This is a genomic window from Hamadaea sp. NPDC050747 (assembly GCF_040654195.1).
Lineage (GTDB): Bacteria > Actinomycetota > Actinomycetes > Mycobacteriales > Micromonosporaceae > Hamadaea.
In genome coordinates this window covers 171,470-397,669 of sequence record NZ_JBFAHM010000007.1, presented here as the reverse complement: position 1 = coordinate 397,669, position 226,200 = coordinate 171,470, and the positions used below count along the sequence as shown (strand labels likewise).

The 226,200-nt window shown below is 70.0% G+C and carries 223 protein-coding genes and 2 pseudogenes (2 of these 225 only partly in view); 158 read left to right on the top strand and 67 right to left on the bottom strand.

The window, feature by feature from the left end:
• Together AB0H43_RS19265 and cofC are read right to left on the bottom strand one after the other, a co-directional pair.
• Positions 1-97, bottom strand: the 5' end (the start) of a protein-coding gene (locus AB0H43_RS19265; protein WP_360000723.1) for a CHAD domain-containing protein. Its footprint begins 698 nt before the window's first position; 97 of the gene's 795 nt are visible here — the first part of the coding sequence; it begins with the start codon at positions 95-97; its stop codon lies off the left edge, out of view.
• Between the two features lie 9 nt (positions 98-106).
• Entirely contained in the window at positions 107-694 is a 588-nt protein-coding gene (cofC, locus tag AB0H43_RS19260) for a 2-phospho-L-lactate guanylyltransferase (RefSeq protein WP_360000721.1), read from the bottom strand.
• Between the two features lie 130 nt (positions 695-824).
• Here cofC and AB0H43_RS19255 point away from each other — a divergent pair, with 130 nt between their 5' ends.
• From AB0H43_RS19255 to AB0H43_RS19245, 3 genes are all read left to right on the top strand, one after another.
• Complete coding sequence (locus AB0H43_RS19255) at positions 825-1,478, top strand: lysophospholipid acyltransferase family protein (protein WP_360000906.1); 654 nt, start codon at positions 825-827, stop codon at positions 1,476-1,478.
• Entirely contained in the window at positions 1,475-2,464 is a 990-nt protein-coding gene (locus tag AB0H43_RS19250) for an NAD(P)H-dependent glycerol-3-phosphate dehydrogenase (RefSeq protein ID WP_360000719.1), read from the top strand. Before AB0H43_RS19255 ends, AB0H43_RS19250 begins: the two co-directional genes overlap by 4 nt.
• Before the next feature lie 110 nt (positions 2,465-2,574).
• The gene (locus AB0H43_RS19245) at positions 2,575-3,684 is read left to right on the top strand and encodes a cystathionine gamma-lyase (protein ID WP_360000717.1); all 1,110 of its coding nucleotides are present in this window, start codon (positions 2,575-2,577) and stop codon (positions 3,682-3,684) included.
• 122 nt (positions 3,685-3,806) lie between these two features.
• Here AB0H43_RS19245 and AB0H43_RS19240 read toward each other — a convergent pair whose 3' ends face one another.
• From AB0H43_RS19240 to AB0H43_RS19230, 3 genes are all read right to left on the bottom strand, one after another.
• A complete protein-coding gene (locus tag AB0H43_RS19240; protein ID WP_360000715.1) occupies positions 3,807-4,946 on the bottom strand; it encodes a D-alanine--D-alanine ligase family protein in 1,140 nt (379 codons plus the stop codon).
• Positions 4,947-5,286: 340 nt separating this feature from the next.
• On the bottom strand, positions 5,287-5,853 hold the full coding sequence (locus AB0H43_RS19235; protein WP_360000713.1) for a DUF3515 family protein: 567 nt from the start codon (positions 5,851-5,853) through the stop codon (positions 5,287-5,289).
• Positions 5,850-6,083 (bottom strand): Lrp/AsnC ligand binding domain-containing protein, encoded by a 234-nt coding sequence (locus AB0H43_RS19230; RefSeq protein ID WP_360000711.1) that lies wholly within the window; start codon positions 6,081-6,083, stop codon positions 5,850-5,852. The genes AB0H43_RS19235 and AB0H43_RS19230 overlap by 4 nt, the downstream gene beginning before the upstream one ends.
• A gap of 48 nt (positions 6,084-6,131) precedes the next feature.
• On the opposite strand from AB0H43_RS19230, the gene AB0H43_RS19225 reads away from it, so the two are divergent.
• Together AB0H43_RS19225 and AB0H43_RS19220 are read left to right on the top strand one after the other, a co-directional pair.
• Positions 6,132-7,076: a thiamine-phosphate kinase gene (locus AB0H43_RS19225; protein WP_360000709.1), complete on the top strand. Its 945-nt coding sequence runs from the start codon at positions 6,132-6,134 to the stop codon at positions 7,074-7,076.
• A 15-nt stretch (positions 7,077-7,091) separates the two neighbouring features.
• Positions 7,092-7,556, top strand: coding sequence for a GNAT family N-acetyltransferase (locus AB0H43_RS19220; RefSeq protein WP_360000707.1), 465 nt, complete (start codon positions 7,092-7,094; stop codon positions 7,554-7,556).
• A gap of 128 nt (positions 7,557-7,684) precedes the next feature.
• Here the strand turns inward: AB0H43_RS19220 and rpmB are convergent, their stop codons facing one another.
• Positions 7,685-7,876, bottom strand: coding sequence for a 50S ribosomal protein L28 (rpmB, locus tag AB0H43_RS19215; protein ID WP_360000705.1), 192 nt, complete (start codon positions 7,874-7,876; stop codon positions 7,685-7,687).
• Positions 7,877-8,071: 195 nt separating this feature from the next.
• Here rpmB and AB0H43_RS19210 point away from each other — a divergent pair, with 195 nt between their 5' ends.
• Positions 8,072-9,661: a DAK2 domain-containing protein gene (locus tag AB0H43_RS19210; protein ID WP_360000703.1), complete on the top strand. Its 1,590-nt coding sequence runs from the start codon at positions 8,072-8,074 to the stop codon at positions 9,659-9,661.
• Complete coding sequence (recG, locus tag AB0H43_RS19205) at positions 9,658-11,874, top strand: ATP-dependent DNA helicase RecG (protein ID WP_360000702.1); 2,217 nt, start codon at positions 9,658-9,660, stop codon at positions 11,872-11,874. Before AB0H43_RS19210 ends, recG begins: the two co-directional genes overlap by 4 nt.
• 100 nt (positions 11,875-11,974) lie before the next feature.
• On the opposite strand, the gene AB0H43_RS19200 is transcribed toward recG, so the two are convergent.
• Complete coding sequence (locus AB0H43_RS19200) at positions 11,975-13,576, bottom strand: cell wall anchor protein (protein WP_360000701.1); 1,602 nt, start codon at positions 13,574-13,576, stop codon at positions 11,975-11,977.
• Positions 13,577-13,712: 136 nt separating this feature from the next.
• Between AB0H43_RS19200 and rsmD the strand changes: the two genes are divergently transcribed.
• The 8 genes from rsmD (at position 13,713) to mutM (ending at position 18,994) form a co-directional block, all read left to right on the top strand.
• A complete protein-coding gene (gene rsmD, locus AB0H43_RS19195; protein ID WP_360000700.1) occupies positions 13,713-14,318 on the top strand; it encodes a 16S rRNA (guanine(966)-N(2))-methyltransferase RsmD in 606 nt (201 codons plus the stop codon).
• A complete protein-coding gene (gene coaD / locus AB0H43_RS19190; RefSeq protein WP_360000699.1) occupies positions 14,315-14,800 on the top strand; it encodes a pantetheine-phosphate adenylyltransferase in 486 nt (161 codons plus the stop codon). Before rsmD ends, coaD begins: the two co-directional genes overlap by 4 nt.
• 234 nt (positions 14,801-15,034) lie before the next feature.
• Positions 15,035-15,532, top strand: a complete 498-nt coding sequence (locus tag AB0H43_RS19185; RefSeq protein ID WP_360000698.1) for a hypothetical protein — start codon at positions 15,035-15,037, stop codon at positions 15,530-15,532.
• Positions 15,533-15,619: 87 nt separating this feature from the next.
• On the top strand, positions 15,620-16,186 hold the full coding sequence (locus AB0H43_RS19180; RefSeq protein WP_360000697.1) for a DUF177 domain-containing protein: 567 nt from the start codon (positions 15,620-15,622) through the stop codon (positions 16,184-16,186).
• Between the two features lie 5 nt (positions 16,187-16,191).
• Entirely contained in the window at positions 16,192-16,365 is a 174-nt protein-coding gene (gene rpmF, locus AB0H43_RS19175) for a 50S ribosomal protein L32 (protein ID WP_253757082.1), read from the top strand.
• A gap of 10 nt (positions 16,366-16,375) precedes the next feature.
• Complete coding sequence (locus tag AB0H43_RS19170) at positions 16,376-17,410, top strand: phosphate acyltransferase PlsX (RefSeq protein ID WP_360000696.1); 1,035 nt, start codon at positions 16,376-16,378, stop codon at positions 17,408-17,410.
• Positions 17,407-18,156, top strand: coding sequence for a ribonuclease III (gene rnc, locus AB0H43_RS19165; protein ID WP_360000695.1), 750 nt, complete (start codon positions 17,407-17,409; stop codon positions 18,154-18,156). Before AB0H43_RS19170 ends, rnc begins: the two co-directional genes overlap by 4 nt.
• Complete coding sequence (gene mutM / locus AB0H43_RS19160) at positions 18,140-18,994, top strand: bifunctional DNA-formamidopyrimidine glycosylase/DNA-(apurinic or apyrimidinic site) lyase (protein WP_360000694.1); 855 nt, start codon at positions 18,140-18,142, stop codon at positions 18,992-18,994. Before rnc ends, mutM begins: the two co-directional genes overlap by 17 nt.
• Here the strand turns inward: mutM and AB0H43_RS19155 are convergent.
• The 3 genes from AB0H43_RS19155 to AB0H43_RS19145 all read right to left on the bottom strand — a co-directional run bounded on the left by AB0H43_RS19155 (position 18,981) and on the right by AB0H43_RS19145 (position 20,471).
• Entirely contained in the window at positions 18,981-19,259 is a 279-nt protein-coding gene (locus AB0H43_RS19155) for a hypothetical protein (protein ID WP_360000693.1), read from the bottom strand. The two genes, mutM and AB0H43_RS19155, sit on opposite strands and share 14 nt — an antisense overlap.
• Positions 19,260-19,271: 12 nt before the next feature.
• A complete protein-coding gene (locus AB0H43_RS19150) occupies positions 19,272-19,769 on the bottom strand; it encodes a spherulation-specific family 4 protein (RefSeq protein WP_360000692.1) in 498 nt (165 codons plus the stop codon).
• Between the two features lie 78 nt (positions 19,770-19,847).
• Positions 19,848-20,471, bottom strand: a complete 624-nt coding sequence (locus AB0H43_RS19145; protein ID WP_360000691.1) for a CAP domain-containing protein — start codon at positions 20,469-20,471, stop codon at positions 19,848-19,850.
• Between the two features lie 333 nt (positions 20,472-20,804).
• On the opposite strand from AB0H43_RS19145, the gene AB0H43_RS19140 reads away from it, so the two are divergent.
• From AB0H43_RS19140 to AB0H43_RS19130, 3 genes are all read left to right on the top strand, one after another.
• Positions 20,805-21,005 (top strand): hypothetical protein, encoded by a 201-nt coding sequence (locus tag AB0H43_RS19140; RefSeq protein ID WP_290861878.1) that lies wholly within the window; start codon positions 20,805-20,807, stop codon positions 21,003-21,005.
• Positions 21,006-21,325: 320 nt separating this feature from the next.
• Positions 21,326-24,856 carry a chromosome segregation protein SMC gene (gene smc, locus AB0H43_RS19135; RefSeq protein WP_360000690.1) on the top strand — a complete coding sequence of 1,177 codons (3,531 nt, stop codon included), beginning with the start codon at positions 21,326-21,328 and terminating at the stop codon, positions 24,854-24,856.
• Complete coding sequence (locus AB0H43_RS19130; protein WP_360000689.1) at positions 24,856-25,461, top strand: HAD-IA family hydrolase; 606 nt, start codon at positions 24,856-24,858, stop codon at positions 25,459-25,461. The genes smc and AB0H43_RS19130 overlap by 1 nt, the downstream gene beginning before the upstream one ends.
• A gap of 166 nt (positions 25,462-25,627) precedes the next feature.
• On the opposite strand, the gene AB0H43_RS19125 is transcribed toward AB0H43_RS19130, so the two are convergent.
• The gene (locus tag AB0H43_RS19125) at positions 25,628-26,692 is read right to left on the bottom strand and encodes a DUF5925 domain-containing protein (RefSeq protein ID WP_360000688.1); all 1,065 of its coding nucleotides are present in this window, start codon (positions 26,690-26,692) and stop codon (positions 25,628-25,630) included.
• A gap of 104 nt (positions 26,693-26,796) precedes the next feature.
• Between AB0H43_RS19125 and ftsY the strand changes: the two genes are divergently transcribed.
• The 19 genes from ftsY (at position 26,797) to AB0H43_RS19030 (ending at position 45,968) form a co-directional block, all read left to right on the top strand.
• Positions 26,797-27,981: a signal recognition particle-docking protein FtsY gene (gene ftsY, locus AB0H43_RS19120; protein WP_360000687.1), complete on the top strand. Its 1,185-nt coding sequence runs from the start codon at positions 26,797-26,799 to the stop codon at positions 27,979-27,981.
• The gene (locus AB0H43_RS19115) at positions 27,978-28,769 is read left to right on the top strand and encodes an aminoglycoside phosphotransferase family protein (protein ID WP_253757053.1); all 792 of its coding nucleotides are present in this window, start codon (positions 27,978-27,980) and stop codon (positions 28,767-28,769) included. The genes ftsY and AB0H43_RS19115 overlap by 4 nt, the downstream gene beginning before the upstream one ends.
• A 332-nt stretch (positions 28,770-29,101) precedes the next feature.
• Positions 29,102-30,508 (top strand): ammonium transporter, encoded by a 1,407-nt coding sequence (locus tag AB0H43_RS19110; RefSeq protein ID WP_360000904.1) that lies wholly within the window; start codon positions 29,102-29,104, stop codon positions 30,506-30,508.
• 24 nt (positions 30,509-30,532) lie between these two features.
• Positions 30,533-30,871 (top strand): P-II family nitrogen regulator, encoded by a 339-nt coding sequence (locus AB0H43_RS19105; RefSeq protein WP_253757051.1) that lies wholly within the window; start codon positions 30,533-30,535, stop codon positions 30,869-30,871.
• Positions 30,868-33,057, top strand: a complete 2,190-nt coding sequence (locus AB0H43_RS19100) for a [protein-PII] uridylyltransferase (protein WP_360000686.1) — start codon at positions 30,868-30,870, stop codon at positions 33,055-33,057. Before AB0H43_RS19105 ends, AB0H43_RS19100 begins: the two co-directional genes overlap by 4 nt.
• A 196-nt stretch (positions 33,058-33,253) precedes the next feature.
• Entirely contained in the window at positions 33,254-34,786 is a 1,533-nt protein-coding gene (gene ffh, locus AB0H43_RS19095) for a signal recognition particle protein (RefSeq protein WP_360000685.1), read from the top strand.
• 65 nt (positions 34,787-34,851) lie between these two features.
• The gene (locus AB0H43_RS19090) at positions 34,852-35,688 is read left to right on the top strand and encodes an SGNH/GDSL hydrolase family protein (RefSeq protein WP_360000684.1); all 837 of its coding nucleotides are present in this window, start codon (positions 34,852-34,854) and stop codon (positions 35,686-35,688) included.
• Between the two features lie 92 nt (positions 35,689-35,780).
• Positions 35,781-36,872, top strand: a complete 1,092-nt coding sequence (locus AB0H43_RS19085) for an amidohydrolase family protein (protein ID WP_360000683.1) — start codon at positions 35,781-35,783, stop codon at positions 36,870-36,872.
• A gap of 184 nt (positions 36,873-37,056) precedes the next feature.
• The gene (gene proS / locus AB0H43_RS19080; protein WP_360000682.1) at positions 37,057-38,466 is read left to right on the top strand and encodes a proline--tRNA ligase; all 1,410 of its coding nucleotides are present in this window, start codon (positions 37,057-37,059) and stop codon (positions 38,464-38,466) included.
• Positions 38,467-38,510: 44 nt separating this feature from the next.
• Positions 38,511-39,197 (top strand): DUF402 domain-containing protein, encoded by a 687-nt coding sequence (locus AB0H43_RS19075; RefSeq protein WP_360000681.1) that lies wholly within the window; start codon positions 38,511-38,513, stop codon positions 39,195-39,197.
• Positions 39,198-39,241: 44 nt separating this feature from the next.
• Complete coding sequence (locus tag AB0H43_RS19070) at positions 39,242-39,889, top strand: DUF402 domain-containing protein (protein ID WP_360000680.1); 648 nt, start codon at positions 39,242-39,244, stop codon at positions 39,887-39,889.
• 235 nt (positions 39,890-40,124) lie between these two features.
• A complete protein-coding gene (rpsP, locus tag AB0H43_RS19065; protein ID WP_360000679.1) occupies positions 40,125-40,574 on the top strand; it encodes a 30S ribosomal protein S16 in 450 nt (149 codons plus the stop codon).
• A 2-nt stretch (positions 40,575-40,576) separates the two neighbouring features.
• A complete protein-coding gene (locus AB0H43_RS19060; protein ID WP_253757023.1) occupies positions 40,577-40,843 on the top strand; it encodes an RNA-binding protein in 267 nt (88 codons plus the stop codon).
• A gap of 9 nt (positions 40,844-40,852) precedes the next feature.
• Entirely contained in the window at positions 40,853-41,368 is a 516-nt protein-coding gene (gene rimM / locus AB0H43_RS19055) for a ribosome maturation factor RimM (protein WP_360000902.1), read from the top strand.
• An 11-nt stretch (positions 41,369-41,379) separates the two neighbouring features.
• On the top strand, positions 41,380-42,117 hold the full coding sequence (gene trmD, locus AB0H43_RS19050; RefSeq protein ID WP_360000678.1) for a tRNA (guanosine(37)-N1)-methyltransferase TrmD: 738 nt from the start codon (positions 41,380-41,382) through the stop codon (positions 42,115-42,117).
• Positions 42,118-42,445: 328 nt separating this feature from the next.
• Entirely contained in the window at positions 42,446-42,802 is a 357-nt protein-coding gene (rplS, locus tag AB0H43_RS19045) for a 50S ribosomal protein L19 (protein ID WP_360000677.1), read from the top strand.
• Between the two features lie 167 nt (positions 42,803-42,969).
• Positions 42,970-44,145, top strand: coding sequence for a signal peptidase I (gene lepB, locus AB0H43_RS19040; protein ID WP_360000676.1), 1,176 nt, complete (start codon positions 42,970-42,972; stop codon positions 44,143-44,145).
• Positions 44,142-44,801 (top strand): signal peptidase I, encoded by a 660-nt coding sequence (lepB, locus tag AB0H43_RS19035; protein ID WP_360000675.1) that lies wholly within the window; start codon positions 44,142-44,144, stop codon positions 44,799-44,801. Before lepB (AB0H43_RS19040) ends, lepB (AB0H43_RS19035) begins: the two co-directional genes overlap by 4 nt.
• 9 nt (positions 44,802-44,810) lie before the next feature.
• Positions 44,811-45,968 carry an aminotransferase class V-fold PLP-dependent enzyme gene (locus tag AB0H43_RS19030; protein WP_360000674.1) on the top strand — a complete coding sequence of 386 codons (1,158 nt, stop codon included), beginning with the start codon at positions 44,811-44,813 and terminating at the stop codon, positions 45,966-45,968.
• On the opposite strand, the gene AB0H43_RS19025 is transcribed toward AB0H43_RS19030, so the two are convergent.
• The gene (locus AB0H43_RS19025) at positions 45,850-46,422 is read right to left on the bottom strand and encodes a M23 family metallopeptidase (RefSeq protein WP_360000673.1); all 573 of its coding nucleotides are present in this window, start codon (positions 46,420-46,422) and stop codon (positions 45,850-45,852) included. The genes AB0H43_RS19030 and AB0H43_RS19025 overlap by 119 nt on opposite strands.
• A gap of 175 nt (positions 46,423-46,597) precedes the next feature.
• Between AB0H43_RS19025 and AB0H43_RS19020 the strand changes: the two genes are divergently transcribed.
• Together AB0H43_RS19020 and AB0H43_RS19015 are read left to right on the top strand one after the other, a co-directional pair.
• Positions 46,598-47,356, top strand: coding sequence for a ribonuclease HII (locus tag AB0H43_RS19020; protein WP_360000672.1), 759 nt, complete (start codon positions 46,598-46,600; stop codon positions 47,354-47,356).
• Complete coding sequence (locus AB0H43_RS19015; RefSeq protein ID WP_253757005.1) at positions 47,353-47,664, top strand: DUF2469 domain-containing protein; 312 nt, start codon at positions 47,353-47,355, stop codon at positions 47,662-47,664. Before AB0H43_RS19020 ends, AB0H43_RS19015 begins: the two co-directional genes overlap by 4 nt.
• A 6-nt stretch (positions 47,665-47,670) precedes the next feature.
• On the opposite strand, the gene AB0H43_RS19010 is transcribed toward AB0H43_RS19015, so the two are convergent.
• Genes AB0H43_RS19010 through AB0H43_RS19000 form a run of 3 tightly spaced genes read right to left on the bottom strand, consistent with a single transcriptional unit; the run spans position 47,671 to position 50,710 of the window.
• Positions 47,671-48,849 carry a DNA-processing protein DprA gene (locus AB0H43_RS19010; RefSeq protein ID WP_360000671.1) on the bottom strand — a complete coding sequence of 393 codons (1,179 nt, stop codon included), beginning with the start codon at positions 48,847-48,849 and terminating at the stop codon, positions 47,671-47,673.
• Positions 48,846-50,351, bottom strand: a complete 1,506-nt coding sequence (locus AB0H43_RS19005; RefSeq protein WP_360000670.1) for a YifB family Mg chelatase-like AAA ATPase — start codon at positions 50,349-50,351, stop codon at positions 48,846-48,848. The genes AB0H43_RS19010 and AB0H43_RS19005 overlap by 4 nt, the downstream gene beginning before the upstream one ends.
• Positions 50,351-50,710, bottom strand: coding sequence for a YraN family protein (locus tag AB0H43_RS19000; protein WP_360000669.1), 360 nt, complete (start codon positions 50,708-50,710; stop codon positions 50,351-50,353). Before AB0H43_RS19000 ends, AB0H43_RS19005 begins: the two co-directional genes overlap by 1 nt.
• Positions 50,711-50,886: 176 nt before the next feature.
• Here AB0H43_RS19000 and AB0H43_RS18995 point away from each other — a divergent pair, with 176 nt between their 5' ends.
• The 8 genes from AB0H43_RS18995 (at position 50,887) to AB0H43_RS18960 (ending at position 58,427) form a co-directional block, all read left to right on the top strand.
• On the top strand, positions 50,887-51,567 hold the full coding sequence (locus tag AB0H43_RS18995; protein WP_360000668.1) for a hypothetical protein: 681 nt from the start codon (positions 50,887-50,889) through the stop codon (positions 51,565-51,567).
• A gap of 269 nt (positions 51,568-51,836) precedes the next feature.
• Entirely contained in the window at positions 51,837-52,679 is an 843-nt protein-coding gene (rpsB, locus tag AB0H43_RS18990) for a 30S ribosomal protein S2 (RefSeq protein WP_360000667.1), read from the top strand.
• 37 nt (positions 52,680-52,716) lie between these two features.
• Positions 52,717-53,541, top strand: coding sequence for a translation elongation factor Ts (tsf, locus tag AB0H43_RS18985; RefSeq protein WP_360000666.1), 825 nt, complete (start codon positions 52,717-52,719; stop codon positions 53,539-53,541).
• Between the two features lie 133 nt (positions 53,542-53,674).
• Entirely contained in the window at positions 53,675-54,388 is a 714-nt protein-coding gene (gene pyrH / locus AB0H43_RS18980) for a UMP kinase (RefSeq protein WP_253763662.1), read from the top strand.
• 85 nt (positions 54,389-54,473) lie between these two features.
• Complete coding sequence (frr, locus tag AB0H43_RS18975) at positions 54,474-55,031, top strand: ribosome recycling factor (protein ID WP_290861941.1); 558 nt, start codon at positions 54,474-54,476, stop codon at positions 55,029-55,031.
• Positions 55,028-56,203 (top strand): phosphatidate cytidylyltransferase, encoded by a 1,176-nt coding sequence (locus AB0H43_RS18970; RefSeq protein ID WP_360000665.1) that lies wholly within the window; start codon positions 55,028-55,030, stop codon positions 56,201-56,203. The genes frr and AB0H43_RS18970 overlap by 4 nt, the downstream gene beginning before the upstream one ends.
• 164 nt (positions 56,204-56,367) lie before the next feature.
• A complete protein-coding gene (gene rlmN, locus AB0H43_RS18965; protein WP_360000900.1) occupies positions 56,368-57,432 on the top strand; it encodes a 23S rRNA (adenine(2503)-C(2))-methyltransferase RlmN in 1,065 nt (354 codons plus the stop codon).
• Positions 57,429-58,427 (top strand): DivIVA domain-containing protein, encoded by a 999-nt coding sequence (locus tag AB0H43_RS18960; RefSeq protein WP_360000664.1) that lies wholly within the window; start codon positions 57,429-57,431, stop codon positions 58,425-58,427. The genes rlmN and AB0H43_RS18960 overlap by 4 nt, the downstream gene beginning before the upstream one ends.
• Positions 58,428-58,581: 154 nt before the next feature.
• On the opposite strand, the gene AB0H43_RS18955 is transcribed toward AB0H43_RS18960, so the two are convergent.
• Positions 58,582-58,800, bottom strand: a complete 219-nt coding sequence (locus AB0H43_RS18955; RefSeq protein WP_360000663.1) for a DUF2631 domain-containing protein — start codon at positions 58,798-58,800, stop codon at positions 58,582-58,584.
• A gap of 137 nt (positions 58,801-58,937) precedes the next feature.
• Between AB0H43_RS18955 and AB0H43_RS18950 the strand changes: the two genes are divergently transcribed.
• The gene (locus AB0H43_RS18950; RefSeq protein WP_360000898.1) at positions 58,938-60,500 is read left to right on the top strand and encodes a Rieske 2Fe-2S domain-containing protein; all 1,563 of its coding nucleotides are present in this window, start codon (positions 58,938-58,940) and stop codon (positions 60,498-60,500) included.
• A 203-nt stretch (positions 60,501-60,703) separates the two neighbouring features.
• Here the strand turns inward: AB0H43_RS18950 and AB0H43_RS18945 are convergent, their stop codons facing one another.
• The gene (locus tag AB0H43_RS18945) at positions 60,704-61,390 is read right to left on the bottom strand and encodes a TetR/AcrR family transcriptional regulator (RefSeq protein WP_360000662.1); all 687 of its coding nucleotides are present in this window, start codon (positions 61,388-61,390) and stop codon (positions 60,704-60,706) included.
• A gap of 114 nt (positions 61,391-61,504) precedes the next feature.
• Here AB0H43_RS18945 and AB0H43_RS18940 point away from each other — a divergent pair, with 114 nt between their 5' ends.
• The 5 genes from AB0H43_RS18940 to ispG all read left to right on the top strand — a co-directional run bounded on the left by AB0H43_RS18940 (position 61,505) and on the right by ispG (position 67,990).
• The gene (locus AB0H43_RS18940; protein WP_360000661.1) at positions 61,505-63,661 is read left to right on the top strand and encodes an MMPL family transporter; all 2,157 of its coding nucleotides are present in this window, start codon (positions 61,505-61,507) and stop codon (positions 63,659-63,661) included.
• A 129-nt stretch (positions 63,662-63,790) separates the two neighbouring features.
• The gene (locus tag AB0H43_RS18935) at positions 63,791-64,348 is read left to right on the top strand and encodes a GNAT family N-acetyltransferase (RefSeq protein ID WP_360000660.1); all 558 of its coding nucleotides are present in this window, start codon (positions 63,791-63,793) and stop codon (positions 64,346-64,348) included.
• Positions 64,349-64,393: 45 nt separating this feature from the next.
• On the top strand, positions 64,394-65,575 hold the full coding sequence (gene dxr, locus AB0H43_RS18930) for a 1-deoxy-D-xylulose-5-phosphate reductoisomerase (protein WP_360000897.1): 1,182 nt from the start codon (positions 64,394-64,396) through the stop codon (positions 65,573-65,575).
• Entirely contained in the window at positions 65,572-66,813 is a 1,242-nt protein-coding gene (locus AB0H43_RS18925; protein ID WP_360000659.1) for a site-2 protease family protein, read from the top strand. Before dxr ends, AB0H43_RS18925 begins: the two co-directional genes overlap by 4 nt.
• Positions 66,814-66,820: 7 nt before the next feature.
• Positions 66,821-67,990 carry a flavodoxin-dependent (E)-4-hydroxy-3-methylbut-2-enyl-diphosphate synthase gene (gene ispG, locus AB0H43_RS18920; protein WP_360000658.1) on the top strand — a complete coding sequence of 390 codons (1,170 nt, stop codon included), beginning with the start codon at positions 66,821-66,823 and terminating at the stop codon, positions 67,988-67,990.
• Positions 67,991-68,073: 83 nt separating this feature from the next.
• On the opposite strand, the gene AB0H43_RS18915 is transcribed toward ispG, so the two are convergent.
• Positions 68,074-68,619, bottom strand: coding sequence for a PadR family transcriptional regulator (locus AB0H43_RS18915; RefSeq protein ID WP_360000895.1), 546 nt, complete (start codon positions 68,617-68,619; stop codon positions 68,074-68,076).
• 220 nt (positions 68,620-68,839) lie between these two features.
• Between AB0H43_RS18915 and AB0H43_RS18910 the strand changes: the two genes are divergently transcribed.
• The 5 genes from AB0H43_RS18910 to AB0H43_RS18890 all read left to right on the top strand — a co-directional run bounded on the left by AB0H43_RS18910 (position 68,840) and on the right by AB0H43_RS18890 (position 73,036).
• On the top strand, positions 68,840-69,676 hold the full coding sequence (locus tag AB0H43_RS18910) for a GNAT family N-acetyltransferase (RefSeq protein ID WP_360000657.1): 837 nt from the start codon (positions 68,840-68,842) through the stop codon (positions 69,674-69,676).
• Between the two features lie 126 nt (positions 69,677-69,802).
• Positions 69,803-70,336, top strand: coding sequence for a hypothetical protein (locus AB0H43_RS18905; protein ID WP_360000656.1), 534 nt, complete (start codon positions 69,803-69,805; stop codon positions 70,334-70,336).
• 63 nt (positions 70,337-70,399) lie between these two features.
• The gene (locus AB0H43_RS18900) at positions 70,400-71,419 is read left to right on the top strand and encodes an ATP-binding cassette domain-containing protein (protein WP_360000655.1); all 1,020 of its coding nucleotides are present in this window, start codon (positions 70,400-70,402) and stop codon (positions 71,417-71,419) included.
• Positions 71,416-72,198 (top strand): ABC-2 family transporter protein, encoded by a 783-nt coding sequence (locus AB0H43_RS18895; RefSeq protein WP_360000654.1) that lies wholly within the window; start codon positions 71,416-71,418, stop codon positions 72,196-72,198. Before AB0H43_RS18900 ends, AB0H43_RS18895 begins: the two co-directional genes overlap by 4 nt.
• A complete protein-coding gene (locus AB0H43_RS18890; RefSeq protein WP_360000653.1) occupies positions 72,188-73,036 on the top strand; it encodes an ABC-2 family transporter protein in 849 nt (282 codons plus the stop codon). Before AB0H43_RS18895 ends, AB0H43_RS18890 begins: the two co-directional genes overlap by 11 nt.
• Positions 73,037-73,119: 83 nt before the next feature.
• Here AB0H43_RS18890 and AB0H43_RS18885 read toward each other — a convergent pair whose 3' ends face one another.
• Positions 73,120-74,292 carry an FAD-binding oxidoreductase gene (locus AB0H43_RS18885; RefSeq protein ID WP_360000652.1) on the bottom strand — a complete coding sequence of 391 codons (1,173 nt, stop codon included), beginning with the start codon at positions 74,290-74,292 and terminating at the stop codon, positions 73,120-73,122.
• A gap of 106 nt (positions 74,293-74,398) precedes the next feature.
• Between AB0H43_RS18885 and AB0H43_RS18880 the strand changes: the two genes are divergently transcribed.
• From AB0H43_RS18880 to AB0H43_RS18850, 7 genes are all read left to right on the top strand, one after another.
• Positions 74,399-75,745: a glutamine synthetase family protein gene (locus tag AB0H43_RS18880; protein ID WP_360000651.1), complete on the top strand. Its 1,347-nt coding sequence runs from the start codon at positions 74,399-74,401 to the stop codon at positions 75,743-75,745.
• Positions 75,746-75,750: 5 nt separating this feature from the next.
• On the top strand, positions 75,751-77,091 hold the full coding sequence (locus AB0H43_RS18875; RefSeq protein WP_360000893.1) for an aldehyde dehydrogenase family protein: 1,341 nt from the start codon (positions 75,751-75,753) through the stop codon (positions 77,089-77,091).
• A gap of 125 nt (positions 77,092-77,216) precedes the next feature.
• Positions 77,217-77,975 (top strand): 3-oxoacyl-ACP reductase, encoded by a 759-nt coding sequence (locus AB0H43_RS18870; RefSeq protein WP_360000650.1) that lies wholly within the window; start codon positions 77,217-77,219, stop codon positions 77,973-77,975.
• Between the two features lie 31 nt (positions 77,976-78,006).
• Complete coding sequence (locus AB0H43_RS18865) at positions 78,007-78,711, top strand: gamma-glutamyl-gamma-aminobutyrate hydrolase family protein (RefSeq protein ID WP_360000649.1); 705 nt, start codon at positions 78,007-78,009, stop codon at positions 78,709-78,711.
• Between the two features lie 20 nt (positions 78,712-78,731).
• Positions 78,732-79,289, top strand: coding sequence for a pyridoxamine 5'-phosphate oxidase family protein (locus AB0H43_RS18860; RefSeq protein WP_360000648.1), 558 nt, complete (start codon positions 78,732-78,734; stop codon positions 79,287-79,289).
• A gap of 10 nt (positions 79,290-79,299) precedes the next feature.
• The gene (gene map, locus AB0H43_RS18855; protein WP_360000647.1) at positions 79,300-80,154 is read left to right on the top strand and encodes a type I methionyl aminopeptidase; all 855 of its coding nucleotides are present in this window, start codon (positions 79,300-79,302) and stop codon (positions 80,152-80,154) included.
• Positions 80,151-80,891 (top strand): VIT1/CCC1 transporter family protein, encoded by a 741-nt coding sequence (locus AB0H43_RS18850; RefSeq protein ID WP_360000646.1) that lies wholly within the window; start codon positions 80,151-80,153, stop codon positions 80,889-80,891. Before map ends, AB0H43_RS18850 begins: the two co-directional genes overlap by 4 nt.
• 154 nt (positions 80,892-81,045) lie before the next feature.
• Here AB0H43_RS18850 and AB0H43_RS18845 read toward each other — a convergent pair whose 3' ends face one another.
• From AB0H43_RS18845 to AB0H43_RS18835, 3 genes are read right to left on the bottom strand one after another with little or no spacing between them, the layout of a single operon-like run.
• Complete coding sequence (locus tag AB0H43_RS18845; RefSeq protein ID WP_360000645.1) at positions 81,046-81,507, bottom strand: nitroreductase/quinone reductase family protein; 462 nt, start codon at positions 81,505-81,507, stop codon at positions 81,046-81,048.
• A gap of 19 nt (positions 81,508-81,526) precedes the next feature.
• Positions 81,527-81,847, bottom strand: coding sequence for a cupin domain-containing protein (locus tag AB0H43_RS18840; RefSeq protein WP_360000644.1), 321 nt, complete (start codon positions 81,845-81,847; stop codon positions 81,527-81,529).
• Positions 81,844-82,617: an ABC transporter ATP-binding protein gene (locus AB0H43_RS18835; protein WP_360000643.1), complete on the bottom strand. Its 774-nt coding sequence runs from the start codon at positions 82,615-82,617 to the stop codon at positions 81,844-81,846. Before AB0H43_RS18835 ends, AB0H43_RS18840 begins: the two co-directional genes overlap by 4 nt.
• Positions 82,618-82,797: 180 nt before the next feature.
• Between AB0H43_RS18835 and AB0H43_RS18830 the strand changes: the two genes are divergently transcribed.
• Both AB0H43_RS18830 and AB0H43_RS18825 read left to right on the top strand, forming a co-directional pair.
• The gene (locus AB0H43_RS18830) at positions 82,798-83,832 is read left to right on the top strand and encodes an ABC transporter substrate-binding protein (protein WP_360000642.1); all 1,035 of its coding nucleotides are present in this window, start codon (positions 82,798-82,800) and stop codon (positions 83,830-83,832) included.
• Between the two features lie 106 nt (positions 83,833-83,938).
• Positions 83,939-84,706 carry an ABC transporter permease gene (locus tag AB0H43_RS18825; protein ID WP_360000641.1) on the top strand — a complete coding sequence of 256 codons (768 nt, stop codon included), beginning with the start codon at positions 83,939-83,941 and terminating at the stop codon, positions 84,704-84,706.
• 116 nt (positions 84,707-84,822) lie between these two features.
• Here the strand turns inward: AB0H43_RS18825 and AB0H43_RS18820 are convergent, their stop codons facing one another.
• Positions 84,823-85,983, bottom strand: a complete 1,161-nt coding sequence (locus AB0H43_RS18820; protein WP_360000640.1) for an ABC transporter substrate-binding protein — start codon at positions 85,981-85,983, stop codon at positions 84,823-84,825.
• Positions 85,984-86,179: 196 nt separating this feature from the next.
• On the opposite strand from AB0H43_RS18820, the gene AB0H43_RS18815 reads away from it, so the two are divergent.
• The 11 genes and pseudogenes from AB0H43_RS18815 to AB0H43_RS18765 all read left to right on the top strand — a co-directional run bounded on the left by AB0H43_RS18815 (position 86,180) and on the right by AB0H43_RS18765 (position 96,998).
• Positions 86,180-88,993 carry a nitrate- and nitrite sensing domain-containing protein gene (locus AB0H43_RS18815; protein WP_360000639.1) on the top strand — a complete coding sequence of 938 codons (2,814 nt, stop codon included), beginning with the start codon at positions 86,180-86,182 and terminating at the stop codon, positions 88,991-88,993.
• An 11-nt stretch (positions 88,994-89,004) separates the two neighbouring features.
• Positions 89,005-89,397 (top strand): roadblock/LC7 domain-containing protein, encoded by a 393-nt coding sequence (locus AB0H43_RS18810; protein ID WP_360000891.1) that lies wholly within the window; start codon positions 89,005-89,007, stop codon positions 89,395-89,397.
• A 37-nt stretch (positions 89,398-89,434) separates the two neighbouring features.
• The gene (locus tag AB0H43_RS18805; protein WP_360000638.1) at positions 89,435-89,815 is read left to right on the top strand and encodes a DUF742 domain-containing protein; all 381 of its coding nucleotides are present in this window, start codon (positions 89,435-89,437) and stop codon (positions 89,813-89,815) included.
• Positions 89,796-90,410, top strand: coding sequence for an ATP/GTP-binding protein (locus AB0H43_RS18800; RefSeq protein WP_360000637.1), 615 nt, complete (start codon positions 89,796-89,798; stop codon positions 90,408-90,410). The genes AB0H43_RS18805 and AB0H43_RS18800 overlap by 20 nt, the downstream gene beginning before the upstream one ends.
• A 7-nt stretch (positions 90,411-90,417) precedes the next feature.
• Positions 90,418-91,164 (top strand): SDR family NAD(P)-dependent oxidoreductase, encoded by a 747-nt coding sequence (locus AB0H43_RS18795; protein ID WP_360000636.1) that lies wholly within the window; start codon positions 90,418-90,420, stop codon positions 91,162-91,164.
• A gap of 258 nt (positions 91,165-91,422) precedes the next feature.
• Positions 91,423-91,692, top strand: a complete 270-nt coding sequence (locus tag AB0H43_RS18790; RefSeq protein ID WP_360000635.1) for a helix-turn-helix transcriptional regulator — start codon at positions 91,423-91,425, stop codon at positions 91,690-91,692.
• 79 nt (positions 91,693-91,771) lie between these two features.
• Positions 91,772-91,984: pseudogene (locus AB0H43_RS18785) on the top strand (HipA N-terminal domain-containing protein); the annotation flags it as partial.
• A gap of 129 nt (positions 91,985-92,113) precedes the next feature.
• Complete coding sequence (locus AB0H43_RS18780) at positions 92,114-92,974, top strand: HipA domain-containing protein (protein WP_360000889.1); 861 nt, start codon at positions 92,114-92,116, stop codon at positions 92,972-92,974.
• A 67-nt stretch (positions 92,975-93,041) separates the two neighbouring features.
• Positions 93,042-93,611: a PadR family transcriptional regulator gene (locus tag AB0H43_RS18775; protein ID WP_360000634.1), complete on the top strand. Its 570-nt coding sequence runs from the start codon at positions 93,042-93,044 to the stop codon at positions 93,609-93,611.
• On the top strand, positions 93,598-94,314 hold the full coding sequence (locus tag AB0H43_RS18770; RefSeq protein ID WP_360000633.1) for an ABC transporter ATP-binding protein: 717 nt from the start codon (positions 93,598-93,600) through the stop codon (positions 94,312-94,314). Before AB0H43_RS18775 ends, AB0H43_RS18770 begins: the two co-directional genes overlap by 14 nt.
• Positions 94,311-96,998 (top strand): FtsX-like permease family protein, encoded by a 2,688-nt coding sequence (locus AB0H43_RS18765; RefSeq protein WP_360000632.1) that lies wholly within the window; start codon positions 94,311-94,313, stop codon positions 96,996-96,998. The genes AB0H43_RS18770 and AB0H43_RS18765 overlap by 4 nt, the downstream gene beginning before the upstream one ends.
• Positions 96,999-97,091: 93 nt before the next feature.
• Here AB0H43_RS18765 and AB0H43_RS18760 read toward each other — a convergent pair whose 3' ends face one another.
• Both AB0H43_RS18760 and AB0H43_RS18755 read right to left on the bottom strand, forming a co-directional pair.
• The gene (locus AB0H43_RS18760; protein WP_360000631.1) at positions 97,092-97,556 is read right to left on the bottom strand and encodes a ferritin-like domain-containing protein; all 465 of its coding nucleotides are present in this window, start codon (positions 97,554-97,556) and stop codon (positions 97,092-97,094) included.
• On the bottom strand, positions 97,553-98,008 hold the full coding sequence (locus AB0H43_RS18755) for a twin-arginine translocation signal domain-containing protein (RefSeq protein ID WP_360000630.1): 456 nt from the start codon (positions 98,006-98,008) through the stop codon (positions 97,553-97,555). Before AB0H43_RS18755 ends, AB0H43_RS18760 begins: the two co-directional genes overlap by 4 nt.
• 261 nt (positions 98,009-98,269) lie before the next feature.
• On the opposite strand from AB0H43_RS18755, the gene rimP reads away from it, so the two are divergent.
• The 14 genes from rimP to truB all read left to right on the top strand — a co-directional run bounded on the left by rimP (position 98,270) and on the right by truB (position 112,082).
• Positions 98,270-98,941 (top strand): ribosome maturation factor RimP, encoded by a 672-nt coding sequence (rimP, locus tag AB0H43_RS18750; protein ID WP_360000629.1) that lies wholly within the window; start codon positions 98,270-98,272, stop codon positions 98,939-98,941.
• Positions 98,938-99,966 carry a transcription termination factor NusA gene (nusA, locus tag AB0H43_RS18745; protein ID WP_360000628.1) on the top strand — a complete coding sequence of 343 codons (1,029 nt, stop codon included), beginning with the start codon at positions 98,938-98,940 and terminating at the stop codon, positions 99,964-99,966. The genes rimP and nusA overlap by 4 nt, the downstream gene beginning before the upstream one ends.
• Before the next feature lie 114 nt (positions 99,967-100,080).
• A complete protein-coding gene (locus AB0H43_RS18740) occupies positions 100,081-100,389 on the top strand; it encodes a YlxR family protein (protein WP_360000627.1) in 309 nt (102 codons plus the stop codon).
• A 156-nt stretch (positions 100,390-100,545) separates the two neighbouring features.
• Positions 100,546-103,581, top strand: a complete 3,036-nt coding sequence (gene infB / locus AB0H43_RS18735; protein ID WP_360000626.1) for a translation initiation factor IF-2 — start codon at positions 100,546-100,548, stop codon at positions 103,579-103,581.
• Between the two features lie 133 nt (positions 103,582-103,714).
• Entirely contained in the window at positions 103,715-105,019 is a 1,305-nt protein-coding gene (locus tag AB0H43_RS18730; protein WP_360000625.1) for a DUF2510 domain-containing protein, read from the top strand.
• An 18-nt stretch (positions 105,020-105,037) separates the two neighbouring features.
• Positions 105,038-106,045, top strand: a complete 1,008-nt coding sequence (locus tag AB0H43_RS18725; RefSeq protein WP_360000624.1) for an SAM-dependent methyltransferase — start codon at positions 105,038-105,040, stop codon at positions 106,043-106,045.
• Positions 106,046-106,056: 11 nt separating this feature from the next.
• Positions 106,057-106,353: a DUF503 domain-containing protein gene (locus AB0H43_RS18720; RefSeq protein WP_253756839.1), complete on the top strand. Its 297-nt coding sequence runs from the start codon at positions 106,057-106,059 to the stop codon at positions 106,351-106,353.
• A 134-nt stretch (positions 106,354-106,487) separates the two neighbouring features.
• Positions 106,488-106,970: a 30S ribosome-binding factor RbfA gene (gene rbfA / locus AB0H43_RS18715; RefSeq protein ID WP_360000623.1), complete on the top strand. Its 483-nt coding sequence runs from the start codon at positions 106,488-106,490 to the stop codon at positions 106,968-106,970.
• Entirely contained in the window at positions 106,970-107,947 is a 978-nt protein-coding gene (locus AB0H43_RS18710) for a DHH family phosphoesterase (RefSeq protein ID WP_360000622.1), read from the top strand. Before rbfA ends, AB0H43_RS18710 begins: the two co-directional genes overlap by 1 nt.
• 40 nt (positions 107,948-107,987) lie before the next feature.
• The gene (locus tag AB0H43_RS18705) at positions 107,988-108,392 is read left to right on the top strand and encodes a hypothetical protein (protein ID WP_360000621.1); all 405 of its coding nucleotides are present in this window, start codon (positions 107,988-107,990) and stop codon (positions 108,390-108,392) included.
• Complete coding sequence (locus AB0H43_RS18700) at positions 108,389-108,595, top strand: DUF6186 family protein (RefSeq protein WP_360000620.1); 207 nt, start codon at positions 108,389-108,391, stop codon at positions 108,593-108,595. Before AB0H43_RS18705 ends, AB0H43_RS18700 begins: the two co-directional genes overlap by 4 nt.
• Before the next feature lie 349 nt (positions 108,596-108,944).
• Entirely contained in the window at positions 108,945-110,243 is a 1,299-nt protein-coding gene (locus tag AB0H43_RS18695) for an MATE family efflux transporter (protein WP_360000619.1), read from the top strand.
• A gap of 207 nt (positions 110,244-110,450) precedes the next feature.
• Positions 110,451-111,164 carry a M23 family metallopeptidase gene (locus AB0H43_RS18690; RefSeq protein WP_360000618.1) on the top strand — a complete coding sequence of 238 codons (714 nt, stop codon included), beginning with the start codon at positions 110,451-110,453 and terminating at the stop codon, positions 111,162-111,164.
• A gap of 15 nt (positions 111,165-111,179) precedes the next feature.
• The gene (gene truB, locus AB0H43_RS18685; RefSeq protein ID WP_360000617.1) at positions 111,180-112,082 is read left to right on the top strand and encodes a tRNA pseudouridine(55) synthase TruB; all 903 of its coding nucleotides are present in this window, start codon (positions 111,180-111,182) and stop codon (positions 112,080-112,082) included.
• Here the strand turns inward: truB and AB0H43_RS18680 are convergent.
• A complete protein-coding gene (locus tag AB0H43_RS18680) occupies positions 111,989-112,816 on the bottom strand; it encodes a DUF4184 family protein (protein WP_360000616.1) in 828 nt (275 codons plus the stop codon). The genes truB and AB0H43_RS18680 overlap by 94 nt on opposite strands.
• Before the next feature lie 75 nt (positions 112,817-112,891).
• On the opposite strand from AB0H43_RS18680, the gene AB0H43_RS18675 reads away from it, so the two are divergent.
• The 6 genes from AB0H43_RS18675 to dapB all read left to right on the top strand — a co-directional run bounded on the left by AB0H43_RS18675 (position 112,892) and on the right by dapB (position 120,925).
• Positions 112,892-114,661 (top strand): hypothetical protein, encoded by a 1,770-nt coding sequence (locus tag AB0H43_RS18675; RefSeq protein ID WP_360000615.1) that lies wholly within the window; start codon positions 112,892-112,894, stop codon positions 114,659-114,661.
• A gap of 13 nt (positions 114,662-114,674) precedes the next feature.
• Positions 114,675-115,604 (top strand): bifunctional riboflavin kinase/FAD synthetase, encoded by a 930-nt coding sequence (locus AB0H43_RS18670; protein WP_360000614.1) that lies wholly within the window; start codon positions 114,675-114,677, stop codon positions 115,602-115,604.
• 294 nt (positions 115,605-115,898) lie between these two features.
• Complete coding sequence (gene rpsO / locus AB0H43_RS18665) at positions 115,899-116,168, top strand: 30S ribosomal protein S15 (RefSeq protein ID WP_253756812.1); 270 nt, start codon at positions 115,899-115,901, stop codon at positions 116,166-116,168.
• A gap of 244 nt (positions 116,169-116,412) precedes the next feature.
• Positions 116,413-118,734, top strand: coding sequence for a polyribonucleotide nucleotidyltransferase (locus tag AB0H43_RS18660; protein ID WP_360000613.1), 2,322 nt, complete (start codon positions 116,413-116,415; stop codon positions 118,732-118,734).
• 93 nt (positions 118,735-118,827) lie between these two features.
• Entirely contained in the window at positions 118,828-120,096 is a 1,269-nt protein-coding gene (locus tag AB0H43_RS18655) for a pitrilysin family protein (RefSeq protein WP_360000887.1), read from the top strand.
• A gap of 88 nt (positions 120,097-120,184) precedes the next feature.
• The gene (gene dapB, locus AB0H43_RS18650; RefSeq protein ID WP_360000612.1) at positions 120,185-120,925 is read left to right on the top strand and encodes a 4-hydroxy-tetrahydrodipicolinate reductase; all 741 of its coding nucleotides are present in this window, start codon (positions 120,185-120,187) and stop codon (positions 120,923-120,925) included.
• Between the two features lie 119 nt (positions 120,926-121,044).
• Here dapB and AB0H43_RS18645 read toward each other — a convergent pair whose 3' ends face one another.
• The gene (locus AB0H43_RS18645; protein WP_360000611.1) at positions 121,045-121,578 is read right to left on the bottom strand and encodes a GNAT family N-acetyltransferase; all 534 of its coding nucleotides are present in this window, start codon (positions 121,576-121,578) and stop codon (positions 121,045-121,047) included.
• 44 nt (positions 121,579-121,622) lie between these two features.
• Here AB0H43_RS18645 and AB0H43_RS18640 point away from each other — a divergent pair, with 44 nt between their 5' ends.
• On the top strand, positions 121,623-122,816 hold the full coding sequence (locus AB0H43_RS18640; RefSeq protein ID WP_360000610.1) for a glycosyltransferase 87 family protein: 1,194 nt from the start codon (positions 121,623-121,625) through the stop codon (positions 122,814-122,816).
• On the opposite strand, the gene AB0H43_RS18635 is transcribed toward AB0H43_RS18640, so the two are convergent.
• On the bottom strand, positions 122,730-123,251 hold the full coding sequence (locus tag AB0H43_RS18635; protein ID WP_360000609.1) for a GNAT family N-acetyltransferase: 522 nt from the start codon (positions 123,249-123,251) through the stop codon (positions 122,730-122,732). The genes AB0H43_RS18640 and AB0H43_RS18635 overlap by 87 nt on opposite strands.
• Positions 123,252-123,297: 46 nt before the next feature.
• On the opposite strand from AB0H43_RS18635, the gene AB0H43_RS18630 reads away from it, so the two are divergent.
• Both AB0H43_RS18630 and AB0H43_RS18625 read left to right on the top strand, forming a co-directional pair.
• Positions 123,298-124,518 carry a crosslink repair DNA glycosylase YcaQ family protein gene (locus AB0H43_RS18630; RefSeq protein ID WP_360000608.1) on the top strand — a complete coding sequence of 407 codons (1,221 nt, stop codon included), beginning with the start codon at positions 123,298-123,300 and terminating at the stop codon, positions 124,516-124,518.
• Positions 124,515-125,009 carry a DUF2752 domain-containing protein gene (locus AB0H43_RS18625; RefSeq protein WP_360000607.1) on the top strand — a complete coding sequence of 165 codons (495 nt, stop codon included), beginning with the start codon at positions 124,515-124,517 and terminating at the stop codon, positions 125,007-125,009. The genes AB0H43_RS18630 and AB0H43_RS18625 overlap by 4 nt, the downstream gene beginning before the upstream one ends.
• A 38-nt stretch (positions 125,010-125,047) precedes the next feature.
• On the opposite strand, the gene AB0H43_RS18620 is transcribed toward AB0H43_RS18625, so the two are convergent.
• Positions 125,048-125,842 carry a DUF4097 family beta strand repeat-containing protein gene (locus AB0H43_RS18620; RefSeq protein ID WP_360000606.1) on the bottom strand — a complete coding sequence of 265 codons (795 nt, stop codon included), beginning with the start codon at positions 125,840-125,842 and terminating at the stop codon, positions 125,048-125,050.
• A 72-nt stretch (positions 125,843-125,914) separates the two neighbouring features.
• Entirely contained in the window at positions 125,915-126,439 is a 525-nt protein-coding gene (locus AB0H43_RS18615; protein ID WP_360000605.1) for a toxin-antitoxin system HicB family antitoxin, read from the bottom strand.
• Positions 126,440-126,527: 88 nt separating this feature from the next.
• Here AB0H43_RS18615 and thyX point away from each other — a divergent pair, with 88 nt between their 5' ends.
• The 11 genes from thyX (at position 126,528) to AB0H43_RS18560 (ending at position 138,649) form a co-directional block, all read left to right on the top strand.
• Positions 126,528-127,271, top strand: coding sequence for an FAD-dependent thymidylate synthase (gene thyX / locus AB0H43_RS18610; protein ID WP_360000885.1), 744 nt, complete (start codon positions 126,528-126,530; stop codon positions 127,269-127,271).
• A 54-nt stretch (positions 127,272-127,325) separates the two neighbouring features.
• Entirely contained in the window at positions 127,326-128,222 is an 897-nt protein-coding gene (gene dapA / locus AB0H43_RS18605) for a 4-hydroxy-tetrahydrodipicolinate synthase (RefSeq protein ID WP_360000604.1), read from the top strand.
• 55 nt (positions 128,223-128,277) lie between these two features.
• Complete coding sequence (locus tag AB0H43_RS18600) at positions 128,278-129,966, top strand: ribonuclease J (RefSeq protein WP_360000603.1); 1,689 nt, start codon at positions 128,278-128,280, stop codon at positions 129,964-129,966.
• Between the two features lie 71 nt (positions 129,967-130,037).
• The gene (locus AB0H43_RS18595; protein WP_360000602.1) at positions 130,038-132,512 is read left to right on the top strand and encodes a DNA translocase FtsK 4TM domain-containing protein; all 2,475 of its coding nucleotides are present in this window, start codon (positions 130,038-130,040) and stop codon (positions 132,510-132,512) included.
• Between the two features lie 163 nt (positions 132,513-132,675).
• Positions 132,676-133,371, top strand: a complete 696-nt coding sequence (locus AB0H43_RS18590; RefSeq protein ID WP_360000600.1) for a hypothetical protein — start codon at positions 132,676-132,678, stop codon at positions 133,369-133,371.
• Between the two features lie 36 nt (positions 133,372-133,407).
• On the top strand, positions 133,408-134,514 hold the full coding sequence (locus AB0H43_RS18585) for a low temperature requirement protein A (RefSeq protein WP_360000599.1): 1,107 nt from the start codon (positions 133,408-133,410) through the stop codon (positions 134,512-134,514).
• Between the two features lie 189 nt (positions 134,515-134,703).
• A complete protein-coding gene (rimO, locus tag AB0H43_RS18580; protein WP_360000598.1) occupies positions 134,704-136,182 on the top strand; it encodes a 30S ribosomal protein S12 methylthiotransferase RimO in 1,479 nt (492 codons plus the stop codon).
• A 10-nt stretch (positions 136,183-136,192) separates the two neighbouring features.
• Positions 136,193-136,765, top strand: coding sequence for a CDP-diacylglycerol--glycerol-3-phosphate 3-phosphatidyltransferase (pgsA, locus tag AB0H43_RS18575; RefSeq protein ID WP_360000597.1), 573 nt, complete (start codon positions 136,193-136,195; stop codon positions 136,763-136,765).
• Between the two features lie 20 nt (positions 136,766-136,785).
• The gene (locus AB0H43_RS18570) at positions 136,786-137,628 is read left to right on the top strand and encodes an arylamine N-acetyltransferase (RefSeq protein WP_360000596.1); all 843 of its coding nucleotides are present in this window, start codon (positions 136,786-136,788) and stop codon (positions 137,626-137,628) included.
• Complete coding sequence (locus AB0H43_RS18565) at positions 137,625-138,110, top strand: CinA family protein (protein ID WP_360000595.1); 486 nt, start codon at positions 137,625-137,627, stop codon at positions 138,108-138,110. The genes AB0H43_RS18570 and AB0H43_RS18565 overlap by 4 nt, the downstream gene beginning before the upstream one ends.
• Before the next feature lie 71 nt (positions 138,111-138,181).
• On the top strand, positions 138,182-138,649 hold the full coding sequence (locus AB0H43_RS18560; RefSeq protein WP_360000594.1) for a helix-turn-helix transcriptional regulator: 468 nt from the start codon (positions 138,182-138,184) through the stop codon (positions 138,647-138,649).
• Between the two features lie 206 nt (positions 138,650-138,855).
• On the opposite strand, the gene AB0H43_RS18555 is transcribed toward AB0H43_RS18560, so the two are convergent.
• The 3 genes from AB0H43_RS18555 to AB0H43_RS18545 all read right to left on the bottom strand — a co-directional run bounded on the left by AB0H43_RS18555 (position 138,856) and on the right by AB0H43_RS18545 (position 145,536).
• Complete coding sequence (locus AB0H43_RS18555; RefSeq protein WP_360000593.1) at positions 138,856-139,641, bottom strand: SAM-dependent chlorinase/fluorinase; 786 nt, start codon at positions 139,639-139,641, stop codon at positions 138,856-138,858.
• Between the two features lie 92 nt (positions 139,642-139,733).
• On the bottom strand, positions 139,734-140,879 hold the full coding sequence (locus AB0H43_RS18550) for an acyltransferase (protein ID WP_360000592.1): 1,146 nt from the start codon (positions 140,877-140,879) through the stop codon (positions 139,734-139,736).
• A gap of 238 nt (positions 140,880-141,117) precedes the next feature.
• Positions 141,118-145,536 carry an ATP-dependent helicase gene (locus AB0H43_RS18545; RefSeq protein ID WP_360000591.1) on the bottom strand — a complete coding sequence of 1,473 codons (4,419 nt, stop codon included), beginning with the start codon at positions 145,534-145,536 and terminating at the stop codon, positions 141,118-141,120.
• A 140-nt stretch (positions 145,537-145,676) separates the two neighbouring features.
• Here AB0H43_RS18545 and AB0H43_RS18540 point away from each other — a divergent pair, with 140 nt between their 5' ends.
• Positions 145,677-146,018: a hypothetical protein gene (locus tag AB0H43_RS18540; RefSeq protein WP_360000590.1), complete on the top strand. Its 342-nt coding sequence runs from the start codon at positions 145,677-145,679 to the stop codon at positions 146,016-146,018.
• A 168-nt stretch (positions 146,019-146,186) separates the two neighbouring features.
• Here AB0H43_RS18540 and leuE read toward each other — a convergent pair whose 3' ends face one another.
• Both leuE and AB0H43_RS18530 read right to left on the bottom strand, forming a co-directional pair.
• Complete coding sequence (leuE, locus tag AB0H43_RS18535) at positions 146,187-146,804, bottom strand: leucine efflux protein LeuE (RefSeq protein WP_360000589.1); 618 nt, start codon at positions 146,802-146,804, stop codon at positions 146,187-146,189.
• Positions 146,804-147,994, bottom strand: coding sequence for a bifunctional pyridoxamine 5'-phosphate oxidase family protein/GNAT family N-acetyltransferase (locus AB0H43_RS18530; RefSeq protein WP_360000588.1), 1,191 nt, complete (start codon positions 147,992-147,994; stop codon positions 146,804-146,806). Before AB0H43_RS18530 ends, leuE begins: the two co-directional genes overlap by 1 nt.
• Positions 147,995-148,087: 93 nt before the next feature.
• Here AB0H43_RS18530 and AB0H43_RS18525 point away from each other — a divergent pair, with 93 nt between their 5' ends.
• From AB0H43_RS18525 to rny, 6 genes are all read left to right on the top strand, one after another.
• Positions 148,088-149,392: an aminotransferase class I/II-fold pyridoxal phosphate-dependent enzyme gene (locus AB0H43_RS18525; protein WP_360000587.1), complete on the top strand. Its 1,305-nt coding sequence runs from the start codon at positions 148,088-148,090 to the stop codon at positions 149,390-149,392.
• A gap of 93 nt (positions 149,393-149,485) precedes the next feature.
• Complete coding sequence (locus tag AB0H43_RS18520) at positions 149,486-150,802, top strand: MFS transporter (protein ID WP_360000586.1); 1,317 nt, start codon at positions 149,486-149,488, stop codon at positions 150,800-150,802.
• Positions 150,803-150,804: 2 nt separating this feature from the next.
• Entirely contained in the window at positions 150,805-151,002 is a 198-nt protein-coding gene (locus tag AB0H43_RS18515; protein ID WP_360000883.1) for a DUF3046 domain-containing protein, read from the top strand.
• A 163-nt stretch (positions 151,003-151,165) separates the two neighbouring features.
• Entirely contained in the window at positions 151,166-152,218 is a 1,053-nt protein-coding gene (gene recA, locus AB0H43_RS18510) for a recombinase RecA (RefSeq protein ID WP_360000585.1), read from the top strand.
• Positions 152,219-152,446: 228 nt separating this feature from the next.
• On the top strand, positions 152,447-153,220 hold the full coding sequence (locus AB0H43_RS18505; protein WP_360000584.1) for a regulatory protein RecX: 774 nt from the start codon (positions 152,447-152,449) through the stop codon (positions 153,218-153,220).
• Positions 153,221-153,476: 256 nt separating this feature from the next.
• Complete coding sequence (rny, locus tag AB0H43_RS18500) at positions 153,477-155,345, top strand: ribonuclease Y (protein ID WP_360000583.1); 1,869 nt, start codon at positions 153,477-153,479, stop codon at positions 155,343-155,345.
• 52 nt (positions 155,346-155,397) lie between these two features.
• Here rny and AB0H43_RS18495 read toward each other — a convergent pair whose 3' ends face one another.
• The 4 genes from AB0H43_RS18495 to AB0H43_RS18480 all read right to left on the bottom strand — a co-directional run bounded on the left by AB0H43_RS18495 (position 155,398) and on the right by AB0H43_RS18480 (position 158,842).
• Positions 155,398-156,366 carry an amino acid ABC transporter permease gene (locus AB0H43_RS18495; RefSeq protein ID WP_360000581.1) on the bottom strand — a complete coding sequence of 323 codons (969 nt, stop codon included), beginning with the start codon at positions 156,364-156,366 and terminating at the stop codon, positions 155,398-155,400.
• Positions 156,363-157,076 carry an amino acid ABC transporter permease gene (locus AB0H43_RS18490; RefSeq protein ID WP_360000579.1) on the bottom strand — a complete coding sequence of 238 codons (714 nt, stop codon included), beginning with the start codon at positions 157,074-157,076 and terminating at the stop codon, positions 156,363-156,365. The genes AB0H43_RS18495 and AB0H43_RS18490 overlap by 4 nt, the downstream gene beginning before the upstream one ends.
• A gap of 61 nt (positions 157,077-157,137) precedes the next feature.
• Positions 157,138-158,001, bottom strand: a complete 864-nt coding sequence (locus tag AB0H43_RS18485; protein ID WP_360000578.1) for a glutamate ABC transporter substrate-binding protein — start codon at positions 157,999-158,001, stop codon at positions 157,138-157,140.
• A 79-nt stretch (positions 158,002-158,080) separates the two neighbouring features.
• On the bottom strand, positions 158,081-158,842 hold the full coding sequence (locus AB0H43_RS18480) for an amino acid ABC transporter ATP-binding protein (protein ID WP_360000577.1): 762 nt from the start codon (positions 158,840-158,842) through the stop codon (positions 158,081-158,083).
• Between the two features lie 298 nt (positions 158,843-159,140).
• Between AB0H43_RS18480 and AB0H43_RS18475 the strand changes: the two genes are divergently transcribed.
• Both AB0H43_RS18475 and miaB read left to right on the top strand, forming a co-directional pair.
• Positions 159,141-160,424: a citrate synthase gene (locus AB0H43_RS18475; RefSeq protein ID WP_360000576.1), complete on the top strand. Its 1,284-nt coding sequence runs from the start codon at positions 159,141-159,143 to the stop codon at positions 160,422-160,424.
• A 151-nt stretch (positions 160,425-160,575) separates the two neighbouring features.
• Positions 160,576-162,048, top strand: a complete 1,473-nt coding sequence (miaB, locus tag AB0H43_RS18470) for a tRNA (N6-isopentenyl adenosine(37)-C2)-methylthiotransferase MiaB (protein WP_360000575.1) — start codon at positions 160,576-160,578, stop codon at positions 162,046-162,048.
• A 174-nt stretch (positions 162,049-162,222) separates the two neighbouring features.
• Here miaB and AB0H43_RS18465 read toward each other — a convergent pair whose 3' ends face one another.
• Positions 162,223-163,428, bottom strand: a complete 1,206-nt coding sequence (locus AB0H43_RS18465; RefSeq protein WP_360000574.1) for a DUF349 domain-containing protein — start codon at positions 163,426-163,428, stop codon at positions 162,223-162,225.
• Positions 163,429-163,631: 203 nt separating this feature from the next.
• Here AB0H43_RS18465 and miaA point away from each other — a divergent pair, with 203 nt between their 5' ends.
• Complete coding sequence (miaA, locus tag AB0H43_RS18460) at positions 163,632-164,534, top strand: tRNA (adenosine(37)-N6)-dimethylallyltransferase MiaA (RefSeq protein ID WP_360000573.1); 903 nt, start codon at positions 163,632-163,634, stop codon at positions 164,532-164,534.
• Positions 164,535-164,536: 2 nt separating this feature from the next.
• A complete protein-coding gene (gene dapF / locus AB0H43_RS18455) occupies positions 164,537-165,340 on the top strand; it encodes a diaminopimelate epimerase (protein WP_360000881.1) in 804 nt (267 codons plus the stop codon).
• 82 nt (positions 165,341-165,422) lie between these two features.
• Here the strand turns inward: dapF and AB0H43_RS18450 are convergent, their stop codons facing one another.
• Positions 165,423-166,880 (bottom strand): NAD-dependent malic enzyme, encoded by a 1,458-nt coding sequence (locus AB0H43_RS18450; RefSeq protein ID WP_360000572.1) that lies wholly within the window; start codon positions 166,878-166,880, stop codon positions 165,423-165,425.
• Between the two features lie 123 nt (positions 166,881-167,003).
• Between AB0H43_RS18450 and hflX the strand changes: the two genes are divergently transcribed.
• Both hflX and AB0H43_RS18440 read left to right on the top strand, forming a co-directional pair.
• Positions 167,004-168,452, top strand: coding sequence for a GTPase HflX (gene hflX / locus AB0H43_RS18445; protein ID WP_360000571.1), 1,449 nt, complete (start codon positions 167,004-167,006; stop codon positions 168,450-168,452).
• A 51-nt stretch (positions 168,453-168,503) separates the two neighbouring features.
• The gene (locus AB0H43_RS18440) at positions 168,504-169,895 is read left to right on the top strand and encodes a hypothetical protein (RefSeq protein ID WP_360000570.1); all 1,392 of its coding nucleotides are present in this window, start codon (positions 168,504-168,506) and stop codon (positions 169,893-169,895) included.
• A gap of 369 nt (positions 169,896-170,264) precedes the next feature.
• Here the strand turns inward: AB0H43_RS18440 and lexA are convergent, their stop codons facing one another.
• Positions 170,265-170,939 carry a transcriptional repressor LexA gene (gene lexA, locus AB0H43_RS18435; protein ID WP_360000879.1) on the bottom strand — a complete coding sequence of 225 codons (675 nt, stop codon included), beginning with the start codon at positions 170,937-170,939 and terminating at the stop codon, positions 170,265-170,267.
• A 504-nt stretch (positions 170,940-171,443) separates the two neighbouring features.
• Here lexA and nrdR point away from each other — a divergent pair.
• Both nrdR and AB0H43_RS18425 read left to right on the top strand, forming a co-directional pair.
• Positions 171,444-171,908, top strand: a complete 465-nt coding sequence (nrdR, locus tag AB0H43_RS18430; protein ID WP_360000569.1) for a transcriptional regulator NrdR — start codon at positions 171,444-171,446, stop codon at positions 171,906-171,908.
• Positions 171,909-171,992: 84 nt separating this feature from the next.
• Positions 171,993-174,785 carry a vitamin B12-dependent ribonucleotide reductase gene (locus AB0H43_RS18425; RefSeq protein ID WP_360000568.1) on the top strand — a complete coding sequence of 931 codons (2,793 nt, stop codon included), beginning with the start codon at positions 171,993-171,995 and terminating at the stop codon, positions 174,783-174,785.
• An 81-nt stretch (positions 174,786-174,866) separates the two neighbouring features.
• Here the strand turns inward: AB0H43_RS18425 and AB0H43_RS18420 are convergent, their stop codons facing one another.
• Both AB0H43_RS18420 and AB0H43_RS18415 read right to left on the bottom strand, forming a co-directional pair.
• Positions 174,867-175,865, bottom strand: coding sequence for a CU044_5270 family protein (locus tag AB0H43_RS18420; protein WP_360000567.1), 999 nt, complete (start codon positions 175,863-175,865; stop codon positions 174,867-174,869).
• Positions 175,862-176,479, bottom strand: a complete 618-nt coding sequence (locus tag AB0H43_RS18415; protein WP_360000566.1) for an RNA polymerase sigma factor — start codon at positions 176,477-176,479, stop codon at positions 175,862-175,864. The genes AB0H43_RS18420 and AB0H43_RS18415 overlap by 4 nt, the downstream gene beginning before the upstream one ends.
• A 205-nt stretch (positions 176,480-176,684) precedes the next feature.
• On the opposite strand from AB0H43_RS18415, the gene AB0H43_RS18410 reads away from it, so the two are divergent.
• On the top strand, positions 176,685-177,674 hold the full coding sequence (locus AB0H43_RS18410) for a DMT family transporter (protein WP_360000565.1): 990 nt from the start codon (positions 176,685-176,687) through the stop codon (positions 177,672-177,674).
• Entirely contained in the window at positions 177,571-177,804 is a 234-nt protein-coding gene (locus AB0H43_RS18405; protein ID WP_360000564.1) for a DUF5522 domain-containing protein, read from the top strand. Before AB0H43_RS18410 ends, AB0H43_RS18405 begins: the two co-directional genes overlap by 104 nt.
• Positions 177,805-177,912: 108 nt before the next feature.
• Here the strand turns inward: AB0H43_RS18405 and AB0H43_RS18400 are convergent, their stop codons facing one another.
• Entirely contained in the window at positions 177,913-178,287 is a 375-nt protein-coding gene (locus tag AB0H43_RS18400; RefSeq protein ID WP_360000563.1) for a VOC family protein, read from the bottom strand.
• Between the two features lie 83 nt (positions 178,288-178,370).
• Here AB0H43_RS18400 and lhgO point away from each other — a divergent pair, with 83 nt between their 5' ends.
• The 3 genes from lhgO to AB0H43_RS18385 are packed head-to-tail and all read left to right on the top strand — an operon-like array spanning position 178,371 to position 181,010.
• Positions 178,371-179,552 (top strand): L-2-hydroxyglutarate oxidase, encoded by a 1,182-nt coding sequence (lhgO, locus tag AB0H43_RS18395; protein ID WP_360000562.1) that lies wholly within the window; start codon positions 178,371-178,373, stop codon positions 179,550-179,552.
• 17 nt (positions 179,553-179,569) lie between these two features.
• Positions 179,570-180,463, top strand: coding sequence for a TIGR03619 family F420-dependent LLM class oxidoreductase (locus AB0H43_RS18390; protein ID WP_360000561.1), 894 nt, complete (start codon positions 179,570-179,572; stop codon positions 180,461-180,463).
• A 16-nt stretch (positions 180,464-180,479) separates the two neighbouring features.
• Positions 180,480-181,010: a hypothetical protein gene (locus AB0H43_RS18385; protein WP_360000560.1), complete on the top strand. Its 531-nt coding sequence runs from the start codon at positions 180,480-180,482 to the stop codon at positions 181,008-181,010.
• Here AB0H43_RS18385 and AB0H43_RS18380 read toward each other — a convergent pair.
• Entirely contained in the window at positions 181,007-181,810 is an 804-nt protein-coding gene (locus tag AB0H43_RS18380; RefSeq protein ID WP_360000559.1) for a Uma2 family endonuclease, read from the bottom strand. The genes AB0H43_RS18385 and AB0H43_RS18380 overlap by 4 nt on opposite strands.
• On the opposite strand from AB0H43_RS18380, the gene AB0H43_RS18375 reads away from it, so the two are divergent.
• The 7 genes from AB0H43_RS18375 to AB0H43_RS18345 all read left to right on the top strand — a co-directional run bounded on the left by AB0H43_RS18375 (position 181,809) and on the right by AB0H43_RS18345 (position 189,586).
• Positions 181,809-182,267, top strand: coding sequence for a DUF3592 domain-containing protein (locus tag AB0H43_RS18375; RefSeq protein ID WP_360000558.1), 459 nt, complete (start codon positions 181,809-181,811; stop codon positions 182,265-182,267). The two genes, AB0H43_RS18380 and AB0H43_RS18375, sit on opposite strands and share 2 nt — an antisense overlap.
• Position 182,268: 1 nt before the next feature.
• Positions 182,269-182,682, top strand: a complete 414-nt coding sequence (locus AB0H43_RS18370) for a DUF3592 domain-containing protein (protein WP_360000557.1) — start codon at positions 182,269-182,271, stop codon at positions 182,680-182,682.
• A gap of 147 nt (positions 182,683-182,829) precedes the next feature.
• Entirely contained in the window at positions 182,830-183,510 is a 681-nt protein-coding gene (locus AB0H43_RS18365) for a metal-dependent transcriptional regulator (protein ID WP_360000556.1), read from the top strand.
• 133 nt (positions 183,511-183,643) lie between these two features.
• Positions 183,644-184,423 (top strand): sulfurtransferase, encoded by a 780-nt coding sequence (locus AB0H43_RS18360; RefSeq protein WP_360000555.1) that lies wholly within the window; start codon positions 183,644-183,646, stop codon positions 184,421-184,423.
• The gene (locus AB0H43_RS18355) at positions 184,420-185,595 is read left to right on the top strand and encodes an acetoin utilization protein AcuC (protein WP_360000554.1); all 1,176 of its coding nucleotides are present in this window, start codon (positions 184,420-184,422) and stop codon (positions 185,593-185,595) included. The genes AB0H43_RS18360 and AB0H43_RS18355 overlap by 4 nt, the downstream gene beginning before the upstream one ends.
• Before the next feature lie 4 nt (positions 185,596-185,599).
• A complete protein-coding gene (locus AB0H43_RS18350) occupies positions 185,600-188,080 on the top strand; it encodes a GNAT family N-acetyltransferase (protein WP_360000553.1) in 2,481 nt (826 codons plus the stop codon).
• Positions 188,081-188,164: 84 nt separating this feature from the next.
• Positions 188,165-189,586 (top strand): AAA family ATPase, encoded by a 1,422-nt coding sequence (locus tag AB0H43_RS18345; protein ID WP_360000552.1) that lies wholly within the window; start codon positions 188,165-188,167, stop codon positions 189,584-189,586.
• Here AB0H43_RS18345 and AB0H43_RS18340 read toward each other — a convergent pair.
• Positions 189,583-190,143, bottom strand: coding sequence for a winged helix-turn-helix domain-containing protein (locus AB0H43_RS18340; RefSeq protein ID WP_360000551.1), 561 nt, complete (start codon positions 190,141-190,143; stop codon positions 189,583-189,585). The two genes, AB0H43_RS18345 and AB0H43_RS18340, sit on opposite strands and share 4 nt — an antisense overlap.
• Before the next feature lie 56 nt (positions 190,144-190,199).
• Between AB0H43_RS18340 and AB0H43_RS18335 the strand changes: the two genes are divergently transcribed.
• A complete protein-coding gene (locus AB0H43_RS18335; RefSeq protein WP_360000550.1) occupies positions 190,200-191,096 on the top strand; it encodes a S41 family peptidase in 897 nt (298 codons plus the stop codon).
• Here the strand turns inward: AB0H43_RS18335 and AB0H43_RS18330 are convergent.
• Positions 191,071-193,248: a germacradienol/geosmin synthase gene (locus AB0H43_RS18330; RefSeq protein WP_360000549.1), complete on the bottom strand. Its 2,178-nt coding sequence runs from the start codon at positions 193,246-193,248 to the stop codon at positions 191,071-191,073. The genes AB0H43_RS18335 and AB0H43_RS18330 overlap by 26 nt on opposite strands.
• A gap of 265 nt (positions 193,249-193,513) precedes the next feature.
• Between AB0H43_RS18330 and AB0H43_RS18325 the strand changes: the two genes are divergently transcribed.
• Genes AB0H43_RS18325 through AB0H43_RS18310 form a run of 4 tightly spaced genes read left to right on the top strand, consistent with a single transcriptional unit; the run spans position 193,514 to position 198,212 of the window.
• The gene (locus tag AB0H43_RS18325) at positions 193,514-194,941 is read left to right on the top strand and encodes a family 2B encapsulin nanocompartment shell protein (protein WP_360000548.1); all 1,428 of its coding nucleotides are present in this window, start codon (positions 193,514-193,516) and stop codon (positions 194,939-194,941) included.
• Positions 194,934-196,076, top strand: a complete 1,143-nt coding sequence (locus AB0H43_RS18320) for a polyprenyl synthetase family protein (protein ID WP_360000547.1) — start codon at positions 194,934-194,936, stop codon at positions 196,074-196,076. The genes AB0H43_RS18325 and AB0H43_RS18320 overlap by 8 nt, the downstream gene beginning before the upstream one ends.
• Before the next feature lie 6 nt (positions 196,077-196,082).
• Entirely contained in the window at positions 196,083-197,417 is a 1,335-nt protein-coding gene (locus AB0H43_RS18315) for a hypothetical protein (RefSeq protein ID WP_360000546.1), read from the top strand.
• A gap of 27 nt (positions 197,418-197,444) precedes the next feature.
• Positions 197,445-198,212 carry a hypothetical protein gene (locus AB0H43_RS18310; RefSeq protein ID WP_360000545.1) on the top strand — a complete coding sequence of 256 codons (768 nt, stop codon included), beginning with the start codon at positions 197,445-197,447 and terminating at the stop codon, positions 198,210-198,212.
• Here AB0H43_RS18310 and AB0H43_RS18305 read toward each other — a convergent pair.
• From AB0H43_RS18305 to AB0H43_RS18290, 4 genes are all read right to left on the bottom strand, one after another.
• Positions 198,209-198,781, bottom strand: a complete 573-nt coding sequence (locus AB0H43_RS18305) for an HhH-GPD-type base excision DNA repair protein (protein WP_360000544.1) — start codon at positions 198,779-198,781, stop codon at positions 198,209-198,211. The two genes, AB0H43_RS18310 and AB0H43_RS18305, sit on opposite strands and share 4 nt — an antisense overlap.
• Before the next feature lie 122 nt (positions 198,782-198,903).
• Entirely contained in the window at positions 198,904-199,710 is an 807-nt protein-coding gene (locus AB0H43_RS18300; protein ID WP_360000543.1) for an SAM-dependent methyltransferase, read from the bottom strand.
• Between the two features lie 43 nt (positions 199,711-199,753).
• A complete protein-coding gene (locus AB0H43_RS18295) occupies positions 199,754-200,635 on the bottom strand; it encodes a helix-turn-helix transcriptional regulator (protein ID WP_360000542.1) in 882 nt (293 codons plus the stop codon).
• A 103-nt stretch (positions 200,636-200,738) separates the two neighbouring features.
• Positions 200,739-200,981, bottom strand: a complete 243-nt coding sequence (locus AB0H43_RS18290) for a DUF397 domain-containing protein (RefSeq protein ID WP_360000541.1) — start codon at positions 200,979-200,981, stop codon at positions 200,739-200,741.
• Between the two features lie 238 nt (positions 200,982-201,219).
• On the opposite strand from AB0H43_RS18290, the gene AB0H43_RS18285 reads away from it, so the two are divergent.
• A complete protein-coding gene (locus AB0H43_RS18285) occupies positions 201,220-201,966 on the top strand; it encodes a GGDEF domain-containing protein (RefSeq protein WP_360000540.1) in 747 nt (248 codons plus the stop codon).
• Between the two features lie 27 nt (positions 201,967-201,993).
• Here the strand turns inward: AB0H43_RS18285 and AB0H43_RS18280 are convergent.
• Positions 201,994-202,299: pseudogene (locus AB0H43_RS18280) on the bottom strand (VanZ family protein); the annotation flags it as partial.
• Between the two features lie 197 nt (positions 202,300-202,496).
• Between AB0H43_RS18280 and AB0H43_RS18275 the strand changes: the two are divergent.
• Positions 202,497-203,972 (top strand): methyltransferase, encoded by a 1,476-nt coding sequence (locus AB0H43_RS18275; protein ID WP_360000539.1) that lies wholly within the window; start codon positions 202,497-202,499, stop codon positions 203,970-203,972.
• A 145-nt stretch (positions 203,973-204,117) separates the two neighbouring features.
• Here AB0H43_RS18275 and AB0H43_RS18270 read toward each other — a convergent pair whose 3' ends face one another.
• Positions 204,118-204,894, bottom strand: coding sequence for a sporulation protein (locus tag AB0H43_RS18270; RefSeq protein ID WP_360000538.1), 777 nt, complete (start codon positions 204,892-204,894; stop codon positions 204,118-204,120).
• A 134-nt stretch (positions 204,895-205,028) separates the two neighbouring features.
• Here AB0H43_RS18270 and sigB point away from each other — a divergent pair, with 134 nt between their 5' ends.
• Complete coding sequence (gene sigB / locus AB0H43_RS18265; protein WP_360000537.1) at positions 205,029-206,000, top strand: RNA polymerase sigma factor SigB; 972 nt, start codon at positions 205,029-205,031, stop codon at positions 205,998-206,000.
• 168 nt (positions 206,001-206,168) lie between these two features.
• Here the strand turns inward: sigB and AB0H43_RS18260 are convergent, their stop codons facing one another.
• From AB0H43_RS18260 to AB0H43_RS18245, 4 genes are read right to left on the bottom strand one after another with little or no spacing between them, the layout of a single operon-like run.
• The gene (locus AB0H43_RS18260; protein WP_360000536.1) at positions 206,169-206,744 is read right to left on the bottom strand and encodes a DNA-3-methyladenine glycosylase I; all 576 of its coding nucleotides are present in this window, start codon (positions 206,742-206,744) and stop codon (positions 206,169-206,171) included.
• A complete protein-coding gene (locus AB0H43_RS18255) occupies positions 206,737-207,081 on the bottom strand; it encodes a DUF3099 domain-containing protein (RefSeq protein WP_360000535.1) in 345 nt (114 codons plus the stop codon). The genes AB0H43_RS18260 and AB0H43_RS18255 overlap by 8 nt, the downstream gene beginning before the upstream one ends.
• Positions 207,082-207,085: 4 nt before the next feature.
• A complete protein-coding gene (locus AB0H43_RS18250) occupies positions 207,086-208,000 on the bottom strand; it encodes a PfkB family carbohydrate kinase (protein ID WP_360000534.1) in 915 nt (304 codons plus the stop codon).
• A complete protein-coding gene (locus AB0H43_RS18245; protein WP_360000533.1) occupies positions 208,000-208,908 on the bottom strand; it encodes a pseudouridine-5'-phosphate glycosidase in 909 nt (302 codons plus the stop codon). The genes AB0H43_RS18250 and AB0H43_RS18245 overlap by 1 nt, the downstream gene beginning before the upstream one ends.
• Before the next feature lie 90 nt (positions 208,909-208,998).
• Between AB0H43_RS18245 and AB0H43_RS18240 the strand changes: the two genes are divergently transcribed.
• Positions 208,999-209,244, top strand: a complete 246-nt coding sequence (locus tag AB0H43_RS18240) for a DUF3039 domain-containing protein (protein ID WP_360000532.1) — start codon at positions 208,999-209,001, stop codon at positions 209,242-209,244.
• A gap of 55 nt (positions 209,245-209,299) precedes the next feature.
• Here AB0H43_RS18240 and AB0H43_RS18235 read toward each other — a convergent pair whose 3' ends face one another.
• The 4 genes from AB0H43_RS18235 to AB0H43_RS18220 form a co-directional block, all read right to left on the bottom strand.
• On the bottom strand, positions 209,300-211,039 hold the full coding sequence (locus AB0H43_RS18235; RefSeq protein ID WP_360000877.1) for a DEAD/DEAH box helicase: 1,740 nt from the start codon (positions 211,037-211,039) through the stop codon (positions 209,300-209,302).
• A 21-nt stretch (positions 211,040-211,060) separates the two neighbouring features.
• On the bottom strand, positions 211,061-211,789 hold the full coding sequence (locus AB0H43_RS18230) for a trimeric intracellular cation channel family protein (RefSeq protein ID WP_360000531.1): 729 nt from the start codon (positions 211,787-211,789) through the stop codon (positions 211,061-211,063).
• A 101-nt stretch (positions 211,790-211,890) separates the two neighbouring features.
• Entirely contained in the window at positions 211,891-212,127 is a 237-nt protein-coding gene (locus AB0H43_RS18225) for a hypothetical protein (RefSeq protein ID WP_253756636.1), read from the bottom strand.
• A gap of 482 nt (positions 212,128-212,609) precedes the next feature.
• Positions 212,610-214,307 (bottom strand): RNA polymerase sigma factor, encoded by a 1,698-nt coding sequence (locus AB0H43_RS18220; RefSeq protein WP_360000530.1) that lies wholly within the window; start codon positions 214,305-214,307, stop codon positions 212,610-212,612.
• Between the two features lie 225 nt (positions 214,308-214,532).
• Between AB0H43_RS18220 and AB0H43_RS18215 the strand changes: the two genes are divergently transcribed.
• Positions 214,533-215,339, top strand: coding sequence for an inositol monophosphatase family protein (locus AB0H43_RS18215; RefSeq protein WP_360000875.1), 807 nt, complete (start codon positions 214,533-214,535; stop codon positions 215,337-215,339).
• A gap of 4 nt (positions 215,340-215,343) precedes the next feature.
• On the opposite strand, the gene AB0H43_RS18210 is transcribed toward AB0H43_RS18215, so the two are convergent.
• The gene (locus AB0H43_RS18210) at positions 215,344-215,889 is read right to left on the bottom strand and encodes a LytR C-terminal domain-containing protein (protein ID WP_253756629.1); all 546 of its coding nucleotides are present in this window, start codon (positions 215,887-215,889) and stop codon (positions 215,344-215,346) included.
• A 395-nt stretch (positions 215,890-216,284) separates the two neighbouring features.
• Here AB0H43_RS18210 and AB0H43_RS18205 point away from each other — a divergent pair, with 395 nt between their 5' ends.
• On the top strand, positions 216,285-216,581 hold the full coding sequence (locus tag AB0H43_RS18205; RefSeq protein ID WP_290860976.1) for a DUF4193 domain-containing protein: 297 nt from the start codon (positions 216,285-216,287) through the stop codon (positions 216,579-216,581).
• 78 nt (positions 216,582-216,659) lie between these two features.
• Positions 216,660-217,523 (top strand): hypothetical protein, encoded by an 864-nt coding sequence (locus AB0H43_RS18200; RefSeq protein ID WP_360000529.1) that lies wholly within the window; start codon positions 216,660-216,662, stop codon positions 217,521-217,523.
• 2 nt (positions 217,524-217,525) lie between these two features.
• Here AB0H43_RS18200 and AB0H43_RS18195 read toward each other — a convergent pair whose 3' ends face one another.
• Positions 217,526-218,032 (bottom strand): DUF3093 domain-containing protein, encoded by a 507-nt coding sequence (locus tag AB0H43_RS18195; protein WP_360000528.1) that lies wholly within the window; start codon positions 218,030-218,032, stop codon positions 217,526-217,528.
• 124 nt (positions 218,033-218,156) lie between these two features.
• On the opposite strand from AB0H43_RS18195, the gene dut reads away from it, so the two are divergent.
• Genes dut through AB0H43_RS18175 form a run of 4 tightly spaced genes read left to right on the top strand, consistent with a single transcriptional unit; the run spans position 218,157 to position 220,576 of the window.
• Entirely contained in the window at positions 218,157-218,657 is a 501-nt protein-coding gene (gene dut, locus AB0H43_RS18190; RefSeq protein WP_360000527.1) for a dUTP diphosphatase, read from the top strand.
• Positions 218,657-219,400: a DUF3710 domain-containing protein gene (locus AB0H43_RS18185; RefSeq protein WP_360000526.1), complete on the top strand. Its 744-nt coding sequence runs from the start codon at positions 218,657-218,659 to the stop codon at positions 219,398-219,400. Before dut ends, AB0H43_RS18185 begins: the two co-directional genes overlap by 1 nt.
• 56 nt (positions 219,401-219,456) lie before the next feature.
• On the top strand, positions 219,457-219,855 hold the full coding sequence (locus AB0H43_RS18180) for an OB-fold nucleic acid binding domain-containing protein (protein WP_360000525.1): 399 nt from the start codon (positions 219,457-219,459) through the stop codon (positions 219,853-219,855).
• A gap of 7 nt (positions 219,856-219,862) precedes the next feature.
• Positions 219,863-220,576 (top strand): DUF3159 domain-containing protein, encoded by a 714-nt coding sequence (locus AB0H43_RS18175; RefSeq protein WP_360000524.1) that lies wholly within the window; start codon positions 219,863-219,865, stop codon positions 220,574-220,576.
• A gap of 80 nt (positions 220,577-220,656) precedes the next feature.
• On the opposite strand, the gene AB0H43_RS18170 is transcribed toward AB0H43_RS18175, so the two are convergent.
• Both AB0H43_RS18170 and AB0H43_RS18165 read right to left on the bottom strand, forming a co-directional pair.
• Positions 220,657-221,316 (bottom strand): TrkA family potassium uptake protein, encoded by a 660-nt coding sequence (locus tag AB0H43_RS18170; RefSeq protein WP_360000523.1) that lies wholly within the window; start codon positions 221,314-221,316, stop codon positions 220,657-220,659.
• A gap of 9 nt (positions 221,317-221,325) precedes the next feature.
• Complete coding sequence (locus AB0H43_RS18165; protein ID WP_360000522.1) at positions 221,326-221,988, bottom strand: TrkA family potassium uptake protein; 663 nt, start codon at positions 221,986-221,988, stop codon at positions 221,326-221,328.
• A gap of 128 nt (positions 221,989-222,116) precedes the next feature.
• Between AB0H43_RS18165 and AB0H43_RS18160 the strand changes: the two genes are divergently transcribed.
• From AB0H43_RS18160 to AB0H43_RS18150, 3 genes are all read left to right on the top strand, one after another.
• On the top strand, positions 222,117-224,159 hold the full coding sequence (locus AB0H43_RS18160) for an APC family permease (RefSeq protein WP_360000520.1): 2,043 nt from the start codon (positions 222,117-222,119) through the stop codon (positions 224,157-224,159).
• Positions 224,156-225,367 (top strand): TRAM domain-containing protein, encoded by a 1,212-nt coding sequence (locus tag AB0H43_RS18155; protein WP_360000519.1) that lies wholly within the window; start codon positions 224,156-224,158, stop codon positions 225,365-225,367. Before AB0H43_RS18160 ends, AB0H43_RS18155 begins: the two co-directional genes overlap by 4 nt.
• Positions 225,368-225,531: 164 nt before the next feature.
• The gene (locus AB0H43_RS18150) at positions 225,532-226,098 is read left to right on the top strand and encodes a septal ring lytic transglycosylase RlpA family protein (protein WP_360000518.1); all 567 of its coding nucleotides are present in this window, start codon (positions 225,532-225,534) and stop codon (positions 226,096-226,098) included.
• Positions 226,099-226,176: 78 nt separating this feature from the next.
• On the opposite strand, the gene AB0H43_RS18145 is transcribed toward AB0H43_RS18150, so the two are convergent.
• Positions 226,177-226,200, bottom strand: the 3' end of a protein-coding gene (locus AB0H43_RS18145) for an ROK family protein (protein WP_360000517.1). The gene runs 1,137 nt beyond the window's last position; the window shows 24 of its 1,161 coding nt (coding positions 1,138-1,161); the start codon falls outside the window, past its right edge; it ends in the stop codon at positions 226,177-226,179.

Here is a 226,200-nt window from a genome sequence, read left to right as displayed (position 1 = left end):
TCCGGCCTTCCGCGCGAATCAGTGGTCTCGCGGCGAGCAGACGGTCGGCGCAGCCTTCGGCGGCCCGCCCCAGGACCGCAGCGGCCGAGCGTGGCATGACCTCAGCCTAGGAGAAACCGGGGACCCAGCCCAGGCGTACGGCCTCAGCCAGGTCGGCCGCGGTGTCCACGTCGCGGCGCAGCGTCGGCCAGGCCCCGTCCAGCCGCTTCGCCCCGGAACGGGCGTGCGCGGCCGCCGAGTCGGGGCCGAACTCCGGGCGTAGGCGCTCACCGGCCGGCGCGGCCAGCAGGACCGTGCCGTCGCCGGGCAGATCGGGGACGAAGGATCGGACCGTCGCCAGCGCCAAGGCCTCGGCCAGCTCGACTGGACGCAGCGCTGGGACGTCACCGGTGAGGGCGGCTACGGATCGACCGGTCAGGGCGTCGGCGGCGGCGGCGAGGGAGCCGTTGAGCGAGCCGGCGTCGTCGGCGAACCGTACGCCGAACGGCGTCAGCTCGCGGCGCAGCCGCTCGTCCCCGGTCACCACGACGACCTCGTCGACCCCGTCGGCGCGCTGCGCTGCGCGTACCGTCGAAAGAGCCAGAGCCACCACGAGCCGGTCGTGACCCACCTCGGCCGGCGCACCGCGCAGCCTGCTCTTCGCCCGCGGCAGTGCCTTGAGCGGCACGAGCAGCGACCATCCCACCGGCAGCATCTTGCCAGTCTGACTGGCCGACGCCCCGGTCGGGCAGGCATGATGACTCCTCGACGGGTGCGGGAAAGGCGGAGGCGTGCGCAAGCTGGGATTCTGGCCGCGGTTCGCGGTGATCTTGGTGAAGCCCCTGATGAAGGCGTTGACGCGGCGCGACTGGCGCGGTTTCGAGCACATCCCCGCGACCGGCGGAGTGATCCTGGCCTTCAACCACGTCTCGCACGCCGACCCGTTCACCGCCGCGCACTACGTCTACGACAGCGGCCGCTGGCCGGAGTTCCTCGCCAAGGAAAGCGTGTTCCGCATCCCGGTAGCCGGCAAGATCCTCCACTGGTGCCGCCAGATCCCGGTGTTCCGCGGCACGGTCGACGCGGCCAAGGCGCTCGACGCGGCGATCTCGGCGGTGGAGGCGGGCGACTGCGTGGTCATCTACCCGGAGGGCACGACCACCCGTGAGCCGGACCTCTGGCCGATGAAGGGCAAGACCGGGGTGGCGCGGCTGGCGCTGGCCACCGGCGCGCCGGTGATTCCGGTGGCGCAGGACGGCGCACAGCAGATCTTCGACCCCCGGACCAAGAAGTTCCGCTTGCGCCGGGTGCCGGTCTCGGTCTGGGCCGGTCCACCGGTCGATCTCGGCAAATGGGCCAATGCGGAACCTACCCGGGTGGTGCTCGACGAGATGACCGACGAGATCATGCGCCGCATCGGAGAGTTGGTCGGCGAGATGCGGGGCGAGACGCCCCCGCCCATCTTCGTGCCGGTTCGCGCGGGAAAGGGGCAGGCGTGAGAGCCGCCGTCCTCGGTGCCGGTTCCTGGGGCACCACGTTCGCCAAGGTCCTGAACGACGCCGGCAACGACGTGGTCCTGTGGGCCCGCCGGGAGTCCGTCGTCTCGGCGATCTCGTCCACCGGCACGAATCCGGGCTACATGACGGGTCCGATCGGCGCACGGGTCACGGCCACCACCGACGTCTTCGAGGCGTTGCGGGACGCCGAACTCGTGGTGCTCTCGGTGCCGTCCCAGACGTTGCGCTCGGTGCTGGGATCGGTCGGCCCGCACCTGGACACCGACTCCACCGTCGTCTCCCTGATGAAGGGCGTCGAACTGGGCACCACCCTGCGGATGAGCCAGGTCATCGTGGAGGTCACCGGGGTCAAGCCGGACCGGGTCGCCGTCGTCACCGGGCCGAACCTCGCCCCGGAGATCGCCGCCGAACAGCCGACCGCCACCGTCGTGGCCTGCGAGGACATCGATCGCGCGAACCGCGTGCAGAAGGCCGTCTTCACACCGTACTTCCGGCCCTACACCAACGACGACGTGGTCGGCTGCGAACTCGGCGGGGCGGTCAAGAACGTCATCGCGCTGGCGTACGGGATGGCGCAGGCGATGGGCATGGGCGACAACACCCGCGCCTCCCTCATCACCCGGGGGCTGGCCGAGACCGCCCGGCTCGGCGTCGCGCTCGGCGCCGACCCGCTGACCTTCTCCGGCCTGGCCGGGCTCGGCGACCTCGTCGCGACCTGCTCGTCCCCGTTGTCGCGCAACCACACCTTCGGCGAGTACCTCGGCCGGGGCATGACCCTGGAACAGGCCCAGGAGGCCGCCAAGTACACGGTCGAAGGCGTCAAGAGCTGCCTGTCCATCCGGGACCTGGCTCGCGCGCACGGGGTCGAGATGCCGATCACCGAACAGGTCGAGCGGGTCTGCCACGAGGGCCTCGACCCGCGGGTGGCGGTCCGGTCGCTGATGACTCGGGAAGTCAAGGCGGAGTAGGCGTCTCCGGTTAGATCTTGGATGGCCTCCGTCGGCGGGGCGACGTCTTCTGTTCAAGATCACCCTTCGCGCCGGTCCGGGCCGGGCTCGCCGAGCGCTAGTCTCGCGCCATGAGCACACTCGGCGACTCCACCCGTTGCGTCCACGCCGGCGTACCGCCGTTGTCGCCCGGCGACCCGTTGCAGCCAGGACCGGTCTTCGCCGCGCCGTACGCGCTGCCCCCGGACGGCTACCAGCCCGGCCTCGACGGATACGGGCGGGGCGACAACCCGACCAGGCGCGTACTGGAGGCCGCGATCGCCGATCTGGAGGGTGGGGACACCCTCGCCTTCGCCAGTGGCCAGGCCGCCGTCTCAGCCGTGCTCATGACGGTCCTGCGGCCGGGCGACACCGTGATGCTGCCCAGCGACGGGTACTACAACGTGCGTACCTTCGCGTCGTCGTTCCTCGCCGGGCTGGACGTCCGGGTAGTCGAGGCGCCGACCGCCGGGCCCTATCCGTCCTTCGACGGCGTACGCCTCGTGCTGCTGGAATCGCCGGCGAACCCGTCCCTGGACGTCGTCGACATCGCTGCTGTCTCCTCGGCGGCGCGCGCGGCGGGCGCTTTGGTCGCGGTGGACAACACCGCCGCCACGCCGTTGGGGCAGCGCCCGCTGGACCTCGGCGCGGACATCTCGGTGGCCTCCGGGACCAAAGCCCTCAGCGGGCACTCGGACCTGCTCCTCGGCTACGTCTCGACGCGCTCCGAATCGCTGCACGCCGCCATGGCCTCCTGGCGTACGCTCGCCGGCGCGATCCCGAGCCCGTTCGACGCCTGGCTGGCCCGCCGTTCGATGTCCACACTCGACCTCCGGTTGCGGCAGCAGACGCGCAACGCCGCCGCGCTGGCCACGTTCCTGGGCTCACATCCTTCCGTGTCGAACGTCCGCTGGCCCGGACTGCCCACCGACCCTTCCTTCGAGGTGGCGTCGCGGCAGATGCGGCGGATTCCCGGCATCATCGGCTTCACGCTGCCCTCAGCGGCCGCCGTCGCGGACTTCCTCCGGGCCTCTCAGCTCGTAGTGGCCGCGACGAGCTTCGGCGGACTGCACACGACAGCCGACCGGCGCGAACAATGGGGCGACCGGACAGCGCCGGGCTTCGTCCGCCTGTCCTGCGGCATCGAAGACACCGACGACCTGCTGGCGGACTTCACCGCGGCCCTGCCTCCTCTTGGGTGATCATTGCGCTCTTGGCTGATCATTGCGCCAGCCATGCTGCTTCGCGCGGCGAAATGTCCGCTTAAACAGCATGGCTGACGCAATGATCATGCGCGTCTGGTGGGGGGCGGTGCCTTGCTCGGCTAGTGCAGGCCGGTGCCCCGGCGCAGGGCGGTACGCACCAGCCGGGTGACCAGCTTCGGGTAGTCGACCCCGCTGGCCGCCCACATCCGGGGGAACATGCTGGTCGGCGTGAACCCGGGCATGGTGTTGATCTCGTTGAGGTAGACCTCGCCGTCGGTGGCGACGAAAAAGTCGACCCGGGCGAGCCCGGCGCAGTCGAGCGCGGTGAACGTCCGCTTCGCCAGCTCCTGGATCCGCGCCGTCACGTGCGGCGGCAGGTCGGCGGGGATGTCGAAGGTCGTCGCGTCCTCGAGGTACTTCGCCTCGAAGTCGTAGAAGACGTGATCCTGGCTGACGTGGACCTCGGCCAGCGCCGACGCCTCCGGCGCCCCGTCGAACTCGCCCTCCAGTACGCCGCACTCGACCTCGCGGCCGAAGATGGCGGCCTCGACGAGCACCTTGGGGTCGATGGCGCGTGCGGTGGCGATCGCGGCGTCCAGGTCGGCCCAGTCGTTGACCCGGGTGATGCCGAAGCTGGATCCGGCCCGGGACGGCTTGACGAAGACGGGCAGCCCCAGCCGCTCCTTGTCCTCCTCGGCCAGCGACTGACCGGCGCGGAGGACGGCGTACGGGCCGACCGGGATGCCCTCGACCGTGGCGAGCTTCTTCGTGAACTCCTTGTCCATGGCGGCCGCCGACGCGAAGACGTTCGCGCCCACATATGGGATCCCGGCCATCTCCAGCAGGCCCTGGATCGTGCCGTCCTCCCCGTACGCCCCGTGCAGCGCCGGGAAAACCACGTCGATGTCGGCCAGCGCGGTCGAGCCGTGACTGGGCTCCAGAGTGGTCAGTCCGGCCGGGGCGGCAAGGACCAGGTCGGAGCCGGTCGGGTCGCCGGGCAGGATGATCTGCTCGCCGGACTCGGCGGTGATCTCCGGCAGCCGGGCGCGGCCGTCGCCGGCACCGATGGACAGCTGCGACGGGTCGCCCGAGGTGAGGACCCAGCGCCCTTCGCGAGTGATGCCGATCGGCACCAGCTCGTACTCCGCCGGATCCAAGGCGGCGAGGATGCTGCCCGCGCTGACAGCGGAGATCGCGTGCTCGGTGCTGCGGCCGCCGAAGATCACGGCGACCCGGGTCTTCCGGGGCGTCTCACTCACGCCGCTGACCCTACCCGCTGCTCACGGCGTGATCATCCCCGCAGCGCGGTTTCGCGCGCCGGACCCTGGCGCCCGACCGCCCGGTGCCTGGCCGCCGCTGACGTCCAAGCCGGCGCCCGGCGGTCGGCCGGCATCCGGCGGCGGGCACCCGGCGGTTGGGCTGGCGGCTGCCGTCCGAGGCTGACGGCCGGATCAGGGATCCAGGTCGAATCTTGGTGCATGATTCGACCGAGATCCCTGATCCGGCGCGAAAACGAGACGGCGCGAAAACGAGCCGGCGAGAAACCAGCGAGCGCCGACAGGCCGGCCGGAAAGGGCGAGGGCCGGCCGCGGAGGAGCGTCAGCGGGCGGCGGCCGAGATGGACGCGGTGGGCACGGCCGCGGTGGTGCACCCGCTCGGTGCGGTCTTCGCACTCGGTACGGTGGAACCGATGGCCGAGGTCAACCCGATCACCCACTGCGACGAGCCGTCCTTGGCTCCGGGGACACTGACCTGCACCGGGATCTCCCGATCCACCGTCTGCCAGACGGTCGAGCCGGCGGCCTCGGTGGCGTGCCAGCAGACGCCGTTGAGCAGCCAGACGTCGTCGGTGCTCGGGAAGGTCGGGGCCGGGACGCCGCAGGACACCACCAGCGCGGGTTCGCCGTACGCAGCGTTCTGCTCCGGTCCGGCGGTGACCGCGCGGCGGGCGGAATCGCGTACGCGATCGGGCAGCTTGGCGACGAGCGCGCGGCAGACGACCGTGGCTCGTTCGTCCAGCGGGCGGGCTTCGACGGTCACCGGACCGGTCGCCGTCGCGTTGGGCTGTTCGGAAGTGTCGCCGGGCATGCCCATGGCGAAGACCAGGACACCGGTCAGCACGGCGACCGGCACGGCGACGAGAGCCGCGAGGAGGCGTGGGCTCAAAGCTTGACCACCGAGCAGGTCAGGGTACGGGTGATGCCGGGCACGGCCTGCACTTTACTGATAATCAACCGGCCGAGTTCGTCGACGTTGGGGCTTTCGGTGAGCACGACGACGTCGTACGGACCGGTGACCGCGTCGACGCGGACCACACCCGGGATCTCCTCGATCTCGGCGGCCACGTCGCGAGCCCGACCGACCTCGGTCTGAATCAGGATGTAGGCGTGGACCACGACGTTGAAGCTACCGCACGTGACAGGCGTGTTTCTTCGGGTGTCCGGTTGAGTGGCACAGGAGAGTTCGGTCTCATCGATCGAATGACGGCTCGCCTGCCGCAAGGCGAGGTCAGTCTGCTCGGGCCGGGTGACGACGCCGCGATCGTCGCCGCCCCCGACGGCCGCGTCGTGGCCTGCACGGACGCGCTCGTCGAAGGCCGGCATTTCCGCCGTGACTGGTGTGAGGCCGCCGATGTCGGGCACCGGGCGGCCGCCGCTAATCTCGCCGACGTCGCGGCGATGGGCGCGGTGCCGACCGCGTTGCTCGTCGCCCTCTGCGCGCCGGGGGACCTACCGGTCCAGTGGGCGGAGGAGTTCGCGGAGGGGGTCGCCGACGAGGCCGGGCTCGTGGGCGCCAGCGTGGTGGGTGGGGACACCACCTCGTCCGCGCTGCTCACGGTCGTGGTGACGGCACTCGGCGACCTCCAAGGGCGTGATCCGGTCGTACGCGCGGGGGCGCGACCCGGTGACGTCGTGGCCTTGGCGGGGCGGGTCGGCTGCGCCGCTGCCGGGTACACGGTCCTGTCGCGGGGTTTCCGGACGCCGAAGGTGCTCGTCGACGCGTACCGGCGGCCTGAGGTCGACTATCGGGCCGGGCCGGCTGCCGCGATCGCGGGGGCGACCAGCATGATCGACGTCTCCGACGGGCTGCTGGCCGATCTGGGGCACATCGCCGAGGCGAGCGAGGTGCACATCGACGTGACGAAGGACGCGTTCGGCCTGCCGCAGCAGTTGCGGGACGCCGCCCGGGCGTTGGGCGTCGACCCGTACCAGTGGATCCTGGCCGGTGGCGAGGACCACGCGCTGGCCGCGACCTTCCCGGCACACGCGTCGCTGCCTCCCGGCTGGAAGGTCGTCGGGAAGGTCGGCCGGGGCGAGGGAGTCACCGTCGACGGGCGCGATTGGGTCGGACCCCGAGGCTGGGACCACTTCACCCGCAGCGGCTCTTGATCTACTCTCACGCTCGTGAGTGATCTCCAGATCCGCCCCGTACGCTACGGCTCGCCCGTCGCCCAGCGCCTCGTCCAGGCGATCTACGCCGACCAGGAGGAACGCTACGGCTCCGGCGACGCCGCCCCGGTCGAGGCGATGGAGTTCGATCCGCCCGACGGCGGTTTCCTGGTCGCGTACCTGGCGGGGGAGCCGGTGGGGTGCGCGGGCTGGCGCAGTCACGGCGAGAGCGAGGAGATCGCCGAGCTGAAGAGGGTCTATTGCGTGCCCTCGGCCCGGAACCGCGGGGTGGCGAGCGCCCTGGTGGCGGCGGTCGAGGAGAACGCGCGTGAGCACGGCCGCAAGCGGATGATCCTGGAGACCGGGGATCGGCAGCCTGAAGCCGTCGCGCTGTACGCCAAGCTCGGGTACGCCGACATCGAGCACTTCGGCTTCTACAAGGACGAGGCCGGCGTCGTCAGCATGGCCCGCGACCTTTGACCCCGCCGGCTCGCGTTGATCATGGCGTTCAAATCCATGATCAGCGCCGTGCCGCCCGACCGGATCCCGGGTACGCGGAAAGGCCGCCCGTCGACGACGAGCGGCCTTAGCCGAAGCTCAGGCTGGGGTCAGCCCCGGACGACCTTGCCGGCCTTGATGCACGAGGTGCACACGTTGACCTTGCGGGTCGTGCCGCCACCGGCCGGGGTGCGAACCGTCTGGATGTTGGGGTTCCAACGACGGTTGGTCCGCCGGTGCGAGTGGGACACGTTGTGGCCGAAGCCCGGCCCCTTGCCACAGACGTCGCACACGCTTGCCACGGGATACTCCTGAGGTGGATGAACCCCGCGGTGAGCGGGGACGGATCTGGACCCGCGTCGGCGGGCAACCTGGCCAGGATACCTGACCGGACCCGGACACACCCAATCGGGCCGTCCGGCAACCTCGACAGCTTAGCGCGGTACGCCGGGCGCGCAGCCGGGTGGGTGTCGGGAGTCACGACTAGGCTGGGCGGCGTGCTGGAGGTTTTGGACGCGGCGGCGGTGCGGCGCTTCGCCGAGCGGGCGGTGACCGCGCTCGGCCGGCATCGGGCGGAGATCGACCAGCTCAACGTCTATCCGGTGCCCGACGGCGACACCGGGACGAACATGCACCTGACGATGGTCGCCGCCCGGGACGAGTTGGCGGTGCACTCCGACGAGACGTCGGCGGCGCCCCCGTCGGAGGCCGCCGGGTTGCTGGCGCGGGGCGCGCTGATGGGTGCGCGGGGCAATTCGGGGGTCATCCTGGCGCAGTTGTTGCGTGGGGTCGCCGACCTGATCGCGGACGGCTCGCCGAGCGCGGTCGCGGCCGGGCTCGGCGAGGGCGCGAAGGCGGCGCGGGCCGCGGTCGCCCGTCCGGTGGAGGGCACGATCCTCAGCGTCGCCGACGCGGCGGCTCAGGCGGCGCGCGACGTCGCGCTGCGGGCCGGGTCGCTCGCCGATGTCGTCGGGGCGGCCCTGGGCAAGGCGGTCAAGGCGTTGGCGCTGACGACCGAGCAGCTGCCGGCGCTGGCCGCGGCGGGCGTCGTCGACGCGGGCGGTCGCGGGCTGGTGGTGATCCTCGACGCCCTGCGCGGCGAGGTCACCGGCGAGGAGAGCGACCTGCCCGAGGTGACCGGCGCGGCGCTGATCAGCACCGACACGGCGGCCACCGAGGAAGCGGCCGGCCAGTTCGGCTATGAAGTCCAATACCTGCTCGACGCGCCGGAGTCCGCGGTCGAGCGGCTGCGCGGCACGCTCGACCGGCTCGGCGACTCTCTCGTGGTCGTCGGCGGCCCGGACACCTGGCGGGTCCACGTCCACGTCGCCGACGTCGGCGCCGCCATCGAGGCGGGCGTCCGAGCCGGGCGGCCCTATCAGATCGGCGTGACCGACCTCACCAAGCAGGTCGCCGGTCGGCAGTGCCTGGATCCGGAGGCGCGCGGAGTCGTCGTGGTCTCGGCCGGCGACGGGCTCGACGATCTCTTCCAAGCCGAGCAGACCGTGACGGTGGGAGCCAACCCGTCGCCGGCCGAGCTGCTCGCGGCGATCCGGCGGGCGGCCGCCGGACGAGTGGTGGTGCTGCCCAACGACCCCGATACGCAGGCGGTCGCGACCGTGGCCGCAGGGGAGGCGTACCACGAGGGCATCAAGGTGCGGGTCGTGCCGACGAAGTCGCCGGTGCAGGCGATCGCGGCGCTGGCCGTGCGCGATCCCGGCCGCCGGTTCGAGGACGACGTCATCGCCATGGCGGAGGCCGCCGGAAAGTGCCGATACGCCGAAGTGACCCTGGCCGCCCGGGAGGCGTTGACGGTCGCCGGGCCGTGCCGGCCGGGTGACGTGATCGCGCTCGTCGAGGGCGAGGTGCACCTGATCGGCTCCGACCTGGGGCAGGTCGGCAAGGATCTGCTCGATCGGTTGCTGGGCGGCGGCGGTGAGCTTGTCACGCTGCTGCTAGGGGCTGACGCCTCACCAGAGCTGGAGGCGACGCTCGTCGAGCATCTGGCGGCGGCCTGGCCGTTCGCCGAGGTCCAGTGCCTGTCCGGCGGCCAGCCGCACTACCCGCTGATCGTGGGCGTTGAATGACCACGGTTGCCGCGCCCGAGCTGTCGACGCCGCTGAAGAAGCTGGTGGGGGAGAAGACGGCCAAGGCGCTGTCCAGCCACCTCGGTCTGGAGACCGCGGGCGACCTGCTCTACCACCTCCCGCGCCGATACGACCAACGTGGTGAGCACACGGCGATCCGGTCGCTCGAGGTCGGCGAGGAGGTGACCATCCTCGGCCAGGTGCTGACGACCAACCAGCGCCGGATGCGCGACCGCCGGGGCAATGTCCTCGACGTGGTGGTCGGCGACGACGCGGGCGGCCGCATCAAGCTGACCTTCTTCAACCAGGCCTGGCGGGAGAAGGATCTGCGTCCCGGCCGGTGGGGTCTGTTCGCGGGGAAGGTCAGCGAGTTCCGCGGCGAGCGTCAACTGGCCCATCCCGAATACGTGCTGCTCGGCGACGACGGCGCCGATCCCGGCGAGGTCGCGCTGGCGGCCGAGGCCGAGGTGGAGGAGTTCGCCGGGGCGTTCATCCCGATCTATCCGGCCGCGAAGGCCTTACCGACCTGGGTCATCGCCAAGTGCGTACGCGTCGTGCTGGACACGGTGCGGCTGACCGAGGATCCGCTGCCGAGCGAGATCCGGGCCGAGCGCAGGCTCGTGGATCTGCCGACGGCGCTGCGTCAGATCCACCGCCCGGAGTCGCAGGGTTCGCTGGCGGCGGCGAAGAAGCGCCTCGCCTGGGATGAGGCGTTCGCGGTTCAGCTGACGCTGGTGCAGCGTCGCGTACGCGCGGAGCAGTCGCCCGCGGTGCCTCGTCCGCCCCGGCCGGGTGGCCTGCTGGAGCGGTTCGACGCGCAGTTGCCGTTCACGTTGACGGAGGGGCAGCAGGCGGTCGGCGAGGAGTTGTCGGCCGGGCTGTCGGGGGCGCATCCGATGCATCGGCTGTTGCAGGGTGAGGTCGGCGCGGGCAAGACGATGGTCGCGTTGCGGGCCATGTTGCAGGTCGTCGACGCCGGTGGCCAGGCCGTCCTGCTGGCCCCGACCGAGGTCTTGGCGGCGCAGCACCATCGGTCGATGCATAAGTTGCTCGGTCCGCTGGGCCGGGCCGGTGAGCTGGACGGCGACTCCGACGGGACCCGGATCGTGCTGGTGACCGGCTCGCTGCCGGCTGCCGCCCGGCGGCAGGCGCTCGCTGAGATCGCCGACGGGCGGGCCGGCCTCGTGGTCGGGACGCACGCGTTGCTCTACGACGGCATCGATTTCGCCGATCTCGGCCTGGTCGTGGTGGACGAGCAGCACCGGTTCGGCGTCGAGCAGCGGGACGCGTTGCGCGCCAAGGCAGGGCAGCCTCCGCATGTGCTCGTTATGACGGCTACGCCGATTCCGCGGACGGTCGCGATGACGGTCTTCGGCGATTTGGAGGTCTCGACTCTGGCCCAGTTGCCGGGCGGGCGTTCGCCGATCGCGTCGCATGTCGTTCCCGCGGCGGAGAAGCCCGCGTACCTCGATCGCGCCTGGCGGCGAATGGTCGAGGAGGTCGGCAAGGGGCATCAGGCCTATGTGGTGTGCCCGCGTATCGGGGAGTCCGCCGCCGAGGAGGACACTGAGCCGACGGGGGCCGAGGACGACGGCCGCCGCCCGCCGATCGCCGTCACCGAGGTGGCTCCGCTGCTGGCCGAGGGGCCGCTGAAGGGGCTGCGGATCGGCATTCTCCACGGGCGGCTGGCGCCGGACGAGAAGGACGCCGTGATGCGCGCGTTTTCCGCCGGCGAGCTCGACGTGCTGATCGCGACGACCGTCATCGAGGTCGGGGTGGACGTGCCCAACGCGACCATGATGGTGATTCTGGACGCCGACCGGTTCGGCGTCTCCCAGCTGCACCAGCTTCGCGGCCGGGTCGGCCGGGGTTCGGCGCCGGGTCTCTGCCTGCTCGTGACGGAGGCGATCGAGGGCAGCCCGGCGCGGGAGCGGCTCGACGCCGTGGCGTCCACCACCGACGGTTTCCGGCTGGCCGAGATCGACCTGGAGCAGCGCCGGGAAGGCGATGTGCTCGGCGCGGCCCAGTCTGGGCGCCGCTCGCATCTGAAGGTCTTGTCGCTCCTGCGGGACGCCGACATGATCGGCGACGCGCGGGCGACCGCCGAGCGGCTGCTGGCCGACGATCCGGAGTTGGCGAAGCAGCCCCGGCTCGCCGCCTCGATCGCCGCCCTCGTCTCCGACGACCGCGCGGAGTACCTCGAAAAGGGCTGATGAGCTGATACGCCGAAGGCGCCGCGTCCCGGTGGGGTCGCGGCGCCTTCCAAATGCGTTCCTGGCTGGACGCTCATGGAGTGCCCAGCCGGTGACCGGCTTATTCGATCTCGGTCAGCTTCCGCCGCCGCGCCATCACCAGGAGCACCGCGCCGCCGCCCAGCAGCAGCGCTGCGACGCCCGCGATCAGGCCGACCTGGACACCGGTGACCGGCAGGCCCGGGGTGGAGGTGCTCGGCGACGGGCTCGGCGACTCCGACCCCGGTACGCCGGGCGAGCTGGCCGAAGGGCTCGGCGACGGGGAGCCGCTGGCGCACTCGGTCGGCTTGACGTAGCTGACGGTGACTTCCTTGTCGAAGTCGGGGAAGCTCACCGTGGCCTCGGTCGCGTCACCCGGGGTGAACGTGACCGTCTCCGTCTTGCCGGGCTGGACCGTGAGGTTCTTGGTCTCCGAGCCGTAGGTGACGACGGCCTCGGCTGGCAAATCGCCCTCCGGGTTGCTCACCGACACGGTGAACTTGTCGCAGGTGGACTCGCTGGACACGGTCGGCGGGGTGCAGTGGCCCGGCTGCCACATGCCCTCGGCGATGAAGTCCTTGCCGGAGCTGACGGTGATCTTCCCGGACTTGTCGGCGGGGACCACGACGTCGACGGACTTGCCCGGAGCGACGGTGACCTCCTTGACGAAGGAGCCGTCGAGGCCGGCCACCACCTTGAACGGAGCGTCGTACTTGGCGTCCGTCCCGGAGTTGGTGAGGTGGACCGTCACGGTGCCGTCACAGGCGGAGACCATGGTGGCCTCGGGCGTGACACAGGCCTTCGAACCGCCGTTGTACCAGGCCTGCGGACCCTTCGAGCGGTTGCCCGGGGCGCCGGACGAGCCCAGCTTGCGGTCGTTGTACCGCTCGCCGTTGGCGACCATCGGGTTGATCAGCTTGTCGCCCCAGACCAGGTCGACCTGGGTGTAGCAGGCGGGCACGTTGACCTTCAGGTCCACGGTCGGGTGTTCGGCGTCGACGACGCCCACCACGGAGTCGTACTTGTACTGCGGCCACGTTGCCGAGGCGGACGGGGCGTAGTAGGAGACCAGCAGGAAGGACTGCGACTCGCCGGAGCACAGCGGCAGCTCGCCCGCGAGCTTGATGGTCGAGGTGGCGGTCGAGCCGGTGATCTCGAAGGTGTGCGTGTACTTGGCGGAGTCCGCCTTCACGCACTGCTCGCTCGGCTGGCACGTGCCCTTGAACCGGACGGTCTCGCTGACCTTCTTGGTCACGCCGTCGTTCGGCTTGCCGTGCTCCTTGGACCAGACCACGGTGAAGGAGAGCTTCGCCGAGGTGGCGTCGCCGGGCACGAGCTGGGTCGCGGTCAGCTGACCGTCGATGTTGCGGTCCTTCTGCGGAACGACGGCGCCGTCGAGCGGCACCGCGGGGTCGCCGACCGTCACGTCGCCGGACGGCTGCGACTGCACCTCGGTGATGGTGGCGTCGCGGTTCCACTTGTTCGTGAGGGTCCAGGTGACCCGCCATTTGCCGGTGCCGGTGTCGCACTGCGCGGCGGATCCTTCGAGGACGAACTGGTTCTTGTGGTGATCGTCGCCGGTCTGCACCGGGCCCGAGGCGACGGCCTGGCCTGCGCTGAGCAGCGCGAAAGCCACGCCCGCCACGGCCACGAGGGCACGCCGGACGGAGGTGTGGGGGGTCATCCGTTCTCCAGGGGTAGGGCACGGCCTCCCCGATTCGGGTGCCTGCGCCGGAGATCCACGACAAAAGTCGGCCTACGATATCGACATCACGCCGTCACGTCACCTCCTACTTTCGGCCATCGCGTAGCGTCAGAGGGTGACCAGAATCGTGGCGGGGGTCTACGGCGGACGGCGGCTGACGACCTTGTCCGGACCGCAGACCCGGCCCACCGCCGACCGCGTACGCGAGGCGCTGTTCTCCTCACTGTCCAGTGAGCACGGCGGTGACCTCGATGGACTCCGCTTCGCCGACCTGTACGCCGGATCCGGCGCGATCGGTCTGGAGGCGGTGTCCCGTGGCGCGGCGTACGCGTTGCTGGTCGAGTCGGATCCGAAGGCCGCCCGGGTCATCCGGGCGAACATCGCCGCCTTGGGCGCCGGGGCGAGTGCCGAGTTGCTGACGGTGAAGGTGAGCGCGGCCGTCGCGGGGCCGCCGCCGGGCGGTCCGTTCGACGTCGTCTTCGCCGATCCTCCGTACGCTGTCGGCGAGGACGACCTGAAGACGGTGCTGGACGGCCTGGCCGGGCACGGTTGGCTCGCCGAGGACGCCCTGGTCGTCATCGAGCGGGCCCGGCGGTCGCCTGAGCCCCCGTGGGTGCATCACATCACCGGAGAGCGGTCGCGCCGTTACGGTGAGACGACCCTTTGGTACGGTCGCGCCGACCCAGGGGTAAACCCGGCAGCAGAAGGAATGGCGCAATGAGGCGTGCAGTCTGTCCCGGCTCGTTCGACCCGGTGACGAACGGGCATCTGGACATCATCGTCCGGTCGGCTCGGCTCTTCGACGAGGTCATCGTCGGAGTGCTGATCAACCCGTCGAAGTCGGCGGTGTTCACCGTCGACGAGCGGATCGCGATGCTGCGGGAGGCGACCGCGAGTACGCCGAACCTGCGGATCGTGGGGTTCCACGGTCTGCTGGTGGACTTCTGCCGGGAGCAGGGCGCCCAGGTGGTGGTCAAGGGCCTGCGCGCGGTCAGCGACTTCGACTACGAGTTGCAGATGGCGCAGATGAACGTCGGGCTGTCCGGCGTCGAGACCCTGTTCATGCCGACCAACCCGCTGTACTCGTTCATCGCGTCGAGCCTCGTGAAGCAGGTCGGCAAGCTCGGTGGCGACGTCTCCCAGTACGTTCCGAAGGCGGTCGAGGAGCGTCTCGTCGCCAAACTGCGGCCCGCCCAGCAGTAGCCGGCCGAACTTACCCGGCCGAACTTACCCGGCCGGCTCAACACCGGCGCAGGATGAGCCGACTCAGCACCGGCGCCGGACGAACGGTCAGCGGAACCGTGCATTAAGGATGAAACGGGACGTGACACGTCCCGGCCGTTCGTGCGACACGCGGCCGGACGTCCGGTCGGCCCATCCTTGGCGGAGACGACGCATGATGGATCAGCTACGACTGCAACTAGCGAGGAGTGTTCGGTGGACCCGCTCGACCGCATCGATGAGATCATCGCCATGGTGGAGAGCGCTCGGTCGGTGCCCATGTCGCGCAACTGCATGGTCGACCGCGGCGAGATGATCGGCGCTCTCGACGAGTTGCGCGCGGATCTCCCTGCCGAGCTGCGTAAGGCAGCCGCGCTCCTCGAAGAACGCGACAACATCCTGGACGCCGGACAGCGCGAAGCGGACCGGATCATCAACGAGGGTGAGCGAGAGCACTCCCGGCTCGTCTCCATGCATGAGATCACCGTCTCGGCCGAGCACGAGGGCAATCGCATCATCTCCGAGGCGCGGGCCGAGGCCCAGCGGCTGCGGGAAGAGGTCGACGACTACGTCGACACCGCGCTGGCCAACTTCGAGCAGTTCCTGACCCGGGCACTCGCCTCGATCGAGCGCGGCCGGGACAAGATGCACGCCCTGCGGGAGATCGGGCAGTTCGTCCCCGGTGAGGACGAACGTCCCCTGCCGTCCCTCTGACGCCTGTGAGGCCCAACCCCCGGTTGGACGTGCGCCCGCGCTTCCAGGTAATCTTCTACGTCGGCCCTCACTGGCCGGAGTCTTACTATGCGTGATCATCAGCCGAAGCACCTCGATGCCCGGGCGCCGCTTGTCCTCGACACGAGGGAACTGCCGCGCCGCCCGGGGGCGATGCGTGCCCTGAAACTGGTTGTTCCCGCACCGGCGGACCTCGGCTTGGAGCTGATCGGCGTGCCGGAAGGCGGCGACCTCACCCTCGATCTGAGGATGGAGTCCGTCTCCGAGGGCGTGCTCGTCTCCGGCACCGTTCACGGTGCACTGGAGGGCGAGTGCGGCCGGTGCCTGCGCCCGATCACCGACGAGATCACCGTGCGGATCCAGGAGCTTTACGCATACCCGGACTCCGCGACGGACGAGACGACGGACGAGGACGAAATCGGCCGGCTTCAGGACGACCTGTTCGACCTGGAACCGGCGCTGCGGGATGCGGTGGTGCTCGCACTGCCGGTCAACCCGCTCTGCGAGCAAGACTGCCCGGGACTGTGCCCCGACTGCGGGGTGCACTGGGACGAGCTGCCGGAGGGGCATACCCACGAGCAGGTCGACCCGCGCTGGGCGGCCCTGAGCAACCTGACCGTGAGCACTGAGGAGTAACTACCGTGGCTGTCCCGAAGCGGAAGATGTCGCGCAGCAACACCCGTCACCGCCGGGCGCAGTGGAAGGTCTCCGCTGTCGCGACCGTCGCCTGCCCCCAGTGCAAGTCGCCGAAGCTCCCGCACGGCGCCTGCACCGTCTGCGGCACCTACAACGGCCGTCAGGTCCTCTCGGTCTGACCGCACGCCGGTGACTCTCGACGTCACCCGGAAAGACGATCTTCGCGCCGGTCGGTCCGTGCACAACGGGCCGGCCGGTGACGTGTCGACAGGACCCGTCAAGATCGCCGTCGACCTCCTCGGCGGGGACGATGCTCCCGCCGTCGTGGTGGGCGGCGCTCTGCGGGCTCTGGCCGTCGATCCGGGGCTGCGCCTGATCCTGGTCGGCCCGTCCGACGTGGCCGACGCGGTGATCCGCGCCCTGTCTCCCGCCGATCGTGAGCGGGTCGAAGTCCACGCCGTCTCCGGCGTCGTCGCCATGGCCGATCCGCCGGCCCGCGCCGCGTCCGGCGAGACAAGCATCCGCGCCGCCGCGCACGCCGTCGCCACGGGCGCCGCCGACGCCATGGTCTCCGCCGGTTCCTCCGGCGCGACGGTTACCGCCGCCGTGCTGGCCCTCGGCCGGTCGCCGGGCGTACGCAAACCGCCGCTGGCGGCCTGGCTGCCGACGCTGCGATCCGGTCAGGACACGCTGCTCCTCGACGTCGGCGGCTCGATGGACTGCACCGTCGCCGTGCTGGCCGCCCACGCGGGGCTCGGCACGGCGTACTGGTCTCAGCACACTGGACACGATCGCCCGCGCGTCGGGCTGCTTTCGGTCGGCCGGGAGCCGGGCAAGGGTGATCGCGTACGCCGCGCGGCCGAGCAGGCGTTCGCGGCGACAGACGGCTTCGTCGGCCTGGTCGAAGGCGACGACGTCCTGACCGGTGACCGTGCCGATGTGGTGGTCACCGATGGCTTCACCGGTAATGTGCTGCTCAAAGGGATCGAAGGGGCGTACCGTCTGGCGACAGCGGGAGTCCGCGGCGCGTCGCATGGGATGGTCCGCGCAGCCGTCTTACTCGGAGTGCCCGGCGTGGTCGTGGTCTGCCACGGCGCGGCCGACGACGGCGACCTGGCCTCGGGGCTCGCGGAGGCGGCCCGCCTGGTGCGAGCCGAGCAGGAAGTCGGGGCCCAGCGGGAGGTCCGGGCCGGGCAAGACGGAGAGCGGGAGGGTCACCGGTGAAGAAGCGTCCAGCACTGTCGCATCTGGAGGAAGCCCTCGGCGTCACGATCGAGGAGCCGCTCCTGGAGCTAGCGCTCACCCACCGGTCGTACGCCTACGAGAACGGCGGCATCCCCACCAACGAGCGGCTGGAGTTCCTCGGCGACGCGGTGCTGGGCGTGGTCGTCACCGACGCGTTGTTCCGCGACCATCCGGAGCTGGCCGAAGGGCGGCTGGCCAAGCTGCGGGCCAGCGTCGTGAACTCGCGGGCGCTGGCCAGCGTCTCCCGGACGCTCAGCCCGCACGGCCTGGGCGCGTACTTGTTGCTGGGCAAGGGCGAGGAGGGCACCGGCGGCCGGGACAAGGACTCGATCCTGGCCGACGCCCTGGAGGCGGTGCTGGGCGCGATCTACATCGAGCACGGCATCGAGACCGCCACCTCGGTCATCCTCAAGCTCTTCGACCCGCTGATGAGCGAGTCCGCCCGCAAGGGCGTCGGCCTGGACTGGAAGACCAGCCTCCAGGAGCTGACCGCGATGCACGGCTGGGGCGTCCCGGAGTACGAGGTCACCGAGGAGGGACCGGACCACGCCAAGGCGTTCACCGCGTGGGCCGTCGTCGGCGGCGAGCGGTTCGGCGGCTCGCGGGGCCGGACGAAGAAGGAGGCCGAGCAGCGTTCGGCCGAGGAGGCGTTCCTCGTGCTGAGCAATCGCGCGGTGGACGAGAACCATCCCGAGGCGGAGGGGTCCGATGCCGGAGCTGCCTGAGGTCGAGACGGTCCGCCAGGGCGTCGAGCGCTGGGTGACCGGCCGGACCGTCGCGGCGGCCGAGGTGCTGCATCCGCGCGCGGTTCGGCGGCACGTCGCGGGCGCGGAGGATTTCGTCGCGGCGCTGCGCGGCGTCAAGGTGCTCGGCGCGCGGCGGCGCGGCAAGTACCTGTGGCTGCCGCTCGACAGCGGTGACGCCGTCGTGGGCCACCTCGGCATGTCCGGCCAGCTGCTCGTGCAGCCGCCGGACGCCGAGGACGAGAAGCACCTGCGGATCCGGTTCCGGTTCGAGGACGGCGAGTCCGAGCTGCGCTTCGTCGACCAGCGGACGTTCGGCGGGCTCGCGCTGTCCCGCGGCGGGGCCGAACTGCCGGCCGAGATCGCGCACATCGCCCTCGACCCGTTCGACGCCGGCTATCGCGAGGCCGCGGTCGCCGCGGCGCTACGGGCCCGCAAGACCGAGGTCAAGCGCGCGCTGCTCGACCAGACGCTGATCTCGGGCGTCGGCAACATCTACGCGGACGAGGCGCTGTGGCGGGCCAAGCTCCACGGCGGGCGGCCCACCGACCGGCTCAGCCAGGCCGTCGCGCTCACCCTGCTCGGCCACTGCCGCGACGTCATGGCCGAGGCGATGGTCGCCGGCGGCACGAGCTTCGACGCGCTCTATGTCAACGTCAACGGTGAGAGCGGCTACTTCGACCGGTCGCTCAACGCGTACGGCCGCGAGGGAGAGCCCTGCTCGCGCTGCGGGTCCGCGATCCGGCGCGAGTCCTTCATGAACCGCAGCTCGTTCAGCTGCCCCCGCTGCCAGCCGAAACCCAGGCTCAGCGCGCGTTGACGTACAGCTCGAAACCCTTGTCCCGGCACGCTTTCATCGCGCGGTCCACGTCCGGTCCCTGCACGTAACAGACGGGGATACGCCCAGCGGCGCGGACGTCTTTCACCACTTGGGGACTGGCCCCGAACGCGTCGAAGACGGCGACCTCGGCCGGTTCGTAGTCGTCGGGGTCGAACTCGCGCAGATCAGGCTGGGCTCGACCGATCACCATCAACACGATGGTGAGGGCCGAGCCGAGCAGGAGGATCAGGAGGAACTTCTTCACTGCCGGGCGGCTTCACGCGGTGGCCAGCGCCGGAGCGAGACAGCCCGCCGAGGTCGCGACGCCCCAGGCGGCGCCCCGCCCGCGCATCAGCTCCAGGCATTGCTCCATGCGTTCGCCCGGCACCCCGTGCACGACGTGCCCGTCACCGGGGCGTACGCCGTCCTCGGTGCCGGCCTGGTAGTCGATCCAGTCGCCTTCGAAGGTGCAGATGATGGCGCCCAGGCCCCGATAGAGGCTGTCGGTCGGACGGCCCGGGTTCAGCAGGATCGTGTCGAAGCCCAGCCGGCGCGCCGCGCGTACCGCCATCGCGACCGGGCCGATGGAGAACGGGCTGGTCGGGACCTGGTCGAAGAAGAGGCCGCCGACCGCCTGGGCGCCCCACTCGTCGAGTTCGGCCTTGACCGACTCCACCGGCCGCGAGCCGAAGGCGAGATCGAGGTACCCCAGCGGGACGCCGGCGTTGACGGGTCCGGCGACCGGATGCGCGTAGATCGTCAGGTGTCTGCCCACACCGACGTCAACGATTTGCCCGAATGACGCGCGACTGTCACTGAATTGACAGTGCCGTCGACGCCGGCTCCGGCGGTGTCACTGCCGCCCGAAGTCCTGCGTCCAGTACGGTGTCGACTTCCGGTACGCCAGCCCCACGCCGATCGCCTTCAGATCGCAGTTGAGGATGTTGGCCCGGTGCCCGGAGCTGTCCATCCACCCCTTCATGACCGCCGCCGCGTCGGCATACCCGTACGCGATGTTCTCGGCGCCCGCGGCGCTGCGCGGATAGCCGGTCGCCGCGATCCGGTCGACGAAGGACGATCCGTCCGGTCCGGTGTGGCTGAAGAAGTTCTTCTCGGCCATCAACGCGCTGTACGCCCGAGCCGCCTTGTGCAGCCGGGCGTCGTTGCGCAGCTTGCCGCAGCCGGCCTTCACCCGTTCGGCGTTCACGAGGTCGAAGACCTTGTTCTCGATCGAGGTGATCCGGTCCAGCGGGCTCGGCGAGGCTTTGGTGGGCGACGGCTTCGCGGAGGCGGAGGCGGACGGCGTACTTCCCGAGGGCGTCGCCGTGAGGGGTGAACCGGAGGGAGTCGCGCCCGGCGCGGTCGCGGTGGAAGCCCCGGACGACACGCCCGACCCCGGGTCGCCCGACGCCGATGAGGCGGAGAGGTTCGGGGCGAACAGGGCGACGGTGACGAAAAGTCCGACGATCACGGTCACGGCGAGCAGGAGAGCGAGCGCCAAAGGCAGCGGTGACCTGCTCGGAGCCCGGTGCAGCGGCCTGTTGGGGGAGGGGTGCACCCGCCGAAGCTATCCGGACGGCCGGACACCGGCAACCCAGGGGACGTGTCAGATCACGACAGATCGGGAACGGGACGTTATGGGCGTCACCGGGTGGCGCGGCTTGACTCCGACTCCCGATCGGCGGAGTATGGAATCCGACGCCGTATCGCGCCCTAACCGTGTCCACCCACATGCGCCGTGGGCCGGCTGCCGCGAGACAAATGGGCGCGTGTCAACCGGCATACCGGTGGCGCAGAACAAGGAGATGAAATGGCGAAGGCCCTCTTTGGCCACGTCACGATGGCACCAGACCGGCGCCTTCTGGACGAGGTCACCAAGTTGCGTGCCCGGGTGAACTCGCTGGAGTTCGAGAACACCCGCCTGCGGGCGGAAAACGACCGGCTGGCCGCTGCGGTCGCTGGGAGCGAGAACGACGAGTTCCTCCGTCTCGCCGAGACGGCCATGGCCTGATTGGTCCGGCCGGAAGAACCTGATGGCGCGCCTGCCACGATCGGTGGCGGCGCGCTGTTGTCTGTCCACCCCCTGCTCGCCCCCACTGCCCTTTCCGCGCGATCATGAACTAACGGTCGTGATCCACCGGTGTGTCCTGTCCGCCGGATCATGATCGATTCCTCTAGTTTCATGATCCATTTAGCCGTGACCTGCGCTTGTGTAGCGCTGTCGGATAGTGGGTAGGTGGCCCCGGCACCTCGTCCCGCCGCGCCGCCGCCGACGCCGGACCCCGAGCGGGTAGGCTCCACCTCTGCACCTTCACGAGACAGCGGAGACCCGTGCACCTCAAGACCCTGACGGCGAAGGGGTTCAAGTCCTTCGCCTCCACGACCAAGTTGCAGCTGGAGCCGGGAATCACCTGCGTGGTGGGGCCCAACGGCTCTGGCAAGTCGAACGTGGTCGACGCCATCTCCTGGGTCCTCGGCGAGCAGGGCGCCAAGGCGCTGCGCGGCGGCAAGATGGAAGACGTCATCTTCGCCGGGACCGCCGGTCGCCCGCCCCTGGGTCGCGCCGAGGTCACCCTGACGATCGACAACGGTGACGGCGCGCTGCCGATCGACTACTCCGAGGTGTCGATCACGCGGCGGATGTTCCGCTCCGGCGAAAGCGAGTACGAGATCAACGGCGATCGTTGCCGGTTGATCGACATCCAGGAGCTGCTCTCCGACTCCGGCATCGGCCGGGAGATGCACGTCATCGTGGGCCAGGGCCAGCTCGACGCCGTGCTGCACGCCAAGCCGGAAGACCGCCGCGCGTTCATCGAAGAGGCCGCAGGCGTCCTGAAGCACCGCAAGCGCAAGGAGAAGGCGCTGCGGAAGCTGGACGCGATGCAGGCCAACCTCAACCGGCTCAACGACCTGACCACCGAGCTGCGGCGGCAGCTCAAGCCGCTCGGCCGGCAGGCCGAGATCGCCCGGCGGGCCGCCGGCATCCAGGCCGATCTGCGCGACGCCCGGCTCCGGTTGCTCGCCGACGACCTGCATACGCTGCGCAGCACCCTCGATCGGGAAATCGCCGACGAGGCCGCGCTACGCGACCGTCGGCGCACCGTCGAAGCCGAGTACGCCCAGGCGCAGCGCCTGCTGCACGAGCTGGAGACCGCGCACGCCGCCGACGCTCCGGCCCTGCAAGCCGCGCAGGACACCTGGTACCAGCTGTCCACTCTCCAGGAACGCTTCCGGTCTACCGCCCAGCTCGCGGCGGAGCGTCTCCGGCACCTGTCGGCCCCGGCCGAGGACGAGCAGCGTGGGCGTGACCCCGACCAGCTCGTCGAGGAGGCCGAGGCGGTCCGCGACGAGGAGATCGCACTCCGCGAGGCGCTGGAGATCGACAAGGACCGGCTCAACGAGGCGATCGCCGCCCGGCAGCGGCTGGAGCACGAGCTGGCCGCGGCCGAGAAGGCGCTCGTCGCCGCGGTCAAGGCCATCGCCGACCGGCGGGAAGGGCTGGCCAAGCTCGCCGGCCAGGTCGCCAGCGCGCGTACGCGGACGACGACGGCCGCCGAGGAGATCTCCCGGCTCAGCGCCGCGTACGCCGACGCCGCCGCGCGGGCCGGTCAGGCGCAGGAGGAGGTGGACGTCGCCAACGCCGAGTCCACCGAGGCCGACCGCGACAACGTGGCCCTCGACGAGGCGCTCGCGGTGGCGACCGCCGCCCTCGCCGAGGCCAACGAACAGCTGAAACTGCTCTCCGACGCGGAACGGACGACGGAGAAGGACGCGGCGAGCTGGCGGGCGCGGGCCGAGGCCCTGTCGCTCGGACTGCGCCGCAAGGACGGCGCGGGCGCGCTGCTCGGCCGGCCGGACGACGTGCCGGGGTTGCTGGGCAGCGTCGCTTCGCTGCTCACCGTCGAGGCGGGCTACCAGGGCGCGATCGCCGCCGCCCTCGGTGGGCTGGCCGACGCCGTCGTCGTCGCCGGAGTCGACGAGGCCGCCGAGGCGATGCGCCTGCTCAAGATCTCCGACGCCGGCCGGGCTTCGATGCTCGTCGGCGGGCGCGGCGTGACCCGGCCGCCCGCGGTCGCTCTGCCAGGCGGCGCCCGGTGGGCGAGTGACCTGGTGCGGTGCTCCGAGGAGCTGCGCCCGGCCGTCGACAAGGCGCTCGCCGAGGTCGCCGTCGTCGCCGATCTGCGGCAGGCGACCGAGCTGGTGTCGGCGTACCCGCAGCTCCGGGCGGTCACGCCGGAGGGCGACGTCATCGGGGCGTACGCCGCCGCCGGTGGGTCGGCCAAGGAGCCCAGCCACATCGAGACCCAGGCCGCCGTCGACGAGGCCGACCAGAAGCGCGCCGCCGCCGAGGCTGAGTTGTCGCGGCTGCGCCACCAGATCACCGCGTCCCGCGAAGTCATCGCCGAACGCAAGAAGACGGCCGACGACGCCGCGGCGGCCAAGCGCGCGGCCGAAGGCGAGCGCAACGCCGTCGCCCGGCACCTCGCCGAACTCGGTGCGGCCGCCCGGTCGGCCCGAGCCGAGGCGGATCGGCTCGCCCTGGCCCGGGACAAGGCGGTGGCCAGCCGCGCGGAGGACCTCGAACGCCTCGCCGAGCTGGAGGAGCGCCTCGAACTCGCCCAGGACACCCCGATCGAGGAGGATCCCTCGTCGGCGGAACGGGACCGGCTCGCCGCGCTGGTGCCCCAGGCCCGGCAGAACGAGATGGAAGTCCGCCTCGCTGTGCGTACAAGTGAGGAACGGGTCTCGAGCATCGCGGGCCGGGCGGATTCCCTGTTGCGCCAGGCGCAGGCCGAACGAGCCGCGAGAGAACGGGCGGCCGCTCGGCGCGCGGCCCGGGAACGCGGCGCCGGCATCGCGCGAGCCGTGGAGAGCGGCGCGCGCCTGGCCCTGCAGCAGTTGTCCGGTGCTCTGACGATGGCCGCGAGCCGCCGCGACGAGCTCGCGGAGGCGCGGACCGCGCGGGAGGCTGAGCTGGCCGAGGTACGCGCGGACGCCAAGCGGCTCGGCGGCGACCTGGACCGGCTGACGAGCGAGGTGCACCGGGACGAGGTCGCCCGGGCCGAGCAGCGGCTGCGCATCGAGCAGCTGGAGGCCAAGGCGGCCGAGGAATACTCGATCGACGTCGACACCCTGCTCGGCGAGTACGGCCCGCACGTTCCCGTGCCCGTCCTGGGGGACGAGGAGACCGACCCCATTCCCTACGACCGGGCGATCCAGGAGAAGCGCGCCGCCAAGGCGGAACGCGAGCTGGCGCTGCTCGGCAAGGTCAACCCGCTGGCCCTGGAGGAGTTCGCAGCGCTGGAGGAACGCTACAAGTTCCTGTCCGACCAGCTCGAAGACCTCAAGGCCACGCGGAAGGACCTGCTGACCGTCGTCAAGGACGTCGACGACCGCATCCTGCAGGTCTTCGCCGACGCGTTCCACGACACCGCGCGGGAGTTCGAGCAGGTCTTCAAGGTGCTGTTCCCGGGCGGCGAGGGCCGGCTGATCCTCACCGACCCCGAGGACATGCTCACCACCGGCGTCGAGGTGGAGGCGCGCCCGCCGGGCAAGAAGATCAAGCGGCTGTCGCTGCTGTCCGGTGGCGAGCGGTCGCTGACCGCGGTCGCGCTGCTCTGCGCGATCTTCCGCGCCCGCCCCAGCCCGTTCTACATCATGGACGAGGTGGAGGCGGCGCTCGACGACGTCAACCTCGGCCGCCTGATCACCCTCTTCGAGCAGCTCCGCGAGAAGAGCCAGCTGATCATCATCACCCACCAGAAGCGCACCATGGAGGTCGCCGACGCGTTGTACGGCGTCACCATGCGCGCCGGGGTGACCGAGGTGATCAGCCAGCGACTGTCTCGTGAGGACGATTGATGACCGGCGTACGCGAACCCGCGAAGGCCTTGCTGCTCGACCTGGACGGAGTGCTGCGCCACTACGACGGCGCGATCGACGCGGCGATCGAGGACCGGCACTTCCTCGAACCCGGGGCGATCTTCCAGGCGGCGATGGAGCCCGATCGGTACCGGACACTGGTCACCGGCGGGTGGACCCGGGCCGAATGGCTCGCCGACGTCGGCTCGGCCCTCGGCCTGACCGACGCTGACGTGGACGAGCTGGCCCGGTACCGGGGGTACATCGACCGCGAGGTGCTGGAGTTCATCCGGGAGGTACGCGCGGCCGGCGTCCCCGTCGCGCTGTGCTCGAACGCCCCCCGCGACCTGGGCGACGACCTCGTCCAGCTGGGCATCGCCGAGGACTTCGACGCCGTCGTCAACTCCTCCGACCTCGGGTACGCCAAACCGCAGCCCGAATACTTCCAGGCCGCCTGCGTCGCCGTACGCACAGTGCAGCGCTACTGCCTGTTCGTGGACGACTCACAACGCAACGTCGAAGGCGCGCGGCGGGTCGGGATCGCCGCCTTCCGGTGGAGCGGACACGCCGACCTTCCCTACCTGAAGGCCGCGCTCGGCCTCTGACTCGCTGTCGACCCCGTGCGCTCGCTGTCGGCCCCGTGCGCTCGCTGTCGACCCCGGGCGCTTCCGCGCTGGATCAGGGTTCCAGGTCGAATCTTGCGCCATGATTCGACCGAGAACCCTGATCCAGCGATAAGCGTCGTCGGCGGCGCGGGGACGACCGCGGGCGTCAGAGGTACTGACCGACGCGCTCGTCCTCGACCGGGGCGGTCAGTGTGCCGGAGCGGAGGGCGTACAGCTCGGCGAGGGTCGCGCCGCGGGACGGGATGCCGGTCGGCGTACCGAGCCAGCTCGCGGCCTCGGTGTGGGGCAGCGCGGTGACCTCGATCCGGGCGAGGCACCGGCCGGGGCGCAGAACCGCCGGGTGCAGCCGCGCGAGATCTTCGTTCGTGGTGATCGCGACCAGCACGTTGCGCCCCTGCCCGAGCAGCCCGTCGGTGAGGTTGAGCAGCCGGGACAGCGCCTGCCCGGTCGACTGCTTCGCCTCGCCCCGGATGAGTTCGTCGCAGTCTTCCAGGAGCAGCATCCGCCAGCGGGGGCCTTCTTCGTCGTCGTCCGGGCCGACCGCCATGCTCATCAGGTACGACGGCGTACCGAAGAGCACTTCCGGGTCGATGACGGCGTCGATCCGGCACCACGAACGCCATTCGCGCGCGAGGCTCCGCAACACCGTCGTCTTGCCGGTGCCGGGCGGGCCGTGCAGGAGCAGCAGGCGCCCGTCGATCGTGTCCGGCGTGAGCGCCATCAACCGGTCGAACTGCTCGGCGACCGCGTTCGCGTAGTTCCGCCGCAGCTCGGGCCACGGCGTGGTGGCGATCTTGCGTACCGCGCGACGGGGTCCGTTGCCCGTGAAGTGGGCGAAGCCGACCTCGACGGTCTCGGTGTCGGTGGGCTCCGGCTCCTGAACGTCCTTGACGCTCTCCTCGAGCACCGTCCGGGCCAGGTCGGCGGAGGCCGCCGTGACGGTCACCACGGCGGAACCGCCGCGCCAGCGTACGGCGCGCAGCGTCCAGCCTTCGCCGGTGGCCAGGTGCGAGCTGGTGCCGTCGTCCCGGGCGGCGCGCCGGATCTCGGCTCCGGCCGGCAGGAGCAACGCGTCCGCCCGCACCCGTTCCAGGCGATGCGTACGCGCGAAGGGCTGAGCGCCCGTCGCGAACTCGGCGAGCGCCATGGCGTCGATCACGTCGACCGGAGAGTCGGCGTCATCCAGGTAAAAGGTGTGCGGGAAAGACACTCGACCATGATCGGGGCAACGCCCCCGGTCGATCAACGGATTTCGGGTGACGGCGAGCGCCGCCGTGCCGACGCCGGACGGCGGGAGTCTGAGAGGATGACTGGATGGAAAACCTCGTCATCCCTCTGGTGGTGCTGATCGTTCTGATCGGCGCCGCGCTCGTCGTCTTCGCAGTTCGTCGCTCTCGCCGCAGCGTTCCGCCGCAGCCGTCCGCGCCGAGTGCCGAGGTCACGACTCCCGACGAGGTCGCACCACCGGTCGAGCCGCCCGCCGTCGTCGTGGTCGAGCCGAAACCGGAGGTTCACCTAGAGCCGAAACTGGAGGTCAAACCCCAGGTCGAGGTTCCTGAGCCCACCGCCGGCCGACTCGTACGCCTGCGCAGCCGCCTGTCCCGCAGTCAGAACGCCCTCGGCCGAGGCCTGCTTGCCGTCCTGTCCCGGGATCGCCTGGACGAGGACGGCTGGGAGGAGATCGAGGAGAGCCTGATCACGGCGGACGTCGGCGTCGAGGCGACCGGTCAGATCGTCGCCAAGCTGCGCGAGCGTACCCGCGTCCTCGGTACGCGTACCGTCGCCGACGTCAAGACGCTGCTCGCCGAGGAACTGACCGAGGCGCTCGACCCGAAGCTCGACCGATCGCTGAAGGCGACGCCGCAGGACGGCCGTCCGGCGGTGATCCTGGTCGTCGGGGTGAACGGCGCCGGCAAGACCACGACCTGCGGCAAGGTCGCCCGGGTGCTGGTCGCCGACGGCCACAGCGTCGTCCTCGGCGCGGCCGACACCTTCCGGGCTGCCGCCGCCGACCAGCTCGCCACCTGGGGCAGCCGGGTCGGCGCGACCGTCGTCCGGGGGCCGGAGGGCGGTGACCCGGCCGCCGTGGCGTACGACGCGGTCAAGCAGGGAATCGACACCGGCGTGGACACGGTGCTGATCGACACCGCGGGCCGACTGCAGAACAAGATCGGCCTGATGGACGAGCTGGGCAAGGTCAAGCGGGTAGTGGAAAAGCACGGTCCGGTCGACGAGACCCTGCTCATCCTGGACGCCACGACCGGGCAGAACGGCCTGGAGCAGGCCCGCGTCTTCATGGAGGTCTGCGACGTCACGGGTGTCGTGCTCACGAAGCTGGACGGAACCGCCAAGGGCGGTATCGTCATCGCTGTGCAGCGCAAGCTCGGGATCCCGGTCAAACTGGTCGGACTCGGCGAGGGCCCGGACGATCTGGCCCCGTTCGAGCCCGCCGCCTTCGTCAGCGCTCTGCTGGGCACCGAGCACCCGGACGCCGTGTGACTGTGGACTATGAGATCCCGCTGCGCGGAGGCAACGTCTCGACCGTAGTGCGGGTGGGAGACACCGTACGCCGGAACGCCGGGCCCTGGACTCCGTCGGTCCACGCTCTGCTGCGCCATCTGGAGCACGCCGGGTTCACCGGCTCGCCCCGGGCGCTCGGCATGGACACGCAGGGCCGCGAGGTCCTCTCCTACCTGACCGGCGAGTGCGGCGAATATCCGCTCAAGCCTTACTGGGTGACCGACGAGGCGCTCGTCACCGTCGCCACCATGCTGCGCATGTTCCACGACGCACAGGCCGGTTTCCGGCCGCCGCCTGGGGCGGTGTGGCGGTCGTTCGGCCCGCCTCCGCCGGACGCCGAGGTCATCTGCCACCACGACGCCGCGCCGCACAACGTCATCTGGCGACCGGACGGCACCCTGGCGATGATCGACTTCGACCTGGCCTCGCCGGGCGCCCGGATCTACGACGTCGCGTACGCCGCCTGGACCTGGGTGCCGCTGTTCAGCGACCGGGATTCGGTGACCCTCGGGTGGCACCGGCCCGACCGGCCCCGCCGGCTGCGGCTGTTCGCCGACGCGTACGGGTTGATCCCGCGGGACCGCCATCGCCTCGTCCGCACGATCCGCAAACGCATCGTCGACCACGTCGAGGGGATCCGCCGGATGGCGGCCGCGGGCGATCCCGCGTTCGTCCGGATCGTCAACAAGGGCCACCTTCGTCGCCCGATGCGTGACCTGCGCCTGCTCGACTACGAGCGCTACACGCTGGAGCACGCCCTCCGCTGAGCTCCGCCCTCCTGGTGCCACGCTCCTGAGCGCCGCCGGCCGCGTGGCGGTCCGTCTGCGACGCCGGCGGCCACGTAGCTGGATCAGGGTTCCGGGTCGAATCATGAACCAAGATTCGACCGAGAACCCTGATCCAGTGCAAAACGCCCGGGCCGCGACGGCCCGTGAGGATTTCTTCACACGCCGGAAACACTTCGTGACACACACGAAACCGCGCAACGTGAATGCGTGAAACACGCGCCCGGAAAGCTCCCCCAACAACCGGCGCAGCGGCGATGCGGCCCCAAGCCGGGAGGGAGAATTCCACTCACTGAGGAGGGCACGTGCTGCTCCTGGAGGACGCGCCGACGATCGACACCGGGAACACGACCTGGTTGCTCGTCTCCAGCGCACTTGTGTTGCTCATGACGCCAGGTCTCGCCTTCTTCTACGGCGGTCTCAACCGGGCCAAGAGCGTACTGAACATGATGATGATGAGCTTCGTGACGATCGGGCTCATCTCGGTGCTGTGGCTCGTCTACGGCTTCTCGCTGGCCTTCGGCACGAACGACAACGCCTCGGCGAACAACCTGATCGGCAGCTTCACCGCCTACCTGGGCGGAAACACCAAGGACACGTTCGCGGCGTTCTGGGTCGCCGGTGGTGCCTCAACGGGGATCCCGGTCTTCGTCTTCATGGCGTTCCAGATGATGTTCGCGATCATCACCGTGGCCCTGATCAGCGGTGCGCTCTCCGACCGGACCAAGTTCGCCGGGTGGCTGGTCTTCGCCTTCGGCTGGTTCACCTTGGTCTACGTGCCGGTCGCGCACTGGATCTGGGGCGGCGGCTTCATCGGCATGAAGATCAAGGCTCTCGACTTCGCCGGTGGAACCGCGGTGCACATCAACGCCGGTGCGGCGGCGCTCGCGGTGGCACTCGTGCTGGGCAAGCGGATCGGCTGGCCGAAGGAGGCCTTCAAGCCGCACAACGTGCCGTTCGTCGCGCTGGGCGCCGGCCTGCTGTGGTTCGGCTGGTTCGGCTTCAACGCCGGCTCCGAGCTGACCGCTGACGGCACCGCCGCGGTCGCGTTCATCAACACGCAGGTCGCGACGGCCGCCGCCGTGCTGGGCTGGATCGCGGTCGAGTGGTTGAAGTCGGGCGGCAAGCCCACCCTGGTCGGCGCCTCCTCCGGCGCGGTGGCCGGTCTGGTCGCCATCACCCCGGCGTGTGGCTTCATCTCGCCGTGGGCGGCGATCGTCCTCGGCATCGTCGCCGGCGCGGTCTGCGCGCTCGCGGTGAGCCTGAAGTACAAGCTCGGCTTCGACGACTCGCTCGACGTGGTCGGCGTCCACTTCGTCGGAGGCTGGATCGGCTCGCTGTCGCTGGGCCTGTTCGCCAACGACTACGTGAACTCCTGGATCACCGACGACAAGATCCTCGGCGCCGACAACGGCCTGTTCTACGGCGGTGGCCTGACCCAGCTCGGCCGGCAGGCCCTGGGCAGCGGCATCGTCACGGTGTACTCGTTCGGCGTGGCGGCTTTGATCGCCCTCGCGATCAAGTTCACGATCGGCCTGCGTACCTCGGCGGAGACCGAGGTCGAGGGCATCGACGTCGCCGAGCACGCCGAGAGCGCGTACGACTACGCGTCCACGACGGGCAGCTCGGCAGGTGCGTTCGCGCTGGCCGGGATCGCCCCGGCGAGCAAGGCCGCGGAGGCCGAAGAGTCGGCCCCGTCCACCGAGAAGGTGGCCGGTTAAGGTCCAACGATGGAGGGATTGAGCATGAAGCTGGTCACCGCGGTCATCAAGCCATACCAGCTGGACGCCGTGAAGGCGGCGTTGCAGACGCTGGGTGTGGCGGGCATGACGGTCAGCGAGGTCCAGGGATACGGCCGGCAGAAGGGACACACCGAGGTGTACCGGGGAGCCGAGTACACGGTGGAGTTCCTGCCGAAGATCCGTATCGAGGTGCTCACCGACGAACTGGACGTGGACAAGGTGGTCGACAACATCGTCACCGCCGCACGGACCGGGAAGATCGGCGACGGGAAGGTCTGGGTCACGGAGGTCTCCGAGGTGATCCGGGTGCGTACCGGCGAACGCGGCCTCGACGCACTGTGATCGTGAGGACGAACATCGGCGCCGCCGCACGCCTCGAGCGTGCGGCGGCGTTCGACGTCTGGCTGGCGAAACTCGCCGCCGACTCGGGGATGCCGGCCGGTGTCAGCCTGGTCGCGGTCGGCGGACTCGGCCGCCGCGAATGCGCCCCGCGTGGGGACCTCGACCTGGTCCTGCTGCACACCGGGGTCAGCGGCATCGAGGAACTCGCGGCGCGCATCTGGTACCCCGTCTGGGACAGCCGGGTGGGGCTCGACCACTCGGTCCGGACCGTGGCGGAGTCGCTCGCAGCGGCCGAGGAGGACGCCAAGGTCGCCCTCGGTCTGCTCGACGCCCGCCACGTCACGGGGGACCCCGCGCTGTCCGCGCGGCTCGCGCGGAGCGCGGCCGAGCTGTGGCGGCGTACCGCGGCGGGTCAGCTCAGCCGCCTCCGCGAACTCACCGACGCTCGCCACGCGACCCACGGCACGCTCACCCAACTCCTGGAGGGCGACCTCAAGGAGTCCGCGGGCGGCCTGCGCGACGTGGGCATTCTCCGGGGGATCGGTCGCGCCGGCCTCGCCGACGCCTTTCCCCCAGCGGTACGCGCAGCGCAGATCCGCCTCCTGGACGTCCGGGACGCCCTGCACCTGTCGGCCGGTCGCAACCTGGATCGCCTCGTGGCGCACGAGCGGGCCGCCGTCGCGGAGGCGCTCGACCTCCCCGACGGGGACGCGTTGCTGCGGCGGGTCGCCAACGACGCGGCCACCGTCGAATGGGCGCTGGACGACGCCTGGCGGTCCGTCCACCGATGGCGTGCCTCGTTGCGGCGGGGCGGCGTACCGCATCGGGCTCGGCGTCTGCCGTTGGCGACCGACGTCGTCGAGAGCGACGGCGAGGTGGTGCTCGCCCGGTCGGCGGTCACCCCGCATCCGGACCCGAGTCTGTCGCTCCGCGTCGCCGCGGCGGCCGCCACCGCGAAGCTCCCCATCGCCCGGTCGACGCTGGAGTGGTTGAGTCGCTACGTTCCCCCGTTGCCCCATCCGTGGCCCGCCGCTGCGCGTACCGCCTTGATGAGCTTGCTGGGCTCGGGCCCGGCGCTGATCCCGACCTGGACCGCGTGCGACCGGTTCGGGTTGATCACGGCCTGGCTGCCGGAGTGGGCGCGGCTGCGCGGCGCGCCGCAGCACAACCCGGTGCATCGGTTTACTTTGGACCGCCACCTGGTCTCCGCCGCCGCCGAGGCGGCCGGGTACGCCCGCGAGGTGGCCCGCCCGGACCTGTTGCTGCTCGGGGCCCTCGTGCACGACGTGGGCAAAGGACTGCCGGGTGACCACAGCGTGGTCGGCGCGCCGATCGCGGCCGACATCGCGCGGCGGATCGGGTTGCCGGACGCGGACGTCGCGATGATCGAGCGGCTGGTGCGGCACCACTTGGTGTTGCCGGAGATCGCGACCCGGCGAGACATCGGCGACCCGGCGACGGTGACGGCCGTGGCCGAGGTCGTGGGCGACGCCGAGACGCTGGAGCTGCTCCACATGCTGGCGCGGTCGGACGCGGTCGCGACCGGACCCGCGGCCTGGACCACCTGGAAGTCGCGGCTGATCGACCAGCTCGCGGCGGCCGTCCGAGCGAGCCTGGCCGGAGCGCCGCTGCCGACGCCGATGGCGCCCGACCCGACGCTGCTCGGGGCGGATCTTCCGGTCGTGCAGGTGGCGCCGGACTGGGTCGCGATCGCCGCGAAAGATCGGCGGGGCCTGCTCGCGACGGTCGCCGGGTGCCTCGCCCAGCACCAGCTCGAAGTCGTCGCGGTCAACTCGATCACGGTGGCGGAGCGGGCCGTTCTGCAATGCGCCGTGCAACCCCGGTACGGCGCCGCACCGGATCGGGACCTGCTCGCCGCGGATCTCCGGCGAGCGGCGCTCGACCAGCTCACCCTGCCCGCCCGGCTGGCCCTGCGCTCGCGTACGCCCAACGGCGCCCGCCCGCGCCCGCGCGTGCTCTGGCCCGGCGACGACCTCCTCGAAGTACGCGCGACCGACGAGCCCGGCCTGCTGTACCGGATCACCTCGACGCTGGCCGACCTCGGGGTGAACCTCCGGGCGGCCCGGGTCTCGACGCTGGGCGCCGACGTGGTGGACACGTTCTACCTGATCGGCCCGGTCGACCAGCCGGCGATCGAAACCGCCCTCCTCACCCTCCTGCACTGACCAGGACTGTTCTTGGGCGCTGGATCAGGGTTCTCGGTCGAATCTTGGCCCAAGATTCGACCCGGAACCCTGATCCAGCGCTCGCGGCGGCCCGGGAAGCTCGGCGCGCCGAGCGCCCTGGGCGGCGGGTAGTCTTTCGGGGGCGGCGACGAGCCGCCCTTGATCGGATAAACCTCACCAACAGGATGATTGCGCTGTGTTTGACACACTGAGCGACCGGCTTTCCGGGATCTTCACGAAGCTGCGCGGCAAGGGCCGGCTCACCGACGCCGACATCGACGCCACCGCGCGCGAGATCCGGCTCGCCCTGCTCGAGGCGGATGTCGCCCTGCCCGTCGTGCGGACGTTCATCGCGGCGCTGAAGGAGCGGGCGCGCGGCGCCGAGGTGTCTCAGGCGCTCAATCCCGCCCAGCAGATCATCAAGATCGTTCACGAGGAGCTGATCAACGTCCTCGGTGGCGAGGCGCGGCGGCTCCAGTTCGCCAAGCAGCCGCCGACCGTGATCATGCTGGCCGGTCTGCAGGGTTCCGGTAAGACCACGCTGGCCGGGAAGCTGGCCAAGTGGCTGAAGGGCCAGGGCCACCAGCCGATGCTGGTCGCCGCCGACCTTCAGCGGCCGAACGCGGTCAACCAGCTGCAGGTGCTGGGCGAGCGGGCCGGCGTCGAGGTCTTCGCGCCCGAGCCGGGCAACGGCGTCGGCGACCCGGTCGCGGTGGCCAAGGAGTCGATCGAGTACGCCCGCCGCCACATGCGCGACATCGTCATCGTCGACACCGCCGGCCGGCTGGGCATCGACCAGGAGATGATGGCGCAGGCGGCGTCCATCCGCGACGCGGTCAGCCCGGACGAGGTCATCTTCGTCATCGACGCGATGGTCGGTCAGGACGCGGTCGCCACGGCGGAGGCGTTCCGCGACGGGGTCGGCATCACCGGCGTCGTGCTGTCCAAGCTGGACGGTGACGCCCGTGGCGGTGCGGCGCTGAGCGTACGCCACGTCACCGGGCAGCCCATCCTCTTCGCGTCCACCGGTGAGAAGCTGGAGGACTTCGACGTCTTCCATCCCGACCGGATGGCCAGCCGCATCCTGGGCATGGGCGACGTCCTCACTCTGATCGAGCAGGCCGAGGCGGCCTTCGACGCCGATCAGAAGGAGAAGATGACCGCCAAGCTCATGGGCGGCGAGCAGTTCACCCTCGAGGACTTCCTCGACCAGCTGATCGCGATCCGCCGGATGGGCCCGATCGCCAACATGCTCAAGATGATGCCGGGCATGAACCAGATGAAGGGTCAGCTCGACGAGCTGGACGACAAGCACTTCGACCGGGTGACGGCGATCATCCGGTCGATGACCCCGGCCGAACGGGCGAACCCGAAGATCATCAACGGTTCGCGCCGCGCCCGCATCGCCACCGGTTCCGGCGTCACCGTCATGGACGTGAACCAGCTGCTCAACCGCTTCACCGACGCGCAGAAGATGATGAAGCAGATGGGCGGCATGATGGGCCTGCCCGGCGGCGGCCGGCGTAAGGCGACCAAGAGCCCGAAGAACAAGCGCAAGGGCACCAAGGGCGGCGGCCGGTCCGGCGGCGGCTTCCCGGCCGGTCTGCCCGGTGGGATGCCCGGCGGCATGCCGCAGCTTCCGCCGGGACTGGACCCGTCGCAGCTCGGCGGCGACGACTTCAAGGCGCCCAAGCTGGACTTCAACAAGCTCTTCAAGCGCGACAAGTAGCGGGCTGTTCAACCGCTGCCGGCGGCGGGGCTGCGCGCGAGGCTACTCGCGAGTACGTTGCGGGGATGTTGCGACGCATCACCTCCGTCGCCGCCGTTGCCGCGCTCACCCTCGGACTCGTGGGCGCCCCCGCGTCGGCCTCGCCGGACACCTCCACCACGTACTATCTGGCGCTCGGCGATTCGCTGGCGGCCGGCTACCAGCCGGTGACGCCGCTGGACCGCACCGAGGGCTACGTCGGGCAGCTGCACAGCAGGCTGCTGGCCACCCAGCCGAAGCTCCGCCTGGAGAACCTGGGTTGCGACGGCGAGACCACCGGTTCCCTCCTGACCGGCGGGATCTGCGACTACCCCGGTCGTGATTCCCAGCTCGAAGCGGCCGAACGCTTCCTGCACGCGCACAAGGACAAGGTCTCGCTCGTCACGATCGACATCGGCGGCAACGACCTCAACCGGTGCGCGCGGGGCGGCACGATCGACCCGGCGTGCGTACAGAGCGCGTTGGCCGCGTTGGCGGTCAACCTCGGGCAGATTCTGGCGCGGCTGCGTGCGGTCGCTCCGCGTACGCCGATCGTCGGGATGACGTACTACAACCCGTACCTGGCGGCCTGGCTGACCGGCCCGGCCGGGCGAGCGCTGGCGCAGCAGTCCATTCAGGTCAGTGCCGTCCTCAACAACATCCTGACCGCGCTCTACCGCGCCGCGGACGCTCGAGTCGCCGACGTTGCGGGCGCGTTCGCCTCGACGGATCTCACGACTCAGGTTCCGTTGCCCGGCGTCGGCTCGGTGCCGCTCGCCGTCGCCCGGATCTGCGCGTGGACGTGGATGTGCGCCAAGTCCGACATCCACGCGAACACCATCGGGTACGCCGTCCTCGCGGAGGCGTACCTGGCCGAGGTCTGATCGGGCAGTCTTCCGGGGCAAGGACGAGACCGTATTCGTCCTTGCCCCGCCGTATTACGTCCTAACAAAGTTCTTGTGGTCTAGTGGAGCGCATGGCGTTGCACGTACGCGGAGTGCTCCTTCCCGACGACGAGACCGGCGATCTGTGGCTGGACGGCGACCGGGTGTCGCGAGAGCCGATACCCGGCGCCACCACGATCAGCGACGGCGGATTCATCCTGCCGGGCCTGGTCGACGCCCACTGCCATCTCGGAATCGCCCCTGGTGGCCGCCCGATCGAAAGCCTCGATCAGGCCAAGCAGCTCGCCCTCATCGATCGGGGTGCCGGCGTACTGGCCATCCGCGACGCGGGTTCGCCTTACCCGTATCCCGAGTTGGACGAGGACCCGGACATCCCTCGGCTGGCCCGCGCGGGGCGGCATGTCGCGCCGCCTCGCCGGTATCTGCCGGAGATCGGGGTCGAGGTTCCGGCCGAGCTGGTGGCTCAGGAGGTCACCCGCCAGGCGGCCGCTGGGACGGGCTGGGTGAAGCTCGTCGGTGACTGGATCGATCGCGATCGTGGTGACCTGGCTCCCGCCTGGGACGATGCGACGTTGGTCGCCGCAGTCGAGGCGGCGCACGCGGCCGGGGCGCGGATCACGGCGCACTGCTTCGAGGAGCAGAGCGTCGCCACCCTGGTACGCGCCGGGATCGACTGCGTCGAGCATGGCACCGGCCTGTCGCCGGAGATCGTCGCCGAGATGGGGCGACGAGGGACGGCCCTGGTCCCGACGATGATCAACATTGAGACGTTCGGAACGATCGCCCAGCGGGCCGAGGCGAAGTTCCCGCGGTACGCCAAGCACATGCTCGCGCTCCGGGACGGGTTCCCCGCCGTCGTCGCGGCCGCGCACGAGGCGGGCGTACCGATCTATGTCGGCTCGGACGCCGGTGGTGGCATCGCGCACGGGCTGGCCGCGGAGGAGATGTTGCTCCTGCACGCCGCCGGGTTGTCCGCCGACGAGGTGCTGGCGGCCGGATCGTGGCGCGCCCGCGCATGGTTGGGCTTCCCGGGGTTGACCGAAGGCGGCTGGGCCGACCTCGTGGTCTATCCGCGGGATCCGCGGCAGGATCTCACCGTGCTGCGCGAGCCGAGCCTGATCGTGCTGCGCGGGCGGATCGTGTCACCTCGACCTCAGCAGTGACACGCGGGCATTAGGCGACCGGATCACGGATGCGCAGGCTTCCCGCCGCCGGGGATCCATGCGTAACCGTGATCTGATCCCAATCACCGCGGACCGGCGGCGACACCCGACCGGCGGCGAAGCTCGACGAGCGGCCTAGGAGCCAGCGGAGGACGGGCGAGGGCGGCCAGTAGGATGAGTGCCCATGGCGCGTGTGCTGACTCCCCGGGCGGAAGACTTCCCCCGCTGGTACCAAGACGTGATCGCGAAGGCCGAGCTGGCGGACAACGGCCCGGTCCGGGGCACCATGGTGATCCGGCCGACGGCATACGCGATCTGGGAGCGCATGCAGGCCGACATGGACGCCCGGATCAAGGCGACCGGGGCGGAGAACGCGTACTTCCCGCTGTTCATCCCGGAGAGCTACCTGCACCGTGAGGCGCAGCACGTCGAGGGCTTCTCGCCGGAGCTGGCCGTCGTCACCCACGGCGGCGGCAAGCAGCTGGCCGAGCCGGTCGTCGTCCGGCCGACCAGTGAGACGGTCATCGGCGAGTTCATGGCCAAGTGGGTGGACTCCTACCGGGATCTGCCGCTGCTGCTCAACCAGTGGGCCAACGTCGTCCGGTGGGAGATGCGCCCGCGGATCTTCCTGCGTACCAGTGAGTTCCTGTGGCAGGAGGGGCACACCGCGCACACCACCGAGCAGGACGCGAAGGAATACACCCTGCGCATCCACCACGAGGTCTACGAGAAGCACATGCGGGAACTCCTGGCCATCCCGGTGATCCCCGGCCGTAAGACCGACCGGGAGCGGTTCGCCGGCGCCACCAGCACTTACACGCTGGAGGGCATGATGGGCGACGGCAAGGCGCTGCAGATGGGCACCTCGCACGAGCTGGGCCAGAACTTCGCCCGCGCCTTCGACATCCAGTACTCCAGCGCCGCCGGCGGCCGTGAGTACGCCTGGACGACCTCGTGGGGTTCGTCGACCCGGATGCTCGGCGGTCTGATCATGTGCCACGGCGACGACAACGGTCTGCGCCTGCCGCCGCTGGTGGCTCCGACGCAGGCGCTGGTCATGGTGGTCAAGGAGAGCGACGGTTCGGTGTCGGCGGCCGCGAAGGGGCTGGTCGACGAGCTCGCCGCCGCCGGCGTACGCGTCAAGCTCGACGATCGGGTGGACACGCCGTTCGGCCGCCGGGCGGTCGACGCCGAGCTGAAGGGCGTACCGCTGCGGATCGAGGTCGGCCCGCGCGATCTGGCGGCCGGCAACGTGACCTTGGCCCGCCGTATCGACGGTTCGAAGACGCCGCTGCCGCTCGGCGGGGTCGTGGCCGAGGTGACCGCGGCCCTGACCGCGGATCAGCAGGGCCTCTACGACGAGGCCCTGGCCCGGCGTGAGGCGAACACCGTCGAGGTGAAGACGCTGGACGAGGCGATCGAGGCGTCGCAGACCGGCTGGGCGAAGGTGCCGTGGTCGGCGGTCGGCGTCGACGGCGAGGCCAAGGCGAACGAGAGCGCGATCACCGTACGTTGCCTGTTCCGCGAGGACGGGTCGGCCCCGGCCGCGCAGGACGAGCCGAACCTGACCGCGATCCTCGGCCGCTCCTACTGAGCTACGACTCGACGCGACGACTTGAGGGACGGTCCGAGGACACGATGCGGTTCGAACCCGGCCGGGTGGTCCTGCACCGCCATTTTCAGGGTCCCCGGCTGGGTCTGCTGAAGACCTCCGTCGTCCTGGCCGATGACGAGCGCGGCTTGCTGCTCTGGGTGCCCCGGGGCGCGCCGATGCTCGACCGGAAGGCGGTCGACGGGCGTGGCCTGCGGGCGATGCCTTTCTCCGAGTGGCTCGTCACGGAGACCAAGCTCTGGGAGACGACCTGGCGTGGCCCGGCCATCCTCAAGGTGTTGCCGCCCGGCGAGGACTATTCCGTCTGGCTGTTCCGGTCGGACGAGGGCCGGTTCCGCGGTTGGTACGTCAATCTCGAAGAGGCGGGCGTCCGCTGGGACGACGGTTCGGTGGCCGGGGTCGACATCGTCGACCAGGACCTCGACATCTGGGTGGAGCCCGATCTTTCCTGGTCGTGGAAGGACGAAGAGGAGTTCGCCGAGCGGCTGGCCTACACGGTGCCGGGGAGTCTGGTGGGCGAGCCGCCAGAAGCGCCGCCAGGGTATTGGGTCGCCGACGGCGAGGCGGTCCGCCAAGTGGGCGAACGCGTCGTGAAGCGTATCGAGGCGGGGGAGTTCCCCTTCGACACCTCGTTGCTGGGACTCACCGGCGATCCGATGTGGACGGGATCACCGCGGGTGCCGGCCGGCTGGGACCGTCCGCGAGCCCGCTGACTTCGGATCACCCTCGATGACGCGTTCTGGACTACTTTGAGGTCATGGTCTTCGAGCGGGGCGAGATCGTCTACTTGCGACACTTCCAGCACGACGCGGTCTCCGGCTTGTTTCCCCTGCGCGCGGTTCAGCACGACGACCAGGGCATGCTGCTGTGGGGCCAGGCGGGCGGCAATCAGTTCTACACCGTCATGACGGACGGCCGGATGCTGCGCCAGACACCTCTGCCGGAGTGGGTCGCCGGTCCGAAGCGTCTGGTCGCGGCGGAAGTCGGCCACTCGGTCCTGTCCTGGCATCCGGCCGGCGCCGACTACTCCGTCCGGTTCTTCTTCAGCCCGGCCGGCGAGTTCCTCAGCTGGTATGCCAATCTGGAGGTGCCGGCCGTCCCCTGGCGTTCGGAGGTGCTCGCCGGGCTGGACACCGTCGACTGGGATCTCGACGTCTGGATCGAGCCGGACCGGAACTGGCGGTGGAAGGACGAGGAGGAGTTCGCCGAGCGTCTGGGGTTCCCCGGCTCCTACTGGGTCGACGACGAGCAGCGCGTACGCCAGGCCGGGCTGGAGGTGATCAAGCTCGTCGAGGCGGGGAGCTTTCCCTTCGACGGGACCTGGACCTCGTTTCGGCCTGATCCGGACTGGGGTCCGATCATCGGGACGGTGCCCCTACCGGGCTGGGACGCCCCTCGTCACTGAGCGAGGGCCCGCGCAGCCGTGAGAAACGGGCGTCCGTGTGATCTGCGTCCCGTACGCCCGGCGGGGTGGGTCGGCGCGCCGAGAGGCGTCTGGCACAATTGACGACTGGTATTCGACTAGCGCACGGCAGCCCTCTAACTTCCGACGCCCGTCGTGTCCATGACCGCTCGCACCGCTCACAACCCCACGTGGGATGGCGAGCGTTCGAAACCTATCGCAACAGGAGCGAACACACGTGGCCGTCAAGATCCGGCTTCTGCGGATGGGCAAGATCCGCAACCCGCAGTACCGCATCGTCGTCGCCGACTCGCGTACCAAGCGCGACGGCAAGGCGATCGAGTTCATCGGCGTTTACCACCCGAAGGAGGAGCCCTCGCTGATCGAGGTCAAGTCCGACCGGGTGCAGTACTGGCTGTCGGTCGGCGCGCAGCCGAGCGAGCCGGTCATCGCCATCCTGAGCAAGACCGGCGACTGGCAGAAGTTCAAGGGCCTCCCGGCCCCGGCCGAGCCGCTGAAGGTCGCCGCCGCCAAGGTCGACCGCACGGCGATCTACGAGGCCGAGGCGCAGGCCGCCGCCGGCGTCGCGGAGACCAAGAAGGCGGAGCCGAAGAAGGCCGAGAAGAAGGCCGAAGCCAAGGCCGAGACGCCGGCTGAGCCGGCTGAGGCTCCGGCCGAGGGGGCCTGACCTTGCGCGGCAGCAGCTCGTCGGGCCGGACCGACAGCACCCTGCGTCCGGCACTCGAACACCTGGTCAAGGGCATCGTGGAGCACCCGGACGAGGTCCGGGTGCGGTTCGTCGACGCGCGCCGCGGTGCGCGGCTCGAAGTGCGCGTGCACCCCGACGACCTGGGTACGGTGATCGGTCGCGGCGGGCGTACCGCCCGGGCGCTGCGCCAGGTGATCGGCTCGGTGGGCGGCAAGGGGATGCGCGTCGACATCGTCGACGCCTACTAGGCCGTCATGCTGCTGGTCGTCGGCAAGATCCTCCGTCCGCACGGGATCCGCGGCGAACTCGTCGTGGAGGTCCACACGGACGAGCCTGAGGACCGCTTCACCGTGGGGTCGGTGTTCGACACCGGCCCCACGGAGGACACCTTGGGCGGCAGGCTCACCATCGAGTCGGTGCGCTGGCACCAGGGCCGTCCGCTGATCTTCTTCGCGGAGGTCCCGGACCGCAACGCCGCCGAGGAGCTGCGCGGCCTGCTGCTCTGGGTCGACTCCGCCGGCATCGCCGCCCCCGAGGACCCGGACGAGTTCCACGACCACCAGCTGGTCGGGCTCGACGTGGTCACGGTCGGGGGCGACAAGGTCGGGGTGGTCGCGCGCATCGATCACGCGCCGGCCTCCGACATGCTGGTCGTACGCCGAGAGGACCGCACGACGTCGCTGGTCCCGTTCGTGCGGGCCATCGTCCCGACGGTCGACGTCGCCGGGGGCCGAGTCGTGATCGACCCGCCCGACGGGCTGCTGGACCTGTAGGGCCGCCCGGCATGCGTGTCGACGTCGTCTCGATCTTCCCCGAGTACTTCGCCCCGCTCGACCTCTCCCTGCTCGGCAAGGCCCGCGCGGAGGGGCGGCTGGAGCTGGCGGTGCACGATCTGCGGACGTGGACGCACGACGTGCACCGTACGGTCGACGACAGTCCCTATGGCGGTGGCGCCGGCATGGTCATGCGCCCCGAACCGTGGGGCGAGGCGCTGGACGCGCTGGCCGACGGGCGTACGCGACTGGTCGTCCCGGCCCCGACCGGGCGGCTGTTCACCCAGGAGCTGGCGCACGAACTGGCCGCCGAGGAGCACCTGCTGTTCGCGTGCGGTCGGTATGAAGGCATCGATCAACGCGTACTCGATCACGCGGCCGGGCGGATGCCCGTGACCGAGGTGTCGCTGGGCGACTATGTGCTCTTCGGCGGGGAGGTGGCCGTCCTGGTGATGCTGGAGGCGATCACCCGATTGCTGCCCGGCGTCCTCGGCAACGCCGCTTCGCTGGACGAGGAGTCCCACGCGAACGGGCTGCTCGAAGCGCCGATGTACACCAAACCTGCGGTCTGGCGAGGGCTGGAGGTGCCGGAGATCCTGCGTTCCGGTGATCACGGCAAGATCGCTCGCTGGCGTCGGGATCAGGCGCTCCTGCGTACGGCCGACCGTCGCCCGGACCTCATCGCGGCGCTCGATCCCGAGTCGCTCGACAAGAAGGACCGCGCCACCCTCGCCGCTCGCGAGGCGTGACCGCCCCTCCGAGGCATGATCATTGCGTCACCCATGTCGTTTAAACCGGCATTTTGCCGTCTGAAGCAGCATGGCTGGCGCAATGATCACGCGAGAGCGGCAGCGGTGTGAGTCGGTCGGTGTGATCTGCCGGGGGCGGTTTCCGTCCGGCGGGCCGACTGTGGCAGAGTAGAGAGGTTGCCGTTCTCGCGGGGAGCTGAAGCACGCCCGCGGAGCGAGGACCGCGCACCCGCGCGAGCGGGTCGGAGGAGCTGGTGACAGCTGCGAGCGGGGTCAGTAATGTCCGCACGCGCGCCGGGAGCGGCGCGCGCGACACTGAGGAACAGCGATGAACACGCTGGACATGCTGGACGAAGCGTCCGTCCGTACCGACACCCCGGCCTTCCGCGCCGGTGACACCGTCAAGGTCTACGCCCGAGTCGTCGAGGGCAACCGGTCCCGGGTCCAGATCTTCCAGGGCGTCGTCATCCGCCGCCAGGGCTCGGGCCTGCGCGAGACCTTCACGGTCCGCAAGGAGAGCTACGGCGTCGGTGTCGAGCGCACCTACCCGATCAACAGCCCGGCCGTCGACCGGCTCGAGGTCGTGACCCGCGGTGACGTCCGCCGGGCCAAGCTGTACTACCTCCGGGATCTGCGCGGCAAGAAGGCCAAGATCAAGGAGCTCCGGGAGACCAAGGCGGCCTGAGCGCCGTTCTATCGGTCGAACGTATGACAAGGCCTCGTCCGGAAGGACGGGGTCTTGTCGCGTTATCCGGCAGACAAGGCTCCGGACAGCACTGATGTCCCGGAACTTAACCCTTCGGGCATAATCGGCCCTCCCCAAACGCTGCGGCAGCATCTAGAGTGCCTCCGGTGACCGACCGCACATACGACCGATGGCCCGAGCAGCCTCGGTGGGAGGATCCTCGCGAGCCCGACCGGGACGCCTCGCGTGATCGCTGGCCGGCCGAGGAGCCCGCCGAGCCTTACCCTCCGCAACGGTCGTGGGCGGATCCGCAGGACCCTCGCTGGGAAGCCGACTCCCGGTACGCCGACCCGCGTTACAGCGAGCCGCGCTATGAGGAGCCCCGTTACGAAGAGCCGCGGTATGAGGAGCCTCGGCGGGACGAGCCCCGCTACGAGGATCGTTCGGGCTACGACCAGCGATGGGGGACGGGCGTGCCGGCGGTGCCGGCGTCCCGGTCCTTGGAGCCGGTCAACCGGCCGGCGCCGGCCGGGCCGCAGCGTCGCCAGCGGCGCCGATTGAAGCTGTGGCAGGAGATTCCGCTCCTGCTGGTGATCGCGCTCGGCGTCGCCTTCCTGGTTCAGACCTTCCTCTTCCGGGCGTACTACATCCCCTCCAGCTCGATGGAGGACACCCTGATCCGCGGCGACCGCGTACTGGTGAACAAGGTCGTCTATCACTTCGGTGATCCGGAGCGCGGCGACGTCGTGGTCTTCAAGGGTCCGCCGAACTGGACCCCGGAGTTCTCCGCGGACCCCAACGCGAGCTTCTTCTCCAAGGTCGGCAGCGGCCTCAGCGACCTCGTCGGCCTCGGCACGCCGGGGGAGAAGGACTTCATCAAGCGGGTGATCGGCGTACCGGGGGACCGGGTCTCCTGCTGTGACGTGAAGGGCCGGATCTTCGTCAACGGCACGCCGATCGACGAGCCCTACGTCACGAAGAACGCCAACAAGGACAGCCCCAAGACACCGGGCCAGTGCGGCCCCCGACAGTTCGACGAGGTGGTCGTCGAGCCGGGGATGCTGTTCGTCATGGGCGACAACCGATTCGTCTCCCAGGACTCGCGCTGCCGTGGTCTCGTCCCGATCGAGAACGTGATCGGGCGGGCGGGCACGGTCGTGTGGCCCGTCAGCCGCTGGGATTCGATCTCCTCGTCGGACCCGTTCAAGGACGTTCCCGCTGGTCAAACCCAAGCTCTCGGGGGCGATCCCGTGCTGCCGGTCGATCCCGCCGGGCTCGCGATGCTCGCGCCGGTGTGGCTCGCCCGCAGGAACACAGCGCGGTCGCGTAGGCTCCGTGCGTGATTGACGAGCAGACCAAGAGTAAGAGCAGCGGCAGCAGCGGCTCGTTCTGGCGTGAACTGCCCATTCTTCTCGTCGTGGCCCTCGTGGTCGCGTTCCTGGTGCGGGCGTTCGTGGTCCAGACGTTCTTCATCCCGTCGCAGTCGATGGAGCACACGCTCAACATCGACGACCGGGTGCTCGTCAACAAGCTGGTCTACGACTTCCGGGATCCGCACCGGGGCGAGGTGATCGTCTTCGTGTCGCCGGAGTCCTGGCGGTCGGACCCGACCGAGAAGGACTTCATCAAGCGGGTGATCGGCGTACCGGGCGATCACATCACGTGCTGTGATCCGCAGGGCCGGATCCAGATCAACGGGCATCCGCTCGACGAGCCCTACATCCTGCCCAACACCGATCACACCGGGCAGAACGCGGCGCCGCAGGACTTCGACATCGTCGTGCCCGCCGGCCGGCTCTGGGTGATGGGCGACAACCGGTACTCCTCCGGCGACTCGCTCCAGAACTGGCGGGCGCACAACAACAGCGACATCAACCAGGCGACCATCCCGATCGACTCGGTCGTCGGCCGGGCCTTCGTGCTCTTCTGGCCGTTCGACCGGATGCGCTGGCTGAGCGTGCCCGACAGTTACGAGAGCGTGCCCGCGCCCACTGGCTAAGGTTGCCCCATGATCTTCGAGGGTGGCCGCGAACTCTTCTCCTTCGACCCGTCGGTGAGTTATCTCAACCACGGTTCGTTCGGCGCGGTGGCAGTCCCGGTGCGCGAAGCGCACCGGGACTTTCTTGACGAGGCCGACCGCAACCCCATGCGGTTCGCGCGGCGGCTGCCCGGTCGGCTGGACGAGGTCCGCGCCCGGCTGGCCGGCTACGTCGGGGCAGACCCCGCGCGGTCCGCGCTGGTCGTCAACGCGACCGCGGCGACGGCGACCGTGCTCCACACGCTTTTCCCAGTGGTACGCCCAGAGCAGGAGATTCTCACCACCGATCACGCGTACGACGCCGTGATCACGGCGCTGGACCGGTTCGCCGCGCGCACCGGGGTGCGGGTGCGAGTCGTGCACATTCCGCTGGAGGCCGGGGACGACGAGGTTCTGGAGCGGATTACGGCCGGGGTCCGGCCCGGGGTGACTCGGCTGGCCATTGTGGACCACATTGCCGCCGCCACCACGAAGCTCTTCCCGATCGCCCGCATCGCCGCGAGGCTGCGAGCGGAGGACGTCCCGCTGCTGGTCGACGCCGCGCACGTCCCCGGGATGCTGGACACGGACGTCGAGGGCATCGGGGCCGATTTCTGGACAGGCAACTTCCACAAGTGGGCGTTCGCGCCCCGGGGCACGGCGTTGCTGACCGTCGCGCCACAGTGGGTGGACCGTATCGAACCGCTCGTCGTCTCGCACGCTGATCCGGACGGCTTCCCCCGGTCGATCGAGCATCAGGGCACGCGGGACGTGACCGCTTGGCTGGCCGCCCCGGCCGGGCTGGACCTGCTCGAATCGCTCGGCCCGGACCGCGTCCGGGCGTACGCCGTCGACGTGGCCGAGTACGCGCAGCGCCTCCTCGCCGAGAAGATCGGGGCCGACCGGCCGTTTCCCGGCGACGGCGTGAGCATGCGGGTCGTGCGGCTGCCCGCGCCGCCCGGGGCGGGCACGAATTTCTGGGCGGCGTTGCGCGCGAGGATCGGCGAAGAGCTGGGCGTCGAGGTCAACGTCAATCCGTGGGAGGACGGCGGGCTGCTGCGCGTCTCCGGTCACATCTACGTGTCCAGCGCGGATGCGCAACGGCTGGCGGACGGACTGCCCGGCCTGCTGCGGAGCGCAGGGGCTTGAGCCGGACGCGGCCGAGCCCGAGCAGCGACAGCGGATCGAGATAGGTCTCGCCCCGGCGGGCGCCCCAATGCAGGCACGCCGGGCGGGGACAGCCGGGATGTCCCGGGTCGAGCCGCCCGAGCGGGTCGCCTCGGCGTACTGCCAGGCCGGCCGTCGTCGTTGGGATCACCGGTTCGTAGGTCGTGCGTACGCCGTCCGCGTGGGCCACGCTGACCACGCCACGCCCGGCGATCATCCCGGCGAAGATCACTCGCCCGTCCCCGGCCGCGCGGACGACCGCCCCCGGCGAGCCGGCCAGGTCGACTCCGCGATGCCCGGGCAGCCACGGTTCCGGCGGCGGCTCGAACCGGCGGGTGACGGCCGGCGTACCGGTCAGGGGCCAGCCGTACTGCGCTGGTGGGGCGGCCGGAACCGCACTGGACAAGATCAGCAAACCGGTGAGGAACAGTCGCATCCCCGGATCGTCGGCCGACCGCCCCGCGTACGCCGAAGTGGCGCTCGTCGATCCTGTGGACGACGGGCGGATGTGGACGACCGGGCGGGTCCCGCGTCCCGGGTGTCACCCGGGTGACGTAACGTCGGAGACTGGAGAACGGTGAAGATCCGGATCAGGGGAGGGCGCTGGCCGCATGCTGTTGCCGCCGAAGACGGTCACCCGCCGGGAAGGCGGGATCTACGCGCTGGAGCGTTCGCTGCGCCGGCGCGGTTTCCTGCATGTCGCCGGGGCGGACGAGGCGGGCCGAGGGGCCTGCGCCGGCCCGCTGGTCGCGGCGGCCGCGGTGCTGCCCGACGGCAAGGCGGGCGAGATTCCGGGGCTGACCGATTCGAAGCTGCTCACGCCGCTGGCCCGCGACCGCATCTACGACGAGGTCGTCAAGCGCGCGCTGGCCTACCACGTGGTCGTGATCGAGGCGGCCGAGGTGGACCGGCTGGGGCTGCAGTTCTGCAACTTGTCGGCGCTCCGGCGGTCGCTGGCCGCGCTAGCCGTCCGCCCGGAGTATGTGCTGACCGACGGGTTCCCCGTGGACGGCGCGGGCGTGCCGGGGCTGGCGGTCTGGAAGGGCGACCAGGTGGCGGCGTGCGTCGCGGCGGCGAGCGTCCTGGCCAAGGTCACCCGGGACCGGATCATGGTGCAACTGGCGGAAAAGTATCCTGAATACGGCTTCGAGCTGCATAAGGGATATACGACCCCAGAGCACTCGGCCGCGCTGCGTGAGCACGGGCCGTGCGCGGAGCACCGGTTCTCCTATCAGAACGTGGCCGAGTCGGAACGAGCGCTCGATGGGCGCGAGGAGCACGGTCGGGGTACGGTCGGCGTGGCGTCCGGTGACCCGGCTCGCCGCCGGCGCCGGGTGGGGGAAGATGTCAGCATGGAGGGCGTGCGATGAGCGCTGAGGATCTCGAGAAGTACGAGACCGAGATGGAGCTTCAGCTCTACAAGGAGTACCGCGACATCGTCCGCCAGTTCTCGTACGTCGTGGAGACGGAGCGGCGGTTCTACCTCGCCAATCAGGTCGACCTGCACGTGCGCAACTCCGACGGCGAGGTCTTCTTCGAGGTCGAGATGCACGACGCCTGGGTCTGGGACATGTACCGCCCGGCCCGGTTCGTGAAGAACGTCCGGGTCATGACGTTCAAGGACGTCAACGTCGAGGAGCTGGAGAAGCCGGATCTGTCGCTGCCCAGCGACATCTGATCCCGCTCATCGCCGGTCCGCTCGCTGGGCGGGCAGCCGATACGCGCCTCCGCGCTCTTCCAGGAGACCCTTCGTGACCAGCGCGGGCAGCTTCGCCAGCGCCACGCGTACGGGGATGCCCGCGATGCGCGCGATGTCGCCGCACAACATCGGCCGGTGGGCCGGCACGGCGTCCATCAGGCGGTGTTCGACCTCGTCGAGCTGGTCCTCCGGCCGTTCCGGGCCGAGCACCGGCGGGGCGAGGTCGGCGCCGATCCGGCCGACCTCCTCCAGCACGTGGGCGACGTTCGCCACCGGCAGCACCTCGGGTTTGCGCAGCTCCTCGTGGCAGCCGACGGAGGCGGCCGAGGTCACCTGACCGGGTACCGCCATCGCGGCCCGCCCGAGCTGCAACGCCCGGTGCAGGGTCTGACGGCTCCCGCTGCGGGCCGCGGCCTCGACCATCACCGTCCCCTGGGTCAGCGCGGCGATCACGCGATTGCGGATGAGGAAGCGGAAGCGCAACGGCTCGCTCCCGGGCGGCCACTCGCTGAGGACCAGTCCGGCCTCCGAGATCTGCTCCAACAGACCGGCGTGCCCCATCGGGTACGCCCGATCGACGCCGCAGGCGAGGACGGCGATCGTCGGGCCACCGGCGGCCAGGGCGCCCCGATGCGCGGCGGCGTCGATGCCGAACGCGCCTCCGGACACCACGGCGTACCCCTTGCGGGCCAGGCCGTAGCTCAGCTCGGCGGCCACGTGATCGCCGTAGGGCGTACTCGCGCGGGCGCCGACGATCGCCACCGACCGCGCCACCGTCGCGGCCAGCGGCAGCGCTCCGCGTACCCAGAGGCACTGGGGTGGGAAGGTATCGCGGTCGACCGCCGTTCCCCCGGACACCGTCGGGCGGGAGATCCGGGCCAGGTCGGCCAGCCGGGCGCCCGGCCATTCGTCGTCCTCCGGCGTCAGCAGCCGCGCGCCGACACGCTCGGTGGTGGCGAGATGCCGCCGGGCGAGTTCCCAGGGGTCGGCCCCGGCCAGGCGGCTGCGGACCGCTTCGGACGCCGCCGCGTCACCGGCGCAGAGGCGGTCCAGCGCCGCCTCCGGCCCGTCCACTGTGACCAGTTCGAAGACGTCCTTCCGGCCGGGCTCGACCAGACAGCCGAGGGCGATGCGGGCCAGGCGTACGCGGTCGTCGGTGCTCATCTCAGATCTCCCAATCGCAGAGCCAAAGCGGTCGCCACGTCTTCGCGCGTCGGCCGGTCGGCGCCGGCCAGATCGCACAGAGTCCAGGCGACCCGCAGAACACGGAGGTAGCCCCGGGCCGACAGCAGCCCGGTGTCGATGCGGTGACGGAGGTCGGCGGTGGCGCTCGGCGGCAGCCGAAGGGCCGACCGGGCCGCCTCCGCGTTGACCTGCCACCCGTACGCTCGCCAGCGCTCGGCGGCGGCGGATCGGGCGGCGGAGACGCGTCGGGCGACGGTCTCGGTGGTCTCGACCAGATCGTCCACGGCGAACAGTCGGGCCGAGGTCACCGGGAACAGCTCGACGTGGAGATCGATCCGGTCCATCAACGGCCCGGACAACCGGCCCAGATAACGGCGGCGGACCGTCGGCGAGCATTCGCAGAAGGCGTCGCCACCAGGCCGGGCGCAGGGACAGGGGTTCGCCGCGGTGACGAGTTGCACCCGTGCCGGGTAGCTGACGAAGTCCTTGGACCGTCCGATCCGGACCGAGCCCTCCTCCAGCGGCTGGCGAAGCGCCTCCAAGGCCGTCCGGCTGAACTCGGGCAGTTCGTCGAGGAAGAGCACGCCGCGATGGGCCAGCGAGATCGCGCCCGGTCGAGCCAGCCCGGTCCCGCCGCCGAGCAGCGCCGCCGTGCTCGTCGTGTGGTGCGGGGCCTGAAACGGCGGGTGCCGCACGAGACCGGCTCCGGGAGCGAGCCGTCCGGCGATCGAATAGAGCGAGGTCACCTCCAGCGCCGCCCGATCGTCCAGCGGCGGCAGGAGTCCGGGCAGCCGGGCGGCGAGCATCGTCTTGCCCGCTCCGGGCGGTCCGAGAAGGCTCAGATGGTGCCCGCCCGCGGCGGCGACCTCCAACGCGACCTTGGCGTGCTCCTGGCCGACGACCTCGGCCAGGTCCAGCTGCGGTCGAGAGTCGGGGGTCAGGGCCGGTAGGGCGGCGGGCAGCTCCACGCCGTCCCGGACGTAGCTCATGACGGCGTTCAGCGAGGAGGCCGCCTTGACGCGTACGCCGGGCACCAGAGCGGCCTCGGCGGCGTTGGCCTGCGGAACGATCGCTTGAGTCAGTCCGGCCCGGGCGGCGGCCATCACCATCGGCAGCACCCCGCGGACGGGCCGGATCATGCCGTCCAGGCCCAGCTCCCCGATCAGCGCCACGCCGTCCAGCGCGGCCAGCGGCAGCCGCCCGGCCCCGCCGAGAATCGCCACGGCGATCCCGAGATCGAAGCTCGACCCCTGCTTGCGTACGGTGGCCGGGCGGAGGTTGACCGTCATCCGGCGCTGTGGCCACTCCTCGCCCGCGTTGACCAGCGCCGCGCGTACGCGGTCGCGGGCCTCGTGCAGAGCGGCGTCCGGCAGCCCTGATACGACCAGCTGCGGCATCCCCAGCGCGACGTCGGCTTCGACGTCGACGAGGACCCCGGTGACTCCACTGACGCCGGCCGCGTGCACCTTGGCGTAGCTCACTAGAACGCACCCGTCACGTGGTCGATCCGGGGCGTACGCCCTTCCCCCGGGCGGACCCCGATGACGTCGAACCGCAGCTCCCGGCCGTCCGCGTCGTGCTCGGCGAGCCAGATGGCGGCCAATCGGCGTACGCGGCTTGCCTTGCGGCCCAGCACCGCCTCGACGCCGGAGCCGAACAGCAGACTTCGCCGGGTCTTCACCTCGCAGAAGACGATCACGTCGCCGTCCAGCGCGATCAGGTCCAGTTCGCCGTCGGGGCAGCGCCAGTTCCGGTCGACCACCACCAGCCCCAGCTGCCGCAGGTACGCCTCGGCGACCTGCTCGCCCCACGCCCCGAAGGCGCGCCGCGTTCTTGTCATGAGCCGGGAGCCTCCCGACTCCGGCCGGGTCGGCGCCACCGCGGCGTACGCGAGACTGTGGATTGCGACACCGTGGGGAAAAGTGCCCCAGACATCCTCCGTACGGCCGAGGTGATGTCACCGGCCGGGCAGCGCGGATTGGCATTCCGGCGGGAAAGCGCCTACGGTCTACCGCCGTGGGCGGATACGACGGTGACCGCGGATACGCGGACGAGCGGTGGCCCGGCGAGGACCGCGGGTACGAAGGTGACTGGCGCGACCGGCGCGGTGGCGGTGGCTACCGCGACGAGGAGCGTGGTCGCGGCGGCTACCCGATGGCGGACGTGAACGCGGGCTACGGCGAGCCGAACCGCTTCGGGCCGCCCGCGCCACCGCAACCGGCCTTCGAACCTGGCTACGGCCCCGGCCCCGGCTCTCCGGCCGGTCCCGGCCCGGCGTTCGGCCCCCGGCCGCCGGAGCGCGCGCCGATGATGGAACCGCCGCCGACCCAGATCGCGCCGCCGACGCAGATGGCGCCCGAGGTACGCCCAGAGCCTCGCTCCCGCTCAGCCGAACGGGACGCCGAGGCCGGCGTCTACCGGAGCCGCAAGCCGATGCACGCGGTGCTGATCGGGCTGTCCCTGGGCGTCTTCGAGCTGATCATGTTTCTCGTCTTCGTCCGGGGCGTCTTCCAGTTCGACGTGAGCCGCATCGTGGCGGGCGGGCTCATGATGATGGCGCTGCCGCTGTTCGGGCTCGGCTTCTACGCCCTGATCACGGGGGCGGCCCATGGCGGGCCGAAGGCGTTCCTGAGGACCCCGTTGGCATACCTGCCGATCGGGTTGATCTTGATGATCGCCGCCGGCGCGGCCGCCTGAGCCCTCAGCTCGGCCGCCCGGGCCGTCGGCGAGGCGTACGCCACCCTGGCTGGGGTGGCCGGATCGCGGCGGCGTAGACTGGTCCATCGGTGACCGCCCCGTGCGGTCAACTTCGCGCGCCCAACTCCTGATTCCGCGAGCGCTGGATCGGGCACGCGCGGCCTCCCTGGTCCCGCCTCGTGGTGGGCCCGCCGGGTCGCGGTGTGGGCGCCAGGGCGCAGGCCGACCGGTCTGCGCGACAACCAGGGAACAGGCAAGGAGCCATCCACATGGCCGTCGTCACCATGCGCCAGCTGCTGGAGAGCGGCGTTCACTTCGGGCACCAGACGCGTCGCTGGAACCCGAAGATGAAGCGCTTCATCTTCACCGAGCGCAACGGCATCTACATCATCGACCTGCGCCAGACGCTCGACTACATCGAGAAGGCGTACGACTTCGTCAAGAACACCGTCGCTGAGGGCGGCTCGGTGCTCTTCGTCGGCACCAAGAAGCAGGCCCAGGAGGCCGTGGCCGAGCAGGCCAGCCGGGTCGGCATGCCCTACGTGAACCACCGCTGGCTGGGCGGCATGCTCACCAACTTCCAGACGGTCTACAAGCGGCTCCAGCGCATGAAGGAGCTCGAGGCGATCGATCAGCTGGGCGCGGAGAAGGGTTACACCAAGAAGGAGACCCTGCAGCTCCAGCGCGAGAAGGACAAGCTGAGCAAGACCCTCGGCGGCCTGCGCGACATGCAGAAGCTCCCGGCGGCGATCTGGGTCGTCGACACCAAGAAGGAGCACATCGCCGTCGACGAGGCCCGCAAGCTGGGCATCCCGGTCATCGCGGTGCTGGACACCAACTGCGACCCCGACGAGGTCGATTACCCGATCCCGGGCAACGACGACGCGATCCGTTCGGCCGAGCTGCTGACCAAGGTCGTCGCGGCGGCCGTCGCCGACGGTCTGATCGCGCGTTCGGGCAAGTCGACCCGTGGCGCCGAGGCCAAGCCGGACGCGGGCGCCGTCGCCGCCGACGAGCCGCTGGCCGAGTGGGAGCGCGAGCTGCTCGAGGGCGACGCGGCCAAGGCCGCCGAGGCCGGCGAGACCGCTCCCGCCGCCCCCGCCGCCGAGTGACCGTCGCAAGACCGACCGAGAACTGAGGAAGAGTCAGATGTCTTTCACCGCTGCAGATGTCAAGCGCCTGCGTGACCTCACCGGCGCCGGCATGTTGGACTGCAAGAAGGCGCTGGAGGAGTCCGAGGGCGACTTCGACAAGGCCGTCGAGATCCTGCGCGTCAAGGGCGCCAAGGACGTCGGCAAGCGGGCCGGCCGCACCACGGCCAACGGCCTGGTCGCCCACTCCGGCTCCGCGCTGCTCGAGCTGAACTGCGAGACAGACTTCGTCGCCAAGAACGCGGACTTCATCGCGCTGGCCCAGAAGCTGGTCGAGCACGTGGACGCGGTCAAGCCGGCCGACGTCGACGCGCTGCTCGCCTCGCAGCTCGACGGCAAGAGCGTCGCCGACGTGCTGCAGGAGTCGTCGGCCGCGATCGGCGAGAAGCTGGTCGTGAACCGGTTCTCCGTCCTCGACGGCACCATCGCGGTCTACATGCACCGCAAGAGCGCGGACCTGCCGCCGCAGGTCGGCGTGGCCGTGCAGTACGCCGGCAAGGACGACGAGGCCGGCGCGGACGACGCCCGGGGCGTGGCGATGCAGATCGCCGCGATGCGTCCGAAGTACGTCTCGCGGGACGAGGTCCCGGCCGAGATCGTCGAGTCCGAGCGCCGCATCGCCGAGCAGACCGCTCGCGAGGAGGGCAAGCCGGAGGCGGCCCTGCCGAAGATCATCGAGGGCCGGGTGAACTCCTTCTTCAAGGACTTCGTCCTGGTCGAGCAGGCTTCGGTGACCGACCCGAAGAAGACGGTGGCCCAGGTCCTCGCCGAGGCCGGGGTGACCGTGACCGCGTTCACGCGGTTCGAGGTCGGCCAGGCCTGACGGGCACGCGCGGGGAGGTCGTTGGTGTGAGCCACGGCCTCCCCGTGGCATATCGTCTTCCCGGACCGCTCGACGACTCATCGCGGGCGGGCGGGGTCAGCTACGAAGGGGTGGTGCAGTGACCGAGCAGGTGATGACCCGGGCGCGCCGGGTGGTTCTGAAGCTGTCCGGCGAGGTCTTCGGCGGTGGCGCCGTCGGCGTCGACCCCGACGTGGTGGCCGGGGTCGCCCGGCAGATCGCCACCGTCGTCCGCAAGGGCGTCCAGGTGGCGGTCGTGGTCGGCGGCGGCAACTTCTTCCGGGGCGCCGAGCTGCAGAAGCGCGGCATGGACCGGGCTCGCGCCGACTACATGGGCATGCTCGGCACCGTCATGAACTGCCTGGCCCTGCAGGACTTCCTGGAGAAGGAAGGCATCGAGACGCGGGTGCAGACGGCGATCAGCATGGCCCAGGTCGCCGAGCAGTACATCCCGCTGCGGGCGATCCGGCACCTGGAGAAGGGCCGAGTCGTCATCTTCGGTGCCGGCGCGGGAATGCCCTACTTCTCGACCGACACCGTCTCGGCCCAGCGCGCGCTGGAGATCCACGCCGACATCGTGCTGATGAGCAAGAACGGCGTCGACGGCGTCTACACCGCCGATCCGCGGACCGAACCGGACGCGGTCAAGCTCGACACCCTGACCTTCGCCGAGGCGCTGCGCCGGGGGCTGCGCGTCGCCGACCAGGCGGCGTTCTCCCTCTGCATGGACAACGGCCTGCCGATGCTGGTCTTCGCCGCCGAAGGCGACGACACCATCGTGAAGGCGGTCAGCGGCGAGAAGATCGGCACGCTCATCACCGCCGAGTAGCGGATGATGGAACCGACCAGACGTGAGCCACCGCGCCTCGTGGCGCGACAGCGAAGCACAGCAGCCTAAGGAGGCGACGAAGCCCGTGATCGACGACACGCTCCTCGAGGCCGAGGAGAAGATGGACCGGGCGGTCGAGCACGCCAAGGAGGAGTTCGCGGCGATCCGGACCGGACGCGCCAACGCCTCGATGTTCTCCAAGATCTCGATCGACTACTACGGCACGCCCACGCCGCTGCCCCAGATGGCGTCGGTCTCGGTGCCCGAGCCTCGCATGGTCATCATCAAGCCGTACGACTCTTCGCAGCTCGGCGCGATGGAGAAGGCCATCCGCGACTCCGACCTCGGGGTCAACCCGGCCAACGAGGGCACGCTCCTGCGGATCGTCGTCCCCCAGATGACCGAGGAGCGCCGGCGCGACATGATCAAGATCGCTCGGGGCAAGGGCGAGGACGCGAAGGTGGCCGTCCGCAACATCCGCCGCAAGGCCAAGGAGGAGCTCGACCGGATCGTCAAGGACGGCGAGGCGGGCGAGGACGAGGGCCGGCGGGCGGAGAAGGAGCTGGACGACCTGACGCACAAGTACACGGCGGTCGTCGACGAGCTGCTCAAGCACAAGGAAGCCGAGCTGCTCGAGGTATGAGCGACGACGGGACGGACCCCGGCTGGGGCGCCGGCGCCAACGCGTACGCCCGGCTGCGCGGCCTCGGCGAGGACGACTCGGCGGGCGGCTTCTTCGAGCGCTCCGACGACACCCCAGCCGCGGCCGCCGAACCGCCGCCGCGTGAGCGCCGTGCGCCGCGTACCAGCGAAGCTCCGCGTACCAGCGAAGCTCCGCGTACCGGCGAAGTCAGGCGGACCAGTGAGACTTCGCGGATCAGTGCGGCCTCGGAACCGGCTCGCGTCACCGAGCCGGACGTTGTGCGTACCACTGAGTCGGAGACGACGAGCGCCGCGGAGTCCGAGCCCGAGTCGACGCCCGGCCGGCGCGGACGCCGCCGCCGGTCCGCCGGCCGCAACGTGCCGGTGTCGATCGCGGTCGGGATCGCCCTGGCCGGGACGGTGCTGGGCGTGCTGTTCTACGCGCGGCAGCCGTGGTTCCTGCTGATCCTGATCGCCGCGAGCTCGATCGGCATCTGGGAGCTGGTCCGGGCGATCCGCCCGACCGGCGCGAACCCGCCGCTGATCCCGTTGATGGTCGGCGGCGCGGTCATGCTGAGCCTGACCTGGTTCCGCGGCCTGGAGGCGCTGAGCCTGGGCCTGCTGATCACCGTGCTGGCGGTCTTCGTGTGGCGGCTGGCCGACGGGCCGGCGAACTATCAGCGCGACATCGGGGCCTCCGCCCTGATCATGGTCTACGTCCCGTTCCTGCTGGGCTTCGCGGTGCCGATGACCACCGCCGACGACGGCCAGTGGCGCATCCTGTGCACGCTCGCCGCGGTGATCCTGTCGGACACGGGCGGTTTCGTGAGCGGCGTCCTGTTCGGCAAGCATCCGATGGCCCCCACCATCAGCCCGAAGAAGAGCTGGGAGGGGTTCGGCGGGTCCATCGTCTGGGCCGCGGCCGGCTCGGCCGTGCTGGTCTGGCTGACCTTGGACGTGGCGCCCTGGTGGGGCGCGGTGTTCGGGGCGGTCGTCGCGGTGGCCTGTGTGCTGGGCGATCTGGCGGAGTCGCTGCTCAAGCGGGATCTCGGGATCAAGGACATGAGCAACCTGCTGCCCGGTCACGGCGGCCTCATGGACCGGCTGGACTCGATCTTGTTCGCGCTGCCCGCGGCCTACCTGTTGTTCTCGATCCTGGCTCCCACCTCCTGAAGAGTCTGTGGTGAGTGACGCCACCGAGGCCACGGACGCTGGTTCCGGCGTGGGACACTGGAACGACCATGACTGAACTGCCGCTGCTCTCCGTCGACCGCAAGCCGATAGTGCTGGAGCGGGGCGCGAGCGAACCGGCGGCCACGGCGCGGCATCGCGCCAAGCTGCCGCCGCGTCACCTCGCCGACCTGGACCTGCCCGCCCGGCGGGTGGCCGTCGCCGCCCTGGGGGAGAAGGAGTTCCGAGCCGCCCAGCTGTCGACGCACTACTTCGCGAGACTCGAGCGGGACCCGGCCCGGATGACCGACATCCCGCTGACCGCCCGCGATCGGCTCGCGGGCGATCTGCTGCCTCAGCTCCTCACCCCCGTACGCGAATTGCAGTGCGACGACGGCGCGACCCGGAAAGCGCTGTGGCGGCTACACGACGGTTCCCTGGTCGAGAGCGTCCTGATGGGCTATCCGGACCGGGTCACCGTCTGCATCTCCAGCCAGGCGGGCTGCGGCATGGCCTGCCCGTTCTGCGCGACCGGGCAGGCCGGGCTCACCCGCAACCTGTCCATCGCCGAAATCGTCGACCAGGTGGTCTACCTGGCCGGAGTGGCCGCTTCGGGCGGCGTACCCGGCAGCCCCAACCGGCTAAGCCATGTCGTCTTCATGGGCATGGGCGAGCCGCTGGCCAACTATCCCCGGGTCATCGAGGCGGTCCGCCGCCTGACGAGCCCGGCGCCGGAGGGCCTCGGCCTGTCCCAGCGGCACATCACCGTCTCCACCGTCGGCCTGGTCCCCGCGATGCGGAAGTTGGCCGAGGAGGACCTCTCCGTCACTCTTGCGCTGTCGCTGCACGCGCCCGATGATGAGCTTCGCGATGAACTCGTGCCGGTCAACCAGCGCTGGAAGGTAGCCGAAGTGCTCGATGCGGCGTGGGCTTACGCAGCGAAGACGGGGCGCCGGGTCTCCATCGAGTACGCGATGATCCGGGACGTCAACGATCATCCCTGGCGCGCGGACCTGCTGGGCAAGCTGCTCGCGGGGCGGCTGGCCCATGTGAACCTGATCCCGCTCAACCCCACGCCGGGCAGTAAATGGGACGCGAGCCCCAAGCCCGTGGAACGGGAGTTCGTCCGGCGGCTGCGCGCGGCCGGAGTCCCGACTACTGTGCGTGATACGCGGGGGCGCGAGATCGACGGAGCGTGTGGACAGTTGGCGGCTAGCGAGGAGTCGGCATGAGCGGACAGGGTGGCCAGCGTTTCAGGCGTCGGGCCGTACGGCGGGGTTACAAGGTCGACGAGGTCGACACCTTCCTCGACCGGGTGGAGGCCACGCTGAACGGGGCCCCGGGCGCGCACGTCACCTCGCAGGAGGTCCACGACGTCGTGTTCCGCGTACGCTTCGGCGGCTATGACGAGTGGCAGGTCGACCTGCACCTGGACCGGGTCGAGCGGCAGCTGGCCGAGCTCGAGGAGCGGGCCAAGGGGCCCGGCCGGGGCGAGGCGCTGCGGGCGACCGAGCGTCCCGGTCCGGTTCCGCCGGTCGGCGGGCCGCAGCAGCCGCCGCTGCCGTCGCGTCCGGTCCCGCAGCCGCAGCGATTCGAGCCGGAGCCGGCTTTCGGCGGTTACGACGGGGGTCCCGTCGGGGTCGGCGGTGGGGCCGGGTTCGATCCGGGCCGCCACGGCAAGGCCGACATGACCACCGAGATGCGGATGCCGCCGTCGCCGCCGCCGCCGGGATCCTTCGAGCGCCCGCCGGCCGCGCCGCCCGGCGGTTTCGACCGTCCGCAGGCGCCGCAGGGCTTCCAGGCGCCGCCTCCGCCGTCGCGGGACAGCTACGGGCCGGGTCCGGAGTTCGAGCGGCCCGCTCCGCCGGCCGGGAACACTTACGGTGCTCCGGTCACGCCGCCGCCGGCGTACGGGGGTGCTCCGCAGGGCGGTGGCTTCACCAGCCCGGCCGCGGCCGCGATGAACGGCCCGGGTGCGGCCGACGTCCAGCGGGTCGACCAGATGCGGCGGACCTTCCAGCTGCGCCGGTTCGGCAGCGGCTACGACCCCACCCAGGTCGACCGGCTCTTCGAGGGCGTCATCGGGGCGCTCGCCGGGCAGCCAGGCGCGCCCATCGGGGACAACGAACTCGATCCGGCCCAGTTCAGCCTGGTGCCGGGCGGCTATTACGAGGCCGAGGTCGACGCCGCGTTGCGGGAAGTACGCGACATCGTCCGGCGGCGCTAGCCCGCTCTACGCAGAAGTCGCCGCGCCCCTTCGGGACGCGGCGACTCTTGCGTTTCGGGGGTGATCATCGCGTCACCCATGCTGTTTCGCGCGGCGAAATGCCCGAGTAAACAGCATGCCTGACGCGATGATCACGCCAGAGAGAGCGCGGGGCTCAGCGAAGCCCGTTCCGCCGCAGCACGGCGTCGATGATGATCAGCGCCGCGATGATCCCGGCGAAGGTGACGAGGAAGACGTCCTCGACCCGGCCCTCGTGGTTGCCGAGCGTCATCAGCAGCAGGGCGATGATCGAGAGCACGCCCGCGATCCGGGCGGCCTTGACCGGCGTGGGCTTGTGCTGATCGGGGGAGGTCACCGGTTCGGTTCCAGCCACTGTTCGGTCCTTCCAGGCGAAGCTGACGTGCTTAGTCTGGCATGCTCCACGCGTCCGGTAGCCTCGGGGCGGGGATAACGCCCGGCGGCCTGCCGGGACGCGGACGCGGCGAGCTGAGGGAGACGGGACCGGTGCGGATCACGGGCACGGGGCACGCGAGTATGCGGATCGACACGGCGGCGGGCAGCATCCTGTGTGATCCGTGGGTGAACCCGGCGTACTTCGCGTCGTGGTTCCCGTTCCCCGACAACTCCCAGCTCGACTGGGAGTCGCTGGGCGACTGCGACTACCTCTACGTCTCGCACCTGCACCGCGACCACTTCGACGCGGCGCACCTCAAGCGGTTCGTCAGCAAGTCCGCGACGGTGCTGCTGCCGGAGTACCCGACCAGTCAGCTCGAGGACGAGCTGCGCGATCTCGGCTTCACCAGTTTCCTGAAGACCAAGTCCGACGAGGTGCACGAACTCGACGGCGGGTTGAAGGTGATGATCCAGGCGCTGATCTCGCCGACCGACGGCCCGATCGGGGACTCCTCGCTGTGGGTCGAGTACGATGGCGTACGCGTGCTCAACCAGAACGACGCCCGTCCCACCGACCTCACGCGCTTCGCGGAGTTGGGTCACGTCCACGCGCACATGCTGCAGTTCTCCGGCGCCATCTGGTACCCGATGGTCTACGAGCTGCCGCAGGCGGCGAAGACGGCGTTCGGCAAGCAGAAGCGGGATCGTCAGTTCGACCGCACTTGGCGGTACATCGCCGATCTCAAGGCCGACTGGGTCTTCCCGATCGCCGGCCCGCCGTGCTTCCTCGACGACGAACTCTGGCAGTTCAACGACTTGCCCGCCGCAGGCGGGACCGGTGGCTCAGCCGGCGACGAGGGGAACATCTTCCCCGACCAATCCGTGTTCATGCGGGAGTACGCCAAGGTCGGCGGCACGAACGGCGTCGTCCTCCTCCCCGGTTCGGTGAGCGAGCTGACGACCGAGACGTGCTCGACCACCCACCCCGTCGACGACCTGGACGAGTTCTTCGAGCAGAAGGAGACGCACCTCAAGGCGTACCGGGACCGGCAGCGGGTCGTCATCGAGCGGGAGAAGGCGAGCTGGTCGCATCCCGAGATCGACGTGCTCGCCGGGATGAAGGCGCGCATCGAGCCGCTCCTCGACGAATCCGTCTACCTGGCCAAGGGCGTCGGCGGGCCGGTCCGCTTCGATCTGACCGACCCGGCCGGCGAGGTCATCGAGTCGATCGTCGTCGACTTCCCGGGCAAAGAGGTCCGTCCGGCCGCCGACGAGAAGGTCCGCTACCGGTTCAAGACCGAGCGGCGGCTGATCGAGCACCTGCTGCACATCGACGAGGGTGACTGGGTGAATTCGCTGTTCCTGTCCTGCCGATTCTCGGCCGCGCGGATCGGGCAGTACAACGAGTTCGTCTACGCCTTCTTCAAGTGCCTCTCCGAGGAGCGCCTCCAGTACGCCGAAGGCTGGTACGAGTCGCAGCGCCCGGACGCCGAGGACATCGTCATGAACGGCTGGCAGTTCCAGCGCCGCTGCCCGCACCTCAAGGCCGACCTCACCCGGTTCGGCATCGTCGAGGGCGACGTCCTGACCTGCCAGCTCCACGGCTGGAAGTTCAACCTCGCCAGCGGCAAGTGCCTCACCAGCGTGGGCCACGAGATTCGCTCTGTGCGCGCCGAATAATCATTTCCCAGGTCCGCCGGGGTGCAGACCGTCGCTCCCGTCGGGCACCGTCCGCGGGTCGGCTCCCCGTCCGCGGGTCGGCCGCGTTATGCGGGATAACGTCCCCTTTCGGGGCGGCCAAGGCCGCGTTATCCCGGGATAACGCGATGATCTTGGCGCGCAGGCGCGCGGGCGCGCGGGCGCACGGGCGCGCGGGCGCGGGCTCACATCGTGAGTTGGCGGAGCATGTCGTCGAGGTTCTGCTCGAACAGCGGCTCCGGGTCGTCGGTCGCCCAGCGGAGGTGGCCGAAGATCTCCATGGTGATCGCGCCGGCGAGCCGGGTCCAGCCGATGAGGAAGAACGCCACGCCTTCCATCGGCAGTGCCTGGCGCAAAGCCTCGACGTTCGGCCCGCTGAGCGCCTCGGCCACCCCGGGCACGAGCGGTTGCGGCGGTGTGGTCCGGGCGTGCCAGACGGCGGTGAACGGTTCGAGGAAGGCCAGGGTGAACCGCATCGCGGCGTCGCCCTTCGGCGTGGACTCGACGTGGTCGTGCATCGTGTCGATGACGGGTTCGCCGCAGATCAAGGCGTACTCGTGGGGATTGCGCAGGGCCCATCGGCGGTAGACGCGACACGCCTCGCGTAGCTGGTCGAGGGGGGTGGCCCCGTTGTCCCGGGCGGCCAGGACCTCGGCGGTGAGCGCGTCGTAGCGGTCGGCGCAAAGGTCTTCGACGAGCGCGTCCAGGCTGTCGTAGTAGCGGTAGAGCGCGGCGGCGGTGAGACCCATGTCACGCGCGATCGCGCGCAGCGAGATCGACGCCGGGCCGCCCGCCGTGAGCTGGGCCCGCGCGGCGTCGCGGATCTCCTGCTTCGTGGCTTCCCGTTGTCGTTCCCGGCGGTTCGTCGCCATCTGACACCCGTTCTCCTTGACACGAGTTAACGGCGTTGGCAAAGTAAACGGCGTTAACTCTAATAAGCAGCGCTCACAGCTTAACGCAAGCTGAGGCGAAGGGGGAGGTACGCGATGTGGGGAAGGGTGATCCAGCGGTTCCGCTGGCCTGTCCTGCTCGTGGCGCTCGGCGTGGTGATCGTCAGCGCGGTTTGGGGCACCGGGGTGTTCGGCAAGCTCACCGGCGGGGGCTTTGAGAACCGGGCCAGCGAGTCCTACCAGGCGACCGTGAAGATCAAGGAAATCTTCGGTGACCAGAGCATCGATCTGATCGCGCTCTACACCGCGCCCGACGGCAAGCAGATCTCGGACTACTCCGCCGCGGTCACGAGCACGCTGACCACCCTGAAGGGCAACCCCGAGGTGTCCGAGGTCCTCTGGGACCCGAATCGGATGACCTCGACCGACGGCCGCTCCACCTACGCGGCGATTCGCCTGCACGGCGACGATCAGGACGCCAAGCGGGAGGTCTACGACGATTTGCGCCCGTCGCTCGACGTCCCGGGCGTGACGACCGAGGTGGGCGGGGCGATCGCGTTCCTCAAGTCGGTCAACTCGCAGACCAGTGAGGACATCGCGTTCGCCGAGACGATCTCGATGCCGATCCTGTTGCTGTTGCTGCTGTTCATCTTCCGCGGCCTGGTCGCCGCGGTCACGCCGCTGATCGTCGGGGTGATCGCCACCCTCGGCGCGTTCGCCGCGGTCCGGCTCATCACTTACGCCACCGACGTCTCGGTCTTCGCGATCAACATCATCACCATCCTCGGCCTCGGCATGGCGATCGACTACGCGCTGTTCATCGTCAGCCGGTTCCGCGAGGAGCTGGCGGCCGGACTCGACACTCCGGCGGCGATCACGCGTACCCTCCAGACCGCCGGGCGCACGGTGCTCGTCTCGGGTCTGACGATCGTGCTCGCGCTCTCGTCCCTGCTTGTGTTCCCCCAGGTCTTCCTGCGGTCCATGGGCTTCGGGGGGATGGCGGCCGTGGGCGTCGCGATGCTCGCGTCGCTGACCGTCCTGCCCGCGTTCCTCGCCCTGCTCGGTCCCCGGATCAACGCGGGGCGCATTCGCCTCCCCTTTGGTACGCGTAAAGCAGCGACCGAGCCGGCGAGTGACGAGCGGGGCGCCTGGGGACGGCTGGCGCACAGTGTGATGAAGCGGCCGGTGGTGTACGCCGTCGCCGTGGCCGCGGTCCTCATCACCATCGCGTTGCCGGCGCTGCGGATCAGCTTCGGCGGGTTCGACGAGCGGCTGCTGCCCCCGGATTCGACCGTACGCACGGTGAACGACCGCCTGGATTCGGGCTTCACCGGGGCGACCTCGGACTACCCGATCCAGGTGCTGGTCAGGGGCGACGCCTCGGCCTCCTATGTGGACCAGATTCGGGCGGTCGACGGGGTGACCGGCGCCGACCTCGTCGCCACCAAGGACGGCGTGACGCTGCTGAGCGTCGACTACGACGGCGACCCGTCCGAGGCGGCGACCCGCGACATCGTTCGCGATCTGCGGGACCTGCCACCCCCGTCGGGTACGCAGACCCAGGTCGCCGGGCGGGCCGCGATGGATCTCGACCTGCTGGACAGCCTCGGTGAACGGCTGCCCTGGGCGGCCCTGATCATGGCCGGCGCGACCTTCCTGCTGCTGTTCCTGGCGTTCGGCTCGGTGGTGCTGCCGATCAAGGCGGTCGTGATGAACCTGATCTCGATCGGGGCCAGCTTCGGCGTCATCGTCTGGGGTTTCCAGGAGGGTCACCTGGCCGGGGCGATGGGCTTCACCAGCACGGGATTCCTCGACCCCACCAACCTCGTGCTCATCCTCGTCATCCTGTTCGGCCTGGCCACGGACTACGAGGTGTTCCTGCTCTCCCGCATCCGGGAGGAGTGGGACGCCACCGGCGACAACACCCGGGCCGTGGCGCGGGGCGTACAGCACACCGGCGGGATCATCACCGCGGCCGCGCTGCTGCTGGCGATCGTGGTCGGCGGGTTCGCCACCGGCGAGATGGCGTTCGTGAAGATGATGGGCGTCGGCATGCTGGTCGCGATCCTCGTCGACGCGACACTCGTCCGGATGATCCTGGTGCCGGCGACGATGCGGCTGCTCGGCCGGTGGAACTGGTGGGCGCCCGGTCCGCTGGGCGCGATCTACCGCCGATTCGGCATCAAGCACGACACCCCCGCCACACCTCCACCCACCCAGCCCGCCCCTTCCCGCGAACCGGCCCGCGCCTGACCCGCGGCCTGAGCGCCGCCGGTTTTGGCGCTGGATCAGGGATCTCGGTCGAATCATGGGTCAAGATTCGACCGAGATCCCTGATCCAGCGCTGTAGGGGGAGGCCTGAAGTCCGGTTACCGTTGCCGGGTGATTTTCGAGACCGAGCGCCTGATCGTCCGCGAATGGCGCGACACCCCTGACGATCTCGACCGGATCTTCGAGATCTACCGGCACGCCGAGGTCACTCGCTGGATCGGGATGGAGCAGCCGCTGCAGGTCCCGGACGAGGCCAGGGCGGTCATGACCCGCTGGCAGGCGCGCTACGAGAAGAACGAGCACAGGTACGGCCCGTGGGCGATGGAGCTAAAGGCGACCGGGGTCGTGGCCGGGACCGTGCTGCTCGGACCGCTGCCCGAACCGTCCGACGGCTCCGAGGGCCGGGGCGAGATCGAGGTCGGCTGGCATCTGCATCCCGATTCCTGGGGCCACGGGTATGCGACCGAGGCGGCGACCGGCGCACTGGACCTGGCGCTGAACCAGTACCAGGTCGCGGAGGTGTACGCGGTGGCGTACCCCACGAACGAGCGATCGATCGCCGTCATGAAGCGGCTGGGCATGTCCCCCCGAGGGCTGACTACTCGCTGGTATGGCCGTGAAGCGCAGTGTTACGTCACTCTGCCGAGGCAGCGGGCCGGATCGAATTGATCTTGAACGGGTAGAGTTATGCCCGTGAGCGAACCCCGCGCCATCGTGCTGCTCGGCTCGACCGGATCGATCGGCACCCAGGCGATCGACATCGTCCGGGCGAACCCGGATCGCTTCCGGGTGGTCGGGATCGGCGCGGGTGGCGGCAACGTCGAGCTGCTGGCCGCGCAGGCGCTGTCGCTCGAGGTCGAGGTCGTCGGGGTCGCCAAGGCGAGCGCGGTCCAAGACCTGCAGCTCGCCTTCTACGCCGAGGCGGCCCGCCGCGGATACGCCACCGGCGAGTTCAAGATCCCGAAGATCCTCGCCGGTCCGCAGGCCATGGCCGAGCTCGCCGAGTGGCCCTGCGACGTGGTGCTCAACGGGGTCGTCGGTTCGCTGGGACTCGCTCCGACGCTGGCCGCGTTGGGGGCTGGTCGCGTACTCGCGCTGGCCAACAAGGAGTCGCTCGTGGCCGGTGGGCCCCTCGTGCGGAAGGTTTCGCGGCCCGGGCAGATCGTGCCCGTGGACAGCGAGCATTCGGCGTTGGCGCAGTGCCTGCTGGCCGGTGATCGGCCCGAGGTTCGGAAGCTGATCCTGACGGCGAGTGGGGGAGCGTTCCGCGACCGTCGCCGGGCGGAGCTGGCCGACGTGACCTACGAAGAGGCGCTCAAGCACCCGACCTGGGACATGGGGCCGGTCGTCACGATCAACTCCGCCACCCTGGTCAACAAGGCGCTCGAGGTGATCGAGGCGCACGAGCTGTTCGACGTGAGCTATGACGACATCGAGGTCACGGTGCACCCGCAGTCGGTGATCCACTCCCTCGTCGAGTACGCCGACGGTTCGACGATCGCCCAGGCGAGCCCGCCCGACATGCACCTGCCCATCGCGCTGGCCCTCGACTGGCCGCACCGGGTGCCCGGAGCGGCCGCCCCGGTGGACTGGACGATGGCGCACAACTGGGAGTTCCGGCCCCTGGACACCGAGGCCTTCCCTGCGATCGAGCTGGCCAAGCAGGCCGGCCGGACCGGCCGCTGCCGGCCGGCGATCTTCAACGCCGCCAACGAGGAGTGCGTCGCAGCCTTCTCTCAGGGACGGCTGCCATTCTTGGCGATCGTGGACACGGTCGCCCAGGTCCTCAGCGACGCCCCGGAACTCGACGAACCGGGTACCGTCGAGGACGTGCTCGCCGCCGAAGAGTGGGCGCGGACTCGGGCGACCGAGCTGATCGTCGGGAAGGTTTCTTGATGCTGATTCTGGGGATCGCCCTCGGCGCCTTGGCCATCCTGGTCTCGGTCTCGTTGCACGAGGCCGGGCACATGCTGACGGCCAAGATGTTCGGGATGAAGGTCACCCGTTACTTCATCGGCTTCGGCCCGACGCTGTGGTCGTTCAAGAAGGGCGAGACCGAATACGGGATCAAAGGCATCCCGTTGGGCGGTTTCGTCAAGATCACCGGCATGACTCCCCAGGAGGAGGACGCCGACGACCCGCGCGCGATGTGGCGCTACCCCGTGTGGAAGCGGACGATCGTGATGGTCGCCGGCTCCGTGGTGCACTTCATCCTCGCGTTCCTGATCTTCTGGCTGGTCGCGGCGAACTTTGCCCTGACGAACCCGGACAATCCGGGTCCGGCCGCCACCGACGTCGCCAAGGCTCCGGCGTACCTGACGATCGCGAACTGCGTGCCGAAGGACCTCACCTCGGGCGACTGCACCACCACCGACGGCCCGGCCCTCGCGGCGGGTCTGAAGGACGGCGACCTCGTCACCGCGGTCGGCACGACCCAGGTGGCGAACTACGCCGACCTGGTCACCGCCATCCGTGCGCTGACCCCCGGTACGCCGACCCCGATCACCTACGTCCGCGACGGGCAGACCGCCACCGCGACGGTGACCCCGGTCGAGGCCCAGCGACCGCCGATCGACGACACCGACGGGGAGGTCAAGAAGGTCGCCGCGATCGGCGTCGGACTGGGCTGGGACCCGGCCCTGCCGAAGACGGTCGAGTACAACGCGATCGAGGCCATCCCGGTCGCCGGCGACCAGATGGGCGCCGCCGCCACCGGCGTGGTGACCTCGATCAAGAACCTGCCGAACAAGATCCCCGGTCTGATCGACGCGATCGGCGGCGGCCAGCGCGACGCCGACAGCCCGGTCAGCGTGGTCGGCGCCAGCCGGCTCACCGGCGAGGCCATCGAACGGGGCTTCTGGGAGATCGCCCTGCTGATCATCGCGGGGCTGAACTTCTTCGTCGGCGTCTTCAACCTGCTGCCGCTGTTGCCGCTGGACGGCGGGCACATCGCGATCGCGTGGTTCGAGAGGGCACGGTCGTGGATCTACGCGCGGCTCGGCAAGCGTGACCCGGGTCGCGTCGACTACTACAAGCTGATGCCCCTCACATACGCCGTAATCTTGGTGTTCGGTGCGTTCACCCTGCTGACCGTCACCGCGGACGTCGTCAATCCCATCACGATCTTCAAGTGAGAGAGCTGTGACTGCGATCAACCTCGGCATGCCGGCAACTCCTCCGCCCGCCCTAGCCCCCCGTCGCCAGAGCCGCCAGATCATGGTCGGCTCGGTGCCGGTCGGCGGCGGCGCGCCGGTCAGCGTCCAGTCCATGACGACGACGCTGACCGCCGACGTCAACGCCACCCTGCAGCAGATCGCCCAGCTGACGGCGAGCGGCTGCCAGATCGTCCGGGTCGCGGTGCCCAGCCAGGACGACGTCGAGGCGCTCCCCGCGATCGCCAAGAAGTCGCAGATCCCGGTCATCGCCGACATCCACTTCCAGCCGAAGTACGTGTTCGCCGCGATCGACGCGGGCTGCGCCGCCGTACGCGTGAACCCGGGCAACATCCGCCAGTTCGACGACAAGGTGAAGGAGATCGCGAAGGCGGCCTCCGAAGCCGGCGTGCCGATCCGCATCGGGGTGAACGCGGGCTCCCTCGACAAGCGCCTGCTGGAGAAGTACGGCAAGGCGACCGCCGAGGCCCTGGTCGAGAGCGCGCTGTGGGAGTGCTCGCTGTTCGAGGAGCACGGCTTCCGTGACATCAAGATCAGCGTCAAGCACAACGACCCGGTCGTCATGATCCGGGCGTACCGGCAGCTGGCCGAGCAGTGCGACTATCCGCTGCACCTCGGTGTGACCGAGGCCGGCCCGGCGTTCCAGGGCACGATCAAGTCCGCGGTCGCCTTCGGCGCCCTGCTCGCCGAGGGCATCGGCGACACGATCCGGGTCTCCCTGTCGGCGCCGCCGGTCGAGGAGGTCAAGGTCGGCCACGCCATCCTGGAGTCGCTGGGGCTGAAGGAGCGGGGCCTGGAGATCGTCTCCTGCCCGTCCTGCGGTCGCGCCCAGGTCGACGTCTACACGCTGGCAGAGCAGGTCACCGCCGCGCTCGAAGGGTTCCCGGCTCCGCTGCGCGTCGCCGTCATGGGCTGCGTCGTCAACGGTCCCGGCGAGGCTCGGGAGGCCGACCTCGGCGTCGCGTCCGGCAACGGCAAGGGCCAGATCTTCGTCAAGGGCGAGGTCATCAAGACCGTGCCGGAGTCGCAGATCGTCGAGACCCTGGTCGAGGAGGCGCTCAAACTCTCCGTCCAGATGGGTGTCGAGCTCCCCGAAGAACTCCGCGAACTCGCCGGCCCGGTAGTCTCCGTCCACTGACCTGTGGCCGGCTCCAGTCCACTAGCCGTGCAGCAAAAGCCCCGCTCACACCGAGCGGGGCTTTTGCATAATTCGCCCTCGGGTCACTCCTCGGCGAGGATGGCGTAGAGCTTGCGGCGCGTCTCGTTGAGGATCTCCAGGGCGCGAGCGCGCTGCTCCGGCGTACCGGATGCACCGACCTGGTGCAGGGCCTGCATGATCCCGAACCCGGCCTGTCGGAAGTCCTGAGCCTCGCTGACCTCGTCGGCCGTGAACTCCTGCCACGGGGCGCGGTTGGTCTCGGCCTCGGCCGCGGCGCGGCCTGCCTCGGTCAGGGCGTAGCTCTTGCGACCGCCCACTGCGCCAGCTGGGCCGGTGCCCGACGCATCCGTTTGCGCTCCGGCAATGGTGGCCTCGATCAGGCCTTCGTCTTCCAGTAGCTGCAGGGTCGGGTACACCGAGCCCGGTGAGGGCCGCCAGACGCCGCCGGTGCGGGTCTCCAGTTCGGAGATCATCTCGTAGCCGTGCATGGGGCGCTCGGCGAGCAGGCCCAGGATCGCGGCGCGGACGTTGCCACGGCGTCCCCGGCCTCGACCGCCGCCGCGGCGACCGTGCGGTCCCGGCCCGAATCCGGGGCCGAAGCCCGGCATGGGCGGGAAGCCCGGGCGGCCGCCGAAGGCGAACTGCCGATGCTCATGGTCATGGTGCGCGTGATGCGCTTCGCGAAGTCGTTCGCGCAGTTCTCGAGGGATGCGGTTCCTCATCTCGGTTCTCCTATCGCTGTTCTATCACCGATGCGTTAACGATATATCGGAAACTGATCGCCTGCAAGTGGTCGCGCGAACCTTCGTGTTCTGGCAGGCTGGAAGCGTGCTCACGAAGTCGGCGGTCCGGCAGCTCGGCGAGGCCGACCGGCCGGAGATCGAGCGGCTGCTCGCCACGGATCCCTACGTCACCGCTCAGGTCTGGGAGCGGCTCACCGCGCGCGGCCTCGGCTGGTGGCGGGCCGACGGCCGGATCTACGGCTACGGTCCGCGCGGCCGGCTCGACGCCATCTGCTGGCTGGGTACCCAGCTCACGCCGGTCGCAGCCACCGGCGACGCGGTCGTCGCCTTCGCCGACGTGCTCGGCCGCCTGGGGCGTACCTGCACGAGCATCGTGGGCCAGCGCGACCAGGTGATCGACCTGTGGGACCGGCTCTCGCCCCGGTGGGGGCGGGCTCGCGACGTCCGCGCGGTGCAGCCGCTGCTGGTCGCTTCCCGGCCCGCGCCGGTTCCGGCCGATCCAGGGGTACGCCTCATGCGCGCCGACGAGATCGACGTGCTCTTCCCGGCGGCGGTCGCGATGTACACCGAGGAGGTCGGAGTCTCCCCGTTGGACGGTGGCCGGGGCTACCGTCAGCGAGTCGCCGAGCTGGTCAAGTCGGGCCGGGCATACGCGAAGGTGGTCGACGGGCGAGTCGTGTTCAAGGCCGACCTCGCGGTGATCACTCCACATACGGCACAGGTGCAGGGCGTCTGGGTGGATCCGGCATGGCGGGGGCGGGGGATCGCGACGGCCGGCATGGCAGCGGTGGTGAACGACGCACTGCGGCGGGTCGCCCCGACGGTGAGCCTCTACGTCAACGATTACAACGTGCCGGCTCGGCGTGCGTACAAGACGTGTGGCTTTCAGCAGGTCGCGGAGCTGGCCACAGTGCTCTTCTGAGGACGGACCGGATCGAATCGCGGCGCGCCGATCCCCGCGTATTTCGCTACTTTGCGCATATGAGCGACTACGTTGCGCAACGATAGAGGGGCAGGCAAGTTACTGGCGCAGAGGTGTGTGGGCCCGATGGGGCGGATCGAGAAGAAGCTCTCCGACAGCACCACGAAGTACTACTGGTACCCCGGAGAGAAGCAGGAATGGATCCGCGCCGCAGTGTCGATCGGGGTCGGCGTCGTCGCCGCCGCCTTACTGATGCTGATGACCCACAACAGCGTGACGGCGGTGGTCGTCGGTACTTCGGCCACCTTGGCGATGGCCGGCTTCAACTTCGGTCGCCGGGACTCCAGGGCGCTGGCCGGTTTCCCGGGCATGGCCGACAAAGCCGCGCGCCGCGCCGCGATCGGGCACACCGGCCGGGCCGCCTGGCGTGGACTCGTGATGGGGGTGGGCAGTGCCGCGGCGGCGGTGCTGGTCATCAACCTGAGTCCCCAGGGCTGGCTCTACGACTGGCTGCTGCCGGTCGTCCCGGCGGTCGTCTGCGCGATCGCCCGGCAGATCGGGCTGGTCTGGGAGAAGCTCGGCACCACGGTGTCGACCAAGGGCCCCGCCGCCGAGCCCGCGAAAGCCGAGCCGGCGAAGGCCGTCCCCACCGACGGCTAGCTGTGACGCAGCGCTCCCATAAAACCATTTGGGCCGGTCGGGTACCGGTGGGAACATCCTCGGGTGGCGCTGCTCGAAGCTCATGACCTGACCAAGACCTTCCGCCGCCCCGAGAAGGATCCGGGGTTGCGCGGTTCGGTCAAACACTTATTCCAACGCAGGTACAGCACGAAAACGGCGGTCGGTGGCGTCGATCTCTCCATTGAGGCCGGTGAGGCGGTCGCGTACGTCGGCCCGAACGGGGCCGGCAAGTCCACCACCATCAAGCTGCTCACCGGCATCGTCGAGCCGACCAGCGGCGAGGTGCGCATCGGCGGCCTGGTCCCGCACCGCAACCGCGTCGCCAACTCCCGCCAGATCGGCGTGCTGTTCGGCCAGCGTACGCAGCTGTGGTGGGACCTGCCGGTCCGGGAGTCCCTGGCGCTGCTCCGGGACATGTACGACCTGACCCCGGATCGTTTTCGCGCCCAGTTGAAGCGCTTCGACGAAGTGCTCGGGTTGGACGAGCTGCTGCCGGTGGTGGCCCGCAAGCTGTCACTCGGTCAGCGGATGCGGGCCGATCTGGCCTGCGCCCTGCTGCACAGCCCGAGGATCGTGTTCCTCGACGAGCCGACGATCGGCCTCGACATCTCGGTCAAGGACCGGGTCCGGGAGTTCCTCCGGCAGCTCAAGGCGGACGGGACGACCATCATGCTGACCACGCACGACCTCGGCGACATCGAGGACACCTGCGAGCGCATCGTCATCATCGACGACGGCCGGGTGATCTACGACGGTTCACTCGCCCAGGTGAAGGACCGGTACGCCCGCGAACGCCGGGTGCATCTGCAACTGGGCTCGGACTTGACCGTCGCCGACCTGGCCGGCCGGTTCCCCCAGGCGACCGTCACGGCGGCGGCCGAGGGGCGGCGGGAGTTCACCGTCGCGTTCGACAAGGCGGAGTTGACCGCCGGAGCCGTCCTCGCCGGGGTGGCGCAGATCGCCGAGGTGCTCGAAGTCAAGATCGACGAGCCCGCGATCGAGGACGTCGTCCGCAAGGTCTACGCCGGTGAGCTGCTGCTCGCCGAGGGGAGTACGCCGTGAGGGCGTACCTGACGATGGCGCGCAACTCCATGCGGAGCACGTTCGCCTTCCGGACGGCGTTCCTGATGGCGGCGGTCGCGGCGTGTTTCCAACTCGTCGCCACCGTGGCTCTGTGGAGCGCCCTGCTGTCCAACGGCGGCAGCATCGGCGGCTTCACCCTGCCGGAGATGAAGGCGTACCTGCTCGTGGGGTATGTGACGGGCTGGCTCGGCAACGCCATCGGGGAGTGGACGCTGGCCAACCGCATCCGCGACGGTCAGGTGGCGCTGGACCTGGTGAAGCCGATCGAGACGCAGAAGATGATGTTCGCCCAGGTCCTCGGCGGGCTGCCGATGGAGCTGATCATGATCGTCACGGTCGGGGCCGGTTTCGTCCTCGTGGCCGGCCCGATGCCGGGGCCGAGCAACATCCCGCTGTTGCTGCTGAGCCTGCTGTGCGTGATGCCGATCCGGTTCTGCATCGGGTTCCTCACGACGCAGCTCGTCTTCTGGACGCAGAACTTCCACGGTGTCGCCTGGGCCCGGAACGCGCTGGGAGCGGTGCTCTCCGGCTCGCTCGTCCCGCTGTCGCTCATGCCCGGCTGGCTCCAGGCGACCGCGGCGGTGCTGCCGTTCGCCAGCCTGACCTCGACGCCGGCCCTGATCTACCTCGGAAAGGTCTCGACCTCGACGGCGTACCTCCTGATCGGGGGACAGGTGTTCTGGGTCGTGGCCCTCTGGTTCATCGCCCGCGTGGCGTTCCGCGCGGCCTCCCGGCAGGTGACCGTCCATGGTGGCTGAAAGCGATCGGCAGTCGAAAGTCCTTTTCTGGGGCGGGTGGGCGGGCGTACGCCGGAACGCCCGGCTCTATCGCCGTAGCCTGGGCGCGGTCGTCCGGGCGGTCCTGGAGTACGTCTCCGACTTCTGGATCCTCATCGCGGCCGGGATCGTGACGCAGTCCCTCGGGCTGGTCTTCCTCAGCGTCGTCATGGCCCGGGTCCCGCACCTCAACGGCTGGTCCTACCCGGAGATGGTGCTGATCTACGCCCTCGCCGGGGTCAGCTCAGGAGTCGTGCCGGTGATCTCCGACGGGATCTGGCAGCTCGCGTCCTTCATCCACAACGGTCAGCTCGACTACGCGCTGACGCGACCGGCCCCGCCGCTGATGCAGGTCATGAGCGCCTGGGTCGGCTTCAACGGAGTGGGCGACCTCGTGGCCTCGGCCGCCATGCTGACCTGGGCCCTCACCCGAGTCGACGTCCACTGGACCCCACTGAACGTGCTGATCCTGCTGGTGCTCATGATCAGCGGCATCGCGCTGCGGCTGGCGATGTGCGTCGTGGCCAACACGGTGTCGTTCTGGCTGCGGATGCCGATGCCCATGTTCGCCATGACCGCGTGGCAGGTCGGCGAACTCGCCCGGTACCCGCTGGGCATCTACGGCTTCGGCCTGCGGTTCCTGCTCGGGGCGGCGGCGCCGTTCGCCTTCGCCGGGTTCTTCCCGGCCGCCTGGCTGCTCGACCGCGGCGGGTACGCCTGGCTCGGCATCCTCACCCCGGTGGTGGCGGCGGCCTGGTGGTTCTTCGCCGTCTATCTTTTCCGCCGCGGCTTACGCCGCTACGAAAGCGCCGGCCACTAACTCATGATCATTGCGTCAGCCATGCTGTTTGAGCGGACATTTCGTCGCGCGAAGCAGCATGGCTGACGCAATGATCAGGCACGTCAGGAGCGGAGGCGGGCGAAGGCGTCCACGGCACGGGTCGTGGTCCAGTGGCGGTTGTGCGCGAACGGGCCGAACCGCTGCGGGCTGAGCGAGCGTACGTCCACTTCGGAGGAGCCGGACGTGATCAGCTCGGCGAGCGCCTTGCCCACGCCGCCGGCGAGTGCCATGCCGTGCAGGCTCATCCCGGCGGCGGCCCAGAGGCCGGGGACGTCGGTCTGGCCGACGAGCGGCTCGCCGTCCGGGGTGAACGCCTCGGGGCCGCAGATGACCTTGACGATCTCGGGGAGGTCCCGGATCCGGCCGGACGCGGCGGCGACCAGCTCGTCGATCGGCGCCGGGGTGGCCTGCGCACGCGACTCGGCGAGCGGCGGCGCGCCGTTGAGCGGCCACGCCGGGACCGGAGCCGACGGGTACGCCCCCAGGATCAGGCCGCCACCGGCGCCGCGCAGGTAGAGGTTGCGATCGGGGTCTCGCACGGTCGGCAGGGTGTCCGGATCGAGCGGGGTCTCGAACGGGGCGGTGACGGCGTACTGGTGGTTGACCGGCGCGACGGGCACGGTCGCCCCGGCGAGGTGCCCCAGGTGCGCCGACGCGGCTCCGGCCGCCAGCACCACCGTGCTCGTCTTGAGGTCGCCGTCCGACGTCCGGACGCCGGTGATGCGACGAGACGCGACGGTCAGCCCGGTGACGCGTACGCCGGTCCGGACGGTCACGCCGAGTGCGGTCGCGGCGGCGGCGAGCGCGGCCGGGAGGTCTTTCGGCCGGACGAAGCCCTCCTCGGGCACCCAGCCGACGGCCTGCACGTCCTTGTCGTCGATCAGCGGCGGCAGGGACGACGGCGGCCGCAGCTCGACGCCCAACGCGGTCAACGCGGCCACCCGTGCCGGAGTCGAGGCCAGCCGGAGACCGCCGACGGGACGCCATCCGGGGTCGAGCCCGGTCTCGGCGCGGAGGCGATCGGCGAGCGCGGGCAGGTAACCGACCAGCGCGCGGGTCGCGGGGGAGCCGCGGAGGGGCGTGACGAAACCGGCGGAGTGCCACGTCGTCCCGTCGGTGAGCTGATGCTGTTCGAGCAGGGTGATCTCCGTCCACCCCAGACTCGCCAGGTGGTACGCGACGGAGCAGCCGACGATGCCGCCCCCGATCACTACGGCGCGGGTTTCGGATGTCACCCAGAGAGATCTATCAAAGCGTACGCCGACACGCCAGACGTCGAGCGGTGTGACTGTTGACGTTCGAACAGCCGACCGGTAGATCTGACGTGTGAACGAGGCACCGATGAGCATCGAGGCGTTACGGGTCGCGATCTCGGCCGAGACGGTCGACACGGTGCTCCTCGCGCTGACCGACATGCAGGGGCGGCTGCAGGGCAAGCGGCTCTACGCGCCGTTCTTCCTCGACGAGGTGCTCGCCCATGGCAGCGAGGCCTGTAACTATCTGCTCGCCGTCGACGTGGAGATGAACACCGTCGGCGGATACGCCATCTCGGGCTGGGAGCGCGGATACGGCGACTTCGCCATGATCCCCGACATGCGGACGCTGCGCCGCCTGCCGTGGCAGCCGGGCACCGCCCTCGTCCTCGCCGACCTCGCCTGGCTCGACGGGACGCCGGTCGCCGAGTCGCCCCGGCAGATCCTGCGCCGCCAGCTCGACCTGCTGGAGTCCGAGCACGGACTGACCGCGTATGTGGGGACCGAGCTGGAGTTCGTCGCGCACAAGGAGTCCTATGAGGACGCCCAGCGCCGGGACTACCGGGCGCTCACCCCGGTCAACGGTTACAACGTCGACTACTCCGTGCTCGGCACCGCCCGGGTCGAGCCGCTGCTGCGCCGCATCCGTCAGGAGATGGCGGGCGCCGGGCTCTATCCCGAGAGCGCCAAGGGCGAGTGCAACCTCGGCCAGCACGAGATCGCGTTCCGCTACGACGAGGCGCTGACGACCGCCGACAACCACACCGTCTACAAGAACGGGGCCAAGGAGATCGCCGCCCAGGAGGGCTGCTCGATCACGTTCATGGCCAAACCGAACGCGCGCGAGGGCAATTCGTGCCACGTGCACTTCTCTCTGCGTACCAGTCGGGGAGAGCCGGTGATGAGCGGACCCGACGGCGCGTTGTCGCAGCTGGGCACCCACGTGCTCGCGGGCATGCTGGCGGCGACCCGCGAACTGTCGCTGTTCCTCGCGCCGAATGTCAACTCCTACAAGCGATTCCAGCCGGGGTCGTTCGCGCCGACCGCGTTGCGCTGGGGCCGCGACAACCGCACCTGCGCGTTGCGGCTGGTGGGGCACGGTCCGTCGCTGCGGGTCGAGCACCGCGTGCCGGGCGCGGACGTGAACCCCTACCTCGCGATCGCCGCGCTGGTCGCGGCCGCGCGCCACGGGCTGTCCGCGAAGCTGGAGCTCGAGCCCGAATTCACGACCAACGCATACGCGGACAGCAGCGCTCCCCGCGTCCCCGCTACCCTGCGCGAAGCGCTGTCGGTCTGGCGGGAGTCGGCGATCGTGCCCGAGTTCTTCGGCCCGGCGGTGGCGGAGCACTATGCGCGGGCGGCCGAGGTGGAGATCGAGGCGTTCGACGCGGCCGTGACCGACTGGGAGCTGCGACGGGGGTACGAACGACTGTGAAGATTCTGAATCCGGCGACCGGCCTGCCGGTGGCCGAGGTGACCCCGACGCCGATCGAGGGGGTCGACGACGCCGTCGCCGCCGCACGCGCCGTGTTCCCCTCGTGGGCTGCGGTGTCGCCGGGCGACCGGGCGAAACTCCTGCGTCGCTTCGCCACCGTGGTCGACGAGCACCGGGCCGAGCTGGCCGAGCTGAGCGTGGCCGAGGCGGGGCACCCGATCTCGTTGGCCCGCTGGGAGGCCGAGCACGTCCGGGACGTCCTGAACTACTTCGCGGGCGCGCCCGAGCGGCTGCTGGGTTCGCAGATCCCGGTGGCCGGCGGGATGACTGTGACCTTCCAGGAGCCGCTGGGCGTCGTCGGCGTGATCGTCCCCTGGAACTACCCGATGCCGATCGCCGCCTGGAGTTTCGCGCCCGCGCTGGCCGCGGGCAACGCCGTGCTGCTCAAGCCGGCCGAGGCGACGCCGTTGACCGCGCTGCGCCTGGCCGAGCTGGCCGTCCGCGCGGGGCTGCCCGAGGGCGTCTTCACGGTGCTGCCCGGCGAGGGACCCGTCGCCGGGGCCCGGCTGGTCGAGCACCCGGACGTCGCGAAGATCGGCTTCACCGGCTCGACCGCCGTCGGCAAGCAGATCATGGCGACCTGCGCCCAGCAGGTGAAGCGCGTGACGCTGGAGCTGGGCGGGAAGTCCGCCAACATCGTGTTCGCCGACGCCGACCTCGAACGCGCGGCGGCGACCGCCCCCGAGTCCGTCTTCGACAACTCCGGGCAGGACTGCTGCGCCCGATCCCGGCTGCTGGTCCAGCGAGCGGTCTACGACGAGTTCCTGGCGCTGCTCGAACCGGCGGTCGCCGCCTGGCGGGTCGGCGACCCGAACCAGGAGGACACCCAGATGGGTCCGCTGATCTCGGCGGCCCATCGAGCCCGCGTCTCGTCCTATGTGGAAGAGGCGGAGGTGCTGTTCCGCGGATCCGCCCCCGGCGGCGACGGTTTCTGGTACGCCCCGGCGGTGCTGGCCGCGGGCGGTCCCGGTGCCCGCGTCTGGCGCGAGGAAGTCTTCGGCCCGGTGCTGAGCGTGCTCCCGTTCGACGACGAGGCGGAGGCGATCCGGCTCGCCAACGACACCGAGTACGGGCTGTCCGGCTCGATCTGGACCCGGGACCTCGGCCGGGCGCTGCGCGTCTCTCGTGGAGTGCAGACGGGCAACCTGAGCGTGAACTCGCACTCCAGCGTGCGGTACTGGACTCCGTTCGGCGGGATGAAGCAGTCCGGGCTCGGCCGCGAACTGGGCCCGGACGCCCTGCTCGCCTTCACCGACATCAAGACCGTCTTCTTCGCCAACGCATGATCATTGCGTCAGCCGCCGGGGACGCGCTTGCGCCGAGCCGCCAGGAGTGCGGTCAGCTGCTTCGCGCGACGTTTTGTCCGATGAAACCGCATGGCTGACGCAATGATCACAGATAGGGAGTATGTGTGAACAGGTATGAGGGCAGGGTCGCGGTGGTGACGGGGGCGGCCAGCGGCATCGGGCTGGCCACCTCCCGACGGCTCGCGGCGGAAGGCGCGAAGGTCGTCACCGTCGACCTCACCGACACGGCCGAGCTGGCCGCCGAGATCGGCGGCGACCCGGTCGTGGCCGACATCGCCGACGAGGCGGCCGTCCAAGCCCTGTACGCCGGGGTCAAAGACCGGCACGGCCGGGTGGACGTCGCCTTCCACAACGCCGGGATCTCCCCGCCGGACGACGACTCGATTCTGGAGACCGGTCTGGCCGCGTGGGAACGCGTACTGCGCATCAACACGACGAGTGTCTATCTCGGCTGCAAGTATGTGCTGCCGATCATGCTGGAGCAGGGGCGGGGATCGATCGTCAACACCGCCAGTTTCGTGGCGTTGATGGGCGCGGCGACCAGCCAGATCGCGTACACGGCGAGCAAGGGCGGCGTCCTGGCGATGACTCGGGAGCTGGGCGTACAGTTCGCCCGGCAGGGCGTCCGCGTGAACGCGCTCTGTCCCGGTCCGGTGGCGACCCCACTGCTTCTGGAGTTGTTCGCCAAAGACCCCGAACGGGCCGCCCGGCGATTGGTGCACGTCCCCATGGGTAGATTCGCTCGACCGGAGGAGATCGCGGCCGCGGTCGCGTTCCTCGCCAGCGATGACGCATCCTTCATCACCGCTTCACAGTTCATCGTGGATGGAGGCATCACTGGTGCGTACGTGACGCCGCTGTGAGACGAACCGACCCGACGCACTTGAAGGCGCTGTGAGACGACCGATCATCGGGCTGACCACCTATCAGGAGCCCGCGAGCTGGGCGTTGTACCGGGACACCCCGGCCGCCCTGCTGCACGTGACCTACCTCCAGGCGATCCAGGCGGCCGGCGGCCGGCCGGTGCTGCTGCCGCCGGACGACGTCGACGCCGGCGTACTGGACGTCCTCGACGGGCTCGTCCTGACCGGCGGGGCCGACATCGACCCCGCTCGTTACGGTCAGGAGCGGCATCCGGCGACGCATCCGAAGCCGTACCGGGATTCGGCGGAGTCGCTGCTCGCCCGCGGCGCCCTCGACCGGGACCTGCCGGTGCTGGGCGTCTGCCGGGGGATGCAACTGCTCGCCGTGGTTACCGGGGGCTCGCTGCACCAGCACCTGCCCGATCTCGTGAGCACTTCCCTGCATCGGCCGCCGCCGTTCGACGAGGTGGCGTACGGGGAGCACGTCGTGCAGGTGGATCCGCAGTCGCGGCTGCACGAGATCATGGGCGGCGTGGCGAAGACCAGTACGCTGCACCACCAGGCGGTCGCCGACCCGGGCGCGTTCACGCCGGTGGGCTGGTGTGTCGAGGACGGCGTCATCGAGGCGATGGAGTCCCCGATCCACCGGTACGCCGTCGCCGTCCAGTGGCACCCGGAGACCGACCCGGACACCCCGTTGTTCCAGAGTTTGGTAACCGCGTCCCAAGATGTGTGACAGCCTGCCATGATCCAGTCATGGGCCAGGTCTATCCGCACATCGACGACCGCATCCGGGACTTCCTGCTGGCGCAGCCGGTCTTCTTCGTCGCGACCGCCCCGGCCGATCCGTCGGGGCACGTCAACCTGTCCCCGAAAGGGATGAGCGGCAGCTTCGCCGTGCTCGGGCCGCTGCGTTGTGCGTATCTGGAATATGGCGGAAGCGGGAACGAGACGGTCTCGCACCTGCGCGACGACCCGGCGGGTGGCCGCATCACCTTGATGTTCTGCGCGTTCAGCGGGCCGCCGAAGATCTACCGGCTGCACGGCCACGGCCAGGTGCTGTTGCCGCAGGACCCGGGCTTCGCGGAGATGCTGGCGAACTTCCCGGAGCCCGCGCCGGGCCTGCGCAACATCAACGTGGTCGACGTCACGCGTGTGAGTGACTCGTGTGGATACGCGGTGCCCCTGATGGAGTACCAGGGCGACCGGGACCTGCTGAGCCGGTATTGGGATCGGCGCACCCCCGAGGAGCAGGCCGAATACCGGGCGCGCAAGAACGCCACCAGCATCGATGGGGTGCCGGTCCGCTGGTAGGGTCGAGATCATGACGGTACGCGCTCCGCTGAAGCCCGGGAAGCTCTCGCCGATGCGGCAGGTGCCCGCGAGCATTCCGCGCCCGGAGTATGTGGGTCGGAAGGAGCCGAAGCGGCTCGGCACCGAGGTGCAGGACGCCGAGACGATCGAGAAGATGCGCATCGCCGGCCGCCTCGCGGCGCAGGCCACCGTCCTGGCCGGGGAGCACTGCAAGCCCGGGGTCACCACCGAGGAGATCGACCGAGTCGTCCACGAGTTCCTCTGCGACCACGGCGCCTACCCGTCCACCCTCGGCTACCGGGGCTACCCGAAGAGCTGTTGCACCAGCCTCAACGAGGTCATCTGCCACGGCATCCCGGACACCACGGTCATCGAGGACGGCGACATCATCAACGTCGACGTGACCGCGTTCATCCACGGTGTCCACGGCGACACCGACGCCACGTTCTGCGTCGGCGAGGTGTCCGAGGAGCACCGGCTGCTCGTCGAGCGCACGCACGAGGCGACCATGCGGGCCATCAAGGCCGTGGCGCCCGGCCGGCAGATCAACGTGATCGGCCGGGTCATCGAGTCGTACGCGAAACGCTTCGGCTACGGCGTGGTACGCCACTTCGGCGGGCACGGCATCGGCCGGGCCTTCCACAGCGGTCTGTTCGTGCCGCACTTCGACTCGCCGGGCGCGACCGAGGAGATGGTGCCGGGGATGACCTTCACCATCGAGCCGATGATCACGCTCGGGACGACCGAGTTCGACATGTGGCCCGACGGCTGGACCGCGACCACCAAGGACCGTCGCTGGACGGCCCAGTTCGAGCACACCATCCTCGTCACCGAGGACGGTCACGAGATCCTGACACTGCCGTGACCTCTTCATCCGGTGGAGACGCCGACGCGGTTCCGGCGGCGCTGATCGAGCACCACCACGCGGACGTGACCGGCGGCTGGCTGCGCGCGGCCGTTTTCGGCGCGATGGACGGGCTCGTCACCAACATCGGCCTCATCGCCGGTGTGGGCGGCGGCGGCCTGTCGCGGGACGCGATCATCCTCACCGGCATGGCGGGCCTGGTCGCCGGGGCGATCTCGATGGCGTTGGGGGAGTACACCAGCGTCACGACCGCCAACGACCAGCTGGAGGCCGAACTGGCCAAGGAGCGGCGAGAACTCGAACGCAACCCGCACGCCGAGGCCGAAGAGCTCGCGCTGAACTGGACGGAACGCGGGCTGCCCGAAGACCTGGCCCGGCAGGTGGCGCACTTCCTGAAGGACAACCCGGAAGAAGCGTTGCGGGTGCACGCCCAGGAAGAGCTGGGCGTCGTCCCGGACGCGCAGCCGAGCCCGTGGACCGCCGCGATCAGCTCCTTCGTCTGCTTCTCCATCGGCGCGCTGATCCCGCTGATCTCGTACCTGCTCGGCAGCGATTCACTGTGGCTGGCCCTGGCCATCGGCGGCGTCGGCCTCTTCGTGGCGGGTGCGCTGACCTCGCGCTTCACCCACCGCGGCTGGTGGACCTCCGGGCTGCGGCAGCTGGTGCTGGGGCTGCTGGCCGCCGGGGCGACGTATGCGATCGGCAAACTGATCGACGGCTCCACCACCGCCCTCTAGCCCGCCCGCCCTTTCCGCGCGCCTTCCCAGGCGCTCATTCAGCGCGTTCCCTCTGGTTCTTTCCGCGCGATCATCAACTATCGGGCATGATCGACCGGCGTGTCGTGTCCGGAGCGCCCTGATCGATCCCCCGCCGCCCTGATCGATAACTCGATTAGTCGCGTGGATTCAGCTTGAAGATGCGCAGCCGTCGTCCTGAGCGCTCGGCGTACGCCTGGTAGGCGGGCCAGGTCACGAGCAGCAACTCCCACAGGCGCTCCCGTTCGGGGCCCTCGGCCAGCTCGGCGCGGACGGGAACCTCCCGCCCCTTGACGAGCACGCTCGCCTCCGGGTTGGCCAGCAGGTTACCCGACCAGGCCGGATGGTTCGGCTGACCCCAGTTGGAGCCGATGACCACGTAGCCGTCGCCGTCCGGCACATAGATGAGCGGCTGCCGCCGAAGTTCGCCGGATTTGCGGCCGGTCGTGGTCAGCACGAGCGACGGCAGGATGCCGAGCGCGATGACCTTGCCCTTGGTCAGGCGGGCCACCCGGATGTCCAGGGGCGGCAGGAGGACCCGCATCGACTTGGCGAACCACTGGTGACGACCGAGGCGCTGCGCGAGCTTGACGAGCATCGCGACAGTATGCCGGGAACTACTGGTTGGTAGTCAACAGTTCCACGAGGCGGCTGCGGTAGGTCGTGTCGCCCTCATTGGTGAGCATGTGCACTTCACCGGCGGGCCGGAAGATCACGTTGCCGGCTTCCTCGGCGACGCGACGGGGCTCGCCGCCGTCGACCGGAACGATCCGGTTACGCGCGCCTTCCAGCGCCATGACGAGGTAGGGGTTCTCGTGCCGATGCCACGTCTGCGATTCGCCCGGCGCCAGAGTGATCTCCCAGACGCGTACGTGCTCGTTCTCGAAGACGACCCGCTGGCCGACCGGGCCGAGCTGGATCTCGCGGACGTCGGTCACGATGCGCTCCTCGCGGGGGTGGGGTTCATGAGCAGGCCGTGCAGCTGGGCGCTGGCCTCGGCGACCTCGGTGAGGTGTGCGCTCGGGCCGAGTTCGCGGGGGCGGGGGATCTTCACCTCGACGACGTCGCGTACGCGGCCGGGCCGGGAGCTGAGCACGACGACGCGGTCGGCGAGCAGCACGGCCTCCTCGATCGAGTGCGTCACGAGCACGATCGTGGTCTTGCGGCTCATGTGCACGCGTTGCAGCTCTTCGCCGAGTTCGATGCGGGTCAGCGAGTCCAGCGCCGAGAAGGGTTCGTCCATGAGCAGTACGCGGGGCTCCGTCACCAGGGCCCGGCACAGCGCCACGCGCTGCTGCATGCCGCCGGACAGCTCGTGCGGCAGCCGGTTCTCGAAGCCGCCCAGCCCGGCCAGCTCGAGCAGATCCCGGGCGCGACGCCGACCCTCCTCGGTCCGCTCCTTGCTGATCTCCAGCGGCAGCATGACGTTGGTCAGCACGCTCCGCCAGGGCAGCAGAGCCGGGCGCTGGAACATCATGGCGACGTCGGCGCGGGGCCGGGCGACGGGTTCGCCGTCGACCGCCACGGTGCCGGACGTCGGCCGCAGCAGCCCTGCGATGAGGCGCAGCAAAGTGGACTTTCCGCAGCCCGAACGCCCGATGACGGCGACGCACTCTCCGTCATGGACGGTGAGGTTCAGATCGGCGAGAGCCTCGACGACACCCTTGCCGCTACGGAATGTCTGCGACACCCCTTCAACTGTGATCACGGCGTACGCCTTCCGGTCGAGGCTGGACGGACCCGGAGAGTTTAGCGCTCCCACCGTTTCCGGGATTATTCGTGGCCGTTCCGAGACGTGGGCAGAGCTGTCCACCGAGGATGGTGAGTTCTAGGCTGTGCGGTTGGACGGGATCTATCAAGATCCGAAAGCACCGGAAGGAACCCCCTCATGACGACGCTGACTCGACGGTCTGCGCTGGTGGCAGCCCTCGGCGCGGGTATCGCCGCGGCGACTGCCGCCTGCTCGGACTCTTCCTCCGACGATCCAGCTCCTCAGTCCTCCGGCAACGGCAGCACCGACAAAGTTAACTACGTAACATCGTTCGGGACGTTCGGCCGCGAGGCGTACGCCTACGTGGCCAAGAAGAAGGGCTTCTTCACCGAGGCCGGTCTGGACGTCTCGATCAAGCCCGGCAACGGCAGTGGCGACAACATCAAGCTCCTGGCCGGTGGCCAGGCGGACTTCGTCGTCGTCGACTTCGCCGCGCTCGCGATCGCGGTCGGTAAGGGCCAGGCCTCGGGCCTGGTCGGCATCTCCGCGGTCCTCCAGCGTTCGCTCGCGGGCGTCATGACGCTGGAAGGCTACGGCATCAGCGCTCCGAAGGACCTCGAGGGCAAGAAGATCGGCGATCCCTCGGGTTCGATCATCGGCACCCTGTTCCCGACGTACGCCAAGCTCGCCGGGATCGACGCGAGCAAGGTCCAGTTCGTGAACCTGCCCGCGCCGAACCTGCCGGCCGCGCTCGCCAGCAAGAGCGTCGACGCGATCGGTCAGTTCATCGTGGGCAAGCCGACCATCGAGGCGGCCGCCGGCGGCAAGCCGACGGTCTCCCTGTCGTACAGCGACTTCCTCACCGACCTGTACGGCAACACGGTTCTCGCGACCGAGAAGATGACCAAGGAGAAGCCCGACGTCATCAAGCGCTTCAACGGCGCGCTGATGAAGGGCCTCAAGTACGCGATCGACAACCCGGACGAGGCCGGCCAGATCCTGGCGGGCGAGGTTCCGACGGCGAAGGCGGCGGTCGCGGCGGCCGAGCTGAAGATCATGGCGTCCTTCGTTCGGGGCTCGTCCTCGGTCATCGGCGCTCTGGAGCAGGACCGCGTCGCCCGCGCGCTCGCGATCCTCTCCGGCTCGGGCACCATCCCCACTTCGCTCAAGCCCGAGCAGATCGTCGCCTTCGACATGACGCCGAAGGCCTGACCAGCCGGAAAGCGCGCCGGGCCCGCGAATGCCCGGCGCTGACGCAAACGGGGTCTCCGGCCGCCGATCGGGCGCCGGAGACCCCGCATGATGGCAAGGAGAGCCCATGACGAGGATCCGCTCGCTGGCTGTGGTCGTCTATCCCCTGCTCGGATCGGCGTTGCTCGTACTCGCGTGGTGGGCCGGCGTCCGGGTGTTCCGCCCGCAGACGATCGTGCTGCCGTCGCCCGGCGGCGTCCTTGACGCGTACGGGCAGAAGACCGCGTATCTCTGGCAGATGGCCTGGGTGAGCACCTGGGAGATCCTGCTCGGTTTCGCCATCGCCACCGTCGGCGGCATGGTGATCGGCCTGGTGTTGTTCACGTCGCGCATGGTGGACCAGACGTTTTCGCCGCTGCTCGTCGCCGTCAACGCGGTCCCCAAGATCGCCCTGGCGCCGGTGATGATGGTCTGGCTCGGGCTGACCTACCAGGCCCGGCTGGCCATGGTGGTGCTGCTGTGCTTCTTCCCGATCGTCCTCGGCATGACCGCCGGCCTGCGCAGCACGCCCGCCGAACTGGCCGAGCTGGCCCGGGCGATCCGGGCCTCCCGCTGGCAGACCTTCGTGAAGATCCGGCTGCCGGGAGCACTGCCTCAGCTGTTCACCGGATTGAAGGTGGCCATGCCGCTGGCCGCGGTCGGCTCGACGATCGGCGAGTTGATCGGTGGCGACAGCGGCCTGGGGTACGTCATCTCCGCCGCCAGCGGGCAGACGGACATGGAGTTGATGTTCGCGGCGCTGATCCTGCTCGCCCTGGTGAGCGTCGCGCTGTATCTGCTCGTCCAGGCGATCGAGTGGCTGCTGCTGCCCTGGGTCCGCGGCGTCACCGCCTGACCGGACCGCACCAACCCCCGCATACATGGATCAGGGATATGCGCCCTTCCGAAGACCTTCGGAAGGGCGCATATCCCTGATCTGCTGCTCGGCTGGGATGACGCGGTCGGGGAGGGTCAGGAGGCGAGCCGCCAGCGACCGCCCCGGACCACCAGCAGGGTCAGCGTCTGCGGCATGACGGCGGAGTGGTCGTCGGGCCGGAAGCTCAGCGGACCGGTGAACCCGTCGATCTGCAGGAAGTCCAAGGTGTCGCGCAGGCTCGACCGGCTGGTGCTGCCGGACCGGTTGGCCGCCTCCACGAGGAGCTCCAGCGCGTCGGCCGCGTAGGAGGCGTATCCGCTGTAGCCGCCGTAGCTGGCCGTGTAGTCGCGGAACCACTGCTGGCGGAAGGACTTCGCCGGGTTGGTGGCGATGACCTCGTCGATGACCATCGTCTGCGGGAAGGCCATCATCGCGCCCTCGGCCGCGCTCGCGGTGGCCTTGTTGAAGAACAGGTCGCCGCCGGCGCCCGTGTCGAACAACAGCTTGCCCTCGAATCCCGTGTTGCGGGCGTCGACCGCGATCTCACCGGCGACGGACGCGCCGGTCCACGCGATCAGCGCGTCCGGCTTCTCGCTGACGGCGGAGGTCACCGTCTGGCTGAACTCCGTCGCGGTCACCGAGACCTCGCGGGTGGTCTGCAGGTCGATCCCGGCGTTCTTCAGCGCGTCCTTGAGCGCCGTCTCGCCGTCGTCGCCGTACTGGTCGTTCGTCGTGATCAGGGCGACCTTCTTGACCCCGGTCGAGCTGAGCTGCGCAACCAGGGCGGCGGCGCCGTCCTTGGCGTTCGGGCCGACCTTGAAGACGAACCGGCCCGCCTTGTCGGTGTCGGCCAGCTCGCTCGCACCGGCCAGCGACAGCAGCGGAATGGACTTCTGAGTCACCGCCGCGGCCGAGGCCAGCGCGCATTCCCCGCAGGCACCGGTGATGATGGCGCTGATCTCGGAGTCGGCGGCCAGCGCCGCGATGTTCGACTGCGACAGGCTCTTGTCGCTGCGGTTGTCGCGATAGACGATCCGGATCGGCCGGTCGCCGGTCGCGTTCAACTGCTCCACCCGCAGCCGGAGAGCGCGCTCGAAGGCGCTGCCCATCTCGGCGTACGCCCCGGACAACTCGAGGTCCGCGCCGATGACGAGCTCATCGGGCTTACTCGGGGTGAGGGGTGAACTGCATGCCGTCGCGGCCAGCAGCGTCGCCAGCGAAATCACTGTGGATAGTCGGGCGCGTACGCGTGCCATCGGACTCCCTCTCGGTCAACCGAGCACACCTTGCCAGCCCTGCCATAGCGGGTCAAGTCGGGGTGCCCTACTCTGTCGACTTCAGACAGTCCACTTTATGATCTTCGCGGGGAGACGGAGGAAATCGGTCCATGATACTGGGAAGTTGCTCCGCTCGGCTTGTCGCGATCGGACCCGACATGGTGGAATCGGCGCCGTGCCACGTGTGAGCCTGCGCGACGCGCGGATCCGGACGAAGCTGGCGGTCGTGCTGTTGGTCCCGGTAATCAGTACCGTGGGCCTGGCCGCGGCGCGACTGGTCGACAGCGGCCAGCGTGCGGCGGACGCTCGACTGTCCAATCACCTAACGACGCTGTCTTCGCGGGTCACCGCGTTGAGCTACGCCCTGCACCACGAACGGATGGCGTTCGCGCGATTCGTCGCGGACACCTCGGCTGACGCGAGCACTCTCAGCGCTCCCATGGCGGAGACCGACGCTCAGGTCGGCTCGTACCGGGAGGCCCTGAAGGCGCTCGACGACCCGCCGGCCGCCCTCGACGCGCCGCTGCACCGCATCGACACGCACCTGGACGGCCTGGCCGACATCCGCAAGGAGGCCCAGGCCCGCAAGGACACCACGGTGGCCCAGGTCGTGCTGCGGTACTCCGCCATCCTCGCCGACATGACCGGCTACATCACCGACGCCGCCGAGGAGATCGGGGTCGGCAGTGACCTGACCGGAAGCGCCCGCGCCGTCGCCGCGTTCGCCGCCGCCCAGGGCGCCGCGGCCGAGCAGCAGGCGGTGGCGTTCGTGACGCTGAGCCAGGGCAGTGCGATCAGCGAGGAGCAGCAGTCGACCTTCCTCGCCACGCTGACCACTCAACAGCAGGCCTTCCAGGACTTCCTGCGGCAGGCCAGCGCGGAGCAGTGGGCCACCGCCCGGACCTTCGTCACCGGTGACGCCATCGTGCTCGCCGACGCGGCGGCCGACGACGTGAGCCGCTCCCGAGGCAGTAAGAGCCGCATCTCCGCGCTGGACGCGTCCCGCGCGATCGGGGCCGAGGTCGACCTGATGCGCTACGCGCAGCAGCGCCTCGAGTGGCAGCTCGGCGACGCGATCAACGCGCTGGCCGCCCAGGTGACCCGGCAGGCGATCATCGAGTCGTCCCTCCTCATCGCGGCTCTGCTGCTCGCCATCCTGATGGCGGCGTACGTGGCCCGGATGATGGTGCGCTCGCTGGAGCGGCTGCGTGGCGGCGCGCTCGTAGTCGCCCACCGCAGCCTTCCCGAGACGGTCGAGCGGCTGCGGGACGCCCGTGGCCTCGACGAACGCAGTGCGGACCAACTCGCCTCCGAAGTGCGCGACGAGATCCAGGTACGCGGCCGGGACGAGATCGGGCAGGTGGCTCAGGCGTTCAACGTCGTCCACCGCGAAGCCGTACGCATCGCCGCCGACCAGGCCGTCCTGCGCGGCACGGTGTCGGCGATGTTCCTCAGCCTGGCGCGCCGGTCGCAGACCCTGGTCGACCGGATGATCGCCGAACTGGACTCGATCGAGCAGCACGAGCAGGACCCGAAGCGGCTGGCCCGGATGTTCCGGCTGGACCACCTCGCGACCCGGATGCGCCGCAACGACGAGAACCTGCTCGTCCTGGCGGGCGCCGACGCGAGCCCGGCCCGACGGGAGGACGCCGGTCTGGAGGACGTCCTCCGGGCCGCCCAGTCCGAGGTCGAGCTGTACGACCGGATCGAGTTCAGCACGGTCGACGCCGACACGGCGATCGCGGCGCACGCGGTCAACGACGTCGTCCGGATGACGGCCGAACTGATGGACAACGGCACGCGGTTCTCCCCACCGGGGACGGTCGTGGTGGCCGACGCCCGCCGCATCGGCGACTACGTCCTGATCCAGGTCGAGGACCGGGGCCTGGGCATGACCGACGAGCAGTTGCAGTCGGTCAACGAGCGGCTGGACCAGCCCGGATCGGTCGACGTCTCGTCGTTCCGCATGATGGGTCTGGGCGTGGTCAGCCGCCTCGCCCACCGCTACGGCATCAAGGCCGAACTGCGGCGCAACGCCGACAGCGGGATCACCGCCGGTCTGGTGCTGCCGCGCAGCATTTTGGTGCTGCCGCGGTCGGCGGACAACGCCCTGCGCCAGCGGCGTCACCTGGCCATCGAGGAGAGCGGCCGCCACGCCGCGCTGCCGTCGCCGCCTCGGGAAGCGCCGCCGGCGCCCCGCGAGGCGCCCCGGGAGCCGGTCGGATTCCGTGAGCCGAATCTGCCGACTCGCGTACCGGGGCAGCGGATCTCCGGTGAGCCGACCGGCTCGCCGCCGATCTCCGTGTCGGCGGTCCCGGTGTCCGCGCCAAGTGCGACCGCCACGCAGAGCCCCCCGGCGGCACCGCCGATGCGGGCCTCCGACGACACCACCGAGCTGCCGATCTTCCGTCAGATGCAGGCAACCTGGTTCGGCAACACCACGACTTCGCCGACCGTGCCCGAGCCCTGGCCACCGCAGCAGCAGCAGCCCGAGCCGGCCCGGGTGACCGCCCGGGCGGCGGTCCGGCCGGAGCCGGTCCGGTCCGAGTGGCCCAGCGCCGGCGCGCCGCCCGCTCAGTTCCGCCCGACGCACGACGACCTGCCCCGAGCCTCGGCGAGCCGGTCGGAGTCGCCGGCGAGCCGGCCGGAGCCGTCCGCACCGGACAACTGGTCGACCTCCACCGCGCAGGACAGTTGGCAGTCCGCACCGCCCGAGGGCTGGCAGACGACGGCCGACACCGGCTGGCGGGCGGCGGCCGCCGCCGCGGCTCCGGACGTCTCCACCACGACCAAGTCGGGACTGCCCATTCGGACGCCGCAGGCGAACCTCGTCCCCGGCAGCGTCGATCAACCGGCGCCCGCCCGGGTCAAGCGCACGCCTGAACAGGTGCAGGGCCTGCTGTCGGCGTACACCCGTGGGGTGCAGCGCGGGCGGGACGACCTGTCCACTCCGCAGCAAAGCAGAGCACAGAATGAGGAACGTCGATGACCGGCCCGAAGATGCAGAACATCAGCTGGCTGCTGAACAACTTCAGTTACCAGGTGCCTGGCGTGGCGCACGTCGTGGCGGTCTCCGCCGACGGACTTTTGCTCGCCGCGACTCAGGACCTGCCGGAGGAGCGGGCCGACCAGCTCGCCGCGATCACCGCCGGCGTCATCAGCCTGACCGACGGCGCGTCCCGCGCGTTCGAAGGCGGGCCGATCAGGCAGACCATCATCGAGATGGACGCCGGCTACCTGTTCCTGATGTCGGTGAGCGACGGATCGGCCCTGGCGGTGCTCGCGGCGCGTAGCTGCGACGTCGGCCAGGTCGGTTATGAGATGGCGTTGCTGGTGGACCGGGTGGGCGGCGCGCTCACGCCGGGCACCCGCGAGTTCGCCCGGCAGTCGTAGGGCTTGGCGAGGGTCGTGAGAGTGGGGGTGGCGAGTCGTGGCTCAGCCTGACGAGGAAGGCTTCCGCCGAGATCCGCGGGGCGCCCTGGTGCGCCCGTACGCCGTCACGCGCGGCCGGACGGAGCCGCGCCAGGACATCGCGATCGAGGCGGTGCTCGTCACCACTCCCGCGGGTCGGCAAGAGGGCCGGTTCGCCGGCCAGCACAAGAACCGGATAGCAAGCCTGTGCGAGGGCGCGCCCCGCTCGCTGGCCGAGGTGGCCGCGTTGCTTCAGATGCCGTTCGGCGTGGCCCGCGTGCTCGTCGCCGACATGGTCGCCGAGGGCCTGCTCGACCTGCACCAGATCGCTCGGGAACAGAGCGTCAACGATCGTTTGCACGTCTTGGAAAGGGTCTTAAGTGGACTTCGCAGGCTTTGACACCACGGGGCCCTCGCAGCAGATCACGTCCGCGAAGATCGTCATCGCGGGAGGCTTCGGCGTCGGAAAGACCACTCTGGTCGGCACCGTCTCCGAGATCACCCCGCTGACGACCGAGGCCATCATGACCTCCGCCGGAGTCGGGATCGACGACGCGTCGAAGGTGCCCGGCAAGGAGTCCACCACGGTGGCCATGGACTTCGGCCGCATCACCATCGCGTCGGACCTGATCCTCTACCTCTTCGGCACGCCGGGGCAGACCCGGTTCTGGTTCATGTGGGACGAACTCATGCGGGGTGCGCTGGTCGCGGTGGTCCTGGTGGACACCCGCCGGCTGGCCGACTCGTTCGCGCCCATCGACTTCTTCGAGAGTCGTGGGCTGCCCTACATCGTCGCGCTCAACATCTTCGACGGCACCCGGCGGTACGCCGTCGACGAGATCGCCGAAGCGCTCGCGGTGCCCGCCCGGGTGCCGATCCTGGAGTGCGACGCCCGGCACCGGGAATCCACCAAGCAGGTGCTCATCAAGTCGGTCGAGCACGCGATCCAGATGCTCCAGGACGAGAACCCCCAGCTCAGCATGCCCGTACGGTGAGGCTTCGATGATTCTGAACGACCGGACCATCCTGCTCACCGGCGGGTCCAACGGCATCGGGCGCGCGCTGGCCGTGCGCTTCGCCGAGCTGGGCAACACCGTCATCGCCTGCGGGCGGGACGAGGCTCGCTTGGCCGAGGTCAGCGCGCTCTCCCCGCGTATCCACTCGCGACAGTGCGATCTCGCGGACGCCGCTCAGCGGGTCGAGCTCGCGGAGTGGGTCGTGAAGGAGCACCCGGACCTCGACGTGGTGTTCAACAACGCCGCGGTGCAGTACCGATTCGACGTCACGCAGCCGATCGACCTGGTCAAGGCGCAGCAGCAGCTGGAGATCAACCTGCTGGCTCCGCTGCACCTCGCCTCGCTGCTGGTCGACCATCTCGCCACCCGGCCGAAACCGGCGATCGTCAACACGACCTCCGCCCTCGCCTTCACGCCGCTCGTCGAGATCGGCGTCTACAGCGCGACCAAGGCCGCTCTCCACTCGCTGTCGATCTCGATGCGCTACCAGCTCCGCGACCGCGGCATCGACGTCATCGAGGTGATGCCGCCCAAGGTGGACACCACGATCGGCGCGGAGCTGCGCGACGACCCGGACTCCACCCAGGGTGGGATGCCGGTACCGGAGCTGGTCCGCCAGGCGGTGGCCGGACTGACCAGCGACGAGCAGGAGATCCTGATCGGGCTGGCGGTGCAGGCCAAGGCGGATCCCGAGGCGATCTTCCACCGGCTCAACGACGACGACTCACACTGACTTCCACTCCAGATCGGGGGATTCGCAGCCGTCGCGGCAACGGACGGCCTGCGCATCCCCCGATCTGTAAGAGCGCTGTTCAGCGGTTCCAGCATGGCCGGCGGTGTGCGACGTAGATTCGCGTCTCAGTAGATCGAATTCACCCAACGCTCAAGATCGCGATGTGCACGCTCGTGCGTATCGCTTGCGGGTGCGCACGTTCATGCATATCGGCTAGGATGTGCATGAACGTGCGTACCGACCGCGAGAGGGGGTTCGATGCGTATCACCACCGCGAGCGATCTTGGACGTTATGTCCGAGAGAGACGCAACGAGCTGGGGAAGACCCAACGCCAGCTTGCTGATGAGGCCCAGGTCAGTCTGCGATGGCTGACGAGCCTGGAGTCTGGAAAAGCCAGTGCCGAGATTGGCATGATCATGCGAACGCTACACGCCCTCGGTTTGACGATGGCGGTCCGGCCGACGGCTACCGGCCCGGACGACGTCGATCTAGGTGACCTCCTCAACTCGCTCAAGGGCCCATCGTGATCGAACTCGTGGTGTTGATGCGAACCCGGCGGGTGGGTGTGCTCAAGCAGGATGACCGTGGGATTCTTCGCTTCGTTATGACAAGGAGTGGCGAGCGGCGGAGGACGCGATTCCGCTCTCGTTGTCGATGCCGCTGACGTCCGCGGAACATGGCGATGCGCTCGTGCGCGCGTTCCTCTGGGGCTTGCTGCCGGACAACGAAGCGGTCCTGGAGCGGTGGGCTCAGGCGTACCAAGTGTCGGCTCGCAATCCGTTCGCGCTCGTGAGGCATGTTGGCGAGGACTGCGCCGGAGCTGCGCAGTTTGTCAGACCAGAACGCGTCGACGCGATCAGGGCCGGCGACGGGGGCGTCGACTGGGTCGGCGACGAGGAGATCGCTGCGCGCATCCGTACGCTCAGACGAGATCCGGCCGCCTGGCATTTGTCTCGGTCGGGGCAGTTCAGCCTAGCGGGAGCACAGGCTAAGACCGCGCTTCACTTTGATGAGCGGACGGGCGGGTGGGGCGATCCCTGGGGCGTCGTGCCCACCACGCACATTCTGAAGCCTGCGATCTCCGGCTTCGACGAGCATGATCTCAACGAGCACCTCTGCCTGGAGACCGCACGCGACCTGGGTATCGCCGCGGCCCGCTCGCGAGTGGCGGCGTTCGGGGCGGAACGGGTCATCGTCGTCGAGCGGTACGACCGGCGTCGATCGGCTATGGATGTCTGGCTGCGGGTTCATCAGGAGGACGTCTGCCAAGCGCTGGGCTATCCGCCGACGACCAAGTATCAGAGTGAGGGCGGCCCTGGCCCAGCGGATGTCGCCCGATTGCTGCGTTCGGCGGTTCTTGTTCCGCTGAAGGCCGCGGAAGACGTTCAACGCTTCGTCGACGCCTTGATCTTCAACTGGCTGATCGGCGGGACGGACGCGCATGCCAAGAACTACTCGGTTCTGCTGGGCAGAGCGGGGGCGCGCCTGGCTCCGTTGTACGACGTGGCGAGCGCATTGCCTTACGACGATATGTACATGCCGCGGTTACGAATGGCCATGCGTATCGGCGGCGACTATCGGCTCGACGGAATCACCGGCACACGTTGGCGTCGCCTAGCCGACGAGGTTGGGCTGGACCCTGAGGAGTGCGTCCAGCGGGCGAGAGCGTACGCACAACGTCTTCCGGGGGCGATTCAACGCATTGCGAAGGCCGACGAGATCTCCGCGCTGGCAAGTCGTCTACCCGCGCGGCTTGCCGAGAGGATGACGACCCGCGCTGCGCTGTGCGAGCAATTGCTCGACCGCTGAGTGAAGAATCCGCAGGTCGGTCCTTGCCGGTTGACCGCCGCATACTCGGTATGCATACTCAGTAGCCATGTCCATCAGACACGGGTTGCTCGCGTTGCTCGAACGCGGGCAGATGTACGGCTACCAGCTCCGGTCGGCCTTCGAGGCGGAGACCGGCGCGACCTGGCCGCTCAACATCGGGCAGGTCTACACCACGTTGACCCGCCTGGAGCGGGACGGTCTGGTGCGGGCGCTGCCGGAGCATGACGGGGGGCAGCGGCCGTACGAGATCACTCCGGAGGGCCGGACCGAGCTGGCGCTGTGGTTCGCCACTCCGATCGCCCATCCGGACCGGCCGCGCGACGAGCTGGCGATCAAGCTGGCGTTGGCGCTGACGACGCCGGGGGTGGACGTCCAGTCGGTCGTCCAGACGCAGCGCAGCGCGACGATGCGCACGCTGCAGCAGTACACGCGGCTCAAGCAGAGCGACAGCGAGCTGCCCTGGCGGCTGGTGCTCGATTCGCTGATCTTCCAGGCCGAGGCGGAACTCCGCTGGCTCGACCACTGTGAGGCGTCGCTGGTCCGCTTCGTCCCGACGGCGAAGCCGGCGGCCGCGGCCGTCCCGGCCGAGGAGGAGAACGTTCATGAGCGTGCTTGAGCTGCGGGACGTGCACCGGACGCACGGGCACGGCGCGACCGAGGTGCAGGCCCTGCGGGGGGTCAGCATCGCCGTCGCACCGGGCGAACTGGTCGCGGTCATGGGCCCGTCCGGGTCCGGGAAGTCGACCCTGCTCAACCTGGCCGGCGGCCTCGACTCGCCGACTTCGGGCTCGGTCGTCATCGAGGGCGTCGACCTCGGCACCCTCAACCGGTCCGGGCTCGCCGGGCTGCGGCGTCGCCGGCTCGGCTACGTCTTCCAGGATCTCAACCTGCTCGCGAGCCTCACCGCCGCGGAGAACATCGCGCTCCCGCTCGAACTGGACGGCGTCGCGCCGCGCAAGGCTCGCCCCCAGGCCGAGGCCGCGCTGGCCGAGGTCGGTCTGGAGGGGTACGCCGAACGCTTCCCCGACGAGATGTCGGGTGGTCAGCAGCAGCGCGTCGCGATCGCTCGCGCCCTGGTCGGGCAGCGGCGGCTGATGCTGGCCGACGAGCCGACCGGTGCCCTGGACTCGCAGACCGGTGAGGCCGTGCTACGCCTCCTGCGGTCCAAGGTGGATGCCGGAGCGGCGGCGGTCCTGGTCACGCACGAGGCCCGGCACGCTGCGTGGGCCGACCGGGTGGTGTTCCTCCGCGACGGCGTCGTCGTGGACACCTCCGTCGGCGCCACGGACGCGGCCGCGCTGCTGGAGACGGCCGGATGACGGCGTGGTGGAAGTCGTGGCGAGTGTCCCTGCGACTCGCCCGCCGGGAGGCCCGCCGTCACAAGGGCCGTTCGGTGATGGTGGCTGCTCTGATCGGCGCGCCGGTCATCGCGCTGGCCTTCGTCGCCGTCACCTACAAGACGTTCTCACTGACGCCCGAAGAGCAGGTCACCCGGCAGATGGGCGTGGCCGACGCGCTGGTGAACTGGTCCAGCGACGTCCCGGTCGACCAGCTCGGCTCCGACGCCAACGCCGTCTCGCAGCAGCCGCCGAGTGGCCCGGCCAAGCCGAAGAACGATCAGACCCTGCTGTCCCTGCTGCCGTCCGGCAGCACGGTCTCTCGTCTCGACAACAGCGGTACGCAGCTGCGGATGCGTACGCCGAGTGGGATCGCGGGCGTCCAAGCCCGGTATGTCGACCTCGGTGATCCGTTGACCCGGGGGCTGGCGACGATCCTGTCCGGTCGTGCTCCCGCGAAGGACGGCGAAGTGGCGTTGTCGCCGCAGGCGGCCGACCGGTTGGGCGCGAGCGTCGGGGGCAGCGTGCGTACGCTCGACGGCGATCGCACGCTCGGCGTCGTCGGTCTCGTCGAGTTCCCGGACGATCTGCGGGAGATGATCCTCTTCCATCCGGCGGCGCTGACGCGTACCGACGAGGGGGGTGGCGCCTGGCTGGCGGGGATCCCCGGCGGCGTCACGCCGGACCTGCTCAAGCAGCTCAACCAGGCCGGCGTCTGGGTGGACCCGCGTGTGGAGCTGCCCGGTACGCCGGTGAACGACGGCCCGGGCGGGTCGGAGGAACTGACGTTGAGCACCATCGTCGTCGGGATGATCGTCTTCGAGGTCATCCTCCTGTGCGCGCCGGCCTTCGCGGTCGGCGCCCGCCGGAGGCGCCGCGAACTCGCCTTGGTCGCCGCCAACGGCGGTACGCCGAAACAACTGCGCCGGATCATGCTCGCTGACGGCGTCGTGCTCGGCGTCGTCGGCGCCCTGCCCGGCCTGCTCCTCGGCGTACTGCTGGCGGCGCTGGCCCGGCCGTTCCTGGAGGAGTATCTCGGCGCCCGGGGCGGTGCTTTCCGCGTATTCCCGTTGGCGCTGGCGGGTGGCCTCGTGCTGGCGGTGGTCACGGGTCTGCTGGCGGCGCTCGTCCCAGCGGTGACGACGGCCCGGCAGGACGTCGTGACCGCGTTGTCCGGGCGCAGGGGCATCGTTCGGTCCCGGCGTCGCTGGATCTTCGCCGGTCTGGCGGTGATGGCGGCCGGAGTGGCCGCGAGCGGCGGCGCGACCCTGCTCGCCGACTCGCAGTTGCTCCTGGTGGGTCTCGTGCTCGCCCAGCTCGGCTTTGTGGTGGTGACCCCGTCGCTGGTCGGCCTGCTCGGCCGGATCGGCCGGGCGTTGCCGCTGGCGCCCCGGATCGCGATGCGTGACGCGTCCCGCAACCGGGCCGCGGCCGCTCCGGCGATCTCGGCGGTGATGGCGGTCGTGACCGGCAGCGTCATGCTCGGCATCTACATGAACAGCGAGACGGTGCGCAACGACGTGTACGCCCGGCCGATGCTGCCCGACGGGTACGCCTCGGTCCGGCTCATGGACCTGAGTCCGACCGGCGGCCCGCAGCCGATGGACGCCGCGACGACGGCCCGGCTCGACCGGCGCGTCCGCGACATCCTGCCGGTACGCGAGACCAGCGTGGTGGACGGACTGTCCTGTCCGGCCTCCGACGACAAGAGCGACAAGTACTGTGCGCTGGAACTGGCCCTGCCCGACCGGGAGAAGTGCCCGTTCGAGTCGGCGCCCACCGAGCCGGAACAGCAGGCGCAGGCTCGGGCCGACCAGCGGTGCCACGAGGGCGCCATGTGGGGGGCCGCGTTCGGGGTGGTCGCCGACGACGGGTCGCACCTGCGACTGATTACCGACGCGACCCCGGACGACGTGGCAAAGGCGACGGCGGCGCTGCGGTCCGGAGCGGTCGTGGTGACCGATCCGCGGTACGTCGTCGACGGCAAGGTCCAGGTCGTCCCGATCATCGGCGACAGCAAGGGCGACCAGCGGGGCACCCCCGTCACCGTCCCCGCCTACGTGCTGCGGTCCGGCGTACACGGATTCGACATCGTGGCCGGTGCGGACACGTTGACGAGACTGGGACTCGGTACGCAGCCCGCGTACCTGGTCGCCGCGACGACGCGGACGCCGACGTCGGCCGAGGAGGAGCAGCTCAACTCGGCGTTGCTGGAGTTCAGCCAGCTCGCGTACGCGACGGTGGAGCGGGCCGGTCACGACCGGCTGAACATCCTCCTGATCGTGCTCGCCCTCGCCTCGGCGCTGGTGACGCTGGCCGCCGCGGCGATCGCCACCGGACTGGCCGCCGCCGACGGGCGAGCCGACCTGGCGACGCTCGGTGCGATCGGGGCGTCGCCGCGCGTACGCCGGTTCATGTCGCTCAGTCAGTCGGGCGTCATCGCCGGGGTCGGCACCCTCTTAGGGCTGGTCGTGGGCATCGGCGGGGCACTGGCCCTGATCGCCGGGGTGAACCGCAGCCAGAGCCTGCGAGTCTGGCCGATCCCGGCGGACATGCCGATGGTGGTGCCGTGGCTGCAACTCGGGATCGCCGTGGTGGTGCCGGTCGTCGCGATGGTGGGCGCGGGCCTGCTCACCCGGTCGCGACTGCCGATCGAGCGCCGCTGACCCGTGACGTCGCCGGCCGGCGGCCGCCGTTGACGTCGGCCGCCGGTGACGGGGCGGCTGGTCCGCTCGCCGCCTGTCGGTCGCGGTCCGGCGTCAGGTCGGGCGGCCGGGGAACGACACCGTGCCGGGTGTCGTCCCGGCCGCCCGGCGCCAGGCGGCCGCCCGGTTCGCGGCGTCGATCATGGCGTCGAGCACGATCTTCCGGTTGCCCCCTGAGGTGACCGCCAACGCCGCCCGGTACGCCGTCGTCACCCCGTCCTCGACGAGGACGGCCAGGGCCAGGGCGCTCGCCTTGTCCTTGACCGGCTGCGGGAGGGCGTACCCGGCGGCGGCGGTGGGCGCGGCGTCGCCGAGGAGCGCCTCGACCTTGTCCCGCCGCGTTCGATGGGTCGCCTCGGCGGTCCGGGCGCTGGTCCGGAGGCTGCCGCTCAGATACGGCCCGAGTACGCCGTACGCGTACACGGCCTGGTGTTCGAGGTCGAGCGCGGTCGACAGCCGGGCCACCCCGTCGGCGCTCAACGGCACCGGGGACGGGGACGTCGGGGAAGGGCTGGTCATGAGAGCACCGCCAAGTGGGTCGCGCGGGCGGCGGCGATCTCCCCGAGCAGCGTCGCGCGTTCCGGGGTGGTGGCCAGACACGCGTCGTACGCGGACTTCGCCGCCGTCGCCTCCGCCTTCTTGAGATCGGCCACCGACGCGCCGCTCGCCGCTGGAGTGGCGCTCGGAGTGGGCGGGCTGATCATCGCGGTCAACGCGGTCAGATGCGCCTCGTGCGTCGCCCGGATCGGCTGGAGCTTGGCCGCGCTCTGCGAGTCGGCCGCGATGACCTGGTCGTACGCGGTCAGCAGGGCCCGCGTCTCGGTGAGCAGCCCGAGCAACGGATCCGGGTCGGGTTCGGGCGCGGCCAGCAGGTCACACCCGGCCAGCACGCCGACCGCGCCGACCGCCGCGAGTGCCCTGAGCAGGTCGCGGCGGCTCGTCCCGCTGGGCTGCCCGTCCGGTGTACGCATCTGGACAAGTGAACACGATCAGATCAAGCGCGCCAAGCGCGACGGGCGGGCCGACTGACCTCCTCGCGGCGCACGCGAGCGTTCCCGGCTGAACCCTGGCGGCTCACGCAAAGCGTTCCCCGGCGGGCGGGCGGGCGCGCCGATTCACGCTCGGTAGTCGTTGCGCGTTACGCTCTGCGCAGCCGTGTTCCGCGCGCACCACACCGGCCGACTGACGTTCAGCCGATCAGCCGGCGCTAGATTTCAGGAAAGGGGTCCGCTATGGCACAGCGTAGCCGCCGGAGCGCGCCCCCGAGCGTCCCCGCCGTCCCGCGTCGTACTCCGGCTCAACTGGCGGAGACCCGGGAGCGCGTACGCGACCTGATCGAGCCGGTGCTGACCAAGGCCGGCTACGACCTCGAGGATCTGGGCGTACGCCAGGTCGGCCGGCGGCATCAGCTGCGGGTCACCGTGGACGGCGACGGCGGAGTGAATTTGGACACCATCGCCGACCTGTCGCGCGCGGTGGCCGACGCGTTGGACGCCGCGGAGGAGTCCGGCGACGAGATCGTCCCCGGCGAGTACCAGCTGGAGGTCAGCTCGCCCGGAGTGGACCGGCCACTGACTCTGCCCAGGCACTGGCGGCGGTCGGTGGGCCGGCTCGTGGCGGTGAAGATCCAGGGAGATCCCACCGCGACAGAAAACGCGCAGAAGACTGATAAGCAGGTGACCGGCCGGGTCTTGGCGGCGGACGAGACGAGCGTCACGCTGGAGCTCGCCGAGAAGAAGTCGGTGACCACACAGACATACGCGCTCGACCGGCTGGGGCCGGGCCGGGTGCAGATCGAGTTCAACCGGCTTGACGAGATCTCCGACGAGGACCTGGAGGAGATCGCCGACAGTGACGACGGGGTTGACGAAGAGGTAGACGAAGAAGACGTGGAGGAGCAGTGAACATCGATTTGGCCGCGCTTCGTGCGCTGGAGCGAGAGCGGGAGATCCCGTTCGAGACGATTCTGGCCGCGATCGAGTCGGCGCTGCTCACCGCGTACCGGCACACCGAAGGTGCGGAGGCGCACGCGCGCGTCGAGATCGACCGGAAGACCGGCGCCGCCACCGTGCTGGCCCAGGAGGTCGACGAGGAGGGCGCGGTCCTGCGGGAGTGGGACGACACTCCGCACGACTTCGGCCGCATCGCCACCATGACGGCCAAGCAGGTCATCCTGCAGCGGCTGCGGGAGGCCACCGACGAGGTGCACTTCGGCGAGTACGTCAACCGCGACGGCGACCTGGTCACCGGTGTCATCCAGGCCCACGAGACCCGGTCTGAGAAGGGCATCGTCACCGTCGACCTGGGCAAGCTGGAGGCGGTCCTGCCGCAGTCCGAGCAGGTGCCCGGCGAGGTCTACCGGCACGGCGAGCGCATCCGCTGCGTCGTCGTGCACGTGGTCAAGGGCCCCCGGGGCCCGCAGGTGACCCTGTCCCGGTCGCACCCGGCGCTGGTGAAGAAGCTGTTCGCGCTGGAGGTGCCGGAGATCGCCGACGGGACGGTGGAGATCGCCGCCATCGCCCGCGAAGCCGGTCATCGCACCAAGATCGCCGTACGCTCGACGGTCCCCGGCGTGAACGCCAAGGGCGCCTGCATCGGGCCGATGGGTCAGCGGGTCCGCGCGGTGATGAGCGAGCTGCACGGCGAGAAGATCGACATCATCGACTGGTCGGACGATCCCGCCGAGTTCGTCGGGAACGCCTTGTCACCGGCGCGGGTCGTGAAGGTCGAGGTCGTCGACCTCGCCGCCCGGGCGGCCCGGGTGACCGTTCCCGGTGAGGTGCTCTCGCTGGCGATCGGCCGGGAAGGGCAGAACGCCCGGCTGGCCGCCCGGCTCACGGGCTGGCGGATCGACATCCGATCGGACTCCCCGGAGACGGGTCAGGCGCGTCCTCCGCGCGGTCTGGATCACGAAGCCGAACCAGCCTGAGCCTTCGGGCGAGCGTAGGGGTAGACTTTCTCGGTGGAACGTCGCACGGTGTCGGGCGACGCGGGTTCAGCGCGTGATACAGCACGTGAAGCAGGGCGTGGCACATCGCGTCCGGTGCGGACCTGCGTCGGCTGTCGGCAACGAGCGGCAGCCTCCGAGTTGCTGCGGTTCGTCGCGATCGCGATCGACTCTGACCCGCCAGGATCTCCCGACACCGGGGGATCGCGCGCGGTTCGGGTCGTGCCCGATCCGACCCGCAGGGCGCCGGGCCGGGGAGCTCATCTGCACCCTGTTCCGGCATGTCTCGCTCTGGCGGAGAAGCGCCGCGCCTTCGGGCGTGCGCTGAGAGTCGCGGGTCTCTGCGACGTCACCGCGCTGAGCGAGGCGATCCACGGCGGGAAGGCCCGCCTGACCGGATCATGAGGCACCCTCCGGGGCACCGCGCCTGCGGATGGATGTAGAGCAAGGTAGGACGACCGACATGAGCACACGATGAAGTCCCTGAAATGACCAGGCTTCAAGTGCACAAGTGAGGTCGCTGCGGGCTGCCGCCCGCACGGCCTCGGAGTGAGGAGTGCAGTGGCAGGCAAGGCCCGCGTACACGAGCTCGCCAAGGAGCTCGGCGTCGAAAGCAAGATCGTGCTCGCCAAGCTCAAGGAGATGGGCGAGTTCGTGAAGTCCGCGTCGAGCACCGTGGAAGCTCCCGTCGCCCGTCGGCTGAAGGAGGTCTTCGGCCCCGGTTCGGCGGCGCCTGGTGGCGCCCCGTCCGCGCCGAGCGCACCGGCCGCGGCGACCGCGAGCGATTCCCGGGTGTCGGCGAAGCCGGCTCCGCCGATGAAGAAGGCGGTTCCGTCGAAGCCGAAGGCCCCGGTCACCCCGGCGGCCACCCCGATGGGGAAGAGCGCACATGACATCGAGGTCGCGGCGGCGGAAGCGCGCGCCACGGCTCTCAAGGCCGAGCAGGAGGCCGCCGTGAAGGCGGCTCAGCAGGCGGCCCAGCAGCGGGACACCACCCGCCGCCCGTCCGGTGGCGACGGTCCCAAGCCCACGTTCATGCCGCCCAAGCCGGGTACGCCGGCGGCCCGTCCGGCGACGCCGGGTGGCCGTCCCGAGCGTGGCCCGGGACAGGGCGAGCGTCCGTCCGGCGACCGCGCTCCGCGTACGCCGGGAGCACCGGGCGCGCCGGGGACCCCGCGTCCGCCGGCCCGCAGTGGCGGCAACAACCCGTACGGCATCACGCCCGGCGGTGGTGGGGCTCGTCCCACGCCCGGTAATGCGATGCCGCGTCCGAACCCGGCCTCGATGCCGCCTCGGCCCAGCCCGGCTTCCATGCCGCCGCGGCCGAGTCCCGGCCAGATGCCGTCGCAGCGGCCGACCCGGCCCGGTGGCGGCGCGGGTCGTCCCGGTGGCGGTGGCGGTGGCTTCCGCGGCGGTCCCGGTGGTGGCGGCGGTGGCGGTGGCTTCCGCGGCGGCCCCGGTGGCGGTGCCGGTGGTGGCGGTGGCTACCGCGGCGGCCCCGGTGGCGGCGCCGGTGGTGGCGGCGGCTACCGCGGCGGCCCTGGTGGCGGCGCCGGTGGCGCTGGTGCGGGCACCGGTTACCGCGGTGGCCCCGGTGGCGGCGGCGGTGCCCCGGTAGGCGGCGGTGGCCGTCCCGGTGGTGGCGGCGGCCGTGGTCGCGGTGGTGGCGCCGCGGGTGCCTTCGGGCGTCCGGGTGGCCGGCCGTCGCGTGGCCGCAAGAGCAAGAAGCAGCGGCGTCAAGAGTTCGACAACCTGTCGGCGCCGACGATGAGCTCGGGCGCTCCGCGGGGCAACGGTCAGACGATCCGGCTGCCGCGTGGCGCTTCGCTGTCGGACTTCGCCGACCGCATCAACGCCAACCCCGGCTCGCTGGTCCAGGAGATGTTCAACCTGGGCGAGATGGTGACCGCGACTCAGTCGTGCAGCGACGACACGTTGCTGCTGCTCGGCGAGCACCTGGGCTTCGATCTGCAGATCGTCAGCCCGGAGGAGGAAGACCGCGAGCTGCTCGCGCAGTTCAACATCGACCTCGACGCCGACGTGGACGAGGAGCGGCTGGTCGTCCGGCCGCCGGTCGTGACCGTCATGGGTCACGTCGACCACGGTAAGACGAAGCTGCTGGACGCGATCCGGTCGGCGAACGTCGTCGAAGGCGAGGCCGGCGGCATCACCCAGCACATCGGCGCGTACCAGGTGCACGTCGAGCACGAGGGCGAAGACCGGGCGCTGACGTTCATCGACACCCCGGGTCACGAGGCGTTCACCGCCATGCGTGCCCGTGGCGCCCAGGCCACCGACATCGTGGTCCTGGTCGTCGCGGCGGACGACGGCGTGATGCCGCAGACCATCGAGGCCCTCAACCACGCCAAGGCGGCCGACGTGCCGATCGTGGTGGCGGTGAACAAGGTCGACAAGCCGGAGGCCAACCCGGGCAAGGTGCGCCAGCAGCTCACCGAGTACGGGCTGGTCGCCGAGGAGTACGGCGGCGACACCATGTTCGTCGACATCTCCGCGAAGAGCCGGATCAACATCGACGGGCTGCTGGAGGCGGTGCTCCTGACCGCGGACGCCTCGCTCGACCTGCGGGCGCCGATCGACGGCAACGCGCAGGGCATCGCGATCGAGGCGCACCTCGACAAGGGTCGTGGCCCGGTGGCCACGGTGCTGGTCAACCGCGGCACGCTGCGGGTCGGCGACTCGATCGTGGCCGGAAACGCCTACGGGCGCGTCCGGGCGATGCTCGACGAGAACATGCAGCCGGTGCCGGAGGCGGGTCCCGCCCGTCCGGTCCTGGTCCTCGGTCTGACCGCGGTCCCGGGCGCCGGCGACACGTTCCTCGCCGCCGACGACGACCGGACGGTACGCCAGATCGCCGAGCAGCGGCAGGCCCGTAAGCGGGCGGCCGAGCAGGCGCGGCTGGCCGGCCGGGCGACGCTGGAGACGTTGCTCGAGAAGATCAAGGAAGGCGAGCGGACCACGCTCGACCTCATCATCAAGGGCGACGTCGCCGGTTCGGTGGAAGCTCTGGAAGACGCGCTGGTCAAGCTGCCGATTCCGGACGAGATCCAGCTTCGGATCATTCACCGGGGCGTCGGTGCGATCACCGAGAGCGACGTCAACCTGGCGTCGGCCTCGGCCGACTCGACGGCGATCATCATCGGCTTCAACGTCCGCCCGATGCAGTCGGCGCGGGAGATGGCCGACCGCAACGGCGTGGAGATCCGGTACTACACGGTCATCTACCAGGCCATCGAGGAGATCGAGGCGGCCCTCAAGGGCATGCTCAAGCCGGTCTTCGAAGAGGCCGCGCTGGGGTCGGCGGAGATCCGCGAGGTCTTCCGCTCGTCCAAGATCGGTCTCATCGCGGGTTGTATCGTCCGCGACGGTCTCCTCCGGCGCAACGCCAAGGCGCGCGTCATCCGCGAGGGCACGGTCGTGGCCGAGAACGTCACGATCACGTCGCTCAAGCGGTTCAAGGACGACGCGACCGAGGTCCGCGAGGGCTTCGAGTGTGGTCTGACGCTGGGCGGCTTCGGCAGCCCGCAGATCGGCGACATCATCGAGAGCTACGAGATGCGGGAGAAGCCGCGCGTCTGACGCTCGGCTCGCTGAGAAGCACGACAAGGGCGGTCACCTTCGGGTGGCCGCCCTTTCGCTTGCCGATCACTCGTTGCGCGGAAGAGTCGGGGAGCCGACTGGCCGGACGGTTCGGGGGCACTACCATCGCGCCGTGGATCCGCGGCCGGGCGTCGTGATCAGCGCGAGTGACGACCGCGCCCTGTTTCTGCGGGCCGAGGAGGTCGCCGCCTATCGGGAGCTGGCGACGCTGGTCCGGCGGCGGCCGACGATCGCGGGTCCGCCGCTCGACCTGCGGGCGCTCGACCGCCTGGCCGAGGTGCTCACCGACGCGGACGACATCCGGCTGACCGAGGCCGAGGCTGACTGCCTGGACCTGCTCCGGAACCAGACAGTCGTCCGCGCGGCGCTGCCGCTGCGTATCCGGCCGGTCTGTGTGGCGTGCGGGCTGGCCAGTGAGAAGCTGGTGAACCCGGCCCGGCCGACGAAGGCGGCGAGCAAGTCGGGCGAGGTCGCCGAGACGATCATCGAGAGCGTCGGCATGCTCGCGGCGAATCCGGTGCTCGCCGTGGTCCGGTTCGTCGGCGGGATGGGGCAGATCCGCGCGGACGTCCAGGCCGACCTGCCGGTGTGCGTACGGTGTGACGGGATCGAGTTCGATTCGCACGCGGTCACCTTCTGCCCCGGCTGCCGGGCCATGCGGGAGGAATCCGTGCTGGTCACATGCCCGGACTGCGGCGAGGACTTCCCGGTCGGCCGGGACGCCCGGACGTTGTGGACACCGCTGGACCAGGCCGTCGGCGCCGGGCGGCTGGCATACGCGGCGGAGCGGTTGAGCCTCGCCGCCGGTCAGCTGGAGAACTCGCTCTACAGCGGGCAGAAGGAACAGCTCATCGCCGGGCTCGTAGCCGGGGACGAACCGATCGCCCTCGTCCGATGTGGACGCCCGACGGACACCATGCGCGGCGTCGCGCTACTGCTCACGACGGGCGGCCTCGGCTGGTCCCATGAGCTGATGACGTCCAAGACCGTGGGCGGCACGATCCGCTGGTCCCAGGTCACGGCCGTCCACCTGTCCGGGCCCCTGGGCCAGCAGGCGTTGGCCCTGCTGGTACGCGACGAGCCGCCACTGGTCTTCAACCGGTTCAAGGGGAACGGGGTGCACCTGGGCGACCGCGTCTGCGACTTCACCGCGCCCGGGCTGCACCGGCTCGTCTGCGAGTTGTCCGGGCTGCCCTGGGAGCCGCCCACGATGCCGGTGTCCCCGGCGCCGCCGCTTCCCTTGCCGTCACCGCCTCCAGTGCAGTCCACGCCACCACCACTGCCGCCACCGCCGTCCCCGCCCCCACCAGCGCTGGTTCCGCAGCAGCGGCCGCCCGGCTGGTACCCGGATCCGTGGCGCCAGGTCCGGGCCCGCTGGTGGGACGGCCGCCGCTGGACGGACCACGTCCAGCGGTGACGGTAGGATCTCTACTCCGTGGGTACTGAATACGCGCTGCTCGTCGCGCCGTCCGCCAACCGGGTCTACACGCAGTCCGCGCCCGATCTGACGAGAGCCGAGCTGGCCGCGTTCTCCACCGGAGCCCTGGAGGGGCGGCTCGGCCCCGCCTCGCCGCGAGATCTCGGCGGCCAGACCTACCTCGTCTTCGCCACCGAGGAGCCGCTGAGCCCGGCAGACCTGGCCGTCCTCGGCAACCTGTCGAGCGGGCTCGCCCTCTTCGAGCTGATCACCGGCGACCTGCTGCGCCCGATCGCGACGCCCGGACTGGACAAGTTCGACGACGACCTGATCACGATCCCGAAGTACGCCGGGAAGACCAACGAGAACTTCACCAAGCTTCTGCTGAACGTGACCGCTCTGGCCAGCGCCTGGGGCGGCGACTTCGGCTCCCGGGCGTTCACCGTGCTGGACCCGGTCGCGGGGCGCGGGACCACGCTGAACCAGGCGCTCATGTACGGCTGGAACCCGATCGGCATCGAGATCGACGGGAAGGACTTCGAGGCGTACGCCGGATTCCTGAAGACGTGGCTGCGCCGCAAGCGGGTGAAGCACCGCGCCGAGATCACCCCCGTACGCCGGGAGGGCCGCCGGCTCGGCCGTCGCCTGGACGTCGAACTCACCTCCGACGGCAGGACCCTGACGTTCTTCGAGTCGGACACGACCCAGGCTCGGGCGCTGATGAAGCGACAGGTCGCCGATCTGCTGGTGGCAGATCTTCCCTACGGCGTGGTCCACGGCTCGCGTACCACCAAGGGCTTGGAGCGAGGACCGGCGGAGCTGTTGTCGGCCGCGTTGCCCGGGTGGATCGAGCTGATCCGGCCGGGGGGAGCCGTGGGCCTGTCCTGGAACACGCACGTGGCACCGCGCGAGCAGGCGGTTGAGCTGCTGGAGCGGCACGGCCTGGCGGTGTTCGAGCCGGCCGGGCTGGAGCATTGGGTTGATCAAGGAATAACTCGGGACGTGGTAGTGGCCCGCCGCTCGTAACATGGATCTTCGTGTTCACTGGAACTGCGCTCTTCGACCTGTTGTTGCCGGGTGACTCGCGCTCGCTGAAGGACAAGCGGGGTTACCTGCGCCCGATCCTGGCCCTGCTCCGCAAGTACGAGGTGAGCGCGGCCGAGGTCGGTGACCAGGACCGGCACGGGCGCGCGCAGCTCGGGGTGGCGATCGTGGCCGCCGACGCCGCCCACGTCCGCGAGGTCCTGGACCACTGCGAGCGGGCCGTCGCCGGACGGCCCGAGATCGAGCTGCTCTCGGTCAAGCGCCGGGTCATCGGCGACGACGACTTCTAGCGTCGCGCGCTGGGTGATCACGGCGACCGGTGGGTACAGGCTCGCCGGGTAATCTGGGGGCCGGAGATCCGGCACGATCCGGGGAAGCCCGTTTCGTCCCGTCTCCGCTGTCCGATACGTGTGGAGGTGGCGAGATGTCCGATCCTGCCAAGGTGCGCCGGCACGCCGAGCGGGTCCGGGAACTGGTGGCGTCAGCGGTGCGGACGCAGATCAAGGACCCGCGACTGGGCATGATCACGATCACCGACGCCCGGTTGACCGCCGATCTGCGCGAAGCCACGATCTTCTACACCGTGCTCGGGGACGCGGAGGCCAAGGCCGGCACCGCCGCCGCCCTGGACAGCGCCAAGGGCATGCTGCGGGGTTCCGTCGGCCGGGCGCTGGGCCTGCGCCACTCGCCGTCGCTGACCTTCGTCCTCGACGACGTCCAGGACCACGTCAAGCACATCGACGACCTGCTCGCCGAGGCGCGCCTGCGCGACCGGGAGGTCCACAAGCTCGCCGAAGGCGCGGCGTACGCCGGTGAGCCCCAGCCTTACAAGATCGAGGACGAGGACGAGTCCGACGATCTCGAGTTCGACCTCGACGAGGCTGAGGACGCGGCGGCGCGCCGCTGATGGGAGAGATCACCGAGGACCAGTGGGCCGCGGCGACCGGCGCTCTGCGTACGGCCGTCGCGGCCGACGATCGGATCCTGCTCGTCTGCCATGTGACCCCGGACGGCGACGCGCTGGGCAGCATGCTGGCGGTCGGCCAGGCCCTGCGGAAGCTGGGCGCCACCCGGGTCCAGGCGACCTTCCCGGGCCCGTCCGACCTGCCGGCGCCGTTCGTCGCACTGCCCGGACTCGAGCTGCTGGTCGATTCGCCGGAGGCGCCCGCGCTGATGGTGACGCTGGACGCCGCCGCCGAATCGCGCCTCGGCTCCTATGCCGAGTTGCTGGGTCGGGTGCCGTCGATCGTGCTGGATCACCACGCCAGCTACACCGGCTTCGGTGACCTCCCGCTGGTCGACAGCGGTGCGGCGGCGACCGCCGTCGTGGCGGCCGAGCTGATCGCGCGCCTCGGAGTCCCATTGGATCGGGGGATCGCCGAGTGCCTTTACATCGGCGTCATCACCGACACCGGCTCGTTCAAGTACGCCCTGACGACCCCGGCCGTGCACCGGCTGGCGGCGGACCTCCTGGAGACAGGGCTCGACCCGGGTGAGATCTCTCGCCGGGTCTTCGACACCCGCCCGTTCGGCGCGGTCAAGCTCTACGGCGAGGTGCTGGGGCGGGCCGTCCTCGAACCGGAGAACCGTCTGGTGTGGAGCACTGCCTCCTTGGCCGACCTCGAACGGCATCAGCAGGCGCCGTACGTCCTCGAGGGGCTCATCGACGGAATTCGCTGCGCGGCCGAGGCCGACGTGGCCTGCCTGCTCAAGCAGGTCGGCCCGGAGGAGTGGTCGGTGTCGATGCGGAGCCGGGGCTCGGCCGACGTCAGCCGGGTCGCGGTGGCCCTCGGCGGCGGCGGTCATCGGGCAGCGGCCGGCTTCACCGGACGCGGGACACCCGCGGAGATCATGGACCGGATCAGGGACGCATTAGGGGAATAAAACCCTCCCTCGGTCCGGGTGAACCAGCCACAATCGAGTCATGGATCACCCGGAACTTGCCGTTCCGAGCGCGCCGGCCTGGACGCGCCCGGCCGTCATGCTGCCGATCTTCGCGTTCCTGTCGCTCCTGGGCGGCCTGCTCCCGTCCTTCTCCCTCGAAGCCAACGTCTACGTCTTCACCCTCGGCGCGGTGATGATGTACCTCGGGTTGAGCCAGCGTGTCCCGCGCAAGGCCGCCCCGCGCCGCCTCCCCCGGGGACTCGCCTGGTGGCTCCTGCCGGTCGGAGTTTTCGTCGTGTTCGAACTGAGCACGTTCGCGATCGGCGACGACAAGAACTACCCGACGCTGTCGCTCCTGGCCGACCCGTTGCTGGACGACTACCTGCCGCGCGCGATCTTCTACTTCGGATGGCTGGCCGGCTTCTGGGGGTTGGTACGCCGATGAGAATGCTCGCCATCGCCGGGTTCATCCTCGCCGGGCTGCTCGTCCTCGCCGTCGAATGGGCCGCTCGGCGTACGTCGCGGATTCCGACGCTGGGCGACCTGGCCGCCGTCGTCATGACCCACGAGGTCGGGCGCATCCCGGTCGGGCGGATCGCCGTCTTCGGCTTCTGGTGGTGGGTCGGCTGGCACTTCCTGGCCCGCTGACTGGCCCCTTTCTTGAAAGCGCTGGATCAGGGTTCTCGGTCGAATCTCGGCTCAAGATTCGACCCGGAACCCTGATCCAGCGCTGACGGCCCGCTCTCTTCACCTGACCGTGCGGGTTCTGTCGGGCAGCGGACGCCCAGAATCTGGGAAAGGTGTTCCTGCATGTGGACCTGAACGATAGTTTTGCGAACTATGCAAACTAACGTTAAGTCAGCTCCCGCCAAGCCCAAGCCCAGCGCCGACGAGCAACGTGAGCAGATGCGCCGCGCACTGCAGACGTCCATGGACACCCGCCAGTAACTACCAGCTATGAATTGACTCCTTACAAGGAGAACGGCACCATAGGCGGGTGACCCCCAGCCTCCGGCGCATCGCGGCGCTCGCGCTACCCGCGCTCGTAGTTCTCGCCGCTGAGCCCCTCTACCTTCTGGTCGACACCGCCGTGGTCGGCCATCTGGGCCGCGTGCCACTGGCCGCGCTCGCGATCGGCGGGACGATCCTCGCCGTGACCGCCTGGCTCGGCAACGTCCTCGCGTACGGCACCACCGGCCGGGCCGCGCGCAGCTTCGGCGCGGGCTCCCGGCGTACCGCCGTGGAGGAGGGCGTCCAGGCCTCGTGGCTCGCCCTGGCGGCCGGCCTCGTCTTCGTCGTGGCCGCCCAGCTGTTCGCCGGGCCGGTCACCCGTGCCCTCAGCGGCGACGCCGAAGTCGCCGAGCATGCCGAACTGTGGCTGCGCATCGCCTCGCTGGGGATCCCGTTCATCCTGCTCGTCTTCGCGGGCAACGGCTGGATGCGAGGCGTCCAGGACACCCGCCGGCCGCTGCGCTACGTCCTCGGCGCGAACGTCCTCTCGGCCGTCCTCTGCCCGCTGCTGGTGTACCCGGCCGGCCTCGGGCTCGCCGGCTCCGCCGTGGCCAACGTCGCCGCCCAGGTCGTCGGGGGAGCACTGTTCGTGCGGGCGCTCGTCGCGGAACGCGTACCGCTCGCGCCGCACCCGGCCATGCTCCGGCAACAGCTCGTCCTCGGGCGGGATCTGCTCGTCCGCGGACTCGCCTTCCAGCTCTGCTTCCTCTCGGCGGCCGCCGTCGCCGCCCGGTTCGGCGCGGCCGCGGTCGCCGCCCATCAGGTGGGGCTCCAGCTCTGGATGTTCTGCGCGTACGCCCTCGACGCGATCGCCATCGCGGCGCAGTCCCTGATCGGGGCGGCGCTCGGGGCCGGTGACGTGCTCACCGCGAAGCGTACGGCGGTCCGGATCGGGCAGATCGGGCTCGCCGCGGGCGTGATCTTCGGCATCGGCGTCCTGGCGTTGGCCCCGGTCCTGCCGCATCTGTTCAGCAACGACCCGGACGTCCTGGGCCAACTCGCCATCGTGTGGCCGTGGTTCATCGGGATGCTCCCGCTCAACGGGGTGGTCTTCGCCCTCGACGGCGTCCTCGTCGGCGCCGGCGACGCCCGCTACCTGCGGAACCTCACGATCGTCGCGGCGTTGGCCGGCTTCCTGCCCGCCATCTGGCTGGCGCTGTGGTTCGACCTCGGGCTCGGCGGGGTGTGGGCCGGGCTCACCCTCTTCATCGTGCTGCGGCTGGTTGCGCTGCTCCTCCGGCTGCGGGACGGCTCCTGGGCGGTGCCCGGCGTCGCCCGCGCCTGACGCCATCCCTCGGCACTCTTCCCGGCAAACGATCATCGACTTGAGGGAATGATCAGGACCGCGCGGACATGACACACCGGTCGATCACGCACATAGGTTCATGATCGCGCGGACAGAACGGGGGCAGGGCGGGGCAGGGCAGGGGCAGGGGGCGGACAGAACGGTGCCGGAACTGCGGGGAAGGGGCGAAAGGTCTAGACTCGCGCGGTGCGGCGGATTCCCCTGATCCTGGCGATCGTGGCGGTGGTGCTCGGGCTCGGCCTGATCGGCGGGGTCGCGCTGCTGGGCGGGGGCGCGTCGGGGAAGAACTCGCCGGCGTCGTTCGTGGACGACCCTGGTGAGGCGAAGGTCGAGTCCAGCCCGCCGGTGAGCCCGAGCGCGGCGGTGAAGACGCCGAAGCCGCTGGTCTACAAGTTTCCGGTGCAGGGTACGGCGTCCTACGCGCATACTCACCACGACTATCCGGCCAGCGACATCATGGCCAAGTGCGGCAGTGGCGTCGTCGCTCCGATCGACGGCGTGATCCTCGAGGTGAGCCTGGAGGACACCTGGGACGCCGAGGTCAACTCGGGGGCGACCCGCGGCGGGTTGTCCTGGTCGTTGCTCGGTGACGACGGCATCCGCTACTACGGTTCGCACCTCTCGGAGGTCGACAAGACCACCAAGCCCGGCGCGCGCGTGGTGGCGGGTCAGCACATCGGCAAGGTCGGCAAGACGGGTGACACGACCGCTTGTCACCTGCACTTCGGGATCTCGCCCGTCTGCAAGAAGACCGGCGACTGGTGGATCCGGCGCGGCGTCATCTACCCCTGGTCCTATCTGGACGCCTGGCGCAAGGGCGTCGCGAAGTCCCCGGTCGCGGCCATCCAGGCCTGGCAGAAGCAGCACGGCTGCCCCGGCAAGCCGCTCACCGACCCGTAAAATACGCTGTTCGGCATGGCGGAACACCAGGTCACCGACGGGCTGATCGTCGTCGACAAAGCGCCGGGCATGACCTCGCACGACGTCGTGGCCCGGTGCCGGCGGATCGCGCGCACGCGCAAGGTCGGCCACGGCGGCACCCTCGACCCGATGGCGACGGGGGTCCTGGTGATCGGCGTCGGCAAGGCCACGCGCCTGCTCACCTACGTGGTCGGCACGCGCAAGGTCTACCGCGCCACGATCCGGCTCGGCCAGACCACGGTGACCGACGACGCGGAGGGCGAGGTCACCGCTTCGGTTCCGGCCGCGCATCTTTCCGACCAAGGCGTACGCACACAGCTGGCCACGATGACCGGCGAAGTGGATCAGGTGCCGAGCGCCGTCTCCGCCATCAAGGTCAACGGCGTACGCGCGTACAAGATGGTCCGGGAGGGTGAGGCGCCCGAGTTGGCCGCCCGGAAGGTGACCATCGAGCGGATCGACGTCTTCGACGTCCGGCGGGACGGCGACTTCGTGGACGTGGACGTCGAGGTGGCCTGCTCGGCTGGGACCTACATCCGTGCCATCGCGCGGGATCTCGGCGTCGCCCTGGGTGTCGGCGGCCATCTCACCGCGCTTCGCCGGACCGCGGTCGGCGGATTCACCCTCGATGAGGCGTACCCCTTGGAGAAACTCGCGGACCTGGCCGAGGCCGGCGGTGATCCGGTGACGTTGCCGCTGGCCGCGGCCTTGCGCCGGGCGATGCCGATCCGCGAGGTGGACGAGGCGGGCGCGAAGGTCCTGTCGCACGGCGGACCGCTGGAGGCGATCGGCCTCGACGGCTCCTACGGGGTGCTCGGGCCGGACGGTACCCCCCTGGCGGTGGTCTCGGAACGGGGCGGCAAGGCGCGGCCCGAGATCGTCCTGGCCGCGGCCTGAACCGCCGAGAAGACCAGCGCGTAGATCGTCACCGCGACAGCGGCGGCGGTGACCGTGCCGACGGCCGCCCCGTAGAGATGCAATTCGAGGTGGTCGAGGCGCTGCATGGTGGCCAGGTAGTAGGCCCCACCGGCCAGAGTGGCCGCCACCAGGAGCGCTCCCGTCGCGACCCGGGTACGCGAGCTGAGCCGAAGACCCGCCGGCCGGTGCGGGATCGACCGCCGTAGCCGCCACCCGGCCCACACCGCTAGGGCCAGCAGCCCGAGCACGGTCGACGCGTACTGGAGGAGGTGAAAGAGCGGCATGCCGAGGACCGGACGAGCCAGCCAGTCGCCCCAGATGGCGATGCTCCGGACATGGGTGAAGCTGTCCCAGAACGCGTGCGTGGACGCGCCGACCGCGGCGCCGACCGGAACCCACAGCAGGTACGCCGGATGCCGTAGCCGCGTGGCGGCGGGGATGCGGTCGCCGATCGCGCTCGGCAGGAGCTGGATCAAGGCGGCCCGGAAGAAGAGGTGGTAGGCCGCGACCGCCACACAGGTGGCGACCGCGTCGACGCTGACGATGCCCGCCGGCGAATGGGTGAAGGCGTACGAGGGCCACTGTGGAAGGAACAATGGCAGATCGGGGATCATCGACCCGATCGCCAACGCGGCAGGCACGTACGCCACCCGGGTCACCGGTCGGCGGAGAAGCGGCAGAACGGCGGCGATGTGACTCGGTGTGAACGGCATCAGGCGTCAGCCTAGAGCGGGACACGATCTTGCGGTGCCCCACGGGATTGGCGTCGCTCGCCTACGCTGCCGCTCATGACGGACAGCGCGGCCGGCGCCGCGAGCGCGCCCGACGACAGCCTCCTGCGGCACTGGCGGCTGCTCGTCGCCGTGGTCGCACCGGTGGTCGCCGTCGCCACGCTGGTCCAGTCGGTCCTGGAAGTGCTCGGAGCCGGTGGGACCACCGTCGTCGTGGACGGGCTGACGCTGCGTACGCCCGGCTGGCCCGACGTCGTCGAGGCGATGCTCTGGGTCGTCGCTTGGGCGTGGTCCCTGGGCGCCGTCATGATCGCCGTCAAGGGAACGCTGCTCGGTGCGCCGCCGAGCGCCTTCGACGCGTTGCGTCAGGCCGTCCGGCGAGTGCCCGCGCTGCTCGGGGTGATGCTGATGGCCGCGGTCGGCTTCGGCGCGCTCCTCTTCCTCGCCGTCGCGGTGGGCAATCTGTTCGGCCCGTTGGCCCTCGTCTGCGTGGGGCTCGCCGTCTTCGTGGCCGGTCCACTCATCGGGGCGTTGCCGGTGGCGGCCCTCGACGGGCTCGGCGTCGGGCAGTCGGCCGCCGCCGGCGTCAGGTACGCCGAAAGCCGCCGCGGGCGCATGTTCTTCCTCCTGATCGGGCTGGCCGCGGCGGCGGTGCCGGCCGGATGGCTGTCGAATGCGCTGCCCGACGTGACAGCTGGTCCGATCACGGCCGCCCTCGGCCGGCTCGCGGTGGCGGCCCTGACCGTGGCGGCGATCGGCGTACAGGGGGCGATGCTGGCCCGCTGGCGAGTCGACCTCGACGGCGAACGGGCGCGGGAATCGTCGGCGCCCTGCCCCGGGCACTGGCTGGTGGCGTGTGGTGGGCTGACCGTGGTCGTCGTCGTGGCGGCCGGAGTCGTCCTCGTGAACCCGATGGGCGTACCGGTGCTGAGCACCTCCTCCACCGTCAAGTCCACCGAGAACCTCGGGCAGTACGCCGTCACCGCCGACGGTGAACCCGAGGTGGGCATCGGCGGATCGAGTCGGCCGCTCGCCTGGGACTCACGCCGGGCGCTGTTCGACGGCGGGACAGCGCTGGTCGGGGTGGCGTACCCGGGCAACGGACCGGTCGAACTCACCGTCTGCGACGGGGCGGACTGCGTACCGGCGCGGGCGCAGCTGGACCGGCCCGGGTTCTACTGGGAGCTGTGGGTGGCCCGGCCGCTGCCCGATGGCGGGATGATCGTCGTCGCCCCGGTGATCGAGCGCGGGATGCTCGCCGGGACGGCCAAGCTCGTCGCCTGGATCTGCCCCGACCGGACCTGCCAGTCGTCGCGGCGTGTCGAGGTGGCCGACGTGAACTACAACCCGCCCCAGGATCTCCCGTTCGCCGTCGGCGTCGGTCCCGAGGGTGCGCCCGTGGTGGCGTACGGGACGACCGGTCAGACCAGCCTGACCGTCGTCCGCTGCGCCGACCGCGCCTGCGAGCACACCTCGACGGAGCACGGCGAGGTCGCGGCATTGGTCGACGGCGAGTGGCCGGGGCTGGTCGGGCTCGGCTTCGACCGGGACGGGCGCGTGGTCGCCGTGCTGGCCGGTCGGCCCCACGCGACTCCAGCGGGGCTGCACGTCCGCGTCGGGCGTGCGTCCCGGCCCCGGGTGATCAGCGTCACCTGCGGCGACGACAGCTGCGAACGGCGTACCACTCGGGCCTGGAACGAGATCGCCGCCGACGGCGGTGACCTGCGCGCGTGGCCGGTGCCGATGCCCGACGGGCACCTCGCGATCCTGCAGGAGGACTCCCGGGGTGCGCGCCTGATCACGTGCGAACACCACTGTGAAGGTTGATAGTTTTGGGCCTATGCAGCGGTGGAGGGGCGCGGCGCAGGCGCCGCGAGGGTGGGGACGCTCGGTCGTCACGATCGGCGTGTTCGACGGAGTGCACCGGGGCCATCAGGCCACGATCGGCTACGCGGTGAAGCGCGCCCGTGAGCTGGGCGAGGCGAGCGTGGTCGTGACCTTCGACCCGCACCCGTCCGAGGTCGTCCGGCCGGGCTCACATCCGGCGGTGCTGACGACTCAGGAGCGCAAGGCCGAGCTGATCGAGGAGCTGGGCGTCGACGCGCTCTGCGTGGAGCCGTTCACCCGCGAGTTCTCCAAACTGCCGCCCGAGGAGTTCGTGCACGACGTCCTGGTCGAGCACCTGCACGCGGCCGAGGTCGTGGTGGGGGAGAACTTCCGGTTCGGCCACAAGGCGGCCGGGGACGTAGAGCTGCTGACGCAGCTGGGTCGCCGGTTCGGCTTCACCACGACGGCCGCGCCACTGCTGACCGACGACTCGACGGTGTTCTCGTCGACCTACGTCCGGTCGTGCGTGGCGGCCGGAGACGTCGCCGCGGCCGCCGCCGCGCTCGGCCGGCCGCACCGGCTGGAGGGCGTCGTGGTCCGGGGCGACCAGCGTGGACGCCAGCTCGGCTTCCCGACCGCCAACCTGCTGTGCGGTCCGCACGCGGCCATCCCGGCCGACGGGGTGTACGCGGCCTGGCTCCTCCGCGGCGGCAAACAGCTGCCCGCGGCCGTGTCGATCGGCACCAACCCGACCTTCGCCGGGACCGAGCGCCGGGTCGAAGCCTTCGTCCTGGACTTCTCCGGCGACCTCTACGGCGAACGGGTCGCCCTCGACTTCGTGTCGCACCTGCGGCCGACTGTGCGGTTCGACACCTTGGAAGGGCTGGTCGCCGCGATCACCGACGACGTCTCGCGTACGCGCGCCGTGCTCGGCCTCGGCTGAGCGTGCTCGCTGCGCCTGCGCGCGCCCCCGCTGGGCGCGCCCCCGCTGCGCGCGCCCCCGCTGCGCGCGCCCCCGCTGCGCGTGATCATTGCGTCAGCCATGCTGCTTCGCGCGGCGAAATGTCCGTTGAAGCAGCATGGCTGACGCAATGATCTTGGCGTACGCCAGTGGCTCGGCGGCATGATCGACTCCGTAAGGTAACCTTGACGAGGCTCCGCGTACGCCTGCCCGACGCCGCGGGTGCGGAGCCGGGAGTATCCATGAGCCGTCGGCTCACACGCGAAATGGGAGAAAATGGCGCTCGACGCTGCAGTCAAGACTCAGATCATGCAGGAGTACGCGACGACCGAGGGTGACACCGGTTCGCCGGAGGTCCAGGTCGCCGTCCTCACCAAGCGGATCAAGGACCTGACCGAGCACCTGAAGGTGCACAAGCACGACCACCACAGCCGCCGTGGGCTGCTGCTGCTGGTCGGCCGCCGCAAGCGGCTGCTGGCGTACCTCCAGAAGACGGACATCGCCCGATACCGCGCGCTCATCGAGCGCCTCGGCATCCGGCGCTGACGCAAAGATTCAGGGGAGTGACCTGCGGGTCGCTCCCCTGTTGGCAAGACAGCCCGCCTCGCCGGGCTGACAATGCAAGAAAGACGAGGCGCGTTTCCGGCCGCGGGTTGACGCTCGGTCCTCGGTAGTGGCTCCCGGAGCCGTCCCGCCGTCGCGGGGCGTACCCCGAGGGCTTCGATCGAAGACCGGCCGTCCGCCGCCAGTGGGCCGCGCGCGCCAGACGATCGAAGAGGAGTATTCATCCATGACCGAGACCACTCTCGGCACCCAGCACAGCACCGCCGTGATCGACAACGGCGCGTTCGGCACGCGGGAGATCACCTTCTCCACCGGGCGGCTCGCCCGGCAGGCGGCCGGTTCGGTCCTCGCCCAGCTCGGCGACACCGTGGTTCTCTCCGCGACCACCGCGAGCAAGACGCCGAAGGACCAGTTCGACTTCTTCCCGCTCACCGTCGACGTCGAGGAGCGGATGTACTCGGCGGGCCGGATCCCCGGCTCGTTCTTCCGCCGGGAGGGGCGCCCGACCGAGGACGCCATCCTGACCTGCCGCCTGATCGACCGGCCGCTGCGCCCGTCGTTCGTCAAGGGCCTGCGCAACGAGGTCCAGGTCGTCGAGACCGTGCTCGCGCTCGACCCGGCGCACCCTTACGACGTGGTCGCGATCAACGCCGCGAGCATGTCCACCAAGCTGTCCGGCCTGCCGTTCTCCGGCCCGATCGGGGCGACCCGGGTGGCCCTGATCGACGGCCAGTGGGTGGCCTTCCCCACCCACGAGGAGCTGGAGCGGGCCGTCTTCGACATGGTCGTCGCCGGTCGCGTGGTCGGTGACGACGTCGCGATCATGATGGTCGAGGCCGAGGCCACGGAGAACACCGTCAAGCTCGTCGGTGCGGGCGCCAAGGCGCCGACCGAGGAGATCGTGGCCGCCGGTCTGGAGGCCGCCAAGCCGGTTCTCCGTGAGCTGTGCCGGGCGCAGGACGCGCTCGCCGAGGTCGCCGCCAAGCCGGTCACCGAGTTCCCGGTCTTCCTGGACTACCAGGACGACGTCTACGAGGCGGTCAAGGCCGCCGGCGCGGCCGAGGTCGCCGAGGCGCTCAAGATCGCCGGCAAGGCCGACCGGGAAGAGGCGCTCGACCTGGTCAAGGAGAAGGTCATCGCGGCGGTCGCCCCGCAGTTCGAGGGGCGCGAGAAGGAGGTCTCCGCGGCCTTCCGCTCGGTGACCAAGTCCGAGGTTCGCAGCCGCGTCCTCCGCGACAAGATCCGTATCGACGGCCGTGGCCTGGCTGACATCCGGCCGCTGACCGCCGAGGTGCAGGTGCTCCCGCGGGTGCACGGCTCGGCGCTGTTCGAGCGGGGCGAGACCCAGATCCTGGGCGTCACCACGCTGAACATGCTGCGCATGGAGCAGGCGCTGGACACCCTGTCGCCGCAGAAGACCAAGCGCTACATGCACAACTACAACTTCCCGCCGTACTCGACCGGTGAGACAGGCCGCGTCGGCGCCCCGAAGCGCCGCGAGATCGGCCACGGCGCGCTGGCCGAGCGGGCGCTGATCCCGGTCCTGCCGTCGCGCGAGGAGTTCCCGTACGCGATCCGCCAGGTGTCCGAGGCGCTCGGCTCGAACGGCTCGACCTCGATGGGTTCGGTCTGCGCCTCCACGATGTCGTTGCTGACCGCGGGTGTGCCGCTGAAGGCGCCGGTGGCCGGCATCGCCATGGGACTCATCTCCGGTGAGGTCGACGGCAAGACGGAGTACGTCACGCTGACCGACATCCTCGGCGCCGAGGACGCCTTCGGCGACATGGACTTCAAGGTCGCCGGGACGCGGGACTTCGTCACCGCGCTGCAGCTGGACACCAAGCTCGACGGCATCCCGTCGGACGTCCTCGCCGCTGCGCTGCGTCAGGCGCACGACGCCCGCCAGACGATCCTCGACGTCATGCAGGAGGCCATCGAGTCTCCGGGCGAGATGAGCGAGTACGCCCCGCGCGTGACCACGGTGAAGATCCCGGTCGACAAGATCGGCATGGTGATCGGCCCGAAGGGGCAGACCATCAACGCGATCCAGGACGAGACCGGCGCCGAGATCTCCATCGAGGACGACGGCACGATCTACGTCGGCGCGACCAACGGGCCGTCGGCCCAGGCGGCGGTGGATCGCATCAACCAGATCGCGAACCCGACGCTGCCGAAGGTCGGCGACAAGTTCCTCGGCACTGTGGTGAAGACGGCCGCGTTCGGCGCGTTCATCTCGCTGCTGCCGGGCCGCGACGGGCTGCTGCACATCTCCAAGGTGGGCGACGGCAAGCGGGTCGAGAAGGTCGAGGACTTCCTCAACGTCGGGGACAAGGTCGAGGTGGAGATCGCCGAGGTCGACTCTCGCGGCAAGATCTACCTCGACAAGGTCTACCCCGAGGGCGTCGAGAAGCCGGCTCCGGCCGAGCGCCCGGCGGGCCGGGACCGCGAGGACCGCGGTCCGCGTGACCGGGACCGGGGCGACCGCGGCCCGCGTCGCGACGGCGACGACGGCGACCGCGAGCGGCGTCGTCGGCAGCGGCGCGACTGACCGCTGACCGTGAACCAGCCGAACCTGACCGTGCCGTCCAGTGCCTTTCTGGACGGCACGGCGCCGAGGCGCCACAAGCAGCATCCCGTAACCGTGCCGTCCAGTGCCTTTCTGGACGGCACGGTCCGTAGAACCGTTTTGCCGAGCGGGCTTCGCATTCTCACCGAGGATGTACCGGCGATGCGTAGCGTGTCGTTCGGGATCTGGGTGAACGTCGGCTCGCGGGACGAGGCCGAGGACGAGGGCGGCGCGTCGCACTTCTTGGAGCATCTGCTCTTCAAGGGCACGGCGCGGCGTACCGCGCTGGACATCTCGGCCGCCATCGAGGCGGTCGGCGGCGAGACCAACGCCTTCACCACGAAGGAGTACACCTGCTACTACGCGCGGGTGCTCGACGCCGATCTGCCGCTGGCCATCGACGTCATGTGCGACGCGGTCGCCAGTTCGGTGCTCGCCGAGCCCGATGTGGAGACCGAGCGCGGTGTCATCCTCGAAGAGATCGCGATGACCGAGGACGAGCCTTCCGACGAGGTCCATGATCTGCACGCCGAGCTGATCTACGGCGAGCACCCGTTGGCCAAGCTCATCTCCGGCACGGTGTCGTCGATCACGCCGATGTCCCGCGACGGCATCCACAGTTTCTACCGCTCTCGCTACTCCGCCCCGGTCATGGTCGTGGCGGCGGCTGGTCGTCTCGATCACGACCAGGTCGTGGAGCAGGTGATCGCGGCGCTGGCGGGGACACCGCTGGACACCGGGTCGGCGTCGCCTGTCGGGCCGCGCCCCATGGAGACGCCCGTCTTGTACGCCGAGCCGAAGGCGGTCACCCGCCGAAAGGACACCGAACAGGCGCACCTCGTGCTGGGTGGGCCGGGGATCGGGCGGCGCGACGATCGGCGCTTCGCAGTCGGCGTGTTGAACAACGTGCTCGGCGGCGGCATGTCGAGCCGGCTGTTCCAGGAGATCCGGGAGAAGCGCGGACTGGCGTACTCGGTCTACTCCTACACCTCGCAGTACGCCGAGACCGGCACCTTCGGCGTGTACGCCGGTTGTGCGCCGGGCAAGGTGGACGAGGTGCTGGCGATCGTCCGTGATCAGCTGGCCCGTGCGGCCGACGAGCCGATCACGGAGGAGGAGCTGCGGCGGGGACAGGGAATGCTCAAGGGTGCCCTGGTCCTGGGCCTGGAGGACACCGGGTCGCGGATGACCCGGCTGGCCAAGGGCGAGCTGCTCTACGGCGATCTGCTCGATGTGGACGATCTGCTCCGGCGGATCGAAGCCGTCACGCTCGAAGACGTCACCGAGGTCGCCCGGGCTGTGCTGACCGGCCCGGAGTACCTGGCGATGATCGGGCCCCACTGACTGTTCCGGCCGTTCGATCCGTCGGGCGGTGGAAGCCGGGTGGACGGCCGGAACCGGCACAAGGACATCTGACTGTTAGGTTGACGCTGTGACGATTCGGGTCGGAGTGCTGGGCGCCCGCGGGCGCATGGGCCAGGAGGTCTGCCGGGCCGTCTCGGCCGCGGAAGGGCTGGAACTGGTCGCGCAGATCGATCAGGGTGACTCGCTCACCGCGTTGACCGAGGCCGGTGCGCAGGTTGTCGTGGACTTCACCAACCCCGACGTGGTGCTCGACAACGTGCGGTGGTGCGTCGACCACGGCATCCACGTCGTGGTCGGGACGAGTGGGTTCACCGAGGAGCGGCTCGCCGAGGTGCGTTCGCTCCTCGCCGGCAGGCCCGAGGTCGGCGTGGTCGTCGCGCCCAACTTCGCCATCGGCGCGGTGCTCATGATGGAGTTCGCCGAGCGGGCCGCCAAGTACTTCGAGTCGGCCGAGATCATCGAGCTGCACCATCCGCAGAAGGTGGACGCCCCGAGCGGCACCGCTCTGCGTACGGCGCAGCTCATCGCGGCCGCACGGGCGTCGGCGGGGCTGGGCGAGATGCCCGATGCGACGAAGGACGAGTTCGACGGCGCCCGCGGCGCGACCGTCGAAGGCGTACGCGTCCACAGTGTGCGTTCGCGCGGGCTCGTCGCGCACCAGGAGATCCTCTTCGGTACGCCCGGCGAGACGCTGACGATCCGGCACGACTCGTTCGACCGGGCGTCGTTCATGCCGGGCGTCGTGCTGGCCGTCCGGTCCGTCGGGTCCCGGCCCGGCCTGACCGTCGGCATCAACTCGCTCCTCTGAGCCGCCCGTTTCGGGTGGACCGTTGGGCGCTGGATCAGGGTTCTAGGTCGAATCTTGGGGCAAGATTCGACCGGGAACCCTGATCCGCCGCCGAACCGGCGGCCAGGCGGCCGAAGCGGTCAGAGCAGGGTCGCGTACCGGGATTGCGGCACGAGCATGTCCTCGACGTCGAGCGACCGCCGTGCCCCGTCCGGCGCCCACCCGGCCGATCCCAGGAATTTGGGCATCGCGGGCGCCTGATCGAAGACCCAGGCCAGCGCCGAGGTGTAGGCGTCGTCGCGCCAGTGGTCGGCGGCGGCGGCGAGCAGCCGGCTGCCGTGCCCACGCCGGCCCCAGCGCGGTTCGACCAGCAGTTCGGTGATTTCGGCGACATCGGGACCGGCGTCGGGGTCCTCAGCGGGTCCCGAGGCGATGAACCCCACCACGTACGATGAGGTCGAGGACTGTTCGACGGCCACGAGGACCCGATGCCGCTCGGTCGGTGGGGCCATGATCGAATCGCGCCAGGTCGCGGCGAACTCCGTCTCGTCGAGATCGGCGAGGACGTGCCGGGGGAAGAGCCGTCGGTAGGCGATCCGCCAGGTCGCCACCTGGATGCGTGCGATCTCTCCGGCGTCACCGGGCCGCCCGGGGCGGACATGTCCTTGAGCCACGACGTCAGAGCGTAACGAAGTGCCGGATCGGGGAGAGAGAACGGGTGAGACACCGGATCGCGATCGTGGCCGTGCTGGCCGTGGCCGCCCTCGCCTTCGACGCCGCCTTCGCCACCCGGCACGGGTTCTTCGACCTCAAGGTCTACTACGGCGCGGTCAACTGGTGGGTGCACGGCCACGGCGAGCTGTACGACTTCATCAAGCCCCGAAGCACCTACGGCTTCACGTATCCGCCGTTCGCGGCGGTCGCGATGCTGCCGATGGCGTTCGTGCCGTGGGGGGTGGCCATCGGCATCGCCTCACTGATGACGATCGTCGCCACCGGGCTGGTGGTCTGGTGGCTCGTCGCCGAACCGGATCGCCGCTACAAGACCGCCGTGATCCTGGCGCTGCTGATCGCGTACGAGCCGATGCGGGAGACCTTCCTCTTCGGGCAGGTCAACATGCTGCTCGTGGCGTTGGTCGCCGGGGATCTGTTCTTCGGCGTCGGACGGAACCGGCGGTGGGCCGGTCTCGGGATCGGCCTGGCGACCGCGGTGAAGCTGACGCCGGGGCTGTTCATCCTCTATCTGCTGCTGACCAAGCGCTGGCGGGCGGCGTTCGTCGCGATGGGCACCGCCGCCGGTGCGACTCTGGTGACGGCGGCCGCCGCGCCGGACATGGCCCGCGAGTTCTTCACGAACGCGCTGTGGGACACCGATCGGATCGGTTCGCTGGCCTTCATCTCGAACCAGTCGCTCCAGGGACTCGTGGCGCGTCTGAACCCCGAGGACCCGTCGAAGGCGGTGTGGCTGGTCCTGGCGGTCGGCGTACTCGTGGTGTGGGTGGTGCGGAGCCGGCGGGCCTTCCGCGCGGGCGACGAGGCGGCCGGGCTGGCGGTGACGGGCGTCGTCTCCTCCCTGGTCAGCCCAGTGACCTGGATCCACCACCTGGTCTGGCTGATCCCGTCGCTGATCCTGCTGGTGAACGCCGGCTTTGCGGACCGGGCGCATCGGTGGCGGCACTGGGGCGTGGCGGGCGTCGGCTACGCCATCCTTTGCAGCAAGCTGGTCTGGCCGTTCGACGACCATTTCAGCGGCTTCTGGGGCTACCTGGGGAGCAACGCCTACGTGTTCGTCACGTTGGTGCTGCTGTTCGTGACGCCGATCCGCTCACCGCACGAGGTGATAGCGCAGCTCGGGGTAGCGGAACGTGGTCCCGGCGGGACTCCAGAACTCGCGAACCCCGTCCGGCCGTAGCCCGGCCTTCTCGTAGAACCGCCGGGCTCGCTCGTTCTCCTCCAGCACCCACAGCCGCACCTCGGCCTGCGGCAGCTCGGCCAGCGCCGCGGTCAGCAGCGCCCGGCCGAAGCCCCGGCCGTAGACCGGCGGGTCGACGTAGATCGCGAGGATCTCGCCCACCTCCGGGTCGAAGCCGTCCCCGGTCCGATACGGTCCGTAGCTCACATGCCCGACCACCTGGTCGCCGTCCAGGACGACCAGCGTCTGCCACGGTGACTCGCCGGCCGCGCGCTTGGCCAGCTCCGTGCGCCGCCGCTCGGCCCACGCGCCCTGGTCCAGGCCGTCGAGCACCTCGTCCGCGACGATCCCCTTGTACGCCGTCCGCCAGCCGTTGATGTGGCCGGCCACGACGGCGGGCACGTCCTCGTCTCGCAGCGGTCGCACGGTCACCATGGTCGGAACGTATCGCGGCCGGTTCTGTCGTAGCCAGTGGTTATCTTTGCTCGCGATGGAGACGTTGACCTTGACTCAGGCCCGCCGGATCGCCCTGGCGGCGTCCGGCTTCGGCGGCCGGAGCCTCGCCGCCCCGCCGACCGGTCGTCACCTGCGCCGGGTCGTGGAGAGCACCGGCCTGCTCCAGATCGACTCCGTCAACGTCCTGCAGCGGGCGCATTACCTGCCGGCCTACAGCCGGATCGGCCCTTACGACACGGCATTACTCGATCGCGGCAGCTCCCGGCGTCCCCGATGGCTGTTCGAATACTGGGCGCACGAGGCTTCGCTCGTCCCGGTCGAGCTGCAGCCGTTATTGCGCTGGCGGATGGCGACCGCCCGGGAGAAGGCGTGGGGCGGCCCCCGCAGCATCGCCCGCGAGCGTCCGGAGCTGGTCGAGTGGGTGCTCGCCGAGGTGGCCGACCGGGGTCCGGTGACCGCCGCCGAGATCGAGGCCGACGTGCCCAAGCCCAAGGGCGACAACTGGGGCTGGAACTGGTCCGACGTGAAGAAGGCGCTGGAGTTCCTCTTCTACGAGGGCTCGGTCACCAGCGCCGGGCGGACGACCTCGTTCGCGCGGCGCTATGACCTGACCTCGCGAGTGCTGCCGGCCGAGGTGGTCGCGACGCCGACACCCGCCGCCGAGGACGCCCATCGCCGGCTGGTCGAGCGGGCGGCCCGGGCGCTCGGCGTCGCGGCCGAAGCGGAGTTGCGGGACTACTTCCGGCTGCCCACCGACGGCGCCCGCCGGGCGATCGCCGAGCTGGTCGAGGCCGACGTCCTCGTCCCGGTTCACGTGAAGGGCTGGAAGCCGCAGGCTTACCTGCATCGCGACGCGCCGCGCCCGCGCCGGTTCACCGGGGGCACCCTGATCAGCCCGTTCGACCCGCTGATCTGGGAGCGTGGGCGGACCGAGCGGCTCTTCGGCCTGCGCTACCGGATCGAGATCTACGTGCCGGAGCCGCAGCGCGTCCACGGCTACTACGTGTTGCCGTTCCTCGAGGGAGAGCGGTTCACCGCCCGGGTCGATCTGAAGGCCGATCGCAAGGCCGGAGTGCTGCGGATTCCGGCGGCGTGGCTGGAGCCGGGCGCCGACCCGGAGACCACCGCTCGCGCCCTCCGCGCCGAGCTGGAGCGACTGGCCGGCTGGCTCGGCCTCAGCGGCGTCGACAAGGCCGAGCGAGGGGATCTCGCGGCTTTCCTCAACGGTGTAACGTCAACGACATGACGCAGGTGGAGTCCGCACCCCCCGGCCAGTTGGTGGTCGCCGCGCCCGACCGGGTCACCGCCTGGTTCCTGCGCCGCAGCGCGGCTCTGCCGGCCTGGGCCGGTCCCGCCGCCGCGTTGGTCTGCATCGCCGGTGCGCTCGGCTACACCCAGATCACCGACCCGACCACCTCGGCCGCCGGTGACCCGCCGTCCTGCCTGCTCAAGCTGACCACCGGGTTCGACTGCCCCGGCTGCGGCGGCACGCGGGCCGCCTGGTACCTGATGCACGGCGATCTCGCCGCTGCCGCTCGGCACCATCTGTTGTTCGTCTTCGCCGTGCCGTTCTTGATCTACGCCTACGTGGCGTGGGCCGGCAAGAAGGTCTTCAACAAGCAGCTGCCGCAGTTGCGGGTGAGCCCGAAGATGATCGCCTGGTTCCTCGCGATCTGGGGCGTCTTCACGATCCTGCGTAACCTGCCGTGGGCCCCGTTCACCTGGCTCTACGTCTGAGCGACCGCAACCTCGCGGGCTGCGGTCGCCGCGTCGGATCAGGCGGCCCGACCGACCACGATGTCGCCGCTCATCGAGCGCAGGTGCAGCGCGACGTCGGGCTGACCGTTCGCCGGGGCGCCGGAGGGCTGAAGGTCGCTGCGGGCCCGGCCGGACATCGAGCTCAGCTCCATCCACACGCCGACGCCGGGGATGACGCCGACGGCGATGTCGCCGCTGGCGGAGTTGACCTTGGCGGTGCCGTTGCGCAGCGTACGCACGTTGACGTCGCCGGAGGCCGTGCTCACACCGAGGTCTCCGCCGACTGTGCCGAGCTCGACGTCGCCGGAGGCGGTGTGCACCGCGCCCGACCCGTCGATCGTGGCCACGGTGACGTCACCGCTGGCTGAGGTGATCTTGGCGTCGCCGCCCACGTAGGTCGCCTTGATGTCGCCGCTGGCGGTCTTGACTCCGAAGACGCCGGTGACGTTCTCGACGAAGACGTCCGCCGAGGCGCTGTCGACCTGGACCTGCCGGTACGCCCCCGCGCAGGTGGCGTCCGCCGACGCCGTACGCAGATCGAGCGCGCTGTCGGCGGGGATCCGGACGGTGACGGCCAGCCGCGGATGACGCATACGCAGCCAGCCCTTGTGCTCCGGGGTCTTCACGAGCAGGTTCGTGCCGTGCAGTTCGACGACGGTCTGCTCGGCGGCCTCCTTGGAGGCGTCTGAACCGTCCAGTGGTTCGACGCTGACGGTGGCCGTGGTGAGGCCGGGTTGGGCGGTGACGTCGACTCGTCCCGAGCTGACGCGGATGTCGGCGGACAGCGGGCCGGTGACCGGGAACTCGTGCATGGTGATCAATCCCTTCGAGGGTGGCTGAAATGCGAGAGGTCGCTGAGATGCCAGGAGCGGCTGAGGTGTGGGTCAGGATTGGGCGTAGCCGGTGATGCGGCGTCCGGGCGGGAAGCCGGGGCCGGGCGGGAAGCCGGGGCCGGGCCGGAAACCGGGTCCGGGTGGCCCGGGCGGGCCGGGCTGGGTGGCCCCCCACAACGCGCGGACCAGCCAGGCGTTGACCGAGACGCCCTCGGCGGCGGCGGCCCGTTCGATCGTCTCCTTGAGCTGCTCGGGCAGCCGGAGGGTGATCCGGGCCTGCTCGCCCTCGGTCGGCGGTGGGGCGGCGGCCGCGATCGGCTGCTCCGGCTCCGCGACCGCCTCGGTCACGACCAGGTCGGCGTCGCGGCCCCGCAGGCGCACCTCGACGCTCGCGCTGCTCAGCTTGCTCGTGATCTCGGCGGCGGCGTCGGACAACGCCTCCATGAGGCACAGCCGGGCGGAGGCTTCCAGCGAGCCGGCGAGCAGCCCGGCGGCGCGGGTGACGTCGTCCCCGCCGGGCGCGGCCGCGGCGGTCAGATCGCGCTGAAGGTTTTCGAGATACGGCGACAGCTCCATGACTTCACTATGACATCAAGAGTGACGTCATGCAAGTGTCTTCGTGATGTCAGTCAGCTCTGGGTCTAGAGTGTCGGTTGTGACGGAGATCGTGCAGCCCCAGGTCAAGTTGATCGCATGGACGCATTTCGAGGCCCCCGACGACGTTCCGTGGTCGACGGACGCCGACGGCGGGCAGGCGCTCGCGGAGTTCGCCGGGCGCGCCTGCTACCAATCCTGGAGCAAGCCGAACCCCGCCACCGCCACCAACGAGGGCTACCTCCGCCACATCCTGGAGGTCGGTCACCTCTCGGTGCTCGAGCACGGCACGGTGAGCTTCTACTTCACCGGCGTGTCGCGTTCGTTCACGCATGAGCTGATCCGGCACCGGCACTTCTCCTACTCGCAGCTCTCGCAGCGATACGTCCCGGAGCGCGCGGCGGCCATGGTGGCGCCGGAGGCCATCGCCGCCGACCCCGAGCTGCACAAGAAGTTCGTCGAGGCCGGCGAGGCCGCCGTACGGGCGTACAACGAACTGCTGGAGGGCCTGGAGGCCAAGTTCGCCGACGTCCCCAACGCCACGCTGCGGCGCAAGCAGGCCCGGCAGGCGGCCCGGGCCGTCCTGCCCAACGCGACCGAGACCCGCATCGTGGTCACCGGCAACTACCGCGCCTGGCGGCACTTCATCGCCATGCGGGCCACCGAGCACGCCGACGTGGAGATCCGTGAGCTGGCCGTCGAGTGCCTCCGCCAGCTGCAGCGGGTGGCGCCGAACGTCTTCAACGACTTCAAGATCACGACGCTGGCCGACGGCAGCGAGATCGCCGCGAGCGAATACCTCTGGCAGGGCTGACCAGCCTGCCCAGCCAGTTCACTCCGGACCGCAGTTGACGATAAGTTGGCAAGTATGACGCGCGACTCCCGGCGGCCGTTCGGCCGCCTGCTCACCGCCATGGTGACCCCGTTCCGGGCCGACGGCTCGCTCGACGTGGACGGCGCCGCCCGGCTGGCCGCGTACCTGGTGGACGAGCAACGCAACGACGCGCTCGTGATCAACGGGACCACCGGGGAGAGCCCGACCACCTCGGACGCGGAGAAGGAGACCGTCCTGCGCGCCGTCGTCGAGGCGGTCGGGGATCGAGCCAAGGTCGTCGCCGGAGTCGGCACGTTCAACACTCACCACACGGTCGAGCTGGCCCGGTCCGCCGAGAAGGCGGGCGCGCACGGCCTGCTCGTCGTCACGCCGTACTACAACAAGCCCCCGCAGTCCGGGCTGCTGGCACATTTTCGCACCGTCGCCGACGCCACCGGGTTGCCGGTGATGCTCTACGACATCCCCGGTCGCAGCGGGGTGCCGATCGCGACCGACACGTTCCTCCGCCTGGCCGAGCACGACCGGATCGTCGCGGTCAAGGACGCCAAGGGCGACCTCACCGCCAGCTCCTGGGTGCTGCGAGACACCGACCTCGCGTACTACAGCGGTGACGACGCGCTGACCCTGCCGCTGCTGTCCGTCGGCGCCAGCGGCCTCGTCGGGACGTCCACCCACCTCACCGGAGCGTCGGCGGCCGACCTCATCTCGGCGTACCACGACGGGGACACGGCGGAGGCGCTGCGACTGCATCGGCAACTGCTGCCGCTGTTCACCGGAATCTTCCGGACCCAGGGCGCGATCCTCGTCAAGGCCGCGATGAACGCGAAGGGCCTGCCCGCCGGGCCGCTGCGCCCGCCGCTGGTCGACGCCACCGAGGCCGAACTCGCGCAGCTGCGGGCCGACTGCGCCGCGGCCGGCCTGCCTCTCTGACTCGCGAACGCGGCTGCGCAGCTCGCGGCCGCCCATGGACCACAGGAGTAGTGAAGTGACCGAAGCGCACGTGGAGTTGCCCGCACCGCCACCGCTGCCGGAAGGTGGACTACGCGTCATCCCGCTGGGCGGGCTGGGCGCGATCGGGCGCAACATGACCGTCTTCGAGTTCGACGGAAAGCTGCTCGTCGTCGACTGCGGCGTGCTCTTCCCGGACACCGAGCAACCCGGCGTGGACCTGATCCTGCCGGACTTCGAGCCCATTCTGGACCGGCTCGACGACGTCCAGGCGATCGTCCTCACCCACGGGCACGAGGACCACATCGGAGCGGTGCCCTACCTGCTGGCGCACAAGCCCGACATCCCCCTGGTGGGTTCCCGGTTCACGCTGGCCCTGGTCGAGGCGAAGCTCGCCGAGCGCCGGATCACGCCCTACTCGCTGACCGTCGTGGAAGGACAGCGAGAGCAGCTCGGTCCGTTCGAGGTCGAGTTCTTCGCGGTCAACCACTCCATTCCGGACGCCATGGCCGTCGCCATCCGGACCCCGGCCGGTCTGGTGCTGCACACCGGTGACTTCAAGATGGACCAGCTGCCGCTGGACGGCCGGATCACCGACCTGGCCGGGTTCGCCCGGCTCGGCGCGGAGGGCGTCGACCTCCTGCTCTCGGACTCGACCAACGCCGAGATCCCCGGCTTCGTCACCTCCGAGCGGCAGATCGGGCCGGTGATCAGCTCGATCTTCGCCAAGGCCACCGGCCGGATCATCGTGGCGTCGTTCGCCTCCCACGTCCACCGTGTCCAGCAGGTGCTCGACGCGGCCGAGGAGCACGGCCGCAAGGTCGCCTTCATCGGCCGATCGATGGTCCGCAACATGGGCATCGCGCGCGAGCTCGGCCTGCTGCACATCGCGCCGGGTCTGCTCATCGGCATCGACGAGGCGACCACGCTGCCGCCCGAGCAGATCGTGCTGATGTCGACCGGGTCGCAGGGCGAGCCCATGAGCGCGCTGGGCCGGATGGCCACCGGCGACCACCGGCACATCACCATCGCCTCGGGGGACACCGTTGTGCTCGCGAGCTCGCTGGTGCCCGGCAACGAGACCAGCGTCTACCGGGTGATCAACCAGCTCGCCCGGCAGGGCGCCACCGTCATCCACAAGGACGTCGCCAAGGTGCACGTCTCGGGTCACTCGCCGGCCGGCGAGCTGCTGTACCTGCTGAACGTGGTCAAACCCAGCAACCTCATGCCGGTGCACGGCGAATGGCGCCACCTGCGGGCCCACGCCCGGCTCGGCGTCGAGAGCGGCGTCGCGCCCGATCGCATCGTGCTCTGCGAGGACGGCGACGTCGTGGACCTGGTCGACGGCCGCGCCGAGCTGGTCGGTCACGTGAAGAGCCGCTACGTCTACGTGGACGGTCTGGCCATCGGCGACGTCGGCGAGAGCCTGCTCACCGAGCGCCGGATCCTCGGCGACGGCGGCTTCATCGCCGTCACCGTGGTCGTCGACTCGGTCACCGGCAAGGTGGTCGGCGGCCCCACCGTCTCGCAGAAGGGCTTCTCGGAGGACCCGGCCGCGTTCGACCCCGTGCTGCCGCTCATCACCCAGGCCCTCGATCGGGCCGCGGCCGACAACATCACCGACCCCCACCAGCTCCAGCAGCTGGTACGCCGAGTGGTGGGCAAGTGGGTCAACGAGGCGTACCGGCGGCGGCCGATGATCGTGCCGTCTGTTCTGGAGGTCTGACCACAGAGCGGGGTGTGACACGCTTTCGCGAATGCCGCACCTCGTTGATGATCTCCTCTACGCTGTCAAGCATGGCGCGCCGTACCACCCCGACCACGAGCCGCCGCGTGAACCCGCCCAAGGCGTCCACTGCGGTGGCACGTACCCCCGCGTCCCGCACCTCTCGGCGTACCCCTCCTAGATCGACGGCGAGGCGACGGACCGCGAGCTTCCCGGGGCCGCTGGACGTGCTGGGCAAGGTGACCGGCGGGCTGTTCTTCGGCCTGGCCGGGGCCACCGGCTGGGCCGCGCGGGCCGTGGGGCAGAAGGCGGCGACGGCGCGGGAGCTGGAGACGGAGCATCGCCGCGACGGCCTGGGCCTGCTCGGCCTGGTGGTCGCGTTGCTGCTCGTCGTGGCGCTGTGGTTCGACGCGGGCGGTCCGGTCGGTGCGTGGATCGCGGACAAGGTGCGGTTCTTCTTCGGCTCCGTCGCCAATGGACTGCCGTTGCTGCTGGGTTTCACCTCGATCCGGATGATGCGGCACGCGCCGGAGGAGAATCGGCAGGGCAGCGGCCTGGTCGGCTGGGGCAGCCTGCTGCTGGCGCTGACCGGCCTGTTCGACATCAGCCAGTCGCCGGCGGACCAGACCGGGCGCGACTCCGCCGGCGGCATCATCGGCGCGGTCACCGGTGGCCTGCTCAAGGACGCCGTCAGCGGCTGGGTCGCCGTCCCCGGCCTGATCGTGCTGCTGGTTTTCGGCGTGCTGGTGGTCACCGCGACGCCGCTGAACAAGGTGCCCGAACGGCTGGCCGCGCTGAGCGACCGGCTCTTCGGCGGCCGTGGGTCCACCGAGGACGACGACGAGTTCGCCGATGTCGACGAGCGCCCGTCGCTGCCGCCGCGTCGCCGCAAGCCGCTGCCGGACCCGTTCGGGCCGGGCGACATCGACGGCGAGGTCATCGAAGACCTGCAGGAGACCATCGTCCTGCCGCGTACGCGCAAGAAGGAGCGCAAGCAGCTGGAGGCACCGGCGCACACCCCGCCGCCGCCGAAGGCGGTCAAGCTCGAGCAGCTCGCCATGCCCGGACTGGGCGGCGACTACGTGCTGCCCCCGATGACGATGCTCGGCCACGGAGCCGCGCCACGCGCCCGGTCCAAGGCGAACGACGACGTCATCGAGGCGCTGCGGCACGTCTTCGACCAGTTCGACGTGGACGCCGCGGTCACCGGGTTCAACCGGGGTCCCACCGTCACCCGATACGAGGTCGAACTCGGCCGGGGCGTCAAGGTCGAACGGGTCACGCAGCTGTCGCGCAACATCGCGTACGCCGTCAAGTCGCAGGACGTGCGGATCATCAGCCCGATCCCGGGCAAGAGCGCCATCGGCATCGAAGTCCCCAACAGCGACCGGGAGGACGTGGCCCTCGGCGACGTGCTGCGCTCCCGGGTCGCCGAGCAGGAAAGCCATCCGATGGTGGTCGGCCTCGGCAAGGACATCGAAGGCGGCTACGTCGTCGCCAACCTGGCCAAGATGCCCCACATCCTCATCGCGGGCGCGACCGGCGCCGGCAAGTCCAGCTGTCTCAACTCGCTACTGGTCTCGATCCTCGCCCGGTCCACTCCGGACCAGGTGCGGCTGCTGCTGGTCGACCCCAAGCGGGTGGAGCTCACGGCATACGAGGGGATACCGCACCTCGTCACGCCCATCGTGACCAACCCGAAGAAGGCCGCCGACGCCCTCGACTGGGTCGTCCGTGAGATGGACATGCGCTACGACGACCTCGCCGCGGCCGGCGTACGGCACATCGACGAGTACAACCGTAAGGTGCGGGCCGGGCAGGTCAAGCCGCCGCCCGGCTCGGAACGGGTCATCGAGCCCTACCCGTACCTGCTGGTGATCGTGGACGAGCTGGCCGACCTGATGATGGTCGCTCCGCGCGACGTCGAAGACTCGGTTGTACGCATCACCCAGCTCGCCCGCGCGGCCGGCATCCACCTGGTCCTGGCGACCCAGCGCCCGAGCGTCGACGTCGTCACCGGCCTGATCAAGGCCAACGTGCCGTCCCGCCTGGCCTTCGCCACCAGCTCGCTCGCCGACTCCCGAGTCATCCTCGACCAGCCCGGCGCGGAGAAGCTGATCGGGCGAGGCGACGGCCTCTTCCTGCCGATGGGCGCGTCGAAGCCGATCCGGATCCAAGGCGCCTGGGTCGACGAGAAGGAAATCGTCGAGGTCGTCGAGTTCTGCAAACGGCAACGCGAACCGCAGTTCCGCTCAGACGTGACCGCGCCGCCGCCGGTCGACACCAAGAAGAAGGCGGAGGAGGAGATCGGCGAAGACCTGCAACTGCTGTTGCAGGCGATCGAACTGGTCGTCGTCTCCCAGCTCGGCTCGACCAGCATGCTGCAGCGCAAGCTGCGCGTCGGCTTCGCCAAGGCCGGACGCCTCATGGACCTGATGGAGACCCGGGGCATCGTCGGGCCGTCCGAAGGATCGAAGGCGCGCGAAGTGCTCATCAAGCCCGACGAACTACCCGAGGTCCTGGCCTCCCTCGGCGCCGACGACTAACCCGTCTCTGTCCGCCCGCTGCCTCCCGCCCCGTCTTTTCCGCGTGATCATGAACTTATCGCCATGATCGACCGGCGTGTCGTGTGCGTAGCATCCTGATCAACTCCGCGAACGGGTGATCGACTTCGCCGGGGGAGTTGCCGATCATCGATACGCTGCCCGCGTGGACCTCCCTGCGGATCTGCGAAGCAGCCAACCGGCGGAATCCAGACCACCACGTGTCTGGGGCTGGGGCGCCTGGTCGGTCCTCGGTACGCTCGGCGTACTCGCCGCTGGGTGCGTATGGATCACCTGGAGGGCGGCCGAGGGGCGCGTCGACTGGATTCTGGGCGTCACGCTCGTCGCCCTCGGTGGAGCAGTGCTCGCCATATGGCTGCGGAACCTGGTTCGCTGGGGCCTCGGGGTTCTCCTCGACGCTCAGCGCGTCCAGGCCGAGCTATGCGCGGGTGGAACGGCCGGGATGGATCTGGTCTTCCTGACTTTCACCTGGCGTGGCCGCCTGCGCTATCAGCAGGTCGTCTGGGAACCGTGGATCCCGGAACTGCCGAGCGCACCGGAGATCCTGGTGCGACGGTGTCCCGGTCTCCAAGCCATGTTCGTCGTCGACATCCCGGGCCGTGGCAGGTTGTGGCCGTCCCGGGCCGCCCATGGCAGGCCACCGTGGCGCGTACCGGTCGGCCCGGCCGGCTTTCGGACGAGTCCGCTGGGCTGGGGGAGTGTGCTGCTGTGGAGCGCCCCCTCGCAGACGATCCTGGCACTGCAGTACGGCCCGGCGACGTTGGCGGTCACCCTCCCACTGCAGGCGGCACTCCTGCTGATGCTGGGCGTGGCCTTCTCCGGTGTCGCGAGCGAAAGCTGATCGCTTCCGGGAAGCCCGACCGGTTACCGTGACGCCGTGACAGCACCCGAGGTACCGGCCGGCCGTGAGTCCGTCGTTCGCGTCTCCACCCTGGAACTCTTCTTCGACCTGGTCTTCGTCTTCACCATCACCCAGCTCACCGCGGTGCTGGCCCACGATCTCACCGTCGGCACCGCGCTCCGGGTGCTTCTGCTGCTGTTGATCATCTGGTGGATGTACGACGGCTTCGCCTGGATGACGAACACCGCCGCCCCGACCGACCCGGTACGCCGAGCGCTCCTCCTGCTCGGGATGGCGGGATTCCTCCTGATCGCGTTGGCGTTGCCGGACGCCTTCGGCGCGGCCGGCTGGGCATTCGGCGCCGGGTACTTCCTGGTCAACGCGATCCACAGCGGACTGCTCCTGCGCGTGGCCCCGGGTGCGATGCGCAAACTCGCCCCGCTGAACCTGATCAGCGCCTCGCTCGTCCTGGCGGGCGGGTTCGCGCCCGATCCCTGGCGAGTGGTCCTCTGGATCGCGGCGGCGCTGGTGATGACCGCATCGCCCTACCTGCACCCGCTGACGGAGTGGAACATCAGCTCGGCCCACTTCGTCGAGCGGCACGGCCTGATCGTGATCATCGCGCTCGGCGAGTCGATCGTCGCCATCGGCGTCGGCGCCTCCGGCCTGGAGCTGACGGCGACGTTGATCTTCGTCGCGTTCCTCGGGCTGGTGCTCTCGTTCCTCCTGTGGTGGGTCTACTTCGGCGGCGACGACTCGGCGGCCGAGGAAGCGCTCGACCGCACCCCGGTGGCGAAACGCGGCCGGGCGGCGTTGCACGCGTTCGGCTGGGCGCACGTGCCGCTGCTGCTGGGCGTCATCGCGCTCGCGGCGGGCGTGAAGAAGGCGATCGGCCACGCGACCGAGCACATCTCGGTGGCCCAGGCGCTCGTGCTGAGCGGGGGCGTGGCCGTCTTCCTGCTGGGCGACGCGCTCTTCCGGCGCATCCTCCGCATCGGTACGCCATGGTTCCGGTTCATCGCCGGGCTCTTGGCGCTCCTCACCGTGCCGCTTGGGCTGTGGCTGAACGCCGTGGCCCAGCTGAGCGCGCTCGTGGTGCTGCTGGCGGCACTGCTGCTGCTGGAGCGCCGCAGTCCTCGCTGACCAGTCCGCTCAGCCCTGTTGATCATGGAGTTTGCCCCCACGACACGCCGTCTGGGCAACAGTTAACTCCATGATCAACGGGGATGCGGGGCGGGTTCGGCCATGATCAACGTGACGGCGCGGAATCTCGGCTGCCGCTATGCGGACACGAGAACGGGGTGTGTCGCAGGTCCCCGGTAGTCTTGTCGAGTGCCGCCTTCCACCACTTCCCAGCCCCGTGTGGCCCTCCTCACCCTGGGCTGCGCCCGCAACGAGGTCGACTCCGAAGAGCTCGCCGCCCGCCTGGCGGGTGAGGGCTGGCACGTGACGACCGACGGTGAGGGCGCCGACGTAGTGCTCGTCAACACCTGCGGGTTCGTGGAGAAGGCCAAGCGGGATTCGATCGACACCCTGCTCGACGCCGCGAAGACCGGCGCGAAGGTCGTCGCGGCCGGGTGCATGGCCGAACGCTATGGCAAGGAGCTGGCCGAGAGCCTGCCCGAGGCTGACGCCGTGCTCGGCTTCGACGACTACCCGAGCATCGCCGCCGTCCTCGACAAGGTCCGCCACGGCGAGCAGCTGACTGCGCATGCTCCGCGTGACCGGCGCGAGCTGCTTCCGGTGACCCCGGTCGCGCGCCGGTCGGCCGACGTGATCATCCCCGGCCACGCGGCGACCACCGTCGACGCGGCCACCCCGGCGCACCTGCGGCCGGTGCTGCGCCACCGGCTCGACAACGCGCCGGTCGCTTCCCTCAAACTCGCCAGCGGTTGCGACCGCCGGTGCTCGTTCTGCGCCATCCCGGCCTTCCGGGGTGCGTTCGTCTCGCGTACGCCGGACGAACTGCTCGCCGAGGCCGAGTGGCTGGCCGGGACGGGCGTCCGTGAGCTGGTTCTGGTCAGCGAGAACTCGACTTCCTACGGCAAGGATCTCGGTGATCCCCGGGCGCTGGAGAAGCTGTTGCCGCAGCTGGCCGCCATCGACGGCATCGTCCGCGTCCGGGCGAGTTACCTGCAGCCGGCCGAGACTCGGCCGGGGCTGGTCGAGACGATCGCGACGACGCCGGGCGTGGCGGCGTACTTCGACCTGTCGTTCCAGCACTCGTCGGAGGCGGTGCTGCGGCGCATGCGCCGGTTCGGTTCGACCGAGCGGTTCCTGGAGCTGCTCGGTTCAGCGCGGGAGCTCGCACCGCACGCGGGCGCGCGGTCCAACTTCATCGTGGGCTTCCCGGGCGAGACCCCGTCCGACGTACGCGAGCTGGAGCGATTCCTGACCGAGGCGCGGCTGGACGCGATCGGCATCTTCGACTACTCCGACGAAGACGGCACGGAGGCCGCCGGCTTCGACCGCAAGGTGACGCCACGGACCGTTCAGCGTCGCTACGACAAGTTCCTGTCGCTCGCCGAGGAGCTGTCCGCTCAGCGCGCCGAGGAGCGCGTCGGCACGCTCGTCGAGGTTTTGATCGACACCGTCGGCGAGGATGAGATCGAGGGCCGGGCCGAGCATCAGGCCCCCGAGGTCGACGGTTCGACCACGCTGGTCGGGGGCGACGAGGGCGTCGACCTCGCCGCGCTCCAGCCCGGCGACCTGGTCCGGGCCCGCGTGATCTCCGCTGACGGCGTCGACCTGGTCGCCACGCCGGTGGCGATGATCGACGCGCGCCGGACGCCGAGCCGCCGGGGCCACTAACGTGTCGGCTGTGCAGGAGCGAGTGCGGAAGGTTCCGGTCCTCAACGCGGCCAACGTGCTGACCGCGCTGCGCATCCTGCTGGTCCCGGTCTTCGTCGTCCTGGTCATCGTGTCCGGGATGACCGACTCCGGCTGGCGGATCGCGGCCGCGCTGACCTTCGGCGTCGCCTCGGTCACCGACTTCGTCGACGGCTGGATCGCGCGCCGCTACGGCTTGATCACCTCGTTCGGCAAGGTCGCCGATCCGATCGCGGACAAGGCCCTGACCGGGTCCGCGCTGGTCCTGCTCTCGATCTACGGCGTGCTGCCGTGGTGGGTCACGCTTCTCATTCTGGTACGCGAATGGGGCGTGACCGCCCTCCGCTTCTGGGTCATCCAGTACGGGGTCATCGCGGCCAGTCGTGGCGGCAAGGTGAAGACGGTTCTGCAGATCGCGGCCATTACCTGGTATCTGTGGCCGTTCGGCTCACCGTTGAGCGCAGTCGGTCCCTGGTTGATGGGAGCGGCCTTGATCGTTACCGTCGTCACGGGGGTCGATTACGCCGTGACCGCGTTGCGGATGCGGGCGGCGAAACGGGTCTGACCCCGGGGACGGGAGGACCCATGATCGAGGCCTACCTGGACCGGCTGGGCGTACGCCCGACCGAGCCCAGCATCGCGGAGTTGACCGCCTTGCATCGCGCCCATGTGGAGCGCATTCCCTACGAGAACATCGAGATCTATCGTGGCCGGCCGCCGGGCATCGATCCGGCCGAGTCGCTGGGCTGGATGGGCCGGGGCCGGGGCGGTTACTGCTACCAGCTCAACGGGGCGTTCGCGACCTTGCTCGCCCACCTCGGATACGCCGTGACCTGGCACGTCGGCGGAGTGCACACCGCGGTCGAGCCGGTCGGGGCGACCGGCAACCATCTGGCGCTCACCGTCTCCGGGCTGCCGTCGCCGGAGTGCCCCGAGGGCGTCTGGTTCGTCGATGCCGGTCTCGGGGACGCTCTGCACGATCCGCTGCCCTTGCGTGCGGGGACATACCGGCAAGGTCCTTTCGAGTACGCCCTGGAGCCCTCCAAGATCGTTGAGGGCGGCTGGCACTTCGCCCATGCCGCCGACTCCTCCTTCGCCGGGATGGACTTCGGCCCCGTCGCCGACGGCGTACAGACGTTTGCTGCGAATCACGCGCACCTGTCGACGTCGCCGGAGTCCGGCTTCACCCGGGTCCTCACGGTCCAGCGCCGGACCGCGGACGGTGTGGACATCCTGCGCGGGTGTCAGGTGATCCGACGCGACGCCGCGGGCAAGACGGTGCGCGACGTGGCCGGCCAAGCCGAATGGCTCGCGGAGCTTGACCGTTTTGGTCTGCGTTTAGAGGGAATCGACCTGAATACGCTCTGGGCGAAAGTTCTCGCGGATCATGAAGCGTGGTCGGCGAGTCAGAAGTCGGAGGTTCAATGAGCGTCGAGCGGGGGAATGTGCGGGCGGTGGTCGACGTTTTGATCGAACGTGGCCAGACCATCGCGGTGGCCGAGTCGCTGACCGGCGGCCTGTTAGCCGCGACCCTGGTCGAGGTTCCCGGAGTCTCCCGCACGTTCCGTGGCGGTCTCGTCGTGTATGCGACGGACCTCAAGGCCAAGTTGGCCGGCGTCGACGCCGATCTGCTGGCCGCGAACGGGCCGGTCGACCCCGAGGTGGCCGCCCAGCTGGCCCGCGGCGCTGCTCTGACCTGCGGCGCCGACTGGGGACTGGGCACCACCGGGGTAGCTGGTCCCGATCCGCAGGACGGTGTGAGCGTGGGAACAGTCTTCGTCGGCGTGGCTGGTCCGCAGGGCTATCACGAGGTTCGAGGGCTGCGGCTGGACGGTGATCGTGCCACGATCCGGGCACAGGCTGTCACAGCGGCACTCTCGCTGCTGGCTGAGGGTCTCGACAAGGGGTAGGGTCGTAAACAGCCGTCGGTGACAACCGACGGCAAGCACTATCTGCCGGAAGTTCCGCTAGGGGGTGTGTCATGGTGTTGTTGCGACGCGTCATCGGCGATGCACTGCGCGGGCGCCGCCAGCGCCAGCACAGGACCCTGCGAGAGGTCTCCACCGCGGCGAACGTGAGTCTCGGATATCTCTCGGAGATCGAGCGCGGCCAGAAGGAAGCCTCCTCGGAGTTGCTCTCGTCGATCTGTGACGCCTTGGGCGCACAGCTGTCCGAACTGCTCCGGGAAGTCAGCGACACGCTCGCGCTGGCCGAACAGCTCGAAGGCCTGGAGAACGGCCGGCCCGTCGAGACCCCCGCGGCCCCAGCCGCGTCTGCGGCCTCGGCCCGCAAGGTCATCCCGGGTACGCGCAAGGTCACGACTCCGGATACCAAGATCACGGATGGCCAGGTCTCGGTGACCGTACGCCACGACTCGCCGCTGCGGACCACTCTCATGGCGACCCGCAACCGGCGCCCGGGGCGTACGCTCGAACGCACCGCCGGCTAGGCCATTTGCGCACGTCAACGGCGCGCCCGCCCTCGTGGTCGGCGCGCCGTTCGCATTCCGCTTCCGTTTCTTCCGCGCCCGCCGCAGGCCTTCCGCCCCTCCGCGCCCGCCCCCGGCCTTCCGCGGTGCCCGCACCAGCCTTTTCCGCGCGATCAGGAACATAAGTTCATGATCGCGCGGAAAACCGGGGCGGTAGGGGGCGGCGGTTAGTCGGTGGTGATGCGGAGGACGTCGCCGGCTGTGACGCCGAGGACCACTGCGGCCCGGCCCCCGTTGACCGCGACGGCCAGGCGTTCGGCGGAGTCGGGGAAGACGACCATGCCGCCTTGGGGCGCGTCGGCGAAGGTGGCGCCGTTGATCGCCCGGCAGCCGCCGACCACGATCTGGCTGGGTAGCCCGGCGAGCAGGGATCCGTCGGCGGCCAGCTGTACGTTGCCGAATCGGTCGATGGTGAGTACCTCGGCTTCGAGCCAGCCGTCGCCGATCGCCACGACCGGGTCGGGGAGGACGATCAAACTCGCCGGATCGATCTCCGGACCGGCGTCCATCAGCGATGCGCCTGCCGCGATCCGGCCGGCGACCGGGGTGAAGACGTCGCGGCCGTGGAACGTACGCGAGATTCGTCCGGCGAACCACTTCTCGTTCGTCAGGTGCACGCCGCCGACGACTCCGCCGAGTTCGCGGGCCGCCCAGGGCAGCAGTCCATTGTCCGGTCCGACGAGGATCCCGCCCGGCGTGATCAGGGCGACCGGCCGGCGTTCGGTGCCGACGCCGGGGTCGACGACGGCGACGTGGACGGCGCGGGGCAGGTGGCTGACCGTCTGGGCGAGGACGGCGGCACCCCGCGCGACGTCACCCGGCGGGATGAGGTGAGAGACGTCGATGACGCGGGCGGCCGGAGATATCCGGGCGAGGACACCGTGGCAGGCGGCGACGAAACCGTCGGAGAGGCCGTAGTCGGTCGTCAGCGAGATCCAGTCATAACCGGGCATGTCTCGAAGTTACTCGCCGATCCACGTTGGCCCGGCCTTCCGTCCTCACTCCCGGCTCGAGCGTTCAGGCCGGCCGGTGAGAATGCGGTGCGTCACTGCCCCTGCTCTCGGCGTACTCCTATCTTGCTGAAGAGGACGATCACCGGAAGCGTGCAGATCAGCGGGCCCACGACGGCGAGGGGCCTGGTGAGCCACCACTGTAGATCGATGCGCAGGTCGTCGGTCCGGTCCGTGAATTCGTAACCGAACAGCAACCAAGCCAAGAAAAGGAATATCGCGAGCCCGGTGGTGTGCACCAGATAGAGCGGCAGCGAGAAGCGGTTGATCAGGTCGTTCGCCTTGTGCCACCGTGGCCGGAGCAGCACGCGTTGCATGGTGGGCCGCAGGAGTTCCACCACGCCGATCTGGAACAGCAGCAGTGCCACGATGACGAAGGTCGGCGGGGCCATGTTGGAGAACCGTTCGCCCGGCACGCCGACCATCGAGCCCGGATACAGCCCCGAGCCGACCAGGCCGACCAGCCCGAACAGGCCAGCCCAGAGCAGCGTCCAGTCAGCGCGGCGCGGCGCCTCGACCACCTGCTGGTAGAAGAATCCCGCCTGGTGGGCGAGGCCCCAGACGAGGACCATGTTGGCCCAGCCCGCCGCCTCGATGTGGTAGTTGAACCGGACGACGTCGATCATCATCGCCGCGCCGCCCAGCCACACCAGCACGAGGCTGCCGTACCGGCGGTGCAGCCAGAGCGACACCGGCAGCAACACGATCAGCATCAGGTAGATCGCGAGAAACCACAATGGACTGATGATGAGCCGGACCGCGCGGCCGATGCCTTCCAGCTTGAAATACCCGCCGATGGCCGAGCCGACCGCGACCCAGGCCAGCATCACGACCATCGCCGGCACGGCCAGCTTGCGGATCCGCCGGGTCACAAAAGATCCAATTTGTACGCCATTAAGCCGTGCCCGCTCCCACGAACGAAGATGGACGTACCCGCCGACGTAGAAGAACAACGGCATGACCTGGAACAACCAGGTCGCGAGCCAGAAACCGCGGGTGAACCCGAGTGGGCTGGTCGCGTGCGGGCCGGCCTGAGCGCCGTTCGACTCCCAAGTCAGGATGGTGAAAGCCCAGTGCCACAACACGACCACGATCAGACTGGCGGCGCGAAGGAAGTCCACGTAGTTGTCGCGGGACCCGGCCTTCGGGGTCGTCGAGGTGACTGCCGTGGGGGCGCTCATGCCCGAGGACTATGCCAGAGAAGGCCTCGTCGCACGGTCTGCTGCCCGACGCTCCGCCGCTGCGTCCGTCGCGCCGCCGTCAGCGGGCCGCTTCCGGCGGGCCGCCGCGGTGGCCGCGTCCGAGAAGTTGATCTAGGCGAGAAAGTGTCGTCATAGCAACCGAAACTCGCCAAGATCAACCCCGAACGCGCGGCCAGCGCCGCGCCCGCGATCAGCGCCCTCGACCGGCGCGGTCCGTTCAGGCGCGAAGCCGAAGTCCCCGAGGTGTCACGGTGAATCCGGCCGCCGCTAACGCCTCGCCCAGGACGCTGTCGTGCACCGCCTCGCCGTCGGCCCGTTCCACGCTGAGGCTCCCGAGCGCCCCGGCCCGAACGGCCTCCGCCAACGCCTTGGTCGCCGCGGCGATCAGCTGCGGTTCTGCAGTGAAGGTCAGCAGCGTACGCCCGCCGCGTTCGACGTAGAGGACGAGTTCGCCGTCGACGAGGACGACCAGCGCGCCCGCTTTGCGACCGGGGCGGTGCCCGCCGTCGGCCGGGGGCCAGTCCAGGGCGGCGCCGTAGGGGTTGGCCGGATCGGTTGCCGCCAGTACTTGGGCCGGGAAGGTGCGGTCGGCGTATGACCGCAGGCGGTCGACTGCGCCGGGCAGCGCGAACTGGGCCGCGCCCAGTCCTTCGACGAAGTAGCCTCGGCGGGCCGCCCCACGCTCCTCCAGCCCTGACAGGACCGGGTAGACGGCCGCAAAGCCACCGGGCTGACCCTCGGCGGCCACCGCTCCTCGGGTGACGACGCCGTGCCGTTCCAGCAACGAGTCGGCGAGGGCGGCCGCCCGGCGGGTGGGGTCGAGGTCGCGCTCGGCGACGAGATGCCAACGCCCGGCCACTGTCGGCGGACCTTGCCGCAGTGTGCTCAGCGAGACGCGCCCGCTGCGCTGGTAGCGCGAACGCCCGGGCGCGGGCCGGGATTTGTGTGCGCCGGTGCCTCCGGAGAGCAGTGCTCGCACCGGTGCCAGCGTGTCGTTCCCGACCAGGCCTGCCCACACGAGGTCCCACAACGCCTCGACTACCTCAGGCTCCTCGGCGGTCGTCGGGAACTGGCGGAAGAACAACGCGCCGCCGCTCAACGCGTCCAAGATGGACTGATGTAGGGCCGGCCACTCCTGATCCAGGGCGGGCGGCAGGAGCAACGGCGCGGAATCGGCGAAGGCCAAGGCGACCCAGCCGTCGGCGCCCGGGATCGGGCCGGCGCCGCACCAGACGACCTCGCCGGTGGCGCACAGTTCGTCCAGGTCGGACGGACGATAGCCGTCGACCCGGGCCGGCAGGATCAGCCGTTCCAACGCCGACGCCGGCACCGGTACGCCCTGCAACTGCGCGACGACGTCAGCGACCCCGTCGAGCCCTTTCCGGCTTCGCCCGATGCCCTGCCAGCGCGACAGGAACCGGCCGAGCACCCGGGGCGGCACCGGCTCGATCTCCTTGCGCAGGGCGGCCAGCGACCGTCGGCGGAGCATCCGGAGGACTTCGGCGTCACACCATTCGACGTGCCCGCCGTCGGAGGCCGCCGTGAACTCGCCCGACACGACCCGGCCGGTCGCGGCGAGCCGGCGGAGCGTGTGATCGACGACCGCCACGCCCAGCCCGAAGCGCGCCGCGCACTCGTCCGCCCGGAACGGGCCGTGCGTACGCGCGTATCGGCTGATGAGATCGGTGAGCGGATCGGGCACCGGGGCGGTGAAGGCGGCCGGCAGACCTGGTGGCAGCGCCACGCCGAGCGCGTCGCGATAGCGACCGGCGTCCTCCGCGAGGATGAAGCAGTCCTGGGCGGCGACGCGTACGCGGACGATCCGGTTGGCCCGCTCCAGCGGAGCCAGCCACTCCACGGAGGCACCGAGCGCGGTCAGCTCGTCGAGTGTCAGTTCGCCCAGTTGGCGGAGCGCCTCGACGACGTCCTCCCCGTCGCGGAGCGGCCGTTCGGCCCAGCGCAGCCGTTGCGCGACCGCCTCGATCACCGTCGGATCGAGCAGCTCGCGCAGTTCCACCCGGCCGAGCAGCTCGGCGAGCAACGTCGGGTCCAGCGACAGCGCGGCCGCTCGGCGCTCGGCCAGCGGGACGTCCTCGCCGTAGAGGAATGCCCCGACATAGCCGAAGAGCAGTGATCGCGCGAACGGCGACGGCTTGGCCGTGCTCACGTCGATGAGGCGTACGCGCCGGGCGGCGACCGAGCGCATCAGGTCGGTGAGGGCGGGCAGATCGAAGACGTCGCGCAGGCACTCCCGCGCCGCCTCCAGTGTGACCGGGAAGTCGGGGAAGTCCCGGGCGACGTCGAGCAACTGCGCGGCCCGCTGGCGCTGCTGCCACAACGGTTGCCGCTTGCCCGGATCGCGCCGGGGGAGGAGCAGCGACCGTGCGGCGCACTCACGGAACCGCGATGCGAACAGAGCTGAGCCGCCGACCGCGTCGGCCACGATCATCGAGATCTCATCGGCGTCGAAGACGAGGTCGGCCGCGCCCGGCGGCTCCTCCGCGCCTTCGGGCAACCGGATGACGATGCCGTCGTCGGCCGCGTGGACCTGGGCGTCGACGCCGAGCCGCTCGGACAGCCGCTGCCCGATCGCCAGCGCCCACGGCGCGTTGACCGGCGCCCCGAGGACGCAGTGCAGCACGATCCGCCAGTCGCCAAGCTCGTCCCGGAAGCGCTCGACGAGGACGGTGCGATCGTCGGGCAGGTGCCGGGTCGCTTCGCGCTGCTCCGCCAGGTACGCCGACAGGTTCTCCCGAGCCGCCGGATCGAGTCCCTCCACATCGGAGGGCTGCCGGAGGAAGGTCCCGATGGCCTTGCCGAGTTCGACCGGCCGCCCGGCCTGGTCGCCCTTCCAGAACGGCAGCCGGGCCGGTTGGCCGGGCGCCGGCGACACCAGTACGCGATCCGGCGTGATCTCCTCGATCCGCCACGAACTGGTGCCGAGGGCGAAGACGTCGCCGACCCGGGACTCGTAGACCATCTCCTCGTCGAGTTCGCCGACGCGGGCCGGTTTCGCCGAGCCGGCGAGGAAGACGCCGAACAGTCCCCGGTCGGGAATGGTGCCGCCGCTGGTCACGGCGAGGCGTTGGTTGCCCGGACGCCCGGTGATCCGGTCGGTGGCGCGGTCCCAGACGATCCGCGGCCGCAGTTCGGCGAACGCGGTCGACGGGTACCGCCCGGACAGCATGTCGAGCACCGAGTGCAGGGCGGAGTCGGGCAGCTCGGCGAAGGGCGCCGCGCGCCGGACGAGCGTGGCGGCGTCGGCGACCGTCCACTCGTCGAGCGCCGTCATCGCCACGATGTGCTGCGCCAGCACGTCGAGCGGGCTGTGCAGGTAGTCCAGCGACTCCAGGGTGCCCCCGACCATCCGCCGTGAGACCACGGCCGAGGTGAGTAGATCGCCCCGGTGCATGGGGAACACCACCCCACGTGAGATCGCGCCGACCTGGTGCCCGGCCCGGCCGACCCGCTGCAGACCGGCGGAGACACTGGGCGGCGCGCCGACCTGCACGACGAGGTCGACCGATCCCATGTCGATGCCGAGTTCGAGGCTGGAGGTGGCCACGACGGCGGGCAGCCGCCCCGACTTCAGCTCCTCCTCGATGTGCTTCCGCTCCTCTTTGGACACCGAACCGTGGTGGGCCCGCGCGATCACGCCAGGCGCGCCATAGCCCGCGCCGGCCTGGGCCATGATCTGGGCCGGCATCGGGATCGCCCGGTCGAGGTCCTCCACCGCCAGCTCGTTGAGCCGGGCGCACAGCCGCTCCGCGCCCCGCCGCGAGTTGGTGAAGACGATGGTCGACCGATGCCCCTTGATCAGCTCGTAGACCCGGTCCTCGACAGCGGGCCAGATGGACGCGCGGCGAGGCCCCTCGTCGTCGGCCCGGCCTTCGTCGAGCGCCGTCATGTCCTCGACCGGCACCTCGACGGAGACCTCGATCGTCTTGGCCGTCGGTGGCTGCACGACCTCCACCGGAGCCGCCCCACCGAGGAATCGGGCCGCCACTTCGGTCGGCTGCACGGTGGCCGACAGCCCGATCCGTTGGGCGGGCCGGGCCAGCAACGCGTCCAGCCGCTCCAGCGACAACGCGAGGTGCGCCCCGCGTTTCGTCCCCGCGACCGCGTGGACCTCGTCGAGGATCACCGTCTCGATGCCCCGCAACGCCTCCCGCGCCTGGGACGTCAGGAGCAGGAACAGCGACTCCGGCGTGGTGATCAGGATGTCGGCGGGGCGCTTGGCGAACACCCGCCGCTCGTCGGCCGGGGTGTCGCCGGTGCGCATGGCGACCGTCACCGCCGGCTCGGTCAGGCCCAACCGATCGGCGGCGTGCCGGATGCCGGTCAGCGGGGTCCGCAGGTTGCGCTCGACGTCGACCGCCAGCGCCTTCAGCGGGCTCACGTAGAGCACGCGGCAGCGCTTCTCCGGCTCGGCCGGCATCGGTTCGTGCGCCAGCCGGTCCAGCGCCCACAGGAACGCCGCGAGCGTCTTGCCCGAGCCGGTCGGCGCCACGACCAGGGCATGCCGCCCGGCCGCCACCGCCTGCCACGCGCCCGCCTGGGCGGCGGTGGGGGCGGCGAAGGCGGTCGAGAACCACTCCCGGGTCGCCGGGCCGAACAGCTCCAGCACGTCGGTCACGCATCCATCCTGCCCCGACCCCCCGACAAACGGCGGCGTGAACAAATCGTCCGCCTTGCAAGTCTTGCCCGTTTCGTAACTCTCGGTTACCGTCGTAAAGACGTTGAGTAGTCCATCGAACCAGCCTGGGGGTCCCAGCAATGGACGACCGTCGAATCCGCCCGCGCCGCACCGCCGCCCACGAATCAGACGTGCTGCTCCGCCAGCTCGACGGTCACCTGGCCTGGGTCCAGGTCCGCGCCCCGCACGACTTCCCGCTCGCCGAACGCATCGCGGTCACCCTGCGCCGACTGGTCGCGGAGACGTCTCGCGCCAGCGCCGCGGATCGCGCGATGGTACGCGCAGCGGTGCACTTCGTCGTCGTCCGGCGGCATCGCATCCACCAGCGCCACGCCCGGCGACCGGTCAGCGCCGATGTGGCGGTGCTGAACGAGATCGTCACCGCTCTGGGTCGTGGGGATCTCGCTCTCGCTCTTACCTGACCTCCGGCTGCGGCTCGGTCGTTGGTTGCTGTTGCTTGGCGCCGAAGAGGGTGGGTGCCGGGCTCCGTGCGTCGCGTTTGTCCGATTTACATGATCAGCGGAAGTTGCGCGGTGCTATGGCACCACATTTCCTCCGTTGATCATGGCGCTGACCGAACGAACCCGCAGCTAAAGAGAAGCGGTGGCGAGCCGAAGGCTGAACCCGAGGAAGAGCACACCGACAGCGCTTGCGCCCGCCCGAGCGAGCAGCCGACGGCGACGGAACAGCGCAGCGAGCCGGTCGCCGGTGAAGATCAGCGCGGTCAGGTAGATGAGGCTGAACAGTTGCACGATCGCGCCCAGCACGGTGAAGGTCACCGCGGGGTGGGCGTACGCGGGGTCGACGAACTGGATGAAGAAGGAGATGAAGAACAGGATCGCCTTCGGGTTCATCAGGCTGATGACGAAGGCCCGCCGGAAGGGCCGGTCCTCGGCCACCGGAGCGGCGTCAGTCGGGCCGGGGCGCGACAGCAGCATGCGTATGCCGAGGTAGGCGAGGTAGGCGGCGCCGGCGTACTTGAGGGCCAGGAACACCGGCGGGAGGGCGCGCAGCAGTGATGCGACTCCGGCGGCCGAGGCGACCATGAGGATGGTGTCGCCGAGGAACACGCCGCAGGCGGCCTGATATCCCCGGCGTACTCCTTTGGAGGCCGCCGTCGAGAGGACGAACATCGAGTTCGGGCCGGGCAGCAGGATGATCGCCACCGTGCCGAGAAGGTACGTCCCCAGGTCTGTCACGCCGAGCATCAGGTAAGCCTAGGGCGGAGCCGGGCACGCAGAGCCGACTGTGCGGCAGGCCACTCCTCGGCGGTCATACCGAACACGTAGGTGTCCCGCCACGTGCCGTCGGACAGCTTCTTGTGCCGCCGCAGCACGCCTTCCCGGGTCGCGCCCAGCCGTTCGATCGCGGCGTGTGACCGCGAGTTGAGGGAGTTGGCCTCCCACTGCACCCGTACGCACCCCAGGGTGTCGAAGGCGTGCTGGAGCAGGAGCAGCTTCGACTCCGTGTTGATCCCGGTACGCCACCAGCGCCGCCCCAGGGTGGTGATGCCGATGATGACGGAGCGGTTGTGCGGGTCGACTCCGTAGAACGACGTGGTGCCGACGATCTCGCCGGTGACCGCGTCCCGTTGCACCCAGGGCACCCGGGCTCCGCGTACGTGCTGGTCCTCGGCGTCGGCCACGAGCCGGGCCATCTCCTCGACGGTCGTCGGGGTGTCGTTGAGCAGGTAGCGCCACACCTCGTCGTCCTGGCCGACGGCGGCGAACAGGCCGGGCGCGTGCGACAGGTCGAGCCGTTCGAGGATCACGTGTTCGCCCTTGAGCGTGGGCGCCTCGTGCCAGGGGCTCGGGGTCGTACGCAGGTAGTCGGGCAGCGGCGCGGTGACGCCGTGATCCCGCTGCGCAGTGCCGACCACCGTACGCATCGGCACGACACCGGCCCAGTGCGGCAGCCCGAGGTCCTCCTCGTCGTCGTCCACCCCGCCGGTACGCGCGCGGACGCTCACCTCGGTCAGGTCGAGGCGCAGGACGGCGGTCTGCGCCGACTCCTTGGCGGTCGGCGGACGGCTGGCGGCGGCCCGTCCGGGCCCGACCTTCTCGGTCAGCGCGGTGAACGCCAGATCGCGTTCGGCCGGGTCGGTGACGAGGACGGCGACGCCGTGCGCGACCAGCGACCGGTAGTTGGCGCTGTGGTTGAACTGCGACCGGGCCAGCACCAGGCCGTCCAGGTGGGTGACGCTCAGGCAGACTGGGAGCCCGTCGGCGCGGCCGGCCAACGCCACCCGCGCGCCGGTCGAGAAGTGCACGTAGACGACGTCGTCGACGCGTACGAACAGGGTCGGGAGGGCGCGCGGCTCGTCGTCGACGATGAACGACAGCGTGCAGAACCACGCCTCGTCGAGGACGGCGTGGGCCTCCTCACGGGAGTAGCTCATCCGCTCCTTCTCGCGAAGGCTGGTGGTCCGAGGGGTTTTGGCGTACATGAGGTCCCACCTAAGAGCTCATTGTTCTGGTACAGTCTTGAAACTGTGGCGGTACAGTATCAGATCTCCGGGAAGACCGCAGCCGAGATCGTTCGCAGCGTCGAGGACGGCGTGCGGACAGGGGCGTTGCGGGCGGGCGACCTGCTCCCGACGGTGCGCGCCCTCGCGGCCGAGTTGAGCGTGGCGACCAATACCGCCGCGGCGGCGTACCAACAGCTCCGGCAGCGCGGCATCGTCGAGACGCAGGGGCGTCACGGCACCCGCGTACGCCCCGAGCCGCCGATCTCGGCCGATCGCAGCAGCCGCGGCCCGGTGGTGCCGGACGGCGTACTCGATCTGGCGATCGGCGAACCGAGCCTGCTGCCCGACCTCGGACCCGTCCTGGCCCACGTGGCCGCGGCCGGGGTCACCGCCAATTACCGCGACGCCGGCGTCCTGCCTGAGCTGGCCGAGCGGGCCCGCGAGCGGCTGCCGGAACTTCCGGCCGACGCCGCGATCACCGTCGTCGGTGGTGCGCTGGACGGCCTGGACCTGCTGTTCAGCACCGCCTTGCGACCTGGCGACCAGGTCGGCGTGGAGGACCCGGGCTGGGCCGCCTCGCTGGATCTCGTGGCGGCCCACGGGCTGTCGGTCGTCCCGATTCCCGTCGACGACGACGGCCCGACTCCGCAGGGCGTCCGGGAAGCTCTCCAGAAGGGTGTCAAGGCGGTCATCGTCACCGCCCGGGCGCAGAACCCGACCGGCGCGGCCGTGACGCCGAAGCGCGCCGAGCACCTGGCCAGGGAATTGAGGAATCGGGACGTCCTGCTGATCGAGGACGACCACGCCGCCGAACTGGCCGCCGTCCCGTTGGCCACGCTGGCCGGGGTCACGCCGCGGTGGGCCTTCCTCCGCAGCGCCTCCAAGCCCTATGGGCCGGACCTGCGGATCGCCGTGCTGGCCGGGGACCCCGACACGGTCGCGCGCGTCGAAGGACGCCGGAGGCTGGGCGCCGGATGGGTCTCCACCGTTCTCCAACGGACGCTCGTCCGGCTGTGGGAGACGGCCGACGTCTCCGCCGCCGCGAGGGAGTACGACGCCCGCCGCACGAGCCTGGTCGAGGCGTTGCGGGCCCGGGGCTTCACCGCGTACGGCCGGACCGGCATCAACGTCTGGATCCCCGTCGACGACGAGACCCGGATCCTCACCGCGCTCCGCGACTCCGGTTACGCGGTCGCCCCGGGCAGCTTGCATCGAGTGGCCAGTCCTCCCGGCGTACGAGTAACCATCGCGAACTTGACCCAAGCGGACATCGAGCCCTTCGCGGACGCCTTCGCGGCGGCCGCCGCCGGCCGCCGCTGGACGGTCTGACCTGCACCGAAGCGAGTTGGCATCACGGCCGGATGATCGTTACGGGTAGGGTGACAGGTCCACCCTCAGTCCTTACCCCTCGGAGCATCCGCAGTGTCCTCGGTCGATGTCGCGCGCGTCCAGCGCCGCACGGTGCGCGTCCTGGTAGCGAACGAGATCGTCAGTGGTCTCGGCGTGGCGATCGGCATCTCGGTCGGCGCGCTGCTGACGAAGGAGATGGTGGGCACCGCGCTGTCCGGCGTCGCGCAGAGCGTGGCGGTGATCGGCGGTGCGTTGAGCGCGCTGCCGGCCAGTCGCATCATGAACCGGTACGGCCGCCGCCCCGGGCTGGCGCTGTCCTACCTGGTCGGCGCGGCCGGGGCGATCACGGTGGTGGCCGCGGCCGCCTCCCGGCACGTCGCGCTGCTCATCGCCGGGATGTTCCTGTTCGGGGCGGGCAACACCGGCAAGTATCAGTCCCGCTACGCCGCAGCCGATCTGGCCCGGCCGGAGCAGCGCGGGCGGCAGCTGTCCTGGGTGATCTGGGCCTCCACCATCGGTGCGGTGGCCGGGCCGAACCTGGCCGCCCCGGTCGGCCGGCTCGTGGCGGGCACGGACATCCCGGTGCTGGCCGCGCCTTATCTGGCCTCGGCCGCGACGTTCCTGGCCTGCGCCGCCTGGATCCTGCTCGTGCTGCGTCCCGACCCGCTCAAGCTGGCCAAACAGCTCGCCCCCGAGCCGCCGCCCACGCTCGAGCCGGCCGGTTCGGGCGCGGTCGCCACGGTGGCCCCGCCGGTGGCCGTGGCGGCGCCGATCACGTTCCGCCAGGCCGCGGCGGTGGTGTGGTCGGTGACCGGCGCACGGCTCGGCCTGGTCGCCACCGCCCTGGGCCACCTGGTCATGGTGGGCGTGATGTCGATGACACCCATCCATATCGGACAGACGCATCACGGCGCGGCCTCGCTGAGCATCGTCGGGTTCGTGATCGGCCTGCACATCGCGGGCATGTACGGACTGTCCCCGCTTGTGGGCTGGGCCACCGACCGGCTCGGACCGCGGCGGGTCATTCTGGCGGGGGTGGTCCTGCTGGTCGCGGCCTGCGCGGTCGCGGGCGCCTCCGGCGACGACGTGGTACGCCTGACGCTCGGCCTGGTGCTGCTGGGTCAGGGCTGGTCGTGCACGATGGTGGCCGGTTCCACGCTGTTCGCCGCGAGCGTCCCGCTGCCGGCCAAGGCGGCTGCCCAGGGCCTGTCCGACCTGACCACCGGAGTGGCCGGGGCGACGGCGGGCCTGCTCTCCGGCGTGATCGTGCAGTACGGCTCGTATCCGGTGCTCACGATGCTGGCCGCGCTCGCGGTGGTGCCGCTGCTGGCGTTGACGCTGCGGACGGGGCAGGCTGGGTCTTCGGATACGACGATGAGCGGACGGTGAGCATGAAGCTGAGCGACTTCTGGCGGCGGATGGGGGAGGCCTTCGGCCCCGCGTACGCGCGGTCGGTCGCCGCCGATCAGGTGTTGCCGCAGCTCGGTCAGACGGTGGACGAGGCGCTGCGGTCCGGGGTCGAGGCGATCGTGGTCTGGCGGGCCGTCGTTGCGACTTACCCCGACCGGGTGCCGTCCCGGCTGCGGTAGCGTGTCAAGGTAGCGCATAGTACAGGTGTACGGGTATCGTCCTCGGTCGGGATGACGGCGGGGTGGCGCGGTTTTGTCAGACCCGGCGCATAACGTGTCCGGCGTGACGAAGAGCTCGACGGCGAAGGCCCCCGCGAAGGCGGGCCAACAAGGGGTGGCAGGCATGGCAGTGGCAAGTCCTGACAAGACGAAGGCGCTCGATCTAGCGCTGGCCCAGATCGAGAAAGCCCATGGCAAGGGTTCCGTGATGCGCCTGGGCGAGCGTCCGCAGGTGCAGATGTCGGTCATCCCGACCGGCTCGATCGCCCTCGACGTCGCGCTCGGCGTGGGTGGGCTGCCGCGGGGCCGCATCATCGAGATCTACGGCCCGGAGGCCTCGGGTAAGACGTCGCTGGCCCTGCACGCGATCGCCAACGCGCAGCGCAACGGCGGCATCGCTGCGATCGTCGACGCCGAGCACGCGCTCGACCCGGAATACGCGCGTGCCCTCGGGGTCGACACCGACGCCCTGCTGGTCTCCCAGCCCGACACCGGTGAGCAGGCGCTGGAGATCGCCGACATGCTGGTCCGCTCCGGCGCGCTCGACCTCATCGTGATCGACTCGGTGGCCGCGCTCGTGCCGCGCGCCGAGATCGAGGGCGAGATGGGCGACAGCCACGTCGGTCTGCAGGCCCGCCTGATGAGCCAGGCGTTGCGGAAGATGACCGGTGCGCTCAACAACACCAACACCACCGCGATCTTCATCAACCAGCTGCGCGAGAAGATCGGCGTCATGTTCGGCTCGCCCGAGACCACCACCGGTGGTAAGGCGCTGAAGTTCTACGCGTCGGTCCGTCTCGACGTCCGGCGGATCGAGAGCCTGAAGGACGGTACCGAGGTCGTCGGCAACCGGACCCGGGTCAAGGTCGTCAAGAACAAGGTGTCCAGCCCGTTCCGGCAGGCCGAGTTCGACATCATGTACGGCAAGGGCATCTCCCGCGAGGGCTCGCTGATCGACGTCGGCGTCGAGCAGAGCATCATCCGCAAGGCGGGCGCCTGGTACACCTACGAGGGCGACCAGCTCGGCCAGGGCAAGGAGAAGGCCCGGGAGTTCCTCAAGGAGAACCCCGACGTCGCCGCCGAGATCGAGAAGAAGATTCTCGAGAAGCTCGGTGTCGGGGTGAACGCGGGTAACGACGAGGCCGGCGGCCCGGCGCTCCCGCCCGTCGACTTCTGATCTCTTCGCACCGACCTGGGGCGTGGACGCTGCTTGTCGGCGGCCGCGCCCCTTTCGCTTTCCGGCGCCGCCGCCGGCGCTTGCGGGGCGGGCGCTTCCGGGGCGGGCGCTGCTTGATCATCGCGAAATCCGGGATAACGCGGCCTCCCCGGGGGGTTGAGGGGACGTTGTGCCGGATACGCGGATGATCAAGCAACTCACATGCTGGGCCGACGGAGGGGGAGCCGAATGACGATACGAGGGCGCTCGGGCCGCGGCTGGGACGCCGCCCCGCCGAAGCCGACACGCCGGTCCCGGCGTAAGCCGGTCGAGCCGGAGAACGATCCCGACCTGTGGGGTCCCGATCCGGAGGCCGCCGCGGCCGCGCCGGAGAAGCCGAGGCAGCGCGAGGAGAAGAAGCCGGAGCCGCCCAAGGACGAGCGAGAGCGGGCCCGTGAGATCTGCCTCAATCAGCTCGCCGTACGCCCGAGGACCCGGGCGGAGCTGGGCACGGCGATGACCAAGCGAGGCATCGCGCCCGAGATCGTCGAGGAGGTGCTCGACCGCTACGACGAGGTCGGGATCATCGACGACGCGGCGTTCGCCCGGGCCTGGGTCGACTCCCGTCATCACGGCAAGGGGCTGGCCCGCCGAGCGCTCGGTCAGGAGCTGCGCCGGCGTGGCGTCGACCAGGAGGTCATCAAAGACGCGCTGGCCGACTTGGAGGTGGAGACCGAGGAGGTCACCGCCCGGGAGTTGGTCGAGCGAAAACTGCGCACGATGCGCGGTGAACCCGACGCGATGTTCCGCAAGCTGGTCGCCATGCTCGCCCGGAAGGGCTATCCCCCAGGCATCGCCTTCCGGGCGGTGAAAGACGTCCTCGCCCGGGTAAGTGACGAGGCGGAGGACTACACAGAGGGCCGTAAGGTGTGGGAAATGGGCTGGGAGGCCAAGCAGGAGTGGGCCGAAGGGTTGGCCCTCGAAGCGATGGACGCGGAGGGGGAACGCCCGGATCGTGTCTGATCATGAGTTCTTGACCGAGCGACCCGTACAACCTAGCCTCGTGGTACGAGGGCGACCTCCGACCACCTTGGGTTAACGCACGCAACATAGATCGCGTAACAGTAGAGCAACAGTTTCAGTGTCGATCTGCCTCTCGGCATCGGCTCAGCGCTCGCCTACCTGGGCAAACGTTGATCCGGGCGCGAGTAGCTGTCGTGCACCCTCGCCATGGTCGGGCGTCGACGAAACAACGGCGTGACGGCGAAGGGAGCGACCCATGAGTCCGCTCGAAGGAGTGCTGACGGGCGCGGTCGTTCTACTCGCCCTCGGTGTCGTCGCGCTTCTGCTTCTCGGCGTACGCGTCGTCAGACACCTCGGTGGCGGTAAGCCCAAGAAGGCCGCCTCGGACGATCACTCCCTCTGGCAGCGGCCCATCGCCCAGGACGACGACACCGAGTCCCGCCAGATCCACGCGGCCGCCATCGAGGCGGCCGCCGCCTTGGAGCAGGCCCGGGCGCTGACCGTGATCGCGCAGCGGGAGGCCAGCTCGGCCCGGGGCGACGCGACGACGGCCAAGGCCGACGCGGCGGCGGCGAAGGCGGAGGCGACCGCGGCGCGGGCGGAGGCGCAGCGGATCATCGACGCCGCCCACGCCGAGTCCGAGCAGATCCTGGAGCGGGCCAACAAGCAGGCCGAGATCGACGCCGAGCAGACCCGGCAGCTCGCCCGGCGGAGCGCCGAACGCGAGATCGGGCTGCTCACCGCGACGGCGAAGGAGCAGGCCGAGGACGCCGAGCGCCGGGCTCAGCGGCTGGACGAGCGGGAACGGCGACACGCCGAGGAGGCCGAACGGCTGGCCGAACGCGAGCGGCTCCACGGTGAGGAGGCCGAGCGGCTGGCCGAGCGCGATCGGCGCATCGCCGCCGCCGAACTCGACCTCGTCCGCTGGGAGACCGAGCTGAACAAGCGCTCCGAGGAGCTCGACCGGGCGGAGGAGGCCCGCCGCCGGGAGCTGGAGCGGGTCGCCGGGCTGACCGCCGACGCCGCCAAGGCCGAATTGGTGGAGGCGGTCGAGGGCCAGGCCAAGCGGGAGGCCGCGCTGCTGGTCCGCGACATCGAGAACGACGCCCGCACCACCGCCGAGCACCGGGCGCGCCACATCGTGGTCGACGCCATCCAGCGCGTGGCGAGCGAGCAGACGGCCGAGAGCGTGGTCAGCGTCCTGCACCTGCCCTCGGACGAGATGAAGGGCCGCATCATCGGCCGGGAAGGCCGCAACATCCGGGCGTTCGAGCAGGTCACCGGGGTCAACCTGATCATCGACGACACGCCCGAGGCGGTTCTGTTGTCCTGCTTCGACCCGGTACGCCGGGAGATCGGCCGGGTGACGCTGGAGAAGCTGGTCCTGGACGGCCGGATCCATCCGCACCGGATCGAGGAGGTCTACGAGACCGCACGGGACGAGGTCGAGCGGCTGTGCCACCGGGCGGCCGAGGACGCGCTGGTCGAGGTCGGCATCACCGAGATCCACCCGGAGCTGGTGACGATGCTGGGCCGGTTGCGATACCGGACGTCGTACGGGCAGAACGTGCTGAAGCATCTGGTCGAGACCGCCCACATCGCCGGGATCATGGCCGCCGAGCTGCGCCTCGACCCGGCCCTCATCAAACGGTCGGCCTTCCTGCACGACATCGGCAAGGCGCTCACCCATGAGGTCGAGGGCTCGCACGCCCTGATAGGCGCCGACCTGGCCCGCCGCTGTGGCGAGTCGGAGGACGTCGTGCACGCCATCGAGGCACACCACAACGAGGTCGCGCCGCAGACCATCGAGGCGGTCCTGACGCAGGCCTCCGACGCGTGTTCCGGCGGCCGGCCGGGGGCTCGGCGGGAGAGCCTGGAGGCGTACGTCAAGCGGCTGGAGCGCATCGAGGAGATCGCAGGCTCCAAGACGGGCGTCGACAAGGTGTTCGCGATGCAGGCAGGCCGGGAGATCCGGGTGATGGTACGCCCGGAGGACGTCGACGAGATCGGGGCGGCCGTGCTCGCCCGGGATGTCGCGAAGCAGATCGAGGAGGAGCTGACCTATCCCGGTCAGATCCGGGTCACCGTCGTACGCGAATCGCGTACGACCGAGATCGCCCGCTGAACCGACGAAGGGCTCCCGCCGAAGCAGGAGCCCTCTCGTGCGAAACGGAAGGTCAGGCGTTCGCGCCCGCCCCCGCGGATGCTTCGGCGACGGTGAGCGCGGTGGGCTTGTCGACCGGCTTGTAGCCCCGTCGCGACAGCCGCTTCTGCAAGTACGCCGCGAGCTTCGACAGCGCGTAGTTCACCACGATGTACATGACACCGACGGAGAAGTACATCGGGATGCCGATGGCGAGGTTCTCGCCCCGGAACGCCTCCACCATCTGCTTGGTGACGCCGAGCGCCTCCTCGTAGGAGATGATGACGCCACCGAGCGAGGTGTCCTTGAGGATCACGACGACCTGGCTGATCAGGGCCGGCAGCATGACCCGGAAGGCCTGCGGGAACATCACGATCCAGGAGGACTGCCAGGAGTTGAGGCCGACCGCGCGGGCCGCCTCGTCCTGCCCCTGCGGCAGACCGTCCATTCCGGACCGCAGGATCTCGCCGATGACCACGCTGTTGTAGATCGTCAGGCCGATGACCAGGAACCACATCCGGTCGTCGAAGTCGATGCCCCAGATCGGCAGCACCATGAAGACGAAGAACAACGTCGTCACGACCGGCGTACCCCGGGCGACCTCGACCCAGCCCCGGGTCAGGCCGCGCCCGGCCAGGACGCCGCCCCGCAGGATCGGCGCCAGCGTCAGCCCGGGGAAACGGCGGTTACGCAGTTCGCGCAGCTCTCGGCGTACCAGGGCGATCAACGATCCGAGCACCAGCGACGCGACGATGGACAGCACCGCGGCCTTGAGCGTGTTGAGCCAGCCGTCCCCCCAGCGTTCCCAGACGAGCGAGAAGTACTGGTTGTTCGGGTCGACGATCGGGCCCCACAGCTTGCCCTCGAACTGGCCGGCGTCGGCGAGCGGGCGGTAGATCCAGAAGTAGACCGCGGCCACGATGGCGGGCACCGCGACGACGCTGCCGACGATCGTCAACGCCCGCGTCCGGGGGCCGGGCGAGTCGTAGAGGACGCTGCTCATCGGCGGACCGCCTTCTTCTGCGAACGCTCGACGGCGTCCAGCGCCAGGCCGAGCGGAATCGTCATGGTGAGGTAGCCGACCACGACGCCCAGGAAGACCGGGATGGTGTCGTAGTACTGCTGGGAGACGAGTTCGTCGACGACGCCCATCAGGGTGGCGATGACGCCGAAGGCCGCCGCCAGCGCAGAGTTCTTGATCATCGCGATGATGACGCTGCCGAGCGGGACCACCGCGTACTTCCAGGCCTGTGGCATCACCACGTGGCGCAGGTTCTGCCCGAAGGTCAGCCCGAGCGACCGGGCCGCCTCCGCCTGCCCGGTCGGGACGGCGCCGATGCCGGCGCGCAGCGCCTCGCAGATGAACGCCGCGGTGTAGACCGTCAGCGCGATCGTGGCGAACCGGAAGTAGGGCAGGTCGGTGCCGAGCGGGGCGATCAGCTCCTTCAGCCCGGGCACCTTCAGAAAGCCCGCGTCACTGCCGAGCAGCGGCAAGGCGAACGCGGTGAAGAACATGACGACGGTCAGCGGGATGTTGCGGAAGACCGTCACGTACGCGGTTCCGACACCACGCAACGGGGGCAGCGGCGCGATGCGCAACACCGCGACGAGGCCGCCCAGGATCAGCGCGCCGATCGCGGCGAGCAGCGACATCTCCAGCGTGCCGAGATAGCCGTGCCAGAAGACGCCGAGCTTCTCGGAGAAGACCTCCACGGCGTGCCCCTTCTCTACGAGGTGTGGCCCGGGCTGGCAAGCCCGGGCCACACGGGTTGACTCAGTAGCGCTGGATGGACAGCGAGTCCGGGATCTTGATCAGGTCCTTGATCGACGCGTCCCAGGCGGCCTTGTAGCGGCCGTCCTTGAACGCCGCCTCGAGGACGTCGTTGATCCAGTCGCGGAAGACCTTGTCGTCCTTCTTCACGCCGATGCCGTAGGGCTCGCGGGTGAACGGCTGGCCGAGCACCTTGTACTTGTCCGGCTCCTTGCTGGCGTAGCCGGACAGGATGACGTTGTCCGTGGTCAGGGCGTCGACCTGGCCGTTGGACAGGGCGTCCAGGCACTTGGAGTAGACGTCGAACAGCACCAGCTGGGTGTTCTTGTCCTTCAGGTACTGCTCGATGTTCTTGGCCGGGGTGGAGCCCGTCACGGAGCAGACCTTCTTGTCACCGGCCTGGAAGGACTCCGGGCCCGTGATCGAGGTGTTGTCCTTCTTCACCAGGATGTCCTGACCGGCGATGAAGTACGGGCCGGCGAAGGAGACCTTCTCCTTGCGGGTGTCGTTGATCGTGTACGTCGCCACGACCAGGTCGACCTTGTCCTGCTGGATGTAGTCCTCACGGACCTTGGACGTCGCCTCGACCCACTCGATCTTGTCGGCGTCGATGCCCAGCTCCTTGGCCAGGACCTTGCCGATCTCGACGTCGAAGCCGGCCGGCTTGCCGTCCAGGCCCTTCAGGCCGAACAGCGGCTGGTCGAATTTCGTGCCGATCTTGATCTTGCCGGCCTTGGCCAGCTTCTCCATCGTCGAACCAGCGGCGAACTTGCTCGAAGTGGCGTCGTCATCGCTGCCGCCACAAGCGGCCGCGCCGAACGCGAGCGCGGCGGTCAGCGCCACCGCGGCAATGCGCGTCAAACGCATGGTGTCTCCTCCCTAACACCGCAAACCGGCATCGGGCCGGCAGCGGAGAACTCTGGTCGTCACGCGACCCGCGTACGCCTCAGTGCGTCAGAACCTTGCCCAGGAAGTCCCGGGCGCGCTCCGTCTGCGGATTGGCGAAGAACTCGGTCGGCGGCGCCTGCTCGACGATCTGACCGTCGGCCATGAAGATGACCCGGTCGGCGGCGTGCCGGGCGAAGCCCATCTCGTGGGTGACGACGATCATCGTCATGCCGTCGCGGGCGAGCGAGGTCATGACGTCCAGCACCTCGCCGACCATCTCCGGGTCGAGGGCGCTCGTCGGCTCGTCGAAGAGCATCGCCTTGGGGCGCATCGCGAGCGCGCGGGCGATCGCGGCGCGCTGCTGCTGGCCGCCCGACAGCTGAGCCGGGTGCTTGCCGGCCTGGTTGGCGATGCCGACCCGGTCCAGCAGCTGCATGGCGTGCTCGCGCGCAGTCTCCTTGGACTCCTTGCGCACCTTCACCGGCCCGAGCGTGACGTTGTCGAGGATCGTCTTGTGGGCGAACAGGTTGAAGGACTGGAACACCATGCCGACGTCGCTGCGCAGGCGGGCGAGCGCCTTGCCCTCGGCCGGAATCGGCCGGCCGTCGAAGGTGATCGAACCGGAGTCGATGGTCTCGAGACGGTTGATCGCGCGGCACAACGTCGACTTGCCGGAGCCGGAGGGGCCGATGACGACGACCACCTCACCGCGGTTCACCGAGAGGTTGACGTCCCTCAGGACGTGCAGCTTCCCGAACCACTTGTTGACACCGTCCAACTCGATCAGGGTCTGCGGCGCGGCCGGTGACGCAGTGGTCATGCAGATGTCCTCCGGGGGGTGACCGGCGAGGCGCATCCGTGAGCCGGCGCCGGCATGAGGGTCTTTGATGCGAAGGCAGTCTAGAGCGACCCGAGTGACAGGAAGCAACCCGTTTGGTCACGGGGTCATAACACCCTGGTGAAGTGGGGCTGGCCGTCCGGCCCATCGGCGGCCCGGCCGATCGCGTGACGCAGACAACACCGCTGGACCTCGCCGGACCTCGTGGCCAAGCCGTTACCGTAAACCTGAAGCGATTCACCAAGAACGTTGACTATCACCAAGCGTGCGAGGGACCACCATGTCGGACGTAAAGCTTGAGCACCCGGGCGGGCAGATCCTCCTTCCGGTACACGAGGCAGTCGAGGGGCCGGCGGGCGCGGACGTCAGCAAGTTGCTCAGCCAGACCGGCTATGTGACCTACGACCCAGGCTTCGTCAACACCGCCACCTGCTCCTCCAAGATCACCTACATCGACGGGGACGCGGGCATCCTGCGGTACCGCGGTTACCCGATCGAGCAGCTGGCCGAGAAGTCCTCCTTCCTGGAGGTCTCATACCTGCTGATCTACGGCGAGCTGCCGACCGCGGCCCAGCTCACCGAGTTCACCGACAAGATCCGCCTGCACACGCTGCTCCACGAGGACCTGCGGCGGTTCTTCGACGGCTTCCCCCGCGACGCGCACCCGATGCCGGTGCTCTCCTCCGCGGTCACCGCGCTGTCGACGTTCTACCAGGACAGCCTCGACCCGTTCGACCAGGAGCACGTCGAGATCTCCACGATCCGCCTGCTCGCCAAGGTGCCGACGATCGCGTCCTACGCGTACAAGAAGTCGATCGGGCAGCCGCTGCTGTACCCGGACAACACCCTCGGCTACGTCGAGAACTTCCTGCGCATGACCTTCGGAGTGCCGGCGGCGGCGTACGACGTCGACCCGGTTCTCGCGCGCACCCTCGACATGCTGTTCATCCTCCACGCCGACCACGAGCAGAACTGCTCCACCTCGACGGTGCGCATCGCGGGCTCGGCCCAGGCCAACCTGTTCACCTCGATCTCGGCCGGCGTGAACGCGCTGTCCGGCCCGCTGCACGGCGGCGCCAACGAGGCGGTCCTGGAGATGCTCGGCGACATCCAGGCCGACGGCGGCGACGTCGAGGCGTTCGTCCGCCGGGTCAAGAACAAGGAGGACGGCGTCCGGCTGATGGGCTTCGGCCACCGGGTCTACAAGAACTACGACCCGCGCGCCGCCATCGTGAAGAAGGCCGCCCGGGACGTGCTGGCCCGCCTGCACAAGCCGGACCCGCTGCTGGACATCGCCATGCGGCTGGAGGAGATCGCGCTCGCCGACGACTACTTCGTCTCGCGCAAGCTCTACCCGAACGTCGACTTCTACACGGGCCTGATCTACAAGGCGATGGGCTTCCCGCCCAAGATGTTCACCGTGCTGTTCGCGCTCGGCCGCATGCCCGGCTGGATCGCCCAGTGGCGCGAAATGATCAACGACCCCGAGACGAAAATCGGTAGGCCCCGGCAGCTGTACGTGGGCTACCCGAGCCGCGACTACGTCCCGGCGGAAGAGCGCTAAAGCGCATTATTTCGGACGTCCGCGGTGGTCCGGGCCGTCCCTCCCGCCGGGGAGGGCTTGCCCGAGCCGCCAGGAGTGCGGAGACGCCGTCATGTCCGCGCGTCCCGACCCCCCGGTACGCTGGGGGGTCGGGTTACGAAGGGGTCCGCCGGTGTCCAGGAGCTACAAGGTCGTCACGTACGGCTGCCAGATGAACATGCACGACTCGGAGCGCATCTCCGGGTTGCTGGACGCGGCCGGCTATGTGCGGTCTGAGGGCGACGACGCGGATGTCGTGGTGTTCAACACCTGTGCCGTACGCGAGAACGCCGACAACCGGCTCTACGGGAACCTGGGGCATCTGCGGCCGCAGAAGGTGAAGAACCCGGGCATGCAGATCGCCGTCGGCGGTTGCCTGGCCCAGAAGGACCAGGGCGAGATCGTCAAGAAGGCGCCCTGGGTCGACGTCGTCTTCGGTACGCACAACATCGGCTCGCTGCCGGTGCTGCTGGAACGCGCCCGGCACAACGAGGAGGCCGAGGTCGAGATCCTCGAGTCCCTCGAAGTCTTCCCGTCGACGCTGCCGACCCGGCGCGAGTCCACCTACGCGGGCTGGGTCTCGATCTCGGTGGGCTGCAACAACACCTGCACCTTCTGCATCGTGCCGAGCCTGCGGGGCAAGGAGAAGGACCGCCGCCCCGGCGACGTGCTCGCCGAGGTGCAGGCGCTCGTCGACGAGGGCGTCCTCGAGGTGACCCTGCTCGGCCAGAACGTCAACACGTACGGCGTGGAGTTCGGGGACCGGCTCGCGTTCGGCAAGCTGCTGCGGGCGACGGGCGGGATCGAGGGGCTGGAGCGCGTACGGTTCACCAGCCCGCATCCGGCCGCGTTCACCGACGACGTGATCGCCGCCATGGCGGAGACCCCGAACGTCTGCCACCAGCTGCACATGCCGCTGCAGTCCGGGTCGGACCGCGTCCTGAAGGCGATGAAGCGCAGCTACCGGTCGGAGCGCTACCTCGGCATCCTCGACAAGGTACGCGAGGCGATGCCGGACGCCGCGATCACGACGGACATCATCGTGGGCTTCCCCGGCGAGACCGAGGAGGACTTCCAGGCCACCCTGGACGTCGTGCGGCAGGCCCGGTTCTCCTCCGCGTTCACCTTCCAGTACTCGATCCGCCCGGGTACGCCGGCCGCGACGATGCCGGACCAGCTGCCGAAGCAGGTCGTGCAGGAGCGCTACGAGCGCCTGATCGCAGTGGTCGAAGAGGTCACCTGGGAGGAGAACAAGCTGCTCATCGGCAGCCGTCCCGAGGTGCTCGTGGCCGTGGGGGAGGGCCGCAAGGACGCCGCCACCGGCCGCATGTCCGGCCGGGCGCGGGACGGCCGCCTCGTCCACTTTGCGGTCACGCCTTCGGAGGCGGCGACGATCCGCCCCGGTGACGTGATCACCACCGAGATCACGTACGCCGCCCCGCACCACCTCAACGCGGACGGCGCAGTGCTCAGCCACCGGCGTACGCGGGCCGGTGACGCCTTCGAAGCCGGCCGAGTGGCGCGTACGCCCGGGGTGATGCTGGGCCTGCCGACGATCGGCGCGCCCCAGCAGGCCGCTCCGGCCGCCGACGCCTGCGCCTGCTGACCCCCCGTCCCGCGCGCTGCCCCGCCCGCCGACCGCGCCAGATCAGGGTTCACGGTCGAATCTTGGACCAAGATTCGACCCGGAACCCTGATCCAGCGCAAAGGAAGCGCCGAGAAGCGGCGAACGCGAAACGGCCGCCCCCCGCGAGGGAGGGCGGCCGTTTCGCGTCGTGGGTCAGGCCTGCTCGGCGAGGGCGAGGAACGCCTTCTTGGAGTCGAGGGCGGCCTGGGCCTCCTTGATCCGCTTGGCGTCTCCGGCGGCCTGCGCCTTGGCCAGCTTCTGCTCGGCCTCGGCGACCTGCTTGCGCATCTGGTCGAGCATCGGGTTGGCCGACGGCTCCACCCGGCGCCACGCGGAGTCCATGGCCGACCGCACCTTGTCCTCGACTGCCCGCAGACGGCGCTCCAGCCCGGCGGCGGCCTCCCGGCTGACGCGGCCGGAGTCGTGCCACTGGCCCTGGATCTCCCGCAGGGCGGCCTGCGCGGCCTTCGGGTCGGCGTCGACGTCCAGCGCCTCGGCCTGCGACAGCAGCTCCTGCCGCCGGCCCAGCGCCACCTTCTGCTCGGCGTCACGAGCGGAGAAGACCTCACTGCGGCGGGTGAAGAAGGCGTCCTGCGCGGCGCGGAACCTCTCCCACAGCTTCTGCTCGGCCTCCTTGGCGGCGCGGGGAGCGGCCTTCCACTCGTTCATGAGCTCCTTGAGCCGGGCCGCGGTCGCGTTCCACTCGGTGGAGTCCGACAGCTTCTCGGCCTCGGCGACCAGCTCCTCCTTGCCGCCCTGCGCCTGCTTGCGCTGGGCGTCGAGGCTGGCGAAGTGGGCGCCCCGGCGGCGGGTGAAGCCGTCGCGGGCGGCCGCGAACCGCTTCCACAGCTCACCGTCGGTCTTCTTGTCGATCCCGCGGATCGTCTTCCACTCTTCGAGGATCTCCTTGAGCCGGTCGCCGGCGGCCTTCCAGCCGGTCGCCTCGGCGGCCAGCTTCTCGGCCTCCTCGACCAGGGCGGTCTTGCGCGCCACCGCCTCGACGCGGGCGGCGTCACGGGCGGCCTTGGCCGCGCCGGCCTTCTCCTCGGCCGCGGTGGCCAGGCGCTCCAGACGGGCGGTGAGCGTGTCGATGTCGCCGACGACATGCGCCTCGGGCATCCCGGCCAGCAACTTGCGCACCGCCGTCAGGGTGTGCCCGGGATCGGCCGAGCCGTTGCCCAGCCGGGTCTCCAGCAGCTCCACCTCGGTGAGCAGGTCGGCGTAGCGCCGCGCGAAGTGGGCCAGGCCTTCCTCCGGCGTGCCCGCCTGCCAGGATCCGACGACTCGTTCCCCCTCGCCGGTCCGCACATAGACCGTGCCGTCCTCATCGATCCGGCCGAAGGTCGTCCAGTCGCTCATTGTGCCCATCCTCAGTCTTCCCGGCCGGTCCGGTCCTCCGGAGCCGCCCGCCAGCGCACGTTAGAAGTTGCTCCCGCATTGTCACAGGTCTTACCCGGTGTGCGTCCACCGCCTGCGGCCGACCGTGACCATACGGTGTCCTTGATGATTCTGACAGCCTCTCACCCGCAAGTCGCGGGGCACGAAAAGGTTACGGTTGTCCGATGCGGGTGATCGCCATCGTGGGTCCGACAGCGGCCGGAAAGTCGGCTTTGTCGATCGCGCTCGCCCATCTCCTGGACGCCGAGGTGATCAACTGCGACTCGATGCAGTTCTACCGTGGCATGGACATCGGCACCGCGAAACTGTCTCCCGCCGAACGGGACGGCGTACCGCATCATCTGCTGGACATCTGGCCGGTGACCGAGACGGCCAGCGTGGCGGTCTTCCAGGAGCTCGCCCGCGACGCGATCGAACAGGTCGCGGCACGTGGGCGTACCCCCATGCTCGTCGGCGGCACGGGCCTGTATCTGCGCGCGGTGCTGGAGGAGTTCGAGTTTCCGGGCACGGACCCGGACCTGCGCGCGCGGCTGGAGGCCGAACTCGCGGCGACCGGACCGCTGCCGCTGCACCGGCGGCTGGCCGACCGCGACCCCGCGGCCGCCGCGAAGATCCTGCCGAGCAACGGCCGGCGCATCGTCCGCGCGCTGGAGGTGATCGAGATCACCGGGCGTCCGTACACCGCCGCGCTGCCCGCGCCGACCCCGAGGTACGCGAGCGTCCAGCTCGCGGTGGATCGCGCCGATCTGGACGAACGAGTCGACCAGCGAGTACGCGCGATGTGGCAGGCCGGGCTCGTCGACGAGGTGCGGGGGCTGATCCCCCAGGGTCTGCGCGACGGCAAGACCGCCTCGCGGGCGCTGGGCTATCAGCAGGTGCTCGCCTACCTCGACGGCCGCTGCACCGAGGAGGAGGCGTTCCAGGCGACCGTCACCGGTACGCGTCGCTTCGTCCGGCGGCAGCGGTCGTGGTTCCGGCGGGACCCCGCGATCACCTGGCTCGACGGCGCGCGGGAGGATCTGGTGGAGCAGGCGCTTTCCGTCGTCGACAAGGAGGACGCGCAGTGAGGCTGGCTTTCTCCAAGGGCCACGGGACGGGCAACGACTTCGTCATCCTCGACGCCGACGTCCAGCTCACCCCGGACCTCGTGGCCGCCTTGTGCGACCGGCACTTCGGGATCGGGGCGGACGGCGTACTGCGGGTTCTGCCGTCCACCGCACCGGACGCCGCCTGGTTCATGGACTACTGGAACTCCGACGGCTCGCTCTCCGAGATGTGCGGCAACGGCGTACGCGTCTTCGCCCAGCACCTCGTGGAGAGCGGCCGCGTGGCCGAGGACGGCCCGATCCCGATCGCGACCCGGGCGGGGCTGCGGACGGCCTTCCCGGCGTCGGCGCCCGGCCATCCGGGGTTCCGGGTCGACATGGGCGCACCGGAGCTGCTGGGCACGTCATGGGCGCGGATCGGCGACCAGAAGTTCGACGGGATCGGCGTCTCCATGGGTAATCCGCACCTGGTCTGCGCGGTGCCCGCCGTCGAACCGTTGTCCCTGTGGGAATCGCCCGTCTTCGACACGGAGTTCTACCCCGAGGGCGTCAACGTCGAGTTCTACACCGAGATCGAGCCCGATCACCTGCGGATGCGCGTCTACGAGCGGGGCAGCGGCGAGACGCTCTCGTGCGGCACCGGGACCTGTGCGGTCGCGGTCGCGTACCTGCGCTCGTCGGGGCGCTCGACCGGGACCGTGACCGTGGACGTGCCGGGTGGGCGGCTCGTCGTCACCCTCGACGAGCAGACCTGCTGGCTCGCCGGACCCGCCGTGATCGTCGCGCACGGCTTCGTGGACACCGACGCCCTCCGCTACCCCGCCTGATCATCGCGTCACCCATGGTGCTTCGGGCGGCGAATTGTCCGGTGAAACAGCATGGGTGACGCGATGATCACGCAGGCATGGGTTAGGCGATGGGCTCCGGGGGAGCCGAAGCCGCCCGGCATACGGCCGTCACCGCGGCGGCCACGGCCGGGGCGACCTTCGGGTCGAAGACGCTCGGCACGATGTAGCTGGCGTTGACCTTCTCCTCACCGACGACGTCGGCGATCGCCTGGGCCGCGGCCAGCGCCATGTCCTCGGTGTACTCGGAGGCCTGCGCGTCGAGCATGCCCCGGAAGATGCCGGGGAAGGCGAGCACGTTGTTGATCTGGTTCGGCTGGTCCGACCGGCCGGTGGCGACGACGGCGGCGTACTTGCGGGCCTCCCGGGGGTCGACCTCCGGGTCGGGGTTGGCCAGGGCGAACACGATCGCCTTGTCGGCCATCTGCGCGATGTCCTCGCCGGTGAGCAGGTTCGGCGCGCTGACGCCGATGAAGACGTCGGCCCCCTTGATCGCGCCCGGCAGGTCGCCGGCGTAGTTGGCCTTGTTGGTGTGTTCGACGAGCCACTGGTGGGTCGGGTTCAGGCCGCTCATGCCACGGTGCAGGGCACCCGCCCGGTCGTACGCGATGACGTCGCCGACGCCCTGCTTCAGCAGCAGCTTCATGATGGCCGTCCCGGCCGCGCCCGCGCCGGAGACGACGACGCGGACGTCCTCGATCTGCTTGCCGACCACGCGCAGGGCGTTGGTCAGCGCCGCCAGTACGCAGATCGCCGTGCCGTGCTGATCGTCGTGGAAGACGGGGATGTCGAGGAGGTCGCGCAGCCGGGCTTCGATCTCGAAGCAGCGCGGGGCGGCGATGTCCTCCAGGTTGATCCCGCCGTACGCCGGGGCGATGGCCCGCACGATGCGGACGATCTCGTCGGTGTCCTGAGTGTCGAGGACGATGGGCCAGGCGTCCACATTGGCGAACCGCTTGAACAGGGCCGCCTTTCCTTCCATGACGGGCAGCGACGCGGCCGGTCCGATGTTGCCGAGCCCGAGGACGGCCGAGCCGTCGCTGACCACGGCGACGGTGTTGCGCTTGATGGTGAGGCGCCGGGCGTCGGCCGGGTTCTCCGCGATCGCCATGCAGACGCGCGCCACCCCCGGCGTGTACGCCCGCGACAGCTCGTCCCGGTTGCGCAGGGTGACCTTGGGGCTGACCTCGATCTTGCCGCCGAGGTGGAGCAGGAAGGTCCGGTCGGAGACTTTGCGTACCTCGACGCCGTCGAGCGCGCCGAGGGCGTCGACCACCTGATCGGCGTGGGCGGTGTCAGCGGTGTCACAGGTCAGGTCGGCCACGACGCGTACGTGGTCGGAGTCCACGACGTCCAGCGCGGTCACGATGGCCCCGGCTTCGCCGACGGCAGTGGTGAGACGGCCGATTGCCGACGAGTCCGCGGTCACCGCCACCCGGATGGTGATCGAGAATCCGGCACTCGGCAGGCGCATTGTCGACACTTTCGTCCCTTTCATCACACTCCGTCGTGGCCCAGCCATTCTCTCACCGCCCCGCGTACGCCGGGTAACCGCGCCCGGGCCCCGTAGCGCCCGACACAGGGACAAATGGGGGTGCGCGGGAAGGCCCCGGCGTGCCACGCTTGAGAGCGAGGAGGACAAGTTTTGACGAATTATGATGCTGAACCGCTTGTCGAGACCGGTGACGCTGAGACGCTGGGCGATCTTGAACTCGCGGAGAGGCACGCGCTGCGACGCGTCGCAGGTCTGTCCACCGAGCTCACCGATATCACCGAAGTTGAATACCGTCAGCTGCGACTCGAACGAGTCGTCCTGGTCGGGGTCTGGACCGCCGGCACCGTGATCGACGCCGAGAACTCCCTGACCGAGCTGGCCGCCCTCGCCGAGACCGCGGGTTCGCAGGTCCTCGAGGGGCTGATCCAGCGGCGTAGCCAGCCCGATCCGGCCACCTTCATCGGCCGGGGCAAGGTCGACGAGGTCCGCACCGTGGTCGAGTCGTCCGGCGCCGACACCGTCATCTGCGACGGCGAGCTGTCGCCCAGCCAGTTGCGTGCGCTGGAGCAGCAGATCAAGGTCAAGGTCATCGACCGGACCGCGCTCATCCTGGACATCTTCGCCCAGCACGCGAAGAGCAAGGAGGGCAAGGCGCAGGTCGAGTTGGCCCAGCTGCAGTACCTGCTGCCCCGGCTCCGTGGTTGGGGTGAAGCGCTGTCCCGGCAGACCGGTGGATCCGGTCGCGGCGGCGGCGCGGGTGGCGGCGTCGGCCTGCGTGGTCCCGGTGAGACGAAGCTGGAGACCGACCGTCGGCGGATCAACCACCGCATCGCCAAGCTGCGGCGTGAACTGGCGTCGATGCGTACCATCCGGGACACCAAGCGGGCAACCCGGCGGCGGAACGCGGTGCCGGCGGTGGCCATCGCCGGATACACCAACGCGGGCAAGTCCAGCCTGCTCAACCGGATCACCGGGGCGGGCGTGCTGGTCGAGGACGCGCTGTTCGCGACCCTGGACACGACCACCCGGCGGGCGACCGCCTCGGACGGCCGGATCTACACCCTGTCGGACACGGTGGGCTTCGTCCGCCATCTGCCCCACCACCTCGTCGAGGCGTTCCGCTCGACCCTGGAGGAGGTGGCCGACGCCGACCTGGTGGTCCACGTCGTCGATGGAGCGCACCCCGACCCCGACGAGCAGGTCCGCGCGGTGCGCGAGGTGCTCGCCGAGGTCGGCGCGGACAAGCTGCCGGAGTTGCTGGTCGTGAACAAGGTCGACGCGGCCGACGAGGAGACGCTGCTGCGGCTGAAGCGCGAATGGCCCGGCGCCCTGTTCGTCTCCGCCCAGACGGGCGCGGGGATCGCGGAGCTCAAGGCCGCGATCGAGGCGCGGCTGCCGCGTCCCGCGGTCGAGGTCGCGGTTCTGCTGCCCTACGACCGGGGCGATCTGGTCACTCGGCTCCATCTGCGCGGAGAGGTCCAGGAAACGGACCATCAGGAAGAAGGCACATTCCTGCGGGTACGCGTGGACGCGGAGTTGGCCGCTGAGGTGGCCCCCTACCTGGTGACGGATAGTAAGAGCACAACCGCTGTCCGGTAACGACAGCACCGGATTCCCCACCGCCTCGGCCGAGCATGCGAGACTTGCCGGATGCGGCGTGTGACGTTCTCGGTCATGGCGGTGGGGGCCGCGCTCTTGCTCGGGTCCCCAGCCTGGGCAGTGGACCCTTCCCCCTCGACATCGGCGGCCACCCCGGCGGCCCAGGGCAAGAAGGTCTGCAAGCTCAGCGACCTCAAGGTCGGTGAGCTGTCCGGCATTGTCGCCACCAGCTCCGGCTATCTGGCCGTCAACACCACCGAGAACGTCGAGAACGCCGTCGAGAGCCACCAGAAGATCTGGCAGCTGACGGCGGCCTGCAAGGTGACCGGCAAGGGGATCTCCTTCGGCGGCGGCGGGTCCAACTCGCCGAACGACATCGTCCGGGCCAAAGACGGCACGATGTGGATCGCCGACACCGGCAATGCGAAAGAACGCCAGAGCGTGGCGCTGTGGAAGCTGCCCGCCGCCCTGACGACGCCGCAGCTGTTCCGCCTGACCTTCCCCGAGGGCGACAAGCACGAGGTCCAGGCGCTCCTCATCAACGGAGACGGCACGCCCATCCTCGTGACGCACGAGAACGACAAGACCGCGTTCCTCTACACGCCGGTCGGTCCGTTGGCCGCGGGGCAGACCACGGCGCTGAAGCAGGCCGGCAAGATCGACATCCTGACGACGGTCACGGAGAACATCCTGGGCGGCGCCGGCCGCAAGGGATTCACCGGCGGAGCCGTGGCCCCGGACGGGACCCGGGTCGCACTGCGTACGCAGGCCGACGCCTACGAGTGGGACGTCACCGGTGGCGACGTGCTCGCCGCCCTGAAGACGGAACCCCGGGTCACCGGGCTGCCCGCCCCGGCCGAGCAGTACAGCGGCGCGATCACGTACTCCAACGACGGCACACAGTTCGTCACGGCGCCTCGCCTCGACAAGGCGGGCGACAAAGAGACCGCGGCGCTGCTCGCGTACACCCCGACGACGAAGCGTTACGTCGCGCCGCCGACGGTCAAAGCGTCCCAGGGCGACTCCGCGATCATGAAATGGTTCAAGGACCTCACCCTGGACCAGGTCTACATGCTCCTCGCCGGCGTCGGCTTCGCCGGCCTGATCCTCGTCGGCCTCGGCGTCTTCGGGATGATCAACGGCAAGAAGAAGCGGCAGAAAGCGGCCGCCGCGGCGAAGAAGAAGGCGAAACGGGAACGGGAAGCGCTCGACGAATTCGGCGACGCCGACTTCCCGCTACCGACCGACAACGCGCCGACCACCGTGCTCGCGCCGGTCCCCGGATACGACGACCGCAGGCAAGGCGGCTATCCGGACCAAGGAGGGGTGTACGGGGCGCCGCCGCCGAGGCCGCAGCCAGGGTACGGCCAGCCGCAGCCGCCTTACGGACAACCCCAGCCGGGACCGCGGTCTTCGGATCCTTGGGACCCGAATCGGTACTGAAGAATCCCCGCGTTTCAGCCGTCCCGGCTGGTCGGGGCTTCAAAGATCATGTTTGGCGCGCGGATTTGTCGGCTAGCCACGGAAGTCGAAGATCATTTGCCGCTGGTGTGCGCTGGGACGCTTCTCGGCAAGTGCAAGTGCCAGCCATGTGTGTTTTGGGCCGTTGAGGCGCATAGGACGGGCGCACTCAGCGGAAATCGGACAGCGAATCGCATATCACCGGCACTGACCGACGAACCGTACGCACGGTCATATGGATTGCCCCAGGGAAACGGATGCCATTTTGTTCCTGGCAAGGCGCACGACGCCGACGTTGCCTGGAGGCAACGAGGTGTCGAGCAACGCAGCCAGGGACGAAATGGCGCCGTTTCAGACTCGACGCATGACGGCGACGACCTTACCGAGGATGGTGGCCTCGTCGCCGGGGATGGGCTCGTATGCCGGGTTCCGCGGCATGAGCAGCACGTGCCCGTTCCGCTTCCGGTACGTCTTGACCGTCGCCTCGCCTTCGATCATCGCGGCGACGATGTCTCCGGAGTCGGCGGTCGGCTGCTGACGGACGGCGACCCAGTCTCCGTCGCAGATGGCGGCCTCGATCATCGAGTCACCCTTGACCTGGAGCAGGAAGAGGGTTCCCTCGCCGACCAGTTCGCGCGGGAGCGGGAAGACATCCTCGACGGATTCCTCGGCGAGGATGGGGCCACCGGCGGCGATGCGCCCGACGACCGGCACGTATGCCGGAGTGGGCCGCAGCATGCCGAGCAGCTCCGGGTCGGTGTCGGCCGGTGGCCGGACGTCGACGGCGCGCGGCCGGTGGGGGTCGCGGCGCAGGTAGCCCTTCCGCTCCAGCTCCTTGAGCTGGTATGCGACGCTCGACGGGCTGACCAGGCCCACGGCGTCGCCGATCTCACGGACGGTGGGCGGGTAGCCCTTCTGCTCCATCCAGGCTCGGATGGTGTCCAGGATGCGCCGCTGGCGGGCGGTCAGCTCGGGACCGCCGGACAGGTCGAGCGGCGTGGCGGAGAGCGAGGCCACGCTACGCATCGCGGTCTTGGGCTTCTTCTCGGACGCCATCTGGCTGCCCTCCTGCTGAACTGATCCGGGGAAGCTGATCATTCGGCGAAGGCCCGAGCACCGCTGGCGGCGTTGTGTCCGGATTCGCTGAGATGACCGTATCGTGTTTCGCCGACACCTTCAAACAGTTGTACGACGCGTGTCGGTCTCGACATCGTACGGTTGTTCTGGTACCGCTTTCAAGCCCCGCCTTTCGGGTGGCTTCAACGCGGGCAGTAACCACGAGGCGGCGCGGCGTGTTGAGATTCGCGACACGTGTCGGCAAAGCCGTGTCGAACTTGCGCGGCGACCGTCCGAGGAATAAGTTCAACCCCACATCTTGTGGTGACCGAGGCGCTCGACATCTATAGATAGCGTCGAGTGACCGGCCACAGTGATCTGCGTCATCTCATCGGCGTCGGCCTTTCGAGGACGGCCCGTGATCAGCCATGTCCGCCGGACGTGGTACCCGGCCGGGTGGGAGGAGGGGACCTCATGCGCTGCCCGTACTGTCGGCACGCCGATTCCCGCGTGGTGGATTCCCGGGAAGCCGAAGACGGACAGATCATCCGGCGGCGGCGGCACTGCCCCGAATGCGGCAAGCGGTTCACCACGGTCGAAGAGGCCGTTCTCGCCGTCGTGAAACGCAGCGGGGTCACCGAACCGTTCAGCCGCGCCAAGATCGTCGGCGGCGTACGCAAGGCGTGCCAGGGCCGGCCGGTCGACGAGGACAAGATCGCCCTGCTCGCACAGCGGGTGGAGGAGACGATCCGGGCCCGTGGAGCGGCCGAGGTCCCCTCGCACGAGGTCGGCCTGGCCATCCTGCAGCCCCTCCGGGAGCTGGACGAGGTGGCATACCTGCGATTCGCGAGCGTCTATCGGGACTTCGAGTCGCTGGAGGACTTCGAGCGCGAGATCGCCGCGCTGCGTACCCGCAACGGCAGCACCACCGCCGTCTGAACGCCCTGCTGGGGCGCGCTACATCACGAACTGAAATGTCACAAGCACGCGTTATACAGATGTGAAGGCTGGAGGGGGCTCACGATGGCGGGACGCACGCGAGCGGCGGGGCTGAAGATCGACCGGGTCTGGACCACGGAAGGGGTCCACCCTTACGACGAGGTGACGTGGGAGCGTCGCGACGTCGTCATGACCAACTGGCGGGACGGCTCGATCAACTTCGAGCAGCGGGGGGTCGAGTTCCCCGAGTTCTGGAGCGTCAACGCCACCAACATCGTGACCACGAAATACTTCCGCGGCGCGGTCGGCACCCCCGAGCGCGAGTGGAGCCTGCGCCAGCTGATCGACCGCGTGGTGCAGACCTACCGCAAGGCCGGCGAGGAGTTCGGCTACTTCGCCTCCACCGACGACGCGGAGCTGTTCGAGCACGAGCTGACCTGGATGCTGCTGCACCAGGTGTTCAGCTTCAACTCCCCGGTCTGGTTCAACGTCGGCACCCCCAGCCCCCAGCAGGTCAGCGCCTGTTTCATCCTGTCGGTCGACGACTCGGTCGACTCGATCATGGACTGGTACAAGGAAGAGGGGCTGATCTTCAAGGGCGGCTCCGGCTCCGGCATCAACCTCTCCCGCATCCGGGCGAGCAAGGAGCTGCTCTCCTCCGGCGGCACGGCGTCCGGCCCGGTCAGCTTCATGCGGGGCGCGGACGCGTCGGCCGGGACGATCAAGAGCGGCGGCGCCACCCGGCGCGCGGCGAAGATGGTCATCCTGGACGTCGACCACCCGGACGTCGAGGAGTTCATCGAGACCAAGGCGCGCGAAGAGGACAAGATCCGGGCCCTGCGCGACGCCGGGTTCGACATGGACCTCGGCGGCAAGGACATCATCAGCGTCCAGTACCAGAACGCCAACAACTCGGTCCGCGTCACCGACGAGTTCATGCACGCGGTCGAGGAGGGCAAGGGCTTCGACCTGATCGGGCGGCTCGACGGGCGGGTGATCGACACGATCGACGCCAAGTCGCTGTTCCGCAAGCTCGCGCAGGCCGCCTGGGAGTGCGCCGACCCCGGCATCCAGTACGACGGAACCATCAACGACTGGCACACCTGCTCGGAGACCGGCCGCATCACCGCGAGCAACCCCTGCTCGGAGTACATGCACCTGGACGACACCTCGTGCAACCTGGCCTCGCTCAACCTGATGAAGTTCCTGAACGAGGACGGCTCGTTCGACATCGAGAAGTTCGTCAAGTCGGTCGAGTTCGTCATCACCGCGATGGACATCTCGATCTGCTTCGCCGACTTCCCGACCAAGAAGATCACCGAGAACACCCGGGCCTACCGGCAGCTCGGCATCGGCTACGCCAACCTCGGCGCCCTGCTGATGGCCAGCGGCCTGCCCTACGACTCGGAGGGTGGCCGGGCGGTCGCCGCCGCGATCACGGCGCTGATGACCGGGACGGCGTACCGGCGGTCGGCCGAGCTCGCCGGGGTCGTCGGCCCCTACGACGGCTATGCCCGCAACGCCACGCCGCACCAGCGCGTGATGCGTAAGCACGCGGCCGCGGCCGACGAGATCAAGCCGATCGGCGACGTCGCGAAGGCGATCACCAAGGAAGCCGCCAAGCAGTGGCAGCTCGGCAACAAGATCGGCGAAAAGCAGGGCTGGCGCAACTCCCAGGCGAGCGTCCTGGCGCCCACCGGCACCATCGGCTTCATGATGGACTGCGACACGACGGGCGTCGAGCCCGACCTGGCGCTGGTCAAGTTCAAGAAGCTGGTCGGCGGCGGCTCGATGCAGATCGTCAACCAGACCGTGCCGCGCGCGCTGCGGGCCCTGGGCTACCAGGAGGAGCAGGTCGAGGCGATCGTCGAGTACATCGCTCAGCACGGTCACGTCGTGGACGCCCCGGGCCTGAAGTCCGAGCACCTGTCGGTCTTCGACTGCGCCATGGGCGAGCGGGCCATCTCCCCGATGGGCCACGTGCTCATGATGGCGGCGATCCAGCCGTTCATCTCCGGCGCGATCAGCAAGACCGTCAACATGCCGGAGTCGGCGACGGTCGAGGACGTCGAGCGGATGTACTTCGACGGCTGGCGGCTGGGCCTGAAGGCGCTGGCCATCTACCGCGACAACTGCAAGGTCGGCCAGCCGCTGTCGGTCGGCGGCAAGAAGGCCAAGGCGGAGGAGAAGTCCGAGGTCGTCCCGGTCGCGGCGGCCGAGGTCGAGAAGGTCGTCGAGTACCGGCCGGTCCGCAAGCGGCTGCCGAAGAAGCGCCCGTCGCAGACGGTCTCCTTCACGGTCGGCGACGCCGAGGGTTACCTGACCGCCTCGTCCTACCCGGACGACGGTCTCGGCGAGGTCTTCCTGAAGATGTCCAAGCAGGGCTCGACCCTGGCGGGCGTCATGGACGCCTTCTCCGTCGCGATCTCGATCGGCCTGCAGTACGGCGTGCCGCTGGAGACCTACGTCGGCAAGTTCACCAACATGCGGTTCGAGCCGGCGGGCATGACCGACGACCCGGACATCCGGATCGCGAACTCGGTGATGGACTACATCTTCCGTCGCCTGGCGCTCGACTTCCTCCCCTACGACCGGCGGGCCGAGCTGGGCATCTTCACCGCCGCCGAGCGGACCGCCCAGCTGCGCGCCGAGGAGGAGGGCACGGAGTACGTCCCGCCGGCCGCCCAGGAGAAGCCGGTCCTGCAGATTCAGGCCACGGCCCCGGCCAAGACCGCCGGGTCCTCGACCGAGCTGCTGGAGGCGGTGCTGGGCAAGGCCGCCGACGCGCCGCTGTGCTTCACCTGCGGCACGAAGATGCGCCCCGCCGGTAGCTGCTACGTCTGCGAGGGCTGCGGGTCCACCAGCGGCTGCAGCTGACCGGCACCGCATCACACCGAGCACAGCTAGCCGAGCACAGGAAAGGGGAGCCGGGACGAACCCGGCTCCCCTTTCGTCATGTCAGTTCGTCTGCGTCGTGTCGTCCACGATCGCCCGCTCCAGGACGGCGGAGCGGCCGAGGACGGTGCCCGGCTCGATGCCCTCCGGGCTGCGGTTGGCCTGGACCTCCCGTTCGCCGTAGAACGTGGAGGTCTTCTTGTCGAAGATCCATTCGTGCCGGGTGCCGGTGTGCTCGTCGACCCGGGCCACCGCCACGCCATGACGGCCGGCCGCGTCGACCGCGTCCTGGACGACGATGACGCCCGGGATCTTCGCTGCCGCGCGGTAGAGCGCCGCGGTGACCTTCGGTGACGCGATCGACTCGCGGAGGAGGTCGCCGATCGTTTCGAAGGCCTTCTGCTCACGGGAGTTCTTCGTGTCGTCGTTTCCCGCGTAGAGCATGGTCAGCAGCTGGCCGGGGTCGGTGGGCAGCGACTCCAGGTAGCGATAGGTCGGCAGGTGCAGGCTCGGCTGGAGGTTCGGCTCGAGCACGGCCGGCTTGCGGCCTTCGGCCAGCCGCCCGGCCCGGCTGCCGTCCACGGAGAACCAGGTCTGGCGTTCGTGTGGCTCGTCGAGGGTCACCTTCGCGGGCTGCTGCGGGTCCTCCTGGCTGATGCCGGCGAAGGACACCAGGCTCTTGACGTAGACGTACTGGTCGTCGCGCACCTTGGCGGCGGGCTGCTGCTCGGCGACCAGGGCGAACTGTTCGAGCAGCGGCGCGGCCGCGTCGCCGCCGGCCGCCTCCGGCCTGGCGGTATCCGGTGCGCCGGACAGTGCGAGGACGGTGATCACCGCCGCGGCCACGGCGGTGGCGGGGGCCAGCCCCCAGAGCAGGCGGCGCCGGGACCGGCGCGGACTGCCGGCGTTGGCCGCCGACGGATCCTGCAGTTCGTGCATGAGGTGCTCCCTGAGCTTCCGGTGGCGGTCGGCGTCGAGGCCCGGCACCGTCGGCGCCGGCATAAGCCGGGCCAGCTCGGTGGCGTCGTCCCTCGCCGTCCGGTGATGCGGGTTGGCGTTCATCGGGCTGTCTCCTGACTCGACCGGACCGCGTAACCGCGGTCACCTGTTAGCTGTCCGTACCGGCGCGCGGGTTCCTGAATCGCCGGCGTCACTTCGCGCAGCCGCGCTCGGGCACGGGCCAGGCGAGACCGGACGGTGCCGATCGGCACGCCGAGCGCCTCCGCGGCGGCGGCGTAGTCCAGCCCCGACCAGACGCACAGCAGGAACACCTCGCGCTCGTGCGGCCGGAGGTGGTTCAGCGCGCGCCGGGCGGCGGCCAGCCGGGCGTCGTCGGCGATCCGATCCACCACGTCATCGGAGTGGTCCGGCACGGCCTCCGGCGCGGGGAGCCGGGCCAGGGCGGCGCGGTGCCGCCGAGCGGCGCGAGTCGTGTTCCGCAAGACATTCGTGGCGATGCCGAACAACCACGGACGGACGCTCTCGCCGTCGGACTGCAGCCGCTCGCGTAGCCGCCACGCCTCCAGGAAGGTCAGCGACAGCACGTCCTCGGCGGTCGTACGGTCGCCCAAGGCTCGGGCCGCGTACCGGTAGATGGCCTCGGCGTCGGCGTCGAACAGCTCACGGAACGCGGCCGGGTCGCCGGCGCGTAAGCGCCTGCGCAGTGACGTCGTCATATGAGGTTCCTGTCCGGCCGGCACCGAGAAGTTCCCGCGCGCGATAAGGTGTCCGCCATGGGACGCACCATCATTTCGCCACCGGTCGCCTGACCGCGGTCGGCACCCATCTCCACCTGTTCCGGGCTGTGTGAAGCCCGGACGATGAGTCGTCGCCCGCAGACGCCAGTCATGGTTCGGACGACTTTCAGTGGAGAACTCGGAAATGAAGTCAGGCGTCTTCTTCGTCGCGACCGCAGCCGTTGCCTGGGGCATGGGCGGTGTCGTCGCATCGGTCCTCTATCGCATCAGCGGCCTCGGGCCGTTGGCGGTGTCCTTCTGGCGAGCCGCGTTCGGCGTACTCGTGCTCGCACTGGTCCAGCTGGTCCGCCGGCGGCCGGTCGGACTGCGGGCGGTGTTCCCGCGCAGTTGGGTCATGATCGTCATCGGCCTCGGTCTGGCGGTCTACCAATCGGCGTACTACCTCTCGATCGCCGAGGCCGGGGTCGCCGTCGGCACCGTCGCCACGCTGGGCGCGTGCCCGATCCTGGTCGCGATCGGTGCGCGGCTCTTTCTCGGTGAACTGCTGACCGGCCGCGCGCTCCTCGCCATCGGTGTCGCGATCGCCGGTCTGGTCATGATCGTCGGTGGTCCCGGTGAAGTGGGACCCCACCCGGTGCTCGGGGTGATCTGGGCCCTCGCCTCGGCCGCCGGCTACGCGGTCGTCACCCTGCTCACCCGGCGGTACGCCGACCGCATCGGATCGGATGACGTCGGCAAGACGCTGGCGTCGTTCGTGGTGGCGACGCTGTGCCTCTCGCCGTTGGCGGCGGCCGAAGGGCTGCTTCCCGCGTCGAACGCGCTCGTCGCGCTCGGGTGGCTGATCTTTCTCGGAATCGTGCCCACTGCGATGGCGTACACGATGTTCTTCAATGGTTTGAAGACCGTGCCCGCGACCACCGCGGCGATGCTGGTGCTGATCGAGCCGGTCAGCGCGCTGGCGGTGGCGGTGGCGGTGCTGGGGGAGCGGCTCGGCCTGCCAGCCGTCGCCGGTACCGTGATGCTGCTGGCCGCCGTCGCGGCCATGAGCGTTCCGGTGCGGAGGGGGAGCCGTGAAGCCGTTGCCGTTGGCGCCGCGGGCCTTGACCGAGCCGCACCCGAGCCGGTTGGCGCCGGAGCACCCGAGGCGAGCGGAGATCCTGCGCCGGCACGCTGAGGCCATGGCGGGCGGACAGGCCGGCTATCTCGACCCCGAGACCGGCCTGTTCGTCCTCACCGCCCGGTTCCTCGCGAACCGCGGCACCTGCTGCGAGCGAGGCTGCCGCCACTGCCCCTATGTCCTGTAGCGGATCGCCCTCCCGCTGCGCTGGATCAGGGATCTCGGTCGAATCTTGCCCCAAGATTCGACCTGGAACCCTGATCCAGCGCGCAAGCGGCTGAGCCCAAGGGAGGGGTCAGGCGTTCTGCCAGAGGCCGATCAGGTTGCCCTCGGTGTCGCGGAAGTAGCCGGTGAAGCCCATGTCGCCCACGGCCTGGCGGCCGATGACCGCCTCGCCGCCGAGGCGGACGACGGAGGCGAGGGCGGCGTCGATGTCGGCGACCTCGATGGTGATCACCGGACCTTCGAACGGCGCCTTCCGGTCGAGCAGGCCGCCGTTGATCGCGCCCGGGGTCAGCGGGCCGCGATCGCCGCTCGGCGTGGTCGAGACCAGCGTGTAGCCCATCGCCGGGATCGGGGTGAGGTCCCACCCGAACGCCTGGGTGTAGAAGTTCTGGGCCCGCTCCATGTCCTCGGCGGGCACTTCGAAATGGACGACTCGTCCGGTCATGTCCTTCAGCGTAGGACGAGGCTGACAACTTCGTGACAGTTCGCGACGGCTGTGTGCAGCGAAGATCGGCGTACGCTGCTCCGGTGACCCGCTACGTCGTCATCGGTGGTGGCATCGTCGGCCTGGCCGTGGCCCGTCAGCTCCTCCTCGATCAGCCCGCCGCCGAGGTCACGGTGGTGGAGAAGGAGGAGCGGCCCGGCGCGCATCAGACCGGCCACAACTCCGGGGTCCTGCACGCGGGTGTCTACTATCCGCCCGGCAGCCTGAAGGCCCGCCTGTGCCGGGCCGGGGTCGCGCAGATGATCGACTTCTGCGAGGAGCACGACGTCCCGTACGCGATCACGGGCAAGCTGATCGTGGCGACCGAGGCCGGTCAGCTCGGCCGGCTCCGGGTGCTGGAGGAACGGGCGCGCGGCAACGGGATCACCGTACGCATGGTGACGGCGCACGAGGCGCGGGAGGTGGAGCCGCACGTGCAGTGCGTGGGGGCGTTGCACGTGCCGTCGACGGGGATCGTCGACTACGGCCGGGTGGCACTGGCCCTGGCGGGGCAGGTCGAGAAGCTCGGCGGCCAGGTCCGGCTCGGCTGCGCGGTGACGGCGATTCGCCCGGACACCGTCGTGACGACCGCCGGGGATCTGCGCTACGACAGCCTGATCAACTGTGCCGGTCTCTACTCCGACCGGATCGCCGCTCTCGCCGGGGTGACCCCGCCGGCCCGGATCATCCCGTTCCGCGGGGAGTACGCCCAGCTCACAGCCCACCGCACCGACCTCGTCCGCGGGTTGATCTATCCGGTGCCCGATCCGAGGTTCCCGTTCCTCGGGGTGCACCTGACCAAGATGATCGACGGGACCGTCCACGCCGGACCGAACGCCGTCCTCGCGCTGGCCCGCGAGGGATATCGCTGGGCCAAGATCCGGCCGAGCGAGGTGACCGCCACGCTGACCTACCGCGGTTTCCAGCGGCTGGCGCGCCGGCACTGGAAGTACGGTCTGGGCGAGGTCGCCCGGTCGCTGTCGCGGCGGCGGTTCGCGGAGAGCGTGGCGCAGCTGGTTCCGGAGATCACCCGGGCCGACCTCGAACCCGCCGGTTCCGGCGTACGCGCCCAGGCGATCCGGCCGGACGGCAGCCTCGTCGACGACTTCCTCATCGTTCAGGCGCCGCGGCAGGTGCATGTGCTCAACGCGCCTTCGCCCGCCGCGACGAGTTCGCTCGCGATCGCCCGCCATATCGTGCAGGAGATGGCGACCGCCCTACGCTGAGTCTTATGAAGCTTGGCGTGGGACTTCCAGTCTCCGGTTCCTGGGCGACGCCCGACCGCATCCTGCCGATCGCGGCGCGGGCCGAGGAACTCGGCTACGACAGCCTGTGGACGTTTCAGCGGCTGCTCGCCCCGGAGGGCCTGGCCGACCAGTACCGCAGTGTTCTCGATCCGTTGCTGCCGCTCGCCTTCGTCGCCGCGCAGACGTGGCGTATCCGGCTGGGTGTGGCGGTCGTCAACCTTCCGTTCCTCTCGCCGGTGATCCTGGCCAAGCAGCTCGCCACGCTCGACGTGCTCTCCGGCGGCCGGGTGGACGCCGGGATCGGCACCGGCTGGCAGCCCGAGGAGTTCACCGCCACCGGCGCTTCGCTGGCCGAACGGGGTGCTCGCGTCGCCGAGTACGTATCGGTCCTGCGTACACTGTGGACGGAGAAGCGACCCGAGCACTCCGGCCGGTTCTACCAGGTGCCCCGCGCGGAGTTCGAACCCAAGCCGGTGCAGGCTCGCGTACCGGTCCTGCTGGGCGGAACAGCTCCGGCCGCGCTGCGCCGGGCCGGCCGGATCGCCGACGGCTGGATCAGCAGCAGCTCAGCCACGCAACAAGATGTCGCGCCGATGATCCAGCTGATCCGCCACGGCGCCGAGGAAGTCGGCCGCGATCCCGAGACCCTGCGGTTCATCTGCCGCTGCGCCGTCCGCGTCCGCGAACCCGGCCGGGCCGACCGGCGGCCACTCAGCGGCAGCTTCACGGAGATCCGCGGCGACCTGGAACGCCTGGCTGAGCAGGGCATGACCGAGGTGTTCCTGGACCTCAACTTCGACCCGCGCATCGGCTCACCGGACGCCGATCCCCAGGTCTCGATGCGGGTCGCGGAAGAGCTCCTCGACGCCTTCTCACCCTTGCGGGATTAGTGCTACCTTCTGCGCCGTGCGTGCCGCGCTTGCCGGTGCGGTGACCGCGGCACTCCTCCTGTCCGGGTGCACCGCCTCCCCGCCCACCCCGAAACCCGCGCCCACGGTGCAACAGCGCCCGGCCGCGGCGGAGGGCGGCGCATGCCAGCTCATCGACTTCGCCAAGGTCAGTGGGTCGCTGGGCCGGTCGTTCACGATCGCGGCCGCGGCCACCAAAGACAAAACCTTCACCTGTGTCGTACGCACAGAGCAGAGCCCGCTTCCGGAAGTGGTGCTCTCGGTGACCCAGACGAAGGCTGACGCCTCCGTCTTCAAAGACGTCGTGAAACCGAAGGGCGCGACCGACGTCCCCGGCGTCGGCAAGGCGGCGTATCAGCTGGTCACACCGGCGAAGGGACAGGTCGGCCCGGTCGTGGAGATCGGGTGGCTGACGGGTGACGCGAGGCTGCTCTTCCTCCGGCTGTCGTTGGCGGCGGACGCCGATCCGGCTGCTGCTGCGCCGGGATTGGTCAAGCTGGCCAAGGAGATCGACAAGTCCAGCAACTAGCGCCCGGCCCGAGCCCGCAGCTTGGCGTACCGGGTGGACAATGCCGGCAGGTCGATCGTCACTGGGTAAGGCTGCTCTGTCTTGAACACGCCGGTCGTAGCACCGATGCGCCGATATTCCCCGGTCTGCGAGTCGAGAGCCATCTCGGCGAGGTAAAGCTGTTCTTCCTGTGAATCGATGATCCAGTAATATGGGATGTTCGCGATGGCGTAAGCCGTCGCCTTGTCCGCCATCTCGCGGAAGGACTGCGACGCCGAGACGATCTCTACGGCGAGCAACGAGCCCGCGACCGGTACGGGCGAGACGTCGATGTGTCCGACCGGTATGACCACCACGTCGGGGCGCGGTTCGTTCTGGTGGTCGATCGCTAGGGAGAGATCGGTGCTGACGGCGTGCGTCTCGGGGCAATGCGCTTCAAGCACGTTCGCGATATGGCGTGCGACGTTCTGATGGAAGAGAGTCGGAGACGGCAAGATCAGCCGTCCGTTGACGAGCTCATAGTTCAGGTCCTCCGGCAGGTCCTTGAGGTCGTCCACTGTCCACTCGGTCCGGTCGAGATAGCTCGGCCGGGCATCCGCGACGGCAGTCATGGGCTGCTCCTCGTTCTCGGGCGATGTCATGAGAACCTTCCGCTTCGCGACTTGGACCGAAAACCGCATTGTCATCTGTCCGACAATCCGCAGCTCAGCACGGGTCTGGACAGTCACGACGAGCGTACGCCCGCTCACGTCGGGCAGCATCTCCCCGGTTCGGGCGAGGGGTTCCGGGGATTGCCGGTCGGCACTACGCTGCGCGGTCATGACGACTGTCTTCGGCGCGTTCCCCGTGATGTTCATGATTGTGGCGGCGGTGATCGGCGTCGGCGGGATCGTGGGGCTCGTCAAGGGCGTCGCCCGGCTGCGTGGCTCGGCCTCGCTGCGAGAGGACGGTCGGGAGACGACCGGAACCGTCGTGGACAGTCAGATGGAGAGCCGGGGCGCCGGTGACAACCGGTTCATGGTGTTCCGCCCGGTCGTCCGGTTCCGTACGCAGGAGGGCCAGGAGGTGACCGCGGTAGGCCCCAATGCCAGCCGCCGTTCCTTCGTCAAGGATTCGACAGTGCCGCTGCGGTACCACCCAGATCGACCGGCGGAGATCGAGATCGTCACCGGCGAGGGCAGCGGCTCCGGGGCTTGGGCCATGATCGCGGGCGGTCTGCTCGCCGCCGTCGCCGGGCTGTTCTTCGTCGTCGTGGGCTGGCACTGGAATGTGACCTGAGATGGGCCTGTTCGCGGCGGTGGTCGCGGTCGCCTGGGCGGCGGTCGCGCTGCTGTTCCTGGCCGCCGGCGTACGCCGGATGCTGTGGTCGGAGCGACTGCGCCGGGGCGGGATCGAGGCGGCGGGGACGATCGTGGAGAGCCAGTTCCGGTCGGGGTTCGCCGGGCGGGTCTGGTACCGGCCGGTGGTGGCCTTCCGGACGCAGGGCGGTCAGCGGATCCTGGCCCTCGGCCCGGTACGCCGCCGTTCGGCGTACCCCAGACGGGCACCGGTGCTGATCAGGTATAGAGCAGACAAACCGACCGTCATCGAAATCGTCGACGGACCGGGCGAGGGACCGAGCCCGGCCGGCTACCTGTTCGCCGGGCTGCTGTTGCTCGTGGTTCTGGTCACCTTCGCCGCCGCGGTGGGCTGATCAGTGGGTCCAGCTTGCGATCTTGGCCGTGCCGTGTTCGCCGCTGACTGGAATCACCCAATAGAATCGCAGGCAGCCACAGAGCCAGCCACCAGAGCCCCTGAGTAGGAAGCTCCCACGGCGCGAGCTGCCGGAGGACCGTAGACCGTGAACGACCTAGTTGACACTACTGAGATGTACCTGCGCACCATCCTCGAACTCGAAGAGGAGGGCGTGGCGCCGCTGCGTGCCCGGATCGCCGAGCGGCTGCACCAGAGCGGTCCGACGGTCAGCCAGACGGTCGCCCGGATGGAGCGGGACGGGCTGCTGCGAGTCGTCGAGAGCGACCGGCACCTGGAACTGACCGACACCGGCCGTTCTCACGCCGTGGCCGTCATGCGCAAGCACCGCCTCGCCGAGCTGCTGCTCGTCAACGTCATCGGGATGCCTTACGAGGAGGCCCACGACGAGGCGTGCCGCTGGGAGCACGTCATGAGCGACACCGTCGAGCAGCGGGTCTACGAGCTGCTCAACCGGCCGACGCGCTCGCCCTACGGCAACCCGATCCCGGGCCTCGACGCCTTCGACGGCGCCCAGCCCAAGACGGAGACGGAGGCCGAGCGGAATCTGGCCTTCCCCGGCCTGACCGGCTCGGTCATCGTGCGGCGCATCTGCGAGAGCGTGCAGACCGACGCCGAGGTGCTGCGTCAGCTGCACGCGGCCGGGGTCGACCCGGGCGCGACGGTCACCGTGGCGCAGGAGCGCGACGGCGTCACCATCGACCGCTCCGGTGAGCAGGTCCGCCTGCCGCGCGAGGTCGCGTCGCGGGTGTTCGTCTCGACCCGCTGAGACCTCCGCCGAGAGGGAAGTGACATCGCGATATCCGGGATAACGCTGCCATGGCACCGAATGAAGCAGCGATATCCCGGATCCCGCGAAGATCAAGAGCGCTGGGGCTGGGCCGCCTGACAGAATGGCGGACGTGACCGCGTTCATCAGTGCCGAAGAGGTGGCAGCCCGGCTGCCCGACGTGACCTTGCTCGACGTCCGCTGGCGCCTCGGCGGGCCGTCCGGCCGAGGGGCATACGCCGATGGTCATCTGCCCGGCGCGGTCTTCCTCGACGTCGACGAGGATCTGTGTGGCCCGCCCGGCGCGGGCGGCCGGCATCCGCTGCCCGACCTGGCGGAGCTCCAGGAGAAGCTGCGCGCCGCCGGGGTGAGCGCCGACCGGCCGGTGGTGGTCTATGACGGCGGCGATCTGCTGGCCGCCGCGCGTACGTGGTGGACGTTGCGCTGGGCCGGGCATCCGGACGTGCGAGTGCTCGACGGCGGCTTCCCGGCGTGGACCGGTGAGGTGGCGACGGAGACTCCCGAGCCGAAGGCGGGCGACTTCACGGTCGAGCCGGGTCAGCTGCCGACGATCGAGGCCGACGAGGCGATCGACTTCGCCCGGACCGGCGTACTGCTCGACGTGCGGGCTGCCGAACGCTTCCGGGGCGAGGTGGAACCGATCGACGCCGTCGCCGGGCACATCCCGGGCGCGGTCAACGCCCCCGGCGAGCTGCCGGAGGTCCCGGCGGGAACGGCGGTCGGGGCCTACTGCGGCAGCGGCATCACCGCCGCCCGCGCGGTTCTCCAGTTGCACGCGAAGGGCCGGGAGGACGCCGCGCTCTACATCGGCTCGTGGAGTCACTGGATCACCGATCCGGACCGCCCGATCGCGACCGGGGACGAGCCGGAGAAGGACTCGGGGGCACGATGAACAGCCTGGTCGTCTGGGATGAGGCGCTACTCGCCTACGACCTCGGTGAGCATCCGCTCGACCCCGTCCGCGTACGCCTCACGATGGCCCTCGCCAACGCGTACCACTTGCTGGAGAGGCCGGGCGTCACGGTCCGCAAGCCGGCCGCGGCGAGCGATGAGGAGCTGGGGCTGGTCCACCGGGCCGACTACATCGCGGCGGTGAAGGCCGCGCCCGACGACTTCTTCTTCCAGGGCTTCGGCCTGAACACGTCGGACAACCCGGTGTTCGACGGCATGCACGAGGCGTCGGCGCTGATCGCCGGGGCGACCTTGACCGCCGCGCGCGCCGTGTGGGCCGGGGAGCAGCTCCGGGCGGTCAACATCGCGGGCGGGCTGCATCACGCGATGCCGGCCCGCGCCTCGGGGTTCTGCGTCTACAACGATCCCGCCATCGCGATCGCGGACCTGCTGGCGAAGGGCGCGGAGCGCATCGCCTATGTGGACATCGACGTGCACCACGGCGACGGGGTGCAGACGGCCTTCTACGACGATCCCCGCGTGATGACGATCAGCCTGCACGAGACGCCGATCGCACTGTTCCCGGGCACGGGGTTCCCGGAGGAGACCGGCGGTCCGCAGGCCGAGGGCAGTGCGGTGAATGTGGCTCTGCCGCCCGGCACGAACGACCGCGAGTGGCTACGCGCGTTCCACGCCGTCGTGCCCGGTCTGCTGCGGGCCTTTCAGCCGCAGGTCCTCTTCACCCAGTGCGGAGCCGACCCGCACCGCCTGGACCCCTTGGCGGACCTCCGGCTGTCGGTCGACGGTCAGCGCGCGGCCTATCTCGCGCTCCGCGATCTCGCCGAGGAACTGTGCGGCGGCCGTTGGATCGCCACTGGCGGCGGCGGATACGCCCTGGTCGAAGCGGTGCCGAGGGCGTGGACGCATCTCCTCGCCACGATCACCGGCGAGCCGCTCGACCCCGCGACGCTGATCCCGCGCGAGTGGATCGACCTCGCCGAGAGCCTGCGGCCTGAGCGGGTCGCACCCCAGCGCATGACCGACGACGGCGACGTCCGCTACGTGCCGTGGGTGCCCGAGGCCGAACCGACGCCGCTCGACCGGGCGATCCTCGCGACGCGCAAGGCGGTCTATCCGCTGCACGGCCTCGACCCGTACGACCCTCGGGACTGACCTCATGCGGGATCCCGTGGATGTGCTGCTCTCCGACGGCTCGACGGTCCGCATCCGGCCGATCGACCCGTCCGACGCGGAGGCCATCGTGGCCATGCACGGCCGGTTCTCCGAACGCACCCGCTACCTGCGCTACTTCTCGCCGTACCCGCGGATTCCGGCGCGTGACCTCGACCGGTTCGTCAACGTCGACCATCGCGACCGCGAGGCGATCGTCGTCCTGCACGGCCGCCCGGACGGCAGCGCCGAGATCATCGCGGTCGGCCGCTACGAGCGCCTCGGCGCGCAGGCGCCCGACGCCGAGGTGGCGTTCGTCGTCGCCGACGCCTTCCAGGGCCGCGGCATCGGCTCGGTGCTGCTCGAACACCTGGCCGCCAGCGCCGAGCCGGCGGGGATCACCCGGTTCGTCGCCGAGGTCCTCCCGGAGAACGGCGCGATGCTGCGCGTCTTCGCCGACGCGGGCTATCAGGTCACCCGCGAATACGCGGACGGCGTCGTCCACCTGACCTTCCCCATCGCGCCCACCGAACGGTCACGGCGAGTCCAGGCCGACCGCGAGCGGCGTACGGAGGCGAGGTCGGTGGCGCGACTCCTCCGGCCACGGGGGATCGCGGTCTACGGGGCCTCCAGCTCCGGGTCCGGCGTCGGCGCCGCGCTGGTCCGGCACATCTCCGAGTCATACGCACACCGCCCGCACCTGATTCACCGTGGCGAGTCTCTGTCTTCTGTGGACGAAGACGTCGACCTGGCGGTGGTGGCCGTCCCACCGGCCGAAGTCCCCTCGGTCGTCCAGGACTGCGCGGGGCGGGTGGCCGGACTGCTCGTGGTGACGGAGCTGGATCAGAGTCGGCGCCGGGAGCTGGTCCGGGCGGCTCGTGCGACCGGCATGCGGGTCATCGGCCCGAGCAGCCTCGGCATCGCCGCCCATGGGCTCAACGCCACGCTGTCACCGCAGCTGCCGTCGCCGGGCCGGGCCGCCCTGTTCTGCCAGTCCGGCACGCTCGGACTGCTGCTCATGGCGGAGGCGGGCCGGCGTGGCCTGGGCGTGTCGAGCTTCGTCAGTGTGGGGCAGCGCGGCGACGTCTCCGGCAACGACCTGCTGCAGTACTGGGCGGGCGATCCCGACACCGACGTGATCCTGATGTACCTGGAGACCTTCGGCAATCCGCGGAAGTTCGCCCGGATCGCGCGGGAAGTCGGGCGGGAGAAGCCGATCGTCGTGCTGTCCGGGCGTACCGGGCTGGGGTCCACCTTGGATCCCTCGGCGATGCAGGCACTCGGCGAGCACTCGGGGGTGATCCAGGTCGACACCGTCGCCGAACTGGTCGACGTCGGCCTGCTGCTGACCGGTGCGCCGATGCCGTCCGGCCGCCGGGTCGGGATCGTCGGCAACGCCGCTCCACTCGCCTCGCTGGCCAGTTCGGCTCTGGTATCGGCGGGGCTGGCGGTCGGGCCGGTCGCCACCGTCGGGCCCTCAGCGGCCGAGGAGGAGTTCACCGCCGTCCTACGATCCACCCTGACCGCCGACGAGACGGACTCGCTGCTGGTCGTGGTGGCTCCACCGCTGCCGACCGGGGCGATGACGCTGTCCGACTCGGGGGCCGCCCCCTACGCGGAGGCCATCGCCGACGCGGCGGCCGGGAGCGAGAAGCCGCTCGTGGCGACCTTCCTCTATGGGCGGGCGCCCGAAACGGTGCCGAGCTATCCGTCGATCGAGGAGGCCGTCCGGGCGCTCGCCCGGGTCAGCCGCCGAGCCATGTGGCTGCGCGAGTCCGAAGGCGTCATCCCGCCGTCACCCGTCTCGGCCCCACCGCCGGCGGTCTCCACTGTGGAGGAGGCGCTGGCGGCGTACGGGATCGAGGTGGTGCCGCACCTGCGCGCGCGGGGCCTCGACGAGGTCGTCGCGGCGTACGCGAAGTTCGGCGGGATTCCGGTCGCGCTCAAGGTGGTGGAACGACCGCATCGCATCGACCTCGGGGCAGTCCGCCTGGACGTCGACGACGAGGCTCAACTGCGCCGGGCGTACCAGGATCTGGAGGGGCTCTTCGGCGCCGGAGTCGAGATCTTCGTCCAGCCGATGGTCGCCCCGGGCGTCGCCTGTGTCGTCGAGCTGGTCGACGATCCCGCTTTCGGTCCGGTCGTCGGCTTCGGCCTCGGCGGGGTCGTGGCCGACCTCGTCGGCGACCGGGCCTGGCGAGCCGCGCCGTTGACCGATCGCGACGCCTTCGACCTGGTACGCACACCGCGCGCCGCTGACCTGCTGACCGGAGCGGCCGGCGGCACTCCCGTACGCGTCGCCGACCTGGAAGATCTGCTGCTCCGCGTCGGTCACCTGGCCGACGAGGTGCCTCACGTCCGCCGCCTCACCTTGAACCCGGTGCTGGCCCGCCCCGACGGGTACGCCGTCCTCCACGCGTGGGGCGTGCTGGAGGAGCCGAAGCCGCGCCCGGACACCGGCCCGCGCCTTCTCCCACCAGCCCGCTAGGGTTGTCCATGATACGCTCATGCGTGAGTCAATCATCGGTGAAAGACTCACATGTGAGCGTATCGTGCGAGGGTGGTGAGCCACATGGATGGATTCGTCGGTCGCCGGACGGAACTGGCGCAGCTCACCAGGCTTCTCGATCGCGTACGCTCCGGCGGCCGGACGGGGCGCCCAGGCCGGGCGCTGCTCATGCGCGGACGGCGCCGGGTGGGCAAGTCCCGCTTGGTCGAGGAGTTCGTACGCCGAGCCGGCGTGCCGCACGTCTTCTTCACGGCGTCCGCCCAGCCGTCGGCCGAGGCTGAGCTGCGCCTGTTCATCCAGGCCGGTCGGGAATCGGATCTGCCGCGGGCCACCATGTTCGACGGCCAGGAGCCGAGCACCTGGGACGCCGCGTTGCGCCTGACGGTCGCGGCGATGCCCGACGATCAGCCGAGCGTCCTCGTCCTCGATGAGATGCCGTATGTCATCGCCACCGATCCCGGGTTCGAGGGCACGCTGCAGAAGATCTTCGATCGCGAGCTTTCCGCCAAACCGGTGCTGTTGATCTGCGTCGGATCTGATCTGGCCATGATGGAGGCGCTCAACGAGTACGGCCGGCCCTTCCATCAACGTGCCACTGAGATGGTGGTGCCGCCGCTCAGTCCGGCCGACGTCGGCAGCATGCTGGATCTGCCGCCCGCGGAGGCGATCGACGCGTACCTGGTGTCCGGGGGACTGCCGCTGGTACTCGACGAATGGCCACCCGGTGCGTCGGTGGACGAGTACCTGGCGGACGCGGTGCCGGATCCCACTTCGGCGCTGCTGGTCAGCGGTGAGCGGGCACTCGCCGCCGAGTTCCCGCCCGAATCGCAGGCTCGGCTTGTGCTGACCGCCCTGGGCAGCGGCGAACGGGCCTACAGTCCGATAGCCCGCGCTGCCGGAGACATGTCGCACGCGTCCTTGACCCGAGCCTTGGCTTTGCTCACCGCCAAGCGAGCCGTGCACGCCGTCACGCCGTTGTCGACACAGCCGTCGAAGGAGACGCGATATCTCATCGCCGATCCTCATCTTCGCTTCTGGCTCGCCTTTCTCGGCCCCTATCTGACCGAGATCGAACGTGGACGCGGCGACCTCACGCTGGCCCGGATCCGCAGATCCTGGACGGATTGGCGCGGCACGGCAGTCGAGCCGGTGATCCGCGACGCGCTCGGCCGGATGCCCGGCGACGTCCTGCCCGCCGGCACGGAGGTGATCGGCGGCTACTGGACGCGGACCAACAATCCGCAGATCGACCTCGTCGGCGCGGATCGTGGGCCGATCGCCAAGAAGGTCACGATGGTGGGCTCCGTCAAATGGCTGGAGCGGCGTGCCTTCGACTCGCACGACTTAGCCGATCTCGTGGTCCACCGGTCGAAGCTGCCGGGTGCGGACGCCACAACGCCGTTGATCGCCGTCTCCCGTAGCGGATCCAGCGTCGACGGCGCCCGCCTCGTCGGGCCGGCGGACATCGTCGGGGCCTACCGCTAGACGGAGGACGCCTCGCCGGGGGGTGTCTCGCCGGCGGGCGCTTCCGGTGCGGGCGCTTCCGCGGCGGGCACGAACAGGCCGGTGAGCAGCCGATAGCGAGGCTCCGCCTCGTCTGCCTCTTCGACGCCGTCCACCAGGTCGGAGAGTGTCGCGGCGAGCTGGGCGGCCTGGGCGCGGGTGAGGTGGACCTGCCGCAGGACGAGGAACGGATCGGGTTCAGCCGCCTCGATCTCCTCGGACAGCACCCGCAACGTCAGCGCCTTCTGGGCGATCGCCTGTTCGCCGGTGAAGTGCAACTTCCGGGCGCTCCGTTGGTAGTACTGCTCGGTGCCGCCGCGGACGGGCTTGGTGTACGCGATCGTCACCATTCCGGCCTCGCGCAGGACGCCGAGGTGGTGGGCGATGTTGCCCTTGCGTGTCCCGAGCGCTGTGGCGAGCTGGCTGATCGTGGCCTGTTTCCGGCCGAGCGCGAACAGCAGGCGCAGGCGCGTCGGGTGGCCCAAGGCGGCGTACTGCGCGGCCGAGGAGACTTCCAGGACGTCATCCGGTTCGGTCATGCATCAAGTGTCAAGGACTCTTGACGCTTAAGTCAAGATCGTGCTTCACTTCCGGCATGACAATCGTGGAGAAATTCCAGGACCTGCTGACCGAGCACTACGTCTTCCCGGAGGCAGCGAAGAAGATCAACGAGATTCTGGCCGAGGGCATCGCGTCCGGGCGCTACGCCGTGGACTCCGAGGCCGAGCTGGCCGCCCTGGTGACCGAAGACGCGCAACGGGTGAACGGGGACAAGCACCTCCGTCTGCTGCACCACGTGGAGGAGTTGCCCGAGCCGGCCGACGAGAGCAGGGCGGCTCAGGAGGCGGCCTTCCTCGCCGAGATGGTCAACGTCGCCGCACGGACGGCGTCCGGCATGCACCGGGTCGAGCGGCTCGACGGCAACATCGCCTACCTCGACATCCAGCCGCGCCTGCTGCCCGCGATGATCACCGCGGAGGCGATCACGGCCGCGATGACGCTGGTGGCAGATGCCGACGCGCTCGTCATCGACGTGCGCGGCTGCGTCGGCGGCGAGCCCGCGATCGTGGCCCACCTGCTGAGCTACCTGTTCGACGACGAGGAGACCCCGCTGACCGGGATCTACGAGCGGGCCACCGACTCGACCCGGCAGTGGTGGACCTTCGCGACCGTGCCCGGCCGGCGCTACGGCGGAAAAAAGCCGGTCTACGTCCTCATCGGACCGAAGACGTTCTCGGGTGGCGAGCAGGTCGCGTACGACCTGAAGGTGACCGGCCGGGCGACGCTGGTCGGGCAGACGACCCGCGGCGGCGCGCACCCCCGCATCGGCCTGCGCCTGACCCCGCACCTGGAGGCGAGCATCCCCACCGCGCGAGCGGTGCACCCGTCGACCGGCACGAACTGGGAAGGCGTCGGCGTCGCCCCCGATGTCGAGGTCGACGCCGACGCCGCTTACGAGACCGCCCTCAGCCTGGTCCGGCGAACGAACTGAGCGACGGGAGCCGGGCGGCCGAGGTGCCCAACCCGGTCGGCATCGGGATCGACGGCTTCGGCGAGGCGTACCGCTCCCGTAAGGACGCCTCGTCGTAGCGGGTGGTCCCCTGATGCCACCGCAGGATGCCGGCCATCCAATCGCGCAGCTCGTCGGCGTAGCTCAGCAACGCCGTGCGGGCTTCCGGCGAGAGCCGCTGGTCGTCGAACAGCCGTGGCAGGTCCTCCGCGACGAGGTGCTCGAACTGGCGTAACCGGGCCTCCATGAGGTCGGCGGTGATCGCCGAGGCGGTGAGCGCGTCGCAGTTCAGGAACCGCTGGATCACCAGGACGCCGTTGGCCAGCTCACCCTCGTACTGGATCTCCTTCTGGTAGGAGAACAGGTCGTTGGTGAGACAGGCGTAATCGGCCGCCGAGTCGTCCAGGGCCTGCATCGGACGAGTCTGGTACACCTCGGCGGGGACGACGTCGGACCGGCTGATCCGGCACAGGCTCATGGTGAGCTGCGAGCCGAAGGTGAACCGCCGCATCTCCAGGTAGTCCACCGGGTCGGCGATCCGGTTCTGGCTCTGCTGCAGCAGCTCCCATCGCCAGCTGTCCACCATCCCCAGGACGGCGTCCCGGAACTCGTGCCGGGATCGGTCGTCCATCGTGATCGCGGTCCGGGCCCACAGATCGGCCAGCCCCAGCTCGACGGGGTTGGCCGGGACCACGCCGGAGGCCGGCCCGGTCAACGGCATGAACTGCCGCATCCGCTGGGTGAACGCCTTGGCTCCGGCGAAGTCCCGCGTACGCCCGAAGACGAGCGGGAAGTAGTCGTCGCCGTAGGTGCCCCAGGTGAGCCAATGCGACGACAGGTCCAGCTCCGGGCCCGACGCTCGCCAGTGCAGCATGGCGGCGCAGTACGCGAAGTCGAACCCGGCCGCCAGCGGCTCCGTCCACAGTCCGCTGCCGAGCAGTCCCGGCGTCGGGCTGAGCATGCCCATGCGGGCCGCCCAGTCGAGCGTGTTACGCCGGGCGGCGTGCAGATGCGGGCTCTGGCGCGTCGCGTACGGCATGGGGATCGCGGGGAGCGGGAGGTGGCCGACGGCCTGGTGGGGCACGTGGGTGAAGCTGCGCGTGAGCCCGGCGAACGCGCTGGGCGGGACTGGGAGGGAGGATTCGGCCAGCTTGTTCATGTAGCGCGACGAGCGCAGGTGCCATTCGTGGCCTCCGCTCTGCCAGTCCTGCAGCCCCTGGACGTAGCGGAGGGTGTCGGCCTGCCCGGCCGGGTCGAGGTAGTGCTCGGCGAACAGGCCGGGCAACTCCGTCAGCGCGGTGTTCTCGAACTGGTGCAGCCGCGAGGTGAGCAGATCGTTCACGGTGTCGGCGGCCTCCTGCGGAGAGCAGCCGAGGAAGTGCTCGACCACCAGCACCCCGTTGTTGACCTCACCCTCCTGTTCGGTCTCCCGCTGGTAGGAGAAGATGTCGTTGCGGAGATGGACGCCGTCGGAGAAGGTGTCCCGCAGGACGCGCAACGGCCGGGTGCGGGCGACGGCCGCCGGGACCTCCGCCGCGACGGCGAACTCGACGAGCCCGGCCGACCAGGGAGCGCCGCCCACCTTGCGGCGCATCTCGACGTATTCGACCGGGTTCGGGATGCGCTTCTCGCTGATGTTGCCCAGCTCCCACAGCGACTCCTGCAGCAGGTGCAGGGTCGCCTCGGCGAAGCGTTCCCGCCAGGCGACCGACATCGCCGGAACGGTCCGGGTCCACAGATCGGCCAGCCCTCGCTCGACCGCGTTCGCCGGAGTCGGCATCGATTCGTCGCCGATCGGCATGAACGCGGGTAGCCGGTCCAGATAGGACTTAGCGCCTTCCCGGTCCTGCGTTCGCTTGTAGACGTCCAGGAAGTGGTCGTCGAAGAAGAACACCCAGACGTACCAATCCGTCACGAGCTCCAGACGCTCCGCCGAGGCGTCGGGGTGGGTGTACGCACACAGCAGCGGGTAGTCGTGAGAGTCGTAGGTCTGCTCGTCCCAGATGCCGGAGCCCTCGATCATCTCCATCTCACGAGCCCAGGCCTTGCTGTGGACGCGGGCGCGATCGAGGTGGGGATTCAGCCGGGCCGGGTGCGGGACGTAGAACTCCGGCAGCCGGAATGGTTGTGTCATGGGCAGCGACCCTTCTTCGTCGGACGGAGCCGGAGAACCAGCACCGCGGCTCCCCTGATCCCACCCCATCAAATCGCCCAGAGCACGCGATTTCACCTCCAATGGTGATTTAGCTTGACACTCCTGCCAAGGCCGCTGATCTCATTGCGCCAAGCGGCCCGTACCGCCGCCCGCCGGAGGCATTCGGATCGAGTGCCCGGCGTCAGCTCCACCATCGCCGGGGACCGCCGGCGGTGTCCCTCGAAGCAGATCGGACGGTGGCGAAATGACGATCCTGGACGCTCCGAGCCAGCCCATCGAAGCGGGGTCGGAGTCCCCGAACGGCCGGTCGAGCCTGAGTACCGCAGCGGCGCGGAACCTGGCGACGACCACCAAGTCCGTCCCGCAGATGCAGGAGATCACCTCCCGCTGGCTGCTCCGGGTGCTGCCCTGGCTCCAGGTCACCGGTGGGGCGTACCGGGTGAACCGGCGGCTCACCTATGCCGTCGGCGACGGCCGGCTGACCTTCACCAACGTCGGCGACCAGGTCCGGGTGGTCCCGCCGGAGCTGCGAGAACTGCCACAGCTCCGCGACTTCGACGACATCGAGGCGCTGGACGCGCTGTCCCGGCGCTTCGCCCAACGGGAGTACGCCGCCGGCGACACGATCGTCGAGGCCGGCGCACCCGCCGACCAGCTCTACCTGATGGCCCACGGCAAGGCCGACAAGGTCGGGCTGGGGGAGTACGGCGCCAAGGCCGTCCTCGGCGTGCTGGCCGACGGCGAGTACTTCGGCGACCGGGTCCTCCTTGGGTCGGACCTGACCTGGGAATACTCCGTACGCGCGGCGACCGCCTGCATCGTGCTGAGCCTGCCGCGCCGGTCCTTCGAGGAACTGGCCGAGCAGTCTCCGTCGCTCGCCGAGCACCTTCGGCGGCTCCGCAGCAGCCGGGTGCCGCGGCAGAACCGGCACGGCGAGGCGGAGATCGAGCTGTCCGCCGGGCACGACGGCGAGCCGATGCTGCCGAGCACGTTCGTCGACTACGACATGTCGCCGCGGGAGTACGAACTCAGCGTCGCGCAGACCGTGCTGCGGATCCACACCCGCGTCGCGGATCTCTACAACCATCCGATGAATCAGACGGAGCAACAATTGCGATTGACCGTTGAGGCTCTTAAAGAACGACAGGAGTTCGAGATGGTCAACAACCGCGAGATCGGTCTGTTGCACAACGCCGATCTCAAGCAGCGCATCCACACGCGGACCGGGCCGCCCACCCCGGACGACTTCGACGAGCTGCTCAGCCGCCGGCGCAGCACCCACGTGCTGCTGGCGCATCCGCGGGCGATCGCCGCGTTCGGACGGGAGTGCACCCGGCGCGGCATCTACCCGGCCACGATCGACTTCCAGGGCCACCATGTGCCATCTTGGCGCGGCGTGCCGTTGCTGCCCTGCTCGAAGATCCCGGTGACCGACACGCACACCACGTCGGTCATCGCCATGCGGCTCGGCGAGGACGAGCAGGGCGTCGTCGGGCTGCAGCAGACCGGGATCCCGGACGAGTACCAGCCGAGCCTGTCGGTCCGCTTCATGGGGATCAACGACCAGGCGATCATGTCCTACCTGGTCAGTGCGTACTACTCGGTGGCGGTTCTGGTCCCGGACGCGCTCGGGGTCCTCGAGAACGTCCAGATCGGCTACTTCCATGACTGAGCGCCCGGTCGACGCCCCGGCTCGTTCGCGTACGCCGGAGGCGGACGCGGGCTCGGGCGCCGGGCGCGTCGCACCGGTGCAGCCCACTCCGGCGGCTCAGGTCGCCAGACAGGCCGTCGACTCGGCTCGCGCGCTCGCCGAGCCGGCGTTGCGGGCCGCCGTCGACTCGATGCCGGCCGTGCTGCGGCACGCGTCCGGGTATCACTTCGGCTGGTGGGACCGGCACGGCATCCCGGCCGCGCACGGCCACGGCGGCAAGTCGTTGCGCCCGGCGTTGGTGCTGCTGGCGGCGCAGGCGGTGGGGGGCGCACCGGCCGCCGCGCTGCCCGCCGCCGTCGCGGTCGAGCTGGTGCACAACTTCTCGCTCGTCCACGACGACGTCATGGACGGCGACGAGACCCGGCGACATCGGCCGACGGTGTGGAAGGAGTTCGGCGTCGCGCAGGCCATCCTGGCCGGCGACGCCCTGCTCACGCTCGCCTTCGACACGCTGGGCACGCTCAGCGGGCCGGCCGACTCCCGGGTGGCCGGCCCCACCCGGGCGCGGCTGGCGCAGAAGATGTTGTCGACCGCCGTCGGTGATCTGCTGCACGGCCAGGGCGAAGACCTGGCCTTCGAGTCGCGCGACGACGTGACCACCGCCGAATGCCTGGCCATGGCCCGGCGCAAGACCGGAGCGCTGATCGAGTGCGCCACCGGTCTCGGTGCCCTGCTCGGCGGCGGCACCGCCGAGCAGGTCGCCCGGCTCCGGGGATTCGGCGCCGATCTCGGGCTCGCCTTCCAGATCACCGACGACCTGCTCGGCATCTGGGGCGATCCCGCGATCACCGGCAAACCGGTCTACTCCGATCTGCGGAGCCGGAAGAAGAGCCTGCCCGTCGTCGTCGCGCTGCGTTCGGGCGTGCCCGCCGCCCGGCCGCTGCTCGAGGCGTACGCCAAGGAAGAGGAGCTGAAGGAGGCGGAGCTGGAGCAGCTCGCGGCGGCCGTGGACGCGGCCGGCGGGCGGCAGTGGTGCGTGGCGCAGGCGAGCGAGTTGATCAGCCGGGCGTTGGACCGGTTGCACGACGATCCGCCGCTGGCCCGGACGCTGGAGCTGACCGCGCTCGCGCGGCTGCTCACGCAGCGGGATCGGTAGCGAGCCGTGCCCAGCGCCTGGCTGCTCGCGCTGGCGCTGACCGCCGGGGTGGTCGCCGGACCGGCCACCACTCCGGCGGCGGAGCCGATGTGCCGCAACGGTTTCGTCCTCGTCCAGGACAAGACGCTGCTGCGCTTCGACGAGAACGCCCACGGGTACGCCAAGCTCGGCGACCTGCCCCGGCCGGTGAACGCGCTCGGCTACTACTCGGATCTGGGGTACGCCATCTCCGGCGGGCAGACCGTGACCGTCGATGCCGCCGGTCGCCTGACCCCGGTGGGCCCGGCCGTCGTCCCGGGCGCGTATGCCGGAGCGGTCGCGGGATCGGATTGGCTGCTGCTGGACGGGCCGGCCCTCGTCGACGTGCAGCTCCCGACGCTGAAGGTGGTGCGGCGGGTCCAGTTGACCGAGCAGGTCGATCTGGGCGACTGGGCGGTGAACCCGCTCGACGGCGCGCTCTACGGGCTGGCCGTCTCGCCGACCCGGCTCGTCCGCGTCGATCCCGCTTCCGGCCGGGTCACCACGACAAGTCTGCCTAATGTGGAGGGTGTTGCGTTCGGGGCGGTGTCGATCAGCGCGTTCGGCGTACTGCTGGCGCTGGAGAACTCGTCGGGCCGGATCTACCGGATCCCGTTGACCGACGCGTCGCGGGCGACCTTCACCGAGGCCGGGGTGACGGCGTACCACGCCGACGCGGCGGCCTGCCCGGTCCTCTGGGACTACGGCTCGTCCGAGAACGGCGACGCCCCGCGCAACACGGTCACCACGCTCGGCGTGCTGGGCATCGGGGCGGCGGTCGGCCCGGACGACGGGGTCACGACACCGGTCATCGCCGCGGAGGCGACGTCCTGGCAGGTCACGGTTGCGGTGCGCAACACCACGCCGGAACCGGCGCTGCTCGCGGGCTGGCTCGGCAACGCCCGCGCCATCGCCGAGGTCCCACCCGGGGCGGAGTCCGCCGTCCTGTCCTGGCCGTCGATCAGCGTTCCGCGCACGGCCCGCGCTCTGCGGCTGCTCCTCCGGTTGTACGCCGGAAGCCCGGCCGTCGTCGCGCCGACCGGATCGGCCTCCGGCGGCGAGGTCGAGGAGTACGCCGTCGCAGTCCGCTGGCCGCAGCCGGCACCCTACATCCCCCCGTCGCCGTCACCTCCGGCCGCCCGGCCTTCTCCGTCCACAGTGGTTTCGTCGGTGCCGCCGCCTTCGCCTTCACCGGTGGCGTTGGCCGCGGCCCGGCGGCCGCCACCGCCACCGGCGCCGCGCCGGAAACTGCCCCTGACCCTGACCTTCTTCGCCGGTCTGCTCGTCCCCGCGATCACCCTCGCGGCTCGCATACGCCGATGACTGCACTGTCGATCCGAGGGGGCCTCGATGGATGTCATGCTCGCCGGAACGCTCGTGACGCTGGGGGCCGCCGCCGTGTCGGCGGGCGGATTCCTCCTGGTCTCCAAGTTCGTCCCGGACCGGTGGCTCGTCGCCGACTCCGACGCCGCCAGCGCGCTCTACGCCACCATCGGGATGGTCTACGCCATCCTCATCGCCATCGCCGCGATCGCCGTGTGGGAACCCCGCTCGGCCGCCGCGTCGAGCACCGACCTCGAAGCGGGCAGCCTCGTCGAGGCGTACTGGTCGGCCGATCAACTCGCCCCGGCCGACCGAGCCGAGGTACGCGGGCTGATCGTGGCGTACCTGGGGGAGGCTGTCGGTCCGGAGTGGATGCGGCTTCGCGTACGCCACGAGCCGGACGACCAGGCCGAGCTGCTCTTCACCCAGCTCCGTCGGCGGGTCGACGCGGTACGCCCGCAGACCGACCCGGAGCAGAACGCGTACGCCCAGCTCAGTGCGCAGATCAGTGCGGCGGCCGGAGCCCGGAGTGGGCGGCTGCAGGCGGCCGGGGAGGGGATGCCGGGCCTGCTCTGGCCGGTGCTCCTCGGCGGCGGCCTGGTCAGCGTGCTGTTCCTCTACATGTTCGGGCTGGAACGCACCTTCCCCAACGGGCTGATGATGGCGGTCGTCGGGGCGATGCTCGCGCTGCTGCTCTTCGTCATCTACCAGGTGGAGTACCCGCTCAGCCGGGCGTTCGCGGTCACCCCGGACAGCCTGGTGACCGCGTTGTCCCGGCTACGCGGGCTGCCCTAGGCCTTCGCGGCGGCCTTCGCGGCCTTCTTGTACTCGCGCACCTTCGTCAGCGAGGCCGCGTCGACGATGTCGGCCGCCGACCGGAACGACCCCACCTCGCCGTACGCCCCGGCCGCCTCCCGCCAGCCGTCGGGCTGCACCCCGAGCTGCTTGCCGAGCAGGGCGATGAGGATGTGCGCCTTCTGCTTGCCGTAGCCGGGCAGCGCCGTCAGCCGGTTGAAGAGGTCCTTGCCGTCGGCTGCCTCGCCCCAGATCCGGCCGGCGTCGCCGTCGTAAACGTCGGCCACGGCTTGGCAGAGTTGCTGCGTACGCTGCGCCATCGAGCCGTGGTAGCGATGGATGGCCGGGGGGACGGCGAAGATCCGGGCGAACTCCTCGGGATCGTGCCCCGCGATCGCCGCCGCGTCGAGGTGCTCGACGCCGAGCCGCTCAGCCAGCCGGTACGGCCCGGCGAACGCCTTCTCCAGCGGCTGCTGCTGGTCGAGGAGCATCCCGATGAGCAGCGCCAGCGGGTCGGTCGCGAGCATCTCGTCGGCCGCCGGCTCCTGAGCGAGGAAGAGCTTCGACATGGCCCCAGCTTGCCAGACCGCCACCGATGATCGGCGCTGGATCAGGGTTCCGTGTCGAATCATGCTCCAAGATTCGACCGGGAACCCTGATCCAGCGCCCAGAAGGCCGCCCAGAAGGAGTGCTAGTGCTTGAAGCCGACGCCGCACCACTCGGTGACGACGGTCTCGTCGTTGCCGTCCGGGCGCCACTGCGACACGGTCACGAAGCCGGGCTCGAGAACTTCCAGCCCTTCGAAGTACTTGCTGATGCCGGCGGGCGTACGCGCGCAGATCGGAGCCGATCCGCTGGAGTTCCACATCTGCATGGCGCGCTCGACTGCCTCCCGGTGGACCTCGGCCGTGGGATGCGACAGGACGAGGTAGCTGCCGGCCGGGACGGCGTCGAGGAGCTTGGTGACGATCGCGGCGGCCTCGGCGTCGTCGACGACGAAGTTCAGGATGCCGAGCAGCATGATCGCGATCGGCCGCTCGAAGTCGAGCGTACGCGCGGCGTTCTGCAGGATCGTCTCCGGATCGCGGATGTCGGCGTCGATGTAGTCGGTCGCGCCTTCAGGCGTACTGGTCAGGAGGGCACGCGCGTGGACGAGGACCATCGGGTCGTTGTCCACATAGACGATTCGCGCGGCCGGGTTGGTCTTCTGCGCGACCTCGTGTGTGTTGTTCGCGGTCGGCAGGCCGGTGCCGATGTCGAGGAACTGGTCGATCCCGGCGGAGCCGGCGAGGTGGCGGACCACGCGGCCGAGGAACTCCCGGTTGTAGCGGGCGGACTGCACCAGCTCGGGCATGAACGCCAGGACCTGCTCGGCCGCCTCGCGGTCGGCCGCGAAGTTGTCCTTGCCGCCCAGCAGGTAGTTCCAGAGCCGGGCGGAGTGGGCCACCGACGTGTCCAGCCGGGACAGCAGCTCGGCGTTCTGCGGTGCGTCGTTCACAGCTATGCACCTCGCATGAAGGGTTGGGGATCCATAGATTAGGTCACTGAGACAGATCAGCCGCGATTTTGCGGAGGATGTCGGGCGTCTGTTCCGGCGGGGCGGCCTCGATGCAGAGCGTCTCCATGACGATCTGGTACTGATCGACGTCCTCGCGCTTGTCCAGATAGATCGCGCTGGTGAGTTGCTCCACGTAGACGACGTCCGGCAGGTCCGGCTCGGCGAATCGCATGATGCTGAAGGCGCCGCCGTGGGCCGCGTGCCCGCCGATGACGAACGGCACGACCTGGATGCGGACGTTGGGCCGCTCGGTCGCCGCGATCAACGCCTCCAGCTGGGCGATCATGACCTTGCGCCCGCCGACCGGCCGGCGCAGCGCGCCCTCGTCCACCACCGCCCAGAACTGCGGCGCGTCCGGTTTGGCCAGCACCTGCTGGCGGGTCATCCGCAGATCCACCCGGCGTTCGATCCCCTCGGCCCCCGTACGCGCGTGTCCGAGGCTTACGACAGCGCGGGCGTAGTCGGCCGTCTGCAGCAGGCCTGGAATGAACTGGACCTCGTAGTTGCGGATGAGCGACGCCGCCGACTCCAGGCCGATGTAGGGCTGGAACCAGCTCGGCAGGATGTCGCTGTACCGGTGCCACCAGCCGGGCGCGTTCGCCTCCCGGGCCAGGGCGAGCAGGCGTTCGCGTTCGCCGCCGTCGGCCAGCCCGTAGTGGGTGAGCAGGTCGGCGACGTCCCGCTCCTTGAAGCCGACCCGGCCCAGCTCCATCCGGCTGATCTTGGATTCGGACGCCCGGATCTGCCAGCCGGCGTCCTCCCGGGAGATCCCCTGAGCCTCGCGCAACCGGCGAAGGTGCGCGCCGAGCATGATCCGCAGGGCGGTGGGGCCACCGCCGCTGCCGGCGTCGAACGCCGCGGCCATGGGCTCTCACCTCCCGGTTTTCCTGATCGTGATCTGAAGCATGCCTTATGTGGATGGACCGGCGGGTCACCGGTCCGGTGGTATGCGTGTCGGGGGCGCGCTGTCACGCCCCTCGGCTGTCGGCGCCCGGGACGAGGTCGTCGAACTCCCCGTCGCGTACGCCCGCGACGAAGGCCGCGATCTCGTCGGCGGTGAACACCAGCGCCGGTCCGTCCGGGTTCCGCGAATTGCGGATCGCCACGCCGGCGCCTTCCGGCAATCGGGCGACCTCGACGCAGTTTCCGCTCGCGTTGCTGCGCCCGCTCTTGCGCCAGGTGAGCTGCTGGCCCTGGCTTGCTTCAGTCACCAACTTCATTCCCTCCCCGCTGTCCGTCTGGCATCTGCACGTGCATCCGCTCTTGCATCTGCACGGTGCAGAGCGCATCATAACCCCAGTGACCTGGTACTGATCGTCTTCTGTGGATGGCGGCGAAGACCGCCGGAAGCCCGCATAAGCGGTCTGAGGTCCGCATATTCCATCGAACGGCCATAGTGCGACATCGGGCGGCCGACACTCTCGGCCCGCGCGAAAGGGGAACGCAGCCGTGAATCCAGCCGTCGTTGCGGTCGTTCTGACCGGTTTGGCGGGCGCGGGGGTGGCGATCTGGCTGGGCCGGCGGGTTCGCCAGGCCGAAGCGGCCGCTGTCGAACTGCGCCGCAAGGTGCTCGCCGAGCGCATCGCCGCCCGGCAGGACTCCCTGACCGGGCTGCTCAACCGGCGTGCGTTCTACGAGTTGGGGACGGCACTGCTCGCCGACCCGGCTCGGCAGCCGATGACCGCGGTGCTGATCGACGTCGACGGCTTCCACCGGATCAACCACGCGTACGGGCAGATCGTGGGAGACGAGGTCCTCGTCGCGCTCGGCCGGCGATTCGCCGACTACGTCGGCGGTCAGCTCGTGGCGCGGCTCGGCGGGGACGAGTTCGTGGCGCTCGTCCGCGGCTCGGGAGCGCATCCCGACGCCGATCGCCTAGAGGAGCTGCTGGCGACCCCGATCTGGGTCGGCGGCCAGGTCATCCGGGTCCGCGCCACCGTCGGAGTCTCCGGTGTGGCCGGTCCGGCCGACCTCACCCGCGCGCTGCGCCGGGCCGAGTCGATGCTCCGCCGGACCAAGATCGTCCAGCGGCGGTCGCGTACCGTCCCCGGCGCCACGCCCCGGACCACGGTCGCCGAGGGCAGCCCGCTCGAGCAGGCCCTCCTGACCGGGCACGAGCCGAGGGCCGAGGGTGGCACCGTCGATCCCGTCTACTGCCGGACCCGGGTCGTCGCCAAGCGGCGCCGGCGCCACTGACCGCCGCCACCAGCGCCGGGTCAGCAGCGCGCCCAGAGCCGCCCCGGCGGTGTTCTGGAGGACGTCGTCGAGGCTGGAGATCCGGCCCAGGTGGAGGGCGTACTGCGCGATCTCGATCGCGCCGGAGTAGACGGCGGCCAGCGTGACGATGCGCGGCAGGTTCGCCGCCCACCGCCAGCGCACCGGCGCCAACGCGCCCAGCGGCAGCAGGAAGACCAGGTTCGCGAAGATCTGCACGAACGCCTCCGCGCCGTCGCCGCGTACCTGGGCGAACAGGTCCACGAGCGGGCGCAGGCTGATCCGCTCGGGTCCGTGCAGCGGGGTCAGCGCCATCCACGTCCACGGCAAGGTGCCCACGAACATGCCCGCGAGCAGGGCGTCCGCGCGCCAGTCCCGGCCGCGTCGCTTACTCGCCCACACAAGTGGTACGCACACCGCGGCGACCCCGGCGGTGGAGATCAGGACGAGTCCCCAGCGCTGGATCAGTGCCGCTATCAGGTCCGAAGGCATGGTCCTGGCAGGATAGGGCAGTGACCGAACAGCAGGGCATCCTGGGCCGCGCCGGCCTCGATCAGCTGCGCGACGCGCTCGTCGACGCCGAGTTCACCCAGGCGGGAGTGGCCGCCCGGATCGGGCCGGAGGCGTGGGCCGCCGCGGAGCACGAAGACTTCCGGGCCACCCTGGCCGCGACCGACGGCGCCGACGACCCGCTGGGCGTGCTCGTCCGGGTGTTCCTCGCCGGGCAGACCGAGCGGGAGGAGACGGTCGCCGCCGCGCTCGGCAGGCTTCCGCTGCCGCAGGCGCTCGCCTCCGGACTGCTCGAACGGGCCGAGGGCGGCCTGCGCGCCGGGATCGACCTGGACATCTACGGCGACTGGTGGGTCGTCGCCGATCTGCCGGCCGCGGCCCGGCCGGGCCGTCCGCTCCCGGCCGATCACGTGCTCGGCGTCGGCATGGCCTCGATGACGCTCGCCGACGCGACCATCCGTCGCCCCGTCGGCACCGCACTGGACCTGGGCACGGGCTGCGGCGTACAAGCTCTGCACTTGTCGGAGCATGTGGAGGCGATCACCGCGACCGATCTTTCCGAGCGGGCGTTGCGGTTCGCCGCGACCACCGCGCACCTGAACGGATTGTCGTGGGAGCTGTTGTCCGGCGACATGTTGGCGCCGGTGGCCAGCCGGCGGTTCGACCAGGTGGTCAGCAACCCGCCGTTCGTGGTGGGGCCGGGCGTGACCACCCACACCTACCGTGATTCGGGGCGGCCGGGCGACGGCGTCTGCGCGGAGCTGGCGGCGGCCGCGCCTCGGCTGCTGAACCCCGGCGGCACCCTGCAGTACCTGGCGAACTGGGTGCACGTGGCGGGGGAGGAGTGGAGCGAGCGCGTCGCCGGCTGGTTCGCCGGGACCGGCTGCGACCTGTGGGTGATCCAGCGTGAGGTCACCGAACCGCTCGACTACGTACGCCTCTGGCTCTACGACGCGGCCGAGGGCCACGATCCGCAGCGGGCGGCGGCCTGGCTGGACTGGTTCGACCGGAACAAGATCGAAGCGATCGGGTTCGGCCTGATCAGCGCGCGGTACAGCGGTTCCGACGATCCGATCGTGGTCTGCGAGGACGCCTTCCAACGCCTCGACCAGCCGGTCGGCGCGCAGGTCGCCGCCTGGTTCGACCGGCAGGATCAACTGTCTGCAGTGGACCTTGAGGGCCTGCTCGACCTGCGCCTGCGTACGGCGCCGGGGTTGCGCCTGCGACAGGACGCCTCGATGAGCCCGGACGGCTGGGCCGTCGACCGGCAAGTCCTCGAACTGACCGACGGAATGCACTGGGCCGAAGAGATCGACCCACTGATCGTGTCACTGGTGGGCGGATGCGACGGGCACACCCCGCTCCGCGAACTCGTGGCGCTGCTGGCCGCCGCCCACGAAGCGCCCTTCGAGCTGCTGGCGCTGTCGCTGGCGGGCATCGTCCGCCACCTGATCACCCGCGGCCTCCTCCTGCCTTAGCCCGTTTCCGCCCCGGCCCCGCGGAGTTTTCCGCGCGATCATGAACTAACGGTCGTGATCTTGGTGGAATCGTGTGGGCGGGTGGGTGGCGGTGGCGTGTCCGCGGACCCTTGATCAATTCCCTCAGCGGGTGATCGACTTCGGCTCAGAAGAGGCCGCCGCGCCGGCACGACTCCATGATCCAGTCGTCCAGCGTGCCCTTCCAATCGGTGTCGCGCAGGGCCGAGTGGTCGACGACGAACCGGCCGAAGACCTCCCGGTTGGGGATGAGGCCGCCGCGCCGATCGAGTTCCAGGACCACCTGGGTCGAGACCGGGCCGGCCACGAAGGTGACTTCGAGCTGGTTGAGCATGGCGGCGTACTTGGCAGCGGGGTGGAACTCGATCTCCTGGAAGAACGGCAGCGTCTGGTCGACTCCGCGGAGCGTACCGTGCTCCACATCGGACCGGAGAATGCGGAAACCGAGATCCAGCAGGGCCTTGACGACCGTCTCCTGTGCCGCCAGGGGAGTGGTCTCGATCGGGTCGAGATCGCTGCGGTCGAACGCGCGGGCGACCTCCAACTCCGTACGCAGTCCCAGCTCGACCGAGCCGAGTCGCTGCCCGGCGATCATCGTCAGCGGAGCCTCGTAGGGGACGAGGTATTCGAACGGGAATTCGCGCTCCTCGCCCGGGGCCAGCCCGAACGATCCGGTCAACGCCTGGCGGGCGAAGAAGACGTCGTCGAAGTGGGTGTCGTCGCCGTCGACGCATACCTTTGTGGACAGTCCGAGGACGACCTTCGAGACGGTGACCGGGCGCGTGCCGCCGACCACCTGGACGACGCCGGTGACGTCGCCACCGGGCTGGGTTCGCTTGGCGTGCAACGTAGTGGCGACGCTCGGTCCACCGGCGCCGAAGACCTGGCGCAGCCGGTTCAACACGTTTTGTTCCTCCCCATGACCTTCACGTTCGCGGGCAAGCGTAAGCCACGCCACACTCCGGGTTGAGTCACCTCACCGTCACTTCACGCGCCCGAGTGCAAGCTCTTCTCATGTTCAGTGAACGGGGAGAGACGATGGACGACACCGCCGTAACGGTCATCACGAACGACCTGGACGCCGTCGACGAGCGCGGTGTCTCTTCGGACCTGGTCCGGGCTTACCTGAACGCGATCGGCAAGACCAAGCTCCTCACCGCGGAGCAGGAGGTCGAGTTGGCGCGCCGGGTGGAGGCCGGGCTGATGGCCGAGCACCTCCTGGAGGCGGCCCACGAGACGGGCTCCGTCTGCGAAGCCGCCAAGGACCTCACGATTGTGGTGGCCGAGGGACGTGCTGCGAAGGATCACCTGCTGGAGGCCAACCTCCGGCTCGTGGTCAGCGTGGCGAAGCGGTACACCGGCCGGGGGATGGCGTTCCTGGACCTGATCCAGGAGGGCAACCTGGGTCTGATCCGGGCGGTGGAGAAGTTCGACTACACCAAGGGCTACAAGTTCTCGACGTACGCCACCTGGTGGATCCGGCAGGCGATCACGCGGGCGATGGCCGACCAGGCCCGCACGATCCGTATCCCGGTGCACATGGTGGAGCAGGTGAACCGCATGGTCCGCGTACGCCGTGACCTCGCGGTCCAGCTCGGCCGGGAGCCTTCCATCGCGCAGCTCGCCGCTGCCCTGGAGGTCCCGGAGTACCAGGTCATCGAGCTGATGTCCTACGACCGTGAGCCGGTCAGCCTGGACCAGGCCGTCGGCGACGACGGCGAGAGCGCGCTGGGGGACTTCGTCTCCTGCGCCGCTCCGGCCACTGAGGACAGTGTGGCCATGGGGCAGCTGCGCGGCGAGGTGGCCTTCGTGCTCGCCACCCTCAGCCAGCGCGAGCAGGCCGTGATCCGGCTGCGGTTCGGCCTGGACGACGGCCGGCAGCGCACCCTGGACGAGGTCGGCAAGGAGTTCGGCCTGTCCCGCGAGCGCATCCGCCAGATCGAGAAGACGACGCTGTCGAAGCTCCGGCAGCCCGAGCGCGCCGGCCGCCTGGCCGTGTACGCCGCCTGACCCCCAGCGCCCCCACGACTCCAACGGCGCGTCGGCTTCGGCCGGCGCGCCGTTTCACGTCGACCAGTGCTCTAGTGATCACGGTGTCAAGGAGTCGATCAGGGCGCTGCGGACACGACACCACCACCCACCCGCCCCCACGATTCCACCAAGATCACGACCGTTGGTTCATGATCGTGCGGAAACCAGGGGGACGTGGCAGCCGGAGAGGTGGTCGTCGACCATGCCGGTCGCCTGCATGAGGGCGTACGCCGTCGTCGGGCCGAAGAAGCGGAACCCGAGTTTGCGCAACGCCTTCGCCATCGCCGTGGACTCCGGGGTGACCGCTGGGACGGCGCCCAGCGCCGCCGGGCGGGGCCGTCGCGGGGGCGCGAACGACCACAGCAACTCGGAGAGGTCCAGGGTGTCGGCGACTCGGGCGTTGTGCAGCGCCGCCTCAATCTTCGCCCGGTTGCGGACGATCCCCGTGTCGGCCATGAGCCGCTCGACGTCGTCCGCCCCGAAGCCGGCCACCGCCGGGATGGAGAATCCGGCGAACGCGGCCCGGAAGTTCTCCCGCTTCCGCAGGATGGTCAGCCAGGACAGGCCGGACTGGAACCCCTCCAGGGTGAGCCGTTCGAACAGCGCGTCGTCGCCTTCGATCCGCTGACCCCACTCGGTGTCGTGGTAGATCGCGTAGTCGGGCGTACTCGCGCCCCAGGGGCATCGGGCCAGCCCGTCCACGCCGATGATCAGCTCACTCATGGTCTGCGTCGATGGTCTTTCCGGTCGGCTTGGTGGGCAGCTCGCGCGGGGAGGTGCCGGTCGCGGCGCGCGGCTTGTGACGCCACCGGTGCTCCGGTTTGACCGGGCGGTCGTTGGCGACGAGGACGGCCATCCAGGGCAGCAAGACCATCCCGAGTCCGCAGAGCAGCAGCCACAGCCACAGCAGTGGGACCTGCATCACCGCCAGCACCGAGCCCACGATGAGGCAGACGGCCCGCAGCGACATCATGAGCAGATAACGGATCTCCCGACTGTGCCGCTGCTTGTCGAGGCTCGGCTCAGCGTCGGTGATCAGGATGGGGGCGTTGCGAGCCATGCACTCATAGTCCCACTTCTGAGGGAACGCGCACCGGCGGCCTGGCCCCCAGTGTCGTGACGGCCTGCGAGCCGAGTGCGGTGGCCGCGTTCAGCGCCTGTTCCGGCGAGGCTCCGGCGGCCAGCGCGCCGATCAGCCCGGCGGCGAAGGCGTCTCCCGCCCCGGTCGAGTCGAGGGGGCGTACCTCCGGTGCGGGCGCGGTCAGCAGCTCGCCGTCCGGCAGCGCCCAGACCGCCCCGCCCGCGCCGAGCTTGACGACCGCCGACCCGCCGACCGCGTCGGCCAGCCGGCGCGCCTGCTCCTCCGGGCTGCCTTCCCCGGCCAGGACGCGCGCTTCATCACTGTTCGCGAGCAGGACCTGCGCTCCGCGTACCCAGGAGAAGAAGAGCTCGGCACCCACCTGCTCGAGCGGGTGCGCGGAGGCCGCGTCGACGCTCACCGGGATGCCGCGGGCCAGCGCCTGGTCGAGCGCGTGCCGGCCCGCGGGCCGCGAGCCTGGATCAAGCAAGGTGTACGCCGAGAGGTGCAGTCGGCCGGCGTTGCTCAGCCCGGCCTCCACCGACTCCGGTGTGAGCAGCAGGTTCGCCCCACGGTCGGTGACCATGCTGCGGGCGTGCAGTGTCGAAAGGACGACGATGGCGCCGGTGGCCGCCCCGGGGCAGACCTGGGCGGCCACGCGGACGCCGGCCGCGGTGAGTTCGGCGACCCGCTCCCGGCCGGCCTGGTCGTCGCCGACCGCGCCGACGAGCACCACGTCGGCACCGGACGCGGCCAGCCAGGACGCGGTGTTCGCGGCCTGGCCGCCGCCCACGACCTGGATGTGCGCGGGCGTGTCCGAGTCCGGCGCGAGCGGGGCCAGCAGGGCGGCGAGGACGTCGGTGATGATGTCGCCGACGCAGCAGATGGTGGTCACCGGCATCACATCCGGCTGGCGGCCGCCGCGATCTGGGCGGCCAGCGCGGAGTTGTGAAGGATGATCCGCACGTTGACCTCCAGGCTCTTGCCGTCGGTGGCGGAGTGGAAGTGGGCGAGCAGGGCGGGCGTGACGTCCTTGCCCGTGATCTTGCGCTCGGCCACCAGACGCAGGCCGTCGGCGAGCGTCCGGTCGTGCAGGTCCGGATCGAGCTGCTCGTCGACGGGCAGCGGGTTGGCGACGATGAGGCCGGCCTCGTGCAGGCCCTGATCGTTCTGCGCCTTCATCACCTCGGCGATCTCGTCGGGGCTGTCGACCGACCAGGTCAGGTCGAAGCCGGAGTCGGTGATGAAGAACCCGGGGAAGCGGCGCGTGCGGTAGCCGAGGACGCCGACGCCGAGCGTCTCGAGGCGCTCCAGGGTCGCCCCGACGTCGAGGATCGACTTCACCCCCGCGCAGACCACCGCGATGGGCGTCTTGGCCAGCGTGATCAGGTCGGCGGACTCGTCGAAGGTCTGGTTGGCCTCACGGTGGACGCCGCCGAGCCCGCCGGTGGCGAAGACGCCGATGCCGACCGCCGCGGCGATGGCGGAGGTGCTGGCCACCGTGGTCGCGCCGTCGGCCTTCTTCGCGGCCGCGGTCGCCAGGTCGCGGACGGACAGCTTGACGACGTCGTCGCGGGTGGCGAGCCGGGTCAGCTCGTCGTCGGACAAGCCGACGATCAGCTCACCCTCGACCATGCCGATCGTCGCCGGAAGTGCGCCGTTCTTTCGGACGGTTTCCTCGATTTCGCGGGCAATGCGAAGATTGTCCGGTCGGGGCAGTCCGTGCGAGACGATCGTGCTCTCCAGCGCCACCACCGGCGAACCGTCCTCGACGGCGGCCGCCACTTCCTCACTCAACCTGATGCTCACGAGACCAACCTAGCGGGCGGGTCGGACACTCCGCCGCTGGTAGGTGCTATCCCACTCGCCGACTCGCCCAGACTCTGAGAGACTTGACGGGTGAGTACGACCCCTGAGACCGGCACGCTCATCGAAGAGCGCACCGACACTGATTATCGCCTCGTCGAAGAGGGCGACCACGAGCGCTTCTCGCACTACGCGCCGAAGGACAAGATCATGGCTGCCCTGGTCGAGGGCACCCCGATCCGGGCGCTGTGCGGGAAGGTGTGGGTTCCGTCTCGCGACCCCAGCCGCTTCCCGGTCTGCCCGGAGTGCAAGGAGATCTACGAGTCGCTTGAGGAGTGACACATTTCCCTGTGAAAGCCCCGCGTGAGCGGGGCTTCCTCATATCCGGGCCGGTTCAGGCCATCGTCTGGATGGTGGCGATCCGCTCCTCGAGCTGCTCGATCGTCGCCTGAGCGCTGGGCGGTCCACCGCAGAGCCGCCGCAACTCGGCATGGATCTTGCCGTGCGGCAGATTCGTCCGGTGGTGATGGGCCGCCACCAGCGCGTTCAGCTGCCGCCGCAGATGCAGGCGGCGCTCGGCGGCCGACATGTCCCGCGGCTGCGCCGGTACGCCGCCCGCGACCGCCGCGGTGGCGGCTGCGTTCGACCGCCGCCGCGCGGCGGCCACCTGCTCCGCCTGACGCTTCTGCAACAGCGCCGCCACCTGATCCGGCGTGAGGAGCCCGGGGAGCCCCAGGAACTCCTCCTCTTCCGGCGTACCGGCCTGGGCGGGCAGGCCGAACGTCGCGCCGTCGAAGATCACCTGGTCCAGCTCGGCGGTGGCCGACAGCGCCTCGATCTTCTTCGTCAGCTCACCGCTGGCGTCCTCGCTCTGCTGCGCGCGTTCGAGCAGGTCGTCGTCGAACCCCTCGCGCTTGTTCCGCGCGCCGAGCACGTGGTCGCGCTGCATCTCCATCTCGGAGGCCAGCCCGAGCAGGTGCGGGACGCTCGGCAGGAAGACGCTGGCCGTCTCGCCCGGGCGGCGGGCCCGGACGAACCGGCCGATCGCCTGGGCGAAGTACAACGGCGTCGAGGCGCTGGTGGCGTACACGCCGACGGCGAGGCGAGGGATGTCGACGCCCTCGGAGACCATCCGGACCGCCACGAGCCACCGCTCCTGGCCGGCGGCGAAGTCGGCGATCCGCTTCGAGGAACCGGCGTCGTCGGACAGCACGACGACCGCCTTCTCGCCGGTGATCCGTTCCAGCAGCTTCGCGTATGCCCGGGCGGCCTGCTGGTCGGACGCGATGACCAGGCCACCGGCGTCGGGCATCCCACCGGCCCGTTTGACCTGGAGCCGGGCGTCGGCGGCGCGCAGCACCTGCGGCATCCAGTCGCCGGACGGGTCCAGCGCCGTCCGCCAGGCCTGAGCCACGACGTCCTGCGTCATCGGCTCGCCGAGCCGGACGGCGAGTTCGTCCCCGGCACTCGTCCGCCACCGCGTCTCCCCGGAGTACGCGAGGAAGATCACCGGGCGTACGACGCCGTCGGTCAGCGCGTCGGCGTAGCCGTAGGTGGAGTCGGCCCGGCTGCGGGGCAGCCCGTCGGCACCGTCGCGGACATATTCCACGAACGGGATCGGGTTGTCGTCGGACCGGAACGGCGTGCCGGTCAGCATCAGCCGCCGCTCGGCCGGCTCGAAGGCCTGGAGTACGCCGTCGCCCCAGCTCCGGGAGTCGCCGGCGTGGTGGATCTCATCCAGGATGACCAGCGTCGGCTTCGTCATGGTCATCCGGCGGTGGACCATCGGCGCCATGCCGACCTGCGCATAAGTCACCACGACGCCGTGGAAGTCGCGGGAGGCGTGCCCGTCGGAGTTGCGGAAGGCCGAGTCGAGCTGGATGCCCACCCGGGCCGCGGCCTGCGACCACTGGGTCTTCAGGTGCTCGGTGGGCGCGACGACGGTGACCCGCTCGACGGTGCCGTGGGCGAGCAGTTCGGCCGCGATGCGAAGGGCGAATGTGGTCTTTCCCGCACCCGGTGTCGCGACCGCGAGGAAGTCGGGCGACCGGCGCCGGAGGTACTCGACGAGAGCTTTGCGCTGCCAGGCCCGCAGAGCGGGAAAGGTGTCCGGATCAGGCTTGGGGCGAGCGATGTCGAGTGGCACCGCCAAACTTTACCGGGTGGGTGCGTCAGGTCCCTGGCCTGGCTCGCTGTCCTTTTCGGAGCCCCCGCCCCGGCGGCGGCGGAGCGGGGTCGTCGGCCAGCCGGTCGGCCCGGCCACGACCGGCCGGGCGGTCGGCGCGGACCACTGGCGCTTGACCGCGATCATCCGGATCACGAAGACGAGCAGCCCGGCCAGGAACAGCGGGACGACCTCGTCCTCGTTCAGCCAGTTCAGCGCTGCGACGACCGCGGCGCCGACGAGCGACGCGACGGCGTAGATCTCGCGGCGCAGGACCAGTGGGATCTCTCCGGTGAGCAGGTCGCGAGCGAGTCCGCCGCCGATGCCGGTGAGCATGCCGATGAAACAAGCCCCGACAGCCGGGACGGGGGTCGGCGCGTGAAGCGCCTTCAGTGTGCCTGTGACGGTGAACAGGGCCAGCCCGGCGGCGTCGAGGGTCAGGATGGTCCGCACGATCTTGCCGAGGTGCGGATGCAGCCAGAACGTCGCGAGGGAGGCGACGACCGCCGTGACGGAGTAGCGCCAGTCGGCGAAGGCCAGCGGCGGGACGGTGTCGATCACCAGGTCCCGGAAGATCCCACCACCGAGGGCGGCGACGAAGCCCACGAAGACCACGCCGAAGGCGTCGAGATGCTTGTAGACCCCGGCCGAGGCGCCGGAGACCGCGAAGACCGCCACGCCGGTCAGATCGGCGATGAGCAGCGCTTCACCCGAGTCCACCGGGGAATGCTATCGGCGGGCGTACCGGACATGCGAAAACCCCGCCGTGCCGCACACCCGGCACGACGGGGTTTCTAGGTCTAGGTCACACCGTTCGGGGGTCAGTTCTTCGCAATAAGCTCGCTGCCACGCCAGGTGAAGTCGGGCTCGACCGTGTAGTCGACCGTGATCTTCACAAGGTCGTCGGCGTACTTGTTGGCGTGGTGCCCGCAGAACACCAGTTCGCCCCCGCCGGCGAGCACGATGCGCAGCTTGCCTGCCGCGTTGCACCGATCGCAGCGCTCATCGGCGTCGTGAGCTGTCGCCGTCTCCGGCGGCGGCGTGAGGGTCGCTGTCATGCCCGGCCTCCTCTGATCGTCACCGATGCTGGTCCGTTCGTTCTCCGCCGAGCCTGCCGGCGGTTCCTTCCTTACGCCCACTCACCCTCCAACGTCGGTGCCGTGGACGGGCTTCCCGATCCGAGCTTGGATTCAGCTCACACCGGGGGCGGACCACACGGTTCGGTTGGGACAAATGAAGGGCCTCACGTGCCCCAACCTTGCGTTCCCCCAGCGTGCCACGTCAACACGGACTTTGCGATAGCGGTCCGGTCACACCCCGGAGTTCGTACGCACGGTGACCAGACCGACACGTTCAGTGGAGTGTTGGAGGAAAATCCACGGCAATTCCGCCCCACTGTATGCCACGAAAACGACCCCCGTCGCGCTCAATGTCCGGTTTCTGGGCCTCAGAAGGGGGACTGTTCGCTGAACGCGAACAGGGCCCCGCTCGGGGGCCCTGTTCCTGCGTTGTGAGACGCGTCGAGTGTTCTCTTATGGACTTAGTCGAGATAGTCGCGCAGGACCTGCGAGCGCGACGGGTGCCGCAGTTTCGACATGGTCTTGGACTCGATCTGCCGGATGCGCTCCCGGGTCACCCCGTAGACCTGGCCGATCTCGTCCAGCGTCCGTGGCTGGCCGTCGGTCAGGCCGAAGCGCAGCCGCACGACGCCCGCCTCGCGCTCGGAGAGCGTCTGCAGCACCTGCTGAAGCTGGTCCTGCAACAGCGAGAAGGAGACCGCGTCGACCGCGACGACCGCCTCGGAGTCCTCGATGAAGTCGCCGAGCTGGCTGTCGCCCTCGTCGCCGATCGTCTGGTCGAGCGAGATGGGCTCCCGGGCGTACTGCTGGATCTCCAGCACCTTCTCCGGGGTGATGTCCATCTCCTTGGCCAGCTCCTCCGGCGTGGGCTCACGTCCGAGGTCCTGGAGCAGCTCACGCTGTATGCGGCCGAGCTTGTTGATCACTTCGACCATGTGCACCGGAATGCGGATCGTGCGGGCCTGGTCGGCCATCGCCCGCGTGATCGCCTGCCGGATCCACCAGGTGGCGTACGTCGAGAACTTGTAGCCCTTGGTGTAGTCGAACTTCTCCACCGCGCGGATGAGACCGAGGTTGCCCTCCTGGATCAGGTCCAGGAACGCCATGCCGCGGCCGGTGTACCGCTTGGCCAGGCTGACCACGAGCCGGAGGTTGGCCTCCAGCAGGTGGTTCTTGGCCCGGTCGCCGTCACGCGAGATCCAGAGGAGGTCACGCTGCATGTCGCGGGTGAGGGTCAGCTCGCCCTCGTCGGCCGCGCGCAGCCGCTCGGCGGCGTAGAGCCCGGCCTCGATCCGCTTGGCGAGCTCCACCTCCTGCTCGGCGTTCAGCAGCGGAACCTTGCCGATCTGCTTCAGGTACGCCCGGACGGAGTCGGCCGAGGCGGTGAGTTCGGCGTCCTTGCGGGCCTGCTTGAGCGCCTCGGACTCCTCGGCGTCCCAATCGAAGTCGTCGGCGGCGGCGGCGTCCGCGGCGGCGGCCTGAGCCATCTCCGCGGGCTCGTCGACGACGACGTCCTCGAGGTCGGCCGCGAGGTCCTCGACCTCGAGGTCCTCGGCGTCGGGCTCCTCGCCCGGCGCCTTCTCCTTGCCGTCGGCGGCCTTCTTGGCCGGTGCGCCCTTCTTCGCGGGCGCGGCCTTCTTGGCGGCCTTCGGATCGGCCTCGTCGGCGTCGCCTTCCGCCTTCGAGGCCGCCTTCTTGGCGGGGACGGCCTTCTTGGCGGGAGCGGCCTTCTTCGCCGCCGGAGCGGCGGCCTTCTTGGCTGCGGCCTTCTCGATCGGCTCGACGACCGCCTCAGCGGCGTCACCGTCGATCGGGCCACCCTGGGCCGGAGTCTTGCCGCCCGGCTTCGCAGCGGGCTTCTCAGCGGGTTTGGCGGGTGTCGCCTTGGCGGTGGTCGCCTTGGAGGCCGGGGTCGCCGAGCGTGCGGCCGCGACCTTCTTCGCGGGAGCCTTGGCGGTCCGCCCGTCGGCCACCACCGTCACGCCCGCCTCGAAGAGGGCGCGCAACAGCTTCTTGGCCTGAGTCGGGGTCACCTCGGCGGCTTCGACGGAACGAGCGATCTCCGCCTGCGTCAACTGGCCACCGGCCTCGGCGGCCTGGGCGAGGAGAGCGTCGGTGAGCGAGCGTACGTCGGCGCCGATCTGGCGGGCTTCTGTCACGAACGACCTTCCGTCATCAGCGAGTGGGCTTCAGCATGTGGCGCCCTCCGGCCGGCCCACAGGCGCACCGTGGGAACGGACCGGGTGTATCGGGATTGGGAGCCACCGGCTCGCCGCGAGGGTGTCGGCCCGGCGGCGGAGGGCGGCAGGCGTGAATTGTAGCGCCGGTTCTGGTGATCATCCCATCGCGCGCGCCGGTCGTGCCTTTGCGAGGATGGGATCGTGGTGGATCAGAATGCACGAGAGCTGCTCGACTTGGCCCGGCGGGTGGCTCGGCGGGCTGCCGAGACGGCTCGCCGGACGCGAACCGAGGCCATCGAACAGGTCGATACCAAGAGTACGGCGACCGACGTGGTAACCGCCGCCGATCGGGCGGTGGAACGGCAGATCGTCGAGGAATTGCGGGCGGCGCGGCCCGACGACGGGTTCCTCGGCGAGGAGTACGGAGTTCAGGACGAGCCCGCGGCCGGCGGCGTCCGCTGGGTGATCGACCCGATCGACGGCACCGTGAACTACCTCTACGGATTACCCCAGTACGCCGTCTCCATCGCCGCCGAGGTCGATGGAGAGGTCGTCGCCGGAGTGGTGGTCAACGCCGCCTCCGGCGAGGAATGGCACGCGACTCTCGGCGGGGGCGCCTGGCGGGGGGATCGGCGTCTTTCCGGCTCCCCGCAGACGGTGCTGGCCCAGGCTCTGGTCGGCACCGGGTTCGCGTACTCGGCGGAACGGCGGGCTCAGCAGGGCGTCGTGCTGGCCGGGCTGATCACCCGCGTACGCGACATCCGCCGGTTCGGGTCGGCCGCGCTCGACCTGTGCGCCGCGGCCGAGGGCATGCTGGACGCGTACTACGAACGGGGGCTGAATCCGTGGGATCTGGCCGCCGGCGGACTGATCGCCCGGGAGGCGGGACTGCTCGTGACCGGGTTGAACGGCAAGCCCGCCGGGGGCGACCTGGCGCTGGCCGCTCCGCCCGCGCTGCACAAGCAGTTGCACGACCATCTGGTGGAGCTGGACGCCGACAGCGGTCCCTAGCGCCTTAGTCGGTCTGCTTGGCCGGGCAGGAGTTCTTGGGCAGCTGCGGCCCGCCTGCCCCGGCCAGGGCGGTGAACGCCTGGTTGACCTCGGTCTGGGTGGCGAGCTGCTTGAAACCCGGGCCGAGGATCACGTCGACCGTCTCGTCGGTCCGGTTCTTGTCGTACTCGTGGACCGCGTTGTTCAGGAAGTACGCGTCCAGCACGTACGCCGCGCCGACCTTCTTCGGGCCGTAGCGCAGGATGGCCACGCCGCTGACCGGCTTGCCGAGCGGGTTGTTGCCCGTCTTCTCGACCTTGAACCGCCGGTACTCGAAGTCGAGCTTCACGGTGCCGGCGAGCCCCGCCTTGTCTGTCGCGTTGTAGACATTGATGTGGATGTTGCGGTTGTCGTTCGGCAGTTCCATGTCCACTACGGTGTAGCCCGACGGGCACGCGTCCGGCGTCGCCGAGCTGCCGGTGCCTTTCGTCAACGCCATGACGGTCAGCACTCCGGCGGCCAGCACGAGTACGGCGACCAGCGCCAGCGCTCGGATGCGTGCGAAGCTCATGTCCCAGCTCCCCGTCGATGTCAGGCGATGTGATGTGGCGGAATAGGGGGCGACGCGCCGACGCCGGCGAGCTGTTTCGCCCGCCGGACAGGGTGACGCGTACCGGCCCAGCACGGTGAGGGTAACCGTTGGACGCGGCCCCCGAGGGCAGGACCCGGCGGAAAGGCGGAATATCCATCGGCGCGCCGACGATGTTCGGGGGGCGGCCGACCCTACTTTTGTCTCGCTCGGCTGTCGGCTCAGTCACATTGGGAACATCCCGGCGCGCTTGGGCGTACATCACCGACACAGGCGAGGTATTGTGCCGCGTCCGTTGGGACCGGCCGACGACGCCCACGCGCGGCGCGGCGCAGACGCACCGCAGGAATTCGAGTTAGTGGAGTGTGAGAGAACCGATGGCGACCGACTACGACGCCCCGCGCCGTGACGAGGCCGAACTCGGCGAAGACAGCCTTGAGGAACTCAAGGCCCGTCGCGTCGACTCGCAGTCGGGCAGCGTAGACGTCGACGAGACCGAGGTGGCGGAAAGCTTCGAGCTGCCCGGAGCCGACCTCACCGACGAGGAGCTCAGCGTCAAGGTGGTGCCCCTGCAGGCGGACGAGTTCACCTGTTCGCGGTGCTTCCTGGTGCACCACCGCAGCCAGCTGGCCGGTGAGAAGAACGGCCTGCCGATCTGCCGCGAGTGCATCTGATCCAGCTGTTCGGGGTAGCGATGGTTGACCCCGTCGGGTCAACTGTTCTCAAGCCCACGACGCGGTAGGAGGCCTTCCATGGCGAGCGAGAAAGCGGTGCCCGGCGACGACGTGCCGGGCACCGGCCGTACCGGCGACCCGGCCGGCCCGCCCGACACCTTCGACGAGAAGGCCGCTGACGTCGACGGCTTCAGCAAGGCGGTGGCCGAGCTGGCGGAGTCCGATCTGGACAGCGCTAGCCGGCGCAAGGCGATCTCCCGCATGGTCACCGCGCTTCGCGGGCGCGGCGTCGGCAAGCTCTTCCAGCCGGGCAAGGCCGTCCGCTGGGTCACCGACGCGGTGGCCGATCTGGCTCCGCACGTGCCCGTACGCGACTATGAGACGTTGCGCCGGCACTTCCCCGATCTGGACGGTGACGAGCTGGCGGAGCGGCTGATCCGCAACGCCGCCCGGTCGACCGCCGGGATCGGCGCCGTCGGCGGCGGTGTCGGCTCGGTGCAGTGGGCGGTGCCGCCGACGCTGCTGTCCACTCCGGTCCTGCTGGCCGTCGAGACGGTGGCGGTCATCGGCATCGAACTGAAGCTCATCGGCGAACTGCACGAGGTCTACGGGCAGCCGGTCCAGGGCAGCACGGCGCAGCGGTCGGCCGCCCTGTTGCACGCCTGGGCGCGTAAGCGCGGGGTGAACCCGTTCCTGCCCGGCGGTGGGGTCGCGTCAATCCTCGGTACCGCCGCCCGCAAGGAGCTGCGCGACATGATCGTCCAGCGGCTGGGCCGGAACCTCACCACCCTCGGTCCACTGCTGACCGGGGCGGCCGTCGCCAGCTACCTCAACCGGCGCTCCACGAAGGCGTTGGGGGAGGCCCTCAAACGCGATCTGCGCCTGCGGCGCCGGCCCGCGCTGCCAGGACCCGGCCTGCCGCCATCCCTGCCGCCCAGCTGAGCTCAGGCGGCCTGAGCGGGGAGCCGCTCGCGAAGCGCCTCGGCCAGGCGCACCGGGTGCCGGGTGGAGACCAGCCAATAAGGCGTGGGGTCGGCCGGATCGTCGAGGACGATCTGCACCGCCGTCCCGATCCAGGGCCGCAGCACGACGAAGGCGTTCGGGTCCGCCTGCGGTCCGAGAAGCTGGGCACGACCCGCCGCGTCCAGCGCGACGACCTCGCGGACGGCGCTCAGCGGCAGGTGGGCTCGGTCGTTGCCGAAGGTGATCTCGAACTCCGGCCGGCTCTCCGCCTCGGTCATCCGCAGCCGGAGCCGGGAGAACCACAGCAGCAGCCCGGCGGTCAGCGGCAGCAGCAGAGCGAACGGCACCCAGCCTCGTGGGCCCGGGGCGCCGAGTCCGATCTCACCGGCGGCGAGCGTCGCGAAAGCGAGGCCCAACGGCCACCACCACCAGGGGACGGTGAGCCGTTCCGTGAGACGGGGTGTCGCCGTTGTCCGTGCGGGTGCCATGGTGACCGAGGGTACCCGGCGGGTGGCCGCCGGGCTTGGCGGGCGGCGGACGCCGCGCGCCTCGAGACGCGCCTCACCGTCCGACTGGAGCACTCGGTAAGGTCCTTCCCCCGGAGGTTCAAGCATGACCAGTCAGGTTGAGATCGCCGTGCGCCTGCTCGACGCCGAGCTGCCGATGCCGGCGTACGCGCATCCCGGTGACGCCGGAGCCGATCTCGTGGCGGCCGAGGACGTGACCATCGCGCCCGGCGAGCGGCGCATGGTGCGTACCGGGGTGGCCATAGCGCTGCCGGAGGGCTTCGTCGGCCTCGTGCATCCGCGGTCCGGGCTCGCCGCCAAAGTCGGTCTCACGGTGCTGAACGCGCCCGGCACGGTCGACGCGGGCTATCGGGGCGAAATCCTCGTCAATCTCATCAACCATGATCCCCGGAACACCGCGCAGGTCACTCGGGGTGACCGGATCGCTCAGCTTGTTGTACAACGGGTGGAGAGGGCTGCGTTCCATCGCGTCGAGGAGCTGCCGGAGTCGGTACGCGGCGACGGCGGCCACGGATCGACCGGTGGTCACGCCGCGCTCGCGGCCGGTAGTCTCACCGGCGCCCCGATCGGAAAGGCGATGCAGTGATGTTCTCTCGCCAGCGCAGCGGCCGACACGCGAAGGCCGACGCACCTCGGCGCGGCGCGGAACGCCGTCCCCCGGCCGAAGCCGACGACCTCCCGCCGGAGGCCGCCGCGCAGTCGCCGGTGGACATCGGCCCCTACGACCAGGCCGAGGCGCCGGCCGGGGTCGCCCGGCTCGACCTGGGCGCCCTGCTCGTCCCGGCGATCGACGGGGTGGATCTGCGGGTGCAGGCCGACGCCGAGGGGATCATTCAGCAGGTGGTCCTGGTCCACGGGGACAGCGCTCTTCAGCTCGGCGTCTTCGCCGCCCCGCGCGGCGAGGGCATCTGGGACGAGGTACGCGCCGAGATCCGCAAGTCCCTGTTCGACGACGGAGTGGCCGCCGAGGAGGAGCCCGGTGTCTACGGCACCGAGTTGCGGGCCCGGGTGCGTACTCCGGAGGGCCTGACGGACCTGCGGTTCGTCGGCGTGGACGGGCCGCGGTGGATGGTGCGCGGCGTCTATCAGGGTCCGGCGGCGATCGACCCGGACACCGCCGAGCCCCTCGTCGAGTGCCTGCACGGGCTCGTGGTGGCCCGGGGGCCGGAGGCCAAGCCGGTCCGGGAGCCGCTGCTGCTCCGGCTGCCCCGCGAAATGGCCGACGCCGCCGCCGCTCAGGCCGCCGACGGGGCCGAACCCAGTCTGACCGCCACTGCCCCGAGCGGTGACCTGAAGCGCAAGCCTTCGCCCCGGCCCCGCCGGGCATGAATCGACGTACGCTAGAGAAGTCGCATTGATGCTTGAGAGGGTGTGACGACGGGGTCATGGCGGCCGTCGAGGATCATCAGTCCCAGCCGGAGGCGTCCGGTCTGCGGCGCTTCCTGCGGAAATTCACCGCGAGTGATCAAGAGCTGGAGTCGGAGGAGGTCCGGCGCGAGAGCGCGAAGGCCGACTGCGTCTGCGCCGACCGCGTACGCCGTGGGCAGCTGGTCAAGCTGTCCGGGCGGCTGCGCACCGTGGTTTACACGCCGCGGACGAACCTGCCGACGCTGGAGGCGGAGCTTTACGACGGCACCGACGTCGTGACGCTCGTCTTCCTGGGCCGGCGGCACATCGCCGGCATCGAACCTGGCCGGGCGCTGACCGCCGCCGGGCGCGTCGCCGTCCGGGACGGTCGCAAGGTCATCTACAACCCGCACTATTCGCTCGACGCCCCGAAGTGAGGCACCGATGACCGAGGACGCGCGTGGCTCTGTCGCGACCCAGGAGCAGGACCCGGACAAGCTGCCGCCGCTGTCGGAGCAGATGGCCGAGCAGCTCGGTGGCTGGCGGGGGCTGGTCGAGTCGGGCATTCCGGTGCTCGTCTTCATCGTCGCCAACATGATCCTCGGCGCGGTCGTCTCGGACGGCAGCTTCGGCATGCTGGGCGACAAGCCGGCGCTCAAGCTCGCCATCATCGCGTCCGTCGCGGTCGCGGTCGGGCTGGCCGGGTGGCGGCTGGCCCAGGGCAAGCCGGTGCGGTTCGCGGTCAACGGCCTCGTCGGGATCGCCCTCGGCGCCGTGCTGGCCTGGCGGTCGGGCGAGGAACGCTCGTTCTACCTGCCCGGGATCATCTACAGCCTCTGCTACGGCATCGCCCTGCTGGCGTCGGTGGCCTTCCGGCAGCCGCTGGTGGGCTGGATCTACTCGGTCGTGGCCGACGGCGGCAAGAAGGGCTGGCGGGGCGAGCCCCGGCTCGTCCGCGCGTTCGCCTGGCTGACCGTGCTGTGGGCGGCCACCTACATCGTCAAGGCCGGTCTGCAGTACCTGCTCTACCTCGCGCACGCCGACGTCGCGCTGGGCATCGCCCGGATCGTGCTCGGCTACCCGCCTTATCTGCTGCTCCTGGCGCTGACGGTGTACGCCGTCCGGCGCATCCGCGCCGCCGAGAACTCGCTGTCATGATCATTGCGTCAGCCATGCTGTGAGAACGGGCATTTCGCCGCGCGAAACAGCATGGCTGACGCAATGATCATGCGAAGGGGTTAGACGCCGAGGAGCGTCGCGCGTACCTCTTCCTCGACCGCGGCCGTGCACACGAAGATCAGCTCGTCGCCCGCCTCGATGGGGTCGTCCGGGCTGGGCGCGATGACGCGCCGGCCGCGGACGATGGCGACCAGGGCGGAGTCCGGCGGCAGGGGCACCTCACGGACGGGGCGTCCCACGTAGGGCGCGGTCGACGGCAGGGTGATCTCCACGAGGTTGGCCTCGCCCTGCCGGAAGGTCATCAGCCGGACCAGGTCGCCGACCGTGACCGCCTCCTCGACCAGCGCGGCCATCAGGCGCGGCTTGCTGACCGAGACGTCGACGCCCCATTGCTCGGTGAACAGCCATTCGTTCTCCGCCCGGTTGACCCGGGCGACCACGCGGCCGACCGCGAACTCCGTCTTGGCCAGCAGGGAGACCACCAGGTTGACCTTGTCGTCGCCGGTCGCCGCGACCACCACGTCACAGCTGGCGATGTCGAGTTCCTGGAGGCTGGACAGCTCGCACGCGTCGGCGAGCGCCCACTCCGCGGCCGGTACGCGTTCCGGCCGCAACATCTTCGGCAGGCGCTCGATGAGCAGCACCTGGTGGCCGTTCTCGACCAGCTCCTGGGCGATCGAGCGGCCGACGTTGCCGGCTCCGGCGATGGCGACGCGCATGCGGACTCCTCAGTGTGCGATGGGGGCGGAGCCGGTGACCTTGCGGACAGCCGCGGCGATCTCGTCGGTGACCAGCATGAAGAGCTGATCTCCGTCCTGCAGGACGGTCGAGGCGGTGGGCAGGATGCCCAGTCCGAAGCGCATGACGTATGCCGCCCGCGTGCCGGAGGCCTCCTCGATCGCGGCGAGCGGCCGGCCGATCCAGTCCGCGTGCAGTGGCGCCTCGACGATCGACACGACGCTGGTCGGGTCGCGCCAGACCTCGCCGGTGTCTTCGGGGAGCAGATGCCGGACGACACGCATGGCGGTCCAGCGGACGGTGGCGACGGTCGGGATGCCCAGCCGCTCGTAGACCTCGGCGCGGTTCTGGTCGTAGATGCGGGCCACGACGTTCGGCACGCCGAACGTCTCCCGGGCCAGCCGGGCCGAGATGATGTTGGAGTTGTCGCCGCTGGAGACCGCGGCGAAGCAGTCGGCCCGTTCGATTCCGGCCTGGATCAGGACTTCGCGGTCGAAGCCGACCCCGGTGACGGTGATCCCGGAGAAGTCGGCCGGCAGCCGGCGGAACGCGTCGCCGTCCTGGTCGATGACGGCCACGGAGTGACCTCGGCTCTCCAGGCTGTGCGCGACGGTGGATCCCACCCGTCCGCAGCCCATGATCACGATATGCACCAGCGCCTCCTGTCGCTCACCTGTGAGCGTGCCATACCCGGGTGGCGGTAGGCAGGCCACCCGGCCGGAGAAGATCGTCGGGGCGGGCCGAACCGCACAACCGAGCCGAAGAGCCGTAGGCTGCGGGTGTGCCGAACCCGACCTCCGTGCTGAAGCGCCTGCTCCTGGGTCGACCGTTCCGCTCGGACCGGCTGCATCACACGCTGCTCCCGAAGCGGATCGCGTTGCCGGTGTTCGCCTCCGACGCGTTGTCCTCGGTCGCGTACGCCCCGGCGGAGATCCTGTTGACGCTGTCGGCGGCGGGGGCGGCGGCCTTCCTGTACTCGCCGTGGATCGCGCTGGCCGTCGCGGTGGTGATGGTGACCGTGGTCGCCTCCTACCGGCAGAACGTGCACGCGTACCCGTCCGGTGGTGGCGACTACGAGGTCGCCACGGTGAACCTGGGCTCGAAATTCGGCCTGACGGTCGCCAGTGCCCTGCTGGTCGACTACGTCCTGACCGTCGCGGTGTCGATCTCGTCCGGGGTGGACGCCCTCGGCGACATGATCGGCTACGTCGGCGATCACAAGGTGGGCGTCGCGGTGATCCTGATCGCCGTCCTCACCGCGATGAACCTGCGGGGCATCCGCGAGGCGGGCACCGCCTTCGCCGTTCCGACGTACGCGTTCATGGTGGCGATCGGCGTCATGATCCTCGTCGGCGTCTGGCGGATCTTCGTCAGCGGCGACGATCTGCGAGCGCCCAGTGCCGACATGACGATCAAGCCGGAGCACGGGCTCTACGTCGGCGCCGGGTTCGCCTTCGTCTTCCTGCTGGTCCGGGCGTTCTCCTCGGGCTGCGCCGCGCTGACCGGTGTGGAGGCCATCTCCAACGGCGTACCGGCGTTCAAGCCGCCGAAGTCGCGGAACGCGGCGACCACGCTGCTGCTGCTGGGGTCGATCTCGATCGCCATGATGGCCGGCATCATCCTGCTGGCCCGCGAGACCAAGCTCCAGTACGTCGAGTGTTTCGAGGTCAACCCGGCGATCGGCTGCACGGAGAGCCAGATCGAGGGCGTGGCGCCGTTCTCCAAGCAGCCGACGGTCACCGCTCAGCTCGCCGAGACCGTCTTCGGCGACTTCCGGTTCGGCTACTTCATCGTCCTGACGATGACCGCCCTGATCCTGGTGCTCGCGGCCAACACGGCGTTCAACGGTTTCCCGGTGCTCGGCTCGATCCTGGCTCAGGACCGGTTCCTGCCGCGGCAGCTGCACACCCGGGGCGACCGGCTGGCCTTCTCCAACGGCATCATCTTCCTGGCGGCCGCGGCGGCGGTCCTCGTCGTCGCGTTCCGCGCGGAGACCACGAAGCTGATCCAGCTCTACATCGTCGGCGTGTTCGTGTCGTTCACGCTGTCGCAGACCGGCATGATCCGGCACTGGAACCGGCTGCTGCGGACCGAACGGGATACGGCGACCCGCGCCAAGATGAAGCGGTCGCGGGCGATCAACACGTTCGGCATGATCCTGACCGGCTTCGTCCTGATCCTGGTCCTGGTCACCAAGTTCACCAAGGGCGCCTGGATCTCGATCGCCGCGATGGCCGTGATCTACGCGCTGATGGTCGCCATCCGCAAGCATTACGACCGGGTCGCGCGGGAACTCGAGCCGACCGAGGAGAAGCCGATCCTCCCGGCTCGCAACCACGCGATCGTCCTGGTGTCGAAGCTGCACATGCCGACCTTGCGCGCGCTGGCCTACGCCAAGGCGTCCCGGCCGGACTCGATCACCGCGCTGACCGTCAATGTGGACACCGGGGACACCCGCCACATCCAGGACGAGTGGGACCGCCGCGGCATCGGCATCCCGTTGACCGTGATCGACTCGCCGTACCGCGAGATCACGCGGCCGATCATCGAGTACGTCAAGCGTCAGCGTGAGGACGCGCCCCGCGACATCGTGACCGTCTACATCCCTGAGTACGTCGTCGGTCACTGGTGGGAGAACCTGCTGCACAACCAGTCCGCGCTGCGGCTGAAGGCCCGTCTGCTCTTCGAGCCGGGCGTGATGGTCACCAGCGTCCCCTGGCAGCTGTCGTCGACCGCCTCCAAGAACCTCGACCGCTTCGACCGCCGCACTGCGCTCGGCCCCACGCGTGGTGAGCGGGCGCCCGACGACATGTCGGTGCGATGACGCTGACCGAACTCGACCGGGTCGAGGTCATCGTCGGCGCGCCGGCTCACGGCGGGCACTGCGTCGCCCGCCACGAGGGCATGGTCCTGTTCGTCCGGCACGCACTGCCGGGGGAGCGGGTGATCGCCGAGGTCACCGAGGTGCACCGCGGCTACGTCCGGGCCGATGCCGTCGAGATCATCGAGGCCTCGCCGGACCGCGTACCGGCGCCGTGTCCGTGGTCCGGCCCCAACGCCTGCGGTGGCTGCGACCTCCAGCACGTCGCGCCGTCCGCGCAACTGCGGTGGAAGGCGTCCGTCGTCCAGGAACTGCTCGCGAGATTCGCTCACCTCGACCAAGTGGTACGCGTAGAGCCGCTGCCGGCGACGGTCGGCGCCGACGGGCAGCCCGACACCGGCTGGCGCACCCGCGTGCGGTACACAGTGGCTGCCGAGGGCCGGGCGGGCCTGCGTAAACACCGCTCCAACGAAGTCGTCCCGATCGAGCGCTGCCTCATCGCGTACCCGGGGATCCGGGCGCTGCCGGTGCTGAACCGCACCTGGGAGGTCGACGCGGTGGAGACCGTCGCGCCGTCGACGGAGCCGGCGTTCGTCGTCACGGATCCGGCCCGGCCGATCGTCGAGCACGCCGCCGGGCACGACTTCACCCTCGCGGCGGGTGGCTTCTGGCAGGTGCACCCGGCGGCCGCCCAGACCCTGGTCGACGCCGTGCTCGAGCAGCTCGCGCCGAAGGCCGGGGAGACCGCGTGGGACCTCTACGGCGGGGCCGGGTTGTTCGCCGCAGCCCTCGCCGATCATGTCGGCGTCACCGGCCAGGTGACCCTGGTGGAGTCCGCCCCGGACGGGGTGGCCGCCGCTCGGCGGAACCTCGCCCAACTCCCCGTACGCGTCGTCGAGTCGACCGTCGAGCGCGCGCTCGTGCCGCGTCGCGGCAAACCTGCCCGGTCGTCGTTCCGGCTTCAGGGTCCGGTGGACCTCGTCGTCCTCGACCCGCCCCGGACGGGCGCGGGCAAGCAGGTGGTCACCGCGGTGGCCGCCTCCGGCGCTCGCGCGGTGGCGTACGTGGCCTGCGATCCGGCCGCACTGGCCCGGGACGTCGCCACCTTCCAGGGGCTGGGCTGGGAACTTGCCCAGCTCCGGGCGTTCGACTGCTTCCCTTACACCCATCACGTCGAGTGCGTCGCGCTCCTGCTTCCAGCTCGCTCGTAGCCGCCGCCGAGCTGTCTCGGCACGTCCGGTCCCTGTACGCCTCGGTCGAACGGTCGGGAATAACGGGCATACCCGGGTCAATGGGCATGATCCTTTTGACCGCTTACCGGATACCCTGACTAGGTTCGAGGGCCTGCCCTGGAACCCCGCGAAAGGTCAGGACCTTGGCACAGCACAGCAAGCCGGGCGCTCGGCGTTATCTGGCTCCGATGGCGATCGCCGTCGCCGCCACCGCCGGCATCACCGGCGCGACCGCCGCCATCGCACACGTCGGAACGAGTACGCAGCCGGTCGCGGCGCCGACGGCTGCCGTTTCGGCCCCCGCTCCGGCGCCCACGTCGGCCAGTCCGTCGGCCACCCCGAGCCGGTCCGGCTCCACCCCGGCGTCGCGCGGCGGTACGCGTACCACCAAGGCGTCACCCAGCCCGACCAAGACGCGCGTGGTCGTTTCGAGCGGAACCTGCGGGGCGTCGTTCTACGACGAGCCGCAGCAGACCGCGAACGGTGAGACCTTCGACCCGGATGCCCTGACCGCCGCGAGCAAGACGATCGCCTTCGACACTCGCGTGCGAGTGACCAGCCTCGACACCGGCAAGTCGGTGATCGTCCGGATCAACGACCGCGGCCCCTACGTCGCCGGCCGCTGCCTGGACCTCTCCCGGGCGGCCTTCGACGTGATCGACGACCTAGACAAGGGCGCCGTCCGCGTCCGCTACGACATCCTCAAGTAGCCCCTGCCTGATCATCGCGTCACCCATGCTGCTTGCGCGCGCGATTTGTCCGCTCAAGCAGCATGGCTGACGCGATGATCACGGAATCGGCGCGCGGTCGAC

What these genes read in the sequence shown, in the direction of transcription:
- cofC (WP_360000721.1), bottom strand. Translation starts at nt 694, where the DNA reads ATGCTGCCGGTGGGATGGTCGCTGCTCGTGCCGCTCAAGGCACTGCCG.
- AB0H43_RS19255 (WP_360000906.1), top strand. Translation starts at nt 825, where the DNA reads ATGAAGGCGTTGACGCGGCGCGACTGGCGCGGTTTCGAGCACATCCCC.
- AB0H43_RS19245 (WP_360000717.1), top strand. Translation starts at nt 2,575, where the DNA reads ATGAGCACACTCGGCGACTCCACCCGTTGCGTCCACGCCGGCGTACCG.
- recG (WP_360000702.1), top strand. Translation starts at nt 9,658, where the DNA reads ATGACCACGGTTGCCGCGCCCGAGCTGTCGACGCCGCTGAAGAAGCTG.
- AB0H43_RS19200 (WP_360000701.1), bottom strand. Translation starts at nt 13,576, where the DNA reads ATGACCCCCCACACCTCCGTCCGGCGTGCCCTCGTGGCCGTGGCGGGC.
- coaD (WP_360000699.1), top strand. Translation starts at nt 14,315, where the DNA reads ATGAGGCGTGCAGTCTGTCCCGGCTCGTTCGACCCGGTGACGAACGGG.
- AB0H43_RS19180 (WP_360000697.1), top strand. Translation starts at nt 15,620, where the DNA reads ATGCGTGATCATCAGCCGAAGCACCTCGATGCCCGGGCGCCGCTTGTC.
- mutM (WP_360000694.1), top strand. Translation starts at nt 18,140, where the DNA reads ATGCCGGAGCTGCCTGAGGTCGAGACGGTCCGCCAGGGCGTCGAGCGC.
- AB0H43_RS19140 (WP_290861878.1), top strand. Translation starts at nt 20,805, where the DNA reads ATGGCGAAGGCCCTCTTTGGCCACGTCACGATGGCACCAGACCGGCGC.
- AB0H43_RS19130 (WP_360000689.1), top strand. Translation starts at nt 24,856, where the DNA reads ATGACCGGCGTACGCGAACCCGCGAAGGCCTTGCTGCTCGACCTGGAC.
- ftsY (WP_360000687.1), top strand. Translation starts at nt 26,797, where the DNA reads ATGGAAAACCTCGTCATCCCTCTGGTGGTGCTGATCGTTCTGATCGGC.
- AB0H43_RS19105 (WP_253757051.1), top strand. Translation starts at nt 30,533, where the DNA reads ATGAAGCTGGTCACCGCGGTCATCAAGCCATACCAGCTGGACGCCGTG.
- AB0H43_RS19090 (WP_360000684.1), top strand. Translation starts at nt 34,852, where the DNA reads ATGTTGCGACGCATCACCTCCGTCGCCGCCGTTGCCGCGCTCACCCTC.
- AB0H43_RS19085 (WP_360000683.1), top strand. Translation starts at nt 35,781, where the DNA reads ATGGCGTTGCACGTACGCGGAGTGCTCCTTCCCGACGACGAGACCGGC.
- proS (WP_360000682.1), top strand. Translation starts at nt 37,057, where the DNA reads ATGGCGCGTGTGCTGACTCCCCGGGCGGAAGACTTCCCCCGCTGGTAC.
- AB0H43_RS19075 (WP_360000681.1), top strand. Translation starts at nt 38,511, where the DNA reads ATGCGGTTCGAACCCGGCCGGGTGGTCCTGCACCGCCATTTTCAGGGT.
- AB0H43_RS19070 (WP_360000680.1), top strand. Translation starts at nt 39,242, where the DNA reads ATGGTCTTCGAGCGGGGCGAGATCGTCTACTTGCGACACTTCCAGCAC.
- trmD (WP_360000678.1), top strand. Translation starts at nt 41,380, where the DNA reads ATGCGTGTCGACGTCGTCTCGATCTTCCCCGAGTACTTCGCCCCGCTC.
- rplS (WP_360000677.1), top strand. Translation starts at nt 42,446, where the DNA reads ATGAACACGCTGGACATGCTGGACGAAGCGTCCGTCCGTACCGACACC.
- AB0H43_RS19030 (WP_360000674.1), top strand. Translation starts at nt 44,811, where the DNA reads ATGATCTTCGAGGGTGGCCGCGAACTCTTCTCCTTCGACCCGTCGGTG.
- AB0H43_RS19025 (WP_360000673.1), bottom strand. Translation starts at nt 46,422, where the DNA reads ATGCGACTGTTCCTCACCGGTTTGCTGATCTTGTCCAGTGCGGTTCCG.
- AB0H43_RS19020 (WP_360000672.1), top strand. Translation starts at nt 46,598, where the DNA reads ATGCTGTTGCCGCCGAAGACGGTCACCCGCCGGGAAGGCGGGATCTAC.
- AB0H43_RS19015 (WP_253757005.1), top strand. Translation starts at nt 47,353, where the DNA reads ATGAGCGCTGAGGATCTCGAGAAGTACGAGACCGAGATGGAGCTTCAG.
- AB0H43_RS19010 (WP_360000671.1), bottom strand. Translation starts at nt 48,849, where the DNA reads ATGAGCACCGACGACCGCGTACGCCTGGCCCGCATCGCCCTCGGCTGT.
- AB0H43_RS19000 (WP_360000669.1), bottom strand. Translation starts at nt 50,710, where the DNA reads ATGACAAGAACGCGGCGCGCCTTCGGGGCGTGGGGCGAGCAGGTCGCC.
- rpsB (WP_360000667.1), top strand. Translation starts at nt 51,837, where the DNA reads ATGGCCGTCGTCACCATGCGCCAGCTGCTGGAGAGCGGCGTTCACTTC.
- tsf (WP_360000666.1), top strand. Translation starts at nt 52,717, where the DNA reads ATGTCTTTCACCGCTGCAGATGTCAAGCGCCTGCGTGACCTCACCGGC.
- pyrH (WP_253763662.1), top strand. Translation starts at nt 53,675, where the DNA reads ATGACCCGGGCGCGCCGGGTGGTTCTGAAGCTGTCCGGCGAGGTCTTC.
- AB0H43_RS18970 (WP_360000665.1), top strand. Translation starts at nt 55,028, where the DNA reads ATGAGCGACGACGGGACGGACCCCGGCTGGGGCGCCGGCGCCAACGCG.
- AB0H43_RS18960 (WP_360000664.1), top strand. Translation starts at nt 57,429, where the DNA reads ATGAGCGGACAGGGTGGCCAGCGTTTCAGGCGTCGGGCCGTACGGCGG.
- AB0H43_RS18945 (WP_360000662.1), bottom strand. Translation starts at nt 61,390, where the DNA reads ATGGCGACGAACCGCCGGGAACGACAACGGGAAGCCACGAAGCAGGAG.
- AB0H43_RS18940 (WP_360000661.1), top strand. Translation starts at nt 61,505, where the DNA reads ATGTGGGGAAGGGTGATCCAGCGGTTCCGCTGGCCTGTCCTGCTCGTG.
- AB0H43_RS18915 (WP_360000895.1), bottom strand. Translation starts at nt 68,619, where the DNA reads ATGCCGGGCTTCGGCCCCGGATTCGGGCCGGGACCGCACGGTCGCCGC.
- AB0H43_RS18905 (WP_360000656.1), top strand. Translation starts at nt 69,803, where the DNA reads ATGGGGCGGATCGAGAAGAAGCTCTCCGACAGCACCACGAAGTACTAC.
- AB0H43_RS18890 (WP_360000653.1), top strand. Translation starts at nt 72,188, where the DNA reads ATGGTGGCTGAAAGCGATCGGCAGTCGAAAGTCCTTTTCTGGGGCGGG.
- AB0H43_RS18880 (WP_360000651.1), top strand. Translation starts at nt 74,399, where the DNA reads ATGAGCATCGAGGCGTTACGGGTCGCGATCTCGGCCGAGACGGTCGAC.
- AB0H43_RS18860 (WP_360000648.1), top strand. Translation starts at nt 78,732, where the DNA reads ATGGGCCAGGTCTATCCGCACATCGACGACCGCATCCGGGACTTCCTG.
- map (WP_360000647.1), top strand. Translation starts at nt 79,300, where the DNA reads ATGACGGTACGCGCTCCGCTGAAGCCCGGGAAGCTCTCGCCGATGCGG.
- AB0H43_RS18845 (WP_360000645.1), bottom strand. Translation starts at nt 81,507, where the DNA reads ATGCTCGTCAAGCTCGCGCAGCGCCTCGGTCGTCACCAGTGGTTCGCC.
- AB0H43_RS18830 (WP_360000642.1), top strand. Translation starts at nt 82,798, where the DNA reads ATGACGACGCTGACTCGACGGTCTGCGCTGGTGGCAGCCCTCGGCGCG.
- AB0H43_RS18825 (WP_360000641.1), top strand. Translation starts at nt 83,939, where the DNA reads ATGACGAGGATCCGCTCGCTGGCTGTGGTCGTCTATCCCCTGCTCGGA.
- AB0H43_RS18820 (WP_360000640.1), bottom strand. Translation starts at nt 85,983, where the DNA reads ATGGCACGCGTACGCGCCCGACTATCCACAGTGATTTCGCTGGCGACG.
- AB0H43_RS18810 (WP_360000891.1), top strand. Translation starts at nt 89,005, where the DNA reads ATGCAGAACATCAGCTGGCTGCTGAACAACTTCAGTTACCAGGTGCCT.
- AB0H43_RS18795 (WP_360000636.1), top strand. Translation starts at nt 90,418, where the DNA reads ATGATTCTGAACGACCGGACCATCCTGCTCACCGGCGGGTCCAACGGC.
- AB0H43_RS18790 (WP_360000635.1), top strand. Translation starts at nt 91,423, where the DNA reads ATGCGTATCACCACCGCGAGCGATCTTGGACGTTATGTCCGAGAGAGA.
- AB0H43_RS18775 (WP_360000634.1), top strand. Translation starts at nt 93,042, where the DNA reads ATGTCCATCAGACACGGGTTGCTCGCGTTGCTCGAACGCGGGCAGATG.
- AB0H43_RS18770 (WP_360000633.1), top strand. Translation starts at nt 93,598, where the DNA reads ATGAGCGTGCTTGAGCTGCGGGACGTGCACCGGACGCACGGGCACGGC.
- AB0H43_RS18765 (WP_360000632.1), top strand. Translation starts at nt 94,311, where the DNA reads ATGACGGCGTGGTGGAAGTCGTGGCGAGTGTCCCTGCGACTCGCCCGC.
- AB0H43_RS18760 (WP_360000631.1), bottom strand. Translation starts at nt 97,556, where the DNA reads ATGACCAGCCCTTCCCCGACGTCCCCGTCCCCGGTGCCGTTGAGCGCC.
- AB0H43_RS18755 (WP_360000630.1), bottom strand. Translation starts at nt 98,008, where the DNA reads ATGCGTACACCGGACGGGCAGCCCAGCGGGACGAGCCGCCGCGACCTG.
- rimP (WP_360000629.1), top strand. Translation starts at nt 98,270, where the DNA reads ATGGCACAGCGTAGCCGCCGGAGCGCGCCCCCGAGCGTCCCCGCCGTC.
- rbfA (WP_360000623.1), top strand. Translation starts at nt 106,488, where the DNA reads ATGTCCGATCCTGCCAAGGTGCGCCGGCACGCCGAGCGGGTCCGGGAA.
- AB0H43_RS18710 (WP_360000622.1), top strand. Translation starts at nt 106,970, where the DNA reads ATGGGAGAGATCACCGAGGACCAGTGGGCCGCGGCGACCGGCGCTCTG.
- AB0H43_RS18705 (WP_360000621.1), top strand. Translation starts at nt 107,988, where the DNA reads ATGGATCACCCGGAACTTGCCGTTCCGAGCGCGCCGGCCTGGACGCGC.
- AB0H43_RS18700 (WP_360000620.1), top strand. Translation starts at nt 108,389, where the DNA reads ATGAGAATGCTCGCCATCGCCGGGTTCATCCTCGCCGGGCTGCTCGTC.
- truB (WP_360000617.1), top strand. Translation starts at nt 111,180, where the DNA reads ATGGCGGAACACCAGGTCACCGACGGGCTGATCGTCGTCGACAAAGCG.
- AB0H43_RS18680 (WP_360000616.1), bottom strand. Translation starts at nt 112,816, where the DNA reads ATGCCGTTCACACCGAGTCACATCGCCGCCGTTCTGCCGCTTCTCCGC.
- AB0H43_RS18675 (WP_360000615.1), top strand. Translation starts at nt 112,892, where the DNA reads ATGACGGACAGCGCGGCCGGCGCCGCGAGCGCGCCCGACGACAGCCTC.
- AB0H43_RS18670 (WP_360000614.1), top strand. Translation starts at nt 114,675, where the DNA reads ATGCAGCGGTGGAGGGGCGCGGCGCAGGCGCCGCGAGGGTGGGGACGC.
- rpsO (WP_253756812.1), top strand. Translation starts at nt 115,899, where the DNA reads ATGGCGCTCGACGCTGCAGTCAAGACTCAGATCATGCAGGAGTACGCG.
- AB0H43_RS18660 (WP_360000613.1), top strand. Translation starts at nt 116,413, where the DNA reads ATGACCGAGACCACTCTCGGCACCCAGCACAGCACCGCCGTGATCGAC.
- AB0H43_RS18635 (WP_360000609.1), bottom strand. Translation starts at nt 123,251, where the DNA reads ATGGTGACCGTGCGACCGCTGCGAGACGAGGACGTGCCCGCCGTCGTG.
- AB0H43_RS18625 (WP_360000607.1), top strand. Translation starts at nt 124,515, where the DNA reads ATGACGCAGGTGGAGTCCGCACCCCCCGGCCAGTTGGTGGTCGCCGCG.
- AB0H43_RS18620 (WP_360000606.1), bottom strand. Translation starts at nt 125,842, where the DNA reads ATGCACGAGTTCCCGGTCACCGGCCCGCTGTCCGCCGACATCCGCGTC.
- AB0H43_RS18615 (WP_360000605.1), bottom strand. Translation starts at nt 126,439, where the DNA reads ATGGAGCTGTCGCCGTATCTCGAAAACCTTCAGCGCGATCTGACCGCC.
- dapA (WP_360000604.1), top strand. Translation starts at nt 127,326, where the DNA reads ATGACGCGCGACTCCCGGCGGCCGTTCGGCCGCCTGCTCACCGCCATG.
- AB0H43_RS18595 (WP_360000602.1), top strand. Translation starts at nt 130,038, where the DNA reads ATGGCGCGCCGTACCACCCCGACCACGAGCCGCCGCGTGAACCCGCCC.
- AB0H43_RS18570 (WP_360000596.1), top strand. Translation starts at nt 136,786, where the DNA reads ATGATCGAGGCCTACCTGGACCGGCTGGGCGTACGCCCGACCGAGCCC.
- AB0H43_RS18565 (WP_360000595.1), top strand. Translation starts at nt 137,625, where the DNA reads ATGAGCGTCGAGCGGGGGAATGTGCGGGCGGTGGTCGACGTTTTGATC.
- AB0H43_RS18560 (WP_360000594.1), top strand. Translation starts at nt 138,182, where the DNA reads ATGGTGTTGTTGCGACGCGTCATCGGCGATGCACTGCGCGGGCGCCGC.
- AB0H43_RS18555 (WP_360000593.1), bottom strand. Translation starts at nt 139,641, where the DNA reads ATGCCCGGTTATGACTGGATCTCGCTGACGACCGACTACGGCCTCTCC.
- AB0H43_RS18550 (WP_360000592.1), bottom strand. Translation starts at nt 140,879, where the DNA reads ATGAGCGCCCCCACGGCAGTCACCTCGACGACCCCGAAGGCCGGGTCC.
- AB0H43_RS18540 (WP_360000590.1), top strand. Translation starts at nt 145,677, where the DNA reads ATGGACGACCGTCGAATCCGCCCGCGCCGCACCGCCGCCCACGAATCA.
- leuE (WP_360000589.1), bottom strand. Translation starts at nt 146,804, where the DNA reads ATGCTCGGCGTGACAGACCTGGGGACGTACCTTCTCGGCACGGTGGCG.
- AB0H43_RS18530 (WP_360000588.1), bottom strand. Translation starts at nt 147,994, where the DNA reads ATGAGCTACTCCCGTGAGGAGGCCCACGCCGTCCTCGACGAGGCGTGG.
- AB0H43_RS18515 (WP_360000883.1), top strand. Translation starts at nt 150,805, where the DNA reads ATGAAGCTGAGCGACTTCTGGCGGCGGATGGGGGAGGCCTTCGGCCCC.
- recA (WP_360000585.1), top strand. Translation starts at nt 151,166, where the DNA reads ATGGCAGTGGCAAGTCCTGACAAGACGAAGGCGCTCGATCTAGCGCTG.
- AB0H43_RS18505 (WP_360000584.1), top strand. Translation starts at nt 152,447, where the DNA reads ATGACGATACGAGGGCGCTCGGGCCGCGGCTGGGACGCCGCCCCGCCG.
- rny (WP_360000583.1), top strand. Translation starts at nt 153,477, where the DNA reads ATGAGTCCGCTCGAAGGAGTGCTGACGGGCGCGGTCGTTCTACTCGCC.
- AB0H43_RS18495 (WP_360000581.1), bottom strand. Translation starts at nt 156,366, where the DNA reads ATGAGCAGCGTCCTCTACGACTCGCCCGGCCCCCGGACGCGGGCGTTG.
- AB0H43_RS18485 (WP_360000578.1), bottom strand. Translation starts at nt 158,001, where the DNA reads ATGCGTTTGACGCGCATTGCCGCGGTGGCGCTGACCGCCGCGCTCGCG.
- AB0H43_RS18480 (WP_360000577.1), bottom strand. Translation starts at nt 158,842, where the DNA reads ATGACCACTGCGTCACCGGCCGCGCCGCAGACCCTGATCGAGTTGGAC.
- AB0H43_RS18475 (WP_360000576.1), top strand. Translation starts at nt 159,141, where the DNA reads ATGTCGGACGTAAAGCTTGAGCACCCGGGCGGGCAGATCCTCCTTCCG.
- AB0H43_RS18465 (WP_360000574.1), bottom strand. Translation starts at nt 163,428, where the DNA reads ATGAGCGACTGGACGACCTTCGGCCGGATCGATGAGGACGGCACGGTC.
- miaA (WP_360000573.1), top strand. Translation starts at nt 163,632, where the DNA reads ATGCGGGTGATCGCCATCGTGGGTCCGACAGCGGCCGGAAAGTCGGCT.
- AB0H43_RS18450 (WP_360000572.1), bottom strand. Translation starts at nt 166,880, where the DNA reads ATGGCTGGGCCACGACGGAGTGTGATGAAAGGGACGAAAGTGTCGACA.
- AB0H43_RS18440 (WP_360000570.1), top strand. Translation starts at nt 168,504, where the DNA reads ATGCGGCGTGTGACGTTCTCGGTCATGGCGGTGGGGGCCGCGCTCTTG.
- lexA (WP_360000879.1), bottom strand. Translation starts at nt 170,939, where the DNA reads ATGCGTAGCGTGGCCTCGCTCTCCGCCACGCCGCTCGACCTGTCCGGC.
- nrdR (WP_360000569.1), top strand. Translation starts at nt 171,444, where the DNA reads ATGCGCTGCCCGTACTGTCGGCACGCCGATTCCCGCGTGGTGGATTCC.
- AB0H43_RS18425 (WP_360000568.1), top strand. Translation starts at nt 171,993, where the DNA reads ATGGCGGGACGCACGCGAGCGGCGGGGCTGAAGATCGACCGGGTCTGG.
- AB0H43_RS18420 (WP_360000567.1), bottom strand. Translation starts at nt 175,865, where the DNA reads ATGAACGCCAACCCGCATCACCGGACGGCGAGGGACGACGCCACCGAG.
- AB0H43_RS18415 (WP_360000566.1), bottom strand. Translation starts at nt 176,479, where the DNA reads ATGACGACGTCACTGCGCAGGCGCTTACGCGCCGGCGACCCGGCCGCG.
- AB0H43_RS18410 (WP_360000565.1), top strand. Translation starts at nt 176,685, where the DNA reads ATGAAGTCAGGCGTCTTCTTCGTCGCGACCGCAGCCGTTGCCTGGGGC.
- AB0H43_RS18400 (WP_360000563.1), bottom strand. Translation starts at nt 178,287, where the DNA reads ATGACCGGACGAGTCGTCCATTTCGAAGTGCCCGCCGAGGACATGGAG.
- AB0H43_RS18375 (WP_360000558.1), top strand. Translation starts at nt 181,809, where the DNA reads ATGACGACTGTCTTCGGCGCGTTCCCCGTGATGTTCATGATTGTGGCG.
- AB0H43_RS18380 (WP_360000559.1), bottom strand. Translation starts at nt 181,810, where the DNA reads ATGACCGCGCAGCGTAGTGCCGACCGGCAATCCCCGGAACCCCTCGCC.
- AB0H43_RS18370 (WP_360000557.1), top strand. Translation starts at nt 182,269, where the DNA reads ATGGGCCTGTTCGCGGCGGTGGTCGCGGTCGCCTGGGCGGCGGTCGCG.
- AB0H43_RS18355 (WP_360000554.1), top strand. Translation starts at nt 184,420, where the DNA reads ATGAACAGCCTGGTCGTCTGGGATGAGGCGCTACTCGCCTACGACCTC.
- AB0H43_RS18350 (WP_360000553.1), top strand. Translation starts at nt 185,600, where the DNA reads ATGCGGGATCCCGTGGATGTGCTGCTCTCCGACGGCTCGACGGTCCGC.
- AB0H43_RS18345 (WP_360000552.1), top strand. Translation starts at nt 188,165, where the DNA reads ATGGATGGATTCGTCGGTCGCCGGACGGAACTGGCGCAGCTCACCAGG.
- AB0H43_RS18340 (WP_360000551.1), bottom strand. Translation starts at nt 190,143, where the DNA reads ATGACCGAACCGGATGACGTCCTGGAAGTCTCCTCGGCCGCGCAGTAC.
- AB0H43_RS18335 (WP_360000550.1), top strand. Translation starts at nt 190,200, where the DNA reads ATGACAATCGTGGAGAAATTCCAGGACCTGCTGACCGAGCACTACGTC.
- AB0H43_RS18330 (WP_360000549.1), bottom strand. Translation starts at nt 193,248, where the DNA reads ATGACACAACCATTCCGGCTGCCGGAGTTCTACGTCCCGCACCCGGCC.
- AB0H43_RS18325 (WP_360000548.1), top strand. Translation starts at nt 193,514, where the DNA reads ATGACGATCCTGGACGCTCCGAGCCAGCCCATCGAAGCGGGGTCGGAG.
- AB0H43_RS18320 (WP_360000547.1), top strand. Translation starts at nt 194,934, where the DNA reads ATGACTGAGCGCCCGGTCGACGCCCCGGCTCGTTCGCGTACGCCGGAG.
- AB0H43_RS18310 (WP_360000545.1), top strand. Translation starts at nt 197,445, where the DNA reads ATGGATGTCATGCTCGCCGGAACGCTCGTGACGCTGGGGGCCGCCGCC.
- AB0H43_RS18305 (WP_360000544.1), bottom strand. Translation starts at nt 198,781, where the DNA reads ATGTCGAAGCTCTTCCTCGCTCAGGAGCCGGCGGCCGACGAGATGCTC.
- AB0H43_RS18295 (WP_360000542.1), bottom strand. Translation starts at nt 200,635, where the DNA reads ATGGCCGCGGCGTTCGACGCCGGCAGCGGCGGTGGCCCCACCGCCCTG.
- sigB (WP_360000537.1), top strand. Translation starts at nt 205,029, where the DNA reads ATGGACGACACCGCCGTAACGGTCATCACGAACGACCTGGACGCCGTC.
- AB0H43_RS18260 (WP_360000536.1), bottom strand. Translation starts at nt 206,744, where the DNA reads ATGAGTGAGCTGATCATCGGCGTGGACGGGCTGGCCCGATGCCCCTGG.
- AB0H43_RS18255 (WP_360000535.1), bottom strand. Translation starts at nt 207,081, where the DNA reads ATGGCTCGCAACGCCCCCATCCTGATCACCGACGCTGAGCCGAGCCTC.
- AB0H43_RS18250 (WP_360000534.1), bottom strand. Translation starts at nt 208,000, where the DNA reads ATGCCGGTGACCACCATCTGCTGCGTCGGCGACATCATCACCGACGTC.
- AB0H43_RS18225 (WP_253756636.1), bottom strand. Translation starts at nt 212,127, where the DNA reads ATGACAGCGACCCTCACGCCGCCGCCGGAGACGGCGACAGCTCACGAC.
- AB0H43_RS18210 (WP_253756629.1), bottom strand. Translation starts at nt 215,889, where the DNA reads ATGAGCTTCGCACGCATCCGAGCGCTGGCGCTGGTCGCCGTACTCGTG.
- AB0H43_RS18205 (WP_290860976.1), top strand. Translation starts at nt 216,285, where the DNA reads ATGGCGACCGACTACGACGCCCCGCGCCGTGACGAGGCCGAACTCGGC.
- AB0H43_RS18200 (WP_360000529.1), top strand. Translation starts at nt 216,660, where the DNA reads ATGGCGAGCGAGAAAGCGGTGCCCGGCGACGACGTGCCGGGCACCGGC.
- AB0H43_RS18195 (WP_360000528.1), bottom strand. Translation starts at nt 218,032, where the DNA reads ATGGCACCCGCACGGACAACGGCGACACCCCGTCTCACGGAACGGCTC.
- dut (WP_360000527.1), top strand. Translation starts at nt 218,157, where the DNA reads ATGACCAGTCAGGTTGAGATCGCCGTGCGCCTGCTCGACGCCGAGCTG.
- AB0H43_RS18185 (WP_360000526.1), top strand. Translation starts at nt 218,657, where the DNA reads ATGTTCTCTCGCCAGCGCAGCGGCCGACACGCGAAGGCCGACGCACCT.
- AB0H43_RS18180 (WP_360000525.1), top strand. Translation starts at nt 219,457, where the DNA reads ATGGCGGCCGTCGAGGATCATCAGTCCCAGCCGGAGGCGTCCGGTCTG.
- AB0H43_RS18175 (WP_360000524.1), top strand. Translation starts at nt 219,863, where the DNA reads ATGACCGAGGACGCGCGTGGCTCTGTCGCGACCCAGGAGCAGGACCCG.
- AB0H43_RS18170 (WP_360000523.1), bottom strand. Translation starts at nt 221,316, where the DNA reads ATGCGCGTCGCCATCGCCGGAGCCGGCAACGTCGGCCGCTCGATCGCC.
- AB0H43_RS18155 (WP_360000519.1), top strand. Translation starts at nt 224,156, where the DNA reads ATGACGCTGACCGAACTCGACCGGGTCGAGGTCATCGTCGGCGCGCCG.